Annotated in this window: 202 protein-coding genes and 5 pseudogenes (1 of these 207 only partly in view); 39 read left to right on the top strand and 168 right to left on the bottom strand. The window is 37.8% G+C overall.

The genetic code is table 11. From position 1 onward, the window contains the following. From EM4838_RS02170 to EM4838_RS02160, 3 genes are all read right to left on the bottom strand, one after another. Positions 1–1211, bottom strand: partial view of a DNA topoisomerase III gene (locus EM4838_RS02170; protein ID WP_071866650.1) — the 5' portion only. It extends 865 nt beyond the left edge of the window; only the first 1211 of its 2076 coding nucleotides appear in the window; its start codon is at positions 1209–1211; its stop codon lies off the left edge, out of view. Next, entirely contained in the window at positions 1144–1521 is a 378-nt protein-coding gene (locus EM4838_RS02165; RefSeq protein ID WP_071866651.1) for a DUF1033 family protein, read from the bottom strand. Before EM4838_RS02165 ends, EM4838_RS02170 begins: the two co-directional genes overlap by 68 nt. 124 nt (positions 1522–1645) lie before the next feature. Then, positions 1646–2212: a TetR/AcrR family transcriptional regulator gene (locus EM4838_RS02160; RefSeq protein ID WP_010736170.1), complete on the bottom strand. Its 567-nt coding sequence runs from the start codon at positions 2210–2212 to the stop codon at positions 1646–1648. 147 nt (positions 2213–2359) lie between these two features. Between EM4838_RS02160 and EM4838_RS02155 the strand changes: the two genes are divergently transcribed. After that, positions 2360–3622: a multidrug efflux MFS transporter gene (locus EM4838_RS02155; protein ID WP_071866652.1), complete on the top strand. Its 1263-nt coding sequence runs from the start codon at positions 2360–2362 to the stop codon at positions 3620–3622. A 51-nt stretch (positions 3623–3673) separates the two neighbouring features. On the opposite strand, the gene mnmA is transcribed toward EM4838_RS02155, so the two are convergent. The 7 genes from mnmA to EM4838_RS02090 form a co-directional block, all read right to left on the bottom strand. Next, a complete protein-coding gene (gene mnmA, locus EM4838_RS02150) occupies positions 3674–4795 on the bottom strand; it encodes a tRNA 2-thiouridine(34) synthase MnmA (protein WP_066025126.1) in 1122 nt (373 codons plus the stop codon). Positions 4796–4994: 199 nt separating this feature from the next. Next, positions 4995–5618, bottom strand: a complete 624-nt coding sequence (locus tag EM4838_RS02145; protein ID WP_071866653.1) for a hypothetical protein — start codon at positions 5616–5618, stop codon at positions 4995–4997. A 946-nt stretch (positions 5619–6564) separates the two neighbouring features. After that, positions 6565–6831, bottom strand: coding sequence for a hypothetical protein (locus EM4838_RS02135; RefSeq protein ID WP_071866656.1), 267 nt, complete (start codon positions 6829–6831; stop codon positions 6565–6567). Positions 6832–7220: 389 nt separating this feature from the next. Continuing rightward, positions 7221–7508: a hypothetical protein gene (locus EM4838_RS02125; protein ID WP_071866657.1), complete on the bottom strand. Its 288-nt coding sequence runs from the start codon at positions 7506–7508 to the stop codon at positions 7221–7223. Between the two features lie 404 nt (positions 7509–7912). Then, positions 7913–8170 (bottom strand): hypothetical protein, encoded by a 258-nt coding sequence (locus EM4838_RS02115; protein ID WP_071866659.1) that lies wholly within the window; start codon positions 8168–8170, stop codon positions 7913–7915. 632 nt (positions 8171–8802) lie between these two features. Then, positions 8803–9069 (bottom strand): hypothetical protein, encoded by a 267-nt coding sequence (locus EM4838_RS02100; RefSeq protein ID WP_019724199.1) that lies wholly within the window; start codon positions 9067–9069, stop codon positions 8803–8805. Positions 9070–9433: 364 nt separating this feature from the next. After that, positions 9434–9697 (bottom strand): hypothetical protein, encoded by a 264-nt coding sequence (locus EM4838_RS02090; RefSeq protein ID WP_071866663.1) that lies wholly within the window; start codon positions 9695–9697, stop codon positions 9434–9436. 594 nt (positions 9698–10291) lie between these two features. Between EM4838_RS02090 and EM4838_RS16435 the strand changes: the two genes are divergently transcribed. After that, positions 10292–10465, top strand: coding sequence for a hypothetical protein (locus tag EM4838_RS16435; RefSeq protein ID WP_157811366.1), 174 nt, complete (start codon positions 10292–10294; stop codon positions 10463–10465). Positions 10466–11048: 583 nt separating this feature from the next. On the opposite strand, the gene EM4838_RS02080 is transcribed toward EM4838_RS16435, so the two are convergent. From EM4838_RS02080 to EM4838_RS02070, 3 genes are all read right to left on the bottom strand, one after another. After that, complete coding sequence (locus EM4838_RS02080) at positions 11049–11735, bottom strand: hypothetical protein (RefSeq protein ID WP_071866665.1); 687 nt, start codon at positions 11733–11735, stop codon at positions 11049–11051. Between the two features lie 156 nt (positions 11736–11891). Continuing rightward, positions 11892–12500 (bottom strand): metallophosphoesterase, encoded by a 609-nt coding sequence (locus EM4838_RS02075; RefSeq protein ID WP_071866666.1) that lies wholly within the window; start codon positions 12498–12500, stop codon positions 11892–11894. A gap of 92 nt (positions 12501–12592) precedes the next feature. Then, complete coding sequence (locus EM4838_RS02070) at positions 12593–13864, bottom strand: MFS transporter (protein ID WP_081367420.1); 1272 nt, start codon at positions 13862–13864, stop codon at positions 12593–12595. 91 nt (positions 13865–13955) lie between these two features. Between EM4838_RS02070 and EM4838_RS02065 the strand changes: the two genes are divergently transcribed. Further along, positions 13956–14735, top strand: coding sequence for a hypothetical protein (locus tag EM4838_RS02065; protein WP_071866668.1), 780 nt, complete (start codon positions 13956–13958; stop codon positions 14733–14735). 143 nt (positions 14736–14878) lie between these two features. Here EM4838_RS02065 and EM4838_RS02060 read toward each other — a convergent pair whose 3' ends face one another. The 4 genes from EM4838_RS02060 to EM4838_RS02045 all read right to left on the bottom strand — a co-directional run bounded on the left by EM4838_RS02060 (position 14879) and on the right by EM4838_RS02045 (position 18513). Then, a complete protein-coding gene (locus EM4838_RS02060) occupies positions 14879–15226 on the bottom strand; it encodes a DUF1831 domain-containing protein (protein ID WP_010736189.1) in 348 nt (115 codons plus the stop codon). A gap of 75 nt (positions 15227–15301) precedes the next feature. Further along, positions 15302–16432: a cysteine desulfurase family protein gene (locus tag EM4838_RS02055; protein WP_081367421.1), complete on the bottom strand. Its 1131-nt coding sequence runs from the start codon at positions 16430–16432 to the stop codon at positions 15302–15304. A 168-nt stretch (positions 16433–16600) separates the two neighbouring features. Then, the gene (locus EM4838_RS02050) at positions 16601–17581 is read right to left on the bottom strand and encodes a ribose-phosphate diphosphokinase (RefSeq protein WP_019723536.1); all 981 of its coding nucleotides are present in this window, start codon (positions 17579–17581) and stop codon (positions 16601–16603) included. Between the two features lie 77 nt (positions 17582–17658). After that, positions 17659–18513, bottom strand: coding sequence for a dihydrolipoamide dehydrogenase (locus tag EM4838_RS02045; protein ID WP_071866669.1), 855 nt, complete (start codon positions 18511–18513; stop codon positions 17659–17661). A 236-nt stretch (positions 18514–18749) separates the two neighbouring features. On the opposite strand from EM4838_RS02045, the gene EM4838_RS02040 reads away from it, so the two are divergent. Next, positions 18750–20657 carry a M13 family metallopeptidase gene (locus tag EM4838_RS02040; protein ID WP_071866670.1) on the top strand — a complete coding sequence of 636 codons (1908 nt, stop codon included), beginning with the start codon at positions 18750–18752 and terminating at the stop codon, positions 20655–20657. Positions 20658–20845: 188 nt separating this feature from the next. On the opposite strand, the gene EM4838_RS17135 is transcribed toward EM4838_RS02040, so the two are convergent. The 7 genes from EM4838_RS17135 to EM4838_RS02010 form a co-directional block, all read right to left on the bottom strand. Continuing rightward, entirely contained in the window at positions 20846–20932 is an 87-nt protein-coding gene (locus tag EM4838_RS17135; protein WP_368073467.1) for a putative holin-like toxin, read from the bottom strand. Between the two features lie 271 nt (positions 20933–21203). Further along, the gene (locus EM4838_RS02035) at positions 21204–21566 is read right to left on the bottom strand and encodes a hypothetical protein (RefSeq protein ID WP_071866671.1); all 363 of its coding nucleotides are present in this window, start codon (positions 21564–21566) and stop codon (positions 21204–21206) included. Positions 21567–21993: 427 nt separating this feature from the next. Next, positions 21994–22332, bottom strand: coding sequence for a hypothetical protein (locus tag EM4838_RS02030; RefSeq protein WP_071866672.1), 339 nt, complete (start codon positions 22330–22332; stop codon positions 21994–21996). A gap of 149 nt (positions 22333–22481) precedes the next feature. Then, positions 22482–23033, bottom strand: a complete 552-nt coding sequence (locus EM4838_RS02025; protein ID WP_071866673.1) for a cysteine hydrolase family protein — start codon at positions 23031–23033, stop codon at positions 22482–22484. Positions 23034–23045: 12 nt separating this feature from the next. Further along, positions 23046–23738: a 5'-methylthioadenosine/adenosylhomocysteine nucleosidase gene (locus EM4838_RS02020; protein WP_034688949.1), complete on the bottom strand. Its 693-nt coding sequence runs from the start codon at positions 23736–23738 to the stop codon at positions 23046–23048. 17 nt (positions 23739–23755) lie between these two features. Further along, positions 23756–24040, bottom strand: coding sequence for a cell wall synthase accessory phosphoprotein MacP (gene macP, locus EM4838_RS02015; RefSeq protein WP_010736198.1), 285 nt, complete (start codon positions 24038–24040; stop codon positions 23756–23758). 12 nt (positions 24041–24052) lie between these two features. Further along, positions 24053–24616 (bottom strand): NUDIX hydrolase, encoded by a 564-nt coding sequence (locus tag EM4838_RS02010; RefSeq protein ID WP_071866674.1) that lies wholly within the window; start codon positions 24614–24616, stop codon positions 24053–24055. Positions 24617–24833: 217 nt separating this feature from the next. On the opposite strand from EM4838_RS02010, the gene EM4838_RS02005 reads away from it, so the two are divergent. Further along, on the top strand, positions 24834–25490 hold the full coding sequence (locus EM4838_RS02005) for a 5-bromo-4-chloroindolyl phosphate hydrolysis family protein (RefSeq protein ID WP_023519185.1): 657 nt from the start codon (positions 24834–24836) through the stop codon (positions 25488–25490). An 89-nt stretch (positions 25491–25579) separates the two neighbouring features. Then, on the top strand, positions 25580–26779 hold the full coding sequence (locus EM4838_RS02000; RefSeq protein WP_010736201.1) for a toxic anion resistance protein: 1200 nt from the start codon (positions 25580–25582) through the stop codon (positions 26777–26779). Positions 26780–26842: 63 nt separating this feature from the next. Here EM4838_RS02000 and EM4838_RS01995 read toward each other — a convergent pair whose 3' ends face one another. The 4 genes from EM4838_RS01995 to sapR all read right to left on the bottom strand — a co-directional run bounded on the left by EM4838_RS01995 (position 26843) and on the right by sapR (position 31182). Next, entirely contained in the window at positions 26843–28222 is a 1380-nt protein-coding gene (locus EM4838_RS01995; RefSeq protein WP_071866675.1) for an APC family permease, read from the bottom strand. A gap of 43 nt (positions 28223–28265) precedes the next feature. Beyond that, positions 28266–29132, bottom strand: coding sequence for a GRP family sugar transporter (locus tag EM4838_RS01990; RefSeq protein WP_019724165.1), 867 nt, complete (start codon positions 29130–29132; stop codon positions 28266–28268). 332 nt (positions 29133–29464) lie between these two features. Further along, positions 29465–30490, bottom strand: a complete 1026-nt coding sequence (gene sapS, locus EM4838_RS01985) for a two-component system sensor histidine kinase SapS (protein ID WP_071866676.1) — start codon at positions 30488–30490, stop codon at positions 29465–29467. Between the two features lie 17 nt (positions 30491–30507). Then, entirely contained in the window at positions 30508–31182 is a 675-nt protein-coding gene (sapR, locus tag EM4838_RS01980; RefSeq protein WP_010736206.1) for a two-component system response regulator SapR, read from the bottom strand. A gap of 633 nt (positions 31183–31815) precedes the next feature. Between sapR and EM4838_RS01975 the strand changes: the two genes are divergently transcribed. After that, entirely contained in the window at positions 31816–32646 is an 831-nt protein-coding gene (locus EM4838_RS01975) for a manganese catalase (protein WP_071866677.1), read from the top strand. A gap of 50 nt (positions 32647–32696) precedes the next feature. Here EM4838_RS01975 and EM4838_RS01970 read toward each other — a convergent pair whose 3' ends face one another. The 3 genes from EM4838_RS01970 to EM4838_RS01960 all read right to left on the bottom strand — a co-directional run bounded on the left by EM4838_RS01970 (position 32697) and on the right by EM4838_RS01960 (position 34257). Continuing rightward, positions 32697–32903 carry a hypothetical protein gene (locus tag EM4838_RS01970; RefSeq protein WP_023519183.1) on the bottom strand — a complete coding sequence of 69 codons (207 nt, stop codon included), beginning with the start codon at positions 32901–32903 and terminating at the stop codon, positions 32697–32699. Between the two features lie 190 nt (positions 32904–33093). Beyond that, positions 33094–33549 carry an arginine repressor gene (locus tag EM4838_RS01965; protein ID WP_010736209.1) on the bottom strand — a complete coding sequence of 152 codons (456 nt, stop codon included), beginning with the start codon at positions 33547–33549 and terminating at the stop codon, positions 33094–33096. Positions 33550–33606: 57 nt separating this feature from the next. Then, positions 33607–34257 carry a GyrI-like domain-containing protein gene (locus tag EM4838_RS01960; protein WP_071866678.1) on the bottom strand — a complete coding sequence of 217 codons (651 nt, stop codon included), beginning with the start codon at positions 34255–34257 and terminating at the stop codon, positions 33607–33609. A gap of 209 nt (positions 34258–34466) precedes the next feature. On the opposite strand from EM4838_RS01960, the gene EM4838_RS01955 reads away from it, so the two are divergent. Further along, positions 34467–35849 carry an MFS transporter gene (locus EM4838_RS01955; RefSeq protein ID WP_071866679.1) on the top strand — a complete coding sequence of 461 codons (1383 nt, stop codon included), beginning with the start codon at positions 34467–34469 and terminating at the stop codon, positions 35847–35849. Positions 35850–36025: 176 nt separating this feature from the next. After that, positions 36026–37132 (top strand): NAD(P)/FAD-dependent oxidoreductase, encoded by a 1107-nt coding sequence (locus tag EM4838_RS01950; RefSeq protein WP_071866680.1) that lies wholly within the window; start codon positions 36026–36028, stop codon positions 37130–37132. A 66-nt stretch (positions 37133–37198) separates the two neighbouring features. On the opposite strand, the gene apf is transcribed toward EM4838_RS01950, so the two are convergent. The 6 genes from apf to EM4838_RS01920 all read right to left on the bottom strand — a co-directional run bounded on the left by apf (position 37199) and on the right by EM4838_RS01920 (position 42954). Next, complete coding sequence (gene apf / locus EM4838_RS01945) at positions 37199–37807, bottom strand: aggregation-promoting factor (protein ID WP_023519180.1); 609 nt, start codon at positions 37805–37807, stop codon at positions 37199–37201. 377 nt (positions 37808–38184) lie between these two features. After that, entirely contained in the window at positions 38185–39351 is a 1167-nt protein-coding gene (gene queG / locus EM4838_RS01940) for a tRNA epoxyqueuosine(34) reductase QueG (RefSeq protein WP_071866681.1), read from the bottom strand. A gap of 15 nt (positions 39352–39366) precedes the next feature. Continuing rightward, positions 39367–40113, bottom strand: a complete 747-nt coding sequence (locus EM4838_RS01935) for a hypothetical protein (RefSeq protein ID WP_010736215.1) — start codon at positions 40111–40113, stop codon at positions 39367–39369. Positions 40114–40386: 273 nt separating this feature from the next. Continuing rightward, the gene (locus EM4838_RS01930) at positions 40387–41322 is read right to left on the bottom strand and encodes a metal ABC transporter substrate-binding protein (RefSeq protein ID WP_065095716.1); all 936 of its coding nucleotides are present in this window, start codon (positions 41320–41322) and stop codon (positions 40387–40389) included. A 31-nt stretch (positions 41323–41353) separates the two neighbouring features. Further along, on the bottom strand, positions 41354–42211 hold the full coding sequence (locus EM4838_RS01925; protein ID WP_023519177.1) for a metal ABC transporter permease: 858 nt from the start codon (positions 42209–42211) through the stop codon (positions 41354–41356). Continuing rightward, a complete protein-coding gene (locus tag EM4838_RS01920; protein WP_071866682.1) occupies positions 42208–42954 on the bottom strand; it encodes a metal ABC transporter ATP-binding protein in 747 nt (248 codons plus the stop codon). The genes EM4838_RS01925 and EM4838_RS01920 overlap by 4 nt, the downstream gene beginning before the upstream one ends. A gap of 242 nt (positions 42955–43196) precedes the next feature. Between EM4838_RS01920 and EM4838_RS01915 the strand changes: the two genes are divergently transcribed. After that, on the top strand, positions 43197–44567 hold the full coding sequence (locus EM4838_RS01915) for an amino acid permease (protein WP_065095714.1): 1371 nt from the start codon (positions 43197–43199) through the stop codon (positions 44565–44567). Between the two features lie 337 nt (positions 44568–44904). On the opposite strand, the gene EM4838_RS01910 is transcribed toward EM4838_RS01915, so the two are convergent. From EM4838_RS01910 to EM4838_RS01855, 12 genes are all read right to left on the bottom strand, one after another. Next, positions 44905–46269, bottom strand: coding sequence for a sensor histidine kinase (locus EM4838_RS01910; RefSeq protein WP_071866683.1), 1365 nt, complete (start codon positions 46267–46269; stop codon positions 44905–44907). Beyond that, the gene (locus EM4838_RS01905; RefSeq protein ID WP_019723143.1) at positions 46266–46922 is read right to left on the bottom strand and encodes a response regulator transcription factor; all 657 of its coding nucleotides are present in this window, start codon (positions 46920–46922) and stop codon (positions 46266–46268) included. Before EM4838_RS01905 ends, EM4838_RS01910 begins: the two co-directional genes overlap by 4 nt. Positions 46923–46934: 12 nt before the next feature. Beyond that, entirely contained in the window at positions 46935–48167 is a 1233-nt protein-coding gene (locus tag EM4838_RS01900; RefSeq protein WP_071866684.1) for an ABC transporter permease, read from the bottom strand. A 6-nt stretch (positions 48168–48173) separates the two neighbouring features. Next, positions 48174–48857, bottom strand: a complete 684-nt coding sequence (locus EM4838_RS01895) for an ABC transporter ATP-binding protein (protein ID WP_019723145.1) — start codon at positions 48855–48857, stop codon at positions 48174–48176. After that, the gene (locus EM4838_RS01890) at positions 48844–50097 is read right to left on the bottom strand and encodes an efflux RND transporter periplasmic adaptor subunit (protein WP_071866685.1); all 1254 of its coding nucleotides are present in this window, start codon (positions 50095–50097) and stop codon (positions 48844–48846) included. Before EM4838_RS01890 ends, EM4838_RS01895 begins: the two co-directional genes overlap by 14 nt. 60 nt (positions 50098–50157) lie before the next feature. Beyond that, complete coding sequence (locus tag EM4838_RS01885; RefSeq protein WP_071866686.1) at positions 50158–50388, bottom strand: hypothetical protein; 231 nt, start codon at positions 50386–50388, stop codon at positions 50158–50160. Positions 50389–50621: 233 nt separating this feature from the next. Then, on the bottom strand, positions 50622–50981 hold the full coding sequence (locus EM4838_RS01880; protein WP_071866687.1) for an MmcQ/YjbR family DNA-binding protein: 360 nt from the start codon (positions 50979–50981) through the stop codon (positions 50622–50624). 1146 nt (positions 50982–52127) lie between these two features. After that, positions 52128–53060, bottom strand: coding sequence for an LCP family glycopolymer transferase (locus EM4838_RS01875; protein ID WP_071866688.1), 933 nt, complete (start codon positions 53058–53060; stop codon positions 52128–52130). 26 nt (positions 53061–53086) lie between these two features. Beyond that, positions 53087–54226 (bottom strand): non-hydrolyzing UDP-N-acetylglucosamine 2-epimerase, encoded by a 1140-nt coding sequence (gene wecB / locus EM4838_RS01870; protein WP_071866689.1) that lies wholly within the window; start codon positions 54224–54226, stop codon positions 53087–53089. Positions 54227–54422: 196 nt separating this feature from the next. After that, a complete protein-coding gene (locus EM4838_RS01865; protein ID WP_100917232.1) occupies positions 54423–58553 on the bottom strand; it encodes a SpaA isopeptide-forming pilin-related protein in 4131 nt (1376 codons plus the stop codon). Further along, positions 58543–58914, bottom strand: coding sequence for a hypothetical protein (locus tag EM4838_RS01860; RefSeq protein ID WP_071867599.1), 372 nt, complete (start codon positions 58912–58914; stop codon positions 58543–58545). Before EM4838_RS01860 ends, EM4838_RS01865 begins: the two co-directional genes overlap by 11 nt. Then, the gene (locus EM4838_RS01855) at positions 58915–60348 is read right to left on the bottom strand and encodes a helix-turn-helix domain-containing protein (protein ID WP_071867600.1); all 1434 of its coding nucleotides are present in this window, start codon (positions 60346–60348) and stop codon (positions 58915–58917) included. Positions 60349–60821: 473 nt separating this feature from the next. Here EM4838_RS01855 and EM4838_RS01850 point away from each other — a divergent pair, with 473 nt between their 5' ends. Then, positions 60822–61310: a DUF4352 domain-containing protein gene (locus tag EM4838_RS01850; protein ID WP_071867601.1), complete on the top strand. Its 489-nt coding sequence runs from the start codon at positions 60822–60824 to the stop codon at positions 61308–61310. A gap of 267 nt (positions 61311–61577) precedes the next feature. Further along, positions 61578–63122 (top strand): helix-turn-helix domain-containing protein, encoded by a 1545-nt coding sequence (locus tag EM4838_RS01845; RefSeq protein ID WP_071867602.1) that lies wholly within the window; start codon positions 61578–61580, stop codon positions 63120–63122. Between the two features lie 22 nt (positions 63123–63144). Here the strand turns inward: EM4838_RS01845 and EM4838_RS01840 are convergent, their stop codons facing one another. The 13 genes from EM4838_RS01840 to EM4838_RS01775 all read right to left on the bottom strand — a co-directional run bounded on the left by EM4838_RS01840 (position 63145) and on the right by EM4838_RS01775 (position 86135). Continuing rightward, a complete protein-coding gene (locus EM4838_RS01840) occupies positions 63145–64170 on the bottom strand; it encodes a glycosyltransferase family 4 protein (protein WP_071867603.1) in 1026 nt (341 codons plus the stop codon). Continuing rightward, positions 64145–65437: an O-antigen ligase family protein gene (locus EM4838_RS16430; RefSeq protein WP_161325641.1), complete on the bottom strand. Its 1293-nt coding sequence runs from the start codon at positions 65435–65437 to the stop codon at positions 64145–64147. The genes EM4838_RS01840 and EM4838_RS16430 overlap by 26 nt, the downstream gene beginning before the upstream one ends. Continuing rightward, positions 65406–66152, bottom strand: a complete 747-nt coding sequence (locus EM4838_RS01825) for a WecB/TagA/CpsF family glycosyltransferase (RefSeq protein ID WP_071867605.1) — start codon at positions 66150–66152, stop codon at positions 65406–65408. Before EM4838_RS01825 ends, EM4838_RS16430 begins: the two co-directional genes overlap by 32 nt. Before the next feature lie 3 nt (positions 66153–66155). After that, positions 66156–66755 carry a sugar transferase gene (locus EM4838_RS01820; RefSeq protein ID WP_071867606.1) on the bottom strand — a complete coding sequence of 200 codons (600 nt, stop codon included), beginning with the start codon at positions 66753–66755 and terminating at the stop codon, positions 66156–66158. Between the two features lie 323 nt (positions 66756–67078). After that, positions 67079–68503: a lipopolysaccharide biosynthesis protein gene (locus EM4838_RS01815; RefSeq protein WP_071867607.1), complete on the bottom strand. Its 1425-nt coding sequence runs from the start codon at positions 68501–68503 to the stop codon at positions 67079–67081. Further along, complete coding sequence (locus tag EM4838_RS01810) at positions 68500–69636, bottom strand: polysaccharide pyruvyl transferase family protein (protein WP_071867608.1); 1137 nt, start codon at positions 69634–69636, stop codon at positions 68500–68502. The genes EM4838_RS01815 and EM4838_RS01810 overlap by 4 nt, the downstream gene beginning before the upstream one ends. After that, a complete protein-coding gene (locus tag EM4838_RS01805) occupies positions 69633–70808 on the bottom strand; it encodes a glycosyltransferase family 4 protein (protein WP_071867609.1) in 1176 nt (391 codons plus the stop codon). The genes EM4838_RS01810 and EM4838_RS01805 overlap by 4 nt, the downstream gene beginning before the upstream one ends. Then, entirely contained in the window at positions 70759–71490 is a 732-nt protein-coding gene (locus EM4838_RS01800; protein WP_071867610.1) for a CpsD/CapB family tyrosine-protein kinase, read from the bottom strand. Before EM4838_RS01800 ends, EM4838_RS01805 begins: the two co-directional genes overlap by 50 nt. Positions 71491–71496: 6 nt before the next feature. After that, on the bottom strand, positions 71497–72234 hold the full coding sequence (locus EM4838_RS01795) for a YveK family protein (RefSeq protein WP_071867611.1): 738 nt from the start codon (positions 72232–72234) through the stop codon (positions 71497–71499). Positions 72235–72247: 13 nt separating this feature from the next. Next, on the bottom strand, positions 72248–73459 hold the full coding sequence (locus tag EM4838_RS01790; protein WP_071867612.1) for a nucleotide sugar dehydrogenase: 1212 nt from the start codon (positions 73457–73459) through the stop codon (positions 72248–72250). Between the two features lie 318 nt (positions 73460–73777). Then, positions 73778–78724: an immunoglobulin-like domain-containing protein gene (locus EM4838_RS01785; RefSeq protein ID WP_100917231.1), complete on the bottom strand. Its 4947-nt coding sequence runs from the start codon at positions 78722–78724 to the stop codon at positions 73778–73780. Positions 78725–79171: 447 nt separating this feature from the next. Then, positions 79172–82675 (bottom strand): immunoglobulin-like domain-containing protein, encoded by a 3504-nt coding sequence (locus tag EM4838_RS01780; RefSeq protein WP_071867614.1) that lies wholly within the window; start codon positions 82673–82675, stop codon positions 79172–79174. A 340-nt stretch (positions 82676–83015) separates the two neighbouring features. After that, complete coding sequence (locus EM4838_RS01775) at positions 83016–86135, bottom strand: MucBP domain-containing protein (RefSeq protein WP_100917230.1); 3120 nt, start codon at positions 86133–86135, stop codon at positions 83016–83018. A gap of 716 nt (positions 86136–86851) precedes the next feature. Between EM4838_RS01775 and EM4838_RS01770 the strand changes: the two genes are divergently transcribed. Beyond that, entirely contained in the window at positions 86852–87775 is a 924-nt protein-coding gene (locus tag EM4838_RS01770; RefSeq protein ID WP_071867616.1) for a S1 domain-containing protein, read from the top strand. Between the two features lie 170 nt (positions 87776–87945). Here EM4838_RS01770 and EM4838_RS01765 read toward each other — a convergent pair whose 3' ends face one another. Further along, a complete protein-coding gene (locus tag EM4838_RS01765; protein ID WP_071867617.1) occupies positions 87946–88620 on the bottom strand; it encodes a hypothetical protein in 675 nt (224 codons plus the stop codon). A 1265-nt stretch (positions 88621–89885) separates the two neighbouring features. Then, the gene (locus EM4838_RS01760; protein WP_071867618.1) at positions 89886–90512 is read right to left on the bottom strand and encodes a pentapeptide repeat-containing protein; all 627 of its coding nucleotides are present in this window, start codon (positions 90510–90512) and stop codon (positions 89886–89888) included. A 231-nt stretch (positions 90513–90743) separates the two neighbouring features. On the opposite strand from EM4838_RS01760, the gene EM4838_RS16425 reads away from it, so the two are divergent. After that, positions 90744–90920 carry a hypothetical protein gene (locus EM4838_RS16425; protein ID WP_157811365.1) on the top strand — a complete coding sequence of 59 codons (177 nt, stop codon included), beginning with the start codon at positions 90744–90746 and terminating at the stop codon, positions 90918–90920. A gap of 129 nt (positions 90921–91049) precedes the next feature. Here EM4838_RS16425 and fucO read toward each other — a convergent pair whose 3' ends face one another. The 10 genes from fucO to EM4838_RS01720 are packed head-to-tail and all read right to left on the bottom strand — an operon-like array spanning position 91050 to position 100310. Then, on the bottom strand, positions 91050–92213 hold the full coding sequence (fucO, locus tag EM4838_RS01755) for a lactaldehyde reductase (RefSeq protein ID WP_071867619.1): 1164 nt from the start codon (positions 92211–92213) through the stop codon (positions 91050–91052). Positions 92214–92253: 40 nt separating this feature from the next. Further along, positions 92254–94038: an L-fucose isomerase gene (locus EM4838_RS01750; RefSeq protein WP_071867620.1), complete on the bottom strand. Its 1785-nt coding sequence runs from the start codon at positions 94036–94038 to the stop codon at positions 92254–92256. 18 nt (positions 94039–94056) lie between these two features. Further along, positions 94057–94536 carry a substrate-binding domain-containing protein gene (locus EM4838_RS17000; RefSeq protein WP_250645101.1) on the bottom strand — a complete coding sequence of 160 codons (480 nt, stop codon included), beginning with the start codon at positions 94534–94536 and terminating at the stop codon, positions 94057–94059. Continuing rightward, positions 94502–95149, bottom strand: a complete 648-nt coding sequence (locus EM4838_RS16995; protein WP_250645100.1) for a substrate-binding domain-containing protein — start codon at positions 95147–95149, stop codon at positions 94502–94504. The genes EM4838_RS17000 and EM4838_RS16995 overlap by 35 nt, the downstream gene beginning before the upstream one ends. Positions 95150–95195: 46 nt before the next feature. Next, positions 95196–96203, bottom strand: a complete 1008-nt coding sequence (locus EM4838_RS01740; protein ID WP_071867621.1) for an ABC transporter permease — start codon at positions 96201–96203, stop codon at positions 95196–95198. Continuing rightward, the gene (locus tag EM4838_RS16785; RefSeq protein WP_233433762.1) at positions 96204–97001 is read right to left on the bottom strand and encodes an ATP-binding cassette domain-containing protein; all 798 of its coding nucleotides are present in this window, start codon (positions 96999–97001) and stop codon (positions 96204–96206) included. Between the two features lie 9 nt (positions 97002–97010). Continuing rightward, positions 97011–97703 (bottom strand): ATP-binding cassette domain-containing protein, encoded by a 693-nt coding sequence (locus EM4838_RS16780; protein WP_233433761.1) that lies wholly within the window; start codon positions 97701–97703, stop codon positions 97011–97013. A gap of 20 nt (positions 97704–97723) precedes the next feature. Beyond that, positions 97724–98140, bottom strand: a complete 417-nt coding sequence (locus tag EM4838_RS01730) for an RbsD/FucU family protein (protein ID WP_071867622.1) — start codon at positions 98138–98140, stop codon at positions 97724–97726. Next, positions 98133–99605, bottom strand: a complete 1473-nt coding sequence (locus EM4838_RS01725; protein ID WP_071867623.1) for a rhamnulokinase — start codon at positions 99603–99605, stop codon at positions 98133–98135. Before EM4838_RS01725 ends, EM4838_RS01730 begins: the two co-directional genes overlap by 8 nt. Positions 99606–99623: 18 nt before the next feature. Next, positions 99624–100310, bottom strand: coding sequence for a class II aldolase/adducin family protein (locus tag EM4838_RS01720; RefSeq protein ID WP_071867624.1), 687 nt, complete (start codon positions 100308–100310; stop codon positions 99624–99626). A gap of 146 nt (positions 100311–100456) precedes the next feature. On the opposite strand from EM4838_RS01720, the gene EM4838_RS01715 reads away from it, so the two are divergent. Then, on the top strand, positions 100457–101266 hold the full coding sequence (locus EM4838_RS01715; protein ID WP_071867625.1) for a DeoR/GlpR family DNA-binding transcription regulator: 810 nt from the start codon (positions 100457–100459) through the stop codon (positions 101264–101266). 113 nt (positions 101267–101379) lie between these two features. On the opposite strand, the gene EM4838_RS01710 is transcribed toward EM4838_RS01715, so the two are convergent. Beyond that, positions 101380–103767 carry a DEAD/DEAH box helicase family protein gene (locus EM4838_RS01710; RefSeq protein ID WP_071867626.1) on the bottom strand — a complete coding sequence of 796 codons (2388 nt, stop codon included), beginning with the start codon at positions 103765–103767 and terminating at the stop codon, positions 101380–101382. Between the two features lie 526 nt (positions 103768–104293). Here EM4838_RS01710 and EM4838_RS01705 point away from each other — a divergent pair. The 3 genes from EM4838_RS01705 to proC all read left to right on the top strand — a co-directional run bounded on the left by EM4838_RS01705 (position 104294) and on the right by proC (position 107472). Beyond that, positions 104294–104776, top strand: coding sequence for a hypothetical protein (locus tag EM4838_RS01705; RefSeq protein ID WP_071867627.1), 483 nt, complete (start codon positions 104294–104296; stop codon positions 104774–104776). 524 nt (positions 104777–105300) lie between these two features. Next, a complete protein-coding gene (locus EM4838_RS01700) occupies positions 105301–105858 on the top strand; it encodes a hypothetical protein (protein WP_071867628.1) in 558 nt (185 codons plus the stop codon). Positions 105859–106653: 795 nt separating this feature from the next. Next, positions 106654–107472, top strand: a complete 819-nt coding sequence (proC, locus tag EM4838_RS01690; protein WP_071867630.1) for a pyrroline-5-carboxylate reductase — start codon at positions 106654–106656, stop codon at positions 107470–107472. A gap of 528 nt (positions 107473–108000) precedes the next feature. Here proC and EM4838_RS01685 read toward each other — a convergent pair. From EM4838_RS01685 to EM4838_RS01670, 4 genes and pseudogenes are all read right to left on the bottom strand, one after another. Beyond that, positions 108001–110043, bottom strand: coding sequence for a S8 family peptidase (locus EM4838_RS01685; RefSeq protein ID WP_081367460.1), 2043 nt, complete (start codon positions 110041–110043; stop codon positions 108001–108003). A 596-nt stretch (positions 110044–110639) separates the two neighbouring features. Beyond that, positions 110640–111053 carry a hypothetical protein gene (locus EM4838_RS01680; protein ID WP_100917229.1) on the bottom strand — a complete coding sequence of 138 codons (414 nt, stop codon included), beginning with the start codon at positions 111051–111053 and terminating at the stop codon, positions 110640–110642. Positions 111054–111076: 23 nt separating this feature from the next. Then, the gene (locus EM4838_RS01675) at positions 111077–111598 is read right to left on the bottom strand and encodes an EF0163 family protein (RefSeq protein ID WP_100917228.1); all 522 of its coding nucleotides are present in this window, start codon (positions 111596–111598) and stop codon (positions 111077–111079) included. 112 nt (positions 111599–111710) lie between these two features. After that, positions 111711–112483, bottom strand: a pseudogene (locus EM4838_RS01670) (M23 family metallopeptidase); the annotation flags it as partial. On the opposite strand from EM4838_RS01670, the pseudogene EM4838_RS16775 reads away from it, so the two are divergent. Further along, positions 112477–112605, top strand: a pseudogene (locus EM4838_RS16775) (tyrosine-type recombinase/integrase); the annotation flags it as partial. The pseudogenes EM4838_RS01670 and EM4838_RS16775 overlap by 7 nt on opposite strands. Before the next feature lie 261 nt (positions 112606–112866). Here EM4838_RS16775 and EM4838_RS01660 read toward each other — a convergent pair. From EM4838_RS01660 to EM4838_RS01630, 8 genes are all read right to left on the bottom strand, one after another. Then, positions 112867–113643 carry a DeoR/GlpR family DNA-binding transcription regulator gene (locus EM4838_RS01660; RefSeq protein ID WP_071866721.1) on the bottom strand — a complete coding sequence of 259 codons (777 nt, stop codon included), beginning with the start codon at positions 113641–113643 and terminating at the stop codon, positions 112867–112869. A gap of 68 nt (positions 113644–113711) precedes the next feature. Beyond that, positions 113712–114758 (bottom strand): alcohol dehydrogenase catalytic domain-containing protein, encoded by a 1047-nt coding sequence (locus EM4838_RS01655; RefSeq protein WP_071866720.1) that lies wholly within the window; start codon positions 114756–114758, stop codon positions 113712–113714. Continuing rightward, on the bottom strand, positions 114759–115781 hold the full coding sequence (locus tag EM4838_RS01650) for a Gfo/Idh/MocA family oxidoreductase (protein ID WP_071866719.1): 1023 nt from the start codon (positions 115779–115781) through the stop codon (positions 114759–114761). It abuts the gene before it with no gap. An 8-nt stretch (positions 115782–115789) separates the two neighbouring features. Next, positions 115790–116197, bottom strand: coding sequence for a hypothetical protein (locus EM4838_RS16770; RefSeq protein WP_233433760.1), 408 nt, complete (start codon positions 116195–116197; stop codon positions 115790–115792). After that, positions 116115–117155 (bottom strand): PTS fructose transporter subunit IIC, encoded by a 1041-nt coding sequence (locus EM4838_RS01645; protein ID WP_233433759.1) that lies wholly within the window; start codon positions 117153–117155, stop codon positions 116115–116117. Before EM4838_RS01645 ends, EM4838_RS16770 begins: the two co-directional genes overlap by 83 nt. A 15-nt stretch (positions 117156–117170) precedes the next feature. Next, positions 117171–117617 (bottom strand): PTS sugar transporter subunit IIA, encoded by a 447-nt coding sequence (locus EM4838_RS01640; protein WP_071866718.1) that lies wholly within the window; start codon positions 117615–117617, stop codon positions 117171–117173. Then, complete coding sequence (gene deoC, locus EM4838_RS01635; RefSeq protein ID WP_071866717.1) at positions 117617–118300, bottom strand: deoxyribose-phosphate aldolase; 684 nt, start codon at positions 118298–118300, stop codon at positions 117617–117619. The genes EM4838_RS01640 and deoC overlap by 1 nt, the downstream gene beginning before the upstream one ends. 477 nt (positions 118301–118777) lie before the next feature. Further along, a complete protein-coding gene (locus EM4838_RS01630; protein ID WP_071866716.1) occupies positions 118778–119161 on the bottom strand; it encodes a DUF7006 family protein in 384 nt (127 codons plus the stop codon). Positions 119162–120197: 1036 nt separating this feature from the next. On the opposite strand from EM4838_RS01630, the gene EM4838_RS01625 reads away from it, so the two are divergent. Next, complete coding sequence (locus EM4838_RS01625; RefSeq protein WP_071866715.1) at positions 120198–121685, top strand: helix-turn-helix domain-containing protein; 1488 nt, start codon at positions 120198–120200, stop codon at positions 121683–121685. A 249-nt stretch (positions 121686–121934) separates the two neighbouring features. On the opposite strand, the gene EM4838_RS01620 is transcribed toward EM4838_RS01625, so the two are convergent. The 4 genes from EM4838_RS01620 to EM4838_RS01605 all read right to left on the bottom strand — a co-directional run bounded on the left by EM4838_RS01620 (position 121935) and on the right by EM4838_RS01605 (position 129184). Next, the gene (locus EM4838_RS01620) at positions 121935–126812 is read right to left on the bottom strand and encodes a WxL domain-containing protein (protein WP_071866714.1); all 4878 of its coding nucleotides are present in this window, start codon (positions 126810–126812) and stop codon (positions 121935–121937) included. Between the two features lie 13 nt (positions 126813–126825). After that, positions 126826–127911, bottom strand: a complete 1086-nt coding sequence (locus EM4838_RS01615; protein WP_010736238.1) for a WxLIP family cell surface protein — start codon at positions 127909–127911, stop codon at positions 126826–126828. 75 nt (positions 127912–127986) lie between these two features. Continuing rightward, positions 127987–128790 (bottom strand): WxL domain-containing protein, encoded by an 804-nt coding sequence (locus tag EM4838_RS01610; RefSeq protein WP_071866713.1) that lies wholly within the window; start codon positions 128788–128790, stop codon positions 127987–127989. 22 nt (positions 128791–128812) lie between these two features. After that, on the bottom strand, positions 128813–129184 hold the full coding sequence (locus tag EM4838_RS01605; RefSeq protein ID WP_023519160.1) for a hypothetical protein: 372 nt from the start codon (positions 129182–129184) through the stop codon (positions 128813–128815). Between the two features lie 265 nt (positions 129185–129449). Between EM4838_RS01605 and EM4838_RS01600 the strand changes: the two genes are divergently transcribed. Next, on the top strand, positions 129450–130967 hold the full coding sequence (locus EM4838_RS01600) for a helix-turn-helix domain-containing protein (RefSeq protein WP_023519159.1): 1518 nt from the start codon (positions 129450–129452) through the stop codon (positions 130965–130967). A gap of 217 nt (positions 130968–131184) precedes the next feature. Here the strand turns inward: EM4838_RS01600 and EM4838_RS01595 are convergent, their stop codons facing one another. From EM4838_RS01595 to EM4838_RS17095, 7 genes and pseudogenes are all read right to left on the bottom strand, one after another. Further along, entirely contained in the window at positions 131185–132348 is a 1164-nt protein-coding gene (locus EM4838_RS01595; protein ID WP_023519158.1) for a hypothetical protein, read from the bottom strand. Positions 132349–132492: 144 nt separating this feature from the next. Next, on the bottom strand, positions 132493–133638 hold the full coding sequence (locus EM4838_RS01590) for a pectate lyase-like adhesive domain-containing protein (protein ID WP_041684173.1): 1146 nt from the start codon (positions 133636–133638) through the stop codon (positions 132493–132495). A gap of 210 nt (positions 133639–133848) precedes the next feature. Then, on the bottom strand, positions 133849–134214 hold the full coding sequence (locus EM4838_RS01585) for a hypothetical protein (RefSeq protein WP_010736245.1): 366 nt from the start codon (positions 134212–134214) through the stop codon (positions 133849–133851). Positions 134215–134254: 40 nt separating this feature from the next. Then, positions 134255–134812: a hypothetical protein gene (locus tag EM4838_RS01580; protein WP_010736246.1), complete on the bottom strand. Its 558-nt coding sequence runs from the start codon at positions 134810–134812 to the stop codon at positions 134255–134257. A 25-nt stretch (positions 134813–134837) separates the two neighbouring features. Further along, a complete protein-coding gene (locus tag EM4838_RS01575) occupies positions 134838–135356 on the bottom strand; it encodes a hypothetical protein (RefSeq protein WP_010736247.1) in 519 nt (172 codons plus the stop codon). Between the two features lie 32 nt (positions 135357–135388). Next, a complete protein-coding gene (locus EM4838_RS01570) occupies positions 135389–138091 on the bottom strand; it encodes a BspA family leucine-rich repeat surface protein (protein ID WP_071866712.1) in 2703 nt (900 codons plus the stop codon). A 265-nt stretch (positions 138092–138356) separates the two neighbouring features. Then, positions 138357–139832 (bottom strand): annotated as a pseudogene (locus EM4838_RS17095) (helix-turn-helix domain-containing protein). Positions 139833–140915: 1083 nt separating this feature from the next. On the opposite strand from EM4838_RS17095, the gene EM4838_RS01560 reads away from it, so the two are divergent. Both EM4838_RS01560 and EM4838_RS01555 read left to right on the top strand, forming a co-directional pair. Continuing rightward, positions 140916–141536, top strand: coding sequence for a helix-turn-helix transcriptional regulator (locus tag EM4838_RS01560; RefSeq protein WP_023519152.1), 621 nt, complete (start codon positions 140916–140918; stop codon positions 141534–141536). Positions 141537–141708: 172 nt separating this feature from the next. Continuing rightward, complete coding sequence (locus EM4838_RS01555) at positions 141709–141966, top strand: VOC family protein (protein WP_023519151.1); 258 nt, start codon at positions 141709–141711, stop codon at positions 141964–141966. A 28-nt stretch (positions 141967–141994) separates the two neighbouring features. Here the strand turns inward: EM4838_RS01555 and EM4838_RS01550 are convergent, their stop codons facing one another. From EM4838_RS01550 to EM4838_RS01540, 3 genes are all read right to left on the bottom strand, one after another. Beyond that, on the bottom strand, positions 141995–142591 hold the full coding sequence (locus EM4838_RS01550) for a YitT family protein (RefSeq protein WP_023519150.1): 597 nt from the start codon (positions 142589–142591) through the stop codon (positions 141995–141997). Between the two features lie 383 nt (positions 142592–142974). Further along, complete coding sequence (gene fghA / locus EM4838_RS01545; protein WP_023519149.1) at positions 142975–143817, bottom strand: S-formylglutathione hydrolase; 843 nt, start codon at positions 143815–143817, stop codon at positions 142975–142977. Further along, on the bottom strand, positions 143798–144937 hold the full coding sequence (locus EM4838_RS01540) for an S-(hydroxymethyl)glutathione dehydrogenase/class III alcohol dehydrogenase (RefSeq protein ID WP_071866711.1): 1140 nt from the start codon (positions 144935–144937) through the stop codon (positions 143798–143800). Before EM4838_RS01540 ends, fghA begins: the two co-directional genes overlap by 20 nt. A 312-nt stretch (positions 144938–145249) precedes the next feature. On the opposite strand from EM4838_RS01540, the gene EM4838_RS01535 reads away from it, so the two are divergent. Beyond that, positions 145250–145498 carry a winged helix-turn-helix transcriptional regulator gene (locus tag EM4838_RS01535; protein ID WP_224434882.1) on the top strand — a complete coding sequence of 83 codons (249 nt, stop codon included), beginning with the start codon at positions 145250–145252 and terminating at the stop codon, positions 145496–145498. Positions 145499–145629: 131 nt separating this feature from the next. Here EM4838_RS01535 and EM4838_RS01530 read toward each other — a convergent pair whose 3' ends face one another. Further along, positions 145630–145929, bottom strand: coding sequence for a hypothetical protein (locus EM4838_RS01530; protein ID WP_023519146.1), 300 nt, complete (start codon positions 145927–145929; stop codon positions 145630–145632). A 411-nt stretch (positions 145930–146340) separates the two neighbouring features. Next, entirely contained in the window at positions 146341–148170 is a 1830-nt protein-coding gene (locus tag EM4838_RS01525) for a glucose PTS transporter subunit IIA (protein ID WP_071866710.1), read from the bottom strand. 273 nt (positions 148171–148443) lie between these two features. Here EM4838_RS01525 and EM4838_RS01520 point away from each other — a divergent pair, with 273 nt between their 5' ends. Beyond that, a complete protein-coding gene (locus tag EM4838_RS01520; RefSeq protein WP_071866709.1) occupies positions 148444–149643 on the top strand; it encodes an enolase C-terminal domain-like protein in 1200 nt (399 codons plus the stop codon). Positions 149644–149925: 282 nt separating this feature from the next. Here the strand turns inward: EM4838_RS01520 and EM4838_RS17130 are convergent. The 7 genes and pseudogenes from EM4838_RS17130 to EM4838_RS01485 all read right to left on the bottom strand — a co-directional run. Further along, positions 149926–150051, bottom strand: a pseudogene (locus EM4838_RS17130) (type II toxin-antitoxin system PemK/MazF family toxin); the annotation flags it as partial. 49 nt (positions 150052–150100) lie between these two features. Next, a complete protein-coding gene (mazE, locus tag EM4838_RS01510; RefSeq protein WP_023519142.1) occupies positions 150101–150328 on the bottom strand; it encodes a type II toxin-antitoxin system PemI/MazE family antitoxin in 228 nt (75 codons plus the stop codon). Between the two features lie 709 nt (positions 150329–151037). Continuing rightward, positions 151038–151745, bottom strand: a complete 708-nt coding sequence (locus EM4838_RS01500) for a GntR family transcriptional regulator (RefSeq protein WP_010736257.1) — start codon at positions 151743–151745, stop codon at positions 151038–151040. A gap of 189 nt (positions 151746–151934) precedes the next feature. Then, positions 151935–152834 (bottom strand): LysM peptidoglycan-binding domain-containing protein, encoded by a 900-nt coding sequence (locus EM4838_RS01495; protein ID WP_071866708.1) that lies wholly within the window; start codon positions 152832–152834, stop codon positions 151935–151937. A gap of 117 nt (positions 152835–152951) precedes the next feature. Then, positions 152952–153119: a hypothetical protein gene (locus tag EM4838_RS16530; RefSeq protein WP_010736259.1), complete on the bottom strand. Its 168-nt coding sequence runs from the start codon at positions 153117–153119 to the stop codon at positions 152952–152954. Continuing rightward, a complete protein-coding gene (locus tag EM4838_RS01490) occupies positions 153119–153796 on the bottom strand; it encodes an NAD(P)H-dependent oxidoreductase (RefSeq protein ID WP_010736260.1) in 678 nt (225 codons plus the stop codon). Before EM4838_RS01490 ends, EM4838_RS16530 begins: the two co-directional genes overlap by 1 nt. A gap of 68 nt (positions 153797–153864) precedes the next feature. Continuing rightward, the gene (locus EM4838_RS01485; RefSeq protein ID WP_010736261.1) at positions 153865–154770 is read right to left on the bottom strand and encodes an AraC family transcriptional regulator; all 906 of its coding nucleotides are present in this window, start codon (positions 154768–154770) and stop codon (positions 153865–153867) included. A gap of 227 nt (positions 154771–154997) precedes the next feature. Between EM4838_RS01485 and EM4838_RS01480 the strand changes: the two genes are divergently transcribed. Both EM4838_RS01480 and EM4838_RS01475 read left to right on the top strand, forming a co-directional pair. Beyond that, entirely contained in the window at positions 154998–156038 is a 1041-nt protein-coding gene (locus EM4838_RS01480; protein ID WP_023519140.1) for an aldose epimerase family protein, read from the top strand. Continuing rightward, on the top strand, positions 156035–157201 hold the full coding sequence (locus EM4838_RS01475) for a galactokinase (RefSeq protein WP_010736263.1): 1167 nt from the start codon (positions 156035–156037) through the stop codon (positions 157199–157201). The genes EM4838_RS01480 and EM4838_RS01475 overlap by 4 nt, the downstream gene beginning before the upstream one ends. Positions 157202–157472: 271 nt before the next feature. On the opposite strand, the gene EM4838_RS01470 is transcribed toward EM4838_RS01475, so the two are convergent. The 10 genes from EM4838_RS01470 to aroF form a co-directional block, all read right to left on the bottom strand. Beyond that, positions 157473–157982: a type 1 glutamine amidotransferase domain-containing protein gene (locus EM4838_RS01470; protein ID WP_010736264.1), complete on the bottom strand. Its 510-nt coding sequence runs from the start codon at positions 157980–157982 to the stop codon at positions 157473–157475. Between the two features lie 124 nt (positions 157983–158106). After that, entirely contained in the window at positions 158107–158562 is a 456-nt protein-coding gene (locus EM4838_RS01465; RefSeq protein WP_010736265.1) for a type II toxin-antitoxin system HicB family antitoxin, read from the bottom strand. A gap of 34 nt (positions 158563–158596) precedes the next feature. Beyond that, complete coding sequence (locus EM4838_RS01460) at positions 158597–158758, bottom strand: type II toxin-antitoxin system HicA family toxin (RefSeq protein WP_023519139.1); 162 nt, start codon at positions 158756–158758, stop codon at positions 158597–158599. 164 nt (positions 158759–158922) lie between these two features. Then, positions 158923–159789 carry a prephenate dehydratase gene (gene pheA, locus EM4838_RS01455; protein WP_023519138.1) on the bottom strand — a complete coding sequence of 289 codons (867 nt, stop codon included), beginning with the start codon at positions 159787–159789 and terminating at the stop codon, positions 158923–158925. Further along, complete coding sequence (locus EM4838_RS01450; RefSeq protein ID WP_010736267.1) at positions 159786–160292, bottom strand: shikimate kinase; 507 nt, start codon at positions 160290–160292, stop codon at positions 159786–159788. The genes pheA and EM4838_RS01450 overlap by 4 nt, the downstream gene beginning before the upstream one ends. Further along, the gene (gene aroA / locus EM4838_RS01445) at positions 160292–161575 is read right to left on the bottom strand and encodes a 3-phosphoshikimate 1-carboxyvinyltransferase (protein WP_023519137.1); all 1284 of its coding nucleotides are present in this window, start codon (positions 161573–161575) and stop codon (positions 160292–160294) included. Before aroA ends, EM4838_RS01450 begins: the two co-directional genes overlap by 1 nt. Before the next feature lie 4 nt (positions 161576–161579). Continuing rightward, a complete protein-coding gene (locus tag EM4838_RS01440) occupies positions 161580–162659 on the bottom strand; it encodes a prephenate dehydrogenase (protein ID WP_023519136.1) in 1080 nt (359 codons plus the stop codon). A 13-nt stretch (positions 162660–162672) separates the two neighbouring features. Further along, positions 162673–163839 carry a chorismate synthase gene (aroC, locus tag EM4838_RS01435; RefSeq protein ID WP_023519135.1) on the bottom strand — a complete coding sequence of 389 codons (1167 nt, stop codon included), beginning with the start codon at positions 163837–163839 and terminating at the stop codon, positions 162673–162675. Beyond that, complete coding sequence (gene aroB, locus EM4838_RS01430) at positions 163840–164904, bottom strand: 3-dehydroquinate synthase (protein ID WP_023519134.1); 1065 nt, start codon at positions 164902–164904, stop codon at positions 163840–163842. A 14-nt stretch (positions 164905–164918) separates the two neighbouring features. Then, positions 164919–165938 carry a 3-deoxy-7-phosphoheptulonate synthase gene (aroF, locus tag EM4838_RS01425; RefSeq protein ID WP_019722398.1) on the bottom strand — a complete coding sequence of 340 codons (1020 nt, stop codon included), beginning with the start codon at positions 165936–165938 and terminating at the stop codon, positions 164919–164921. Between the two features lie 552 nt (positions 165939–166490). Here aroF and EM4838_RS01420 point away from each other — a divergent pair. The 3 genes from EM4838_RS01420 to EM4838_RS01410 are packed head-to-tail and all read left to right on the top strand — an operon-like array spanning position 166491 to position 168610. After that, positions 166491–167882 carry a Y-family DNA polymerase gene (locus tag EM4838_RS01420; RefSeq protein ID WP_071866707.1) on the top strand — a complete coding sequence of 464 codons (1392 nt, stop codon included), beginning with the start codon at positions 166491–166493 and terminating at the stop codon, positions 167880–167882. Next, positions 167845–168354: a hypothetical protein gene (locus EM4838_RS01415; protein ID WP_023519130.1), complete on the top strand. Its 510-nt coding sequence runs from the start codon at positions 167845–167847 to the stop codon at positions 168352–168354. The genes EM4838_RS01420 and EM4838_RS01415 overlap by 38 nt, the downstream gene beginning before the upstream one ends. Positions 168355–168370: 16 nt before the next feature. After that, positions 168371–168610, top strand: coding sequence for a hypothetical protein (locus tag EM4838_RS01410; RefSeq protein WP_010736276.1), 240 nt, complete (start codon positions 168371–168373; stop codon positions 168608–168610). 149 nt (positions 168611–168759) lie between these two features. On the opposite strand, the gene rsiV is transcribed toward EM4838_RS01410, so the two are convergent. The 13 genes and pseudogenes from rsiV to EM4838_RS01340 form a co-directional block, all read right to left on the bottom strand. Then, entirely contained in the window at positions 168760–169626 is an 867-nt protein-coding gene (rsiV, locus tag EM4838_RS01405) for an anti-sigma-V factor RsiV (RefSeq protein WP_071866706.1), read from the bottom strand. An 18-nt stretch (positions 169627–169644) separates the two neighbouring features. Next, on the bottom strand, positions 169645–170073 hold the full coding sequence (locus tag EM4838_RS01400; protein WP_023519128.1) for an RNA polymerase sigma factor: 429 nt from the start codon (positions 170071–170073) through the stop codon (positions 169645–169647). 97 nt (positions 170074–170170) lie between these two features. After that, entirely contained in the window at positions 170171–170407 is a 237-nt protein-coding gene (locus EM4838_RS16705; RefSeq protein ID WP_041684171.1) for a hypothetical protein, read from the bottom strand. Positions 170408–171027: 620 nt separating this feature from the next. Further along, positions 171028–171292: pseudogene (locus EM4838_RS01390) on the bottom strand (type II toxin-antitoxin system YafQ family toxin). A 325-nt stretch (positions 171293–171617) separates the two neighbouring features. Then, the gene (locus EM4838_RS01380) at positions 171618–172109 is read right to left on the bottom strand and encodes a glycosyl-4,4'-diaponeurosporenoate acyltransferase CrtO family protein (RefSeq protein WP_071866705.1); all 492 of its coding nucleotides are present in this window, start codon (positions 172107–172109) and stop codon (positions 171618–171620) included. 9 nt (positions 172110–172118) lie between these two features. After that, entirely contained in the window at positions 172119–173198 is a 1080-nt protein-coding gene (locus EM4838_RS01375; RefSeq protein WP_023519124.1) for a glycosyltransferase family 2 protein, read from the bottom strand. A 15-nt stretch (positions 173199–173213) separates the two neighbouring features. Then, positions 173214–174710: a phytoene desaturase family protein gene (locus tag EM4838_RS01370; RefSeq protein ID WP_071866704.1), complete on the bottom strand. Its 1497-nt coding sequence runs from the start codon at positions 174708–174710 to the stop codon at positions 173214–173216. Between the two features lie 260 nt (positions 174711–174970). Beyond that, positions 174971–176500, bottom strand: coding sequence for a cardiolipin synthase (gene cls / locus EM4838_RS01365; protein WP_071866723.1), 1530 nt, complete (start codon positions 176498–176500; stop codon positions 174971–174973). Positions 176501–176862: 362 nt separating this feature from the next. Further along, a complete protein-coding gene (locus EM4838_RS01360; RefSeq protein WP_071866703.1) occupies positions 176863–180312 on the bottom strand; it encodes a WxL domain-containing protein in 3450 nt (1149 codons plus the stop codon). A gap of 5 nt (positions 180313–180317) precedes the next feature. Next, entirely contained in the window at positions 180318–181385 is a 1068-nt protein-coding gene (locus tag EM4838_RS01355) for a WxLIP family cell surface protein (protein ID WP_023519121.1), read from the bottom strand. A gap of 129 nt (positions 181386–181514) precedes the next feature. Next, on the bottom strand, positions 181515–182327 hold the full coding sequence (locus EM4838_RS01350) for a WxL domain-containing protein (RefSeq protein ID WP_010736295.1): 813 nt from the start codon (positions 182325–182327) through the stop codon (positions 181515–181517). Between the two features lie 18 nt (positions 182328–182345). Then, positions 182346–182699 carry an LPXTG cell wall anchor domain-containing protein gene (locus EM4838_RS01345; RefSeq protein ID WP_010736296.1) on the bottom strand — a complete coding sequence of 118 codons (354 nt, stop codon included), beginning with the start codon at positions 182697–182699 and terminating at the stop codon, positions 182346–182348. A gap of 249 nt (positions 182700–182948) precedes the next feature. Beyond that, entirely contained in the window at positions 182949–184427 is a 1479-nt protein-coding gene (locus tag EM4838_RS01340) for a helix-turn-helix domain-containing protein (protein WP_071866702.1), read from the bottom strand. 201 nt (positions 184428–184628) lie between these two features. On the opposite strand from EM4838_RS01340, the gene EM4838_RS01335 reads away from it, so the two are divergent. The 3 genes from EM4838_RS01335 to EM4838_RS01325 all read left to right on the top strand — a co-directional run bounded on the left by EM4838_RS01335 (position 184629) and on the right by EM4838_RS01325 (position 187587). Further along, a complete protein-coding gene (locus EM4838_RS01335) occupies positions 184629–184925 on the top strand; it encodes an ArsR/SmtB family transcription factor (RefSeq protein WP_071866701.1) in 297 nt (98 codons plus the stop codon). Positions 184926–185001: 76 nt separating this feature from the next. Next, positions 185002–186372 (top strand): aldehyde dehydrogenase family protein, encoded by a 1371-nt coding sequence (locus EM4838_RS01330; RefSeq protein WP_023519119.1) that lies wholly within the window; start codon positions 185002–185004, stop codon positions 186370–186372. A gap of 12 nt (positions 186373–186384) precedes the next feature. Continuing rightward, positions 186385–187587, top strand: coding sequence for an NADH:flavin oxidoreductase/NADH oxidase family protein (locus EM4838_RS01325; RefSeq protein ID WP_023519118.1), 1203 nt, complete (start codon positions 186385–186387; stop codon positions 187585–187587). A 145-nt stretch (positions 187588–187732) separates the two neighbouring features. On the opposite strand, the gene EM4838_RS01320 is transcribed toward EM4838_RS01325, so the two are convergent. From EM4838_RS01320 to pfkB, 17 genes are all read right to left on the bottom strand, one after another. Beyond that, positions 187733–187909 (bottom strand): BspA family leucine-rich repeat surface protein, encoded by a 177-nt coding sequence (locus EM4838_RS01320; protein ID WP_157733673.1) that lies wholly within the window; start codon positions 187907–187909, stop codon positions 187733–187735. A 4-nt stretch (positions 187910–187913) separates the two neighbouring features. After that, positions 187914–188537, bottom strand: a complete 624-nt coding sequence (locus EM4838_RS01315) for a hypothetical protein (RefSeq protein WP_071866700.1) — start codon at positions 188535–188537, stop codon at positions 187914–187916. A gap of 604 nt (positions 188538–189141) precedes the next feature. Beyond that, entirely contained in the window at positions 189142–189903 is a 762-nt protein-coding gene (locus EM4838_RS01310) for a tyrosine-protein phosphatase (RefSeq protein WP_071866699.1), read from the bottom strand. 45 nt (positions 189904–189948) lie between these two features. Then, positions 189949–190917: a dimethylarginine dimethylaminohydrolase family protein gene (locus EM4838_RS01305; protein ID WP_071866722.1), complete on the bottom strand. Its 969-nt coding sequence runs from the start codon at positions 190915–190917 to the stop codon at positions 189949–189951. Positions 190918–190949: 32 nt separating this feature from the next. After that, the gene (locus EM4838_RS01300) at positions 190950–191234 is read right to left on the bottom strand and encodes a hypothetical protein (RefSeq protein ID WP_023519113.1); all 285 of its coding nucleotides are present in this window, start codon (positions 191232–191234) and stop codon (positions 190950–190952) included. A 281-nt stretch (positions 191235–191515) separates the two neighbouring features. After that, positions 191516–192946, bottom strand: a complete 1431-nt coding sequence (locus EM4838_RS01295; RefSeq protein ID WP_023519112.1) for a glycoside hydrolase family 1 protein — start codon at positions 192944–192946, stop codon at positions 191516–191518. A gap of 175 nt (positions 192947–193121) precedes the next feature. After that, positions 193122–193523: a PTS sugar transporter subunit IIA gene (locus tag EM4838_RS01290; RefSeq protein ID WP_023519111.1), complete on the bottom strand. Its 402-nt coding sequence runs from the start codon at positions 193521–193523 to the stop codon at positions 193122–193124. 13 nt (positions 193524–193536) lie between these two features. After that, positions 193537–194346: a PTS system mannose/fructose/sorbose family transporter subunit IID gene (locus EM4838_RS01285; RefSeq protein ID WP_010736307.1), complete on the bottom strand. Its 810-nt coding sequence runs from the start codon at positions 194344–194346 to the stop codon at positions 193537–193539. Then, on the bottom strand, positions 194333–195223 hold the full coding sequence (locus tag EM4838_RS01280; protein WP_071866698.1) for a PTS mannose/fructose/sorbose/N-acetylgalactosamine transporter subunit IIC: 891 nt from the start codon (positions 195221–195223) through the stop codon (positions 194333–194335). The genes EM4838_RS01285 and EM4838_RS01280 overlap by 14 nt, the downstream gene beginning before the upstream one ends. Before the next feature lie 13 nt (positions 195224–195236). Continuing rightward, entirely contained in the window at positions 195237–195716 is a 480-nt protein-coding gene (locus EM4838_RS01275) for a PTS sugar transporter subunit IIB (protein ID WP_010736309.1), read from the bottom strand. Between the two features lie 57 nt (positions 195717–195773). Beyond that, positions 195774–196751 carry a tagatose-bisphosphate aldolase gene (lacD, locus tag EM4838_RS01270; RefSeq protein ID WP_071866697.1) on the bottom strand — a complete coding sequence of 326 codons (978 nt, stop codon included), beginning with the start codon at positions 196749–196751 and terminating at the stop codon, positions 195774–195776. A 20-nt stretch (positions 196752–196771) separates the two neighbouring features. Next, the gene (locus EM4838_RS01265) at positions 196772–197950 is read right to left on the bottom strand and encodes an SIS domain-containing protein (protein WP_023519108.1); all 1179 of its coding nucleotides are present in this window, start codon (positions 197948–197950) and stop codon (positions 196772–196774) included. Position 197951: 1 nt separating this feature from the next. Beyond that, positions 197952–198695 carry a GntR family transcriptional regulator gene (locus EM4838_RS01260; protein WP_071866696.1) on the bottom strand — a complete coding sequence of 248 codons (744 nt, stop codon included), beginning with the start codon at positions 198693–198695 and terminating at the stop codon, positions 197952–197954. A 376-nt stretch (positions 198696–199071) separates the two neighbouring features. After that, a complete protein-coding gene (gene lacD, locus EM4838_RS01255; protein ID WP_071866695.1) occupies positions 199072–200055 on the bottom strand; it encodes a tagatose-bisphosphate aldolase in 984 nt (327 codons plus the stop codon). Next, positions 200052–200507 carry a fructose PTS transporter subunit IIA gene (locus EM4838_RS01250; RefSeq protein ID WP_062805688.1) on the bottom strand — a complete coding sequence of 152 codons (456 nt, stop codon included), beginning with the start codon at positions 200505–200507 and terminating at the stop codon, positions 200052–200054. The genes lacD (EM4838_RS01255) and EM4838_RS01250 overlap by 4 nt, the downstream gene beginning before the upstream one ends. A gap of 19 nt (positions 200508–200526) precedes the next feature. Continuing rightward, on the bottom strand, positions 200527–201918 hold the full coding sequence (locus tag EM4838_RS01245) for a PTS fructose transporter subunit IIC (RefSeq protein ID WP_023519104.1): 1392 nt from the start codon (positions 201916–201918) through the stop codon (positions 200527–200529). Next, positions 201918–202850: a 1-phosphofructokinase gene (pfkB, locus tag EM4838_RS01240; protein WP_023519103.1), complete on the bottom strand. Its 933-nt coding sequence runs from the start codon at positions 202848–202850 to the stop codon at positions 201918–201920. Before pfkB ends, EM4838_RS01245 begins: the two co-directional genes overlap by 1 nt. Before the next feature lie 155 nt (positions 202851–203005). Here pfkB and EM4838_RS01235 point away from each other — a divergent pair, with 155 nt between their 5' ends. Continuing rightward, positions 203006–203758, top strand: coding sequence for a MurR/RpiR family transcriptional regulator (locus EM4838_RS01235; RefSeq protein ID WP_010736317.1), 753 nt, complete (start codon positions 203006–203008; stop codon positions 203756–203758). A gap of 129 nt (positions 203759–203887) precedes the next feature. Here the strand turns inward: EM4838_RS01235 and EM4838_RS01230 are convergent, their stop codons facing one another. The 17 genes from EM4838_RS01230 to EM4838_RS01145 form a co-directional block, all read right to left on the bottom strand. After that, positions 203888–204154: a hypothetical protein gene (locus tag EM4838_RS01230; RefSeq protein WP_019723856.1), complete on the bottom strand. Its 267-nt coding sequence runs from the start codon at positions 204152–204154 to the stop codon at positions 203888–203890. Positions 204155–204537: 383 nt separating this feature from the next. Next, positions 204538–204819, bottom strand: a complete 282-nt coding sequence (locus EM4838_RS01220) for a hypothetical protein (RefSeq protein WP_010736319.1) — start codon at positions 204817–204819, stop codon at positions 204538–204540. 289 nt (positions 204820–205108) lie between these two features. After that, on the bottom strand, positions 205109–206488 hold the full coding sequence (locus EM4838_RS01215; protein WP_010736320.1) for an FAD-dependent oxidoreductase: 1380 nt from the start codon (positions 206486–206488) through the stop codon (positions 205109–205111). A 120-nt stretch (positions 206489–206608) separates the two neighbouring features. Further along, entirely contained in the window at positions 206609–207781 is a 1173-nt protein-coding gene (locus EM4838_RS01210; RefSeq protein WP_023519102.1) for a pyridoxal phosphate-dependent aminotransferase, read from the bottom strand. 35 nt (positions 207782–207816) lie between these two features. Next, positions 207817–208911: an amidohydrolase gene (locus EM4838_RS01205; protein ID WP_023519101.1), complete on the bottom strand. Its 1095-nt coding sequence runs from the start codon at positions 208909–208911 to the stop codon at positions 207817–207819. Continuing rightward, positions 208871–210220, bottom strand: coding sequence for an aspartate kinase (locus tag EM4838_RS01200; RefSeq protein ID WP_023519100.1), 1350 nt, complete (start codon positions 210218–210220; stop codon positions 208871–208873). Before EM4838_RS01200 ends, EM4838_RS01205 begins: the two co-directional genes overlap by 41 nt. Continuing rightward, a complete protein-coding gene (locus EM4838_RS01195) occupies positions 210217–211212 on the bottom strand; it encodes an aspartate-semialdehyde dehydrogenase (RefSeq protein WP_023519099.1) in 996 nt (331 codons plus the stop codon). Before EM4838_RS01195 ends, EM4838_RS01200 begins: the two co-directional genes overlap by 4 nt. Before the next feature lie 20 nt (positions 211213–211232). Next, entirely contained in the window at positions 211233–211928 is a 696-nt protein-coding gene (gene dapD / locus EM4838_RS01190; protein ID WP_019723553.1) for a 2,3,4,5-tetrahydropyridine-2,6-dicarboxylate N-acetyltransferase, read from the bottom strand. Between the two features lies 1 nt (position 211929). Next, entirely contained in the window at positions 211930–212649 is a 720-nt protein-coding gene (gene dapB, locus EM4838_RS01185) for a 4-hydroxy-tetrahydrodipicolinate reductase (protein ID WP_019723554.1), read from the bottom strand. Then, a complete protein-coding gene (gene dapA / locus EM4838_RS01180) occupies positions 212646–213527 on the bottom strand; it encodes a 4-hydroxy-tetrahydrodipicolinate synthase (protein WP_019723555.1) in 882 nt (293 codons plus the stop codon). Before dapA ends, dapB begins: the two co-directional genes overlap by 4 nt. Then, positions 213524–214330, bottom strand: a complete 807-nt coding sequence (gene dapF, locus EM4838_RS01175) for a diaminopimelate epimerase (protein WP_019723556.1) — start codon at positions 214328–214330, stop codon at positions 213524–213526. Before dapF ends, dapA begins: the two co-directional genes overlap by 4 nt. Beyond that, positions 214317–215573, bottom strand: a complete 1257-nt coding sequence (lysA, locus tag EM4838_RS01170; RefSeq protein ID WP_019723557.1) for a diaminopimelate decarboxylase — start codon at positions 215571–215573, stop codon at positions 214317–214319. The genes dapF and lysA overlap by 14 nt, the downstream gene beginning before the upstream one ends. Positions 215574–215847: 274 nt before the next feature. Continuing rightward, a complete protein-coding gene (gene trhA, locus EM4838_RS01165; protein WP_010736330.1) occupies positions 215848–216489 on the bottom strand; it encodes a PAQR family membrane homeostasis protein TrhA in 642 nt (213 codons plus the stop codon). Between the two features lie 91 nt (positions 216490–216580). After that, a complete protein-coding gene (locus EM4838_RS01160) occupies positions 216581–217426 on the bottom strand; it encodes a class C sortase (RefSeq protein ID WP_065096265.1) in 846 nt (281 codons plus the stop codon). Between the two features lie 39 nt (positions 217427–217465). After that, positions 217466–219334: a SpaH/EbpB family LPXTG-anchored major pilin gene (locus EM4838_RS01155; protein WP_019723558.1), complete on the bottom strand. Its 1869-nt coding sequence runs from the start codon at positions 219332–219334 to the stop codon at positions 217466–217468. Beyond that, positions 219331–220683 (bottom strand): isopeptide-forming domain-containing fimbrial protein, encoded by a 1353-nt coding sequence (locus tag EM4838_RS01150; RefSeq protein ID WP_023519095.1) that lies wholly within the window; start codon positions 220681–220683, stop codon positions 219331–219333. The genes EM4838_RS01155 and EM4838_RS01150 overlap by 4 nt, the downstream gene beginning before the upstream one ends. Beyond that, complete coding sequence (locus EM4838_RS01145; RefSeq protein ID WP_071866694.1) at positions 220680–224126, bottom strand: vWA domain-containing protein; 3447 nt, start codon at positions 224124–224126, stop codon at positions 220680–220682. The genes EM4838_RS01150 and EM4838_RS01145 overlap by 4 nt, the downstream gene beginning before the upstream one ends. A 354-nt stretch (positions 224127–224480) precedes the next feature. Between EM4838_RS01145 and EM4838_RS01140 the strand changes: the two genes are divergently transcribed. Further along, on the top strand, positions 224481–225977 hold the full coding sequence (locus tag EM4838_RS01140; RefSeq protein WP_010736335.1) for a helix-turn-helix domain-containing protein: 1497 nt from the start codon (positions 224481–224483) through the stop codon (positions 225975–225977). 61 nt (positions 225978–226038) lie between these two features. On the opposite strand, the gene efp is transcribed toward EM4838_RS01140, so the two are convergent. Further along, on the bottom strand, positions 226039–226599 hold the full coding sequence (efp, locus tag EM4838_RS01135) for an elongation factor P (protein WP_010736336.1): 561 nt from the start codon (positions 226597–226599) through the stop codon (positions 226039–226041). 373 nt (positions 226600–226972) lie between these two features. Between efp and EM4838_RS01130 the strand changes: the two genes are divergently transcribed. The 4 genes from EM4838_RS01130 (at position 226973) to EM4838_RS01115 (ending at position 230466) form a co-directional block, all read left to right on the top strand. After that, complete coding sequence (locus tag EM4838_RS01130; protein WP_019724151.1) at positions 226973–227890, top strand: PLP-dependent cysteine synthase family protein; 918 nt, start codon at positions 226973–226975, stop codon at positions 227888–227890. A gap of 48 nt (positions 227891–227938) precedes the next feature. Continuing rightward, on the top strand, positions 227939–229087 hold the full coding sequence (locus tag EM4838_RS01125) for a cystathionine gamma-synthase (protein ID WP_019724150.1): 1149 nt from the start codon (positions 227939–227941) through the stop codon (positions 229085–229087). Positions 229088–229239: 152 nt separating this feature from the next. Further along, positions 229240–229698 carry an S-ribosylhomocysteine lyase gene (locus EM4838_RS01120; protein WP_019724149.1) on the top strand — a complete coding sequence of 153 codons (459 nt, stop codon included), beginning with the start codon at positions 229240–229242 and terminating at the stop codon, positions 229696–229698. A 297-nt stretch (positions 229699–229995) separates the two neighbouring features. After that, the gene (locus EM4838_RS01115) at positions 229996–230466 is read left to right on the top strand and encodes a glutathione peroxidase (protein WP_071866693.1); all 471 of its coding nucleotides are present in this window, start codon (positions 229996–229998) and stop codon (positions 230464–230466) included. Positions 230467–230686: the final 220 nt, after the last annotated feature.

The following is a 230686-nucleotide window of genomic DNA, read 5'->3' as shown; positions in this document are numbered from 1 at the left end:
GTTTGACTGATTTTATGTGGTTCTGCAAACAAGCCTAAGAAACGTGTCACGATCATTTGATAGATTTTTTGTTCTTCGTTGCTTAATTTTTCATAGCGTGGACGATTTTCCGTCGGCAACAAGGCATGGTGATCTGTTACTTTATTATCTTGGAAGACACTTGTTTGACGAACCACTGCACCATTTTTCAAATAAGTTTTCACTTCTGGTGCAAAATCGCTGATGGCTTGAAGTCTTTCTTTCATCGTACTTTTCATATCATTCGTCAAATATTTACTATCTGTTCGTGGATACGTGACGATCTTGTGCGTTTCATATAAACTTTGGACAAGACCCAACGTTTTCTTTGCAGAATAGCCATAACGTTGGTTGGCTTCTCGTTGGATCTCCGTTAGATCATAAGGCAGAGGAGCTTTTTCTGTCTTTGTTTTTTCTTCAATGTTGACTACTGTTCCCTTACTCTGACTAAGGGTTTTAACAAACGCTTGGGCTTCTTCATGGGATTTCAAAGCAAATTGGTTTTTTTGGACCATTTTTGCTTGTTCATTGCCGACTGTCAATGAAATCGTAAAATACGTTTGTGGTCGGAATGATTCGATTTTCTTTTCCTGATTACGCACTAAAGCTAAGGTTGGTGTTTGTACCCGACCCGCTGATAAATTGTCTTGATATTTTACTGTCAGCGCACGTGTCACATTCAATCCGACCAACCAATCTGCTTTTGCCCTAGCCAAAGCAGACTCATAAAGCGCATCATAGCTTTTAGCTGGTTTCAATTGGCTGAAACCTGTCTTGATCGCTTTGTCCGTTTGAGAGGAGATCCACAAACGTTTCACCGGCTTATTGAAGTGAACATATTCCAAGATCCAACGTGCAACGAGTTCTCCTTCACGTCCGGCATCTGTCGCGATCACTGCTTCTGAGACATCTTTACGACTAGCCAATTGCTTGATGGCTTTCAATTGATGACCAGTTTTTGGTAAGGGTTTGATCCCTAGTTTTTTAGGGATCATCGGCAAGGTTTCCATCTGCCAGCTTTGCCATTCCTTATTTAGGTCTTCTGGCATCTTTAGACCTAATAAATGACCAAGGGCCCAAGTCACGATCACCTTGGGTCCTTCGTAATAGTTTTTGTGTTTTTGATTAGCACCAAGCACCTTGCTTAGGTCTTTCGCAACGCTTGGCTTTTCCGCTAGAATTAGTTGTTTCATAAAAATCCTTTCTGCTTTCCAAAGTAATCGGTTGATAATCTTTCAGCAAAGCAAGTCCTTTGTATTGCTGCAAATCATCATCGCATTCTTCACACCAGCGCTCATCGCCATCATTCCAAAAAGCGCTAAGAAAATTATTTTTGGCATGGATATACTTATAGTTGTCTTTAATGGCCAGCCATTTTTCTTCATAGTTTTGTTGTGCTTCTTCAAAAGAGGTGAAAGTTTCCTCCATTTGAATATCTTCTTGCCAATCTTCAAAGAACCACCAAGGCTCATTATCACCGAACATTGTAATTACTTGATACATACATGCGCTCCTTTTCTCAGGTCATCTTAAAAACATATTAGTCACTTTCCAAGAAAGTTGCAAGAAATTTTGCTTAAAAGGGGCTTTTTATGAATGTTCAGAAAATTAATTTAAATGATGCCTTTTATTTTATTGGTAAAGTTGCAATAAAGTCGTCGATCATCCAGACATAACTTTCTTCTGGAGAAACATTCGGTTCATTGGTAAAGTACCCTAAAAAACGTAACGAAAGGTACCCATGGATCATACTTCGCAGTTCTCGACTTCGATGGACCTTTTCTTCTTTCGACAAAGAAAAAGCGTCAAATATTTGTAAAATGATTTGGTTCGTTTCGTGTATTCCCTCTAATAGAATTTCTTCATTTGTATGCGGTACACTGATCAGCAGTTCATAGACTGCCTGATTTTGAAACGCAAATGACTGATAGGTTTGCGCGTACGCTTGGATCGCTTCTCCCTTACTTTTCCCAACTAACACTCGACGTAATTGATCATTCAACTCCGTTAAAAGTTTCGCAGTCAACGCCGTTTTCACTTCTCGAATATTCTTAAAGTGGTTATAAAGCGACGGTGATTTGATATTCAATGCCTTAGCTAAATGTTGGAAAGTGATTTGCTGTACAGCCATCTCTTCTGCCAATTCTCGAAAGCAGTCGATGATTTTCTCTTGTGACAGCGTTCGTTTTTTCATTTGATTTCCCCTCTTATGGAATAAACTCAATCCTTTTAAGTTTACCATGAAAGACGAAGAGAAAAAAGACTTGTTATTGATAAACTACACATTGTAGTTTATAATAAATAATTGTAGATGAAAATTTTCAGAAAGAAGGCTTTAATTGTGGTGTCAAGGGTAAAAGAGGCAGTATTCAGAAAAAGAGAAACTTGGGAGAAAAACCTAGTTGTTTTGTGGTTTGGTACATTTATGGCAGGGATTGGGTTTAGTCTAGTGATGCCTTTTATGTCGCTTTACATAGATACGTTAGGAAATTACAGTACGTCACAATTGAACTTTTGGAGTGGCTTGACCTTCTCCTCTACATTCCTTGTTACTACCTTGATTTCTCCATGGTGGGGACGACTTGCCGATCAAAAAGGCCGAAAGTTGATGCTGTTGCGCGCTTCTCTAGGGATGGCGGTAGTGATTTCCTTGATGGGTCTAGTAACCAGCGTGTATCAATTAGTCGCATTACGTCTGTTGCAGGGGATTTTTTCCGGCTATATCAGTAACGCTACAGCTTTAGTCGCCACTGGTACTCCAAGAGAAAAAAGTGGACAAGTACTTGGCACTTTGGCGACCGGCTCTGTGACCGGAACATTGCTTGGTCCTTTACTTGGCGGACTTTCTGCTTCTGCTTTTGGGTATCGTCCTACCTTCTTTATCACTGGGACAATTTTGTTCTTCGTTTTCTTACTTAGCTTATTTTTTGTCCATGAACAATTTGTTCCCGTAGAAAAAGGTGAGTTGGTTTCCGCTAAACAAATTTTCCGTGACCTGAAATACCCACATGTCGTCATCGGTATGTTCATTACGACAATGATCATCCAAGCATCAAACAATTCGATCAGTCCAATCATTAGTTTATATATCCGTCAATTGTTACATGGACACGGCAACGTCACGTTAATCAGCGGGATCATTGCTTCTATTCCCGGCATAGCCACCCTGATAGCCGCTCCTCGTTTCGGTCGCTTAGGCGATAAGATTGGAAGTGAACGAATCTTAGCCATCGGATTAGGCTTTGCCTTGATCGTCTATATCCCCATGGCTTTCGTAACGAATGTATGGCAACTTGCAGGACTACGATTTTTGATCGGGATTTCCGACGCTTGCCTCCTTCCAGCGGTGCAAGCATTGATTACTAAATACTCTCCCCCACAAGCTGCCGGAAGAATCTTTAGTTACAATCAATCCTTCCAAGCAACCGGGAATGTAGTTGGTCCGTTGATTGGTTCAAGCGTTTCAAGTATCTTCGGTTATCGTGGTGTCTTTTTATCCACTTCCTTACTGGTACTTGCAAACTTTGTGCTTGTTCGCCATAATACGAAGGAGATCCATAAGCAGGAAGAAACAAGCAATAGTCATGCTTTCGTCAATAAATAGCAAAAAAGCCACAGGATTCGTAAAAAAATCCTGTGGCTTTTTTAGATTATCTTAGACGTATTGCAAAACTTTCGCTTCTTGATACGCATGATCGATCAATCCGCCCCCTAGACATTCCATTCCGTCATAAAAAACAACGGCTTGTCCTGGTGTGATTGCGCGTACGGGTTCGTCGAAGATGACTTCTGCCCGATTATTTTCTAATAAGCGTACAGTTACCGGTACATCTTGTTGGCGGTAACGGAATTTCGCTGTACATTTGAATTCTTTTGGCATTGGTTCATTTGTTGTAAAATGGATTTCGCTTGCATCCAAACTGGTTGCATACAATGCAGGATGATGGAACCCTTGTCCAACATATAATGTATTCGTCGCAAGATCTTTACCCACCACGAACCAAGGTTCTTGTGAATCGCCACCGCCGCCGATACCTAAGCCTTGACGTTGTCCGATCGTGTAGTACATCAAACCAGCATGTTCCCCTTTGACTTCACCATCAAGGGTCACCATATTGCCTTTTTTAGCTGGTAAATAGTTACTTAAAAATTGTTTGAAGTTCTTTTCACCGATAAAACAGATACCAGTTGAGTCTTTTTTCTTCGCAGTTGCTAAACCGGCACGTTCTGCAATCGCACGTACTTCTGATTTTTCCATACCGCCTAACGGAAACATCGTTTTTGCTAATTGTTCTTGTGACAATTGGCTAAGGAAATACGTTTGGTCTTTGTTATTATCGACCCCACGCAACATATGTGACACGCCATTTTCATCACGTGTGACTTGCGCATAATGGCCAGTAGCAACATATTCCGCTCCTAAGTCCATTGCATAGTCTAAGAATGCTTTAAATTTGATTTCCTTATTGCACATTACATCTGGGTTCGGGGTACGTCCTGCACGATATTCTGCTAAGAAATATTCAAACACACGGTCCCAATATTCCTTTTCAAAATTGACCGAGTAATAAGGAATCCCGATTTGGGCAGCGACTTTCGCTACATCCTTGTAATCTTCCGTCGCCGTACAGACGCCATTTTCATCGGTATCATCCCAGTTTTTCATAAAGATCCCGATTACATCATAGCCTTGTTCCTTTAACAAAAGTGCTGTTACAGATGAGTCAACACCGCCACTCATCCCAACGACAACGCGTGTTTTGCTGTTGTCTGTCATGGTATCACCATCATTTCAATTAGATTCTGAAACATCTACGAGTTGAAGGTCGCAACTTTTCAGTATTTTACATTATACGTCATCTTTCTGAAAATTTCACCCCTAAATAATCAATTTAAAAAAGCGACGTTTTTTAGTTGGCCCATTCTGTACTTTTCAGATACCAAAACTTTGCTATGAGAGGCGTTTTATTCATGATTTAGTTTCTTACTACATTCACCAAAAACAAAAGTAACAGCACAACATTGAAATATGTAGAAAACAAATAGTTGATAAACAATAAGTAAAATTTTCGCCGGCTAGTTTCAAGCTTTGTTGCGGCGTATAATCCAATCAAGCCAGAGATCACCATCAACATCAGTAAAGGAATCAAATAATAACTTTCGAATGAATGACTTTGAAAAATAATCAAATAATGAGCATAAATAAATGCGAGTGTAGAAATAGACATCGGGATGATCAAGCCCATGATAAAGAATGCTTTCTTTTTCTCTAACTCATGAAGCGCGCCCACAATCAATACGTACGCAACAGGGAACAATAAATACTCCACCTTACCAAAGCTGACAAAACCTAATAAAGTTCCTAGTACAATACCATACATCAAAACAAGATGAATGCCAATGAGCACCCTTTTTAAGAATGCTGAGGGGATTCTAGTTGAGTAAAACAAACTGATTCCACTAATGATCCACCAAGAATATTGGACTGTTCCAAATAACCAAAAAAATTTGAAAACAAAAACTAAACTTCCTAATAGAAAACAAAGCGCCAATAGATAGAACGAAATATATTTATTCGGCATACTTTTTTTTACAAACATTCCACTCACTCCTTTTAAAAAATACTTATCTAGTAGAAAACCACCAGCCAAAGATACAGAACCAGTTAACCAAAATGATCAATACTTTTACCCAACCGAATTTTATTCCTGTTGAAAAAAATAAACTAATCCCACTCAAGAACCAGCAAATCGTGGAAATCATCAATTTAATCTCGCCAGCATATGGTGAATAAGATAAAAAATAAAAACTTGTAAAAAAAATGACAAGCACAAAAATAGTAAGCAAAAAAACTCAAATCTTTTAGGTTCAATTGAAATCATTCATTGCACTCCTTTTTTCAACGATTAACGATCACAGCTTACTAGAAATAAACTCAATCACACGCATCAAACTCATAGCGGTCGCAAATCCATAATTTACGACTAAGAGATATCCTTTCTGATAGTTACTCATCGTAAGACAGTTCGTAAGATAAATCCCCATAAGTCCAGGAATTACCATGTACAGGATAAATGCAAAACTTGAAAGTGGCTCTTCTCGATATAGAAAGCTCCCCATCATTAATAAGATAGACAACAGCATCGACAGACCTAATCCTATTTTATGGAATTTCATGTTAATCTCCTATTCATCTTTTATTTATTGAGGCGTTATGGTGCTTTTTTCTATGTACAGTTACTGTTCATTTCATCAGTAAATAGAGCCTTAGCTAAAAGAGAACAACCAACCATAGATACAACTAAAGTTCAAAAAAATGACTAAGTTTTTTAAGACTTTACTTTCAATGAACCTTGAAAAAAATAAGCTTATACTGCTAAGTAGCCAACAAATCGATGTCAATATTACTCGCAATTCAATACCATATCGTCCTCCTTGAACCATGCTGAACGTAATCACACTGATCGATAATAGTAAAATAATCAATGAACAATATTTTTTGTATGTACTTTTCATTTCAAACTCCCTTTCAAATAATAATTAACTTTATTTTTTGTCCAAAGTTAAAACAATTAATTGAATGAATTGTCCAATAATTATAAATGTAGCAAAAAAATAATTCAGAGAAACAATCATCCATTTGTATCGTCCAAGATTCGCTTTCATCGAATAATAAAACCCAGCTAATCCAGGAAATGTCATAATGAAAAACAATAAGACACTCTGAGGACTATCTCCATAAACGATTCCTCCAACAAAACAACAAATCGAAAAAAACATCGCTATTAATAATCTGAATTGATTATTCGTCATCTTATTCTCCTTTTAATTTTATGAATATCTGTAGTTTCAAAAATCAAAATATAAACCACCAACCATAAATACAAAAAATATTCGCTCCTACAACAATACACTTAATAAATTTATTGTTGATTCCTGTAGAAAAAAACAAACTACATCCACTCAATAACCAACAACTGATAACGATGATTCCTTGATATACAAGAGGCAAAGTTCTATAAGATGAAAAATAACTGCTACTAAATAAACAAGAAGCGAACAAAAAGATGATCGATAAAATCCAGTACTTGTTATTCTGTTTTATAATCATATGTGACTCCTTCTTTCTTAAATCCACTCACAACTAGATAAAATTTCTATTAATTTTTGAATTGTTCAATTAATACATAAAATAAAATGTACTAACTTGTAAAAAACTCTATCCCGAAGACTTGTAACCAATAAATTACGATAATCAAGACAGTACTGTAAGTAGCGAAAAGGTAATTCAGCCCTAGCAGTAGCCATTTCAACTTCGTCTTTTTTATTTTTGTCGAACAATAAAAACCAATCAAACCCGGAAAACCCAAACCTAATGCAAAAAGAATCCCTTCAATTTCTCCACTTAAATAAATATGTATATAAAACAGACCACTTACACATGCAAGCATTGACAAACATAAAACGACTAGATTCAATGCACGTTTCATTCTTCTTTCTCCTCCTTATCAACATCAATATTTCTCACTAAAAACAGAAATAGCTTCAAAAATTCAAAGAAAAATGAAAAATCGTAGATAAAAAGACATAGCCAAACACAAAATTCAACGTAATCAACGTCCTTTTCAGGTATCTATCTGCGATTCCTAGCGCAAATACGATACTCCCTCCATTGATGACCCAACAAATCGAAATTATAACTATAAACAGATGCGGTTGATACTTAAATGAATCAAACAAGATGGGACTAGCAAAGATACACGTAATAAATACAAGAAAAATTGACAATATCAATAGAACTACTGATTTTTTTGTACAAGACTTATTTTTTAGAAAAGACATTTATACGCTCCTTTTACTATTTTTAATTTTCTATTTTACAAGCACACATAGACTAACCAAAATAAAATAACCAACCATAGATACAACAAAAATTCACTAATATGATTCCTCTTTTCAAATATGGATAAGTGATTTTCGTTGAAAAAAACAAACTTACAGTGCTACATAACCAACAAACCGCCATGATGAATATTCTGATTTCATAAAGAAATTTAGAATATGGATAGGCATGGAACAAAAATAAAAGAATAGAGATTGCCAATAAAACAATTGAAAAAATAAATTCTAAATAATTTTTCTTGGTTAACATTCCTATTCCTCCTCGTAAAATAGCCTTAACTCATTTGGATAAACTTTCTAATGAACCATTCAATGAATTGCCCAATAACAATATACGTAGCAAAAAAGTAATTCAAAGAAATAAGCAACCATTTATAATGTCGAAGTTCCACTTTAGTGGAAAAATAAAGTCCTAGCAGACTTGGAAAAGTCATCATGAAAAACAAAATAATTCGTAGAGCACTCTCTCCGGAAATGATTCCTCCAACAAAGCAACTCATCGAAAAAAACATTGCTATAGATAATCTGAATTGGTTATTCGTCATCTTATTCTCCTTTTAAATTTATGAATATCTGTATTTTCAAAAATCATATATAAACCACCAACCATAAATACAGAAAATGTTGATGCTAATGACAATACGCTTCAGAAATTTATTACTGATCGCCCGACAAAAAAATAAACTAAATCCGCTTAGTATCCAACAACCGTAGACAATAATCCTTTGATATACAAGTGGATATAGTCTATAGGATAAAAAATAATGTCTAGCAAGTAGACATGAAAGTATCAATAATACAAACGACAAAATCCAATATTTTTTATTTTGAATCATTTTTTTCTCCTTCTTTCAATATCTTTCTTGATACGCCTGTTCCTTTTTATTTATAAAAAAATTGTAAGAAAACATAGACCAAATCCCATATGGTGAGCGTAGTCGCAAATAAATAATTCACGACTAACAGAGACCATTTCAAGTACCTTCTCATAGTGATTTTTGTGGTAAAATGGATTCCCGCAAGTCCTGGGATAATGATCACAAACACCAAGATGAAGCCGATATATCCTCCGTAATCTATGATTGCTCCCAATAAACATAAAATCGATAAAATCATAGAAACAATTAACCTGATTTTATAACCGTTCATAACTATCTCCTCTCATAATTTCATTTAAGTTATTGTTGTTCGGATGACCAGTTTACTTGATAGAACTTAACAATCAATAAAAAATCCACCAACCATAGATACAGAAAATGTTGATGCCAATGACAATCACTTTCAGAAGTTTATTCCTGATTCCTCGACAAAAAAATAAACTAAATCCGCTTAGTAGCCAACAGCCAATAATAATGATTCTTCGAAATATAAGAGGGTATTGCATATAAGGTAAAAAATAATGCATAGCAAGCAGACATGACAGACCTAAAAAGACAAATGATAAAATTAAATACTTTTTATTTTGAGTCATTCTGATTTCTCCTTTTTCTTATTTTTTGAGATATACAATACTTTATTTATATAAATCTAAAAAAGCATGAATAAAATACCAACCACTAAGCATAGTCGCAAATAAATAATTCGCGACTAACAGAGTCCACTCTACGTACTTTTTCATGGTAGTTTTTGTAGTAAAATAAATTCCCAAAAAGCCAGGAATTATGATTACAAATGACAAAATAAAACCAACATACCCTCTATAATCTATGATTATTCCCAATAAACATAAGATCGATAAAATCATAGAACCAACTAAACCGGTTTTATAACCGTCCATCCAATCTTCCTTTCTTTTCACACCTTTTAGGTGATACGATTCATTGATCCAACTGATTTTTATTCGTTAATCTCTTGTAACCTATAGAACCCTCGTTAAAAACTGGATTAAATATCTGATATGAAGATGCGTTGCGAATAAATAATTTACGATGAACAAAAAAGATTTCAGAAGCTTATCCATAGTGATTTTAGTTGTAAAATAGATCCCAAAAAATCCTGGAATAATTGTTAAAAAAACTAACAACAATCCAATTAGTCCACGTCCATCAATCAGCGAACCAATAATACACAGAATAGATAAGGACATTGACATACACAAGCCGATTTTGTACTCATTCATAAGCTACTCCTATCTTCGCTTCATTTTAAATAATCAAAAAAATTGATAATTAGTTATTTAATACAAAAGTTTAAATAACATATAACCAAACACTCAACATGGAAATAATTTATTATAAACACGAAATTTTATTATATTAATAATTTTAAATTATATATTCTCTTTTTTTCAATTACGATAAAAAACAAAAAATATATTTTTTTGAAAAAAATTATATGTTATTATTTTATCATAGAAAAAAGAGAGATTATTATGGATATTAAACTTTTTTTCACAATTTTTTTATTAATTGTTTCACTTCAATTCTCAAGTATACAGGTCTATGCTGAAGTGGAAGTCTATCAGTCATTCAAGGAAATGCCAATTATTTATTACAATCAGATACCTCATTTAGATGAAAATCAATTGAAAGAATACAAACGTTAAGACAATAATATGTATTTATACAAGCAAGCAGAACGGTTAGCAAAAATCCTACCACGAAGGTTCTTCACTATTGGAAACTCTGTAGATAATATTATTTTTGAAAAAATCCTGAATATGGAACTTATGGTCCATTGAACACAGTCCAACTATTATCCTGAAGAGGTCCTTATCGTCTACTCAACAAATATCACGAATGATCTTAAACGTTTGAATGATGGAACAGCCACTGTTGGTAAAGGATTGAATAATCAAGGAAAACTCGTCAATTGTATTATTTAAACTTTCAATAGCTCCTTGGATTTTATGTCTGATGAATCTATAAAGTTGTTAACAAGGATTGAACAAATGGACTCTACACTTTTTCCACCTAATATCTAGATGAATGGCGAAAATAAAACAGGTGTGAGACAAAAGTAACATTTCCTTTTGTCTCACACCCTAAAACCGAATATACGTTGGGAACAGAAGTAATCTCATCAGAAAGGCGACAGCTACAAAAATTTGAAAACATTTTTTGTAGCTGTCGCCTTATTTCTTGAGGGAATCCATCCCCCACCTTCTTTTCACCTTCTTTTCCTAATGGTTATTCTTCTGATCCAGCAACTTCTGTCTCTTCGATGAGGGAGAGTTCATCGACTTCACCGGATTCTTTATCAGTCAGTCGGCTCATTCCTGTCACAGGATTAATCTCTTCTTTGATCTCTTCATCTTCATAAACTAGATAAAAGCGATTTTCTGTACCATATTCTTCTTGCAATGTTTGAAGCAGTTTGTCATTTGTGACTGTTTCAAGTGCTTTGAACGCATCGTACTCTTCAATCGTCCCCTTTTCCTTATCTGTTATTCGAGCCATTCCAGTAATCGGATTGATTTCTTCTTTCGTTTGATCATCTTCATACTCTAAAAAGAATTTGTCCTCTGTCCCGTATTCTTCTTGTAGTGATTTTAGAAATTCTTCTTTTGTAAATAATTCAAATTCCCCGAATGCTTCATATTCTTCCGTTTCCTCTGTTTTTTTATTAGTGGTTCTAGCCATTCCAGTTACTGGATTGATTTCTTCTTTGTATTCATCATCCTCAAATTCAAGATAAAATCTGTCTTCTGTGCCGTATTCTTCTTGCAACATTTTTAATAGTTCTTCTTTTGTTTCTACTTCTTCACCGACTTGTTCTGTTCCTTGCGATGTGTCAGCAAAGGTAGGAACAGCACCAAAAGCAAATGCACTGAATAGGCCAACAGAAGCTAAACTTACACTCAATTTTTTGATCATATGTCATCACCTCTCTATTTGATATGGATTTATAATAACTTAAAATTTAGAACAAAAATGGATTTAAATGTAAACAAAAACCGCTTATTATCTAAACTATTCTTTAATTAAGAATAATTTAAAAATAACTAACGGTTTAAAATTATCGAGCGATGTTTAGCGTTGAATTTTTTGTAGCTCTTGAAACTTTGCTTCATAGATTTCTTCAATCTCTGCTTCCGAAAGTGGCGTGCCAAACGGGCGTTTTGCTTTTAATAATTCTCGCTCCGGCGCATCTACTCCTACATTGACGTCGTTGCCGATGGGTACGCTGTAGTGATGGATATGTCCATGAAGATTGCGTATTTTATCATTGCCTCCGAGCAACAATGGATAATGGGTCAGATAGTATTGTTGGTGATTGAATTTTATGATGACACCTACATCATAAAAGTGAAATTTTTGCTTTCCTTCCTTTTTCCACGGATCATGTTGTTCCAAGTAGTTGAAAAAGGCCCGACTGTCATGATTCCCTTTGATAAAGTGGATCGTGCCATTCAGTTCTTTGACTAAAGAAAGAATTTCTGCGCTACCTTTTTCATACTTAGGATGCATCGCGAGGTCCCCTAGATGATAAACATGGTCGGATTCCTTTACGACTGCATTCCAACTAGTGATTAATTGATGATGCATGCGGGCAATATTTTTAAATGGTCTCGGCGAAAAATCACTATTACCGAGCAACCGTTCATGGAAAAAATGCATATCGCTGATAAAATAATTCATCTAAGCTCACTCTCCTTTATAAATATCGTATGTGAAAACAAAAAAATAGGCAATCAATGCCTATCTTAAAAAAAGAAATCTATTGCTTTGTCTTAGCTATGTTTACTTTGTAATTCTAAATCGTAGTTTCTGGCTGAAGGAACCAAGTACAGTGCAATTGCGCAAAGTAATGTACCGACACCAGCAATCACAAATAGTTTCTCCACACCAATGGCATCTGCTAGTGGTCCAGCAAAGATCAAACCGATTGGACCAGGCAGAGACATCAGTGAATTGAACACACCCAACACTCTTCCTAAAATACTTGGCTCAAAACTTTGTTGGATCATCGCCATGACTAATGTATTGTAGTAAGGCGTAGCCAAACCGGCAATGGCATTCAACAGAACAAAGTAAATAAATCCTTGTGAGGTTGCTGGCAATAAACCACTCGCTGTGATGGATACCCCTAAGACGATATAGGAGATGATCACTAGCTGCATTCGATTCTTAAAATGACCAGAAAAACCAATGATTGCGCCTCCGACTAACATTCCAACGGCGTAAATGACTTCGATCAATCCCGCTTGCCCAACTGTGCCATTAAAATAACCCATCGTCATCAGTGGATATAAGCTTGCGGCAGGCATGAACAACAGCATGAAAACTGCCCCATTGAGCATAATATGCCATAACCCTCGCTTCTCATATAGTTTCTTTACTCCAAATTTAGTATCAGCTAACAAATGAACTGCTTCTCCTTGGATGTCCATCTTGGGAATTACCACAAGAATCAACAATCCTACACCAAGAATGGCACCTAATACATCCAAAAGAATCAAAGCATTCATCGGTACCGCAGCAAATAAAAAAGCACCTAATCCAGGAGCAACGATATAATTCGCTGATTGCACCATCCCCAATCGCCCATTGACCCTTGTTAATTCTTCTTCTGGAACCATTGTTGGTAAAATCGATTGGATCGTCGGCATTTGAAATGTCTGTGCGACCGAGCGAATAAATAAAGAGACAAACACTAACCAGAGCGGAAAGGTCGACATCACTGTTCCTACAATGGATAAAATAAGTGCAAAGATCGCAACAATGATATCCGTATAAATCAATAATTTTTTCTTATCCCAGCGATCGATCAGCGGCCCAACAAACGGACTTAATAGAACCATCGGCAGCATTCCTAATAATGTGGCAAAACTTAAAATAGTTGCAGAACCTGTTTCTTGCGTCAAATACCAAATAATAGCATATTGAACGACCATACTTGTGATTCCTGATAAAAATTGTCCCATCAAAAATAAATTAATATTCTTTTTCCAGTATTTCTGCATAACGCCTCCAAATTTTGTATTCTTTCTGTATTTTACCATTCATTTGTCTTATATTTTTTTATAATTATGATTATTTTATTATTGCTTGAAAAACATGGTACACTGTAGAAAAAAACGGGAGGATACACCTATGACCAAGGTTAGTTTTCACACCACGATCACTGCTTCTGAAACACAGATCCAATTAGAGGAAGAACAAATCCAACTCTCTATTTGTTCAAAGCCAGTAAAAGAAATAGAAAATTCCTTTTATCTTTATTACTTAGACAAAAAGTGTCTGGCAATTGGTACAAAGATCCGCCCAAAATCCTTTGACCAAGTCATCACTATCCATTTACCATGGGATCTTGAAGCAGATTATTTTATGTATCTAATGAATAATCAAGCCGCCGAAGCTGGTCTAACATCAGAAAAAGACAAAGATTTCAAAGAAAAAATCCCAGTTGAAGCAACCAAAAAATTAGCCCCGACGATCGAAAAAGTAACGACTGTGTTATCAACGTTTGGCTACGGATTTGCTCCGCTTACTGCAACGAAAAAGAAACCTGCCAAAGCGCGTCACCGGTGGACAAAACAAATCAGCGAGATTCCTTTTACTGTGGAATTTCGTGGTAGCAAGGCAACACTTTACTGGATCAGTCGCAATGAGATGTTGATCAAAGCTGGCGCTACGTTATTACTTGATGCCCCTTTGAATAAAGATGGTTCGGTTAGTTATGCCGCGAAATATGGAGATAAGATGCGGGCTGACTACCAAGAGCAGATCAAAGATGGGAAAGTTGTGGAGGATATCATCGTCAAAAGTGTGAATGAAGCTAGCCTGTTACTGTATTATGGCGGAACAAATAGTTGGTTAGAACTAAAAGATGCCCAAGGAAAAACCTTAGATGAATGGTCAAAAGTTGAATGATCATTGACCGATAAATAAAAAAAGTACCCAAGCGCTAGGAAGGACAGTTACGCATGCTCGCCGTCACATGAAGACGATACATGCACTTGTTTTCCTAGTGTTCGGGTACTTTTTTGTTTTTCTTTGTTGTGTCACATGAGTACTTAGCCTTCTACTTTTTCAAATAGTCCACGACTGATCATGCTATCCATCAAGAAATAAAACTTATCTTGACTCATTTTTTGCTTTGGATCTTTAAAAATATCGACTGCACGCAAGCCATTGGCTGTCGTGATCGACATCTTCATTGTCTTGATGTCTTTTGCAACCGTGATTTTTAATTTAAAACCCTCTTTGCTTTGTGGTGTTGCATCAAGCGGACGAATCAATTGATAGTTCCCGCCATTTGTTTCTGTAAAGCCATTGTCGCGTAATGTGTATCTTTTTGCATCTGGATGTAAACGGTAGCTAACTGGAGAACCGAGTACGGACGCTGTTTGTTCAAATGCCATCTTTTTCACCTCAGTAAGTTTAGTTTCCTCTTTATTATAAAAGTTTCTAACTCGTTTTACTAGGTTTTTTAGCGCTTAGATTGCTTTGACTAAACCATCAGCAAATCGTTGGACTTCTTCTTCTGTATTCCCATAGCCAAAACTGATGCGGATGGATTCTTTCAAGAATGGTGTTCCTTTTCCATACATGGCTTCTAGTACATGAGAAGGTTCGATATTTCCAGCAGTACATGCCGAACCGATTGAGATCGCAAAGCCTTGTAGATCCAATTTCATCAATAATAGATCGTTGACGATCCCTGGAATACGTAAATTCAGTACATGAGGTAATTTATTCGTCAAATCACCATTGATCGCATATTCAATCTCATTCTCTGCCAATTTATCTAAAATCAGTTGTTGGAAGCCCAAGTATTTTTTGTTACGTGCTTCTCTTTCTTCCAGCGTTAATATTTCTACCGCTTTTGCTAATCCACAGATCCCCGCTAAGTTTTCTGTACCGGCACGGCGTTTTTCTTCTTGTTCTCCGCCTAAAAGCAAAGGTGGGATATTTACGCCATCTCTTTTATATAAAAAACCGATTCCTTTCGGTCCATTGATTTTATGACCAGATATGCTCAAAAGATCGATTCCTAACTCTTGAGGGTGAATCGTTTGATTACCATAAGCTTGAACAGCATCCGTATGGAAATAGGCTGGATGTTCTCGTAAAATTTCACCGATTTCTTTGATTGGTAATAAATTGCCGATTTCATTGTTCCCGTACATGATCGAGACTAAAATAGTGTCTTCTCTTAAAGCCGAGCGGAAATCAGCGATTGAGATATTCCCTTTTTGGTCAACTGGTAGATATGTAACCTCAAAACCCTTTTTTTCAAGATACTTCATCGTATTCAAAACTGCTGGATGTTCAATAACTGTAGTGATTAGATGTTTCCCTTCATTTTGACGTGAGAATGCTGTTTCAAGAATCGCAGTATTATCACCTTCCGTTCCGCCACTGTTAAAAATAATCTCATGCGAGCGGACGTGCAAACTATCTGCCACGATTTGTCTAGCATTTTCTAATTTTTCATGAGCCATCCGACCAAATCCATGAATGCTCGAAGGATTGCCAAATGTCCCTTCCATGATATCCATCATTTCTTTGATTACCAACGGATGCATCGGCGTCGTCGCTGCATGATCTAAATAAATATTGCCCAATGTATTCATCCCTTTCAAATAGAGCTAGGCACATTCTAGCATAGAAATAGCCAGTTACCAAAAATAAACTTAGGCAAAAAGAGGATTTTTTTAGTAGATATGTCCAAGTTCCGAGCAAAAAACACCATAAAATGACCTAAATTCAGTCATTTTATGGTGTTTCATTTTTTATCTAAAGCTCTTCTCTTCCAAACGGAACAATGGGCTCATTGGCGTGTTTTCATGGATACGTTTGACGGCTTCCCCCATCAAGTTTGAACAAGTGACGATCGTCAAGTTTTCAGGGTGACGGTCTTCTGGTGTATAGACAGAATCAGTGATACAGATATCTTTGATCGGTGCTTCGTCCAAGATCTCTTTTGCAGGCTCTGACAACAAGCCATGGGAAGCACAAACATAGATATCTTTGGCGCCATTTTCTTTCAAGACTTTGGCTGCTCGAGCGAATGTCAATCCAGTATTTAAAATATCATCAACCAGGATACACGTTTTTCCTTGAACATTCCCGATCACGTAACTTGCTGCTGTCCCTTCGACTTCTTCGTCCGCATGATCAACGATCGCTAACGTACTATTCAAATACTCTGATAAGCTACGCGCGCGTTGGACACCACTGTTCTTTGGTGAAACAACGACAATGTCATCGCCGACCAGACCAAGTTCACGGTAATAATGCGCAAATAATGGCATTGTAAATAAGTTATCTACTGGAATATCAAAGAATCCTTGTACTTGCACCGTATGCAGATCTAAGGTCAATACACGAGTTGCTCCTGCTTCTTCAAGCATGTTCGCAATCAATTTTGCTGTAATTGGTTCATGGGGCTTCGCTGTACGGTCTTGTCTCGCATAACCATAATAAGGCAACACCACATTGATCGTTTTGGCACTTGCACGTTTCATCGCATCGATCATGATCAATAATTCCATGTAGTAATCATTGACTGGTGCATTCGTCGATTGAACGATGTAGACATGGTCGCCACGGATACTTTCTTCAATGTTGATTGAAATTTCTCCATCACTAAATTGTTTGACTACACTTTTCCCTAACTCTGTTCCAAATACTTTGGCGATTTTTTCTGCTAACGGTCGATTCCCATTCAAACTAAAGATTTTCAACGTGTCGTCCTGATACTTTTTACTCATGACATCCTCCCAAACTTCTCTATTCTTCGATAGTTTAACATATTTCGTTCCGTATTTCTGGTATTTTCTGAAAATAATCAAGGAAGTGAGACTGTTCCATTTCCCCAACTTGCAGGAATCACTTTATTTGTGTTTCCCCAATTATCATGGACTTTATAATAACGCTCACCAGAAGCTGATTCATAGTAAGCATAAGCAGTGACCCAATGATTGCCGTAGGTACTGCCTAGCAATCTTAAAATACCGATCATCACAGGTTTTCCTTCGCGAATCCGCTTTGTTGCTCGTTGCCAAGAACCGACTACTGTACTTCTGGCATAAATCGGTTGCTGTTGTGTTCTAAAAAAGGCTGAGATCCCTGTACTTACTTGGATAGGTACGGTAGGCAAGCCTAAAGGTTGGATCGTTTTACGCAGTTTTTGGATCAATTCTTTCGCATCGCGGGAATCTTTTTGACGAATAGCTGAAGGAATCAGATTCGGCATATAATAATCTTGATAGTAGGCAAGTAACACTGCTGCCGCATAAGTGCCACAAAGATAACCAGACGTTGTTCGCCACTTTTTATAAGTCAAGAAACGTTGCTCTGGCAAGCCTACCCAACAATCAACTAAATAAGTCGTTGGCGCTTGTTGCGCCCACTTTGCCAGAAGTTTATCGATCAGCTCATCGTCAATTCCTTCTGCATTTATACTGGCTTCTTGCCACATAGTGGATGTTGAAATGCTTGTTGAATAGGCGTTTACCGCTGTCATAAATTCGACTGGTTTTCCATGAGGATCAACGATCAAATAACTCTCATTTTCAAAAATCACTGCTAAATAGTATTCGTTTTCCTGTTTCCTTTTGAGCAGACGAAACTCACTGATTCGCTCTGTTTTGCCATCGAGCGTGATTTCTTGCCATTTCCCACTTACTTTACTCAGAATCAATCACCTCCACCTACATTATAAGGGATAGTCCTAAAAAAATAAATCAGAGTGACTAATGGTCGATTGCGCGTTTTGAACATTTTTCCTGATTCGTATGTAAAATGATTTTAGATCTTGTTTGCAAAAGAAACCGATTACAAAACTTGTCGCTTTGAAATAGATTTTACATTCCATTTGTTTATTCTGCTTTTTTGTTAGATAATGGGCACACGGAACTAAAAAGGAGCGATGATTCAATGAACCAAGAACGTTTGAAACAAGATTTTTTTGAAGCAGTAAATGAAGAATGGTTAAAAACAGCAACAATTCCTGCCGATAAGCCAGCAACTGGTGGGTTTCAGGATTTAGTTGATGGCATTGATCAACTAATGATGCGAGATACAGATGAGATGTTAGCTGATCCAACAAAAGTTACATCTGATAAAATGCGTCACTTCCTTGCTTATTATCAACTAGCAAATGATTATGAATATAGAGATCAATTAGGTGCGACACCTTTACAACCAATCCTCGAAAGGATCGAGCAACTCACTTCCTTTGACGAATTAAATCAGCAATTTCCCGAATGGACATTGGACAGTTTACCGTTGCCTGTTGTCTTAGATGTGGATGCAGATATGAAAAATGCGCAGGTCAATGCCTTTTTCGCTTCACCACCCTCTTTATTTTTACCAGATAAAACTTATTATGAAGCAGAACATCCAAATGGTGCTCAATTATTGTCCGTCTTTTTTGATATGATGGTCCAACTTTTAGAAATGACCGGCAGAGAAAGAAGTCAGGCAGAAGCAATCGTCGAACAAGCGATCCAATTCGATAAATTGATTGCGCCCCATGTTAAAAGCGCGGAAGAAAATGCAGATTATAGCCAAATGTACAACCCACGTGCCTTTAATGAATTTACGGCATATACCGATGCTCTTGACTTAACTACCTTGACCACTGGCTTGATCGGCACACGTCCAGACCAAGTGATCGTTACTGACCCTGTCTACTTTGAACATTTAGCTGAACTTTTGACGACACCACATTTCCGACTACTTAAAAGCTGGATGATCGTAAAAACGGTGCGTTCATTAAGCAGTTATCTATCTGAAGATTTCCGTCAAGTCAGCGGGATCTTCTCTCGGACTTTATCAGGAACCGATGAAGCAATGCCCCAAAAGAAAGCAGCTTACTACCTTGCTTCTGGACAGTTTGATCATGTGTTGGGCGATTACTACGGAAACAAGTATTTTGGCGAAGCAGCGAAAAAAGATGTCGAACAAATGGTCAAGAAAATGATCAATGTTTACCAAAAACGACTCGAAACGAATGAATGGTTAAGTGATGCAACCCGCGAAAAAGCAATCGTCAAATTGAACAAATTAGGCATCCAAGTCGGTTACCCTGATAAAATCCCTGCCTTGTTCGATGCGTTCCAAACAGTTCCCGCAAATGAAGGTGGTACCTTGCTTTCAAATGCGTTGAACTTTAGTCATCTAACCCTAAAAGATCGTTTCAGTAAATGGAACAAGCCCGTCGACCGTGATGAATGGGAAATGAGTGCTGATACAGTCAATGCGTACTATCATCCATTCCGAAACGTGATCGTTTTCCCAGCTGCGATTTTACAAGCACCATTTTATAGTTTGGAACAATCTAGCTCGGCAAACTTCGGCGGAATCGGTGCAGTCATTGCCCATGAGATTTCCCATGCGTTTGATAACAACGGTGCGAAATTTGATGAATTCGGTAACTTGAATAACTGGTGGACAGAAGACGACTTCGCTCATTTCCAAGAAAAAGCGCAAGCCATGATCGAACAGTTTGACGGTGTACCTTTTGCTGATGGCACAGTCAATGGAAAACTAACCGTTTCTGAAAATATTGCAGATGCTGGCGGATTAAGTTGCGCACTAGAAGCTGCAATGACCGAAGACGATTATTCAGCAGCCGATTTCTTCATGAATTGGGCGACAATCTGGCGTACAAAAGCGAAAAAAGAATACCAACAATTGCTTTTACAAATCGATGTTCATGCACCTGCGAAACTTCGGGCGAATATCCAGCCACAAAACTTAGCAGAGTTTTATGAAACATTTGCGATCACTGAAGAAGATCCGATGTATCTAGCACCTGAAAAACGCGTGCATATTTGGTAAATAATTCACTAACAAACTATGCGTATGGGGCAAAAAAATAAATTCATTTGCAAATTCATTTTTATTTCTGATTTAAATTCAAATAAACGGTGTTCCAAAAGCTGACCTTAGTTAAATAACAAGTCAAAAGAGTATAGAGCAGACACACCAAAATGTTTGCTTTATACTCTTATTTTTAAAGTTATATTTCATTGTATTAACATCTTATAGTTAATAATCAGCAAAACTAACGTCGCAAAAGCGATCATCAGTTGAATTGCTTCAAAACTTGACACTTGCCTACCCCCTTCTAGGGATAAAGCTATGAACCATAGGCATCACCCTTTTTTCAAGAGATTAGCCACCATCTTTTCATTTCTCCTATCAACCACAAACAGAAGTCTGAATCTGAAAATAATGGAAAATTACCGATTCTTCTTATTTATTATATTCTTCCATTCCTCATTAATAAATAAACACCAAAAAAGGGAGTGATACATTAGTTCACTTCCACCACCTAAAACCGAATAAACGGTGGGAACAGAAGTGTTTTTATCTAATCTTCTTTTAGTGTAGGGAGACCCCTTTTTTGTTTTTTATAATCAATCTAGCAAAAAAAATAATTAAAAGGACTCCTAAAATAATAAGATAAGGTATTAGTGTAAAGGTTATTTTTTCTAATCCTAAATAATCAAACAACTTTTTCAGTAAATAATCACTCAAAAAAATGGTAAAAAGAGATTTAAGCGTACCCCAGCCTTTATTAATTGGTATCAACCCAATCACAACACCAACAACAATCGCAACTCTAAAATAAATTTCATCGAGAGTAAATGAATGATTGCCTTTCCAAATAAATTCTAAGATTCCTCTTAAAACAAACAATAAGAGAAATACACCTACGATATATCGGGAATCCAGTTTTTTCATTATTTCACCTTACTTACATTGTTTTATTTTATGTACCTTACGTAATAAACAGTCTGTGAAACATTGCTTAGTTCACCAACCTATCATCCAATCCAACCCTTTCCACTTGTGTCCAATCCTCTAGCAATAGCATCTTCAGCACTAAAACCTTTTGCAGTTAATCCTAAAATACCTCAAAAAGAAACTACTTCCCTAAATGAGAGAGCAGTAAAGAATGCAAATAAATCTATTTCTACTACCAAACTTGCAAATACTACTAACAGGCTCAGTCACCACCTTCATTTCTCCCCACCTCTTAATAGTTGAAATAAAAACACTACTTGTCGAAGAGCCTTTTTCTGCTTACTGCATATTTTTTTGGTATTTTTAATTTGAATCTATGTATGATTTTATATTCCCTTTACCTATCAACTGACACTACTCCGTACTAGTCTCTGCTCAGATATGAATTTAAAACAATTAAAAGAGAAAAAAACATACTAAAAAATATAGTGACGAACGCTTGTAACTCTCCCAGCTTTAAAGTTAGAATATATGCTAATAACAGTGAAAAAATTATAATTTTTAGTAAGATACTTCTGGTTAAAACTCTTTCTTTCGTAAAAAAATCTTTCAAACCTTCCCCATTTTTTGTTATCCAAAAAAAGCCAAACAAAGAAAATAATGCAAAGAGCGAAAATAACCCTGAGAGATTTGGTAAATATCCTAAAAAACCGAAAATTCCCAGTAAACCTAAAAAACCTAAATCCGCTTTCCCTTTTCTCATACCGATTCCTTCCTTTCACGTATAAATGACTTTATGTACACCCCATTGAGCAATTTGTATGTATCTATTTCCCTTTTTTCAGTTGATGACCAATAGAAATAGTGGATAAAGTACTCAAGAAAAGCCTTTATCCACTATACTCACTCTTTTTATCCCTTAATGATCTCTGCACCAAGGGCTGTTTGAAAATGTTTCAATGCCCAGTCATGTCCGATTGGATCAAAGCTGGCAACTGCATCTTCGTAAATAAACAATTGATAGCCTAGGTTATAGGCATCGACTGCTGTATGCAAGACACAAATATCTGTACAAACGCCTGTCAAATAAATCTCTGTAATCCCACGTTCCCGTAAACGAATGTCAAGATCTGTTCCACTGAAGGCAGAATAGTGACGTTTATCGATCCAGTAAACATTGGCTTGTGTTTGATGTTCCGCATAAATCTTTTGCAACGAACCATACAGATCGCGGCCACTCGTTCCGACTACATTATGTGGTGGAAACAATTGGTTTTCCGGATGAAAAGCATCTTCGGGATCATGTGCATCGATCGCAAATACGACAAATTCTTTCTCATCAATAAACTTTTTTGTATACTTTGTTAAAGCTGGTTCAATTGCCTGACCGCTCTTTCCAGTCGTCAATTTCCCATCGTCTGCCACAAAATCATAGGTGTAATCAATCGAAATCAATGCTTTCATTCGGTTCACTCCTTATACAAGATGTTTGACAAATTCAATCACCATTTCAGCTGAACGTTTCCCTGCTTCTTCGATGAATTCGTCAAAGCTTTGTGTCGCTGAATGGTCCGCAGTATCACTCATTGCTCGCACGATCAAGAAAGGAATATTGAATTGTTGCGCCGTTTGACCGACTGCAGCCCCTTCCATCTCACAAGCAAGTGCTTCAGGGAAATTGCCTAGGATCTCTTGGACTTTGACTGGCGAATCAACAAATGTATCTCCTGTGACGATCAAGCCTTCTTTTGCATTCAAGTTGGTTGCTTCTGCGGCTCTTTTCATTTCTGAACGTAAATACGTGCTTGCTTCATAATAAAGAGGCATGCCAGGTAACTGTCCTGGCTTGTAACCGAACCCTGTAACATCTGCATCAAAATAGGCAACTTTGTCAGAGATCACTACATCCCCTACACGTAGACCTTCACCGATGCCACCAGCTGATCCTGTATTGATGACCATGTTTACACCATATTGTTGAATCAATAAGCTTGTTGTGATCGATGCCAAGACTTTACCGATACCTGAACGTACAACAATGACTTCATGATTGCCTAATGAGCCTGAGATAAACAGAGCACCTGCTCTTTCCCATGATAAGGGTTCTCCTAGTTGTTCTCTTAAAATTTTTACTTCTTCTTCCATTGCTCCGATGATTCCAATTTTCATTTAGTTGTTCCTTCTTTCTATATAAATGCAACTGCCAGAAAAACGATGGCTAACAATAAAATGACGATAACCAAGCCTTTCATCAAAACAGCATTCCATTTACGTGTTTTTTCTCGTTCGCCTGCTCTTGTTTTCGTGATTGGCTTATTTTTCTTTTGTTCTTTACGATAAAAACTCGCGATCTTTTTTTCTTCTTGTTTGTACGTAGCTTCCGCTTTTCTTTGTTTTTTTAATGATTCTTGTGCTTGTTCTTGCTGTCGTTTACGGATTTCGCTACGTGTGACTAGCGGTCCTTTGACCATCAATCGATCCCTCTACTTTCCTTTGTTCATTGATTCCCAGTATTGAATCGCATAAATCGTTTTTGCATCGCAAATGACTTGATCTGACATCGCTTGTTTTGCTTCTGCTAAAGTCAACGCATAAAGTTCCAATACTTCGTCCTCATCTTGTGCGAGAGGCTGTTCCACTTTTTTGATATTTATTGCATGATAGATATGCAGGAGTTCATTCGCAAATCCTGGTGACAAATACATAGAAGTCAAATGCTCCAAACGCTCTGCGCGGTAACCAGTTTCTTCTTCTAATTCCCTAGCAGCAGTGATCTCAGGCGCTTGTTTTTCTCCTGGATCGATTTTACCAGCTGGTATTTCGAGGATCACTTTTTCTAAAGGTTTGCGGAATTGTTTGACTAATAGTAGACGATCCTTTTCATCAAAAGCAATGATTCCTACACCACCGGGGTGAAAGACTAATTCACGCTTCCCGATATTTCCATCTGGTAAGTGAACATCATCCACAGCAACATCAATGATCGCTCCATGATAAATTTCTTTTCGTTGGATCGTTTTCTCTTCAAACTGTTCATATTCAAGCATCTTTTCCCCTGCTTTCTTTTGTCCTATAATAACTACTTTTTTTGTTTTTTTCAATTTTCTTTTTGATTTCTTACTTAGTTTACCATATCCAAACCTTAGAAATTCTATAAACTCATAAAATCCACCTTTAGTCCGATACTAATTATTAAGAAGGTTGTGCTAAAATAAAGAAGTAGATGAGCAGAGTGGACAATGAATATACACGGAGGTTTTTAGGATGATTAAAAAGAATTGGAAATGGATCGTAGGTTTACTCTTAGTGATACTGTTCTTCAGTTATAATGATGTATCGATCATATCAATGATCTTGTTAATTGGCGCAGTTTTGCTGATTTGGGGGCTTTTTGGTTTTCGTAAAAAACCTAAGGACAAAACAGCTTTACCAAATCTATCTGACAAATTAGCGACCCATTATAGCGAAAACGGCATGACACCGAGTGAAATCTCTTTTTTCAGAGAAACGATGAATCAAACAAAAAATGAAATCGAACAACTAGAAAAAAATATGTACGAAACGGCAAAGCTTAAAGCGATCGATCTTCGTCACGAACCTGTAAAAGCAGCAAAAGGTTTGTTCAAAGAACTCGTAAAAGAACCCACTCGATTGCACGACGCAAGTCAGTTCCTTTACACCCACTTGCCAAACTTAGTGGATTTGACAAACAAATATATTGAGATCAATGAACACGAGATCAAAAACAAACAGACCTATCAAAAACTGGAAGAAAGTACCCAGATCATTGATCAACTTGCTTCATTAGTCGCGAAAGACTATCAAGATTTCGTTTCGGAAGATTTGGAAGATATCGATGTAGAGATATCTGTTGCGAAACAAAGCTTAAAGCGTGATAATAAAGATGTACCAGAAGAATAAGCACGTTTATTTCTTGGACTCGGAACACTTAGACATCGTCTGATTGTTTCGGGTACTTTTTCTAGCTTAATCGATAAGGAGGAATTTTAATGGAAAATAATCCACATGAACCAAAACACGAAGTAACCCCTGTAAATGATACTTTGGAAGATTTATTGAATAATCCTTTTTCGACACCCGTCGATAAATTGACTCAAACACAACAAAATGAAATCAATGCACTTCAAGAACAGCAAACTGCTGCTCGGTTGATTGATAAATTACCTGCTGAAAGACAAGAACAAGCCAAACAATTGGCTGAAAAAATTGATGTCACTGACTCTCAGTCGGTCATCAGCTACGGTTCAGCTGCTCAAACAAAATTAGGTGAGTTCTCACAGTCGATGTTGAATCACGTGCAAGCACAAGATATCGGCCCAGTCGGTGATTCATTAACTGAACTAATGTACCGCCTTCAAGAAGCAAATCCAGATGAATTACGTGCAGGAGAAGGCAATATTTTCCAACGCGTATTTGGTAAAGTCAAACAATCGATTTATGAAGTCACTGCCAAATACCAAAAAATCGGTGCGCAAATCGACAAGATCTCAGTCAAATTAGACAAAGAAAAAGATGGCCTATTAAAAGACAATCTGATGTTAGAACAACTTTATCAAAAAAATAAAGATTATTTTGATGCGTTGAACATTTATATCGCTGCTGGCGAATTAAAAATGGAAGAATTACAGACAAAGATCATTCCAGAAGCCATGCGAAAAGCAGAAGAAACAGGGGATCAAATGGATGTACAGATCGCCAATGATTATACACAGTTTCTTGATCGCCTGGACAAGCGCACTCATGATCTACGCTTAGCCAGACAGATCACGATCCAACAAGCGCCACAGATCCGTTTGATCCAAAATACAAACCAAGCATTGGCAGAAAAGATCCAAGCATCGATTGCTACAGCCATCCCATTATGGAAAAACCAAGTGGTGATTGCGTTGACCTTGCTTCGACAAAAAGATGCAGTTACAGCACAACGACAAGTTTCTGAAACGACCAATGATTTATTGAAGAAAAACTCAGAAATGTTGAAAATCTCTGCCATCGAAACTGCGAAAGAAAATGAACGTGGCATCGTGGATATCGAAACATTGCAAACCACACAAAATGATTTGATCGAAACGATCCAAGAAACACTTCGTATCCAACAAGAAGGAAAAGAAAAACGTCGTCATGCAGAAGTCGAACTTGGCCATATGGAAGAAGACTTGAAACAAAAATTACTCGATTTAACGCAATAACAAATAGAATGAAAAAACCTTGTATCAGCAACGCTGCTTGATACAAGGTTTTTTGTTTATTTTTTATTTTTCGGTATTCATCTTACTGTGTTTGTAACCATAGCCAAAGTAAATCACTAGGCCGATCACCATCGTGATCGCGAATACTAACCAAGTCACCGCTTGTAAGCGCGACATCAAGACTAGACAAGATAAGATCGAAATGATTGGTAAAATCGGCACCAATGGCACTTTGAACTCGCATGCTTTTGGTTTGCCAAACATTTTACGTAATTTCAGTAAGCCTAGACTAACTAACATTAGATAAGCCAATGCCATGATGTTCGTCAACTCTGCCAAGATATTCAATGGGAAGAATCCTGCGAAGAATAATGCGGCGATACCTGCTGCATACGTCGCTTTCTTCGGTGTGCGATGTTTCTTGTCGATTTCTGTCATGAACTGTGGTAACAAGCCATCTTTACTTACTGCAAATAATAACCTAGCTAATGAATACATCATAGAGATCGTCACAGTCAATAAGGTCAAGATCGCGCCAACGGCGATGATCGCTCCTACTGTACCATGTCCTACATAACGCATCGCGAATGCCACAGGATCATTCACACCTAATTCTGTATAAGGCACGATCCCTGTTAAAATCAATGTCACGATGATGTACAACACGGTTGCGATCAAGATCGAGCCAATGATTCCACGTGGTACATCTTTTTGAGGATTTTTTACTTCCTCCGCAGCCATCGCTACCGCATCGAATCCTAAGAATGCGAAGAAAACTAATGCTGCACCATCTAGGACACCTTCAAAGCCAAATGGTGTGAATGGTTGCCAATTCTCTGGTTTAACAAAAAAGATTCCTACAATAATAAATAATGCAATGATTCCAAATTTCACATAAACCATCATGTTGTTCAATCGTAACGCTTTCTTCGCTTCCAAAGAAACAATGTATGTGACGAAAATCACAACAAGCACCGCAATTAAGTCGATGTATGTACCATTGGCTGGATTATATCCACCTGTTAGCGCCGTTGGTAAGCCAAAACCAAGACTTTCAATAAACCCTTGTACATAACCGGACCAACCTGACGCAACGGATGAAACGGCCAATAAGAACTCACCGATCAATAACCATCCAGTCAACCAAGCGGCAAATTCACCGAATACGACGTATAGATACGCATATGGTCCGCCAATCACTGGTACCCGCGATGCAAATTCTGCAAAGCTTAGACCAGATAAAATCACAACGATCGCTGCTAAAACAAACGATAGTGATAGTGCCGGACCTGCATTTTGGTTTGCTGCCACTCCTGTTACGACAAATATACCTGTACCGATGATCGCGCCAATGCCAAGCATGATCAAATCGGATGTTTTTAGTTCTTTCTTCATCTCACTCGTATGATTGAGACTGATTTCTTTCTTACGAAACAAATCCATTAAATTCCCTCCCCCTTATTTTTGAGTATATAAAAAAACAGCTTTACGCTGTTTTCATATACCCTAAAAGGATACCACCAAAAATAACTAAAAGGCAACCTACAATTACAAATATAAGCTCTTTTTTTGTCTTTTTCTCCCCTAAGATAAAAATACCACCTAGAGTGGAGATGATGATCCCCATTTGAGAAAGAGAGAATCCGACTGCTAGCCCTAATGACTTAACGGTCAATAGCATACATACATTACCGATTCCCCATAATAACCCGCTTGCCATGTTTTTCCAAACATATTGATCAACTTTTACTTTTCGGAATGCAAAGAAACTTGCCCCTAAGATCATACCGATACTTTGCGGTAAAATAATCGACATCGCATCTAAATTCGCCCAGTTGACGATGATCGTATAGACACCATAACCTAAAGTAGAATAGATCAATGCTCTGAATCCTTTACCAAAATCAAGCATTTTATTATCTGTATCGACTTTGCCTTCATCATCTTGTCGAGCAGTCAAATACGCACCGCTTACAAGAAGAATCAGCGCTAAAATACCATAAACGTAATCTTTTGTTTGAGTCCATTCATGGAAAAAGACAGCGCCCGCAATCGTATTCAAAATCAATTGAAAACCAGTCGATAACGGTAGACCTACAGATACTCCCATAAATTTCATCCCATGAAACTGCCCATTTTGTCCGACACTCCACGCTAGACCAGATAAAAAGCCAATCAATGTGATCCATGGCGTGATCGTTGGATTAACGATGAAAAAAGCAACGAGTGAAAAAAGAAATGCACCGATCGTCATTCCTAATGTTTGTTGATTGGCATCGCCACCGATCTTTCCACTGACTAAACCAATACTTCCCCACGCGACCATTGGGACTAATGCGATTAATAATTCCATAAACATTCTCCTTCTTTTAAATGTCACATGTTATAGAACATATCAACGAAAACGTTAACAACACAAGAGTTATTTTTTATTTCTCACTTTTTTCTAACTTAACTTCATTGACCTTTCTATGAAGTTCAATCAGTCACTAATAAATCCATAAACAAAATCAACTGTTCCCTCGAAAATCCTTCTACTTTCGGGGCAACAGCTGATGTATAACTATATTAAAACTTTTCCAATCATCATCTAAGGTCAACACATTTCTATCACAACCAAATTAGACAATGTTCAACCGGTAGTTCTTTCAGAAATAAGCGTGCACATGTCGCAATCCCATTTTTTTAGCGTTCTTCTTGGTAAAAACTCAAGATAGGGAAAAATAAAGACATCGTCGTCCCTTCTCCTTCGATCGATTCGACAGTGAGAGAAATCCCTAATTTTTCAGCGAGATTTTTCGCGAGATACAATCCTAAGCCAGTAGAGTGGGTTTTGCTCAGACGGCCATTCGATCCTGTGAAGCCTTTGTCAAAAATCCGTCCAACATCTTCTTTCGGTATACCGATGCCTGAATCTTTGACAGAAAATTTTACGCCTTTTGTCGTCTTCTCGATCAATAGTTTGATCTCGCCTTCATCTGGCGTATACTTAATGGCATTACTAAGAATTTGTTTGAAAATAAAAGCCACCCATTTGGAATCAGTCAAAATCGTTTGATCTTCACCAATCACTTCATAACGTATTTTCTTTTGGATAAAATAATTTGCTTGGCTACGAATGACGGGTTGGATGATACTCTTGATACTGTATTCTTGGATCAAATAGTCTCTTGAAAAACTATCTAAGCGTGCATAATACAATACTTGTTCCACATACTCATCGATTTTAGACAACTCATTTTCTAGCAACGTATACTTTTGATCATCGATATCAAACTCGATCGATCGTACTAACAATTCTGAAGCCGCTACGGGTACTTTGATTTCATGGACCCATGAGTCGATATAATCTTTTTGATCTTGCTGGTTCGTGATGGCTTCTTGCATCACTTCCTGATGTTCACGTATCAGTTGATTGATATAATCTTCTATCAACTTCTCTTCCTCTGTATGTCCACCATCTAAATAGTTTTGCAAGGGAGAATTTTTTTGTAGATTTGCCAATTTTGCCCACCATCGACGTTTACTCAAGTAACAGACAAGTAAAAAAAAGATTAAGAAAACACCTTCGATCAATGTTAAGTAAGCAATCGTGGCCCAATCAACCGTAATATTAGGGGCTAACCACATCACAAAAATCGTCAATAAAATAAAAAATACCCAGCCGACGATCAGCGACCATTGATCTTTCAAATACTTAAAAAAGTTCATAGTTGTATTTCATCCTTTCAGGGAACAATATACCCCTGGCCGACTTTTGTTTCGATATAATCGGTGATCCCTGCCTGTTCGATTTTACGACGTAAGCGATTGATGTTGACCGTCAGTGTATTGTCATCGACAAACCGTTCATCATCCCACAACGCACGCAATAACTTTTCACGAGTCAAAATTTTTCCGTGTTGCTTCATTAAAATAAACAACAAGCGATACTCATTCTTGCTCAAATCGATCATTTCCCCATTAATCTCCATACTGCCATTATCGACGTTCAACGTGATTCCATTATGGGTCATCATTTCACTCGACAACTCACCATAATTATATGAACGACGCAACAAAGCATTGATTTTAGCAATCAAGACATCGATTTGAAACGGCTTCGTCACAAAATCGTCTGCCCCCATGTTCATCGCCATGATCATGTCCATATTCGTATTACGACTTGAAATAAAAATGATTGGAACTTTGGAAATTTCTCGTATTTTCTGGCACCAATAATAACCATCAAACACTGGTAAATTGATATCTAAAAGAACAAGTTGTGGTTCTTCTTTCTCAAAATCAGCAAAAACCTGATTGAAATCTGACGTTCCATAAGTTTCAAATTGCCATTTCTCCAACTCTTCCATAATCAGCTGACGAATGATCTCTTCATCTTCCACTACCATAATTTTAGCCATGATATACCTCCGATGTTTTTCTTGTACTAACCATATCAAAGAAGCAAACATTCTACAAGTAACAATAGGTTGTGAGAAAGCCGTTCAGCTCCAAGTATTAAGACGGAAATTGAGAAAATAGCTTCTCATATTTTTTCAATTTTTGACTTAATATCGTAGGAGTTGGCTTTCGAACACCGTTTATTGAGGTCGTGAAAGAAGCGATCAGCACTAAGGCATAAGCAAAAAAAAACGAAAATGGCTCTTTCATTTTTTATTTTTTTTGCTTATGACCGAAGTGTTGCTTCTTGAACACCGTGGATCAGGTCGTGACAAAAGCGTTTTGACCTGAGCAGTAAGATGGACTTAAAAACAATAGTTCTTTGATATGACTCTCTCTTCTTTCTCGTTACTTACTTTCCGTTAACAAAAATGAGAATACTATTGGAAATTATCAATAGTTATCATTTATAAACAAAAATATTTCATTGAGCAATTCCTAATCTTTTCTTTTAACGAAGTCATTCCCACAGAATCAATCCTTGTTAAATCAACGTTTATAAAATAACTTAAATATCTAGAGCGTTTTCTTTGAATTTTTTTCATTACATATAACAATAGTAATGTATTAAAAAATGATTAGGAGGAGATTTGATGTTTAGACACCAAAAAGAATTACAGTTTGAGGCAAAACCAGATCGTCCGAATCCATTAATCGCAAAATATTTACAAGAATTGATTGGCGGACAGTATGGTGAAATGAGTGTAGCGATGCAATACCTTTTCCAAGGTTGGAGCTGTCGTGGGGAAGAAAAATATAAAGATATGCTGATGGACATTGCAACAGAAGAACTTGGACACGTTGAAATGTTAGCGACAATGGTTGCTCGCTTACTTGAAGATGCACCTGTTGAAGATCAAGAAGAAGCAATGAAAAAAGACCCAACGATTGGTGCGATCATTTCCGGCATGAATCCTCAACACGCTATTGTAGCTGGCTTAGGACCTCGTCCTGCGGATAGCGTTGGTAATCCTTGGAGTGGTGGTTATATTGTTGCTAGTGGGAATCTACTTGCTGATTTCCGTGCGAACTTGAACGCAGAATCTCAAGGAAGACTACAAGTAGCTCGTATTTACGAAATGATCGATGATCGTGGCGTAAAAGACCTACTATCAGTTTTATTAGCTAGAGACAGTTATCATCAAAACCTTTGGGCAGCAGCTGTCAAAGAATTAGAAGAAACAGAAGGCGGTATTCTTGTTCCTACGACTTTCCCAAGAGAAGAAGAACGTAAAGATATTGCTTATGATTTCTATAACTTTTCAGAAGGTGACGAAAGTAGCGAAGGTTCTTGGGCAAAAGGTAAAGCTTTAGATGGTGAAGGGGAATATCAATGGTTGGAAGAACCTAAGATCGAAGGCGAAGCACCTAAATTAAAACCAGTAACACCTAAAATGTACGGTACCCCTCCCAAAAAAAAATAAATGAAAATTAAAAACTGATGCCCAAAATTAATGGGCATCAGTTTTTTCTATTACTCTATCAACAATATTCCGTCTTCAACGATCTTACCAAAAAATAGGAAAATACTACTGGTGAACAACAATGTCATGTTCACACCAAAATAGATTGCAATTTTTTCTAGGTAATTTTTGATCTCTTTTATTTTAATATACATAAATGCCAAAAAATTGACACCGTAAACTAAAATCGTCAAAAAAATGATCATGTTTGTCATCACTGGACTGCTCGCCCCTCTTTCACTGTATACTTGTTCAAATTGATTGGAGCTTTAGAATGATCCAGATTGTAAAGACACCCTTCCAATCATTACGTACCATTCTTGCAAGTCCAGTATCCATGGAATTTAGTACGATTTACACAACGTCAATATGTTTAGCGCTTCCATTGATCATTAGACTAAACGTGAGCTATTCTCTCATTTGCTCTAATTTTTCAGCGAAAGCCTGGGCTTCTTCTTCTGTGCGACAAATAATAATGAACGTATCAACGCCGGCAATCGTCGCAGCCACTTCTGGATAATCCACTTCATCTAACCAGTTTGTTACCACATCCGCACCATCTTTTTCGGTTAAGACAACGATCATGAATTGAATCCGTTGAATTCGTAATACTTCTCGTTTGACCGCACTTCGCAAGCGATCTTCCATCAAAGAATCCGCTTGTTGATTGAACAACGCATAGCGTATTTGTTTATTCTCATCTTGTATTTTCACAAGTTTCAACTCACGTATATCGCGTGAGATCGTTGCTTGAGTTGCATTGACACCATTCATCTGCAAATGATTCAATAATTCCTCTTGCGTACCGATTGCATGTTCAGTAATCAATTGGCGAATCAAGGATTGTCGTTGATTTTTTTTCATACAAAAAACACCTCTTCGTATCTATTATAGCAAAAAAACAGGGGATCTTTCTCTTATTTAGTTGATGTCTGACACTTCGACTGATTTGTCTTGTTCAACGGCTACTCGCAAAATCGTCTTTAATTTTTCTGGCGCAGTCCTTCTGGGATCACTCATGTAGATTTCTTTATGCTCTTTCGAAGTTCGGCGATAGCCTTTTTCCTTAAGAAATAAAGTAAGCTTTTCAAATGTTTCTGGTTCATCGTCGTAGGAACCAATGTGTAAGATCTGTGCCACAAGACCTTCTTCGATCGTTGTGAATACAAGTTGACTCGCTAGATCTTCTGGAATTTTGGTTTTCGCTCGCGCTAACGCCTCTGCAGCAACTTGAGGAGTCACAAAATCCGGTTGCTTGATCATCAATTGATACGAAAAATGCTCTTTCAACATCACTGGCTCGTTCAAAAATTTTTCTTGTAACCCCCACTGACCTTCTAAAGGATAAACCGTGTAAGGCAAATAGTCAGGAATCAGCCAATCATTTTTAGGTGCCATTCGGATCGTATAGCTAACAGCGTATAAACAACCTACACGGCGCTTAAATTCTTCTCCATTTGGATCACCTATTCCGTTGATACAAAAAAAATTTTGCGCAGGAAGTGTCATTAAATGTGGTTTCTTTGACATACGATAACTAGAGTCGGTTTTTCTCCATTCGATTTTTTCCATAGGCCCTCCTTGTTTTCTTCTTCACTACTATCATAACTCTTTTGCATTGGATTGGCTAATCTGGTTGACACTATTTTTAGACTTGTGCTAGAATAAGCCGAACGATAAATCGTACAGATAACACGCCTAGCGTGTCGAGAGAGAGGCGGTTTCTATTTTCGAATAGAAATCTCTCTCTTTTTTTACGAAATAATTTAGAGGTGAAAAACATGCAAAAACAAAAACAACTACAATTAATTCCTGCTGTACTTGCCACAGGGATCATGTCATTTGCAGGCGTTTTGATTGAAACCGCAATGAACGTGACCTTCCCAACACTGATTCAGGAATTTCAAATCAGTACCTCCCAAGTACAATGGGTAACAACCATTTACTTATTAATGATTGCGATCATTGTGCCACTTTCAACTTATCTGACAAAAAACTTTAGCCTGCGAACTCTTTTCTTGAGTTCCAATTTACTATTTATTGCTGGTTTGTTGGTCGATTACTTTTCCCCTACCTTCTTGTTACTACTTTTAGGTCGGGTACTCCAAGGTGCTGCGACAGGGATAGCCTTGCCACTGATGTTTCATATCATCTTGACTTTTGCTCCTATGGGAAAAAGAGGAACGATGATGGGTCTTGGTACTTTGACAACCGCCATTGCACCAGCGATTGGTCCTACGTATGGTGGGATCTTAACTGCTAATTTCTCATGGAGTCATATTTTTCTCTTTCTATTGCCAGTGCTACTCCTTTCACTTGCGATTGGCTTATACGCGATTCCTAAATTTAAGGTGGAAAAATCTGGCCGCTTAGATTTGCTCAGCGTCCTTGGTATTAGTCTGATGTTCAGTGGAAGCTTAACTTTTCTAAGCATGTTCAGAGACTGGATTGGCTGGGCATCCTTAGTCGTCGCCATTTTAGGATTCATTCTTTTCTATCAACGAACAAAAAAAGCCGATCATCCTTTGATCCGACTTGAGATTTTTAAAAATCATACGTTCCGCTTATTCTTATTTAGCTTTTTAGTTTATCAATTTTTATTACTTGGTGTTTCTTTTGTCCTACCGAACTTTGTCCAAATCGTCCAAGGGAACAATGCCTTTGTCGCTGGTCTGGCAATGCTACCAGGTGCAGCTATTGGTGCCCTCTTATCTCCTTTTTCAGGAAAGCTACTCGACCAACATGGACCTAAAAAACCAATTTTCATCGGTCTCTTGTTTTCACTTGTTGGCTGGACCGTCCTTGTGCTGATTTTAGGTCACGCATCATTAAGCTTTTTGATTGCCTGTCATTTCTTCTATATGATCGGTATTGGTTTGTCTTATAGCAATATGATGACTACTGGAATGAATGCTTTATCGATGGAATTACAAGGTGATGGCAACGCCGTATTCAATACGTTGCAACAATTTTCTGGAGCTGTCGCTACTACGTTGGTGGCTGTGATCATCAACTTTTTCCAAGATCATCGTTCAGATAGTTATGAAGCAGCAACAACGTTAGGATCAAAAGTTGCTTTAAGTGTCCTACTTGGCTTGTTGATCATTAGTTTGATCCTATTTATCCGCTATATGGTGCAAAAGCCTAAGCAAATAAAAAATTAATAGATAAGGAGGTGTGAGCGAATGAAGCTCACTCCTCCTTGTTTTTTTGTCTCTAACTTTATCAATAATCAGTTTTCGCTATACATTCGTTCGTATGAAGTAGAGAAAATCCTTGGATAAAATATTGTATCTCTAATGATTCTATGAGATGGTAGATAAGTAAAGGAGGTTTTTCTATGGAAAAAATTGCTATTATCGGTGGTGGCATCATCGGTATGACATTAGCCAACTATTTAGACACCTCTAAATTTGAGGTGACCTTATTTGATGCAAAAGAAGGACAAGCCACTCGCGCTAGTGCAGGCATCATCTCGCCTTGGCTTTCAAAAAGACGAAATAAACAGTGGTATCAGTTAGCAAAAGATGGTGCGGCTTTTTTCCCAAAACTAATCCAGGATCTATCACTTGATGATTCCATCTATAAACAATCCGGCACACTAATTTTCCGCCAAAAAGAAGCTTTGGAAGATCTTGCTGCACTTGCCGAACAACGAAAGAAAGACGCACCTGAAATCGGCGATATTTCGCTGTTACAAGCTGAAGAAACAGCCCAAGTTCTCCCATTGCTAAAACCAACACCTGCTTTATTTGTGACTGGAGGGGGGCGTTTAGACGGTCATGCCTATCTATCTCACCTTGCCACACGCTTGGAGAAACAAATGGTCAAAGTAATCTCTGAACGTGTCCAGTTACGCAAAGAAACCGCACACTGGGTCATCTCTGGTACTTTTGGACAACTTGACTTTGACCGAGTCATTCTAGCGCCTGGCCCTTCATTGAAGCCGTTACTGGAGCAGATTGGCTTTCATGCTGATATTCGTCCACAAAAAGGACAGCTGATCGTTTTTCAAACACCTTATGCGAACAGCCAAGAATGGCCTGTTGCCATGTTAGAAGGGGAAGCCGATTTTATCCCATTCAACGATGGGACTATACTAGTTGGCGCAACCCATGAAAATGATGCGGGTTGGGATTTGGTTCCTACCGAATCTGCTTATCAGCAATTGATAAAAAGTACAGTGCCATTTTTAGCTGAACCCGATCAGCTTGCTACATGGAAACACACCATGCGAGTAGGCACCCGGGCGTACACCTCCGATTTTGCGCCGTTCTTTGCACCTGTTCCAGATGAACCAAGCTTGATCGCCGCAAGTGGCTTAGGCTCCTCTGGTTTGACTACTGGCCCTTATATCGGCTATTTGATTGCAGAGTATCTCAACACAGGGATTTGGCGAGGCGACCATTATCAAAAACCGATCGATACGTACCTTTCAAGATTATAAAAGAAGTAAAAAAAAAGAGGCCTACTTGCGTAGCCCTCTTTTTTGGATTCATGATTGATGGTTATCTTAGTACCAACCGTTTGCTAACCAGAATGCTTTTGCAGCATCCCATGAACCATAGCGTCCAGCAACGTATTCTTCTACAACACGTTCTTGGTTCGCTGGTGAGTAGTCACCGTTCAAATATGCTGAATCTAATTGGTAGCGTCCGATGTAACGGCCGTTTGTTGCAGTGTAAGAACCACCTGATTCTTTTTGTGCAATCCATTCTTTCGCAGAGTTGCTGTTTGTTGTTACAGTAGTTGTAGCTGGTGCTACTTCAACTGTTTCAACAGGCGCAACATATGTATATTCTTGCGCTGGTGTTTCTGTTACTACAGGAGTTTCTACTTTTTCAGTTGTTGGTGCTACTTCTGTTGTTTTTACTGATGAAGCGTCAGTTGGAATTGTTAATTCTTCACCAACGAAAATGCGGTTGATATCGTCAATCGAATTTTGCTCTGCAATAGCTTTGATCAGTGAATTGTCACCTGCAAATTTTTGTGAGATTTTAGATAATGAATCTCCAGCTTTTACTGTATAGACTTCATCTGCATGAGCAGTAGTCCCTACAAACATTGCAGTTGCTCCAGCGGCAACAGTTGTCCCCAAAACGATCTTTTTAATTGAATTCATAGTAAGCTCCTTTTTTTCTCTTTGATTTGTTTCAACGTCACTAACTTTATCATCTAGAAATATTTCATAGGTGAAAGAATTATGACATTTAATGACAAAATCGTCACATTTTTAATATTTGTAATATTTGATTTTCCGAAAAACTAGGACTAAAGTCGTAGAAGCTTTATAAATCAACGTTGAAATCGTTTTTCAATCCTTTCGTAGAAACTTTAAAAAAACTTACATTCTGTAATATTCAGAATAAATTTTTTTCAATTTATTGTATTTTTCTGCGAAATTCTTCTCATTTTTCCAAAAATTGATGCAATAAACACAAAAAAACCAGTAATTGTTACAACAATTACTGGGAAAAATGACGTATTTGAGTAAAAAAGTCATTTTTTAGGACTTTTTTTCTTTTGTAACAATTGGATTGCTTGGTTCATTTCATGGATTGCTTCTTCGTCTGTTTCTTTTTCCAGTGCGCAACTTAATACTTCTTGCCATTTTTCAGGATCTTTGATTCCTAACTTACCGATTGCCCACGCTGCTGTCCCGCGAATCACTGGACGGACATCACTTAGACACTCTTCAATATGAGGCAAAGCGGCACGTTCTCCTAAATTGGCTAAGGCAATCAGCGCATTTCGTTGAAGAGGTTTCCTTCCACGCCATGAACCAGCCAAATGACCGTATTGCTGTTTAAATTCTTTATTAGAGATCGTTAACATGGGCGTGAGTTTCGGATAGACTTCGTCTACTTTTGGTTCCATTTCTGGATGAAAGTGAAAATCTTTCCCTCTATTATAAGGACAAACCAACTGACAGATATCACAACCATAAATGACGTTGCTCATCTTCTTTCGATACTCCTCTGGCATCATGCCTTTTGTCTGCGTTTGATAAGACAAACAGCGTTTAGCATTCATTCGCCCATCACCTAAAAGTGCATCCGTTGGGCAAGCCGTCACACAACGGGTACATTCGCCACACCCAAAGACACCAGGAGCATCTGGTTCTAGGTCGATATTGGTCACGATCTCACCTAAATAGACGAACGAGCCAAATTCCTCTGTGATCAATAATCCGTTTCGACCGATAAACCCTAAACCAGCACGTTGCGCCACAGCTACGTCGATCAACTCACCTGTATCTACTTGCGGCGCCAAGCGCCATTCTTCTTCCTTTTGCCAATGTGTCGCTCGTGACTCAATAAATGAAATCAATTGTTGCAGACGATCCCGTAAGACATCATGATAATCGATGCCCCAAGAAGCACGAGCAAACTGTCCACGCTTTTCATCTCTAGGCATCTTTTCATGGATCTTTGTCGGATACGCTAAAGCAATTGCAATGATTGATTTCGGTCGATCAAACGTCATCTCCGGATATAAACGTTCATCGATATTAGGGTGTTCAAATCCAGAAGTATGTCCAGCAGCTTTTTGTTCTACCAACGATTCTTTCAAATGATCAAATGGCTCTGCTGTAGTAAACCCGATTTTATCAATCCCGATTCGTTTACTTTCTTGAATGATTTCTTCCTTTAATGTTAGTGCCATCATTACCACCTTCGATCAGACACGACTATATAATCCGTAATATAATCGTTCTTTTTTCAATTGAACGAATTGGATCTGTTGATCTGGGATTTTTCTTTCTTCCATCCAACGATTTCTAGCAGCAAAAACTTCCCAGAAATTCACAGATACCCATTTTCGACGTTGGTCTAATGCATTGAAAAAGTTCAACGAAACAGGTTTTGTGTGGAGTAGTTCATGTAAACGGAGTTGTTCTCTTGCTGAGAACTCAGATAGATCCCGTGAATAAACAACATCTTCGTATAGATTTTTTTGTTGCCCATAAGTGAACGTTTGTGGAATTTCTCCTGGACGAGCAATTTCTACTAAACGATTATAATACGTGTTCATTAGTTTGCTATTTGCGATAAATGCACTCTTGAAAAATGCGGATTGGATTTTTGGAATCACACCCTCTGTCCCTATCAAAGAAAACAATGCGGGCCATGCTTGAACCTTTAGTTCATTCTTTTGTTTGACTAATACGCCAGGAGTAAAACCGACGGATGAAAGAAAGACAAAGTAGCCAATGCCTGTTTCTTCATCTAATGGCTGAAAATCATCAAATAACCATTTCCCAGGGTATTCCTCTGTTTCCAATTCTTCTGGGCTCGCTATGAACGCTTTCGCCATTTCTGCTTCAAGAAATAGGAGATCTTGATCTTTCTCCTTATTTTCTAATTGGTTGATTTTTTTTGTTATTTCTTTTGCAATCAATTGTTTGTCTTTGCTAGTAAAATTCATAGCTTCACCTTCCTTTCCTCTCTTTTAACTATAACGGAATTTCACTAAAATTGGTATCTTTAAAACAATAAACGAACGAATTTTTATTTGTATAAATTGCGGAAGCATTAGTCCTCACGTCTCCAAAACTGAGCAAACGGAAGGAATAGAAGGACTCTCTTCAAAAACAAAGCGCCATCCACAAAAATTTAAAGAACAATTTTCGTGGATGACGCCTTATTTATCGAGGCTACATACTTTTGCCTCTTTTTAGATTATTAAATCGATTAGTGATTATTTCTTTTCTTGAGACAGACCATCGTGAATCGTTTCGATGTTCCATTTCATCATTCCATAATAAGAATCACCAGTTTCTCCTTCTTTTGCAATGGAATCAGTGAATAGCTCATCATAGATTTCAAGACCTGTTTCACTTGCGACACGTTCCATACTTCTCGGATCAACACTTGTTTCCACAAATAAGACTGGAACATCCGAAGCACGAACTTGGCTGATGATCGATTGCATTTGTTCAGGTGTACCTTGGCTTTCTGTGTTGATTTCCCAAATATACCCTGCTGGTAGATCGTATGCTTGTGAGAAGTATCTAAAAGCTCCTTCACTTGTTACTAATAGTTTTTTATTGTCTGGGATCGATCCAAAACTCTCTTTCGCTTGTTTATCTAATTCTTTCAATTTTTCGATATACGCATCTGCATTTTCTTCATATTGCGTAGCATGGTCTGGGTCTTTTTCAGCAAAGATGCGTGCGATTTCTTGTACATATTTGATTCCGTTTGAAAGGTCCAACCACGCATGTGGATCTGCTTCTGTCTCTGATTCTCCACCGGTCAAATAAAGTGGTTCAACTTCTTTACTTACTGCAAAATAGTCTTCATCTTCTTTTTTATTTGCCGTATCCATCAAGTTTTCAAACCAAGCATCCCCTGTTTCCAAGTTTAACCCATTGTATAAGATGACATCAGCATCACTTGCTTTTTTGATATCTTCTGGCAATACCTCGTATTCATGTGGGTCAGTGCCAACTGGGACGATACTATGAACATCGACGTGTTCTTTTCCAACTTCTTTCGCCATGTCGGCGATGATCGAATTTGTTGCTACGACGGTCAGGTTTTCTTCTTTCTCTTCTGCTGCGGAACTGCCACAACCTGCAAAAATAAATAAGACAGCTCCCATTAACCATAAGATATTCAGTTTATTTTTCATGTACATACTCCATTTCTATTCGTTAGATTTTTTACGACTCGGCATTTTTTTTCGTTTTGTTTCTTGAAAAAATAATCCCTTTAGTCGGTGAAAATAAAAAGGCCAACGTAAAGAATACTGCACTGGTCAACACGATGGTCGCCCCAGACGGCCAATTATAACTATAACTATAAAACACACCGATGATCGCACTTAATACGCCAACTGTTGCCGAAATAAAAATCATTTTTGCCAATCGATCGGTCAATAGATATGCGGTTGCTGCGGGTGTGATCAACATCGAAATGACCAAAATCGTTCCTACTGTCTGTAAACTCACCACGGCAACCAGTGTTAAGAAGAACATCAATAAATAGTGAACAAGTGTCGTATTCAACCCATAAGCTTTTGCCATCATCGGATCAAAAGAAGTGATTTTCAGTTCTTTATAAAAAATAAATACAAACAATAATACGATCCCACTCACTATGGCAGTCATCAACATATCACTTTCTCTAACTGCTAAAACATTTCCAAATAAGATATGGTACAGATTGGTTGCACTTTGAGCAAAAGAAATCAAGATGACACCTAATGCAAAGAACGAACTAAAAACGATCCCAATAGCTGTATCGTTTTTCAAACGGCTACGTTGTGTGACAAATCCGATTATTCCAGCTGTCAACATCCCAAATGCAGTGGCTCCTAGAATGTAACTAAAACCAAACATATACGAAATCGCGACTCCAGGCAGTACCGCGTGAGAAATCGCATCCCCCATCAAAGACATCCCTCTCAAAATAATAAAAGAGCCAATCACCCCTGAAGCCAATCCAACTAACATAGATGTAATCAATGCATATTGTAGAAATTGATAATCCATTAACCCCTCAATAAACGATTGAATCATTTTTCCATTACCCCTTTAACTAATTGCCCAATGATCTCCCCATAAGCCAACTGTAGATTTTCTGAAGTAAATACTTCGTCAACTGATCCAGCTGCAATCAATTCTTTATTCAATAAAATTACTTCATCAAAATAGGCTTCGACTTTGTGCAGATCATGATGGACGATCACAATAGTTTTTCCTTCATTTTTCAGTTCATCCAAAATAGCAAAAATTTTTCTTTCACTGACCGCATCGATCCCAACAAATGGTTCATCTAAAAAAATCCATTCTGCACCTTGAGCCAAGGCTCGGGCAATAAATATCCGCTGTAATTGTCCTCCAGATAATTCACTGATTTGTCGATTTTCATAATCTGTCATGTCCACTTTCGCTAAGGCTTGCTTTGCTCGTTCCTTTTCTTTTTTCCCAGGACGTTGTCCCAAGTGCAAGGATGGATAGGTTCCTAACAAAACTACCCCTAATACATCGATCGGAAAAGAAAGATCCAGCTCACTACGCTGTTCGACATAGGCAATTTTTTTGCGAATCGTTTTTATGGATCGACCGTCGAAAGTAATTTCTCCGGAAATTTTAGGAACTAATTCTAATAAAGCTTTCATAAAAGTAGATTTCCCAGCGCCATTCGGTCCAATGATCCCTGTAAATTTTTGTGCTTGGATAACTGTTGATACATGATTTAATACTGTTTTTCCTTGATAAGCAACCGTCAAATCTTTAACGGATATTTCATTTTTAGACACCTCTTACCACTCCTTTTCGGTGTACCTAACTTTTTTATTCAAACTTAGTTTAACTAATATCAAAATCATTTACAAGTGTTATAGCTAATTTTTTTGATTTTTTAGATTTTTCTCGCAATTTTTGAAAATTTTCTGTAAAATCACAAACAAGAGCTATAAAGTAATGGGCGTTATTTATGTTTGCTAGTTATAGAATCAACTTGTTTTTACTTTATCACTCAACTTAAAAAAGGAGTTTTTGTATGGAAGAAGAAAAATTAACTCGTAGTCTCAGTGCACGTCATATTCAAATGATTGCGCTAGGAGGAACGATCGGTGTCGGTCTGTTCATGGGTGCTTCATCCACCATCCGTTGGACAGGACCTTCTGTAATGGTTGCTTATGCTGTAGCAGGCTTCTTTTTGTACCTGATCATGCGTGCATTGGGCGAGATGTTGTATCTAGATCCCTCCACCGGTTCTTTCGCTAATTATGCAAGTGAATACATCCATCCCGTCGCAGGTTATTTGACGGCTTGGAGCAATATTTTTCAGTTTATCGTGGTCGGTATCAGTGAAGTCATTGCTGTAGGGGAATATATGAACTATTGGTGGCCAGACTTGCCCCAGATCATTCCAGGAATCGTTGTGATCCTTTTCTTGATGTTCGCCAACCTTGTTTCTGTCAAAGCATTTGGTGAATTAGAATTTTGGTTTTCTACTATTAAAGTAGTGACAATTATTTTGATGATCATCGCCGGTTTAGGCATCATTTTATTCGGATTCGGTAACCAAGGAGAAGCAATCGGGATTTCAAACTTATGGAAAAATGGTGGTTTCTTTACTGGTGGCGTGAAAGGATTCTTTTTTGCTCTATCGATCGTCGTTGCCTCTTACCAAGGAATCGAGTTGATCGGGATGACTGCAGGTGAAGCGAAAGATCCCCAAAAAACGATTGTAGACGCTGTCCAATCAACGATCGGGCGGATCTTGATTTTTTATATTGGGGCGATCTTCATCATTGTCAGCATCTATCCTTGGAATCAATTGAGCGAACTAGGATCACCGTTTGTTCAAACTTTTTCTAAAATCGGGATCACGTTTGCTGCTGGTTTGATCAATTTTGTTGTCATCACAGCTGCGTTATCTGGTTGTAATTCCGGTATTTTCAGCGCCAGTCGCATGGTCTACACATTAGCCATCAACGGCAAAATGTCTAAAAAGTTTTTGAAACTTACACGTCATGGAGTGCCATTTTACCCAGTAGTAGCCATCTCATTTGGTATTTTGATTGGGTTGATTTTGAATTATTTGTTGCCCTTCGTCTACTCCCAATCACAGGATTTATTTGTTTTTGTCTATAGTTCCAGTATCTTACCAGGGATGGTCCCTTGGATCGTTATTTTGATCAGTCAAATCAAATTCAGAAAAAAACATCCGATAGAAATGCTTGAACATCCATTTAAAATGCCCTTATCCCCATATACCAATTACTTGTCATTGGCCTTTTTGGCAGTGGTATTAATCTTTATGTTCATCAATCCCGAAACAAGAATCTCATTGATGATTGGTTTGATTTTCTTGATCTATATGACGGGTTACTATTTTGTACGCGAAAGAAAAATCAAGGAATAGTAGAAGAAACTATACAAAAAGAAGTCAGGACTGCGCGAACGTAGTCCTGACTTCTTTCAATCTATCACAACCTGATTGCACAACTGCTACTTACCAGGGACTAAATTTTCTACAAGAGTTTCTAGTACGTTGTGAGTTTTTTGATCATTTTGTTCTTACTATTTAGTGGTATGGTATAGTGTGGTTTTGTACATTCCAGTTGAGTGTGTAAAAATAAAAAATAAAAGTCCCTGGCAAATAGCAGTTGTGCAATTTGGCTATTAGCTTCGCTACCATCACAAAAATATCCAATAAATCTTGTGGCGACAGACCGTTTATCCTTTAGCGATACCATCGATCAATTTAGGCTTCTTCCACTAAAAATGACAGAAAAGCACATTCTGGAATTAGCAGTTGACTTGAATGAATACTCCCAGCCATATTTTTCAAAAAGTTGTTGTACGATAAACAATCCTAAACCAGAACCTCCAGTATCTCGACTTCTGCTAAAATCCGGTCGATAAAAAGGTTGGAAAATCTTACTTAATTCCTCCTCCGTAAGTATCTGATTCACTTCATTTTCAATCACTAATTGTTTACCATCAAAAAACAGACTGATTTCTCCCTCATGCTTCGTATATTTGAAGGCATTACTTAGTAGGTTATCTAAAATTTTATCAATATCATTTTTATTACCGATGATTTTCTCCCCTTTTAGATTAACGACTAGTTTTTTCTGTTCTGCTTCAGCAAGTATCCGGAAAGAAGTCAATTTATGTTCGATCATTTCTTTGATTGAGACTTCTTCATAGACCACATCATCTGAAGGCAAATTGTTTCTTGAGGCAAAGAGGATATTATTGATCATTTCTGTTTGTTCTTGCAAAATATTTTTACAAACTTCTAAATATCGCTCTCTGTCTTTAAATTTTCCGACATTATAGATCATGCCATCAATCAGCCCCATCAATGAAGCAACAGGTGTTTTCAATTCATGAGAAGCGATTTGCATAAACTCTGACTTTGCTTGTTCCAATTCTTTCGTTTTAGCTACTTCAAGCTCTAACACTTCAATTGTTTGGATCAAAGAAACATATAGATGGTTGATATCTTGCGCTAAAAGTGAGATTTCATCCGTACCTTTGACATCACAACGAATATCCGCATCTAATTCGATCATTTTTTCTGTTACTTTGGATATCTCTTTGATTTTTTTTGTCGAATAAATACTATAGTAGTAAGCGCCGATGCCCCCAATGATTAGTGAGACGATGATGATGAATGGATATAAATGAAGTAAGACTTTACTTGCTTCTTCAACTGGTTGCATTGAGTACATACCAACTAGATAATAAGTGTTACCTTCTTTGTCAGTAATTTCTTGATAAAGGTTCATTTCATCAGATAAAATACTTATTACTGAATAGCCAATACTTTCGTCAAAGAAGGAACCAATGGCTATACCATCGGTATTGGTCAGGAAGAGATCAAGATTTTGTTCTCTTCCACTTTCAAGCCAGTATTGATCAACCACCTTTTGCATGGTAGCTAAATCTTTGTTTTCTATACTCTTTGCCACTTGATTGAATTCTTTGTTTATTTCGTTCAGCTTCATTTGTTCATAGTAGACAGGCATCGTAAAATATAAGACGATCAACGAAAGAATCGAAACTAGAAAAATGATGATCCCAGAAAAGAGAAAATTTTTCAGCATGATACTCATGGGGTGTCCTCAAGCTGGTAGCCTCTATTTTTGATCGTTTTTATTGATAAAAGTGGCATTTTCTTTCGGATATTTTTTATATGATTATCTAATATTCGATTTTCCAAATGATATTCATACGACCAAACTTGATACACTAATTGTTCTCGCGTGATGATTTTCCCTTTGTTTCTTATTAGAATCACTAAAATATCATACTCTTTTCTTGTTAAATGGATTTCTTCCTCTTGGTATTTTACAAGACCACCATCGAGATCAATGGCGTACTCCCCGATAGTGATGTGGGGATTTCCTTGATTCATCCGAAACACATTTTCGATCCGTTTGATCAAAATAAGTGGGGAAAAAGGTTTAACGACATAGTCACTGATCAAATGGGAAAAACTGAGCAACTGCGTATATTCATCATCCAAGGCAGTCAGCATGATGATCGGCACATCCGACGTTTCCCGAATTTTCTTTAAAACATCCGTCCCCCTTATCCCAGGCAACATAATGTCCAATAGGATCAAGTCAAATGTTTCTTCAGCAAAAACTTCCAATGCCTGTTCGCCACTTCTTACTGAATAAACTTCATACTTGCGTTCTTTTAAAAATTCCGTCACGATCTGATTGATCATATATTCATCTTCAACAACTAAAATTCTTTCCATATAGCTCTCTCCTTATTCAAAGCGTAATGCCTCGATAGGGTTTAATTTCGATGCTTTCATCGCCGGTAATAGACCAAATATCACACCCATCAGGGAACAAAACACTAAGCTACCGACAATGGAAATCACGGATACGATATAAGGATAATCCAGTGATAGCGTAATGGCATAGCCACTTAACAAACCAACAAGCACACCTAGTACCCCACCAATCAAAGTCAGGACGACCGCTTCTACTAAAAATTGTTTTAAAATTACTTTTCTTCTTGCGCCGAGTGCTTTCTTTATTCCGATTTCTTTCGTTCTTTCCGTGACAGAGACCAACATGATATTCATCACACCGATTCCCCCCACTAATAACGAGATACTTGCTATACCAGACAAAAGAATAAAACTTGACTGGTTCATTCGTTCCAATTCTCTGGCAAATTCTTTCAGATTCATCACCCCATACTCATAATCAGATGGGGGGATCTGTTGATTGAGGATCTCTGCAGCTTTTTCTGCAGCGCCTTGTAATTGATCGGTATTATTTGTTTGGATCGTGACAAGTGGTACAATATCCAACTCATCAGATAGTTTATGCGCTTGCTGCAAAGGAACGTAAGCTCTTTTCTCAAAGCTAAATAGATTACTACTATTGGGATCTAACTGAAATACACCTTGAACTTTGAATGGTACCCCATTCACTTCGACAAACTGTCCGATCCCTTCTTCATTTGGAAATAATTCGTCATACAAGGAATCTTCAAGAAAAATCGCTTGTTGTTGCTCTTTGAAGGCTTGGGCAGCAAATCCTTCCCCTTTGATGAAGTTTAACTGCTCCAAATCCTCAACAGAAGAAGTGACAGCAGAAACTTTGGCGTCGGTCCCTTTGGCTTTCCTGTAGATTTTCCCTTCCTTTTGATAAGACAAACCACTTGCTAAGACCTCTGGTATCTCATTGACTTTCTTTAGTACATCCTCGTCTAAGAATGGAAAATATAACGGTTTTTTCTCTTCCTTTCCAGATAAGATTCCATCTGACATAGTGTTCTGTTGGAAAGCACTTTTTCTGTCATATTGGATATTCATCGTATTATTGTTACCACCAATCATTTCTCGTTTCATTTTTTCGGTGTTTCCGCCGATGATGCTGAAAATCGAAATAATGGCAGCAATTCCAATGATGACACCTAGCATAGTCAATACCGAACGCATCTTATGAGCAAAAATCGATTGTAAGGCAAATCTGATTTCTTCCATTCTCGATCACCTCACTTCATTTTGTTCATCGCTAATTATTTGACCATCTCGTAAAGTGATCGTTCGCTGACATAACGCTGCGATTTCTGGCTCATGGGTAATTAGAATAATCGTTTTTCCTGCTTGGTGGAATTCCTTAAAGAGGTCCATGATTTGACTACTGGTTTTTGTATCAAGGGCCCCTGTTGGCTCATCACCTAAAACAAAACTAGGATTAGTCACTAAAGCTCTCGCAATTGCGACACGTTGCTTTTGTCCTCCTGATAATTCCATCGGTTTGAAGTCACTTCGATCCTCTAACCCTACAAGTTGCAACATATCCAAGGCACGCTTACGCCGCTCTTTTTTATTGACTTTTTTATACGTTAATGGCATTTCCACATTTTGCGAAACGGTTAATTTTGGCATGAGATTGAAATTCTGAAAAACAAAGCCGATTTTTGCATTACGAAAATCAGCCAATGAATTGTCCGCTAACGTTTTGACATCCGTTCCTTCAACGATATAATCCCCTGATGTAGCTGTATCCAGACAACCAATGATATTCATCAACGTCGACTTTCCTGACCCCGATGGCCCCATGATTGCGACCAGTTCTCCTTCATTGATTTGCAAAGAGATATCTTTAAGGACTTTTAGTTCTTTCCCGCCTTGCCAATATGACTTCTGAATGTTGTTAAGCGTCAACACTTGCACCAACCTCCATTCCCTCGACCATTCCTGTTTGAGGCAAAGCAAGTTGATCTTCAACAGTCAATCCTTCGACTATTTCTGCGAGTTCATTATCCATCGGATTTACCTTTACTTCATGCTCTTTGATCCGATCATTTTCTACTTTCCATACATAATATTTTCCATCTTTTTCCATGAGGTATCTTTGGTTGATGATCACTTTTCCTGACACAAAATCTTTCGGTAAAACATTGACATACACATTGGAACCAATCAGTGGCATTTCTTCTTTTGGATCGATCTTAACTTTATAAGGAAACTTAGATAAATTAGGATTCTCTTCTTTTTGATCCTCTTGTTTTTCATCTCCAGTTAAGTTTGCCACCTGTACAATATTTCCTTGCCAAGTTTTCTCTGGGTCTTTACGATCCATGATTTCTACTCGCTGATCGACAGCGACTTTTTCACGATCAAATTCAGTGACTTGACCATCCACATACAAGTTCGAATCATCAAGGATCTCCATAAAATTATCTTCTTTTTGACGTTCTTTTGATTGATTGACTAAGTCACGATTCAACGATTTGATTCTTCCTGAGTGATCAGCTGTCACTGTGTCTTCATTCAGTCGTTCTTTTTCACTTTCGTGAAGTAATTGGGCTTTTCGCAATTCTGTTTCGGCATTCTTCACTTCATTGTCGCCAGCAATAGCTTCTGCATGTAGACCAGTGATTTCTCCTTCTAATGCTTTGATCGTACTTTGTAACTCTTCGGATTTTTCCTTCGCATAATCTTGTCTTGCTTTTCCAAGCTCTGCTACTTTTTGGTTATGTGCTGTCCATTTTTGATTTGCAGTCACTCGTGCTTGTTCTACTGCTCTCACTTTGATTTCTACGTCCATTTCAGCTTCCACAACTTTTCTCTGTTGATCCGTTTGGTATGTAAACAAAGGTTGCCCTTTTTCTACGACATCTCCTTCATTTACCAGAATATCTTTCACTGTTCCTCGTTCTGGATCAATTTTGATTTTGTTGCTATTATTTGGCATAACTTTTCCTGCTAAAATCAAATTCGCCGCTTTCACCTCATCAATGAGGGATTTGACAGACCGGGCTTCAATATTTGTTTCTGAATTTCCTTCTTTTGTTTTCCCACTAGAAGCAACTATACTGATTGCACCAACCACTAGTAAAACGGTGACGACTGCTACTGGCAAATACCATTTTCGGTTGAATTTTTTTCTTTTTTTAGGCTTCATGTACCTACTCCTTCATTCAGATTAGTCATAAAAAAGCGCTTATGACATCCTGTCCAATACTTAATCCTCGTCTTTTTCCGACACTTCTTCCTCAAACTCTTGAACAACCGTTCCATTATCTAAAATTTTTTCTGTTCCTTCTTTCCCATCCACGGTTACTTTTCGTTCACTTTTTACTTTTGGCATCTCTGATTCACTTGTATCTTTGGTATCTGAACTGCATGCTGCTAAAAGACCGATAGAACATACTAATACCAGATACCCTTTATACTTTGTTCCTTTTTTCATCATAAAAAACCATCCTCTTCTATTTGTTTTAGTTATGTTTCTCTTGTTATATTTACTATCATACATAACAGACCTATTCTCTTTCTAAAGCTAATCTGTTTTTTGTGTAATTTTTTTGGTAATTTTTTTTGAACAAAAAGATAGCGATTAAATTTCAGACAAAAAAAAACAACCCAAGTGATCGTTGGATTGTTTTTGGCTAAATTGAGATATTCTGCTATTATTTTGATTTTTTATTAACCATTTGTTAAATCATAACTCTCTTTCAGTAGATAAAAGAGTTGCTTTTCTGTGACTGCGCCATTCAAAGCTACACTGATCCAATGTTGTTTATTCATATGATAAGCAGGATAATAGCCTTTACTCTTTTTCAGGATGGAGATGATTTCTGGATCTGCTTTGACATTGACGAGGGGGACTTGACCTTCGCCTTCTATACCTAATTTGTCTTTTTCAACAGATACGATCAAACCAAACCATTTACCTGTTGATTGATGGCGGAACACGATATAATCTGGAAATTTTCCAAAAGGATGATCCATTTGGACGTCGTTTAAGGTAGATGCGAAATCGATGAGTTTTTGTGTTAGGTCCATGGGTAGGTCTCCTTTCTGCCAAGAAATTAAATATAATTTAGACGATTTTTTATGTTACGTCTAAGGAATGATACATCACTTGATTATCAATGATTAAATCATTTTTTTAGCGTTGATAATTTTTGTTATGCTTCCTCCACCAAATAACCTCATGTCCTTTTATATTGTAAATATTCCCTTTTTAACCAGTGTATTTTCTTTCTGTATATTGCTGTATTTAATAACTAATAGTAACTTTTTAAAAACCATTTTATGAGTATTTTTGTTGGAAATAACTTGTTACGATAATTGATAAGCTTCGGTTACTATATGACAACCATGATTACACTCGTAAACCTAAACCTAGATCAAGCATGAAAGTCATAGTTGAATATATTTTTCTTCGTGTTTTTGTCCATTTATGAGTTGTCAAAAATAAATTCGTTTCAGCAAATATAGTGACCGTGAGCTTACTTTTACTCCTTGGTCATTTTTCTAGATAAGTATTATCATAACAAGTAAAAAACATCGGATTTTTATCAACCTTCACGAAGATATTTCTATTTCATATCATGATCATTACGTTCCCTTATCATAAACAGATATTGCTGAGTCTAGAATAAACAACTAATACTTTTATTAACTTAAAGTCAGACTCACACCGTAATCCGAGTGATATTTTTGTAAATAAGCGAAAACTCCATAAAATTTAGTGAGTTACTTTTATGAATGATTCCCTAATTTTGTAGCTCTACACTTCTATAGCAATAGCCTCTTTTCAAGTAAACTTCTTACTCAATAATATCAAAAAAATTATTCTCAACACAAGAATCAAATCCAATTTAATATCTTGTTATCTTGCTTAGTTGATTTCTTAATATTTCCAGCATATTAATATTTTCATAAAAAAACAAAATATTGAAGATCCTAATATTTATTCACACTCAAAATATATACACCTTACCTCCGTATACTACTATCTATAAAAAATCAGGTACTGCCTGAAACTTCACTAACGGGCAGTACCTACAAAGACTATATATAATGGACGTCTATATATTAGATTTTAACAAAATATTATTTTTTATACGTTCAAAAAAACAATGAAAGAAATCCAAAATTTGGATTTCTTTCATTGTTTTTCTTATTTGCAATAGGTGTATCTCATTATTTTAATTGTTCTTTCAATTCATTCTGTACCCGTGCTAATTCTTTTTCTTCTACTTTTTGGTAAGAGATACCTTGTTCACCTGTCACTCCATCTCCAGTAAATCCTGTCCCCATTAGTTGATCGGCTTTTATTTTTTTCAGTGCTGGTCGGTATTGTGTAACCATACTTTGCATCATGTTCCAAGGTACGTCAGTTATCATGTTTCCACCAATTATTTCTAGGATATCTTTATAATTCGTCAAGGTTTTTACTGATTTCAATTGATCCAGAATACCAGTAATAATTTGTCGTTGTCTCTTTTGCCGACCATAATCGCCATCAGGATCATCGTAACGCATCCGAGAATATTTGAGTGCCTTTTCGCCATCCAGGTGTAATTTTCCGATTGGGAAATCTGTTCCTTCATAATTAAAACTAAAGGTATTATTTACATCAACACCGCCAACAGCATCAACTAATTCTTTCATCCCTTTTAAATCGATTTGAACATAATAATCAATTGGAACATTTAATAAATTTTCTACAGTTGATAGTGACATAGGAACGCCTCCATAAGCATATGCGTGGTTGATTTTATCCGTTGTACCATGCCCTACAATTTCTGTATAAGTGTCCCTTGGGATGCTGACTAATGTGGTTGTTTCTTTTTTAGGATTGACTGTTGCAACAATCATCGTATCTGATCGCCCTTGTTCTGTTCTACCTAAATCACCGCTGTCCGTTCCTAGCAATAGGATAGAAAAAGGTTCGCCAGACTCGTAATCTAAGCTGCCATTTTTTGAACCATTTGTTCGTTCGATTGCTTCATAGGATTCATTCGCTGTTGCTTTCACATCAAAATAGATTTTTCCGACATAGCCAATAATCCCAATAACGATAATCAACATGACCGCTAAAATAGAAAGAAAGATTCGTTTAACCATTGACATTATTTTTTCTCCTTTTTTTATTAAATTTAAAAATCTTCACTGATGCCTTCACTTAAATGATGAAACTCATTTGCAATTGATTCTATGATTCGTTCACTTGCTCTTCCATCTCCATAAGGATTAGATGCCTGTGCCATGTTCCTATGATTATTTTCATTTTCGATCAAGTTTTTTATTTCACGATACACGTTTTCTTCATTCGTACCGACAAGCTTAAGCGTATTCGCAGCTACGCCTTCTGGTCTTTCTGTCGTGTCACGTAAAACTAGAACTGGTACCCCCAATGATGGGGCTTCTTCTTGCACCCCACCCGAGTCTGTCAAGATCATATAACTACGGGCAATAAAATTATGAAAATCCACGACATCTAACGGTTCAATCAAATGAATGTTAGGCAAATCACCTAGTATCTTTACTACTTTTTCTCTTACCTTAGGATTGCGATGCATCGGAAAAACAAATTCAATATTCGGATAGGAAGAAGCAATCCTATAAATTGCCCGACACACATTCTCCATTGGCTCTCCGAGGTTTTCTCTTCGATGCATCGTCACTACAATCATTTTTCCATTCTCTTTCAGTTCTGGTAGATAGGGGTGACTGTATTTTTCCTTGATTGTATATTTCATCGTATCAATTGCTGTATTTCCAGTGATATAGATTCTATCAAGAGAGTGGTTTTCCTTTTCCAAATTTTCCTTACTTCTTTCTGTTGGCGCAAAGTAAAGATCGCTTAGGATATCAGTCAATTGACGATTTGCTTCCTCTGGATATGGTGAACGTTTATTCCATGTTCGAAGACCAGCTTCTACGTGTCCAATTTTGATTTGTTGATAAAAAGCAGCTAACGCACTCGCATAAGTTGTCGTAGTATCCCCATGTACCAATACGAGATCTGGTTTTTCTTTCAATAAAACAGGTGTTAAATTGTTTAATATGCCTGTAGTTATACTTGTCAGTGTTTGATTGTTTTCCATCAAATTTAAGTCATAATCTGGTAGGATATTAAATTGTTCTAGTACTTGATCCAACATTTCACGGTGTTGTGCGGTTACTACAACGATAGATGTGAATCGATTATCTTTTTCCATTTTCTTGATCAATGGAACCATCTTAATGGCTTCAGGTCGTGTTCCAAATATGGACATGACTTTAATGCTAGACATCCTTTTATCTCCTCTCTCCTTTTATTTGTTATGTAGTCAATAAGTAAAAGTTTATTCTTTTTTTTTAAGTTATTTGTCTAACATTCGCTATTTTATATTCCGAATTTTGATCTAAAATTTATAATTTCATACATACAAAGAAAAAGAGACCAGAATTTTTATAATCTGATCTCTTTTCTCTATTCAATTAACTAAATCATTTAATATTATTTTTTTTGTTAATTTTTATATGAACGAAGTAGCCTAAGCATAAGACTATCAAAACAATTCCTAATATAATTAAATACGTTTGTTTTTTCTCTCCGGTTTTGGGAAAACTGTTATGTGTTCCACCATCAACATCTTTACTATCCTTAGGATTATTTTCCTTAATTAATTCATTTTGTTCTGTTCTTTGAGATATAGTAAATTCTATTGGAGTTTCATCTAAAATGTAACCTTTAGGTGCTTTAGTTTCGATCAATTCATAGCTACCTTCCTCTAATCCATCAATAGACAATTGCCCAAATCTATCAGTTTTTAAATTTTTTTGGATTACTTTATTATTGTGATCTTTGACCATAAACACTGCATTAGGCAGTTTTTCTCCAGTTTGGCTATCTATTTTCTCTAACAAAATACTCTTTACTTTTCGATGATTCGTTTTTGTTACTTCTACCGCTTCGGTCTGCCCTTTTTCTATCGTGAAGCTGACTGGTTTCTTATCTAGGTCATAACCAGTTGGGGCTTTCGTTTCTACCAACTGATATTCACCTGGCGCTAACTCATCGATTGCTAGTTTCCCACTTGCATCCGTCGTCAACCCACTTTGCAGTTTCTTCCCATCTTTATCTTGTAACTCGAAGACTGCGCCCGCTAGACCTTCTCCTGTTTGATCATCCGTCTTCGTGAGGACCACTCCTCCTGGAGTTAAGTGGTTCGTTTTCGTTACTTCTACTGCTTCGGTCTGCCCTTTTTCTATCGTGAAGCTGACTGGTTTCTTATCTAGGTCATAACCAGTTGGGGCTTTCGTTTCTACCAACTGATATTCACCTGGCGCTAACTCATCGATTGCTAGTTTCCCACTTGCATCCGTCGTCAACCCACTTTGCAGTTTCTTCCCATCTTTATCTTGTAACTCGAAGACTGCGCCCGCTAGACCTTCTCCTGTTTGATCATCCGTCTTCGTGAGGACCACTCCTCCTGGAGTTAAGTGGTTCGTTTTCGTTACTTCTACTGCTTCGGTCTGCCCTTTTTCTATCGTGAAGCTGACTGGTTTCTTATCTAGGTCATAACCAGTTGGGGCTTTCGTTTCTACCAACTGATATTCACCTGGCGCTAACTCATCGATTGCTAGTTTCCCACTTGCATCTGTCGTCAACCCACTTTGCAGTTTCTTCCCATCTTTATCTTGTAACTCGAAGACTGCGCCCGCTAGACCTTCTCCTGTTTGATCATCCGTCTTCGTGAGGACCACTCCTCCTGGAGTTAAGTGGTTCGTTTTCGTTACTTCTACTGCTTCGGTCTGCCCTTTTTCTATCGTGAAGCTGACTGGTTTCTTATCTAGGTCATAACCAGTTGGGGCTTTCGTTTCTACCAACTGATATTCACCTGGCGCTAACTCATCGATTGCTAGTTTCCCACTTGCATCCGTCGTCAACCCACTTTGCAGTTTCTTCCCATCTTTATCTTGTAACTCGAAGACTGCGCCCGCTAGACCTTCTCCTGTTTGATCATCCGTCTTCGTGAGGACCACTCCTCCTGGAGTTAAGTGGTTCGTTTTCGTTACTTCTACTGCTTCGGTCTGCCCTTTTTCTATCGTGAAGCTGACTGGTTTCTTATCTAGGTCATAACCAGTTGGGGCTTTCGTTTCTACCAACTGATATTCACCTGGCGCTAACTCATCGATTGCTAGTTTCCCACTTGCATCCGTCGTCAACCCACTTTGCAGTTTCTTCCCATCTTTATCTTGTAACTCGAAGACTGCGCCCGCTAGACCTTCTCCTGTTTGATCATCCGTCTTCGTGAGGACCACTCCTCCTGGAGTTAAGTGGTTCGTTTTCGTTACTTCTACTGCTTCGGTCTGCCCTTTTTCTATCGTGAAGCTGACTGGTTTCTTATCTAGGTCATAACCAGTTGGGGCTTTCGTTTCTACCAACTGATATTCACCTGGCGCTAACTCATCGATTGCTAGTTTCCCACTTGCATCCGTCGTCAACCCACTTTGCAGTTTCTTCCCATCTTTATCTTGTAACTCGAAGACTGCGCCCGCTAGACCTTCTCCTGTTTGATCATCCGTCTTCGTGAGGACCACTCCTCCTGGAGTTAAGTGGTTCGTTTTCGTTACTTCTACTGCTTCGGTCTGCCCTTTTTCTATCGTGAAGCTGACTGGTTTCTTATCTAGGTCATAACCAGTTGGGGCTTTCGTTTCTACCAACTGATATTCACCTGGCGCTAACTCATCGATTGCTAGTTTCCCACTTGCATCCGTCGTCAACCCACTTTGCAGTTTTTTCCCTTCTTTATCTTGTAGCTCGAAGACTGCTCCGGCTAATCCTTCTCCACTTTGATCATCCGTTTTCGTGAGAACCACTCCTCCTGTAGCTAAGGAATTGGTTTTAGATAACACTACAGGAACTTCTTGTCCAGAAACAACTGTAAATGAAACAGGTGTTGGATCGATCGCATAATCTTCTGGCGCTTGGGTCTCGATAAACTGATAATCACCTGGTGGAAGTAAACCTGTGTTAACTTTTCCACTTGAATCAGATACTAGATTTTCAAGTACAGTCTGCCCCTTACTATCTACTACTTTAAAAACGGCCCCAGCTAATGGATTTTTATTTTCAGAAGCTATTTTAGTTAGATACGCGCTTCCATCTAATATCGTCACAGCATCATTACTATATATATTCGTACCATTATAGTTGATTGACGCCTTATTGATAATTTTATCCCCAGCTTGTGCATCTTTATTACTATAAACTGCATTAAATACGATAGTTAAGCTTTCACCTTCTTCTAAAGTATCTAATAAGGTATAAGAAACTGTTCTAGTTGTCGAATCATAAACAGCATCCGATACTTTTGTATTGTCTTTTGAAACAGTTGTTTGATAGGTTGTGTAGTCTGGAAGTGGATCACTTATCACAGTTCCAGCTGGGATACTACCGCTTGAACTTTTCAAAGTCAATGTATAATCCAAAATCCCTTCTGTATCTGCTAGCGTACTTTGTTCCACTTTTTTATTTAAAGAAATACCACTGTAGCTTGATTCGTCCAGAGCCATTGCTGAGTCATAACTTGAAACAAGCGAATCATTTGAATAGATTGCTGCATGATTATTTCTCACACCAAATTCTGCCGGTGTTGGATTCCCTAGTATTTCTTCCCCATACATGACAACGTAACTGTCTTCAGTTGTAACATCGCCAAAATCAATGGTAAATCCTTGATTATTCACAGTTATTTTGTTAGATAATTCACTCGTTACATACTTCCACTCATTTGGGGTACCATCTGCCTTTCTAGAAGTAACTTTAGCAATTCTTATATGTTGATAGGGGGTTAAATCCCCAGCTGCGGGTATATAAGTATCTGGATCGGTTAACTGAGTCCCTTCTGGTATGGTATCCGTAAGCTTAACATTTTTCATGGATCTTTGATCATAATTGACTGTTATTGCATAGATATTTGACGCAGGTTTATCTAAACTCATTAGTGCAACTTCATTTCCATCAATTATTTTCTTAGGTCTTGTACTCCACTTTGAAAGATTAGGTAAGCTATTATTTAGTCGATGTACTTCGGAACTCAGCTGATCGCTGCTGACTAAGTTATTCCCTTTATAAAATTCAACAGGAAATTCGACAGAATCAGGAATACTTTCATCACCAATATTAAAAATCGGAGCGATAAATTTAATCGTAAATGTATAGCCTACAGCATCTTCTTGAGATATCTTGGTATGATCATAAAACACCGTCAAGACGTAATCTCCCTGACTATCCGTGGTCAAGGAAGAATCATCCAAATAGAATGGCTCACCGATAATCAGTTTATTTAAAAGATCACTTTCATCTTGAACAATTTCATGGGGAATCGTGATCTGGATTTTCCCATCCTCGTCGATTCCGCCTGCTGAAGAAGCTAAATGGACATTTAATTCAACTTGTTGCCGTGACTCAATAATACTGGGGCCGCTGATAGAAATTCCTGGATCATCTCCAACAATTCTTGGATTGATTTCCGATGAACTCCCAACTAACGATAAAAAGCCAAGTTGACCGATTATCAAGACAATACTAGTTAATAGATTTAAAAAAAATGTAGTTTTTTTATTCCTCAATTTTATACCCTCTCTCACTTAATAAGATATTCTTTGATAAACATTTCATTAATTTACCTAGTTGTGTCTTATTTGGCTTGTTACTAGGTAGATAGTTACCTGCTTCTAAAATGACTAAATCATCCTCTATTCGCTGAAGTTCTTTTGCTATTTTTAATTTCTCTTTGTTTGACAAAGAAATTTTGGTATTACTAATCGTTATCATCTGTTTTTCTTCATTAAAAAACAGTCGTTGCGATTGACTCGAAGAATCGATTATCTTTTTTAATGAAATCTCTTTTATTCGCAGCGCCTGACTTAGTGGGTATACTCCTTGTCTACCGATCAGTAATATGGATAGAATGACAGATAAAAATTTCAACTAATTTACATCCTTTTCTCTTTGTCTTTTTACATCTATAATCGCATCTCCAAATACCTCCCAATCGTTTGGAGTAGGTGGTCTTTTCCAGATGATTTGTGTAATCGATAAATTCTCAATGACAGAATCTGAAACAAAAATATCTGTTTTTGAGGTTAAGCGATTCTCTACAATAATATTTAGATTTTTAAATCCTTGAATTTGATTTTGAATAAAATTCGTGTATAAATTTCCCAAAGAAAAATCAACACAAACATAAACAGGTATTTCAATAAAAGCAAAATGATTGATTAGTAAAAATACGTACTCAAAAAAAAGTTGATTGACGATTGTCTCATCGCTAAAATGCAATTGCTCTTTATAAATTGTTAAGGCTCGCGTAACCGCCTTACTAAGTTTGGGATATGATTCTAAAAAATAATCCCTTTGATTACTTGAAGCAAAGGAAGACAAAGTAAAATCAAAAATTTGATGATACCTATTTAACGCAATTAATTTATTTTCGAAAGATATACGATTTTTGTGTTCATTTATTTTTAATTCAGAGGTGATTTTACTTGCTAGATTTATACTTATTTCATCAATATCTTCAAACTTTGACGCTTGGATCACAACAGGTACTTCGTCTACACCTAATGACTTCAAAAAACCTAATAAATAGCGAATTTCAATACACTTCGTCGTCTCATCTTCAATAGACAAAAAATCAGCTATTTTATCGATGACAAGTTGAATATCCGAGCTTGTCAAAAAAATAAAAAAATCTTCTTCTTTGCTTAAAGAAAAACCATTTTTTTCTCTACAAATTAAGATACCGATTAACAAATTTAATTTTACCTGTTCTGTTTTACTTAATCGTAAATGGAAAAGAAATGTTAAATATTCAGATAAAGATTTGATCTGGTTTCTTATTTCTTCTGTAAAAGGAAGTTCGATTCCGTTATAAATGTCAAAAAATACAGAAAAAATAAGATTTCTTATAATGGTTTCATTTCCTACTACTTTGCCATTTTTTATTTCAAGATTATGTTTTGATAAAAATTTTTTTATCGTTCGCTGTCTCAAGTAAACAGTTGGGAGAGCAAAATAGTGTCGAATGCTAAATTCCTTGACAGTCATGTTTTCTTCGATAAAAGCTTTAAATAATAAAAAAGTTGGTGCTTCTTTGTAATAACTCAAGCGGAATTTTTTTACAATCGAATAATCTATATTGATTGGATGGACGATGACACCATCACTGTGGATATGAGCATTCGATTCAAATTGATAAAGTTCATTGTTTAACTCATCAATAAACTTTTTTAATCTTGTTTCAGTGACTTCAATAAATGAAGCAAGTTCCCTAACTTCGATACTCCTATCTTTTAACTCAATGTAGCGCAAAATGGCTAATTTGATTCTCTCCTTATCTTCTAAAAAAAACTCTAATTGCATTCGATCCTCCTTTTATTAGTTAAGTTAGGTGTTACAGTCCCATTAATAGTATACCTCTACTTAAAAATGGAAAAAGTATTGTTTCTGAATTTTTTTATATAAAATAACTTTTTTTTTAACTAATATATATAATATTTGTTATATATAACTCCTTGAAAAGCTAGATCCAAAATAAAACAGAGCAGAAAGAAATGTTCCTTTCTGCTCTGCTCCATTTGAAATCCACATAGTTTTTAACATCTTTAGTCTACCAACATTAAGCTGATTTTATGTTCATTTATTACCGTATGATCCTCCATTCATTAATCAAATTAGATTTCTGCTTTCAATCAATTCAGTATTACTGTAATTTCTTAGTGATCCATGACATGTAACCTACCTAAATCTGTCTCTTTTGATTCCAGAAGATGAACGTATAAAAAATAGAAGTTTGCTAAAATAGCTAAGAAATACAAGGAGGTTGAAATATAAAGATGAAGAAATTACTACTGTTCAGCACAATATTATTGTTATCCCTACCTATCTTAGCTAGTTGCAAAAACACTAACAATCACGCAACAACAACTACTTCTAGTAGTACCTTAGATATAGAGACTCAAAAAGTTGATGGTATAGGAAAATCAACTGTCATCGATGGATTGGAGATCACCGTTAATAAACCAGAGAAAAAGACAATAACTGACGAAAAAGGGGATAAGATTTTATATACGTTCCACGTGAAAGGTAAAAATATCTCCTCGGTAACTAAAGGGTTAGGATCAATTGATTTTTCTCTAGAGACCAAAGATGGTAAACAGCATAGTGTAAGTACCAACTACACGATTTTTGGACAAGAATTAGATGCTAACCAAGAAATCGAAGGAGATCTTTATTTTGAGTTGAACAAAAATGATTCCGTCGAACAGCTAGTTTATCTCGTAAGCGATCAAAAACATATAGCCTGGGATTTAAATAAAAATTAAGCATTATTATCATTAAATACATTAAATACCAAAAAAGCTCGCACTACATTAAACAGTAATGTGCGAGCTTTTTTGATGATCATCAAATCTTTCTATTTTGTAATTATAACTATTTCCGATATGCTAATCTTAACAACCATCACATGGTCAGTTTACACCACTATATATTCCAATTATTGACCTTGAATTCCTTATATATTTGGTATTGTTTCATTTATGTGATAAATAATATTTTTTAATAAACACTATAAAAAAGGGGAATACAGAATGGACATCAAACACGTTTATGGGAAAAACATCAAGAAAAAGATCACATTAGTGAATATACTTTACAATAACCATGATTGGATCACTACAAGTGAATTGGCAGAACAAACGAAGCTGGAAAGAAAAACTACACTAAAATATATAGCCGAGTTAGAGAGAGATTTTGAACTATTCAATCATCCTGAACTAACGATGGAGTTTTCAAAAGGTAGAGGAACGTTTTTGCAAGCTGGAGATCCTTCAATCATTCAAAAGTTTATTTTGTGGCTAATCAAAGATAATATCGCCATTAAAATCATTCATACTCTTTTTTTTGAGAATCGTTTGAATATTACAAAGTGGTCTTATGAGAATTATGTAAGTATTTCAACAATTAGAAGAACGATCAATGAATTAAAGAAGTTGTTTAAAACTTTAAATATCAATATAACTTCTAAAAAATCAACCTATTATATTTCTGGTAAAGAACAAAATATTCGATATATGTTTTATGAGTTTTTCTGGAATACGTATAAAGGATTGTATTGGCCTTTTAAAAATATATCAAAAAATAAACTTCATGATTTATTAAATGATATAAGCAACGAATATGGTACTTCATTTAGCATCCAGGCTAAAGAACAATTATGTTTTTTTATGGCTATAAATATAACTAGATATTTTCAAAATCATTATATCTCATTAGAAGAATTTGATTCCAATTATCAACGAATCAATTCAGAATTAATGGAAAATTCACAAATACATGAGTTGATAAAAAAACATTTTCTCATTTCTGATTCAGAGATTCAATTTTGGTTGTTCTATTTCCAGTCGAAAGGAACGTTTTATCGACGATTCGTCAACAAAACTGATATATTCGGTGTACACCAAAATTATCATACGGAGAGTCATTATTATTATACAATATTTAAAAATAATTTTATTGAATACTTCAACTTAAACCTTGAATCACTACCAGAAAGCGAGAAAATAAGATTTAAAACAAGTGCTTTTGCAATCCACTACAAAATTTCGATTTTCCCGAAAATCGATAAGAATCCTATTGAAGGGGACGGTGTATTTGAAGCACTATATCCACAACTTTTAAATCGTATTGATCATTTTATGGAGTTGATGTATCAAGAAACGCTAAATCCTATCTTTTTAAACAACTCATTTTTAAGAAAGAAATATGCTTTATTATATGAAATTTTTCATCCGCTCTATTATTTGGAACAGAAAATCCAAATCTATTTTGAAGCAGATTATCCATCCATGATTCGTTGGTCATTGAAAAAACACATAGAATCAATGTTTAGTCTTTATTTCAATCTTAGTATTTATTCGATTGAAGAATTAGAACCGAATGTCTCTTCCTATGATGAGATTGATTTAGTGATATCTACACTTCCGGCGAATACACAAGCCCATAATTTTCAAAAGAGTTCGTTTATCTATTTAAATTATAAAAATCATTTTTCTGAGTACGACATTCATTTAATTTATAAAGAGTTACAAAAGCTAGTGTTAGAAAACTATCAACATTCAATTCAACCTAGCTAAGTAACTGCTAAGTCAATAATCATCATTGTGACATCAAACGAACGTAAATACGATGCCACTTCTCCATATAGCTATCTAAACTAAAATCCATCTTTACTTTTTTAAAAGCTTTTTCTGAGAATCTTGCTTTTTCAGTCGCATCTTTTTCAAGATACTGTAGGATTTTATGACTCATTTCTTCTACATCACCGGGTTCCGTCAATAAACCATCCTCATTATTCTCAATGAGCTGTGGGATTCCTCCAACGTTTGTCGTAATGTTGGGAATGCCATAGCTCATCGTTTCTAAAATAGCCATCGGTAGCCCTTCATTATAGGAAGGCAAGAAGTGCAACAAGGTTCGTTGAAACAATTCATCCTTTTCTTCCTGATCAACCCAGCCATTGATTTTTATATTTGGTAACTGACGGGTCAACTGCCGAAAGTGTTCCACTTCCCCATCTCCATATAACTCAAAAACGACTTCTGGATAAAATTCACCCACGATCTTTGCTACTTTAAGTAAATCATAGGAACCTTTTCGCTCACCGATTCTACCTAGCGTCAATATCCGCTTTGCTGTCGTCTGATACTGATTTTCTTGTGGCATTTTCACTGCATTATTCACGAATTCAACTGGTGTATCAGTTATTTTCTGATAAAACTTCTGCCAACTTTCAGAAACTGCAACAATCAGATCCGCTCGACCTAAGCACTTTCTGATGATTCTTTTTCTTCGTCTTGATGCTTCTTGATAAAATAAGTCAAATTGTGACGCATGGATGTGGAATACTGATTTTACCTTTTTAGGCAATAAAAATAGTAATAAACTCTTGCGATAAAAACTTCCTTTTTGTGCTACGTGGAAATGTACGATATCTATCTCTTCTTCTTTTATTATTTTTCTAATTGTGAAGATATTTTTTAAAAATAGCGAAATACGATGTTTCTCATGCCAATTACTCACCACTTTGATTTGGTCTTCTCCCTCATATTCATACATATTCTTGATGACTGTTGACATCCCGCCCTTCGCATCAATACTAGGCCCTATCATTAAGATATTCATTTTCACTTTCCTCTCGTAATAATCTCGATACGATCAAACCTAAAATAGTCGCAGACATTGCAGAATAAAATACATGTCCCGAAGTCGCTGCAAACCCAAATGTCACGAGTAACAAAAAAGCATACTTGTTAAATAATCGCTTCTTGAAGATACGATAAATCAAATAGACCAGTGGTAAAAGAAAGACAAGCAATCCTATGGCCCCGTAAGAGAAAAAAGTATCTAAAAAGTCGATTTCGATATATCCCCCAGCTCGTCCAAAAAATTCCCAGCGATTCTCAACGCCAAATCCAAAGAGAAAAATCCAGTGATTATTTGGATATTCCATAAAATTAGTCATTGCATCTTCAAAATAAATACTTCTGGAACTACTAAGGATCTTGATCCAATTTCCATCGTATAAATCATAAAAATAAGTCATTCGATCAATCGTTCCTTGGATCATTCCGATAAATAGTTCTTTTCCCCAAAACAAACTAAACCCGATACCAATTAATATCAATTGTGAAAGTAAAAACTTTACTTGGAAAGGGATATCGGATTTAAAGAAGAGTAAATATAAAATCGTAACAATCAAACTAGCAATGCTATAAATAATCCCCGTTTTCGTTCCAACCAGTAGGAGACAGTAACAATTTGCCAAATAGAGTAACGACAGATAAAATAAAGGACGCCATTGCTTTTTGGTAAAACAAGTAATTAGCACAAAGAGCAACAGAGTACACAAAATAACTAAAACGTAGGTTAAATCATTGGTTGCATAAAAAAAACTTTTATAACCTGCATTAGAGTTGGCATAAGTAAAATTACCTAACCCTAAAAAATAAGGAACGATCAAACCCACTACAAATAAACTGTCGATTGCAATAAACAACTGAGTCATCTTAGGTTCAGCTATTTTAGAAAACAATAAAGCAATCAGAAACCATAATAAATATTTAGTTACTGCGCTAGCATCACTAAACAATGTACTAAATGAATTATCAAAATAGATCGTTTGAATGGCTAACAGTAAAAAATATACAAACATACTTAAAATCATCAATAATCCAAAAACGCTAGTAACTAATTCTAGATGATTGATAAATAAGAAAAGTAGTACGATAAACAAAACAATGCGATAGAAGATTCCAATAGGGATCGAAATCCCTTCACTTAAAAATACACCGTTCATAAAATCGACAAACGGAAAGACGCCTACAAAATAAATCAACCATTGAGTATATTTTTGTTTGCTATCTTCTAACAAGAGATTTCCTCTTTTCATCAATGACATGTCCTAAAAAAGTCAAATTGCCAAAAAAATACCGGTGGAACATTCTTCTTGGTTCCTGCGAAAACCGATAGAACCATTCCATTCCGATTTTTTGCATCCATCTAGGTGCCCGCTTCACTTTTCCAGCAATTACATCAAAACTCCCACCTACGCCAATCAAAAGGGGGATATTTAAAATTTCTTTGTATTGATCCAACCAGTACTCTTTTTCAGGGGTAGGAATCGCTAAAAATAAAATATCAGGATGAGTAGCTGCAATTTCTTCAGCTACTTTCACTGATTTGTTTCGATCGAAGTACCCATCCATATATCCTGCTACTTTTAGTGCAGGATATGCTTTCTGATGCCTCCTGACCACTTCTTTTACAACATCTGACTTACCGCCTAAATAATACACACGATAATTCTTTTTTGCAGCAACTTCAATCATTTTTTCAAATAAGTCGATTCCTGTTACACGCTCTGGAATCGCTCGATTGAACAATCGATCTGCCCAGACAACGGACTGTCCATCCGCATTGATCAATTCACAAGAATTCACGATTTTTTTTAGTTTTGGTTCTTTGTATAACAAATTGATTTTATTGGCATTCACTACCACGTGTTGCGTGATTTTTCGTTGTTCAATGATGCGGACCATTTGCTCGATTGTTTCGTCAAATGTATACGTATCTACTTCTGCACTTAATAATTTTACTCTGGTCAATACTCAATAAGCTCCTTTCATCTTTAAGACTGCTGGGACTGTCAAACACAATATCTTCAAATCAAACCATAGATTCTTATTCTCAATATATTGCAAATCCAAATCCACCATTTCTTCAAACGAAACATCACTTCTACCACTCACTTGCCATAAACCAGTACAACCTGGCAAGACAGTCAAACGTTGCAAGTCATGATCTGTGTATTTAGCTACCTCATTAGGTAGAGGAGGACGTGGTCCGACTAAGGCCATCTCGCCTTTTATTACATTGATCAATTGTGGCAATTCATCAATACTTGTTTTACGTATAATCCGACCAATCGGCGTGATACGTGGGTCTTCTTTAATTTTGAACATCTGCTCTCCAGCTTCATTTAATCGCTCAAGTGCGAAAAGTTCTTGTTGCGTAACCTCCCTCATACTTCGTAACTTATAAAGAGTAAACTTTTTTTGATTTTTTCCAATTCTTGTTTGTGAAAAGAAAGGAGAGAGTTCTGGATTCTCTATCTTCAAAAGAATACTTACTATAATAAGTAAAGGGGATAAAATCAAAAGCGCAAGAGCAGCAAGAACACGATTGATGATTGAGTCAAGAATATTCATAAATTGCCTCCTGAAAAATATTAGATTCAGGAGTATTATAGTGAATAAATAACCTTTACAATGTTCACTAAACGTATTATTTAACAGATAAAAAAGACCTATAATTTTTTCTAAAACAATCTCTTGTAGTAAGCAAATACAAATTGTCATATCTATTAAAAGTAGTTATTTTTAGCAGATATATCAAACGTCAACTACTTTTCTATCGAAACGAAAACAATATAAAAAACCGATCAAACCCCTATTGGTTTGATCGATAAAAAAGCTTGATTCTATTAAAATAAAAGTTAATAAAATAACGAAAATTTATGTTCGTATTACAATTAATTCTCTAATTTACTAAAATTATTTTTTAGAACAGACTTGATTTGCAGAATATAATTCCACTGAAACACGAAACAAGCGATTAGACTTAATATGATCAATCCTACTGACTGAGTGAGTGAATACAAAATAGTCGCCAAAATAATGATGAATAACTGAACAAAAAAAGCTTGATGTGTCATTCGCAATCCAGAAACATTCCTCACTTTGTTAAATCTCAAGTAAGCCAAAAATAAAAAACTGATTGATGCGGATATCCCTGCACCATGCAATCCCATGCTTTTAATAAAGAGTGGACTAAGTACAAGATTGACAATAGCGCACAGAATCGACGAATGAAAAACAAATTTTGTTTCACCTTCCGCAATACAATTTGCGCCTAATAAACTGGCGAGATTAGAGAAATACGCAGCTAAAATCAAAAAGGGAATATATTCGATTGCCTGAGTAAACGCATCAGCGAATAAGATTTTCCCGATTGGTTCCATAAAAAGATACATCATGAGCACACCTAGACTCATTAAAAAAAGGAATGCACGAAAAACGGTTGTGTAAAAGTCTTCTTTTTTCTTGGATTGCACTTCTTCAATTGCCGAAACTTGCCAAGCTTGAAAAAATACAGTACTTAACATGGTAATAAACATGGGTAACTTATTGGCAGCCGCAAATAGACCACTTGCACTTGTTCCTAGAATCAGTACAATAAAAATTTTGTCTGCCGAATTGATTCCCCACCACATCAATGCATTAGGAATCAATGGAAAACTTTTTTTTACCAATTGTTTGAGATAGTCATAATCGACTGCAAATAGCGCTGTTTGTTTTTCAACATCTTTTTTTCGAAAAAGTACTAACGGCATGACAACGATAAGCACTACCGCATAAGCACCGACATTTGCATAAAAATAACCAGGCAAACCCAGTTCCAAGTATTGGAGCATCATTATCGCAAAAATAATCAATAAAATTGTTTGAATCAAGTTCATCGTCGCATAAATCGTATTTTTATTGATTGCCCGAAGGTAATTAGAAAATAAGTTATTATAAGATTGGAGTGTCATCAAAAGCATCATCAACAGGAAAATCGAATAGTCTAGATGGATATAGCCCAGTGCATACAAACCTTGACCAATGATCCACGCACTAACATTTGTACATAAAAGTAATATCCAAGCATTTTTTAAGAAGTGAATCTTCCGTTCTGGTTGCTGGATCACATCTTTCATGAACATTTCAAAAATACTCATTGTAATAATGGGTAAAAATAAATTAATGAACGTAATTGATAGATCTGCCACGCCATATTCAGAAGTAGAAAGGTACTTTGTATACAATGGAAGTAGAAAAAGCGAGCCAAATTTAGTTCCTAGATTTCCAATCATCAATATGCCAGAACTTGTTAGTAATTTCTTATATCGATTCATTTGATCGCCAAGAGCGCATTGACTCGTTCCTTTTCTTTAGACACTTTCTCCTGAAAGGAATGACCAATCTCTCCGAGTAAATATCGCTCATCTTCTACATGACTCATCTTATACTCTACTCGTTCAAGAATCGCTGTTTGTTGTTTCTCTAATTCTTGGATCGAAAAACAACTCGTCGGATCAGCTAGTATACGAAACATTTCAGTTACTTTATCTTGCCAAGAAATTCCGACCACAGGAATTTTTGCGGCGACAGCAAAGATCATCGAATGCATTCGTGTACCAATGATCAAGGTACTCTCTTCGTACAACAGATAAAGCTCTTCTTTCGAGCGTATTGTTTTTATTTCTACCGCACCAACTAGTAATTGACTGATATCCTCTACCGCTTGATAATCTCTCATTTCAGTTGAAAAGATAGTTACCTGATACTTGATTGAGAGTATTAACAGTAGTTCCGCCATTTGCTTGATGTATGCCCAATATTGTTCGTGAGAAGCCCCAGCAAGGCGATAATCAATGATAGAAACCGCAATTTTTTTATCATTTTTTAGTCTTCCACGTTTCGCTAACGGAGCAAAAAATTCTGAAGTAAAGACAGGATCCTGAATCACAGCTACTTCTTTTTTAAAATAGGTAGCTGATTTTAGATCCCGCACACTAACATAGCTCAACTCGTTTAATACGCTCACTGCTTCTTTTTCTTGTTTTTCTGTTTTAAATGGTCCTAAACCAATCGACAGAGCAATTATTTTTTTGTTGTGTTTCTTAGCCAACTCAACGATCCATTTTAGTTTAAAATAAGATTTACTATACTTGTTTAAGTCAAAAAGTAAATTCCCTCCAGAAAAAACAATGCAATCTGCGTCAGCGATCCATTGTTCCACTAGATCTTCTGTCCCTCGGTCTGGATGGTAAGGAATTATCATAGCAAGCTTTTGTTTTAATTTATTCTTCTTTTTTGATTCCCCAACTGAAGAATCAGCAATCGAGGGGATGTTCTCTCTAGGCGTTCCCAAATAAGAGACTGCCCTTATTTCATGATTTTCTAAATACTGATGTTGGATTTCTTCAGCAATCAAGCGATCCCCGATATTTAAGCTATCAATAAAGCCAAACTGTAAAATCTTCACTTTCTCACCTCGCTAATCATTGTTTGATACATTTTTTCTAAAGAATAATTTTCAGCATGTTGTCGATAATCAAACTTCTCGATTGCTTGTTCATTTTTAAAAAAATACGTCATCGCTTTTACCAAATCGGTTGATAATGTTTTGGGATCAGCAGCCACTTGTAATTGTTCATCTCCAAAAAAGTAGTCATTCAATGCCCCTGCATCTGTCGTGATCACTGGTAGACCACACGCCTGTGCTTCCATATTCACTAAACAAAAAGATTCCTTGACGATTGAGGGAATGACGCAAAGATCCGCTACTTGGTAGTATATTGGCATTTCTTCTTGAGTTACTTGTTCAATCAGTTTCCAATCAATCGCTGAATGTCTTAATGCTTTATCTAATTGTTTATTGGAAACGGTCCCTACTACCAATAATAATACTTGCTCATTTGTCAATTGTTCGATGGCATCCATCAAATAAGTGATTCCTTTGGAACGATCGATCCTACCTGAAAATAAGACCACCTTTTTTTGGTGACTTATGCCTAGCTTTTCCCTCAGACATATTTTCGTGTCATTTGTGACAGGTGAATAAGCAGTCGTATCGATTCCATTTTCAACCACACACAAGGTTGGTGTATTCGATTGATTTAGCACTTCCTTTACCCTATGGTCAATAAACGAACTAACCGAAATGATGCGATCAACTGACTGTAAAATCTTAGATTTCTGAAAAGAGAAGCGATTAAGATAATCATTATGTAAGTATAGCGATAGTTTCCCTACATAAAATTCTCTGATTTTTGGACAATACACCCCATAATTCAGCATAATGATCTCATCAAAAGAATAGCTTCCTACCAAAATTTTTAGCTTAGATAATAAATTGGGATTGATCAACGTATACTTTTGTTGATATCTATTGATTTGATTTGTGCATTTATCTAAATACCTCTTCGCTTTCTGAAAAATAGTTGGGGCATCTTTATAATAAAAGAGCCCCATTGATGGATCATCCGAATAAACAGAACTACAAGAAAGCACAAAAAAATCAACATCCATTGGTTTTTTTTTGTTCAATTCCCAAAGTTTCTGTGTAAGAAACTCGATTGCCCCTCCGGAGGTAGCGGGAACCGGCTTATTGCTTCCAGAGACGAAAAGGACTCTTTTCTTTTTTTCTGCTCCCATAGCCGTAAGCACCTCCGTAACCGTAGTGCTTCGATTTTTTCGTTTTATTTCCGTTGTAAATAACTCCAAGAACATTTGCTCCAGAATTATCAAGTAGTTTCTTAGCTTCAATGATCAATTTTTTACTTGACTTACTATCTCGTACTACTAACGCACAACTATCAACCAACGTCGCAATAATTTTAGCATCCGCTACTTCGGTGATTGGTGGCACATCAATAACAACAAAATCATAGGTTAAATTGATTTCTCTCAGTAGTTTTTTAAATCCAGCACTTGCCAAAACTTCAGCTGGATTTTCTGAATAAACCCCACTAGGTAGCACATCTAGATTCTCAATATTTGTCTGGTACGTACTAGATTCTAATGAGTACCCTTTATCTAAGATGCCACATAGCCCTGAAGCATTAGGAACATTCAATGCTTCAGTGATCGAACGTTTCCTTAAATCACCATCGATCAATAATGTTTTACATTTTGTTAAAGCAAAGACAACAGCTAAATTCACACTCGTTGTTGTCTTTCCTTCACCCGGACTGGCTGAAGTAATCATCAATGAAGTCAATGCTTCCTTTTCTCTTTGGATTTGGATATTCGAGCGAATACTGCGATACTGTTCAGAAGCAACTGATTCTGGATTCGATAATGTCACAATATCCAAGCCAAGCTTTCCCCTTGCCATTCGTGTCTATCTCCTTTCCTCTACTACATATAGTTTTTTCTTGCTTTTTTCATTTTGTGTTGGTTTCATTTCCGCCACATTTCCTAAATTTTGAAGACCGAGCGTTTCTTCAAAGTTGTCTTCTTTCTCTAAGATTTGATTCGACAGTGACCAAATGAATATGCCGATAACAGCGACTAACCAGCCAATCAAAGCAAACATAACTGTATTCAGCTTTAAATTAGGAGAAATCGGTGTTCCCGAGGTGCGAGCGGGTGAAATAATCGAAACAGAATTCCCTTCACCTAGTAATTCACCGACTTTTGCTGAAAAAGATTCTGCCACCTTTTCGGAAACAACTTGAGCAATCTCTGGTCTTTCAGATAAAACAGAAATACTGAAAATCTGCGAATTTTCTTCTTGAGCCACCGTAAGCATTTGGCGAATCTGATCCACATTCAAATCGATATCTTGCGTTTCTTTTAGTTTCTTTTGTGCATCATCTAAAATCGAATAACTTGTGACTAGACTTTTATACGTATTGATCATCAATAACTTATAGTTCGCATCATTGAGCGTCTCATCCGATTCTGGTGTCACCGTAGTTTTTGCTACAAGTTGAGTGGTCGCCTTATACGTAGGTGTGATGAATTTTTCAGTGAAAACATATCCCCCAACAGCAAAAACAACCGTAGAAAGTAAAATAATCCATAGATTTTGTCTGAGTAAGCGAAATGTTTTAAGTAGTTGATTCGTGCCTTGCATCGAACTCTCCTTTCTATAAGACCACCTTATCCATGCTCAAATCACCAATAGGATCAAGAACAGTCTCACTAGACTGTTGTATCAATGGCTCATTGACCAATAAATGTTCATGTCTATTCATCACTAGCACGACATCTGTATTCTGTAAGAAATCATCAAAATCCATTGCTTGATTTTTTACGATCGATTTTTTGACCAATGGATCATAAAATAGGACTTCTGCTTGTTCTTTATCAGTCATTGCTTGATACAGTTGTAAACTAGGACTTTCTCGGACATCGTCTACATTATCTTTATAAGTTAGACCGTAAATACCCAAACGTTTTCCAGAAAATGAATGATCCATCACTTCTCTTACTTTGTCTAAAATACGTTTTGGTACGGCATCATTGACCTCTCTCGCTGTGCGGATCAATCTTGCTTGCTCAGGATAATCTCCCACTAAAAACCAAGGATCTACGGGAATGCAATGTCCTCCCACACCAGTTCCTGGATTCAAGATATTGACACGAGGATGTTTATTAGCGATTTCGATCACCGAATGTACATCCAATCCTTCCCGTTCACAGATCAGCTTCAATTCATTCGCAAACGCGATATTGATATCTCTAAAGGTATTTTCAACAACTTTAGAAAGTTCGGCTGTTTTGATATCTGTTAAAACGATTTCGCCTTCACAAAAACCTTGATAGATTTCTTTGACTACTTGGGCTGTTTCCTCATTATCCGCACCAATCGTACGTGAATTATATCGTAGTTCTTTCAGGATATTACCAGGTAGAATGCGTTCAGGTGCATGACATAAGCTCACCTTTTTATTTTTAAAGATTGGTCGAACATATTGATCAATTGTTCCTGGAGAAATCGTTGATTCTACAATAATCACCGCTCCTTCTAAACAATGTTCATTGATTGCAGTCAGTGCATTGACTAAATAAGTCGGATCGATTTTTTTTGTCGTTGCTTCAAACGGTGTTGGTACAGCGACGACATAAATCTCTGCTTGTTGATATTTTGTTGTGAACTGTATTCCATTAACCATTGCTTGATCATAGGCTTCTTGAAGACCCGGTTCGTCAAATGTCTTCTTTCTATTACTTAATTCAGATATTAGTTCTTGATTGATATCTGTCCCAATGATAGGGTAGCCAGAATTTTGTAGTAATAACGCTGCAGGTAACCCTACGTAACCTAAACCCACAAAATTGATTGTTTTTTTGTCCATGTTTCCATCTCCTTATTTTGTTTTCCAAGAAAGAAGTATACTGTCAAAAGCCTCCAAAGGATGTTCAATCCTCGGTTTTATATAGTGAAACAAACGAACATCAGTCACTTAGTGATTTTTATTTGTTGATAGTTACTATGTTGAATAGGGATCAACAAGCACTTCTTTTGTTTCCACATAAAATTTTATAGTCATTAAATGAATAAAAGAGAATCGATCCAAGCAAGACTATGCTCGGATCGATTCCCTCTTCGTAGAACAAGCAACGCTAAAACTATTACGTTTTTATCTACAAATTCTCATTATAAATGTTTTCAATTAAGCATTGATTGTCACTGTTTGTTGATCTAATTGTTTGCCGTAAGCATCATAGGCAACGACTTCTACAGTCTGATCTGCTTGAATTGAGAGCTTTCCTACGTAGTATGAAAATACGCCATCTTTGACTGAATTCCCACTAACAACACCTTGTGGCGCACCATCAATCACTAAATCGATAGATGAAACATCTCCAGTAAAGGTTCCTGTGATTGAATTGCCACCTACTTTAAATGGATCAGGTGTAATGGTACCTTCAGTAGCCGTTGCAGTTACTTCAGTAGCGACAGAACTAATACCATCTGAATTTACTGCTGTAACTTCATACTTATTACCTGCTCGTACTTTGCTTGATAGAATAATACTAAATGTACCATCTTCACTAACTTTACCACGACCTACTTCTTTTCCATTCAAAGTAATGACTACTGTATCACCAGCTTGTGCAGTTCCAGTGATTTTTCCAGCCCCTTCTTTGACTGCATCCACTGTTGGTTGCGTTGGGCGAGCTGCTAAGACTGTCGCATTGACCTCTTCACTTCTTGCATTCCCTTTTTTTGCCATGACAATCAATTGTGTATCTTTTACTTGAGCCGGAATCGTCACTTCATAGGTCCCATCTGCTTTGACTTCAGCTTGGCCGATAATATTTTTCAAATGGTCCTTGACATAGACAGTACTACCTGCTTCACCTGTACCTGTAACGGTTGTATCGCCAGCATAAATGTCATTGACTGTTGGGGCATCAACGCCATTATCGATTGATACCTCTTTTTCATCGAGACGTTTACCGTATTTATCGTAGCCGACAACCGTAACTTTTTGGCCAGCTTTGATGTGGTCGCCTACATAGAAGTTAAATTGTCCATTGGATACATTGGCTTCAGAGCTTTTACCTAATTCTACCCCATCTACAAAGACGGCGATAGTAGTAACATCTCCTGTATATGTTCCAGTGATAGATAACTCACCAATTACATAACTGTCTGGTTTTACTTGTCCAGAAGTTGCCATGACATTTTTTCTCACTGTTTCAGATTGGACATTATCATCATTTACTGCATACACTTCGTAAATATCGCCTTGTTTTGCACGATACGTACCAGTTAAGATTTCAAACGTCCCATTTTCTTTTACCTTTCCTCTACCGATTTCTTTGTCATTCACTTTAATTACGATCGTATCACCAGCTTTTCCTTTACCAGTTACTTTTCCAGCACCTTCTTTAACGTCATCCACTGTTGGAGTGTCTGGCAATTGATCCATCACCATTTTAGTCACACTTTCACTTGCTTCATCATCATCTTTGGCTAAAATTGTCAGTTCTGTACCTGCTTTTTGCGCTGGAATCGTTACTTCAAACGTACCGTCTTCCTTCACTTCAGCTTGGCCTAAAATCGTTGAACCTAATTTGACGTAGACGGTGGTACCCGCTTGTCCAGTACCTGTCACCGTTGTATCCCCAACATAAATATCATTGACTGATGGTGTTTGAATCGTTTCTTTGTTATAGATCGTCAATTCTTTTTCATCCAGACGTTTGCCATACTTATCGTACCCAACAACTGTTACGACATCCCCCATTTTAATGTTTTTTCCAACATAATAGGTGAATTGTCCATCTTTTACACTAGCTCCAGAAATCGTTCCTTTGTTCACACCATTGATAAAGACCGCAATAGAAGTGACATCGCCCGTATAACTTCCGGTCACATTTGCGTCCCCAATCGTATATTCATCTGGATTGACTTTTCCTGCTGTGGCAATAACTTTGACATCTGTAATTTCAGAGCCTGCGTTTTCTGAATTAAAGGCTTGAACAGCATACACATCACCCGCTTTTGCACGATACGTGCCAGTCAAGATTTCAAATGTACCATCTTCTTTCACCGTTCCTGTGCCAACTTCTTTTCCATCAACAGTGATGACAATTTTATCGCCGGCTTTTCCTTGTCCTGTGACCTTACCTGCTCCTTCTTTGATTGGATCAACGGTTGGTTTCATGGCAGCTTCTGCGTTCACTGTCACTTTGACTGTTTTTTCTTTTCCTGATGCAGAAACAAATGTGATACTGTATTCACCTGGTTTACTTGTGTCAACATTCGTTTCTTTGACTGTGACAGCTTCTTCTTTACCGTATTTGTCAGTTGCTTTCGCTTCCGCTTTTTCAATCGCTGCTTCATCCGTTAGATCAAACCCATAATCTACTTCAAAATCATGCGCTTCGATCGTTGCATTTTCTTCTGGTGCATCTTTGACGGTCACTTTGACTGTTTTTTCTTTTCCTGATGCGGAAACAAATGTAATACTGTATTCGCCTGGTTTACTTGTGTCAACATTCGTTTCTTTGACTGTGACAGCTTCTTCTTTACCGTATTTGTCAGTTGCTTTCGCTTCCGCTTTTTCAATCGCTGCTTCATCCGTTAGATCAAACCCATAATCTACTTCAAAATCATGCGCTTCGATCGTTGCATTTTCTTCTGGTGCATCTTTGACGGTCACTTTGACTGTTTTTTCTTTTCCTGATGCGGAAACAAATGTAATACTGTATTCGCCTAGTTTACTTGTGTCAACATTCGTTTCTTTGACTGTGACAGCTTCTTCTTTACCGTATTTGTCGGTTGCTTTTGCTTCCGCTTTTTCAATCGCTGCTTCATCCGTTAGATCAAACCCATAATCTACTTCAAAATCATGTGCTTCAATGGCTGGTTCTACAGTTGGATCTTTCACCGTTACTTTACGTTCTACGGTTTCAGTATTGAAATCAGAATCCCAAACTGTATAAGTAACGGTATACTCACCCGCTTTACCTGTGTCAACAATACCACCATATTTGATTTCAGAGGTTAAGTCCCCATCCTCTTTATCATACGCAGTGACACCTGAGATCGGATCAAAGGTATCTCCTACATTGATTTCCAAATCGTCAGCACCACTAATAACAGGCGCATTCCCTAAAGTGGCCACCACTTCAACTTCCATCATTTTGGTAGCTTTATTTCCGTCACTATCAGTCACTTCATAGGTAATAAATTGTGATCCTAGTTTGTCAGTATAAATTTGACCTAAAACTTTGATTTGATTGGTAATATCGCCATCTTCATTATCATATGCTTGTGCATAAAGGGTTGGATCAAATTTACTATTTTGTTTGATTGTTAGTTTATCTGGACTCATTACCACTGGTTTACTTGCATCACTTTGGACGGTCACAACTCGTTCAGCAGTCGCTACTTTCCCCTCTTTGTCATACACGTAATACTTGATCGTATATTCTCCTGGAGTAGATGTATCAACAGATCCTGTATACGTCAAATTGTCAGTTAGATCATTTCCTTGACTATCTTGTGCAGTGACACCTTCAAGTGGATCAAACTTCGCACGTTCATCAACACGCACGTCATCTGCGCCCTTGATCACCGGACCATCGGTTACTTGATCAACCACATGGACTGTCACTGTTTGTTCAGTCGTATTACCGTCTTTATCTGTTACAGATAATTTCAACTCATAATCGCCTGCTTTAGACATATTGACTCCAGAAGCATCTGCTTTGACTTGGTCCGTTAAATCACCGTCTTCTGGATCTTCAGCGGTGACGCCTAATAATGGGTTTAATGTTTCTCCTACTTGATAGGTCGTATCTGTCGCATGGATGATTGGTTCAGAACCAATGATTGGTTTGTTTTTAACAGTTACTTTCACTGTTTTTTCTTTTCCTGAATCAGAAACAAATGTGATACTGTATTCACCTGGTTTTGAAGTATCTACATTACTTTCTTTGACTGTAACGCCTTCTGATTTACCGTATTTATCAGTCGCTTTCGCACCTGCTTTTTCAATCGCTGCTTCGTCTGTTAAATCGAAGCCGTAATCTACTTCAAAATCATTTGCTTCAATCGAAGTATGATTTTCTTCAATCGTTACTTCTGCCATTGCACTAGTTGTTTCGTTTGTCCCATGTTGATTAACAAATTGAGCATTAGCATAAATTTTATTGCCAATTTCATATTGAGGTTTTGCCTCTAAGGTTTTTCCAGGAACCACAAAATTCCCGTTAGCATCCGCTGTGACAATTAACGTAACATTTTCTGGCTGAGCGATACGTAATTGCACATATGCATTAGGAGAAGTTTTACCTACCAAGTCATCTCCATAAATGTATGGCGTGTTAAATACTGGTGTTTCTGCTTTTTCTTGTTGTATTGGCGCTTCATTGACAGTAATCACTACTGTAGTACTTTTCCCTGATTCTGGTGAAGTGAAGGTCACATTATAGTTCCCTGGTTTATTCGTGTCTACGTTACCAGATACAGTCACATTATTTGTCACGTCATTGCCATATCTATCAGTAGCTTTTACACCTGTTACTTGTTTGGCCACGCTATCATTCCATGTTGAACCATATTCTACTGTTGCATTATTGGCTGTTAAATTCGAATGATCTACGTTTTTTCCTAAATCGGCCCCATTAATTCTAACTAATGGAACACCACTGCCATCAACAATAAAATAATAGTTGCTATCTGGATAATCTTTAACTGTTTTTTCATAAGATATCAGATGATTTAGGTCCACATTCGTATCTTGTATACATATATAATCAACATCTTTAGCACTATCAGGATTATACTCAGGTGTATCAGATGATTTAATCATATAAGAATAAATATGACTCCTAGGTTCAGTTCTTTGAGCATTTAGATATCCATTATTATCAATATACAGACTCACTATACTAGCACCCATATAATCTTCACTTAAAAAAGTAAAATTAACATTTTGTATTGTGCGTTCCAACGATGACAATGGTAAATTAGTTCCATCAGTAGTTGCTTCAGCAAACGCAACCCCTGTACTTATAAAAGTGTTCGTGACCATCCCCGCCGTCATAAACATGGCTAATAACTGCTTTTTCCTTTTTTTCGTTAGTTTTTTCTTACTCAAAATCTTTCCTCCTATTCTATTTCTTAAGGTCTAGACTAAATCTAGACCTCAGTATTATAAGTGGATTTCTTTTCTTTTAGCGTCCATTTCTAGGATTTTTCAGAGCGAAAAATTGGTTACATTCCTTGTTGAGTAGTATTTATAAATATTGGTTCTATCGAATTCCCCATCTTTACGTTTAATTAGGCGAATTTAGTTCAATTGAGTGGGGGGCTTTCTGCTGGTAGGATCCCTTTAGTGTTTTGTAACTAATATAACTGAGTGTATTTTAGCTTGGATGTTTCCCTACACCAATATATCTAGCATTATGAAGAAATAATAAATGTAAAAATAGCCATAATAAATTATTCCCTCTTGTATCTCACTAATAATCGATACAAATCTTATCGTACAACTTTCAAAATAGTCATACGGTAAGAACTTAAGAAAATAATTTATCAATTATTTTTACTGATTTTCTATAACTGTTTTATTTATATCCTCACTTCTTACATTTCCTTTTTTCGCCATGACAATCAATTTAGTCCCTTTCTTTTGAGCAGGGATCGTCACTTCATACGTTCCATCTTCTTTTACTTTTGCTTGACTAATAATATTTTTCGCGTGGTCTTTGACATAAACTGTACTTCCTACTTCACTTGTCCCAGTAACAGTCGTCTCTCCTTCATAAATATCGTTAACCGTCAACTGAATTGGGAGACCCTCTAAAACAGTTTTGTTTACGTCTTCACTTCTCAAATTCCCTTTTTTCGCCATGACGATCAGTTTCGTATCTTTCGACTGAGCTGGAATCGTTACTTCAAATGATCCATCTTCTTTTACTTCCGCTTGTCCAATAATATTTTTTTTATGATCTTTCACATAAATAGTACTTCCTACTTCACCGGTACCAGTAACAGTTGTCTCTCCTTCATGAATGTCATTGACAACTGGTGCTTCCACTCCGTTACGGATGGATACTTCTTTTTTGTCTAATTGTTTCCCATATTTATCATAGCCACTAACTGTGACTTTTTGACCATCTTTAATATGATTTCCAACATAGAAGTTAAATTGACCATCTGCTACATTCGCACCAGAAGTTTTCCCTAATTCAACACCATCTAGAAAGACTGCTATTGTTGTCACATCCCCAGAATAAGTTCCAGTGATAGATAATTCACCGATCATATAATCATTTGGATTGACTTCACCTGCTGTTGTAACAACTTTTACGTCAACAACTTCAGAGCTTTCATTATCCGAATTGAATGCTTGAACAGAATACACATCTCCGGCTTTTGCGCGATAAGTTCCAGTTAAAATCTCAAATTTACCATCGTCATTCACTGTTCCTGTTCCAACTTCTGCTCCGCCAACGGTGATGACAATTTTATCACCGGCCTGTCCTTGCCCAGTCACTTTACCTGCACCTTCTTTGATTGGATCAATCGTTGGTTTCATTGGTGCCTGATCTTTCACTGTCACTTTGACTGTTGTTTCTTTTCCTGATGCAGACACAAAGGTGATACTGTATTCACCTGCTTTATTTGTATCAACCTTATTTTCTTTGACTGTGACAGCTTCTTCTTTCCCGTATTTGTCAGTTGCCTTTGCTTCGGCTTTTTCAATGGCTGCTTCATCGGTTAGATCAAAGCCATAATCCACTTCGAAATCATGCGCTTCAATCGTAGGTTCGACTGTTGGCTCATTCACTGTCACTTTACGTTCAGTGGTCGCCACTTTTCCGTCTTTATCATATATATAATACTTGATCGTATACTCTCCTGTCGTTGAGGTATCCACCGTACCTGTATATGTCAAATGTTCAGTTAAATCATTGCCTTGACTGTCCTGAGCAGTGACACCTGTTAACGGATCAAATTTAGCGTTTAAATCAATACTTGTGTCATCTGCTCCTTTGATCACTGGGCCATCTGTTACTTGATCAACCACATGGACTGTCACTGTTTGTTCAGTCGTATTGCCGTCTTTATCTGTGACAGATAATTTCAACTCATAATCGCCTGCTTTAGACATATTGACTCCAGAAGCATCTGCTTTGACTTGAGCGGTTAAATCGCCGTCTTCTGGATCTTCAGCGGTTACACCTAAAAGCGGATTTAATGTTTCCCCAACTTGATAGGTTGTATCCGAGGCATGGATAACTGGTTCGGACCCAATCACTTGTTTCTCGTCAACAATGACGGTTGTTTTCGCGGTCGTTGTCAATCCATTTTCTGTCACGCTAAATTCCACTGTGTAGTTCCCTGGTTTTGACGTATCGACTGGATTGCTTTTAACTTTCACATCTTTCGTCACATCATTTCCTTCTACATCTGTTGCTTTCACTTTAGCTTGTTTCTTAGCAATATCATCATTCCAGTCACTTCCGTACGCAACATGGATGGTTGACTCAGCTTCAAGCGTAGGTGCTTTAGGTAGAATCATCACTGGTGTGACATCACTTGTCTCTCCTGTTGTTTTATCATAAGCAACCACTGCCAAAAGGTTCCCAGTACTATATTGATTCCCAAAAGCTTTCTTCATTTCATCTGCAGTAAATGCAAATGTACCAGATGCAGTTTCAAATGCTAATGCGTTATTCGGATTTCCACCGGCAGGATAGACTTTTGCCGTCAAACCAGGTGCAATCTCTCCAATCAAAGTATCATCATAATAGTAAGGCGTTGATTGGATTACTGGTGCATTTGGTTTTGTCACTTCTTGCTCTGTGACTGTTACCTTGACTGTTTTTTCTTTCCCTGAATCAGAGATAAACGTGAGACTATATTCACCAGTTTTTGAAGTGTCTACATTACTTTCTTTGACTTTGACACCTTCTGATTTCCCGTATTTGTCAGTTGCTTTTGCACCAGCTTTTTCAATTGCTACTTCGTCTGTTAAATCAAACCCATAGTCAACATTAAAATCATTTGCTTCAATTGAAGTATGATTTTCTTCAATCGTTACTGTTGTCATATCACTAGTTGTCTCGTCTGTCCCCATATCAGCAGTAAATGAAGCAGTAACATAAAGTTGATTTCCAACTTTATAATCAGGATAATTTTCTAAAAATTGTCCACTAAATTGGAAATTCCCATTCGAATCTGCTCTAACAGTCATCTGAATATCTTCTAGTTGAGCGATACGTAATTGCGCAGTTGCATTAGGAGAAGTTTTACCTACCAAGTCATCTCCATAAATGTATGGTGTATTAAATACTGGTGTCGCTGCTTTTCCTTGTGATGCTTTTACTGTTACATTCACTGTTTTTTCTTTACCTAAGTCGGGTGAAGAAAATGTCACCTTATAGTCTCCTGGTTTCGTTGTATCTACATTTCCAGATACACTCACATTACTTGTCACGTCATTGCCATATTTATCAGTAGCTTTTACACCTGTTACTTGTTTTGCCACGTCATCATTCCATGTTGATCCATATTCAACTGTTGCATTATTAGCTGTAAGATCTCCCTGATTTATAAAATCTGCTAAGTCGGCTAAGTTAATTGACACTAAATTTTTACCATTTTCTGATTGGATAAAATAACAGTTATAAATTGGATATTCTTTTACTGTTTTGTTACTAATCAGTATTGACAAGTCTGAGTAACTCTCTGGATTCATCTCATCGATTAATTCCATTTCATTTGGATCATTCGTACTTCCATAACCATAGATACTATAATGTTTCTCAACTGCCATTCCAAGCGTTTTTTTCACACGTAAATGCCCATTCTCATCAATAGAAACTCCAATTATTTCACAGTTTGTAGCATCATTAGCTATATGTGTAAAATTTATTGATTGTTCTTTTTTAGCAAATGTTTCTGTGATATTTCTACTCGAAACAGCTTCCTCAGCAAATATTTCTACACTACCAATAAATGATTGTGTCATCATTCCAGTAGCCATAAACATAGCTAATAATTGCTTTTTCCTTTTTTTCGTTAATCTTTTTTTACTCACATGTTTCCCTCCATCTAATTGTTTAGGTTTGGATGATCCTATGGGTGTATAATAATTGTTCCATCATATGTAAAGAATTCTTTTATAGTACTTTTTAAAAGAAAAAAATGGTTACCATTGATTAATTAGCATTCAATTCTTTTCACTACTATGCTCAGCTATTACAATTTTCCCCAATTAAACTCTCTCATCTCATTGATCGAAGAGCCTAATAAAATGAATGATTTGACGAAACATCTATTAAACAAAAAAACACCTGAGAAATAATCTATTTTTCGTGATTTCTCAGGTGTTCTATTCGTATTTACCAACTACTGTCTAGTTGGAATTTTATTAATAATTAATGATCAATTTTCGTATTTTTCAATCGACGCTTCAAATAAACCCATGCTGCTAAGAATACAGCTGTTATCCCTGAAAGAGAATAGAGCGTAGAAACATTTTGATTTTCTCCTGTTTTTGGATAAGTCTTTGGCGTTGATTGGTGGCTATTACTAATTTTTGTAGGAACTGAATTTTTGTCCTTCTCCACGTAATTAATAATTAAAGCTTCTCCTTCGTTTTTTTCGTAGACATATGTTACGGTTTGTGCTTGGTCACTAAAAGTTCCTTGGGCATTTTTTGGTGTTTCTTTTACTACATAGTCTTTGATTTCTTTTGGTGCCGTTTCATAACTTTCACCAATTTTTCCGGTTAATGTTTCTGGATCTGCTAAAGCTTTGCCGTCTTCGTCTACATAATTGACTGTCACTGCTTCACCTTCCGCTTTTTCGTAGACATATGTTACCGTTTGTGCTTGATCACTAAAAGTTCCTTGGGCATTTTTTGGTGTTTCTTTTACTACATAGTCTTTGATTTCTTTTGATGCCGTTTCATAACTTTCACCGATTTTTCCGGTCAATGTATCGGGATCTGCTAAGGCGTTCCCTTCTTCGTCTACATAGTTGACAGTCACTGCTTCACCTTCTACTTTTTCATACACATACGTTACCGTTTGTGCTTGATCACTAAAAGTACCTTTGGCATTTTTTGGTGTTTCTTTTACTACATAGTCTTTGATTTCTTTTGGTCTCGTTTCGTAGCTTTCACCGATCTTTCCAGTCAATGTATCGGGATCTGCTAAGGCGTTCCCTTCTTCGTCTACATAGTTGACAGTCACTGCTTCACCTTCTACTTTTTCATACACATACGTTACCGTTTGTGCTTGATCACTAAAAGTTCCTTTGGCATTTTTTGGTGTTTCTTTTACTACATAGTCTTTGATTTCTTTTGGTGCCGTTTCATAACTTTCACCGATTTTTCCGGTTAATGTTTCTGGATCTGCTAAGGCGTTCCCCTCTTCGTCTACATAGTTGATGGTTACTGCTTCGCCTTCTGCTTTTTCATACACATACGTTACCGTTTGTGCTTGATCACTAAAAGTACCTTTGGCATTTTTTGGTGTTTCTTTTACTACATAGTCTTTGATTTCTTTTGGTGCCGTTTCATAACTTTCACCGATTTTTCCGGTTAATGTTTCTGGATCTGCTAAAGCTTTGCCGTCTTCGTCTACATAATTGACGGTTACAGCTTCTCCTTCGGCTTTTTCATACACATACGTTACGGTTTGTGCTTGGTCACTAAATGTGCCTTGTGCATTACTTGGCGTTTCTTTCAACACATAGTTTGGAATATCTTTAGCACTCGTTTGGTAATTTTCGCCAATTTTTCCGGTTAATGTTTCTGGATCCGCTAATTTATTTCCGTCTTCGTCTACATAATTGACAGTGACCGTGCCACCTTCCGCTTTTTCATACACATACGTTACGGTTTGTGCTTGGTCACTAAATGTACCTTGTGCATTACTTGGCGTTTCTTTCAACACATAGTTTGGAATATCTTTAGCACTCGTTTGGTAATTTTCGCCAATTTTTCCGGTTAATGTTTCTGGATCCGCTAATTTATTTCCTTCCTCGTCTACATAATTGACAGTGACCGTGCCACCTTCCGCTTTTTCATACACATACGTTACGGTTTGTGCTTGGTCACTAAATGTACCTTGTGCATTACTTGGCGTTTCTTTCAACACATAGTTTGGAATATCTTTAGCACTCGTTTGGTAATTTTCGCCAATTTTTCCGGTTAATGTTTCTGGATCCGCTAATTTATTTCCTTCCTCGTCTACATAATTGACAGTGACCGTGCCACCTTCCGCTTTTTCATACACATACGTTACGGTTTGTGCTTGGTCACTAAATGTACCTTGTGCATTACTTGGCGTTTCTTTCAACACATAGTTTGGAATATCTTTAGCACTCGTTTGGTAATTTTCGCCAATTTTTCCGGTTAATGTTTCTGGATCCGCTAATTTATTTCCTTCCTCGTCTACATAATTGACAGTGACCGTGCCACCTTCCGCTTTTTCATACACATACGTTACGGTTTGTGCTTGGTCACTAAATGTACCTTGTGCATTACTTGGCGTTTCTTTCAACACATAGTTTGGAATATCTTTAGCACTCGTTTGGTAATTTTCGCCAATTTTTCCGGTTAATGTTTCTGGATCCGCTAATTTATTTCCTTCCTCGTCTACATAATTGACAGTGACCGTGCCACCTTCCGCTTTTTCATACACATACGTTACCGTTTGCGCTTGATTGCTAAATATTCCATTCGCATTTTTTGGTGTTTCCTTCAATACATAATTTTCGATTTCTTTTGGTGTCGTTGTATAGTTTTCACCAATCTTTCCATTTAATGTTTCAGACGGAGCCAATTGATTCCCTTGTTCATCTACGTAATTTACAGTAACTGGTTCCGCTTCAGCAGTAGGGGTGTATTCATTTGTAAACACTACATTATCTATTAGATTTCCTATACTTTTGTCTCCAGTTGATGTTGCAACTGCTTCAAATTGAAATCTTGTAGTCGTTTGTCCTTCAGGTATCGTGTAATATCCACTGTATGTCTGCCATTCCGTTCCAGTCTTCATCGTTTCGATGGTTTCTAAGTTACTACCGGGTGCTCCAAATTTTACAGCTGCGGTATCTGTTCCTTGTCGACCTCGATGAGAAATCTGCCAATAGATTACAGCACCAGGAGTTGTGGGGATATCTTGATAAAGAGCACCTGAAACATTGGCATTTAGTTCTGCCCATTGACGTCCACTATTCGTTGTCATTTTTTCAAAACCATTCGATTGTAATTCAATTTGTCCATCTGAAGCTGTTGTTTTCCATCCTGGAAATTCTTCTTGCGGTATAATGTTAGACACGCTATCTTTTATAACTGGTGATTCAAAATCACCATTCACAATATTTATTTTCTCACCTACAGGATTTTTGCTTAATAACATATTAGTATTTGCTGAAGCGACTAGATTATCTTGGGCATGAGCTATAGGTGCTTGTAGTGAAGCATTTGTTAATAGACCAATTGCTAAAATTGATGATGCCAACCGAATCTGTTTTTTCTTATCCATTTTTTACCACCTTTTATTTTTTTGATCTTACAATTTCTGAAACTAATTAGACTACTGAACAAATTTACTCTAACTAGTGACTTCAAAATGATAATAGATTGATTAGTTACAGGGCACTCATTTTTAGTTTTATTAAATTCCGAAAAATAGATAGCTGTGTTTTTTTACTCATAGCTTATGCATTCAGAAAAATTCCAGCAGTAAGAAGAGTAGTTAAATAATGAGGAAACAAGAAATGGATAAGTTATGTCATTTTTAAACCGCATGTAAGCTAGTTTATTATTTCAACTATAAAGTTTTTTTAAAGATAGCATACGATTTATTTGTTTGCTCTTACGGCTTCAGAAGAATAGCTTAGTGTTCAATCAAAACATCTTAATATGTAAAATCTAGTTAAGATTCGATTTCTGAACTAGTCATAGTATTAAATATAATTGGGTCATCAAATAGCAACCGATCATTTTATCATTCGTTATATTTAAAACAAAATATTACAAAATAATAAAACGATAAATGTAGAATTAAATAGAACAAAAAAATAGTAAATATTTTTTATTTTAGACACAATAATACATTATAAAAACAACAAACCTTTTATTTTATAACGTTTTTAACCATTTAAAAAAACATTTATTGATCACTAATTATGTATTTATTTTTATAGAATATAGTAGGTATTAGCTAATACCCATTATATTTTTGAAAGAAGGATGTTTATGACGAATAAAAAAGGAAAAAATAAATTATTAAAAATGTTTTTAGCTGCTGGAATGGTTGCTACGCCATTAGTAAGTACAAGTATGATTTCAGCAGACACAGTAAATTCTGGCATTTCATCTAATACTGGAAACTATACAATTAATGTTGGAAAATATCATTTTGGTAGCGAACTATCGGGCTTTGCTACTCCTAACTCTACTATCTACGCATCAAACACAAGTGACTTTGCACAATCTGTATCTGTTCGAACAAATAATTATTTAACAGGTGAATTCCACTTATCGAACACCTATATCAGACAATTGAATCTTAAACCTGGGGATACACTTTATTTGAGAAGTGGTAATGCTGAAGGTACATCTTATGGAGCTACAACTAAAGTAGTTGTTAATTACGAAAAACCACTAGTTACTAGAGGAAATATCTCAGGAAATAAAGGTGGGGTCTATTATGGAGATACCATCGAAGGAACTGCTTATCCTGGTGCAAATGTGTATGTAAGTACTAGTCCTGATTATAATAACTATATTACAGTTACAGTAGATACAGATGGAACATTTGATGTGCCTGCTTCACAACTTGAATTATTAAGCGGTTATCAAGCAGGGACAACAGTTTACATGAAAAGCGCTGAATCTCCTTCAAGCAAATTTATGAGTGATTCTTCATCAATCTCTATTTTGAATACTGATGATTACTCAGGAATTCTTGCTTCAGATTTTTCGATCAATCTTAATACAGAGTTAACTGATGAACTTGCTATTTTCAAAGCAGGAGTAGTCGCAATTGATAAAAATGGCGAACTAGATGAAGTGACAGTAAAATCGAGCAATGTAAATACAAAAGAAGCCGGTGTCTATCAAATGACTTTTGTATCAGCATCTGGACATGAACGTACAGTTAACGTGACTGTGGCTTAGAAAGATTCTACAGAATTTAGCATAACTATAAACTTTCGATTTCACAATTTTTTGCACTAAAGAGAGACTTAGATATTACCAGATTGATTTTCTGATAGCATCTTAGTCTCTTTTTTATTCTCCAAATAATATTAATATTTTTAATATCCTAACATTTCGTTTTCCTTAACCTACCTAGCCATACCTATCTTCATAAACTCTCTATAGATCAAGTTCGACATTTTCTCGTCATCCAGAACGCCAAAATCCCACTTTTCATCCTTCCCATGGAATCCATAGCTAAGTAGATTTACTTTTTTAGAATCTCCATTTGAAGAATCGATATAGATAAATAACTTCGTGTTTTTCACTGCTTCTTCAGTAACCTCATCATTCAATTTAGATAGAATATCCAAAATCAAGAATTCACTCGCTTGGTTCACAGCCGAAGTACCACCTTCTGATACATCACATTTTAAATGAATAATTGCATGCTCCCAATCCATTTTTAAATAAAACCTCGAAAATCCTTTGTTGAAATTATTGACTAGGTAATGATAATGATCAGTGTGCGATGCTTCAAACAGGAATGATTTCCTGTACTTACTATCCAAATCATGTACGATCAAATTCTTTTCATAGCGTTCTTTGGCAGATTCAAACCCTGCTCTATAAATCGAAAATTTATTATTTGTTTTATTTAACGCATAGTCTAATATACTAGAAACAGGGAGTTGGATTTCTCCCTTTTCAGAAGTTTGCTCAGCCCCAGAAATATAACCTCTCCGTATTGCTGCTCGTAATCCGGCAGCTGTCATTGTTATATCAAACTCTTTTAAATAATCGATTGTTTGTTTTATATTCAAAATAATCACCTCATGATATGATAAAAAATTCATTTCTTTATTTATAAGTTTATTACTTTTTTTATAAAAAGATCATTTTAATTCATAAAAACACGTTTTAGAATCATTATCGCTATTTTCTACAAATTGATCCACAACTATTCTTCCAACAGCACTCGTTTAAGACGTTTAAAAAATCCTTTTTTTGACTTTTTAGCTATTTAATTATTTGACTATCGTATACTAAAAATCAAATACCATGTATGTTCAAACATTCCCCATACTCAGTCTATTTTGTAAGATATATTTTTCAGGTATAAGTACTTGACTCCTATACTCTGAAAAGAAATATCTAAGTCCCTTTTCTGATCACCTATTTTCGATTTTCTTGTTATTATTATTGATAAGCAGTGACCACTAAATATACTAGATTTACATTTGAAAAACAAAAAAAGATTAGTTTTCTCTCTTTTTTAACCCGTTTCTGTTTATTCATTTGTGAAAGATCTTGTCAGGGTGTAAGTAATCTAGTGGTCAGTGCTTTTTTGTAACAATAAAGTAAATCAAATTTCTTTACTTCATACATAATTTATTATTTCATTTTATTCGATTTGATAAACCATTTTATGAAGATAATTTTACATTGTTACATGTTATTCTCTTTATAAGCTTTGGTCACTTATATTTTTATTCAATATATGAACGTATAAACATAAAAACAAACTTAATCAATGTGTTTTGAACACAAATTTTCATCCATTCGTGATTTTGCACAATAAAATCATGTTAAAGAATATGGTGACCAACAGCTTTTTACTTTTCTACATCAATTTTCTTGGGATCATTAAACGTGAAATTATCATTGTTAACACATATATCTAGTTCTAGTGTGAGAGGCAAAAGTACCCGTTTACTTTTGCCTCTCACTTTTCGTTTTGTTATTCTCCCTCTATTTATTTCTCTAGTTCCATTCATGACTTTTTAAAGGAACTTTCTTGAGTATTAAATTAGATGTTTCCTTGATACTATATGTAGTAAGCTTCGGTCACTATATTGCAACTTTATTTATAAACCCTAAACCTAGTGTCAACGTGAAAGAAGCAGTTGAGTATACTTTTTCTTCCATGTTATTTTGTCCATTCATGAGTTTGTGAAAATAGACTTATTTCCAACAATATAGTGGCCGATAGCTTTTCTTATGTTATTGATTCGTTAAAAAAGTGTTAATTGAAAGCAACTATTGCTCTCAATTAACACTTTTTTATCTAGGAAACGTCTCTTCTTTTCTACTCAATCACCAATCCCATCCCCGCCGAAATAATGATTGCTTGTTCCTGATTGACGATCAGTCCGCGAAGTAATTCCAATGATAGGTTGATTTGAGAAAATGTATTCGTTGTAAAATCTAATCCTTTCAGTGGCGTATTGACCCAATTTGAGCCTGAAAGGTCATTGTTTTCTACTACTAGATCTTTCCAATTGCTATCGAAAAAATCAGTATTTTTCAATTGATTGTCGCTAAATCGAACGAACTTCATATTCGTGTAGCTAAAAGAAGACAGGTTTGCCACACATTCTTCAAAGACGCAGCTTCTTAAAAAGCTGTCAGAAAAATTGGTTCCAGTCAATTTGCATTGCTTGAAATGCACACGATGAAAGCTTGCACCAAACCATTCTAAATTTGAGAAATCACACTTCTCAAAAATGACATTGCTACATTCAAACCGCTCCAAACGAGATTTTTGCATCGCTAATTTTTTGATATGGCTATTTTTCAATACGATATTGCGAGAACTAAGATAACTTTGATCTTCCCCTTCAGAAACAATACCTGAAAAGGTTGTTTCATCCTCTAAATAAAAGTTTCCCTCAACTAATTCGGGCAGCTCTGGTGAAGCAATTTTCTTTGCCATACATTCAGCTCCTTTCTATCTGTTTGTTTTACTATCCTTATCATAACAGAATAAAGAAAAAACAACGTGATTTATTTCATAGATAAACCTGCTTTTACTCGTATCTTCTTGCGAGCTAATTGGCTTTGACCCCTGCAGAAATTTGACAATGAAATAGCTTTCACCGTACACTATAAGTAACTAGTATTTTATTGTTTAAATAGGATATGTATCTTTCAGGAGGCTTTTATTTTGACTAATTATCATTCCAAACCATTCACATTCCTACGCTTAGCGTTATACACCCTTTGTAGTTTGAATTTATACTATCAATTCATCACAAATTCGATCTTTACTTGGGCGCTTTATCTACTCGCAATGGGATTTGTTGCTTATGACGTTTTTGATATGATCAAGAACCGGAAATAACGACTAAACGAAAATGCTATTTCAGAAATATCAAAGAATCAAGCTAAACTGGAATGTTTTAGCTTGATTCTTTTACTTTGTATTGGTGTACTAAAGTGCTTGATTGTTTATACTTTCCCCTTTTGGAAGTTACATCAAACGCTTATACAGTTCAATGATTTCTGGCACTGAGGTATCTCGTGGATTTCCTGGTGTACATACATCTCGAAACGCATCTTCTGCAATATTCGGCAGATCCTCAGCTTTTACACCTAGTTCAGAAATCGTTTCAGGAATTCCGACATCCTTACTTAATTGAGCGATTGCCTTACAAGCGGCATCGCGTACTTCTGACAAGCTCATTTCAGCTGCATTTGGAATCGCCAACGCTTTAGCGATTTCTCGATATTTTTCAGCTGTAAAGTCCTTATTGTATCGCATGATTGTCGGTAGTAAGGTCGCACATGCCACACCATGAGGAATGTTGTACCAAGCGGACAATGGATGTGCCATACCATGGACTAAACCTAACCCAACGTTAGAAAATCCCATGCCGGCAATATATTGACCTAAAGCCATTTCTTCACGAGCTTCTATATCACCAGTGACTGAATGTCGTAACGAGCGCCTAATGATTTCGATGGCTTTGAGGTGAAGCATGTCGCTCATTTCCCAGGCGCCTTTTGTAATCAACCCTTCAATGGCATGTGTCATCGCATCCATTCCTGTTGCTGCTGCCAGTTCTTTAGGCATGCCCATCATCAAGTCACTATCCACAATATCCACAAAAGCAACCAGTGGAATATCATGAGGGTCGACACACACGAATTTGCGGTGATTTTCTTCATCTGTGATCACGTAATTGATCGTCACTTCTGCTGCTGTGCCAGAAGTGGTTGGAACAGCAAAAATAGGTAAAGAAGGACTTTGGGTATTCGCAACGCCTTCTAAACTGAGTACATCTGAAAATTCAGGATTCGTGATGATCATACCGATTGCTTTTGCTGTATCGATCGGTGATCCCCCACCGATTGCAATGATACAGTCAGCAGTTGTTGCTTTGATGAAGTCTACTCCTTGCTTCACGTTTTCGATGGTGGGATTTGGAATGATCCCATCATAAATTTGATACTCGATTCCTTTATTATCCAATAAGTCAGTTACCTTTGTTGCAACCCCAAACTTGACAAGATTTTTATCAGTTACGATTACTGCTTTTGTGAACCCTCTATTCTTGAATTCTACAGGGATTTGAGCAATAGCACCTTTACCAAAATAAGAGGTTTCATTTAAGATCATACGATTCACTGTCATTTGTTTCATCCTTTCGTTCGTTCATGCGATTTTCTTCACTCTACTTATATCGTGGACCGAAATATTCACAGGCACGATAATCGGCACTTTCAAGGTCTTTTGTCCCAAAACCACTAAAGACATGTGGTCTGAAAATCCGTTCTTCAGAAACATTATGCAAGGCAACTGGAATGTGTAACATACTTGCTAGCGTGATCAATTCATCGCCGATATGACCATGTACTGTAGCACAATGATTCGATCCCCAATGGTTCATGACTTCATACACTGTTTCAAATCCTGGTAAACCTAAAATCGGTGCAAACCACGTAGTTGGCCATGTTTTATCTGTGCGTTCATCTAAAATATGATGGATCTCTTCATCTAACACACAGGTATATCCTTCAGCAATTTGCAGTGTTGGGCCGACACCATCTACAATATTGAGTCGGATCATGGTAACTGGCATTTCTGCATTCGTTCTGAAGTGGGAGGAAAAACCGCCACCACGGAAATACTCATAATTTGCTCGACACCAATCTGTTGCTTTTAAACAACTATCGATATCTTCTTGTGTCATGTTCCAGAATTCTTTCATCGTCCCATTGCCGGTTTCATCTTTAGCTGCGGCTGTTCCATCTAAGGTAGATGCACCTGAATTGATCAAATGAAGAATACCATTCCTAGCGTGACCGGTTAATTTTTTGCCAGTTGTCTTCTCCACAGACTCTGGGCTCCAGTAGGTTCGAACATCTGAAAAAATAGGTGATTTGTTTGTCAATAGTGTCCCAAATAGCATAGAAACTGCATTCAAGGTGTCATTCTCAGTCGCAAAAGCTGTCACTGGTCGTGGGCCGTTCCAGTCAAAAGTCGAAGCCATGATTGCTTCCGTAAAATCACCATTCGGTAGCCAATCTGTCCATTGCCGCTGTCCTTGGAAGCCGCCAGCGATGGCATCTCGTCCTCGAGCTTCTTCCTCCCAGCCGAGTTCTGCTAACTTTTCATTTCCAAACATGATATCGCGAATGATGATTGCTTGTTTGGCAATAAATTCCCAATCTTGATCCGCAGGTATGACTTTAGATTTGGTGATGATGTCTGGGAAGCTTTTACCTTCGTTGATATTGATTCCTTCTTGGCAATTCTTTTTGATCCAATTCAACGCTTTCTTGTATTCCTCTTGATCATAAATCTCAAGTGACATTCTACGTAGTATTTCCGTCATATCCACAAATTCGATCGGCATCCCTAAATACTCTGTAAAAAATTTGCTATCCACTTGTGAACCGGCGATCCCCATACAAGATGAGCCAATATTTACGTATGATTTGCCTTTCATTTGACCGACAGCAAACGCACCACGTGCGTACGATAAGATTTTATGTTTCACATCAATTGGAATGGAGTTGTCATCTAATTCTTGGACATCATGTCCATAGATTTTAAACGCTGGATAGCCTTTTTGTGCATACCCTGACATTGCAGCAGCAAGATAGACTGCTCCTGGTCTTTCTGTCCCGTTGAAGTCCCAAATGGCTTTGATCGTATCTGATTCCAGATCCATCGTTTCCGTTCCATAACACCAACTTGGCGTCACAGATAATGTCGCTATGATGTTCTCTTTAGAGAATTGGTCACGTACTTTTCCTGCATCTCCGCGTCCACCAATTGTCCGATCTGCAATCACACATTGTACGGGGGTTCCGTCGGCATAATACAAGCTACTCTCAATCAATCGCTTTGCTTCTTGCGCCATGGTCATTGTTTTTTCTTCTAAGGATTCTCTAACTCCCCCTTGGCGCCCGTCAATCACTGGTCTGATACCGATTTTAGGATAATTCTTCATATCATCTATTCCTCCTATTTATTGATAAAGTAATTCTTGGATCTCTTGAGAATCAATATTGTCTTTGTTGTACCATTCCACACCGGTATCGACATCACTTGCTGGCTCTCCTTTGGCTGCTTTTACTGCTAAGGACACCGCCTCATAACCTATTTTTACAGGGTTTTGTGTGACTGATCCGTAAAACCGTTCATTTCGAATCGCATCTTGTTGTAAGGCTCCTGAATCAAAGCCGATCGCAATCACTTTATCCTCTGTGATACCAATGCGTCCACCTAGCCCATCATCCGCATTGATGATTGATTTTGCGCCATATTCATTCGAGCCATAAACACAGATGATATCCGATTTTTCAAGTAATGCTTGCGCCTCTGTTTTTCCGGCAGCATCAGTTACTTCAGCGGGTACACGTAATTCGATCACTACTTTTGCATCCTTTTCTTGGATGTCATTTCTAAATTTATCATGCCCAGTGACTGCTATTTTTTCCCTGACCAACCCCACTATCTTCTTCTAGCAATTCGACCATCTTATCAATAAATCCACCCGTTCTTTGTGAGATCGAAAGTGAATTCACTTCTTGAGAAACAATGCCGATTCGAGAGACATCATTTGCAGCTATTCGCTCTTTGATTGCTTCATACGCATGTTCTGCGGCAATCGCACCAGCCTTATAGTTGTCAGTGGCAGCGGTTGCCTTTACTGCGCCATCTGGAGCATCAGGTACACCAGAGTCAAAGCCAATGATTGGAATCCCTTTACTTTGTGCTTGTTGTATCGCATCCAGTTGCGCATTGGTATCTAACGCTGCTAATGCAATGGCTCCTGGATTTTTATTGATCGAATTATTCAACATCTCAAGTTGTTCTGCAATAGCTGTTTCATCCTTTGGTCCAACAAAGTTCATCCGAACTCCATGTTCATCTGCTGCTTGTTGGGCACCAGACTGTACTGCTTTCCAAAAATCATGTTGAAAGCCTTTGGCAACAACTTCGATCACCGTGCCATCGCCTGAATTTCCAGCGTCAGATGCGCTGTCCCCATTACTACAACCAACGATCCCAAATAAAACACTTACTCCTAGAACGAAACTCCACATACGTTTTTTCAATTTGATTTCCTCCAAACGTTTTTTGTTCTAAAAAATAGATATTCGATTATTTTGCTTTCTTGCGATTCCGATAGATATCGACATAAACAGCAAGTATCACAACAAACCCAGTGATAAAAATTTGGTAATGAGGCTGTAGATCAAGATAAGGTAAACCAATTTTTAACACAGTCATGATGAATACACCGATCATCGTTCCTAAAATCGAACCGACCCCACCGCTTAATGAAGTCCCACCAACTACTACTGCCGCAATCCCATCCATCTCAAATCCCGCGCCTGCTCCTGGCATGACCGTGGTGTATGTTGCTGCATAAGCAATGGCTGCAAGTCCTGCAAAGAAACCGGCAATCACATACGCGGTTGCTTCACTTCGGACAATGTTCACTCCTGATAGGCGAGTTGCTTCACTATTACTCCCTATGGCAAAGATATATCGACCGATTTTTGTCTTATTTAAAACGATTGCTGCAATAATGCCCATAACGAGTAATAAGATGACACCAGTCGGGAAATTATTCCCCGTCCGAAAAATCGACTTATACCAACCATCCCCACTATCTCGTAACGGAAATGTTTCGGTTTGGACATTTGAAAGAATCGAGCTTAATCCTCGGGTAATCATCATCGTTCCTAGAGTAGCGATAAAAGCTGGTAACTTTAGTTTCGCCACCAATAGACCATTCAACAGACCGAACGCTGTAGCCATTGCGATGATCGCTAGTAATGCGAGCCATAACGGAGCGCCAAAACGGTTATAGATGACACCTCCTGTTATCGCTGCACACATCATATTCGTACCAATCGACAGATCGATTCCTCCAGTGATGATGACGAATGTTACCCCTAAAGCTAAAAATCCAACGTAATAAGAGGCGTCTAATATACTGGTCAAGGTGTTGCTTGTACGAAAAGCTGGACTCATAAAAGCAAAGAATCCATAAATCAAAAATAAGACGATCAAAATGATCAATTGCTGCAATCCGATACGACCAATGATCGATTTTAGCCAACTATTTTTTTGAGATGGTACATTTTCTAGTTGATTTTCCATCTAAACAACTTCCTCTCTCAATGTTGCATAATATAGAATCTTTTCTTGTGTTGCTTCCGATATTGCCAATTCAGCTGTTTTCTTACCTTCACACATGACAATGACTCGATCGCTCATTCGCAAGATCTCTGTCAATTCAGAAGAGATCATGATGATCGATTTACCCATTTTCGTTAACTCTGTCATTAACTCATAAATATCACTCTTGGCGCCCACATCGATCCCTCGTGTTGGTTCATCAAAAATCAGAATGTCACTGTCTTGTTCCAACCATTTTGCAATGACGACTTTTTGTTGGTTTCCTCCAGATAGATTGCGAATCAGTTGTTTGCCTGAGGGTGTTTTGATCTGTAGAGATTTGATATATTTTTGACTTTCTTGTTCAATCGATCGATCATCGATCAATGCACCACGAACATACTTATCTAAATCGGTCATGACAATATTATCTGCCACAGACATACCAACGATCACTCCATATTGTTTTCTGTCTTCTGATAGATAACCGACGCCATGTGCCACTGCATCTTTTGGCTCTTGGATCTCAACTTTTTCTCCATGGATAAAAATTTCTCCATTGTCTCGTGTATCGGCTCCGAAGATCAGTCTGGCCATTTCCGTACGTCCGGCTCCCATCAGTCCAGAAAAACCAAGAATTTCTCCTTTTTTCAACTGGAAGTTCAAGTCTTTTACACGCTTTCCGATGCTCAAGTTTTTAACTTCAAGTACCGTTTCGGCATCATCCGGTATCTCAGAATGAGATTTGGGATCTTCATAAATGACGCGGCCGACCATCATATTGATGATTTAGTCCTTTGTAGAAGATTTGGTGTCGATCGTCCCGATGTATTCGCCATCTCGCATAACCGTTACTCGATCAGTGATTTGTTTAATCTCATCCATCCGATGAGAAATGTATACGATTCCAATTTGACGTTTTTTTAAATCATCGATGATTTTAAACAGTTCTTTTATTTCTGAATCAGTAAGGGCCGCTGTTGGCTCATCAAAAACAACGATTTTCGCATTCATTGAGATTGCTTTGGCAATTTCTACCATCTGCATTTTTCCTACGGTTAGATTTCCAACCTTCTCTTTTGGATCGATATCCATATTCAGCCGATCGAACAAAGCTTGCGTCTGTTTGTTTATTTCATCATCTTTCGTAAAAAAACCTCTCATTGATTCTCTACCGATAAATACATTTTGCGCAACTGTCAGATGATTGATCATGTTCAACTCTTGATGAACGATGACCACTCCGGCATCCATTGATTCCTTTGGGCTTTTGAATGCCACTTCTGCTCCATCGTAGACGATCGAGCCAGTGTCTTTTCCATGAATCCCTGTTAAAATTTTCATGAGTGTCGATTTGCCAGCGCCATTTTCCCCCATCAATGCGTGAACTTCTCCTTTTTTCAAATGGAGTGCCGCATTTTTTAACGCTTGCACAGGACCAAAGTTCTTGGAAACATCTTTCATATCTAATATCGTCTCCATATTATCCCCGCTTCCTAAAATTATTTCACAACGCCTTTCTTCAAAAGAATATTTGCATAGATTGCTTCTTCCCCAGTTGCGACGATGGCATACGCTTGTTTTCCTCTCTCGTAAAAGGCCTGTCGTTCGATTGATTCAATCGATACGCCTTGATCAAGAAGCGCCTTATACTCCTCCCAAATCGCAGGTTTAGTCTCATCACCTTTAGCTACAGCCATCAATGCTACTGGCTGTTCGACGTATTGATCCAAAGGAAATAATTCTAAGATGCTTTTCAAGAGTTCTGGCATCGGTAGACCATCACAGCGTATGAGTTTTTTTGCATTGGAAGCAGCTGGATAGTTTCCGTCAGCAAGAACAATCTCATCTCCATGACCCATCTCAATCAGAACTTTGACTAACTCTGGTGATAAATTTTTAGGAATATTTTTAAGCATTTGCTTTCTCCCCCGATTTTAAAAGTTGTTGATACTTAGAAAACTCTTTATCCCATTCTCTTTTTTTAGTACTCGGAAAATAGGATTTGACCGCTATCAATTCTTTTATCCACTCTCTCACTTCCTTCACATCTTTAAATACGCCTTCTGCCAATAATTGCACGGAAATATTTCCAATAGCAGTTGCTTCAACTGGACCTGCGCTTACTCGCATATTGGAAGCATCCGCCACCATTTGACAAAGGATTTCAGCCTGGGAACCACCACCGACGATATTGACCGTATCAAACTCTTTTCCAACAGCATCGATGATTTCTAAAATACAATACTTGTATTTCATTGCTAAACTTTCATAGACACACCGCACCAATTCGCCATCTGTTTGCGGAATCGCTTGCTTCGTTTTTGCAGCATAGTGTTGGATTCGTTGGATCATATTCCCGGGAGCAATAAATGTCAGATCATCCGTATCGATCAAACATTTAAATTCCGATGCATCATCCGCCAAATTGGCAAGTTCAGAATAGGAATACACCCGACCTAATTCTGCTAAATTTCGTTTCACTTCTTGAATGATCCAGAGTCCAGTACAATTTTTTAGAAAACGCGTCGTGTGGTTGATCCCAGCTTCATTTGTTAAATTATAGTTATATGCCTTTTCGTTGATGATCGGTCTAGCTAATTCTGTACCGACCAACGACCAGGTTCCGCAAGAGATAAACAGAAATTCTTGGTTACAAGGTACACTAACTACTGCACTAGCGGTATCATGACCACAGACATTCACCACTTTTATTGGTGGTAATCCTATATCTTTTTTTATCATTCCTAAAGGTTTCCCAGAAGATACCAATGGTGGAAATATGCTCTCCGAAAAAGCAAATGATTCTAGCACTTTCTCATCCCAACGACCATTCCTCGGGTTGACTAATTGGGAAGTTGAGGCAATACTTCGTTCTGCAACGATTTTCCCTGTGAGTAAATAGTTGAATAAATCAGGCATAAACAAAATAGTCGCCACTTGATCAAACTCCGGATTGTTTTGCCGTTCTGCTAACAGCTGATAAAGCGAATTGATCTCCATCATTTGGTTCCCCGTTTGTTGATAAATATCTTTGAGTGGCATATACTTCTCGGCCTCCGCCAGAATTCCCTGCGTTCGAGGATCACGGTAGTTCACTGGTCGTTTGATCAATTGACCCGCGCGATCCAATAAGCCAAAATCGACGCCCCATGTATCGATTCCTAGACTATCGATCGAATATTCATCTGTTGCTCGTCGAATGCCTATTTTTATTTGTTCAAATAAATAATCAATATCCCAGTAAAGCGTGCCATTTTCTTCCAAAGGATAGTTTGGGAATCGATGGATTTCTTTTAATACCAACCTGCCATTTTCGTAACTACCAATGATGGCACGCCCAGAGGATGCGCCAAAATCAAAAGCGAGTACATTTTTCTTCAACGCTCTTCCCTTTCTTTCTCAGCTATATTTTTTATATCCAGGATGTTTGCCGGTCACACCATAATTCTTTCTCATTTCAAATAGCTTTTGTAGTTTATCTTGTGAAATCTCAGCTTCAGCTTTACCGCCCAAAAGCATTCTTGCATGAAAAGAAGTTTTAGCAACTAATTCTAAGGTTTCCATCCGATAATAAGCAGTGATCACATCTGAGCCCATCGCTAGTGCCCCGTGATTTTCGAGTAACAAGACATCATGTTCAGGTAAAAATGGGGTAATCGCTTCTGGGACTTCATCAGTCGAAGGAGTCCCAAATGGCGTGATTGGCACGGAAGAAATAACAATCGCATTCTCAATCAAAGAATACGTATCTAATGGGATTTGAGCTAAGGCAAACGCTGTTGCTACAGGAGGATGGGCATGAACGACTGAGCCAACATCTTCTCTTTCTTGATATACGCGTAAGTGCATTTTGATTTCGCTTGAAGGCTTGTAGTCACCATTTGCTTCTAAAACTTCTCCCTTACGATTGATTTTGATCAACTTGTCCGGTGTAATAAAACTTTTACTAATGCCAGTTGGCGTACAAATAAAGATGTCATCAGCTAATTTTGCTGAAACATTCCCATCATTGGCTGCTACCCAACCCAGGTGCCACATCTTGTTACATACATCACAAATCTGTTGTTTTACTAATTCTTCATTCATCATTGACCTCCATGATTTTATTTGTTACCGTTTACAACGCCATTATAGTTGCTATCATTTGTTTGTGATGATTTAAACCGAAGATTGATTTTTTATCATTATTTTCGTTCTTTTTTATTCAGATATGTTCAAAAGTGTTCAAGCACATGCTATACTCGACTAAACCAAAAGGAGGCGCTCACACGGAATCGGAATTAAGGTTGAATGATATCATGGAGTTTCTGAGCAAAAAAAAACAAGCTTCAAATAAAGATCTCTGCCAACATCTACACTGTAGTATTTCTACACTTAGGAGAGATTTATTGAAACTAGAAGAACGTGGTGCGATCAAGCGTACTCACGGCGGAGCCATTTTAACGAAAACAACGAATACCGAATTTTCCCACATCATACGAGAAGCCTCGAACATCAAAGAAAAACAGATCATCGCTGATTTAGCTCAAGATTTTATTGCCCCCGGTATGTGTATTTTTTTAGATTCGAGTAGTACCGTCCAACAGCTTGTGCCATTATTGAAAACAATCCCAAATTTAGTGGTGATCACAAATGGCTTAAAAATCGCTTTGGATTTAAGTGAAGGGAAAAGCGAAGCATTGAAGGTTTTTATTATCGGCGGGGAAGTCAAAATAAACTCTAGTGCAGTTATTAATAATTCCTATGAGTCACTCTTTGATTCTTTTCAATTTGACTTAGCCTTTTTTTCGTGTAGAGGGTTGGATCTAGAGGGCGTTTATGAAGCAAGTTTCAGTCAAGCACAAGTAAAAAAAGAAATGATGAAGCAATCGAAACAAACCATTCTTTTGATTGATTATACGAAATTTGGTTCCAGTCACTTCTTTAAAATTGGTGATTTCCTTGATTATAACGCTTTAGTTACAAATTGTGAGCCTAGCAAAAATTATTTAGCTACTTTTGATGATCATGACTTGGATATCATTTTTCCTTATCAAAATTAATGGTTACTTCTGGCACACTTTTATCCGATTTAAGGAATGCGAGTGGGTTGGTGGCACCGTCTTATCAATTTGTGGTGGAAGAAAACTCCTCCTTCTCCCACCCTTGTTTCAAACTAATGCCACAGTTTCTGCTCTTTGATCTCTAACTGATCGCTTGTCAGTAAACTGTTCATTCGTGCATTCATCAAGTGTTTGCGTTCTGAAAGATTTTTGGTATAGTGGATCTCGGCAAAGGGATACGATTTCTTGATTTCTTTTGCAAAAGATTGGGCGTCGTTTTTATTTTTACCATAACGAGCAGGTAATGCAAAATAAGTAGTTCCTATTTTCAATAAGTATCGTGGATCGTCTATGACTCCTAATGTCTCCTTGACTACGCCATTGAATATCTTTTCTTGATAATAACTAGCAATGATCTCACAAGAGAAGCGGTCATCATCCCAAGTAATGTTTAATGGAATAGTTGTATTTAAGATACCTTCATGAACAAGTAATCGATAATTGGTCTCCACTAGTTTTTGCTGCATCTGGCAATATTTTTGCCACTGTTTTCTTTTTTTCTTCAATTGGAAATAGGCCAGTAAGTTCCCTGTAATAATCGCTTGAACGAATGATTGTCTCTGACTATTTTTTGTTTCGTAAAGCGAGCTCTCATTTTTCTCATTCTTTTCTGATGTCTGTTTCCGAATGAACAACGGCATGGATAGATGTGTCCTTCTTTCCAATGCTTCTCGCCACAATCGTAAATGCTTATCGCGTTCTTTTGCCTGATAAAGTTGATGTTGAGTATAGTTAGCAATCGTCTGAAGATCAGGAAAATCTGGCAATTCAAATCGTTCACTTCCTGTTGAAATCAAAGGGATATCAAGAAGATTCAAGCCCTCAATGAAACCTAAACGTTTTCGAACAAAACGAAAGAAAGGCTGTTCACTTAGTGGAATATTGGGAATAATGGGTGCAATATGCCAGATATTCGTTAGTTTTGTTTCTCCAAATTTCCTCAATCCACGTCCTCTGATTTGTTGGGTCTGTACATATGAACCAGCTTGATTCCCCATAATGATCGTATTGATTGCTGGACAATTCCAGCCCTCGCCTAATAAACTGACTGTACCTATCAATACATGTATTTTTCCAGAATCAAGCAGTTGAGTAGTTAGCGCCAATAAGCTACCACGATTTTGTTGCGTCATCTGTAAATAGACATATCCAGAAACCTGGATCTCTCTACGATATTCTTGGTACGTCAAAAAATGACTGTGATAGATTTCTTGATTAATGATAAGAAACTCACCACAAATAGCCGCTAAAACTGTTTCTGCATGGATCAGATTCTTCAAGTCTAAAAAAGCGAGTCCAAGACCATATTCCAAATACCCTTCTTGTCCCTCCAGCACTGCTTTCTTGATGCGATCAAATAAAATCACGCAACGTAAGTTTGGTCCTTGATAGAATTCTTCCTTTACAAGGATCTGTTCAATCGCGGTTTTCATCAATGGCACATTCATTGATTCTTTGCCATTGAATGCGGGGTAAAAAGTCAGCTTCTGATTCGAGAGCCAACCTACTTTTTCTAGATAAGGGAAAATAGCTAATTGTGGCGCGACTTGATACAAATACTGGTACAAATCAATGATACTGTCTTTGGATTGTGACGGAACAGTCATGCGTTTTCGTTTAATCCCTAGTACCTGCCAATGATCTTTCGACAGTTGATACTCTTGCTCATTTAGATAGAACAGACAAGCCAAGTACACTGAAAAATTTTTATAAATAAATCCAGTATGGCTTAGCGGCTCCTGAATGAACGGCTGGTCTAACAAGAACGTTGTGACTTCCTCGTTACTAAAAAGGATTGTCACGATTTGATTTTGTGTTTCTAAAAAAGCACCAAATGTCTCTTCTGATTCTTTTGTGACGGGAACAAGATAAACAAAATCTTGATAGGGTGCCAAAACCTCTTCTTTGACCAATTCAGATACAGAAACTTCTTCATCGATTGCTCCTGTCAATTGAATATACGTTTGCCAGTCTTTTTGACTTGCATCAAAAGGTGGCGTCGCAGTCAAAGCTAATAATTGCAGACCTGTGGTTTGGTTCTTTAAATCTAAGAGAAAGTCAGACCAATTTTTTTTGAGATGGTGAGACTCGTCCAATACTAGAAATTGAATGTGTTGTTCTTCAAAGTAATCGCGTAACGCCTCGCCTTTACTGTATAAGTCCTGATAAGTAGTGACTGTGATTTCTGCCGGTTGAAGAAGCGACTCCGAAGTTTCCCATTGCGAATAGAAGTGCTGGATAGCTTCGATCCACTGATGCTTCAACAATAAAGATGGAACTAAAATCAACGTTTTTTTCTGTATTTTCTCAATGATCGTTATTCCTAAAATTGTTTTTCCTGATCCAGGTGGAGCGACAATATGAATACTGTCGTTCTCTAAATAATCCGTTAACTGATTGATTACTCGCTGCTGATAGGTTCTTAATTTGATCTTCGACATAGGCCAACCTTTCGAAATATTTTCTGTGAACTAGTTTAAAGCAATTATAGTATAATCCGCTTGCAAGAACCAACTCCTACGCAAACTAAGTAAATAAATTCTATATTTATAAAACTTAACTTTGATAAAACAACTACTTTATTACATATATTCCTTTATATTTGCTTTCCATCAAATAATTTAGACATTTTTGAGTCTATAAAAAATAACATATTAATTGAACTATGAAGAAATTATTATTTAACCGATTCATACATAAAACTACATATAGATTACATACTAACCGATATCAGCGCTATATAATATAATTATTTCACATGGAAATATTCCTATATTCCTATGTTTTGCTATATCAAATCAACAAAAATAATAAAATTATTTTTTGCATTTTAAAAAGGGCTAAAATAGACACCAAAACAATTATGTATTCAAATAAACATTTTATGACAAAAATAAAAAAAATTGTTTTGTTTAGTTATAATATATTTGATTCCGGAATCTAAAACTTAATTACAGGAGTGATATAATGTTAAACAAAAAACAATTACTGGCAACTTTCATGACTACTGCAACACTAGGACAAGCTCTGATTAATACAACAGCAGTATTTGCAGATGTAGCTGGACCAAATGAGACGTCTGTTGAATTAACTACTAAGGAAACTACTAACATTCCTTTTGCAAACTTATCTAGTGATAGATTTGGAGAAACCATCACTTCATTATCTATTGAAAATAATGTGTTAACAGGAACAAAGACGAATGACCATTCATCTGAAATTGGTTTTAAAGCCGCCTATACTGTGTATGGTTCTGATAATCCAGTATTTAACATCTATACTTCTACAAAAGTTGGGAATATACTAGTTAATCCTGATGACTTAACCCACATTATTGGTGACGATGTTAGTACGTATCCAGAGGCACAGTATTATTATATAGTAGATGACAGTTCTTTTGACTATATTCCTATGGTACGAATCAATGGAGAAGATTTACTAAACAAATAGTGCTTTTTAATTATTTTAAGAAATAAGAACTTTACACATACTAACGATTAGTGGGCAAGATATTGACGGAATATTTTGCCCACTAATTCGTTAGTATGTTTTAATTGCTTTAGAATCAAACGTATTCAGTAAATTCTATATCAGTGATTTATCCTGTAATAACGTGTCCTTTTGGAGCATTTGTTCGTCGCAATTAAATAAAACATCTTCTACCAGTATTTTTATAGTTTCATCCGAACCTAGATACATGATAGTGGGCATTTGCCCTCTCACACCTACTAAAACCGAATAAACCGTGGGAACAGTAGTAACCCCTTCTATTTTTTAATATTGCACCTTTATTAAATATCATTTGACATCAAATGATAAACTACCATATAGAATATTTAAAAATATCTAAATCGAGGGATTTTATATGGTTTTTTCTGAACATAAAAAGCCTATATTTTTTTACTTTTAATATTTATTTTTTTGTTTTTTTTGCTAACATAATAAATAACATCAGATATTAAAGGAGGAATTTTATGCAGACGCTATCCTGGGATAGTTTATTCTTTTTTTTAGGAGGTTTTTTTGGTGTAATTGGATCTTATACTGCAGCAATCTGGAATTCTAAAAGCGAGACTAGAAATATTGTGTTATTAGAATTACATGGAATTGAACAACTTGCTGAACAAGTATTAAATACTTTCTATGCTAACAATAATAAACTTGAACTAGATATTATTCCCATGCAACAAAAATACTTTCATCCTATTTATGATTCTATATCTAAAATAAAAGAATCTTATCCTTTACTGAATCAAAAGACTTTAAGATTGATTGAGGGCTTACATGTTCAAACAACACAATATGAACTTATTCTAAGTACAATTTTGCATGACTACAAAAAAGTTGAACATCCAGATACAGCAAGTGGTATCCAAGGATATTCTTTTCATTATTCCCAAAATGCAGTAAATGAATTTGATATTTTTATTAAGTGTGTTAGACAACTAAGAAAATCAATAAAAAACCCATTTTACTTATTTATAATTAGTAAGATGAGATGGTTTAAAAACGAGCCCACTTTACATCCATAGCAATGAGCTTACTCTGTATTGTAAGCTCATTTTCTACATGCTTTTATTATTGCGGAATATTCTAATACCAACACTTATCATAAAAATCTTGCGCGACATCTTTTGTGTTACCTGTTGGATCGTAGCCCTCATTATTACATATACCTTCTTATTAGGAAATTTCCGTATATTAAAGGAGGCGTAGTAGCAAATCCCACATTTCTAAAAGTATTATAATTGTTTCAAGTTGTTTTAGTTCATAAAGTATAAAGATCTCTCGTTGTATTTCAATGAGGGAAATAACTTCATTTTTTAACAAGACCATGACATAGCGTAGCTGATTTTTTATACAACTTTTGTTCATTTCACTCGATTTTTGTCCATACAATTGAATTCTTATTTGCATTGCATGAATTTTCGTTCCATCAATTCTAAATCTAGAGGTACAATGACTTATGCTGTGTTGTGACCTTTAAACGTCGAAGAGCTTCTTTCATCATTTTTGTTTAGCACTTATATAAATAGTAGGTTCTCTCTTTGTTGTGTAGAGAAAAAGATTTCACGAACATTCATTGCGAATATTCGTGAAATCCTTTTTTAGTAACTAAAGTTAATTTTGTCCAACTTCTTTCATATATACATATAAGATTAACAGGTTTCGACTTCATCCTATTAATTTGGATACCTATTTTTCTATCTTTTAATAATCCGAAAACAGATCATAATATTCAAACCTTTCCTCTATAATTAATTTAAACATTTGTTTACAGAAAAATACTTTGATGACTCTTTTTACATCAGATTAGGAGGAATAGTATGAAAATAGGATTTATCGGAACCGGCAATATGGCTTCAGCAATTATTAAAGGAATTATTAAAAAAGAATTTGCTTCTCCAGACGAGCTTTACCTTTTTGATATAATGTCCGAAAAAGTGCAACTTTTTGCTAAAAATATTGGAGCAACAGCTTGCACTTCTAATTCACAATTGATTGGTTTAGTAGATATGGTGGTACTATCTGTAAAGCCAACAGTTATTGAAAGGATATTAGCTTCTGAAAAAAATCAGATATTGGAAAAGAGACCTTTACTAATATCAATTGCTGCTGGTACACCAACGGACAAAATATATAATTTTCTACAAACCAATGAAGAACTTCCAATCGTACGGGTCATGCCTAATATAAATGCTATCGTCGGAGAAACTGCTGCTGCCATTTGTGGAAATGAATATGTAACAGATAAACAGTTGAATTATGTCCTTGATATGTTTAACTCTATCGGTTTTGCTTGGAAATTAGATGAAAAGTATTTTTCAAATTTCACTGCTTTAGCAGGTAGTTCCCCAGCATATACATTTCTTTTTATTGATAGTATAGCAAGAGCAGGTGTTAAGCATGGATTACCGAAAGATCTAGCTACTCAGATTGCAGCACAAGCTGTTTTAGGTAGTGCAAAAATGATCCTTGAAAGTGAAGAATCTCCTTGGTCATTGATTGATCGCGTAAGCTCTCCCGGAGGTACTACAGTAGCCGGTCTATTAGCTTTGGAAGATCATGCTTTTATATCAACTGTTGTAAAAGGAATTGATGCTACAATTGCTAAGGATAATGAAATGAATAATCAACAAAAATAGATGTTTAGTGACTATCTCCGTCTTCATAACTGATTTGAATTTGTAGAAATAGGTTAGACAACATTTAAACAATCCTTGTATGGAAGAAAATTACTTCCAACTTATGGAAAATGAGGAACATTGATGTTTATATCAATACAATGGTCACTCACTCTTTCTTGGGATTATCAAATATGTAATCTAAAGTGGGACAATAATTAGAATTTTTCTGATTATTGTCCCACTCTAGTTAGCATCAAAATAGTTACAATTATTTTTAGTTTGTAGCTACATGAAAGATTTTATATAGCTTCTATTTTTAGAGTTACTAGTTTATTTTTCTATAAAATAACTACAGATATTTTCTATTCATCTAGATTATAAGTGCTGATAAGCTTTGTATTATATTGCCAGTATCTAAATGTCTCATCCACACACTATTCCAAATATAATAGCAATATGATATTGGTCATATTTTTTAAACACTAGAAAGAAATTAACATCTAACTACAGTTTCAAAAAACCTTATCCTGGTAAATTAAAAAAATACTATTCCACAATTACTGTTGTACTAAACTTAGGTCCATCAAGTCCTACTTTGAATTGTACATTATAAGTACCAATTTCATTTGGATTCACATTATCTTCTATTACTTTAACTGCTTCTGTCACAGCTACTCCATCTGGATTAGCTGCTGTGATATTACATATTTCTTTAGCCAGTGAACTATTCCATTGTGTTCCTTGATTGATCCTAACTTCCTTCAATCCTTCAATGGTACTATTTTTTGCAGTAATATTCAGTACACCTAAATCCGCTAATCCCAATTCTGGAACTTCAAATTTTATCGTTGCTTCCGTTGAAATAATTGTATCAATATTTGCATTAATAGTGACCTGTACTTGATCTGTAATATCATTCCCAAAATCATCTATTGCTTTGACTTGGAACGTATCGATGGCTATGTTACTGTCCCATGCAGAACCAATATCAATGGTTGCTGTTCCTTTACCTAGCGTAAGTGCCCGCAATCGAGGGATAGTCACTGTCACTGCGAGTTGATCGGTTAAGTCTGGAGTTGCAAAGACTACTTCATAATCACCAAAGTTAGATATGTCTACTTCATTTTTTAGAACAACAACTTGATCAGTTAAATCTTCTCCTGATTGATCAATCCATTGAACATGACACATCTCTTTAGCAATCTCATCTGACCATTCACTATTTAAACTTAGTGTAATATTAGATGCAGTAAGTTTACCAGCTACTTGTCGTACGACATTATTCGTATTTAGTCTTCCGCCCGTGAGACACAGATCAGACAGTTCGTAAAACGGATCAACGCTATTTAATATAATTTTTTTTAATTCTTCGATAGATAAGTCAGGATTTAGTGATAGAGCTAATGCAGCACTACCAGTGACATGTGGTGTCGCCATAGAGGTACCTGTTTTATATGAGTACTTAAGATAACCTGGAACTGTACTATAAACTTGCGTCCCTGGGGCAAATAAATCGACACCTGTTTTACTATAATTTGAATTAAAGTAACGTTTATAACCAATAGAATTTCCTACAGAAATAATATTAGGGATATCCAAAGAAGCTGGGTAAAAAGGTTGATCAGTTGTATCTATTCCGTTATTTCCTGCTGCTGCTACGAATAACCCAGGATAATTTTTTATTGCTTCTTCTTCTGCGCTACTGTAACCTAAACTGCCCATACTATAATTGATAATTGGAAAATTTTTTTCAGTCGCATAATTAATAGCTTCAATCATAACTGCGACAGCAGCAACTCCACTACTACCAAATACACGTATAGGCACCATTGTAACATCCCAATTTACACCGGCTACACCTACTTCATTATTCGTCTGTGCGCCAATGATTCCTGCAATATGTGTCCCATGTCCCATAGTATCCATTGGATCTGAATCTTCATCAAAAAAATCGTATCCCAAGCTGGCATCTACATTCTCGGAAAGATCCTCATGTTGATAATCGATTCCTGAATCAATTACCGCTACCTTAACATCTTTAGAACCTTTGGTTTCCTCCCAAGCCGTTGGCATACTAATATCTCTTAAATTACCTTGTTTACTCCAATTAAGATCGTTAGGAATAATTGATTGATTCTCTAATTGATTATTTACTTTTGGTTCTTCAACCTCGTTCAAAGGCTCTAGTTCAACAACATAGTTTGGCTCTGCATAGTTGACCATATCAGAAGCATTAAATGTTCTTACTGCCTCTTCTACACTAATTTCTTCGCTCAATTTCACTAATAATACTTGATCTCGTTTGTTATAATCGCTTTCATTTGTTCTAAGAGTCAAATCTTTTTCCACCATAATATTTACACCTAGTAACTTCTGTGGTTTATTCTTCTCTGTTGAGATTCTCTGTGTGGCCTTTAAACTGACAATTACCTCATTTGGTACATACTCTCTTTGAGATTCACCTAATTGACTCATGATCATTTCTTTTTGTTGAGTATCAGCATTTACTTGTTTAGTATGAACAATGAATCCAAACATACTCACACCAACAACCAATCCTAAATATATTTTTTTCTTAAACTTTTTCATTTTCATCTCCTCCTAATAGTTTTTATTTTAGAGTCAGCTCTATTTACTTATTCACTAACTCAAAAACAGATTATCATGTAATTGTTAATAAATTCACAATCATTCATAAAAAAACACCCTAAAATCATAATCGTTTATGTGCTCATTTTTCGGATTTTCAAATAATATAATTAGAAAAGTAAATAGTTTACTATTTTCGATAGATAAGTATATACCGCTCTTTTTCGAGCAATAAAATAACTAACTATTCATTATTTATACCTAAAGATAATAAATAATTTCTCGGTTAAATCAACAGTTGATTCAAACGATCTTTAAAATTTTTTACATGAGCATAGTTCAAATCAGTTTTTACTTTTTTGTAATTATCAAAATCTCTTGCTAATTATTTGCCATTAAAGGATACCTATTAAAACTCGCAAATTGCTTCTCCTCTATTAACCCTAAAAATCGTTCTCTTGATCCCATAGAACAAACTCTATTACGTTTATGTATTAAAACGAAAAAGAACCTTTAACAACTATCAAATAGCTGTTAAAGGCTCTATGCGACTTGTGGTCATTCAAATTTAAGTACCATCTCTACTGTATCTCTGTTTAATCAACTTCATAAATTTTCTCGAAGTTATTACTTTCATCTTTAATCAATTTTTCAAATTCTTTATCACTGATTACATGTGATTTGCTATCTTTGTAAAGATAATGACGAGTAATTTTATTTTCTTTTTCCTTCAATTGTGGATCAGAATATAATTGTTCTTCTGTAACAAAGATATACTCATTAAAATCTTCTCCTGAATAATAAACTTTCTTTACATTTTCTTCTGTTAAATCTCCTTCAAAGCTGGAGCCATGTTCTTCTTCTCGACTTTCTTTATTTATTTCATTATAAAAAGCAAGCACTTCTTTTTCTGCTTTTTGGGCATTCTCATCAAGCTTATTAGTTTGGCTACAAGCCCCAAAAATCCCTAGAGAGATCAATAACAAAGAAAATCCTACTAAACGTTTCATAAAAAAAACTCCTTTTAGTTTTATTAAAACAAATGATATTTAATTTTGTGCCAATATTGGTAATTATAAAAGTTTATTTTGTCATCGCTAAAATGAACCTTCATCAAAAATTCATGCGAAGCACCACGACTTTCTTCCTTTCCAACCACAATAAAACTATCTGGATCAGTTAAGTCTTGATAGCTACGTTCAATCGTTCCCGTACTATCAAAATCTGCATGAACTTCTATATCCAGTGCATTTTCTTTTTGACAATCTTCTGTTACAAAGTTCATAACCGATTGATTTCGATTATCAATGGAATGAAAATTGACATAAGCATCCACAAAAGATTCAAGAATATCTTTTTCTTTTATTTTATCGGCTTTTTCTTCATTGCTATCAGTTTGTGGCTCTGATATAACAACCGATTGTTCACTGTTTTCGTTTTTTAAGTTCGCGATAGTAGCTTCTTTATCGTAATACTTTTCTTGTAATTCATGATACTTCACTCCAACAAATAGGAGACCAATCAATAATAAAATGATACAAGTAATTCGTTTCATCATTTCCCTCTTTTCTTCAAAATTGATTTCACAAATAACATTCGGTTTTTGCGTTTATTTTTCTGACTGCAGTCAAATAAAATGAAAAAAATCCAACGTAAAAAGCGAACAATCAATATTTACCAGTAGTGATAATCTTTAATGGATCAAGCCACGTTCCATCATCTGTGAACGCACTTGATTCCGCTTGTAACCAATCTTTTTTCGTGATTCCTAAGTGCAAGTGTTCTGTATCACGTATGCCAATTACGTCTCCCAATTTGACCTTATCACCTACTTTAACCTTTGCATTGCTGGTACTTGTGGCGAACTCTTGATAAACCATATTTAATCCACTACCATTAATGACGATCACACAAGCACCTAACCCCGAAATACCAGGATTTCCAACATAAGTGACCGTTCCACCATGAATGGCGTGAATTTCATTTCCATGGTGATCTACCGATCCAAACTCCAATCCGTTGTGAAAACCATTTTCTCGAAATTCCCCACCAGGATTTTTACCAAATAATTGACCACCTGCAAAAGACCTTGTCCGACTTCTGGGAACGGCCATACCCAGCCACCACCAACTGAGCCACTTATGTTACTACCAAAATCTTTCCATTTTTGGATCGCAAAATCATCATATTGTGTCAGATTATTCGACTGAATGATTGACATACAACCTGTAAAATAAGGACTACTTTCTGTAATACCAGCCGTAGCATAACTGCCTCTTCCTAGTATCAATAAACATTCACTAGGACTTTTATTCCCCACACACGCATTAAAATTCGATTGTGAAGCCACCATATAGCCATAATAACTAAAGGTAGATTTTTTATTCGGAAACTTCATATGATTTCCACCTTCTGAACCGCCGACACCACGAGCTGTCCCTTAAAGAAAGACTAGGACATGCCTCGATAACTACAACTATAGATACGTATGGTCACTTGTATCCTAACTCACAAAAATCAATGAGTGATAAATTTGATGATTATGATATTTTTGAATTATAAAATAACCAAATACTCTAACTAACTTATTGTAAGTAGGCATTTTTAGTCATTCCCTTTTCAACAAAAACAAAAAGCAGTCATATCGAAGGCGTAAAAGCCATGATATGACTGCTTTTATCGTATACCAGTTATAAGGATCGAACCTACGATCTACGCGTTACGAGACGACAGCCACAAAAATTGAACGCGCAATTTTCGTGGCTGTCGTCTTGGTTTCGGTTGGATCCTTTTAATATGGCCGCTTTGTTTGCAGTATATTTTTTAAACGATCAATAGATTGATCCCCAGTGCATTGATTTCATTTTGCTGTTCTTGCGTAATATGGGCATCCGTGACTAAATAATCACAGTCTTCAGGTTTCGCAAATTGCTTGAAACTGCGTTGATTGATCTTACTCGAGTCACTTAATACGATTTTTATGCGCCCGATATTGATCAAACTTTTCTTCATTTCTGCTGTTTCGTAATTAGGGGTTGAGTATCCATAATCTTTATCAAAAGAAGTGGTCCCCAAAATAACTTTATCTACGGAAAATCCAGCCAACCCAAGTGCTACGGAACTTCCTGACACATAAGGATAGCCATTTCGAATCGTCCCACCGATCACTTGTACTTGATAATTTGTTTTTTCACTTAATAACAAGGCAATCTCAAGATCATAAGTCAAGATCGTTAACTGTTTCAATGGACTAGTGATCAATTTTTCGACGAATGCACGGCAAGATGTTCCTGTATCAATCGCCAAGATGTCATTTTCTTCAATCAATTGAACCGCCTGTTCAGCAATTTTGTATTTTTCACTTGTCAACTCACGACTTTTCGGAATAATTTCAACACTTCGCTGAAATTCTCGTTTAATGACCCCACCGTGCGTACGTGTCACTAGACCTTCATTTTCAAGTTCTCGCAAGTCATTACGAATCGTTGACCCAGTCACATTGAAAAATTCTACAAGTTCTGAGACTTGCATTCGCTTTTTCTCATTGACCATATTTACGATTGATTGCTTTCTTTCTTCTGCATACAATTGATCGTCCATCTTTTATCACCTTTTTTTGTTTTGTTTCATTATAAAAGAAAATGAAAATGTAAGCAATAAAACGCCATTTACTCCTTGAAGATAATCACATTTTTTAGACCAACAGCATTCTTTGCATTTTCCAATGCTGAATCGAAGTCATCAATGGAATAGCGACTCGTAATCAACTCTTTTAGCGGGATACGACCATTCGCAACTAGCTGTGCAGAGGTTCGATAACTTATGAGACTAGCACGTGTACAACCAAAAACCCGTAACTGTTTATAGTGAAGGATATTCGTATTCAATTTCACTTCTTCTTTTTCCTTAGGTAATCCACCAAAAAACAGACACCGACCATTCATTGCCATATAGCTAAAACTTGCTTCTTGCGCTTGTGGAGCTGGTGCAGCAATAATACATAGATCGACTCCTTGATTGTTTGTTTCAGCAAATATTTTTTCTTTTAAGTTCTCAGACGTTAATGTCACAAGATCTGGGATGATCTTCTTCGCATCTGCTAAACGATCCTCTGATAGATCGTTCATCATGACTTTACCCGCACCTCTTGCTCGGACTAACTGCGCGTGCATGATCCCAATTGGTCCAGAGCCGATGATCAACACATTATCCCCTGGATTGTTCCCAGCAATCTCTTGTCCGTTGAATACACAACTGAATGGCTCGATCAGCGCTGCTTCTTCATAAGATAATCCATCAGGAATCAACGAGATATTTCCTTGACGTACAGCTTTTTCTGGAATCACTAAATATTCTGCAAAACCACCTGGAAGATTGATCCCAAATGCTTCATAAGTTTCACATAAATGTGTGTACCCGCGGACACATTGATCACAGATCCCACAGCCCATATTTGGTGCAATCGCTACGCGCATTCCTTTTTTGTAAAATTCCACAGATGCGCCTACCTCAATGATATCCCCCGAAATTTCGTGTCCCAAAGTCAATGGAGTTGTCTCGCTTGCTGTTGGATAGCCATTTTTATACATCCGAACATCGGTCCCACAGATCGAAGCTGCTCTGACCTTTACTAACACTTCTTTCTCCGTTATCTCTGGTCTGGGTATTTCATTTATTTGGATATTTTCTTTCCCTAATAATTGGACCGCTTTCATCTATTCTTTCACCTCTACAATTCTATTTTCTAACAGTGACGTCACCCCTGCGTTTACCAGTCGTACTGCCATCAATCCATCATAGCCTGTACATTGAGGTAGCGTGTCATTCAAAATACAATCAACAAAGGCTTGATCTTCTGCTACATAAGCTTCTCTGAAAAGATACATCCAACTGTGCATCGTCGGTCGTGTCAGCTGTTGATTATTAGTTGCCACTACGATAGTGTGCTTTCCTTGATCTCCGACTAATATGCTTCCTTTTGTGCCAAGGATCTCCGTCCGTGCATCATAACCATATTGAACATATTGTGCGCCGTCAATCAATCCAAGTTTTCCATCTTTGAAGCGTAAATTCATTGCTACTGTGTCATAATAATCAGGAAATTCAGCTTTCACTTCTGGCGAACGATAGTTGCCGCCATTCGCATAGATACTGCTCACTTCACTACCAGTCAGCCAACGTAACGTGTCAAAATCGTGACTATTGACCTCCCCAATCGGTCCATTACTTTGGTGGATATCATACATCCATGGTTTTGGTTCACTTGGTCCATGAGTCAAAGATTTTACCAATACGACTTCTCCAATGACCCCGGAATCGACTACTTTTTTTGCCTCTAGAAAGCTCGCATCGAAACGACGCATGAAGCCAACTTGCAATTTCACCTGATTTTCCTCTGCTGCTTGTATGATCGCCAAACATTCCGCTTCGTTCATTGCTAACGGTTTTTCACAGAAAATGTGCTTTTTTGCAGCCGCAGCTGCCAAAGCAATCTCCTTGTGATAGCTAGTTGGTGTAACGATCACAACTGCGTCTATCTCGGGATTTTGCATTGCCTCCCGATAATCTTCATAAATATATGGGCAATCCACTTCTTTTTGAGCTGACGCTAAGCTTTCCTTTGAGGGATCACATAGGGCGATCAATTTTGCATTTTCCACTCGTCGTGCAAAATTTTTGCCATGGATCATCCCGGCTCTACCTGTGCCTATCAAACATACTCGAATCATTTCTTTCATCCTGATCATTACCTCTTAGTCGCTTGTTGTTTCTGCGAGAATACTTTTACAGCTGTTATCAAAAATCCACTGACCATCGTGCCAATTGCTAACGCTAATACATATAATAGAACATTCTCCACTGCTCCCGGAATCAAGAAGACGAAGAAACCGCCATGAGGAACCGCGATCCCACACTGAAAAATCATGGACAACGCTCCAGCAACCGCAGATCCGACTGTCACTGATGCCAGTACACGTAGCGGGTCTGCTGCCGCAAAAGGAATGGCTCCTTCAGAGATAAAAGATAACCCCAAGACCCACGCTGATTTCCCAGCTTCACGTTCTTCCTTACTATATAAGTTTTTCCCTAAAATAGTTGAAGAGAGAGCCATCGCTAGTGGTGGTACCATGCCAGAAACCATGACTGCTGCCATGACTATGCTTGTTTCTCCAACACCTAAGTGCAACGCCAAAGAAATATGCAGCTTTTCCGATCGGACCTGCCAGATCAATTGCCATCATGCCGCCCAAGAGCAATCCAAGCAGCACTGAATTCATACCTGATAAACTATTCAACCAATTGGTAATTCCTTCATTAAGGGCTGTGATTGGGATACCTACGACAAACTTCATGATAAGCCCGACAAAAAGGACCGAGATAACTGGTAGGATCAACACTGGTAGTAATCCAGAAAGCGCAGGTGGTAATTTAAGAATTTTCTTCAACCAATAAACTGTATACCCTGCTAAAAATCCTCCCAATAATGCACCCAAAAATCCCGCATTCATTGTCGAAGCGATCATTCCTGCCGCCATTCCCGGAACAAGCCCTGGACGATCAGCGATCGAGAAAGCGATATACCCGCCCAAAACAGGCCACATCAAGCCCATGGTTATCCCGCCTAGCTCATTGATCGATGAAGCTAACTCACCTTCAGCATTGATACCGCCAAATGCAAAAGCTAATGCGATACATATCCCGCCGGCGACGACAAACGGGATCATATAAGAAACGCCGGTCATTAGGTGACTATAAACCCCGCTTTTTTCTGCCTTGGCTTCCGATTTTACCTCTGTCCCATTTGAATAGATAGCGGCGTTCAACGCACGATCAAGTAAATCATCTGGGTGATTGATTGCTTCTGTCACATCTACTTCCAATAAACGCTTGCCATTGAAACGATCTTTATTTACTGAAGTACTTGCTGCAATCACAACAGCATCTGCTTCAGCGATCTCTTGCTCGGTCAAAACATTTTCTGCTCCAATCGATCCTTGTGTTTCTACCTTCATTTCAATCTGTCGTTTTTTGGCAGCTATTTCTAAGTTCTCAGCTGCCATATACGTATGTGCAATGCCAGTCGAACAAGAAGTAATTCCCACGATTTTCATTTTCCCAGCCCCTTTCTATTCAAAAATCTGATAAATTTCTTCTACATCAGTGACAGCCATCAACTTTTGGCGCACGTCCTCATGCATTAGTTTACGAGATAATTTACTTAAAATTCTTAGATGCTCATTATTGGACATTTCGGGTACAGCAATCAAGAACATCAGATGAACAGGTTTTCCATCCATTGAATCGTACGTGATCCCTGCTTGGCTTCGCCCAAATCCCAACGCAGATTCAGTCACGGCAGCACTCTTTCCATGAGGAATCGCTATACCAAAGCCAATCCCTGTCGTACTTTCTTCTTCTCTTTTCATGACCGCATCAAAGTAAACGCTATCATTTCTTACTACACCTTTTTTGACAAAAGTGGTTGAAAGCTCATTGATTGCCGCTTCCTTTTCTGTTGCTTTCAACTCAAAATTTACAAAAGCCGATTTTAATAGATCTCGAATTTCCGTCATCAATCTGCTCCTTCTAACTGTTTATATTCTTCGATGATCTTGATACCAGCGCTTGTTCCTAAACGTTCAGCCCCTGCTTCTACCATCTGCAGTGCTGTATCTAAGTTACGTATCCCTCCTGCAGCTTTCACTTTCACTGTTTCACCGACCACTTTTTTCATTAACCGTATATCTTCTACTGTTGCACCTCCTGTACCAAACCCTGTTGATGTTTTGACAAAATCAGGCTTTACTTCCTTAGCAATTTCACAAACGGCTATTTTTTCCTGATCTGTTAAATAGCAATTTTCTAAAATGACTTTACTAATGATGCTACCTTCACGAGCAGTATTGACAATCGCTTTCATTTCTTCACGAATATAGTCGCTATCTCCTTCTTTTAACTTACCGATATTGATGACATAATCGATTTCGTCTGCACCATTTTTGATTGCGTCCTCTACTTCAAAAACTTTTGTCTCAATTGTTGTTTGCCCTAATGGAAAACCAATCGCAGCGCCCACATGCACATCGCTATCTCGTAAATAATTACGACACATCGCTACAGGATAAGAATTGATCGCAACCATTTTAAATCCGTAGTTATCCGCTTCTTTACAAAGCTGTTCAAATTCTTCTTTTTGAGCACCAGCCTTCAATAATGTGTGATCTACCATGTTCGCTAATGTTTTTAACTCGATCATTTGCTTGCTCAATTCTTTATTTATTTTCACTTACGCTTATATGCTATCATTTAATTTTAAATCGTCAATATATAAAAGCAAATAAAAATATCAGATTAATCAATTTTGTTTTTTTAATCTTTCAATTTAAAACAAAAAAATCCCTAGACGATAGACCCCTGAAAAAACTGTCAGTGGATTCTATCATCTAGGGAATGTTGTTATATGATCAATGAAAATGATGGTTATAGCTATCTATGGTTACAAAATGATTGGAATAATGAAGGATCTCTAGTCACAGAGGTCGAGGCAAGCTAAGGGAACAGAAGTAACCTCTACTTATTTCTCGAGATTAACCATTTCTGTCCCGCTCTTTGTTCTTTTACTTGCGATTGGCACACCTTTGTTAACCGTTTGTTTAGTTTTCTCTGTCATGACGTACATCTTTTTGTACCAAAATAATTCATTTAGCTTTTTATCAATGAATCTCAAGCTCCCTCAAGACTCACTGAGATAAATCAACTGCCAAGGTACTGAGTGGTTCATGTCAAGACCTGTTAATTCTCTGTAAAAACATTTTTTATCTTTGGCGATCATCGAAATGATTTCTGATTCTGTCATCCCTAATTCTTCACATAAACTTTTGTTGGTACTTTTGATCAATTCTAATAGGATCTGTAGCTGTGCATCAATATCTAATAATGTTGCTAATTTCAGAAAAAGAGTGGCATCTGTTTGCTGATAAGTCATTAGGAATTTTGTTCGTAAATCAAGATAAAATTCAAACATTTCTGGATGTTTACTGATAAAAGAATGATTGATTACTCTCTGATCATAATAGGCCAAGTATTCTTCAGGCGTTTCAATTCTTTTCGTTTCCATTCGCTCCCTCCTTAAAACATTAAAACCTACATTAATGTTTCTTTTAAGATTTATTTGTCAGATTGACCAAATTTAATTACGCTTACATTTTGATACTTCACTCAAGAAAATAATTACAAAAAAATATATCTTTCTTCACAGATTATTTTTATATTTACTCATTAATGAAAGTAACAGATCCTATATTTTATGTGTTCCATAATAACATTTAATGCAGAGAACATCTTACTAGATCCAAATCAGTTTTCCCCATTACTTGAAAATTTTTTATGTGAGACTACCTTAAGAACAAGCCTCTTTCGTCTCAATAATTAACAAACAAATTGAACTAATAACACTCCTAATTTCTAACTTCTTCATGCAATTTTACAGTATTCAAATAATACTTCAATTGAATAATTTCATAGTTTTCTGAAATTTATAGATTGTTGTCATTAAGTTATTTTAATATAGTTATTAGGTAATATTAATTATCAATCTGAAAGCGATACGTTTTTTAACCTTACGCTAGTGCAAAAGTGGATTGCTAAAAAAAATAGAAAGGACGAATATCCGGTAATTAATGGTATTAGTAGCTCGTTTATCTACTGAACACTTTGAACCACTATCAAAAACTGATCATAGAAGTAAAACCAACTCATTTGATACTGATTAAAATAACCATGTAAAATCGAACGCTCCAATAAGCAAATAAAAAACGTTAACCTTTCACTCAAAAGATAACATAAGTTACTTTTAATTTATATGAATGTCCACTACTCAATTTGAACATTACTCTCATATTCAACATGTAAGAAACTTAGATCTAATGAGTTCCTAACTAAATGAATACTATGATAAAAGCAATTCTCCTTTACTCTTTTATTAAAAACATACATCTGAAAATATTCTAACTTTTTTTGAATTTCTATCTCACTTGTTAACAAATAAGAAATTGGAAAATTCCAAAAATATATCTTTAACTTTCGCAATGGATACAAGCCTATGTTCTATTTTCTATTCCCTAGAAAGATTTAGATAGGAGGTAAAAGTTCTATTGAAAAATTTTCAATTAAATTTTATAACAGATAAAGTAAAATTACGTTGGTTCCAAATCTTGAAAGAGTTAGAGTCTACTGGAATCTGTACGACAGCCCAACTGATTGGCATGACAAACAGTACAGCCAGGACATTAGTCAACGACATCAATTATTTGAGAGAATATTTCGAGAACGTCGCGGATATCCAATCCTCGAAACAAGGTTATTCTTTAAACATCCATTCTTCAGAAACCTACCTAGAAAAAAAAAGAGCGATTCTCGAAGATGAACCACTCTTTATTATTCTTGAACAAATTTTTTTCAACGAACTTCAGTCTATTTATGATTGGGCAGATTATTTTCATATCTCTGAGAGCACGATGATCACGTACGTTAAAAAAATTGCAGATCAAGTAAAAGAATTCAATATCACCCTTGAGCTAAATCCCGTCAATTTGATCGGATCAGAAGCCGATATTCGAAATTTTTATTTTGCTTTCTATTATGAATCAGATATTACACCCCACACGGTTTTCCCATCAATTGCGACGCAAGAAGTAGTGATTAAAATTGTTAACCTATTGGAGCGTCCTAATCAAAAAGTTTCTTCATTTGGTTATTTTAGTTATTTATTATACCTCTCTATTGAACGGATATTATGTGGTTGTATGGTGGAACTCGACCCTGAATTAAAAGATATTGTCCTTAATGATCCAGAGTTTCACCGACTTTCACCTGCCTATTCGATTGTGAAAGATTATTTTAATATTTACCTAACACAAGAAGAAGCCATTTTTATTTTTAGTTCTGTTTTATGCCGTAGAGGTATCGAAAATCCGAAACAGGAAAAATATTTTTGTGAAAGGTATAATCGATGGCCTAGAATAATAGCGCTTACAAGCGACTATTATCAAATGATCAAGAGAAATACGCACACACAAGCACACGAGTTAATCTTATTAGAATCTTTTTTCACGTCCATCAAGCTACGTAGTCTATTGTCTAAAAGTGGAAATAAAAATATCCAAGATACCAATGAGTATGCCAAAACCTTGTTTAGCAATGAATATAAAAAAAATCGAGCTTTTTTAAAAAAAAATTCCTCCTTCCATCATTTGTTCTCTGATGATCATTTGGACGATATCTGTGCTAGTTTAACGATATTCACTGAGTCAATCAAAGAAAAATATTGGAAAAACCCTACGAATATCGCATTTATTTTTGAAGGAAATGAGTATATCAGTCAACATCTCGAAGCCTTAGTTCGAAAATATTTAGGGGGCTTTCAAAATATCTACTTTCTTCGTCCAAATGAGCTATGCGCCTCTTATATTGAAAATCATGAGATCGATCTCTTAGTCACGAATTACAATGAATACTTGACATTTTCTTCGTTAGGTCTAGAATGTCTTTTATTAAAAACAGTACCTGATGCCTCAGATTGGAAAAAATTACTAAATAAAATCGATCCTCAATTATTACAAAAATTTAGAACGCAACATTAGTAAAACTTACAGTTATTCATTTTTTCTACTGCATAATGTGGTGATCCAAACAAGTAAATACAATTCCACCGACTCGGAGTAGATGGTCTTCCGACGACTCTTTCAGTGCATTTATATTTATACTTATAATCATCACTTGCCACATCTTACATCTAAAAAAGGAATTCAATTGACCTTAATGTACCGATCAATTGAATTCCTTTTTATGTTTTTTTCATTTCCAGTCGATTTTAATCACCACTGACTGGTTCATTCTATTCGATTTTTAGGAGTGGCTTGAAACGAGTAATTGATGTGCGTCGTATAGTTTGTTGCTTTTGCATTTGCTGTATTCGGCACATTTAGAAAGATACTGCTCTCTTTATTCGAATCATCCCCAAAATTATAAAACCATGTTTGCTTCTCTATGAATAGATTGGCATCGATCAATTGGATACTATTATTATTAGGAATCAAGATCCCACTCGTGCGGATGATACCTAAATTATCTTCATTGCCGATTTCTCCAGTGCTTGAAATGGCTTGTCCATTTTTCCAACTAAGTTGTGCACCTTTCAATTCACCTGTTTTTTGATTAGAAAATTGTTCTTCTTGTTTGATGAACAAACTCCAGCCACTTATTTCTGATACCGGTCGCTCATCTGTCACCTGAACAAAATTCGGTCTGGAAGTTCCCTGCTCCGTACCGCCTATCTGACTCGGTAATGCATGGTACGTTTGTGTTTTAGTCGTAAGCGGTTGGGTCCCAAAGTCCCAATTACTTGCTTGATCGATCGTTAGCTCTCCATCGACCATACCACCGACAATCAATGTGGTAGCAGGAACAAACGTTGCATCCCGAAATGCTAATGGCGTTTTCGGATTGATGTTTCCTACGTGATTATTCGTCTCTGGTGGATTCATGACACCAGCTTCACTAGCAGAACCTTGGCGATCTCTTAAGAAGACTTGGATGACATCATCTACTGCTAAGTTTAATTTCTCAACAGCAATCCTGATATCCCCTTTATCATCTATGGTAATGAGGGTAGGATCGATTGTTTCTCCATTATGAGTCGCCGTAACCTCTACCTCAGGATCGTCGGAATGACCTGAAATAACCCGCGCATTTGCCGGAACTAAATGATTGGAAAAAGTCGCAGGTGAAGGTGGTATGATAGGAAATACGGTGACATCTTCCACTTCATACACATTTTCAAAATCGCCTTCCATTTCACCTGCTAAAACCTCAACATCTGTGATACGTACAAGATCGCCTGGTTGTAAATATTCGTCAAGTTCGATTTCAAAAACGCCGCCTTGTGGCTCTTCATCATAGATACTAATACCTGGTTTTTCCGCTGCGTGACCATGTGTCAAGGTTTCGTATGTCTGGATCACTGCCCCATCTCTTTCGATTTCCACAGTTACCTTCACTTCATCTTGCCACGCGGGGCGGCTGTCATGGAGACCAACTGGCATACGGATCAACCCGTGGATTTTTTTATCCGCATTCGTCGGTACTCTCAATTCATTCACGATTGCCCAACGTGCATTGTTTGAGCTGAGTCGAGAATAAGAAGTTAAACCCGATGAACCAAATGCATCAAAATCGAAACGTTCTGCTGGTTCCATTGAAGTGAGCGTAGAAAAGTTAGTGCCAGAGAAAGTATAATCCATATTGTTCGAGTGAAGATAGGGATCGGCATCTAAGTCTGTACCATCTTTCCAAACAGCAAAATCACTTGCAGTAGCAGTTAAAGTGGAGCTCGCAATATTACTAAAAATATTCCCGCCACCTACACGATTATTCCGATAGTCCATAAATAGCGGATTATCGAAATTCACAGTAGTTGAACGACCACGAAAAATACCTGCATTTGCGCTTGCCGTACGACCGGAAGCTTCAAAATAACCTAAATTACTCACTCTGATCTCACCATTTCCACCGACGGTATTTCCACCGGCCACTGTCGCATCACTCATATCCAATGCGGGACCATCATTCGCATAGATTCTTACTTCTGAACCCGGATCATTGACAGAAAACCCATTATTTGATCCCGCAGTATAATGGATTCCTTGGTTTCCACCACCTGTATTCCCATCGTGAGCAATACCAGTCCCCTCATTGACTACTAACAATCGCCCCGCATTACTAACAGTCACTTGGTTGTTACTGCCCCACATCCGGATTGCTGGCGCCATTTGCGCTGCACCCCCTGCGTTACCTTTTCGCTTAGTCACGGTCATATCTCCACCATTGATATTGAATTGATAGCCACCGTGCGTCGTTCCTGTATTATTTGGACCGGAACGTAAAAATCTTAAAGTAGCATTCGCATTATTTGCTTCAAGTTGTCCAGAAGGACCTGAATCTAACTTTAATGTCGCCTTGCTATTTACATTGAACTGTCCATTGATTCCTTGTAAGACTAATGCAGAGGATGAGTTCGCCCAAAGTGTGATATTTGCTGAATCGGATGCTCCTACAATTGGCTCACGCCCAATTTTTTCTGTTTCTTCTTCGCCTAACTTCACAGTGGATACACCATTTACAGTGGTTGCGATATAGTTACTTTTCGCATTGATACTTGTCTCTTTATTCTCTGCTAGGAGTTTGACATAATCACCATTCAATTGTATCGCTGTCGCTGCTTGCGTTTCCGCAGTTAACTTTCCGCCTTGATTAAGTGATAAAACAGCATTCGCACCGTCTAAGCGAATCCCTCTCTTCGTACCCGAGCGGACCAATACATCCACGCTAGCTCCTCGAGTAATTTCCATGGTAGGAGCATTTCCCTTTAAATAGATACTATTATTCGTTATGACAGTGTCAGCTGAATTAGTACTTGGAACTGCGACGGATAGTTGTGATTGGTTGTCAACAACCATTTTTGCTTGATTTCCTTGAAGAGAGACATTAGCAATTGCTCCGCCTTCATTTTCTACACTCATATTACTTTGGTTATCTAGGGTAAATAAACTAGTTTCACCTGTCAGAAGAACAGCTCCACCGGTACTTGTTGATTTCGTTGTCAAGTCACTTCTATCTAAATGGACAGATGGCTCAGCCCCAGATAGTTCCACCGCTCTTCCTGTCACTGTCTGTATGTCAGCTTTAGAATCTGCAAATGTAATACCCGTTTTCTTTCCTTGTAAATATATGCCATTTCCTGTTCCACTGTTGACTGTCAGATTCAGTTGAGCATTTTCTGAAAGAGTTGCTTTTGCCTCTTCCCCATAAAGTCCAATCAAACTATTCACACCTGCGGTAGATACTAACGCACCTTGAACGTCTAGCGTTGCACCATTTTGGATACGTAACGTAGAATTTTTACCTAATGTGGTGGTGCCGAGTTGATTGATATCCTCGGTTCGGTTCCCTGTATTTGTAATAGCAACAGCACTATTATCAACAGTTAACATCGCTTCTTGATTCAACAATCGAATACCTGCCCCAGTTGTCGCAGTCATCTTCAAATCACTGTCATTGATCGTCATTGTCGGCGTTGTACCAGTCATTGTCAGCCGATTGCCTGTACTAGAGTTGATCGTTACATTACTTGAGTCATTTACTTCAAAAGTTGCATCGTTTCCAGACATGACTAGACTATTTCCTGTAGTCGATTGGATTACCGCCGTTGATTTAGCTATGTTGAATGCGCCATTTGCACCTGTAAGGTTGATGGAATGCGCTGTATTCGATTGACTTTGCCATTGACTACCTGATGCCACATCGATTGTTGGGTTTTCCCCTGTCATGATAATTGCCTGTCCACCTGTAGTTGTCGCATTTAACCTTCCATTTTCCAGCTCAATGCTCGACTGATTCCCTGTCATCGAGAGCGCATTCCTACTTGTAGCGTCTGACGAAGTAGATGCTGCACCATCCGCTTGGATTTGTAAGTTACCGTTGTTTTTAACAGAAACTGTCGCATTGCTCCCCGTAAAATAGACGGAATTTTGCAAAGCAGTTGTTCCACTGTTCGTAATAAACAGTTCTGCTCCGTCTGCGACGATCAGTTTAGCATTCGCTCTCGTAAATGCCAACGCAGAATTTTGAGTATTCCCCAGCTTCACGACTGCCTGATTTTCTACGATAAATTCTTTTGTCGTAAACAGCGCGCCTGGTAGATTGATCCTATTATCTATGGTTAACTCACCGCCAGTTATTCGTACCACTGCGCTTGAGATATCAGCTACTCTAAAATAATTGATCGATGAGCTGTCTCTTGAAACATCTTCCATTTGAAGGGTCCAATTTTCACCAGACGATTGCCCGATAACAAAGGGATTGGTATCTGTTTTATTAAGAAAAGTATTTTCAATTCTTAAAGTTTTGCTCTCAGTAGTCGTCAATAAACGCACTTGTCCGGTGCCGATATTCAAAGTATTCATTTGCCCATTGATTTTTAGCGAACGATCAATGTCTAAGTTTTCTGGACTGATAACTGAACCTATATCGATCGAACGTTCTAAATTGATGATAGAAACCTCTGGATTGGCGAGTGCACTTAAAAATTCTGCACGAGTCGAAACCGGTACCGTTGCTCCTTGAAAGACATTTTCTTCGTCCTGTTTCTCTTCCGAGCGATTTCTTTCTTCCTTTGGTTCGTCGTTTTCTGACTTTTCTTCTCCTGAAGAATGGTTCGGATCAGCCTTCGTGATTTCTACTTTAACAGTTGCCGCTTCTCCTACAGTTACTGAATAGGTTCCTGCTTCTGCAAACATCACAGGTACGGTAAATTCCTTTTTCGGAGTTTCTGATGATAGGAGCCACTGGTCAAACGTTTCATCATAACTGCTACTCATCCCTGATGACAATTCATCTTCAATGATCTCAGCAGTTGACGGAAGTTTGATTGCCACGTTATCCACTTCTTCTGTACTTATAAACGAAAGGGCAGTTACCGTCTTTTCAGTTCCCTTTATTACCGCTTGCTCAAAAGAAAAAGCGGGTGCCAGTGACTGGGTATCCTTCACTTCAGCTGATTCTGTTGATTGACTATTACTGTTCGGCGTGTTTATAGGTTGACTCCCTTGATCGATTGTCTCCGCAACAGCGAGGAAAGGTATACCCAAAGTATATAGTGCAAAGATTGAAACACTTATTTTAGTCATCATTTTACATACTTTTTGACGCATTGGTCCTCCTCCTCTAGTCATCTGTTTTATTTTCTGAAAGTGTATCCATGTATTTTTCTTGCATTAGTTTTGCTTTTTTCTTATTTTTGTATGTCGTATAGGCGAGTACACTAATAATGATCACGATTAGAACGATTGCTGCAATCAACCACCAGTTGGTATCTTTAACGGAAACATCTGATTGGTTCAAGCGTCTTGCTTCGTCTGCTGTCACATCAAAAGTTTCTTCCCAAGTCCATTCATGTTCGCCAGAGCGAGCCGTCATATTCAGCACATATGTCCCGCTTCTAAAACGTTCGCCATTGAGTGAGATTGGAAAATTAAAATTGGAGTTAGGTGCCATTTGCATCATCTCCTCTGATGCTCGATATAAAATCGTATCAGATCCTTCTCTACGTATCGAGGCTTCCACACTTAGTTCATTCACAAAAGTAGGTAAGAAATTCTGAATCGTCGCACTAAAGGCGTTTCTATAATTTATTTGATCCGCAAATACATCTAAAAGCGCCAATTCTGGAACAATCGTTTGTGTACGATCATTACTCGCTACGACACCAATTACATAAGAAAAAGAATTGATGATCTGCATTCCTTTATCCTCAGAATCCTCTTCCTCTTCTTCTTGTGCCACTTCGCTTAGTTGTAAGCCACCGGCTAATAATCCTTCTACCTCATCCTGAGGCATAGTGAGGGTTGTAACGATCCGTTTTTCCTCTCCTGCTTCTAAACGAATGGGTTCATCTTCGACATCCAGTAAGTCCTTCATTTCCACTTTTAATGTAGGATCGGGCTGGTCAGTTTCTCCGCCATATTCAACCACACCATTGATATTTGTGTAGGCAGTATGAGCTGTGATCGAGAGATCGATCGGGATATTTCTAACATTTTTCACCACTAACGTGAGTTCTTCTGTTTCTCCTGGTTGCAATTCCACATCAAAGTAGCCTTTATCATCCCCAAATTGACTTTCAGGCGTAATTGTGCGAACACTAAAATTTAGTTCACCATTGGCAAATACCTCTTGAGAAAAACCAACAAACCCGATCATTACATAAAGCATAACCAGAAAAGATGCTGTAAACTTGTTCAATAAAGGCATAGTTATCTCCTTTCTAAAAAACAACGATGCTGACTGCATCGTTGTTTTTTATCAACCTTTCAAATCTCTAGCTAGTTAATTGATATTTGCCGGTGTTGCAGACAATGTCCATAATAAATTAGTCGTATATTTGGAATTAGCATCTGTACGTGTTGTGCCAGGTACACTTAATTGTACAGAAGGATTAGCCAATCCTCCATCTACTTCACTGTCTTGCACTAAGTTGGTTTTATCTCCCCACATGGCAGTACTTAGTCCATAGCCTATGTTGCTTCCGGCAGTCATGATCACTCGGCTATTTTCCGGAATCAACGTGAAACCTGAATTTATCGTTGGTAATTCGTCACTTGTATTTTGAGCTGTCCCATTCGCAAACTTGACTTGAGCACCATTTAAGCTTCTTTCCCCATTCGTAAATTGTGCTTCTTGTTTCAATGCCAGGTTCCAACCTGTTAGGTCTTCACGTAAGTCACGTACTTGAGCAAATTGTGTACGTGCAGCTTGTTTTGTCGCTTCATTGACCCATGGGCTATTCATATCAGGATTAGGAAAATCAGTTGATTCTTCATCGATGTCAAACCACCAAGCGGCAGCTGGATAAGATTGATCTAATGCTGAATTTTGACGTAAACCAAAATCATAATCACCAACATATGCAATTGCAAAAGCACCATCTTGAGTAGGAGGTACGATGACTTCTTCTGGTCCCGGGTTTGGATCAATTGTTTCACCGTTGTCCTCATCCGCTTCACGATATTGGATCTGTCCATTCGTTTTTAGTGTTCCATCCTGATCTGTATTGTCTGCATGAACAACCATACTTCCTGTTGCTAGACTTGCTAATAACACTGACATTGATACTAGTTTTAATGCTTTCATTTATTCGTTCTCCCTATTTGTTTTATTTTTTTGTAAAACATCTACTTGATAGTGCGACTTGCTCGTTTATTTTCTTATCTCTTCGTTTTAACCAAGTTCGAATGACCCATAAAAGAATTAGTAGACCCAGCAACCCGTAACTTGGTATCACTTGATTTAATTTTGGTAATTGTCCATTTACCTGTACATATTCGTCTCTATCTGAGGGTTGCGCCTGCTCTTCAGAAGGTGGTTGTGGTTTAGGGTCCCCTTCATAATCGATTTCTCCGTAAAACCCTACATTCTTATTCGTTTCTACAGAGGAGCCTTCTGCCGCAAAGACTTGAACTGGTTGATGAAGCATCCCAAGAAACAATAAAATGGTCCATAACAAATACCAAGGCTTCTTTTTCACATTTATTTCATTCCTCCTATTCTAGGTAACTACATTTATTTTCTTCTAAATAACATTTTTATGACTCAAGTTTGTTTTTTAGAAGAGTACATTATATACTTTAAACAACACACGCATTCTTTCGCAATTAGCGTTTTTCACCATACTCTGAAATTATTACTATTTACTAATTATACTTAATAGATATAATTTACTTAAAATTAGCTACACCTAAAACAAAGAATCAACTACCCTAAACTAAACTGATCTATGAGAGGTGGGTACATTGAAAACATTCCAACTGAATTTCATTACCAATAAACCACTGATACGATGGCTTCAAATCCTCAATGAATTTGAAAAGAATGCTTGTTGCAACGCGAATGACTTAGCAATACTTACTGAGAGCACTTCTAGAACAATTGGTAAAGATATCTGTCAGATCCGAGATTATTTTGAAGATTCGATCACGATTGAATCTACCCATCAGGGGTATGTATTCAAACAATTAAAATTAGTTACTTACGAAGAGAAAAAAACTGCTTTACTTGAGAACGAGCCACTTTTTTTAATTCTTGAGAAAATTTTTTTTGCTGAATTATATACCCTTGACGATTGGTCCGATCAGTTACATCTCTCTAAAACGACCCTCTTGAAATACCTCAAAAAAATCCAATCACAGTTAGTTCATTTTGATTTGGATATCACGCATGATCCCGTAAATATCATTGGTCAAGAAGCAGATATACGACATTTTTTTTGCACGTTCTTTTATGAATCTGAAATCACTCCGCACACCATCTTCCCTTCTGTTTCCGCTCAGCAAGCGGTGAATGAAATCAGTTGTCTGTATAAGAATGACTTCTATCGAAATACCTCATTTTTCTTATACACTTACTTACTTTATATCTCGGTTGAGCGATTCATGCAGGGAAATACTGTGAACGTAAATAACCACTTACGCTGTGTCCTGACTGATCGGATGCAACAAGTACATGCCGAAAAAATAAATGACGTAATTGAAAAATATTACGGCATCCGTTTGCCTGAAGATGAACTGATTTTCTTATTCTGTAGCATTATTACACAGAGAAAAATGAGTGATATCATTGTTGAAAAACAATTTTGTTCAACATACAATCAGTGGCCAGAAAGCAAACGACTTGCAAAAGAGTTTCTAGAGATATTAGACTGTAGCGATGAAAATAAGCTCGTCAATCTGATCTTTTTAGAATCTTTTTTTACAACCGCGAAACTGAAAGAATATTTGTGCATTTCTGCTAATCGAAATACGCAAGATATCAATCGATTTATTAAAAAAATCTTCCCGAATGAGTGTCGTAAGTACCAATATTTTCTAGAAAACAGCTCGGCTTATCATTCGCTATACTCTCATGACTTTTTAGTAGATTTCGCTTCTAGCCTAGTGATCTACGTTGAAACCATTCGAGAACGCTACTGGAAAAACAAAAAAAATATTGCCTTTCTTTTTGAAGGCAATAATCATGTCATACAGTTCATTGAAGCCATATCGAATAAATATTTTATGGAATATCAATGTGTGTTCTATCCAAACGCTAGTGAAGTAAACAAGAACTATCTTCTTAAAAACAAGATAGATTTTTTGATCACTAATCATCCTGAACATGTAGAAGAATTCCAAGAAGTAACAGAATGTATTCTTTTTCGGTCTATTCCTTCTGCTTCTGATTGGAATCGCTTACTCGAAAAAATCAATCCGAAAATCATCAATCAATATTTTTTAGCTGACAAAACGAGCTTTCCCTCATCCATATGCGAATGATAAATCCACCATACTCCAATGGCCTTTCGAATGGGTCTTTGCTAAGCAGATTTTAACTATGTCTACGATTACTCCTAACCTTGGCTTACGATTATTTTATCAGCACCTGTATCATGAAATGCTTGTTGTTTAGATTTGCAAATATGTATCGATTTTTAAGACAAAAAAAACTCCCTCAAATGGAAATAATCTTTGAGGGAGTAAAAACGTGATAACGTTAGTCGTTCATTGATTCAGTTGAGGGAAATGTATCTGGGTACAGCTGACTAGCACTTCCAGCAGTATACTCTCGATAACCATTGAATCCTAAGAAATTCTGTGTAAAGCTATTGATGTTCGAAGAAACCACTTGACTCCCATTTGCACCACTTAACTGTGTTTGTAGATGAGCTGTCCAAGCATGAGTCGGTGTTGGTCCAAAATTATTATTCGCCCAGAAAGCATTTCGAACGGCATTGATCTGGATATTTGTTCCTAACGTATGGATCAATGGACTAGAATAAGCGGCAGAACCCGTTTGTCTTAAATGGATTTGGTAAGGATTATCAATTGTTAAATGTCCAGATCCAAGGACTTTTACTACTGGCTCTCCACCAGTATGATCTGCTTTAAATGTTGAGAATTCCCCCACATACATCCGACCATTTGTTGAAATTTGTACAGGTGATAAAATATTCGAATTGACAGTCAAACTACCATTGTTGATCACATTCAATTGATTCGCCACGATGGCTTCATTCATGATCACTTGGGAGCCAGAGTCGATTTGCACTAGACCATCTGTTCGGATAAATGGTTGTTGTCTCTGTCTTGTTTGTTCATTCCCAACAACCAACGTATTCCCAGAAAAACTTACTGTTGAACCAGAGACACCTTGTATAAATGGTTGTCTGACTTGGTTTCCGTTTGTAACAATTGGTCGATTCGAGCTAGAGTTAAAATGAACATGTCCACCAAACCCTACATGTAGGGAATGATTATTATTCATATTGATAGTCGAATTATTGAGGAAATTGATTGTCACCGCTCGATTGACTGTGTTTAGACTAGTTAAAGCGCTATTGAAACTTGAAGTGACATTGATTACTGACACATTTGAATTATTGATGGCACTTCTAAATCCAGACCATGTTCTTACGGATGCAGTTGTGCGATTTTGATCATCTACAAAAAATTCCACGTCTTCATCATTTGTAAATGTTTCCCCATACATTGATAATGTTTCCCCATCTTTCAGAAAAACACCACCAGCAGTTTCGCCTTCTGTCAATAATTGTGCTTCTGGTACGATTTCACTTGCAGCGACATTCGTTACTGAAATTGGGCCAGCAAGGAGCATACCACTTAATAATAAGGTACTCATCAGAGTCATTCGTTTCATTTTCTTTCCTCCATTCATTTGATAATTTAAGATTAACGAAGAACTCACATTGAATCAAAAGTGTTTTTTCGTAACTATACGAAATTTTTTAATTGATTCTTTCAAGGTTCTTCAAAAGCTGTTGTGATTTCTACTTCAATCATGTTACTCCGGGAATGTATCAGGAAATAATGGCATCTCCATTCCAGCAGTATATTCTCGATAAGAATCAAATCCTAAAAAATGATTTTCAAAACTAACTGAATTTGAACGAAGAACTTGCGAACCATGGGGGCCACCCAGTCGTGTCTGTAATTGACTATTCCAAACATGGGTGGGACGAAAACTCATATTATAATTCTCCCAAAAAGCGTTTCTCACGGCATTGATTTCCATGAGTACGGCAGAAGAATCGATCAATGGAGCGACAAGCCCACCGAAGCCAGTCTGTTTTAAATGTATACTGTACGGATTATCAAAAAAAATCTCCCCGCCAGTCATTTTGATCACTGAATGACTCCCCCCATGCGTCACTTTTAACGAAGAAAATTCACCGACTCTAATCGTCCCATTGATCCCCATTTTTATGGGGGTGATTTCATGTGCGCGTAATTCTAAACGACCATAGTTGATCACAAATAAATCATTTGCTTCGATTGCTTCATATATCCTTACATTGGAGCCAGACGGAACCTCGATCAATCCTTCTGTTCGAATAAAAGGTTGCTCTCTCAGTTCAGTTGAACCATCTCCGATGACCACCTCACCTTCTAGACGAATCGTACTCCCATAAGAACTTTGGATAAATGGTTGCTTTAATTGATTTTGACTAACAAATATAGGCGACTTGGCGTTCGCTTTGATTTCTAAAGTAGAATGCTTTGCCAGCTTGAGTGCATGATTATTTTCTAAATCTATACGAGCAGCATTGATAAAATTGATCGTCAATGGGCGATCAATCGTATCCAACGAATGAAAGGTCGTATTGAAGCTAGCTGACACATTGATAACGCTGACATTTTGATCATTGATAGCATTTCGAAATTGGTACCACGTTCTTACCTCCACTGTTTTACGATTTTCCTTGTTTACGACATAGTACGCCCCATCTTCACTGATAAAATGATGGACGTTATCGGCTAATGATTCACCATCTTCCAGTAAAATCCCATTGACCGATTCTTTCACTCCGATTCCAAGATTTGTTTGGAAATCATGCATTGTCGCTTCACTTGTTGTTGAACGTACAAAGAGTAAGCCTATTATTCCTCCTAAAAAAAATACCAAATTGAGCTGCATAATTTTTTTCATATCTAACACGCCTTCCTTTTATAAAGCGATCATACCTGAAAGCAAAATGGAATATCAAAAATGTTTTTTCTGCAAAGCAAGAATTTTTCTGTTTTTACAACTAGAAGTTGTGCTCATTCGGCATATACATCCACCATGAAACGAACAAACCAATAAGCCCCTTTCAATGACGGAGACCTATTGGTTTGTTTCTTCTTTATTATTTTGTTTTTAGTAACTATTCTTTTTCGGACGTTTGTTACCTGAGCGATGATTCTTTCTAGTCGAAATAACAAGCCAGGCGGTAACGAGTAAATAGCCAAGCCACAAGAAACGCTGACCGCTCAAAGCGTTTGTTTTTGGTAGCTTCCCTTGTTTTAGTTCGGAAATATCAGCGACAAGGGTGTGCTTCTTGTCCTCGTTTCCATGTGATCCATTGATCGTTATACTTTTTTCTGTGCTAGTGTCTTCTCCAATTCGTCCAGTGACAGTGATTTGTCCCGTTGTCGTATCTGCACCAACTACCTCAGTAAGCAATCCATTAGCGATAATAAAGAATAGTCCCGTGATATAGAACAACTTCATTCTTCTTTGCATACGATTGATCCCTTCTTTTTGGGATTTAAGTGATTCTTTTTTATGCTACATTAGGAGAGAAACTCAAAACTAATTTAAATGTTGGGTTTAACTCTGCTGAGGCATTGACCGGCGTGACTTTACCAGTGAAAGTAAATTTTCCTTCATTCGTCCCTTGATTTCCTTGGAGTCTGAAAAGTTCAGCTACCGTTTCTGTTGGCTTGCCATCTTCAAACAAATCAATCGTATTCACTTTCAATGAGTCTACTTCAGCCATATTCGTTGGTGTATCTACGCCAGAAACGGAAGCAATCACGCCAACAGCAGAATTATTCGTAATCGTGTGTTCAGGTGACGTAATTGTGGTATGATTTGAGGCTTTTGTTGTGTAAAATAAGGCGGTTGTTGGAATCGTCACATTGATCCATTGATCCAAATCCTCAGGATTTGGTCCAGGTGTCGTATTATCGAATTCACCGATGATCCCCCGTACAAGAACGTCTCCTGACGTCTCTCCTTCACGCCCGTCAATCACTTGCTCCGCTCTAGCGATTGTCCCAGTTGCCATAATCCCTGCGATTGTTGCTGTACTTATAAGTGCTGCTACTATTTTTTTCATCTAAATTCCCTCATTTTCTTTTTTTTTAGTTTTTAACGATAATCATTACTTCCGCCTCAGTGACCCCTTGTTTTTCTTTCGTTTCAGGATCATAAATATTAACGGTGGCTTTAGCAGGATACTCTCCTTTAGTTAATTGTTTTTCCAATTTTACATTCTCTACGAATTGGTTTGGATGGATGGCACCCGAAGAATAAATCAACTCTCCAGTAGAGAGTAAAGAAATATCAACTGCGATCGGATAAACATTCGTCCCAGGATTGACAATCTCGATCGAGCCTTCACTCTGTCCGTTCTCAAAGACGGCTTCTGGATTGATTTGTAATGTAAAATAATTGGCATCGGCTACTTCTTGCGCACGTTTCGCCAAGCGTTGATCAGAGGCATCACCAACTGCTGGTAAAAGATCCGCACTGATCAATGGAACCTGATCTTTTGATTGATTGAAATAATAGGCAAGACCACCGGCAATCAACGAAAATAGCAAAAACCACAAGAGCCATTTACGCTTATTCTTATTTTGTGCTTGGTTCGTTTCCTCCAATGGCTTCACCTCCTTGTTAACTATTTTTTTCTTTAAATTCGTGGGACGAATCGTAACACGATTCGGTAATTAGGTACAAGTGTGCTCTCGTAATAGCCCCCTTGCTCAAGTTCAGGATGATCAATCCACCGTGGATAATTCCCATAAAATTCTCCCGATAAGGAAAGGGGGGTACGATCTCCTTCAGATAAACGAATCAAATGTTGCTCTGGCATCGTTGCGTATAACTGTTTTTTTGTCTCCTGCGTTTGGAGATGCAAGCGCAACAGTGGCTTCGTAATATCCTCATAACTAGGATCTTCCACTGCACTTTCTGCATAATCCAGTGGATCTTCCCCTTTTTTTAAAAGAACGATTCCAGCAGAATCATCAATAGCAACTTGGTTGATATACGTATCAATAGCTACCGAAGATTGGTTGTGGATCTCATAGGTTTGGCTCTCAAACTGGCGGTTTGATTCTTCTTCGTCATACAATGATTCAAAAATCATTTTGACAGGGATCGTTACCCTTAAATGTTCAACTTTGGAGGTAAGATCAATATCAATCGTCATTTGATACGCTTTATTGCCGACTTCAAGAATCGCGTAGTAACTTCCGTCTTCTTCGCTATCTAACGAAAGATCGGTCTCAACGATGCGAAAATCATTGGTCATGTCTTCTTCAGATAAGATATTTTTTGCTTGTGCACGACTTTCTTGAAGAATAAGCGCATGTAATGCTTCGACAGTAGCTAACTCATTGAGCTTAGAACGATCTAACGTAAAGTTATTGCTCCGATAATCAATCCCTTTGATGACTGTTTGCTCTTCTGCTACATCACCAGTTGTGTCTCCTGAAGGTTTGGATAGTTTGATTTCGACCGTTGACCCCGTTTCAAGCCGTTCATTTTCTGTCAAATTGATTTGGAACGAGCGAACCTTCTCCTGGGTATCTTGATACTCTCCCCAGACGATGCGAGGAGAATCTTTTTCAAGAACTACTGTACTTCCTTCTGTGTTTTTATAGGTAATCGTCAAATGGTCAACTGATTCTGTGGCATGACCATGAATCGCTACAGATTGGTCACTCACAGGGTCAAATTTGGCAATGAGTTGTTCAGGAGGAACTGGCTCCCAGATATACGTACCTGGATAAGTGCCATCATAGTTATTCATAAACTCGGTTGAGTTTTCAAAGGCGATAACCCCAGTTCCGCTCGTTAAACTTTCTTCTAAAACCCACCGTCCTGTATATTGATCAGTTATTTCAATCTGTGGCAAATTTGTCGAACCAGCTGATGACGTGGGTGGGAAAACCGTTTTTTCTCCCAGAACGATTGTCTTTAAAGATGTATTATTAAACATAGCTACAACTAAACTTAAGCTTGCTGTATTCCAATTACTGATATCTAATTTTGTTAAAGAATTTGCACCATTGAACATAAACATAGTAGAAAATAAAGCTGAGGTATTCCAATTTCCTAAATCTAGTTCTGTGATTGAGTTTGCAGATTGGAACATGAAGCTCGTATTAGTTACCTTAGATGTATTCCAGCTACTTATATCCAATTCGATTAAGGAATTTGCATTTTGAAACATGCCACTCATAGTTGTGACATTCGACGTATCCCAATCACACACATGTAACGTTTTCAACGAGGAAGTACCATTGAACATATAGCTTATATCGGTTACATTCGACATGTTCCAATTATTCAAATCTAACTCAATCAAAGAAGTTGTGAAACTGAACATCCCGCTCATATTTATTACATTTGATGTATCCCAATTAAGTAAATCTAATTCTCTTAGACTTGACGCATTGGAAAACATATTCATCATGTTTTCGACATTTGAAACATTCAATCTATCAATATTCTCAATTACTTCCAGATTTCGTAAGCTTGAAAACAGCCTCTCTGAATTTTCTGGTAGTATCACTTGATCTTCCACAATAATTTGTTTGACCGAAGAGTAGGTTTTCCATGGAGCATCTGCTACTTCGCCAGCTTCCCCACCATATAATGTGATTGTTTCCGTTCCTTCCTCATACGACCAAGGGACCGTTCCCCATAGATTCTGTTCAGGCTCATAAGTATAGACAACCGTTTGTTCTTCTACTCTAAAAGTCCCAGAGGCATTTTCGGGAGTCTTACTCAATTGCCAACCACTAATGCTTAACGCTTCGGTTGTGTAGGTTTGATCAACTAATCCAGTCAGCACGCTAGGATTAGCTAATTGATTTCCTTCCTCATCTTCATGCTTTACAGTAATATTCCCACCTGGAACCGATTCATAGACTGCACGAATCACAGAGTTTCCAGCTTCACTTTGGCTTACAGCAAGATCTGGGATATTTGGACTAAATATGAATATTGGACCTGAAACGACTTCCCAGCGTAAAAATCGGTAACCGGGATTGGGGAACGCGTGCATATTACCCATGCTCTGTCCTACCTGGAGCCATACCACATTCGATCCTGACGAATCAGTTCGTCTAGGATTACCACCAGCTAGTGGGCTTGCAACTAATTCTAAACGATATTCAGTAGCACGATTACTTACCTCTTCACTTTCTTTTTTTCCCGATTCTTCTTGCTTTTCTGGATATTCCGTAATTGCTGCTACTTCATGATTATCAGAAGAGCTTGAATAATCATGTGCATAGGTTAGTTGAAATGGGAGCTGGGGTAAAAGCAAAACCATGATCAATAATAACTTTCCAACGATTCGGCTAATTGTATTTATGTTCATACCACTCCTCCTAGTATTTGACCTACTGTATTATTCTTATTAGAAACTTATAGCGAACAAAGTTTAGACATTCTTTTTATCAACTGTCATTTTTTATTGGCTCGAAGATAACTCTCTTTCAAAAATTCTGTAAGTCAACTTGCATGTTTATTACTTCACTAAGATTACATTGATTTTTTAATGAAATAAAATCATCTATTTCATTAACGTCTGAAATAAATGAAAAAAAACAGTCGCTATTTTTATTAGCAACTGTGGAAAAATATTAATTATAGTTTTTACGATAAGGATTTATTTTTCTTTCTAATCGTTGCCAATCATGTTCATCTGGAACAGCTTTTAACAAAAGAAAATCGCTCTCAATGATGTAATCTAAAAGATAGCGATTGTAGTTTGTCACAATTAAATCAATATGTGCGGCGTTCAATACTTCTTCTGCTAGATAATAAAGCGGTAAAAAAACTAATGTATGTTTACTCCCAAATTGTTGACGTACACGAGTTATAATTTGTTGACAAACAAAATGATCCCCTTCCAGAAGAAAGTAAATTGTTTTACTTGGTAAATAAAAATCGAAAATCAAATTACTATAAATCGTTAAACTCACACTTATATCTTCCATGTATTTTGAAGAAATAGAGTAGCTTTTCCTTTCTTTTTTAAAAAAACCTAAATTCCGCTGATAATTCTCATTATCTGAGCGTATGACTGCTTTTTTTATCTCTATCGCCTCTTTATTTAAGACAGGTGATAACAAATCATTTATTTTTCTAGATAGAAAAAACGAGCGTAAGAATGTTGTGATTTTTTGATCAATATTTTTAGGGAAATCAAATTCCTTTAAATATCGATTCGTGAGTTGAGAAATTTCTGTGCCTTCATGAAAATCTTTATAAAACTTTTTCTCTGATTCTTCATGATCTAGGGTACGTTTACAGACAGTGACTAAATAAATCCAAGCGAATTCTTCTTTTGATAATTCGACCTTATAAAGTTTCTTGATGTCATCTTTCAAAGAATGAAGGAGAGAAAAATTCTTTGCTTTGTATGCTAATTTCGCTAATTTTCTTGGAATCTCTATAGAAAAACCCAGTCACGCACGTTTGATTGCGATATAAAAAGTATAATAAAAGGCTGCTGGCGTAGTTCCAGATCCAACCTCATCTTGGCCCAATTTATTGCTTAATTTTTTTAAAACCAATTCATGTAATTCAATATCAGGAACAAGCGTATAGGGCGTTTCTACTCCTTCATAATAAAAATCTTTGAAGAATTTTCGCAAATTAGCTTCTCTTCCTTCAATCGACAACGGGTTGGATGCCCACTGCAGTCCATAGCTCTTCAATACTGTGGTTGTTCGATTCAATAGCCGGCGAAAGGTACTCTCTGAAAAATGATAGTGATGGGCAAGTTCATCGATTGTTGATAATTCTCCTAAAAAAATATTCCCGATGATTTCAAATAGACACTCATTCTCAAGTAATTTCTGCTTTTTTTCTTGATACATCGAAGCTTTTTTTTCTTCAAAAAAGATTCCACTATTTCCTGAATCTAAACTGATACAATCATCAAAATAGTCTTTGATGTACTTGATATCATTGGCAATCGTTCGTTCTGTCACTTGCAGTTTTTCGGCCAATTCTCCAATCGTAAACAATCGTCTTCGTTCAATCATACTCAATATTCGAAACAAACGACTCGTCGTTCGATTACTGATAAATGCCAATTGTAAGTCTTTCAATTTTCCACCTCATTTTTTAAATGAACACTTTTCTTTATACTTACATATAAATAACACAACCAATCGGAATGATAAACTATATTGTTTCTCCTTGAAAGAAAAAACGAACGTAAAAGTGACAGATTTTAACGTTCTATTTTGCTTCTTAACCTTATGGTAGTTATGATTTATTCAATAGTTACACAACGCTTTCTAAATGATCATTTGTACCCATTTTTATATTTTTTTCAGGATTCCAAATGAACCCTACTGTTATAAACAGCATTACCAACAAAGTCATTCTTTAAATAAAAAGGAGTATTTTTGCTAACTGACCAATCTTATTAGTTATTAACCATGTATGATCCAAAAAAGCTGATACACCTTACATAGAACCAACTTATTTATAACAATTTGTTCATGTATTCTTGCTTATTATCCATAAACTCAAGTTCTTGATCTCCCTTAAAATCCATTTGCTATTATCGTTTTTTGTCTTCCTTGCTCTAGTATCCTACAAAACAAATCCAATAAATAAAAAAACATGTCTTTCTCCTTCGTCAGATAATACGTAGAAGAAATACATGTTGAATATTTTGTTCATATCCAATTAAATAATTTATTGGGATCAACGTGGAGAGTTTTCTCTTTCACCAATACTGTTAACATTAACAACGACTATTTTATTCACTTTAACAATCACTTACCTATGGAATAGAAGATGAGAAATCAGAACGGTAAATGCGTAACCTTATAACCAGTCAGAATAGTCAAAAACCTAGGATAAGAACCAGCGATCACTGTGGTATCTATCCTAGGTTTTTACTGTCTAGCTTGAGCATACATATTTTTTCCCTTAGCCAATCCACTCATTTACCCCTCTACCAATTAACAGATCTCTGCTTATCTCTTTGATTTTTTCACACCAGCATCCTATTTAGCGACAAATAGCAATCCAACGCCTTTTTTCATTTCGCCTAGATACGCTGACACTATCACCGACAATCCCAATTGCGTACTTACTTTAGTGATATAGACAGATACATCTCATCAACATGCTATAATTGATAGAAAGGAACAGAACCATAAACAAGTAGGTGATCCATGTATTCTCCAATTCAAGTACCCTATATCGTCAACCCAATCTATCAGAAATATTTCAAGTATCCAGCAATTGTCATTCCCTCATTACAAGACTTTGTGATTTGTCTATGGGAACACCAATCCTTGACTCAGGATTCCTACGAAGTGAATGATTTGATCATTCCAGATGGGTGTATCGATCTTTTCATTGATTTCAAAAAGCAATCATCGAATTTTCAGGTATCAGTAAAACAGAGTATGATTTCTATAGCAATTAGTGAGTTTAAGATACCTTTCAACCTCGACTATTTCTTCTCCCTATCCTATTCTCAACAAAAAGAATATTTTATTGATTACCTCCATCAATTGATTGAAGGACATACACCAAACCAGTTTATCAAATTGATTGATCGATTTAGCCAAATCCCTGCTTCTACAATTCAAGATTTGTGTCAGGATTTAGTTGTAGGCACACGGCAATGCCAACAGTTATTTAAGAAGTATTATGGCATTTCACCGCAACTGATGTTGCTTACATTGCGTTTTCAGTACTGCTTGAAAATACTAACCGATCCTCACGCTAGTGAAAAAAAGTTAATTGCGTTGCATTACTACGATCAGTCTCACTTGATCAAAGATTAAAAAAAACATATCGGCTTTACACCACTCGAATTTGTCCAGCTTTGTAAAGAGTTCAAAGCACAACCTTTGGATTAGATGATACGTCGTGAGCAAAGTGAGATGTCGTGTATTTACAATACAGTCTAAAATTCTCATGCTATAGTTGCTCGATCAAGTTCAGGGAGATGAAATCATGAATAAAATCAAGTGGAAAGGCTTTTTACTTACAACTTCTGATTCAGAAATCGAAGTGATCCACGATACATTGACCTATGACTGGGGACAAAAAGTGTTTCGTTTTTACGACTACGATAAACATATCGTTGAAGTTTCAGAAAGCATTCAAGGTGTCTTCAATCGTCTATATGCGCAAGGATTGAGCCTTCCGAAAATCGCTGAACGCTTCGGTGATCCACTAGAAATTGTCAAAGAGCGTTACAGTATCTCCTAAACTCCAAGAATAACTAAATTATCCACCTCTAAGAAGTTTGTCTATTCTCAATAGATTTATAGGATATCTTAGAGAATAGGTTCATCGTTAGAAAAACTAGAATATTTGAAGTCAAGGCAAGTAAAAATTGATCAAAACCAAAAATACTCCAATTTAGCAGTATGACTATACCATCTATGAAAAACAAGCCTGTAGAGAGTTTTATATTGAAATATTTTTTTAAAATTATCGGTGGAATGGACGTTCCTCCACTAGAAGAATTTTGTGAATAAACAATGGACATACCTACAGAAAAAATTAGACTCCCCAAAACGATCGATAAAATTTTATTTTCAGTAAACATTATTTTAGGTACATAAGTTAACAATAACGGTAGAACTAAGCTGCCATATAAAACTTTCATAAATACTTGTTTACCTAAATAAATGATTGCTAATAGCAACATAACTGAATTTAATGCTAGCACGACGAGTGAACGATTTACTTGAACAAGGTATTCAAGTAATATTCCTAGACCACTCGTTCCTCCAGCAGCAATATAATGTGGGCCAAAAAACATATTGATACTAATTGATAGTATCCACAGCCCCAAAGTAATCGTTAAATATTTGAATAGATTTTTCATATGCGCCTCCTAATATTTTTTAATGCAAGAACACAAAAAGGGATTAGATAAGAATATTCTTATCTAATCCCTTTGGATCCTCCGAAACTTTAATTAAGTTAACACATCTATTCTAAAAAGTAAACCTGTTAATTTTATTTTTTAATTTTGACTCACAGAATTACACCGCTATAAACAATTGAAACTAGTATCCGGCAGAACTCCTTTCACTAATTGGCTTTCGTGGCTCTGTGCACGATCTAGTCAAACTAAAGAGGTATCTCTCAAAAAAAATTTCAGGTTTCACTGCTTATTGCTTATAGTTGCATCGTTCTGTCTTCCTCTGATTTTCCAGTTAGTTGCTCGTTTGTCTGACTCACATTCCATCTCTTACAATGGTCTTTTCACTGTTTCAAATAGCTCGCATGAAAAGCAATATGTTGTTCTACAAATGTAGCAATGGTGAAGTAGCTATGATCATAGCCTTCTTCTTTTCGGTAGAAAACTTCGTGTTTCACTGATTCTGCTGCTGATAAAAAAGCTTCTTCATTGAGCTGGACTTCGTAGAATGGATCAGCCGTCCCTTGTGTGATCAGGATAGGCGGTTGACTGGTTGTTTCTTTTTTGATCAGCTCAGTGGCATCCCATTCACTCCATGTCGCTTGGTCAGGACCTAGATAAGCGGTGAATGCTTTTTGTCCCCATGGTACGTTTGAGGGGTTCGAAATTGGTGCAAAAGCAGAGATCGAAGCAAAGCGTGCTGGATTTTTCAGACCGATCACTAACGAACCATGCCCACCCATGGAATGACCCATGATACTTTCTTTTCCAGAAAGATTTGGGATCAAGGAGTAGATGATCTCAGTCAGCTCTTTCGTAAGGTAGTCGTACATTTGGAAGTCTTTCTTCCAAGGTTCTTGTGTTGCATTCAAGTAAAAGCCAGCCCCTTGACCGAGATCCCAATCTTCACTGTCAGCAACATCCCCCCGAGGCGATGTGTCCGGCATGACGAAGGCGATTTGCTGTTCTGCTGCATAGCGTTGGAATCCACCTTTGATACTAAAATTATCATCTGTACTTGTTAAACCAGCTAACCACCAAATGAGTGGGATTTCTTGATTTTCAACAGTGGTTTCTGGTAGATACACGCTGAATGTCATCTCACAATGTAGCGTTTCTGACAGGTGACGATATTTGATTTGTTGCCCGCCAAACGACCGATGTGTTTCAATTTTCTGTAGTTCCATCAGTATCACCTCCATAAGTGAGCATAGTACGAATGGATTCTCCACGATGCAACAGCTCAAGTGATTCATTGATTTGTGTAAAATCTAAACGATGGGTGATGAATGAATCTAAATCAATTCCACCGTTCAAGTAATCTTCCACTATACCTGGCAATTGGCTTCGCCCTTTGACACCGCCAAAAGCCGAACCACGCCAGACACGACCAGTCACTAGTTGGAACGGACGCGTGTGGATTTCTTTTCCAGCTCCGGCTACACCGATAATGATGCTTTCGCCCCAGCCTTTGTGACATGCTTCAAGCGCGGAACGCATCACTTCCACATTGCCAATACACTCAAAACTATAATCTACGCCACCTTGGGTCATTTCTACGATGACTTCTTGGATTGGACGATCGTGTGTTTTAGGATCAACAAAATCCGTTGCGCCCATTTTTTTAGCTAACGGCCATTTTTCAGGGTTCATATCGATTGCAATGATTCGTTTAGCATTAGCTTTTTTCAAGCCTTGGATTACTGCTAAACCAATCGCTCCTAGTCCAAAAACAGCTGTGACAGCACCTTCTTCAACTTTTGCCGTGTTGTCAACAGCACCTAACCCTGTCGTTACGCCACACCCTAATAGTGGAACGGTATCTAGAGGAGCATCCTCTGTGATTTTCACCAAATTGATTTCATTGACGACAGTATACTCACTAAACGTACTCGTACCCATATAGTGATAAATCGGCTCGCCTTTGTAAGAAAAACGTGTCGTACCATCTGGCATTAGACCTTTTCCCTGCGTTTCACGGACAGCAGAGCATAGATTGGTTTTTCCTGACAAGCAAAACTCACACTTTCCACATTCTGGCGTATACAACGGAATCACATGGTCCCCCACTTCAACAGATGACACGTCATCACCAACTTTGACAACGATACCGGCGCCTTCATGACCTAAGACCGCAGGAAAAACTCCTTCTGGATCTTCCCCTGATAAGGTAAACGCATCTGTATGACAGACAGAAGTGTACAAAATTTTTACCATGACTTCCGTCGGTTTCGGATCAGCAACATCGATTTCAACGATTTCTAACGGTTTTCCTGGTTCAAATGCTACGGCAGCTCTACTTTTCATTTTTCTTCCTTCTTTCTTATTCCGCTCGTCTGGTTCTTAGTTAGCGAGCGAAACCGCAATCTTTCCACTTCATCGTATCATAGGCTGTGTTGAGAAACAAAACTGACAAACTTGTCAGTATCCTCAATTTCTTTACTTCCATTGGTAAGATTTGTATAATAGCAACTATTGCTGTCGAATAAATAAATCAAAGTGAGGTTCTTTATGTATCAATACCATGAAAAAGAGTTTACCAATACGAAAGATTTAGCCATGCACGTCCTGAGTGGAAAATACAAGATCGTCTTGATTTGATGTTTTTTACAACAACCGATTTTACGATTAAGTGAGATTGAAAAAATGTTACCAGACATCAACCAGCGAATGTTGATTCGCCAATTAAGAGAATTAGAAAGCGATCATTTACTCACACGTAAAGTCTATCCCGTAGTCCCGCCAAAAGTAGAGTATCAATTGACCGAGATCGGGCGCGAACTCTCAACGATCGTCCAACATATCTGCGATTGGGGCGATCATTATTATGAAGTCGTTGCTGATCTTTCAACGGATATAGCGGATTGATTCTGTAAATGATGGAAAGATGGTTTTTCTATCACAGTAAAGACAGTTCTTGAGATAATAAAAATCCCATATAGTTGATAGTAGAATGAACATCTTCTCTTATCGACCGTATGGGAAAGTGGGGAAGTATTTTAAAAAGTTGGGTCAATCAAAAACTCGAATGTTTCCGCTTCCAAAAGCGTCACTTCATCTTGTGGATTTTTGTTGATTTTGTAAGTCACTAATTTTTTGCTCTGTGTGGGCCCAAACATGTTGACTTTGCACAAGATCCAATAGTTTGTCCCAGCAACTACTTGTGTTCCTAATAGCGCAAATGGTATAGCCTCACTACTGTCATCTAACGTTTTGCGTGCTTCTTCTACCAGCTTCTTGTGTTCATCAGTAATCGTTGGTGCGTCTGGAATAGTGATTCCTCCAGCTAAATCAGTCATATCTATCGCCTACTAAGCTTACATAGAAAGCGCTTACCGCTTCTTGAAATAAAGATAATTTATTTAAAAAAAAACATCAAATAAAACAACCCGAAGAATTCCACACACTGAATGAATCTTTTTTATATTTCCCCTCTTTCGCCTATCCACCATACCATTCCCCACTGCATTAAAAACCACTAGCCCTCATAAAACAATGAAAACCAGCTGATAAACCAGTATTATCAAAGTCCCCTAACACCTAGCAAATCATGGAATCGCATAAAATCTATTCATGTTTCACCCGATAAATTAAATAACTTTAAACAAAAATATAGATAACTAAATAAACAAAAAAATAAGGTTACCAACAAAAAACATACGCCAATCTTTGAAGATGGCGTATGTTCTCTTGATCATGCTATTTTCATTTTACCCATTCAACAAGGCACGTTCCAAGAGCGCTCCAGCTTGGTGCTGCCCTTCTAGGTTTCGTTCCCCGGAGAATTTCGACACACGATCCATGTTCGTGATCACAACGATGACCATGCTCTTTTTCCCTTGACTATGGATATAAGGCAAATCCATTTGAGCAATTTTAGTGTCAACGGTTACCTGATCACCGACCTTTACAAGTACATCGAATCCTGCCCCATTCAAGTTGACAGTATCAATTCCCATATGGACTAATACTTCGACGCCATTACTAGTTTTAATTCCTAACGCATGTTTGGAAGGGAAAATCGTAGTGACTTTTCCGCTGACCGGTGCAAAGATGGCGCCATCGATTGACTCGATTGCAAAACCATCCCCCATCATTTTCGTTGAAAAAACTTCATCAGGCACATCTTCTAAAGGAATATATTCTCCTTTAGCTACAGCGTGTAGATTCACTTCGTTCGTGTACTCAGTATCTTCAGCTTGTTCGTTTGGTACTAAGAAATAAGTGATGGCGAATGAGGAAACCAAAGCGATCACTATCCCAAATACCGCAAAAACAAAATACTGACCGATATAAGCTGGTAAGCTAAAAATACTTGATAAAATATAGCCGTAGATCCGAACACCGAAGAAACTGATAAACGCTGAAGCGATCGAGCTACCGATTGTAGCCGCCATAAACGCCTTCTTGTATTTTGATAAGATCCCAAATAGCGCTGGTTCAGTGATTCCTAATAGACCAGAAACAGCAGAAGATAGTACCAATGACTTTTCTTCTTTTGATTTTACCTTGAGATAAATTGCAGCTGTCGCACCAGTGATCGCCATGTTCGCCATGAACATCATCGGCATCAACATGTCATAGCCTTGATTCGCAAAATTTTGTAAGGCAATTGGGGTCATCGCATGATGCAACCCAGTAAAGATTGCAATTGGACGGATCGCACCGACCACGATACCAGCTAACACTGGTGAGATTGAGAATAACCATGCCACACCAGCTGCTAAGAGGTTACCTAAATGAATACTGATCGGGCCGATCACTGTGAGTGTCAACAATCCTGCAACAAACAGGGAAATGGTTGGTGTGAAAACCGTTCGTAACACTTGTGGCAACAACTTATCCACCCAACGATAAATGTAGCTGAGTGCCAATACCGCAAAAATGATCGGGATAACTGTTCCTGCATAATTAAAGACAGGAACTGGAATGAGACCAAACAGTTGGAAAGCAGAGATCGAACCTTCAGCAACCGCTGTCGTCATGGTGGGAAATTGTAAAGTTGCAGCGATCGCAATCGCTAAATATGGATTCGTTTTGAAGATCCGAGCGGCAGAAGCAGCAACGAAAAATGGCAAGAAAGTAAATACGCCACTCGCAATCATATCAATGATCAAATACGTATCCGTCTGGTTCGAAATGACATTCAATGCCACTAAACCGGCCATCAAACCCTTGATCATTCCTGCCCCAGCAATTGCTGGTACGATCGGACCAAATACACCGGAAACAGTATCCATAAATAAGGATACGACGCCTTTTTTCTCTCCTTCACTTCGTTCACTTGTTTCATCTAACCCTAATTCTTTCGCAATTGGTGCAAAATAGTCAGCGACTTCTGTACCGATCACGACTTGCAGTTGTTCACTTTGATATTTTGTCCCCACCACTTTCGGTGTTTTTTCCAACGCAGCATAATCCACTTTTTTCTCATCTTTTAAATCAAACCGTAATCTTGTCATACAATGCCAAGCGTTGTTGATATTACTTGCTCCACCCACATGTTGTATGATTTGTTTTGCTATTTCTTCATGCTTCACATGTTCTCCCCCTTATTCTCATCAAACAATGATTCTTGTTTCCGCTTTCACCCAAATAGTAGCATGTGGAACGCCACTTGTAAAACCAGTCCTTTTTAGTAAATAACCAACGAAAAAGCTTTAATATCAACGTTTATAAAAATACTAACGTAAAATTGGACTGATTTTTAGTCGGTTTAGATGTTTTTATTAGACCAAATTGACAGGATGTTCTTCCCCATGTTTCAATGAGGATGCACATGATTCATATTTATGTATATTGGAGTGAAAAAAATGACACCAACGATCATTACAAATATAAAAAGTTACGCAATCAAACCAGATCGTCACAACTTGTTAGTCGTAAAAGTTGAAACAGATAAAGGCGTGACCGGCTTCGGTTGCGGCACTTTCCAATTTCGTCCTTTGGCTGTCCAGACCGTAGTTGAAGAATACTTAAAACCTTTACTGATTGGACGCGATGCGAATCAAATCGAAGACCTTTGGCAAGTCATGAATGTCAATTCTTACTGGCGGAATGGGCCAATCACAAATAACGCCATTTCAGGTGTCGATATGGCGCTCTGGGATATCAAAGGGAAAATCGCTGATATGCCATTGTATCAGTTATTCGGCGGAAAAGCTCGAACAGCAATTCCTGCGTATACGCATGCTGTCGCAGCTAATCTAGAGGACCTCGATCGTGAAATCGAAACATTTCTCGCACAAAGGTATCGTTATATTCGTTGTCAATTAGGTTTTTATGGGGGAAATCCAACGAATTTAGCAACACCTGAACAACCACTTGCTGGCTCTTATTTCGATCAAGAAGAATACATGTCCACTACGCTATCCATGTTTGAACATATCCAAAACAAATATGGCGATCGTTTCCAAATGTTACACGATGTTCACGAACGCTTGCATCCTAACCAAGCGATCCGTTTTGCAAAAAAAACAGAAAAGTACAATCTTTTCTTTTTAGAAGATATTCTACCGCCAAACCAAAATGAATGGTTGGCTCAATTACGAAGTCAATCAACGACCCCGATTGCTACTGGAGAATTGTTCAATAATCCAATGGAATGGAAAGAATTAGTTCGCAATCGTCAAATCGACTATATGCGTGCCCATGTCTCACAAATCGGCGGGATCACGCCTGCCTTGAAATTGGCACACTTTTGCGAAGCGATGGGGATACGAATCGCTTGGCATACGCCATCTGATATCACACCGATCGGCTTAGCAGTGAATACGCATTTGAACATCCATTTGCACAATGCGGCGATCCAAGAAAACATCGATGTTCCTGAAAATACGAAACAACTTTTCGGAAATATCCCCACACCAAAAAAAGGCTTTTTCTATCCGATCGAACAAAGTGGGATCGGTGTCACATTCAATGAAGAACAGGCGGCAGAATTTCCAGTTGTCTATCGTCCACACGAATGGACACAAAGCCGTACACCAGACGGCACGATCGTGACACCGTAATTCCAAAAAAAAGCTATCCTTACACGAAATATGTAAGGATAGCTTTTTTTGGTTCCGCTGTATTCCTATTATTATAATAATGAATACACGTGTAAACCTTAGTAGCTTTTTATGTAAAACATAGTTTTCAAAAATCAGTTTCTAAAGAATAATCTAAAATCTGTTTGACTTGAAGAAAATCGTCTCCTCTTAGACGATCAATAAATTCTTTACTAATAATCCGGTCAGTATCAAAACTATGAATTTGTGTAGCGTTCACTCTTCCACGTATCTTGTAATCATTCAAAGAAACATACCCAGAAAAGTTGTTCCCCCAGTCATTACCGGACAGACAATAATATAGTTCGTTTTTTTATTGTAAGCATTTGAGGAAACAACTAAAGCTGGCTGCTTCCCTCTTATTTCCCTGCTAAAAGAAGGCGTAGAATTAAGTCAGATCAAATCACCTTGTTGAGGTTCATACATTTTTCCCAATCTCCTCTTTTGCTATTGTTTGCCATCCCTCATCTTCATCCTTTTGAAATGGTTCATCCAATAAAAATGGATTTTCTATTTTTGGTGTGAATATTAATCCTCCATTCTTAGATTTATATACGACATATTTTGATCCAGCTTTAACCTGATACTGTTTAGGAATTGAAATAGAGATAGAATTCCCTACTTTACGAGCTTTTACATTAATCATCATTTATCACTCCTCACACAGCAAATTTTATTATGTAAAATTTAATTTTATAACGTAAAAGATACTAATACAAAAATAAATCAATAGAGTTTCTCAGACCTTCTTAATCTTTTATTTAATGCCACATTCTCATTAAACACTTATTGAATATTGACTTAAAAAAGGCATATAATCAACTTAAATCACAATAATAATTTTAAGGAGGATAAACATCTATGTCGAATAAAACCCAAGCTGCGAGAAAACTTGTTCAAGTTATTTGGTTGTTACAACTTTTAACTTTGTATACTTTTTTCCTAACAACTAACGATCAATCCTATCAGCTATCGAATCTGATCATGAAGTTACTTATCATGCTCTCTCTAGGTTTACAGAGTATTTTTATACGCAGTAACAGGAACTATAAATTTGGTATCATTTTTACATACAATCAATCAACAATAGCTCAAATAGTTGAAAGACTTATTTGGTTCATACTTATTGTAAGTTATTTTTTTGTGTTTTATATTTTCTATTATAAATAATATAACTTACTTCACTTATCAAGCATTTGTAAGAAAGCACTGATGATTGCGTTTTACGCTTCATCAGTGCTTTCTTCACAATCACTATCAACTAATTCGCTTTAATGTTTTCTTCCTTAACTTTCAAAAAAGCTACATTTTTACAGAAGTTTTTTCCTTAAGCTATTTTGAGACTACTCAAATCCTCAATCAATCCTCGAACGATGGATCTCACGGTCAAAGGGGCGGATGTAAGTCACAGAGTAGTCGATGGCAATGATACTGCTGTATTCATAGACTTGTCCATCTTCTAATATAGCTCGGTTCGTGATTTGCATGGCTGGTGTACCGCGTTTACATAGCAATATTTTTGATTGTTCTTTGGAAGTCGTGATTGGGTCATAACTCGTGATATAGTGAGAAATTCGATAGCCTTTTTGTTCCACGTACTTTTGGATGGAATGTTCGATGACTTCTTGGGATAAGTCGGGAAACATTGCTACCGGCATTTTTGACATTTCTAACTGCTCGATTTTATAATCAACGATTCGAATACGTTCAAATGTCCAAACTTCGGCGCCGTCATCAAGTTGAAAGATTTTTTGCTCATCCGCCGTTGCTGGTGCTTTGTTTAAACTGATCATTTTTGAATGGATCCGATCATAAGGGGTACGTGTCAAAGAATTGAAGATCAAGGGATTTTTGACCCATTTTTCATGGATAAAGATACCTGATCCTTGAACGACACGGACAATACCGATTTCTTCCAGGTTTTTGATCGCTTGTTGGATCGTAAAGCGAGAAACATGATAGATTTCCGCTAGTTTTCGTTGATTCGGTAATTTTCCATCTTTAAATTCTTCTTGATAGATCTTACTCAATAAATCTTGGACGATGAATTCTCGTTTTTTCATGATCTTCTCCTTTACGGGTTACATTCACTTCTTTATCTTAACAAAAAAACAACCAATCACAACCCACTCATGATGAGCCAGTGGAGAACGAAACGTATTTAGAACAAAAAAGCCACAAAAATTGGCAAAAAGAACCATTTTTGTGACTTCATCTAATCAATTGAAGTTGAATCTTTCTTCTTGATCTTCCTAATTCAAACGTAATTCTTGACCAGGGTTAAAGAAGAAATCATCCATCGTCATGCCATTCAAGGACAAGATCGTCTCAACTGGCACACCCGTCCGTTGCGCAATTTGATTTGGACCTTCGCCTTCACGTACAACGGTTGTAGCTGCTTGATTGGCTTGATTGCTCGTATCTTCTGTGGACTGTGCCGTGTACTGATCGGCTTGTGACTCCGACGTTTCTGTTGTTTCTGGTGTCGCTTCCGTCGAAGGTGTCGTCTCTTCCGAAGAAGATTCGCTACTAGGTGTCGCTGCTTGAAGTTCCGCACTTGTTCGCAGATAAATGTCGGAGATCCGAGCGACCTGCGCCGTATAACTTGCAGATAGCTGATTGATCATGGTATCTAGGTCGATATCCTCCTTGTTGGAAGCATCTTGGTACATCCCTCTTAATTTACTGATTCCTTCATCCGACAAGGCTTGAAGTTCTCTTGCTTTTCGGTTGGCAATGACCGAAAGACCATTGACACCGTCTTGATTGTTTTGGATCTCTGCTTGGTATTCTTCGATCAACACTGGGGTTTTATCTTCGATTTTCTTCGAATAATCTGCAACGACTGCTTGTAGTTGTTCAGAAATAGCTCCTGAAGGTTCTGTTGCTTCGCTGCTTTCTTGTGTTGCTTCAGTTTCAGATGAAGCAGTAGTTGAAGCTGTGGACGATTGCGTCGTTTCACTCGTCTTTGCTACCGAGTTTTCACTGGCATTGTTTCTACTATGGAGATATAATCCAGTACCTGCACCAACCAGTAGTAAGACTACTGCAACAGCGGCACCGATTTTCATCATACGCATGCGTGATGCTTGTTTCTGTTGTTGTCTTCGAGCTGATCGAACATTGCCACGCTGTTCATTTTCTTCATTCATTTCATTCACCACCTGTTATTTCTGTAAAAAAATAGCGTTACCAACTTTCTTGTAGTTCCATTGTAGCAAATAATAAGCGTTATGAACATTTTTTATTATGTTATTACTGAAGAAAAATCACCATTTTTGATGATTCCAAGATTCTCCATCGATTTCTCCTTGCAACTGCTCGATCCGTTCATTGATTTCGACAAATAAGCGTGACATTTCATGAAGTAAGGCTTTGCCCTCATAATCCGCTTGCGTACTCAATTCGGCTAATTGTTCTGTCAACCATTGATCCATTATAAGGTCTTTCCTTTCATCTCTTGTAGTATAAATGTCAGATCTTCAATATTTTCTTTGGCTTCTTCTAACATCGTTTCGATCATCTGCTGCTTCATCGGTGCTTTTTCCTTGATGCGTTCATTTTGTGCAAATCGTTCGATAAACCAATCGATCCGATTGATCAGTGAAGGTTTTTCGACTAATGTGAGATATTGCTGATAACTGATCAGGCGTTCAAACCGTTGTTCTTGAGTTAAGTACATGAACTGTGCTAAAACAAACGGAGGCAAAAAGGTCATCTGGAATTTATGGGCAATTCGTTGATACGGACGCAAATACTCCGAGATCGTATACTCTTCTTTCCCACCTGCTTGGTATTCTTTTTCACTCACGCCGGTTGTTAAGACGATCCCTAATTCTTTACCTGATAAGACTGCTGTTGCCGCTTCTAACACTTGGTCTTGCCACATTTTCAAATGGGCTGGCGCGCTATACCAATAGAAAGGAAATTGGAAGATGATCCGGTCATGCTCTTTCAATAAAGCAAGTTCTGCTTGAAGATCAATTTCCCCATCTGGATAACAAGCTTCTAGATGATGCCAAGTAGTCGATAGCTGGCTGGATGCTTCTTTAAAAAACTGTTGGTTCAACGATGTGTCAATTGTCGGATGGCTGACAATAATCAATGTTTTCATAGCTTTTTCCTCCCGTTTTCTAGTCTAGCATATCCCAAGAAAAACCCAGTCAACAATGCCTTTATGTCTTAGGTCGCCCAAGAAATGATGGCTTGTTCTTCTAATTGCTTTTTTAATTGTTCTGCGGAAACTCCTTTGATCTTTTCGTTATTCATTCGTCTACGATAGTTTGTCGCCGTCTCACCAGTGAATTTCTTGAACATGCGGCTAAATACGACCAAACTATTGAAGCCGACTTGATAAGCGATTGCTTCAACGGATTCTTCCGTCAGAGATAAGAGAAACGCTGCCCGATTGATGCGAACACCAATCATATATTCTTTGATACTGATCCCCATATGATTTTTGAACACACGAGAGAGATGACTTCGGTTAACGGATAATTTTTTTGCGATCTCCTCAACAGTCAAACGCTCGCTGTAATGTTCTTCGATATACTGTACCGCATCAACAGCGAGGGCTGAATAACTTTTTTGTTCTCCTAAATGAACATAGCCACCATCTTCTAATAAGAGCGCGAGCAATTGATACGTCAACGCATTTAATTGCAGCTCATCGACTAGATTTTTTGTCGAGTAATTCATACATGCCAAGATAATCTCCACATATCTAGCAATTTCTGAAGAAACCATCGTGTATTGATCATCTTTGAATAAAGAATGTTGAATGATTTTATCGGCTACTGCCCCACCGAAGGAAATCCAACAGTAGACCCAAGGATCTTCACCATCCGCCAAATAAAAAGTAGAATCACCCGGTCTAATCAAAAAAAGATCACCTTTTTTTAATTGATATTGCTGATCTTTTACGCGATAGACTCCTTTTCCTTCCATCACGATATGCAAAATATAATCTTGACGAATAGCTGGTCCAAATGAATGAAAGGGCAATGTTTTAGAAAAACCGCAAAAGTCAAAGTATAGTTCTTGTGAGATGGATTGATGTTCTTTTTTCAAAAAAATCGCTTTTTCCATTGACGTACCCTCTTTCGTATTTTCTTTATTCTACTATAGATGCAACAAAAAGTTAAATACTGCTCACAGAAATACATTCAAGCAAGTGCTCTTCTTTGATATGATTGAATGGTAAAAACAGTAAACGCCCCATTGTAAACGCTTCATTTAATGGTATAGTTAATTTGATTAGGCGTAAACTGCGCCTACACCAACTACTAATCCAGCACCAAGAAAGGACTACTTAAATGGACATTACTAAAAAAACATTTGGACAATCTGCACATTTGATTACTTTAACCAATCAACAGGGTACGACCCTCGCTGTTACCGATTTAGGCGCACGGATCGTCAGTTTGACATTCATGGGTAGAGAGTTGATTCTAGGTTTTGATTCAGCAGAAGAGTATCTCGAAAAAGATGCCTTTATCGGAGCAACGATCGGACGAACTGCTGGGCGGATCGATGCAGGCAAATTCACCCTCGACGGCCAGACGTATCAACTACCTGTCGATCCTGCAACTGGTCACTCCTTACATGGCAGTACGCCAAGTTTTGAAGAAAAAATCTGGCAATACGAAATCATTGATGGCGAACAAGAAGCCACTGTGGTCTTTACCACGACTAGTCCCGACAAAGAGCGTGGTTTTCCAGGGAATTTATCCGTAGAAGTTCGCTATACCCTTACAGAAGATAATATTTGGCGTGTCACAACGAAAGCAGTCAGTGATCAATTGACACTATTCAACCCAACCAATCATGTTTATTTCAACTTGAGTGGTGATGTGACGCAACCAATCGATGACCATACTTTGTGGGTCAACAGTCAAACCTTTGCTGCTTTACGACCAGATAGCATTCCGACAGGTGAACAAATAGAAGTGACTGGAACACCGTTTGATTTTCAAACACCAACAAAACTAACGACTGTTTTCACCAGTGACTTTCCACAAAAAGAATTATTTGATGGAATCGATCATCCGTTCTTCTTAAAGGACACAGGCTTAGATAAAACGGCCGCTTCTCTTTTAAGTCCAGATGAAACAATCAAAGTCAGTGTCAGGACGGATGCATCGAGTATCGTCATTTTCACTGCCAACTTTGGGGAAGATACACCTGAAATGCGCGGGCAACGTTTAGCGAACCATGGCGGCATCACTTTTGAAACACAAATCGCTCCAGGAGCAGAACGTTACCCTTCTTTCGGCGACATATCTTTGGTACCGGAAACACCATTTGAGACGATTACAGAATTCAAACTTGAAGCAAGAGAGGAACAAGACAGATGAATAAAACAGCACATTTAACAACGAAATTCAATGAATTATTTGGTGAAAAACCAACAACAAACTATTTTTCACCTGGGCGAATCAACTTGATCGGTGAACACACGGACTACAACGGTGGACACGTTTTTCCTGCATCAATCACTTATGGCACTTACGGCGTTGCTGCACGTCGAGAAGACAACAAAGTATTAGTTTACTCAACAAACTTTGAGGAAATCGGCGTGATCGAATTCACGCTTGATGACCTGACATTTGATAAAAAAGACAACTGGGCAAATTATGTCAAAGGAATGATCTTGAAACTAAAAGAAGCTGGCTATACCATCGAGAGCGGTTTTGAATTGGTGATTGAAGGAACGATCCCTAATGGTGCCGGACTTTCTAGCAGTGCTTCGTTAGAATTATTAGTGGGGGTTGTTCTGGAAGATTTGTTTGATTTAGCGATCGATCGCTTGACACTCGTTCAAACTGGAAAAAAAGTAGAAAATGAATTCATTGGTGTCAATTCAGGGATCATGGATCAATTTGCGATCGGTTTTGGAGAAATCGACCATGCCATCTTGCTAGATACGAATACATTACACTATGAAATGGTCCCAGTTAAATTAGATGGCTACGCCGTGGTTATCATGAACACGAATAAACGACGTGAATTAGCGGAATCAAAATATAATGAACGTCGCAGCGAATGTGAAGAAGCCTTGAAACGTCTACAAACGAAGCTGGACATCAAAGCTTTAGGCGAATTAGATGAAGCGACTTTCGAAGCGAATACGGACTTGATTGGCGATGATACCTTGATCCGTCGCGCACGTCACGCCGTCACTGAAAATCAACGAACATTAAAAGCAAAAGCTGAATTAGAGCAAGGAAACTTAGAAGCTTTCGGTCTATTATTGAATGATTCTCATTACTCACTCCGTCATGATTACGAAGTCACAGGCATCGAATTAGATACACTTGTAGATGCCGCACAAGCGCAACCTGGTGTATTAGGCGCACGAATGACAGGCGCAGGATTTGGTGGCTGTGCCATCGCTCTAGTCAAAGAAGAGGAAATCCCCGCCTTTAAAGAAAATGTCCATGCACGTTATTTAGAGGTTGTAGGATATGAGCCAGAGTTTTATGTAGCACATATCGGAAGCGGTACGACGAAAATTTAGTTAAAAACAGAAACATGCGTCTGGGCTTGGCAAACAATCAAACTCAGGCGCATATTTTATTGAATCATGATTTTGAATCTAGGTTAAATAATTTTGAAAAAATTTAAAAATCAGCTGTTGATTAGTTGCATCTTATTTTAATTATAAATTTCTTTTTCAGTTAAAAAGACAGAAAGAATGTATTTGCATTCTTTCTGTCCCAAATCATTCTAAAATTCTTTATTCCTCGTATCACTATTTTGACTTGCAACGCTACAAAGTGTTCAGTCGTTTAACCCAAGATCTCAACAATTGCTTTGTTGAATTCAGGCAAGTCATCTGGTGTACGGCTAGTAACTAATTGATTATCGATCACCACTGCTTCATCTTTGACATTGGCGCCAGCGTAAGCCACATCTGGACGAACAGTATCGTAAGCAGTCATTGTTCTACCTTCTGTTAGACCGGTTTGGATAAACAATTGTGGGCCATGACAGATAGCAAATAACGGTTGGTCATTTTTCAAGAAGTAAGTAACGAAATCAACAAAACGTTGATCCTTACGTAATTGATCCGGTGAGAATCCTCCAGGGATCAAGAGCGCATCGAAATCTTCAGGAGAAACTTCATCAATGCTGCGATCGATCGTGAACTCGCCACCTTTTTTGCCTTTGATCGTTTGGTTTGCTTCAAAACCAATCGTTGTCACTTCATTCCCCGCATTTTCCAATGCTTCTTTTGGTGAAGTCAACTCAATATCTTCGACTAAATCAGTTACGATTGCTGCAATTTTTTTTGCCATTTTTCCTCTTCCTTTCTTATCGCTTGATTCTAGCCTAAAGGATTTCAGAAAAGTGTGCAAATCATCTGTTTATGATTTATAACCTATTTTATTTAAAAGAAAGATGATAGTTTCTCTTTTAAAGTTAAGCACCTAGTTTTTCACGAACAATGGCTTCAGTCAATGTCTTTGAAAAATTTAGATGCATTTCTTTACCTAACTTATCTGCCCATTTTGGGATCGTTAACGTCTTTTTTACAGGTTCCTCTGTGCCTAAATATTCTGTTAGATCTACAGAGACCATTGAAATAAATGATTTTTCAGCATCATATTCTAATATGAACTCAGAGTCACTTTTAAAAGGGTTATTTTCTATAAGTGACAATGAACTGATAAGAGATGGTTCAGGTAATGTTCGGTCTTCTTCTATCTCAGCCGCCAAAAGAATACCTAAGTAATCAGAGGCATTTTCGAGCGCTTCAGGAATGTCAGATCCGCTTGTACCAGCCATCTCCGGAAAATCTGGAAAGAAAACAGAAAATCCCGAGTCATAGCCTTCACTTGTTTCTGAATAGAATAATGCCGGATATGAAATAAGCATGATCCTCCTCCTCTCTCAAGAAGCAGGAACAAAGCTATTTTAACCCTGCCTGCCTCAGTATCGCATGTTCTGTCCCTTTAGGTAGCTTGGAAGGAACAATAATTGGTCGATTTACTCCTGGTAGTTTCACTTTTATATGAGAACCTTTTCCACCTTTAACTTTTAACCCACTTATGGAAATCAAGAGTTTGACCATTTCCTGTTATGTCATTGGCATTGTTACAATACCTCCTGACATATCTATACTAACACGTGTAACACGTGAAAAAAATAAAAAACACGTGCTATACGTGTAAAAGCAAATATAGAAAAATTATTCAAAAAAAACCAAGGCAGCTATCTAGGTTCAGCTGCTTTGATTTATTTTCTGTATGTCGCTTTTTTATCCTCACGGCTACGGTACACTGGATATTCTCCGATCAATTGGACCGGAAATGCTCGCTGTTCCAGTAGTTTGATTGCTTCGTTCAATTTTGTATCTGCCTGTTCAATCTCTACTTCGATCACGAAAAAGTATTCACCTAACGAGGTTTTTTGCGGTCTAGACTCGATTTTGGTCAAATTAAGTTTTTGTTCTGCAAACACCGCAAGTACTTGATATAACGCACCTGGGCGATTTTCTGGCAAGTCTACAAATAGCGTTGCTTTGTAAGTACTGACTGGTAATTGAGATGACATCGGTGAGGAACCTAGTAGCCAAAAACGGGTTTCATTGTTGCGGATCGATTGGATATCTTGCTGAACGATGGTCAAACCAAACTGTTCCGCAGCTTCTTTAGGTCCGATTGCCGCGATTTTTTGTTCAGGATGCTCGGCAACTTGTTGGGCACCTTGGGCAGTCGAACCCATTTGCTCGATTTCCACGTCAGGGAACTGTTGCTTCAAAAATACTTGCGATTGTGCCAACGCTTGCGGATGACTACAGATTTTTGTTACCTCTTGCCACATCTGTTGATGCTTAGGATGTACCATCAATTGTTGCTTGATTGGTAAAACGATTTCTCCTTGGATCGTTGGTAAGGTTTCATAGACATGGTCTAATGTGGGCAATACAGAACCTTCGATGGAATTCTCGATCGGTACCATCGCATAATCGATCGCATCGTTGATCTGGGCATCAATCAAATTTGTTAAAGCTTGATACGGAGACCAATCGCCTTCGTTGAAATAATTCTTTACTGCACTATATGTGAAGGAACCTTTTGGGCCTAGATAACCAATTTTCATCGATTCATCACCTGCTTTATGATTTCTGAGACAACTTCTGCTGGTGATTTACCAGTTGTTTCTATCGTAAGATCTGCTAATGTTTCATAGTGTTTTTTCCGCGAAAAAAATAATTCTTTTAACTCTGTATCATCTTTATCGAGTGCCAACGGACGGGCTTGTTTGTGATCTTGGCGGATACGTTTGATCAAAAGATCGGGATCAGCTTTTAAGTAAACCACCAGATGATCTGTCAGCAGTCGTTGATTTTCTTCTTGTAGGATAACTCCCCCACCTGTCGCAATGATCGCTTCTTCTTGCAATGAGTTTTTCAGTAGCTTCGTTTCTTCCTGTCGAAAGGCAGCTTCGCCATGTAATTCAAAATACTGACTGATCGAACAGCCAAACTCCTCGACTAGTTTTGTATCCATATCGATCAATGGTTTCTTTAACTGCATAGAAAGCTTGCGACTGATCGTTGTTTTACCGGCGCCCATAAAACCAATCAGCACAATTGCAGCCATTAGTTTTTCTCCTTGATCAGACCAGCTAGATCAGTGAAGAAGTCAGGATAAGAAATATTTACCGCTTCTGGATGGTTCAATTCAACTGGCTCATCGGTCAATAATGCGGCAATCTGTAACATCATGCCAATGCGATGATCCCCATGACTGTCAACAATTGCCCCATGCAAAGGTGTCGGACCATGAATGATCAGCCCATCATCTGTTGTTTCGATGTTTGCGCCCATTTTTATCAATTCTTCCGCTGTCGCATCGATGCGATTTGTTTCTTTCACTTTTAATTCTTGTGCGTCCCGAATGATCGTCGTGCCTTGTGCTTGTGTTGCAGCTAATGCCAAAATCGGTAATTCATCGATCAAGCGAGGAATGATTTCTCCTTCGATCGTACACGCCTGCAAGTTGGCAGAACGTACCATTAAGTCAGCCGCTTGATTTTGTTGATCGATTTGCATTTCTTGGATCGAAGCCCCCATTTCGATCAATACATCTAAAATCCCTGTTCGTGTTGGATTGATTCCTACTTGTTTCAATAAGACTTCACTATCTGGCAAAATACTTGCTGCGACTAGATAAAAGGCTGCTGACGAAATATCCCCAGGTACCGCCACGTTTTGTCCAACTAACCGTTGTCCGCCAGCAAGTGTGATCACTTTATCTTCTACTCTGATTTCTCCACCAAATTGTTTGATCATTTCTTCTGTATGATTCCGTGAGCGTTCTTTTTCGATGATCGTTGTCTCACCATCTGCTTGAAGTGCCGCGAATAAAATCGCTGATTTGACTTGCGCACTGGCAATCGGCATCTCATATTCGATTGGTTTCAAAGGCCCACCAGTCACTCGTAAAGGTGGTAGATCTGGATGTTCGATCCCTTTAAGATCTGCACCCATTTCACGTAAAGGATTCATCACTCTCCCCATCGGGCGACGATTCAACGAGTCATCTCCAGACACTTCTGCCGAAATCTTACTTCCAGCTAAAATCCCTAAAAGTAAACGGATCGTTGTACCAGAATTACCTGCATCTAAACGTTCTGTTGGTGTTTGTAATCCCTCTACGCCATAACCATAAACATGGATTTTCTCTTCTTCCTCTTCTATTCTCACACCTAATTGTCTAAATATGGACATCGTACTCAAGCAATCTTCTGCTTTTAAAAAGTTCGTTATCGTCGTTTTTCCATGACTGATTGCACCAAACATGATGCTGCGATGAGAAATCGATTTATCTGCTGGAACCGTTAGCTCACCTTTGATCCCATGTGTAGCATTAAGTAATTGCATTGTCTCAACTCCTGATCCAACAGTGAAAATTTTCCGCTTGAATCAATGCTTGTCCTTTTTCTAAATCGGTTTGATTTTTGAAGGACAATTCAAGGACTCCGAAAATATCTTCTCTAGTTTCTTGTATTTTTAGATTGATGATTGAAATATCTGCTTGGCTCAAAGCCGTTGTCACCTTAGCAACTGCACCGGAAATATCCGGAATATCAACGTATAGATCATAGAACGCTGGAATCGTTCCTTGTCGTTTCTTCGGCAACTGATCCCTTGTTTGCTTCGCTTGTGCAAAAAATCGATAAATGGCCTCTTCATCATTTCTCGCAAGTTGTGTTTTCAATGTTTCCATGGAGGATTGCCATTCTTCTAGTAAAGACAGCATGATTTCTTGATTCGTTAATAAGATATCTGTCCACATTTTTGGATCAGAAGAAGCAATACGCGTAATATCTCGAAACCCTCCGGCTGCAAGTTGGGAGGCTCTTGGATGTTTTTGATTGAGTTCATCACTGGTTTGCACTAAACCAGCAGCCACGATATGAGGCAAATGGCTTAAAACGCCGACGATCTCGTCATGATTTTTGGCTTCCATCAATACAAATTTTGCTCGAGTCGGTTCTAATAGTTCCATCAGTTCAGCTACACGATCACTCTCATGATCATTGGTCAATATATAATAAGCTTCCTCGAACAAATTAGGATTGCCGGCTTTTACTCCAGATTTATGCGAGCCTGCCATTGGGTGTCCACCAATAAAAGTAAAAGGTAATTCCTTAGCCGCTGTCATGATTGCTGCTTTCGTACTGCCAGTATCACTGACCAATACAGTTTCCTTTAGCGGAAGTGTCGCTAATTGTTGCAAATAGTCCAAACTAACTTGTACAGGAACCGCTAATAAAATAACATCCATTTGACTTGCTTCTTCGATCCCAGACACCAGATGATCCACTAATTGGACTTCTTCTGCAATTTTTCTTGTTTCTGCTGAATGATCCCATCCATAAAGAGTCACATTCGATCCTTTGATGGCTCGGCAAAGCGAAGCACCAATCAGACCTAAACCTAAGACAAATACCTTTTTCTTCATATCAGTCTCCTCACTAAAAGTCTTGGATCATCTGCCGATGACTGGCAACAGATTTTTTCAGCTCACTCATGTTATCCGCTGGGAAATGTTCAAGGATCTCCACGGCAAGTGCTGTTGCAATGACGTGTTCAGCCACCACAGAAGCTGCTGGTACAGCGGTACTGTCGGAACGTTCGACACTTGCTTTATAGGCTTCTTTCGTGTCGATATCCACACTCATCAACGGCTTGTAAAGTGTAGGGATCGGTTTCATCACACCACGAACGATGATTTGTTCCCCATTTGTCATCCCACCTTCAAATCCACCTAAATGATTGGTTGTCCGGCGGTAGCCTTGTTCTTGATCCCAGGTGATTTCATCCATAACTTTAGAACCTGGTAAAGTCGCTGCATCAAAACCGATCCCAAATTCTACCCCTTTGAAGGCATTGATACTCAGCATGGCTTGTGCTAATTTTCCATCTAATTTTTTATCCCATTGGACATAACTACCCAAACCAGCCGGTACATTTTCAACCCGGACTTCGACGACACCACCTAAGGTATCACCTGCTTTTTTCGTCTCATCGATCAATGTTTTGACTTGTTCTTCGATCTCAAGGTCTACCATATTGACTTCGGAGATCGTTGTTTTTTCCTTGATCACCGCCACAGGTAGCACTTCAGGAATCGTTGCTTTGACCCCTCCAAGAACTGCTACGTGACTGGCAATTTCAATATCTAGTGCTGCTAGGATCTGTTTTGCTAAAGAGCCGATTGCTACACGCATGGTCGTTTCTCTAGCTGAAGACCGTTCTAACACATTCCTAAGATCTTGATGTTGGTATTTCATTCCACCAACTAGATCCGCATGTCCTGGACGAGGTTTGGCTACTCGACGACGTGTGACATGTTTTTCTTCGATTGGCTCGGCTGACATCACCGTTTGCCAATTCTTCCAGTCTTTATTCTCCACGATCATTGTGATTGGCGAACCAAGCGTTTTACCATGTCGAATACCTGAGGTGATTTGGACACGATCTTTCTCGATCTTCATTCTGCCACCACGACCGTACCCCCCTTGTCGTCTCGCAAGATCTTCATTGATTTTTTCAAGTGAAACTTCTAAACCTGCCGGGATACCTTCAATAATGGCAGTTAACTGTGGACCATGAGATTCTCCTGCTGTTAAAAAACGCATTTAGTTCCCCTCCTTTAAATAGTCTTTCACGGACTCAAGCGGAATTTCTTGGATTCTTGCTTGTCCGATTTTATCTAATAAAATAATTTTCAATGTCTTTCCACGTGCCTTTTTATCGTGGGTGATCGCATCATAAAGGGATTGCTCCTCCCAAGGTTGGTACTTGATCGGTAACTGATACTTTTCGATCATTTGGATCAATTGCGCAGTGATGCCCACTGGTGATTTTCCCATCTTTTCGGCTTGTTTGGTGATTTGCACCATACCGATCGCTACGGCTTCGCCATGACTGATCTGACCATAACCAGCAGTATTTTCGATGGCATGTCCGATCGTATGGCCAAAGTTCAGTAACAAACGATTCCCGTTATCGAATTGATCTTCTTCAACAACTTGTTTCTTCACACGCAACGCCTTTTCAATGATTTTTTCACTATTAGCCAGTAAGTCAGCAACTCCTGTTAATTTTGCCAAATCTTGCCATAGCGTTTCATCACTGATTGCACCACACTTGATGATCTCAGCGATCCCTTCTTGGATTCTACGCTCTGATAACGTCATTAACGTCTCTGGATCGATCAATACCCCGTCTGGTTGTGCAAATGTCCCAATCATATTTTTCGCCATGGGTGCATTGATTGCTGTTTTTCCTCCAATGCTTGAATCGACCTGTGCCAGTAGGGAAGTCGGGATCTGGACAAATGAAATCCCTCGCATATAGGTGGAAGCAACGAAGCTGGCTAAATCGCCGATCACTCCCCCTCCAAGCGCAATCACCGCATCACTACGCGTAAATTGTTCTTCTGCTAAAAACGCATAGAGGTGAGCTGCCATGTCGAATGATTTGCTGCTCTCCCCAGCTGAAACAACATAATGGACGACTTCGTAGCTTGCCCGCAACTGTTGACAAATTTTTTCGCCGTATATCGGAAAAACATTCGTATCACTGATAATCGCGATTTTTTTATTTTTCCAGATTCCTTCGATCCACTCAGACACATGATCGAGTGCATTTCGTTCAATGATGATCTCATAGCTTTTTTCTGGTAAGACAACTTCTAACATGACGCTCCTCTTTTCTATAAGGCTTTGATTTTATTCATTGCTTCAACTAAAATCTCGACTTCTTCCATCATTCGTAGGTAGTTCTTTTCATTCAATGATTGCTGTCCATCTGACCATGCGTGGATTGGATCAGGGTGGATCTCTACGATCATCCCATCTGCGCCACTAGCAACACCGGCTCTTGCCATTGGTGATACGAGATCCCAAACCCCTGTACCATGACTTGGATCAACGATGATCGGGAAATGACTTAATTTTTTAATGATCGGTACAGCACTTAGATCGAAGGTATTGCGTGTCGCTGTTTCGTAAGTACGAATACCACGTTCGATAAAGATGATGTTTGGATTGTTTTGTACCGCAATGTATTCCGCCGCGTTCAACCATTCTTCGATCGTTCCTGAAATCCCGCGTTTCAAGCCAATTGGTTTTCCTGTTTTCCCAACAGCTTCTAATAGACGAAAGTTTTGCATATTTCTGGCGCCGATCTGAATGATATCTGTGTATTCGCAAACGACATCGATATGGGCTTCATCCATGACTTCGGTAATGACTTTTAAGCCGTAATGATCCGCTGCTTTACGCATCATTTTCAGTCCTTCTTCTCCTAATCCTTGGAAAGCGTAGGGTGACGTTCTAGGTTTGTAGGCTCCTCCACGTAGGACTGTTGCCCCACCAGCTTTTGCCATACGAGCAGTTTCCATGATTTGTTCTTCGCCTTCTACTGAACAAGGACCAGCCATCGTCACAAAACTACCATCACCGATTTTCAAACCATCCACATCAACGACTGTATCTTGCGGATGAAATTCTCGAGAAGTCAGTTTGTACGTATTAGAGATTTTTACTGCACGCTCCACCGTGTCGTATCTTTCAAATGGTACACCTTGGATAATTTTTGGATCACCGATCAATCCTAAAACAAGACGATCTTTGCCATGGTTGATCTGAACGTCCAAGCCCTCTTCCTTGATACGTGAAAGTACTGGTTCTAGTTGGTTTACTTCAATTCCTGGTTTAATAATTAAAATCATAAGATAACATCCTTTTTTATTTTTATTTTTTTATCACTGTTTGAACACTTGATCGACAATGGAAAATCGTTCGTTGTTTACTTAAAATAACTCGTTGGAAGATGAACTGATGTGGTTCTCCTTTCGTTAGGTATAAAAAAAGCCCGCCGTAGACAAATCTACAGTGGGCCTTCACCAATTCTAACAAAAAAGCCACTATAGATTTTCATCTATGTGGCGGACAAGTCATCTCAAACATCCTTAGCCATCATAGATACAAACGTTGTGTTTGCACCCATGAATGTCATGAATACAAACCTATCTAAAATAGCTAAAGTAATACGTATTCAGTTGTGAATTCAATGTGATTTTCATAAGAAATCGCTCCAAACTGATTTAAGATTGGTTTAAGTATAGATTTCTTTCTGAAATAAGTCAACTACTTTTTCAAATCTTTTTCTCTTTATGCTAATGATCCTTTAGAAGACCGATGTTTTTTTAAAGTTCCTATTGATTTTTTCGTTGACAAAAAACGCGAACGTGTGTTCTAATCATGTAGAAGAGGTGACTGTTATGTTTAAAAATCAAAATCCTGTATTTGACTATCATAAAGAACCTTCTAGAGATATTTTATGTATTGATTGTAAGTCGTTCTATGCTTCTGTTGAATGTGTCTCACTTGGTTTAGACCCTTTAACAACCAAACTAGTTGTTATGTCGTACCCCGGAAATTCATGGGAAGAACGTGGTAGCGGGTTGATCCTTGCCTCTAGTCCAGCTGCAAAAAAAGCCTACGGGATCACGAATATCAGTCGTGCGCGTGATTTGCCCTTTCCTTATCCCAGTGATCTATATATTGCCCCACCACGAATGGCTTATTATATGGAGAAGAACAAAGAAATCAATGCGATTTATAAAACCTATGCAGACGAGAGTAACCATCATGTCTATTCGGTCGACGAAAGTTTTTTGGATATCACAAATAGTTTGAATTTGTTCGATGCTCCTGATGCCCGGACACTTGCAAAAAAAATTCGTCAAGACGTTTATGACCAGACAGGGATCTATACCACGATCGGTATCGGTGATAATCCACTATTGGCAAAATTAGCTCTGGATAATGAAGCGAAGGATACCCGAGACATGATCGCCGAATGGCGTTATGAAGACGTCCCTGAAAAACTTTGGCGGATTCCTCAGCTGACAGATTTTTGGGGGATCGGTCGAAAAACAGCGATTCGTTTAAATAAAATGAACATCCATAGCATCTATGAGCTTGCACATGCGGATTACTATCGTTTAAAAAGTGCAATGGGGGTAATTGGTACACAACTTTATGCCCATGCCTGGGGAATCGATCGGAGCTTTCTTGGTGAAGTCTACACCCCTAAATCAAAAAGCATCGGAAATAGTCAAATCCTCAATAAGGACTATACCCGCCGAGAAGAGATTGAAATCGTGATCAAGGAAATGGCAGATCAAGTAGGCACACGCTTACGACGAGAAGAAGCAAAAGCACAAGTAGTTAGTCTGTGGGTCGGCTTTTCTTTGGGCTACACAGATGTTTCAGGAAAAACTGGGTTTCACCAACAGATGAAAATCGAGCCGACCAATGCCAGTCATGTTTTAGCAGAAGCACTATTGATGATTTTTGATCGACATTATCAACGGCAAGATATCCGAAGTATCGGCGTCAACTGTTCTCGCTTAGTTTATGCGACTGGCTTGCAATTGAATCTATTCGATGATCCTAAAGAGCAAGTCAATGCGGCAAAGATTGACTTTGTCGTGGATAAGATTCGACAAAAATATGGATTTAAAGCAATCGTCCATGCACATAGTTTACTAGAAGGTGGTCGAGCAATCGCCCGCAGTTCGCTTGTAGGCGGTCATGCTGGCGGAATGGCTGGTATTGAAGGTGAGGGACATGCGACGCACGAAAAAAGAATTTCTCGATTACAATGAATACCGTGATCGCCCCTTTGGCTTGAAATGGGGAACCGCTTTTGCCATGGATGAGCTAGTTAAAGGGATCGAAGAAAATGCAGCAGTCGCCTTAAAAGACCTCCCTCCCCAATTGCAAATGACGAGAGAGGAAATCGACCAAGTACTATTACAGTCCTTTCTCTACCGACAAAAAGTGACCATCCAATTAAACACAAAAGATGAATTTGGTCGATATAGAGAAAATATCGAGGGCGTTTTCTTAGGCGAATGTGATGAAGAATATCTGACGATTGACCAGTACCAGATTCTCTGGGAGAACATTCGTCACGTTGGTTTGAAACAAGAAATGAAATGGTTTGAGTTTAGTACCAACAAGACATATGACGAACAAGTTTCCCGATCAATCGATTGGAACAAGCCAAACCAACAAGCTGAGTTGCAATTGATCAAAGATGAATTTTATCAAGCTTTTGAAGAGGAAAATGACTAAAAGGGAGGCGTTGCCGATGACAATGGTAAAGAATCATTTCGAAACTGTCATAATCACTGCTTATATTGCCAAACAAGAAATTACGATCCAAACAAAAAAGGGAGAAAACTATAGAGGAAAGATTCAAAAAAAGATGACAGAAGATGGCTTTTATGTAAACGAGGGCTTTATTGCTTGGGATGAACTTGATTCGATCGATTTAGAAGAGGAATATTTTCATTTTTGGCAAGAAATCGTCAAGCAAGCGATTGAGTAATTCAGATAAGCATTGGATTCTTCGGCCATTATTGAATGCTATTTCTCTCAACCTAAAAAGCATCAACCGGTAAACATGTAAAAAAGATTCTACCGGTTGATGCTACTATTCTCAGCAAAGAACGATTCTATTCGTAAAGTCTGAAAGCTTTAGTTCAAATAGTTTGGGTCAGCCAATAAAGATTGGATTTTATTTGTATCAATAACGAATTCTTGTGTCCCCATAGCACCAGGTGCTACCTCGTATTTATCAAAGAAGATAACCAGCTGGTGTTCTTTATTGATATAAAAACTAGGATCTTTTTTTAATAAAAATGAGCCATTATCCTCTAGAGCAAAATAAGTTGATTCTGGATTTTTTTCCATACGATTTTTCATCTGTTCTTCAATTTCCTTTGAAAGAGCAATGAGATAATCATCATTTTTAAATAATAAAGGCAAAGACACAAGTACCTCATTTTGTTTATCTAACGTGTCAAATTGATTGTTCGTTTGCGTACTTGCAATTGTCTGTTCGATTGAACGATCAATCACTAAAAATCGCTCATCATTGACCAATATGCGATATCCACCTGTTGTATCAATCTGTTGCCCGTTTTTCTTGATTTCTTTCACTCCTTCCTCATAAGCTTGTTGTCCCTCTGCGAGATATTTTCGATTCAACTGGTCATGGATTTCTTCTTTTCCAATTATTTTTGGAACAGCAATCCTGATACCCGATTCCTCTTCTTGGAATGAATAGGTTTTCCCAGTAATGATCGAAATCAATTCTCCGAGAACAGGGATTTCTGTCGCCCATACGCGAAAGTCTCTATTTTGAACACCTGCGAACAAAATAAGTACAGAGCAGACGATCCCCAAACCGATATGAACAGCATGTTTTACTTGTCGTTTCACCTTCACTTTTTTCTTGGCAATCGTAAAACGCTTGAATAGCTCATCTTCTAGCTGTTCAGGAATTTCCCCCGCTCGATACGCCTGATTCATCATACTTATTTTTTTCTTTGTTCCTCCCATTTCGCTATCCACTCTCCTTTATTTTAAAATTTCTTTGTAATTATCTAGTGAGCGATACATTTTTGTTTTCACTGTATTCTCATTTAAATTTAAAATCTGAGCAATTTCTTTCAATGTAAATCCTTCAAAAAATTTCAAGATAATAATCTCGCGTTCTGGGCTAGGCGTTTGGCTCAATAATTCACGTAATTCCATGTAAGAAACATCATTTTGACAATCGATGAATTCAAGTCCTGGACAGTCTTCCAATTCAAAATTCAAAGGCATTCGTTTATTCTTGCGCCAATAATCAATTGCTGTGCGGACTAAGATTTTATAAAACCAAGCTTGAAAATGATCGATCTTCTTTACCTTTGAGAAATCCATCAGCGCTTTTTGAAAGCTATCTTGGATAACATCTAGTGCATCTTCCGAACAGTGTGTATAACTATAAGCGATTCGATACATTTTTTGATATTGTGTCTCAATCAGCTGTTCTAACTGAGATTCATAATGTCTGACTCGCTGCTTTTTTGCTATCCGATTAAAAATATTAGATCCCTCCCTATCTCAAATAATAAATTTCACCCAGTTCTCGCATAAAATCCTTGTTTGCTTCCTTACGTGGTTGTGTATCTTTCGTTCTAGTCGACTCGCTTGTCCCTATCTCTTGTGGCTTTTCTTCTATGATCGAAAATGTATCCATTGAATACATCCATAAAAAAAGGCTGGTAAACAGGAACAATAAGACTAGGAAAATTAGTTCTATCGTTAAAAATGAATAGTTTTTTTCATGTTTCATACGCTCACTCCGCTTTCTTTTTTTATACTTAATTAGACGATCGTTTTCTAAGAAAAGTTTCAAAAAAATCAACTTTATTTTGAATCACTAACTTTGCACAAAAGACAGTTTGTGAGATTCTGATAAAAGTGTTAAGCTCCGCTAAAAAGCACCAAATCCCCACAATTATTCATCGATGGATTTTGGTGCTTGTTTATGTAGTATTCACTTCTAGAAAACCATTTATTCGTTTTTAGCAATCACAGTACCATCTGGCAGCTTATCTTTCCATTTTTTATCCGAAATTTTTTCTCCCAAATAACTCCTCACTTTTCAAAAGGCACGAAACCAACGATGATATCTTTAAAAAAAAGAGTCAGCGATTTGACGTACTCCAAAGGATAGACCCAAGTGGAAAATAAACCAGGCAAGAATATCAAGCATCACTAACACTCCAGTGATCAAATGAATCAGTAGCATAAAAAGCTCCTAAAATTTGTTTTTTCTTCCTAAAAAAACGATTACACTATTTCTCTAGTAACTCCTAGAACAAAATAAACGAGAGAATCCAAACACTTTTAAAACAAGTTTTAGATTTTCTCGTTTATTTTTCTGAGTTGTCCATTTATTTCACAACTTCTTTAAAAGAATTCACTGTGAGATCCCAGCCTAGCAAGTATCAATATTAATTGATCATTATCAATCTTATATACTAATAGCCAATCAGGACTGATATGACATTCTCTAAATCCCACATAATTGCCGGTCAAATGATGATCACGATACACTTTGGGCAATTTATGTTGGCATTGCAAAAGAGATAGCACCTTTTTTAATTTGGCTAAATCTTTCCCCTGCTTTTTTATAGTCTCGCTTGAATTGTGAGGTATAAAAAATATCAAGCATCTAAGTCCTCCAGCAACTCATCAACAGAGCTGAATCCACCATGAATATTGCCATCTTTAGCATCTTTTCTCGCTTGCAAAGTAGCCGAATTTTCCCTTTCAATTTTAAAAGGAAGTACCAGTTTAGTTACAGACTGTTTTTAAAAAACTGTAATTGCGGTTATCATATTCATACCCAACTCAGCAAATAATTGCTCAGCATCCTTTTTCAAATCCTCATCAATTGAGATATGGATTGGTTTCTTTTTTGTCGTTTCCATGTCATCACCTCTGCTATTTTTCAACATATAAACAACATAAAAGAAACATAAATCCGTTTTAAGAACCTACTTATTCCTCATTCTTCTAATGAACGCTCGTTCCAATCGTGGCCGATTATAGCGTTGGATCATAATAAATGGGATATTGACAAGAAGCGCATAAAAAACCATGACCCACCCCGCCCATTTGGGATTCCACAAAAAGAAAAGGAACGCTGGCGCAATCAATAGCCAATGTGTCAGCTCTGCTCTTTGTGTTTCAATGATGAATTTCTTCAGTGCGGCAGAATCAGTCTTACCAAGTCTTGATTTATCGAATCCACTCTTGGCAATCACAGTACCATCTGGCAGCTTGTCTTTCCATTTTTTGATTCGAAATTTTTTCTCCCAAATAACTCCTTGCTTTTCAAAAGAAAAAGAACGAAACCAACGACGCTTTCTTTCAAAAAAAGAGTCAGAAATTTGACGTACACCAAAGGATATACCCAAATGAAAAATAAACCAGGCAAGAATGTCGAGCATCACTAATACTCCAGTGGTCAAATGGATCAGTGGCATAAAAACCTCCTAAAGTTTGATTTTTCTTCCTTTCCAAGTCACTGATTTCAAAAGATAGGTTTGGATCAATGACCACAAAAACAAGAAAAGAAAGAAGATAAAAAAGAACGGAAAAACGAACAAGAAAATCGGCTTGAAATTTCCTACACGTTTGGCAAATACAATACATTGGAGCACATACAGGCAATAAATGACCAGTGCGAGCGGCCATTGTTCCATACCAAAAGCCAACACTGAGCCAACACCACCACTTATCCAGAGGATGACTCCTAACAAAATAAAGGGATTGGTTGCTCTAGAAGCTGTGGCAAAATCCTTTGTCCATCCTTGGATCAATTGCTTGAAACCTTCAGGATACATGCGAAAAGCAATCAACTCTTTCCCACCATATAAATGGATGGGAAATCCTGCCTTTTGAAAACGATTGGCTAAAGCCATGTCATCTAAGATCCCACTAGGCATATCTTTATGCCCATCGACTTGGAAGTAATCGGTTTTCGAGCATAAGATACACGGCCCGAACGCCCCCGCTGCTTTTAATTTTTCACCTAGCACAGAAAAAGTATTCAACCCTACCAGAATGACCACATTGAAAACAAACGAGAGCTGTTCATAAAAGCGAACAGTTTGATGAAACGGTTGAAGCGACAGCAAGCCACTATTCCCTCTTTTTTCGTATTCATTCAACAGTCTTTCCAAACTATTGTCTGTCTGAAAAAATGTATCTGCATCTAAAAATAAGAAATGCTCACTTTGGGCCTTTGTTGCACCTAACCAACAGGCAGCCGCCTTGCCATGCTGCTCACGATCATTTGAGAAAACTGTTGCATCTAAGTTCTTGGCGATTTCTGCTGTACCGTCAGTGGAATCATCATCCACGACGATGATTTCTCGTGGTTGGATCGTTTGCCTTTGGATCGATTGTAGCAATTTGGGGAGCGTATTTGCTTCGTTACGTACAGGAATAATGATTGAAACATTTGTGTCAAAACGTTTTGCAGAGGTTAGGTTTGTGATGAATGGCAGTCGATAAAAGATACACCAACCTGAAAGCCAAGCAACAAAAAGGACGATCATTATTAGTAACAAAATAAGCCTTCCTTCCTATACATCCGCTTCTCTTCGAGCAATCTTGTCACTCACTTGTTGCCCACTCAAAGTGACCATTGGCATACCTGCACCTGGATTGACTGTCCCACCTACAAAGTATAAGTTGTCATAGCGCTCACTATGTTTTGCATGTTTGAACCCATGATTTTTCTTACGATCAGAGACAGTCCCATAGATTGCTCCACGATGGGATAAATAATTTTTTTGGATATCTTCCGGGGTCCAACGATTTTCATAGACAATATGTTTTCTCAAATCCGTTAATCCCATCGTTTCTAATTTGATCAAGATACGCTCCCGAAAGGCATCGTATTCTGCCTCTGTAAATGGTTGATCTTGTAAATAAGGGATGTGCGGTAAAATCTTGATGTTCTCATGTCCTTCGATGGTTTGAGAAGGATCAGTCTTATTGACATTCACAAGATAGATCGTTGGGTCGTCTGGTAACTGATGCTGATGGAAGTTTTGATCAAAGTTTTCTTTAGAAGCATTCGAAAAGAAAAAATTATGATGGGCTAATTGTGGGTATTCTTTATTAACACCTAGATGCAAGACAAAACCAGAACTTGCGGGTTCAAATTTCTTTTCTAATTTCTCTGTAAACGCTGGTTTTTCATCTAATAATTGTTCATAAGCTGGGATGACTTCCATATTCGAAACAAAATAATCTGCTTCGATCACCGTCCCATCCGCTAGTCGTGCCGAACGGATCTGTTCATCCACTACATTTAGTTTTTCAACCTGACAGCCAGTATGGAACGCTACGCCGAGCTCTTTTCCAAGATTGACGATTCCTTCAGCAATTTTATGCATCCCGCCCGGAACATACCAAATTCCTTGCTCATGCTGCATATAACTCATCATATTTAAAACCGCTGGCGCATCATAAGGAGAGGAACCGACATATTTGCTGAAATACCCTAAGATATCTTGCATTTTTGGATGACTCACACGTTTAGCGATTCCATCATGCATGGAAGAAAAATAATCAAACCCTTTCAACGCTTTGATCACACCATGTTCTTTTAAAATCTCCATTGTCGAATCAAGCCCTTTGTCAAAATAACCGACTTCTGTGGCCGCATAGATTTCCTTCGCATAGTCTAAGAAATCTTGATACTCCATCATGTCTTTTTCAGTCAGCAAAGGATTTTCTTGGGCCATTTTCGTTAAATCACTGTATAGATCAATCGTTGTGTGATCAGGAAAAAAAGAACGCCACTGCAAATCTAACCGTTCGATCGGAATGTAATCTGCCATCTGTTTGCCACTCGTGAGAAACAGTTTTTCAAAAATTTGGGGCATCGTCAAAATCGATGGACCTAGATCAAAGCCAAACCCATTTGCTTCTAAACGGTTCAATTTCCCCCCTAAATGATCGTTCTTTTCATATAGCGATACGTCGAATCCTTCTTGGGCTAAGGAAACTGCTGCAGACAAACCACCAAGTCCACCTCCCAGAACAATGACTGATTTCTGTTTGTTTTTCACAAAATCACCTCTTACTTTCTAAGTCTTAAAGCACATTTTCACAGATGTAAATTCGTAAGATCCAACTGTAAAAAAACACTTTATATCTATCTCTATAGTAGCATATCTCTAAAAAAACTTATTTTATTGCGCATTGTATTGTTATAAAACACTAAGAAAGGATAAAAGAAAAAACAGAAGAAACAAACACGTATGAAACGCTTTGTCTATTCTGTCTTAAGCTAATGGCACGTTCTTATGCGCTGATTCCGTTGCTTCTATCAAAGTATCGGCACAAACAAGCCACTGATTTTCTCTTTGATTTTCGTCCATGCACTTCGCTCTTGCCATTCGTCTTTTTTGACCTTTTCAGCGTGGGCTAAATCTTCTGTAAAATGGACGTTCAATTCATCAATCGTTTTTGATGGACCATAAATGAACATTGACAGTTCATGATTGAGATAAAAACTGCGAATATCAAAATTAGTTGATCCAATCGTTGCAACCACATCATCAACGATCATATATTTACAATGGATAAATGCAGTCGTATCGTAGATCGACACTTCAACTCCTGCCGATAACAACTCATCAATAAACGAGTTCGTCCCATGAAATGAAATCCCGCGATCGCCTTTTCCCGGTATGATCAATTGTACTTTGATCCCACAGCGAGCTGCTCGTCTGAGTGCCCCAAGAGTTTCTTCATCTGGAATAAAGTAAGGCATAGCAATCTTGATCGAATCAACTGCTTTACCAATCAAGTCATTGAAAGAGTCTTTGATGATCCTCTCCTGATCATACGGCCCTCCGTAAACGACCTGTACGATTTCCGAACCTTTTGGTTGTTCCGTTTGTAATGGAAAATACAGCTCTTGCTGATTGATGAAATAAGTGATCGTTTCCGTCCCTTCATCGAGAAATAACCAATCATAAACGAAACATTCCTGCAACTCGAGTACAGAAGGCCCTTCGATTCGAACATTCGTATCCCGCCAATAAGAAAACTTTTTCCCGCGTCCACTATACTCATTCCCGATATTCATACCACCAGTGTGTGCAATTTCCCCATCGATCACAACGATTTTCCGATGATTGCGCCAATTGGCTTTGTTACTCAGCCACGGTGAATTCAATAGATCATAGGTTCTTACCTCTACACCATTTTCTCGCATCGTATCTAATAATTGATTCGGGAAAGCAATTGATCCGACACTGTCATACATAAAACGTACTTTGATTCCCTGTCGAGCTTTTTCGATCAAAGTAGCAACTAGTTCTTCGCCAGTTTCATCCCCTTTTATAATATAGAAGAAAACATGGACATGATGTGTTGCCTGTTTGATATCTTGCAACAATGAAGCAAAAGCATCCGTCCCTTCTTTTAACAATGTCAATTGATTGTCTTTTGTGGGATACTTTGCGGAAAGATGGAAAATTTCTTTGGAAAGATCGTGCTTGGCATGAATGATTTCTGAATGTTCCTGAAGGATCTTGGACACCGTCTCTTGTATGTTTCGTTCATTGTCTAGTTGCTGTTTCGATAACTTGCGTAATCGTGGCTCACGACCAATCAGATAGTACAGCATGATCCCGACGACCGGTAAAAATAATAACGCTAAGATCCAAGCAATTTTAGAGGTTGCTTCTCTTTGATCAAAAATCACTAAATAGCCACAAAGAAGAAAGGCAAAAATTTCCACGATCAGCCACGCATAAATGATTTGATTCAAAAAAATAATCAGCGAAACAGCTACAAGAATCAATAATATCAATAATATTTTGTATTGTTGCAATTTATTCTTTATCATATCTATCTCCATATTCGCTCGCTTCGTTTTTTTGTTGCTTCTTTTTTCTGTGCCAATCAACGTTAATGGTGACAACACACCTTATATAGATTATATACGTTATAGTTACTCTAGTGTAAAGAAATCTCTCGTTTTCTTCGCACTTTTTTACAGAAAGTTTTCAACTAATAGAAAAATACTTTTTTCCCTCAGTTTTAAGAAAATGAAAGAAGTGAGATAATATTCATCATCTCATACTCCCTAAAACTGAGTAAATGTAATTAAAAAAAGGATGTTAGCAAAAATAAGCCAGAAATCCCGAAAATCTTAGCGGTTTCTGACTTATTTTTTGGAGCTGTATCTGGCTATCACAACTCTTTTTTTTATTGATTTTCTGGAACACTACTCAATTCCCAAGTAAGTGTCGTTGAATATTCTTTGGCTTCTGGATTCGTTCCTTTCGGTACATACAAACCAACACTTTTATCAGCTGTCTCTGCATTACCAAAACGATAGATCCAGGTTCCTGTTCCAGATTTTTCATCTGCTTGTAATAAGATTCTTTTAGTATTTGGTATGATTTTTTGGCCAGTTTCTTCTTTTAGCGCAGGCGCTGTTCCACCTTGAGCTGTCACTAGTTCTTGATTGAGTAACTGGATCTCAGAACCAATCAATTCATGACCATTTTGATTACTGAATTGTCCATTCTGGGTAACCGATAATTGCCAACCACTTCGCCCATTGTCCGGTCGACGATCACTGATTTGAACATAATTTGGTCGCTCTTCGTTCTCTTTCACTGTCCCATCTTCATTCAACAATCGTTGAGGTTGGGCATAATAGGTTTGTTCATGAACAGAAATAGCTTGTGAGCCAAAATTGAAGGACGAAATAAAGTCAATGCTTAGTTGCCCTTGATCTTCTGGCAATTCTGGTTTATTTTCAGGTTCCACTTCTAATTCTGGATCCAAAGGATCTACCGGTGAGAAAGGTCCTACATCCTCAACGATTAATGTCGTAGCCGGTTCAAAAGTTACATCGTGAAATGTTAAGTCAGCGGCTGGGTTAATATTTCCACGTGCGTTATTTGTTTCTGGCGGATTGATCACACCTGCGGCTTCTGCCGAGCCTTCCGCATCTCTTAGAAAGACCTGAATCTCATCGTCTTCTTTTAAAGTTAAGTCAGATAAATTCAGGATAAAGTTACCCTCGTCGTCTACCGTTACATCAGAAGTGTCAAAGATTTGTCCATTATGAGTTGCGGTTATTTCAACCTCTTTGTTTTCAACATATCCCTGAACATGTGTTGCTGTTTTTTCGATGATATTCACAGGGAACTCCGCTGGTTTTGGTGGGATAATTGGAAAGACGACAACACTATCTATTTTGATATCGTCCGGCAAACTGGGAACTCCAACTTCACCAACACCGCGAAAAGCAGATAGAACGCTAATCCGATCTCCCTCATTTAAAAGTTCCGGTAATTTTACTTCAAATATTCCCTCTCTATCTGCTTCACCATAGATACTATCTACTTTAGTAACTGCTCTATGTGTTTCTTTTTCTCCAGTAAGTCGTTCAATTTCTATCTCTAGTTCTACCTCGCCTTCAAACGCTGATCTATAGTCACTCCCTTCCGGAATACTTACATGACCAAAAATAGACTTATCTGCATTGGTAGGAACTCTTAATTCATCTACAACAGCACGTGCGTTATTTGCACTAATTCTACTATATGCAGTCATTCCAGCTGGTCCAAAAGTACTTGTATTAAATGATTCCGGATCGCTAGTCTGTCTAATAGTATTAAAATTGCTTCCCGTTAATTCAAAATCAATCATATTCCAATACTTTTCTGCTTCAAGATCAAAATTAGAACCATTAGTCCATGCTGCAAAATTAGAATTTTTCAAATCAAATATAGAGGATGCCGATACACTATATATATTGCCTCCGTTTGGACGTGTATTTTTAAAATCAAAAAAAAGTGGATTATCAATAGTTATATTACTAATTGAACCATTAAATATTGCACCTGATGCAGTGCTCGATCTTCCAATTGCTGTAAAACTAGTTCCTTCCCTAACATTGATTTCCATCGAACTGTTTCCACCAATAGCAGGTCCAAAATCAGAGACAATATTTACTTCTGTTCCCACGCCACTCAAATCAAAAACTCCACCATCATTAGCAAATTCTATACCTTGATTCGCCGAATTATTAGGTGATCCGTTTCCACCATTGTACATTTGTAATTTACTATTTCCTTTTACAAAGAATTGACCATCCGCACGAAATCTTACTGCCGGAGCAGCTCCTTCTTCAGCCTCAATAATAACAGTACTATTATTATCTATATCAAATCGAGAACCTCGGCTTGCAGCCCCATAAAATCTAACTGTTGCATCATTTCCATCAAGACGAGAAGAGTAAAGTTCCATTTTAGAGCCATTGTCTACCAAAATTCTTGAATTCGTAGCAGTATCATAAAGAAGCGCACTAGTTTGAGGGGCTTCTATTTTCAAAGATGCTCCATTGTTAACCTCAATAAGCGATTCATTTGAATCAAATCTAATAACCCCTCCGTTTCTACCCGAGCTTGTTGAAGTTGTATTAATAGAAACTGTAGTGTCTTCATCCGTAATTTGAACTACCGGTAATACGCCTGAAATTTGTGCTAACTTTGCTTGCAGGTCCATACTTACTTTACTTCCATTTCGAGCAAAAAATTTATTGACTCGGAAGACAGCATCATCACGCCCATTCATAGTCGACCTATAAGTATTTTCGCCACCTATATATCCTGCCTTTGCATTCGGTGCATTAACTAAACCAGATACATTCCCACTTCCCGTATGAACATTTTCAAAATTTAATGTCCATCTTTGACTGTTGGCTGCTGTACCTGTAAAAATTGCTGTAGTTCCTGGTTTTGTTATTGTTATATTTTTTAAAGTAATTGTCGTCTCTACGCTCACTGCTCCAAGTGTGAATCCAGCAGTATTATTAGCAAAATCTATCGACCATCCTTGTCCGTCAATTTCGATATTTCTGTTGATCGTTCCTGCCGATCCAGCGTTTCTGACTATGTCGTTTTCCAAAATAATTTTTTGTACATCATCGTTACTTATGGCTTTTTGAAATTCTTCCCATGTAGAAACACTTACGAAAGGCTCTTTCTCCTTTGTTTGTTGATCCTGCGGAGCTTCTTCCTTAGGCTCATCTACTTCTTCGGATGTCTGATCATCCTCTTGATTTTCTTCTATTATATATTCTCCCTCTTTTGATTCCTTTTGTCCGCCTAGCTCATCATCAGGGGAGTCACTTTCTTCAGCTGGAAGTTCATCACTGATTGCTTCTGGCTCACTGATTTTTAGCTGAGTCGTCGTTTCTTCCACAGACAGTTCATAGTTTCCTATCTTGTCAAATACCAAAGGAAGAACAAACGTATTTTGCGCATGTTTTGAGTGAACGATCCATTCATGAGGCTGCTCTCCTTGTTCGATTGAAATCCCTGCCGACAATTGGTCTTGGATAAGCGTTGCTTCTTCTGGTAAGATCACTCGTGCCTCTGACACTTCTTGATCAGAAAAGAACGTCACTTGTAGCGGAACTTTTATCGTTCCTTGCAATTGAGATTGAGAAAAGAAAAAGTTAGGATTACTGGATAGTTCTTTTAAGGAGTTTTGGATAGCAGGACGTTCCATTGGCTCATGTTCCACATTGTCCATCGTGGTTTCTGCGTAGACCATGCCTAACGGTATAGTTACTGTTTGTATCACTAAAATTGTCGTCCCTAAAAAAAGCATCGTTCTTCTTAATCTTGAGGGCATTGTATTCACTCCTTCTCATTACTCTTATTCGGTTGCTCTTTTTTTCTTTTATGGATTAGGTAAAGAATTATTCCAAGCAATAAAACAAGTAACATGATTGAACCAATCATCCACCAATTAATACTCGTATCGACCATAACATCCGCACGATTCAATGCTCGTGCTTCATCTGCTTCGATCGTAAAGGTTCTTTCCCATTGCCATTCGTCTTCCCCAGAACGTGCCGTCATTTTCAATACGTAGTCACCACTGCGAAAACGATCACCTTCTAAAGAAATCGGGAAATTAAAATTGGAATTGGGTGCCATTTGCATCTGTTCTTGACTGGCTTGGTATAAAATCTCTTCTTCGCCCACTTTTTGAACCGTAGCTTCGACTTCTAAGCGATTCACGAATGTCGGGGTGAAGTTTTGTAGATTCGCACTGATCACATTGCGATAGTTGAGTTGGTCAGCAAAAACATCTAACAACTCTAAGTCCGGTTGTACAGCATCTTGTTTGTTGCTCACAACCACACCGATGATATACGCAAAATCATTTTGGATGGCGACACCTTCTTCATTACTCGTTTCTTCTGTTGCTTCTTCTTTGACTTCTGACACTCGTAATCCACCAGCTAACAATCCTTCAAATTCTTCTTTAGGCATGTTCAAATCAAGCGTAACGGTCTTTGTTTCATTTCCAGCAAGCTCAATGATTTCTGGTTGTTCAATCAACTCAGCCAACGAATGTTTGAGCGTTGGATCTGCTTCTTCCGCATCTTGTCCGTATTCTACGACCCCCATCACGTTGGTATAAGCAGTATGTGGGGTGATTTTGATTTTTTTGGCTTCTGCGTTTGCGTTTTGTAGTTTCAACGTTAGCTTTTCTGTCGTGTCTGGTGCAAGATTCAATTGAAAATAACGATCATTTCCTGATTTTTGATTTTCTGAGAACTCAGGCGTTACATAAAAATTCAACGTTCCTTCTTCCGCTCCAACCAACATGGGAGCCATCAGGCTGACAATCATGACGAGTAATACGATCCCCACTTGTTGGATTTTATTTTTTCGATATGTACTTGTCTTTTTCATAAACTTACCCCCTTCTTTAAAGGAGGTAGCGCTACAAAATTGTAACGCTACCACATTCACTTCTATAAACAAAAATCGGTTGCTTTTTAATGATTATGATTCGTTATGTTACTCATATTTTTTTTCTTGTTAATTTACACCACTAACATCAGGTGTATTGGATAATTCCCAAGTCAATGTTGATTTATATTGTGTCGCGTCTTTTGCTGTAGAACCAGGAACAAACAATTGGATCGCATTATTTGTTACTACTTCAACTTCATCGTTCACCTCTTGTGCATCTAGGTCTGCTTGGTTTCCCCAAACAACTGAAGATACCCCTGCACCTTTATCTTTTTCTGCTGTCATCACGGATACCGCAGAAGCATTTGGTATTAATTTCATTCCAGCTGGATGAGCTACTGGCGCATTACCAGGCGTGCTTCCTTCATACTGGATTCTTGGATCCAACAATGAAATTTCTGCACCGAGCAATGTATCATTTGTTGTATTCGTTGCTTTAAAGTCGGTCATGCGTACTTGCAGATTCCAACCAGCATTCGTTCCACGGACATCTTGTACTTGCGCAAAACTGACATACGGAACTTTGTTTTCTTCACCAGTTGTCCCCTTTTTTTGTTGTTTTTCTGCAACCATATTGTATGTTCGATCTTGATTTGAAATGACTTGTGAACCGAAATCCATTGTGACAGCTTTCATGATCGATAAAGGTCCAGTTGTTCCTGGCACTTCAGGCTCAATCTCGACATCTGGTTCTTTTACTGGCGGAACAACGACTAGCTCTTCATCTTCATTTGGTGTAAATTCAATCGTTCCATTAGTTGTTACATTACGTACTTCTTTTGATGTGTTTGTGGAACCATCTTCTGCAAATACAGTCATACCTCCGGCAAAAACTGTTGATGATAAGGCTGCAATTGTTGCTAATCTAACTAATTTCATTTATACACGTCCTACTTTCTATGATTGTTTTTTCTTTTTGTATTTCCAAAACCAAAAACTAAGTGTCACTATCACAAGAAAAACCCCTAAAATTATCCAACTACTCATTTGTTGTGCATTCGTTTTTGGCAATCTTCTGTGACTGGCATCTCTCTCCTCTGACGGTTGTTGAGCGATTTCTTTCGGGAAATCTGGTTTGATTTCAACTTCTGGAGCTGGTACTGGATCTCCAGGCATTTCATACATGCCTGTAAAACCGACTGTCCCCTCTGTTTCAACCGATCGAACCTCTGTCCCGTATACAACCAAGGGTGCATAACATTGAATAAGTAACATACTCAGGCTTAGTATGTATTTTTTTTTACGATTCATTTCCCTCCTCCTATAACCTTTCTTACATAATAGTAATTATCATTACTTTCTGCATAAATAAGATTAACGTAGCTCAAAAAGAAAAGAAATTCATATTTTTCACTAACTAGTGAAGTGGCTTGTTCCCACTTTCACTATGTGACTTTGATAGATTCGCTCCTTTAGTTGCACAACAAAAAATCGATGAAGAACCGCGGAGATCAGTTAATCTCTTTAGTTACTTCATCGATTAACGTCGTTTTTTGCTTCTTACAGCATACTATTGAGTAAAGGATTCAACTGAGTAAAAATGTTGACCCAATCATTTCTATTAGGGACTCGATTGATCAACAAATAGTCCTTGTTCAACTGGTAATCCAATAAATAAGGACGATAATTCGTTACGATCAAATCAACATGCTCAACGTTCAAACGTTCTTCTGTCAATTCATGTAACGGAACAAACAGCACATGATACTGCTTCGACAACAGTTGATTGGCTTGGACTTTGATCAACTGAACGAGTAAATGATTACCTTCCAAAAGAAACAACACTGTTTTCTTAGGTGAATAATAAGAGAACAAGATTTCTGTATACATCGTTAAACTTGCTATGATATCTTCTAAATATTTCTCTGAGAAAGACAGCAATGGTTGATTTTTTTGAATAAATTGTCGATTTTTCTCATAGGCTAAACCATAGAGACCTTTGATGATAATAATTTCTTCATTTAATAATTTATTCAGTATTGGTGCCATTTCATTATTGATTTTCCTCCCCAGAAAAAAGGCAGAAAGAAAGGTGGATAATATAGGATTAGTCTTACGGTCGATGTTGAATAATTGGAAGTAAGATTCAATCACTGGATCTATTTCAGGCCACTGATTATACTTCTCCAAAAAGACAGTCTCTTGCTCGATATGATCAATTGTTCGTTTGCTAATTATGATCAAAAAAAGCCAAATGATTTCATCTTGATGGATCGAAATACCATACTCCTTTTTGATCAGTGGAATCAATTCGGACATCAATAAAAAATCTGTCTCATTGCTAAAATCGATCTCTTTTATCCTACGAGGTAAAGAGATGATATGCCCATTCTTGTTTCTGATCATCGTGATATACAAACAGTAATAAAATCCTGTGACCATGATCCCTGTACCTATCTCATACTTACCAAGACGCTCACCTAACTTATCCAAAAACATTTGGTGGATACTTTCCGGGGGATAGACCGTATACGGTGTTGGTTCTCCTTCATAAAAAAAATCAAAAAAAAACTTGCGGATATTTCCTTCTTTTCCCACAAGGTCCACTGGTTTTAAGCTAAGTGAAAGCTGATATTCTTTTAAAACCTCTTTGATTTGAGCGACTGATCGTAGCATCGTACTTTCTGAATAATTATAGCGATCAGCTAATTCTCCGACAGATACTAGCTCTCCATAAAAAATGTCACTGATAATTTCAAACCAAATCTCCGATTGTAACAATGCTTCTTTGTCTTCATGATACAGTCGTCGATTTTTTTCTTTAAAAAAATAGCCAGTGGTATTTGACTCAAAAATCGCACTCTCTTCAAAGTAATTTTTCAGTTCACTGACATCTTTTAGGATCGTACGCTTAGAAACACCAAGTTGTTGTGACAATCCGACAATCGTAAACATATTCTGTTGTTCGATCACATTTAAAATCCGCATCCACCTTTCTGTAATCGTATTTGTAATAAATTTTAACTGTAACTCTCGCATTTTTCACACCTCTTTTGCTTTTTATATCTATTCTAAAAAAAAATAGATTGTAAACATGTATATCAAAAAATATGTGAAAATACTAATAATAAATAAGTGAATAAACTAAAAAATAACATACTTATGATGGCTTTCCATAACGCGTTGACAAGTTTAAACATATCGTGCTATACTCACTTTAACAAATTGAAGGAGGTCACTATGCGAGAAACATTTTTAGCGTTATTACGCGATTCCACGCCCCTATTTACGACATTACAAGAAGAAAATCGTCAAGAAATCGTCAGTTTACTAGTAGAAAAAGGTGGTTTAAGTGTGACAGAAATCACAGAAGAAATGTCTATTTCTCGCCCCGCTATTTCTCATCATTTAAAATTGCTTTTACAAGCAGGGATTGTGTATGTCGAAAAACGTGGCAAAGAGCGGATCTATTATTTAGATGTTGCTTTTATCAAACGTAATTTGAAAGGATTTATGCAACTATTAGAAAAAATATAAAAAGGCTTCGGCCTTTCTTTTTAAATAAATAGGTTCATAAGTTCGAACATATAAATATATTAAAAGGAGAAAACGCATGATCAACCAACTTTTACAGAATCAACAACATTTTTTTGAAACAGGAAAAACAAAATCAATCGACTTTCGATTAGCCCAATTAATCAAACTGAAACAGGCGATGCAAGAAATAGAGATTGAATTGACACAAGCATTATTCAAAGATTTGCGAAAACCAGCACACGAAGCATATGTCACTGAAATTGGTGTTGTCTATCAAAGTATTTCTGAGATGATCAAAAAATTAAAGAAATACGCTAAGCGAAAAAACGTTCATACACCGATTTATATGTGGGGGAAAAGTTATCTTGAGTATGAACCTTATGGACAAGTGTTGATCATTGCTCCTTTCAATTACCCATTTCATTTAGCTATTGAACCACTGATTGGGGCAATTGCGGCAGGGAATACGGTGATTTTAAAGCCAAGCGAATTAGCACCAAATGTGGCTAAAGTTCTGACAAAATTGATTCATTCAACTTTTGACAAAACATACATTGCCTCGGTCGAAGGCGGTGTGGACGTAACGACTGAATTACTCGCACAAAGATTCGATTATATCTTCTTTACTGGCAGTGTCCCAGTAGGAAAAATCGTAATGCAAGCTGCCGCAAAGAATTTGACACCCGTCACTTTAGAATTAGGTGGCAAGAGTCCCGCGATCGTCGATGATACTGCTAATTTAAAAGTGGCAGCAAAGCGCATCGTTTGGGGAAAATTGCAGAACAACGGACAAACTTGTATTGCGCCAGATTATGTTTTAGTGTCCCGTAAACGAAAAAAAGCATTGATCAAAGAAATGATTATTGCCACGAAAGAATTTTATGGTTCTGATATCCGAAATAACACAGACTATGGCAGGATCATCAATGATCGCCATTTTATCCGATTGCAACAGATGTTAGAAGCTGACCACTCCTTTGTCGTATTTGGCGGTGAAACAGATCGGGAAGATTTATATATTGAACCCACAATTTTGGATTTACCTAGTCATGATGCCGCAACCATGCAAGAAGAAATCTTTGGGCCGATCTTACCAATCTTGACTTTTGATACCATCGATGATGCGATTTCTCAAGTTAAACAGTATGAAAAACCTTTAGCACTATATCTATTTACAACATCGAATCGGAAAAAAGAACAGCTCATGACCGCTATTTCATCAGGAAATGTGACGGTCAATGATGTTCTGAAACATATTGCCAATCCTCATTTACCTTTCGGTGGTGTAGGAGAATCTGGTATCGGTGGCTATCACGGAAAATATAGTTTTCTTACCTTTTCTCATCAAAAAGGAGTCTATGAAAATCGTTTAACCTTCAATGTTCCTGGATTATTCCCACCTTATTCAAATCGATCGTTGAAACTTTTAAAAAAAATACTGAAATAAAAGGAGAATTCAATGCTATTATCAGAAATCACTTTACCAAATCAAACAATCTTAAAAAATCGAATCGTCAAATCTGCAATGAGTGAAACACTTGCCGACAAAGAAAATAACCCAACTGAAAAACATATTCATCTTTATCACCGTTGGGCTCAAGGCGGTAGTGGACTTTTAATTTCAGGAAATGTCATGGTCGATCGTGATCATTTAGGTGAACCTGGAAATGTTGTTATAGATGAAAATACAGATAAATCAATTTTAAAAGCCTGGGCCAAAGCTGGAACAGAAAACCATACAAAATTTATTTTACAAATCAATCATCCCGGCAAACAGTCACCCAAAACAATGAACTCACAACCGGTTGCCCCTACTGCTCAACCGATAGGTGAAGAACTTCAAGGATTTTTTAATCCTCCAAGAGAACTAACTACTAAAGAGATCAAAACACTGGTGGAACAATTTGTCACAGTTGGTAAAATAGCGGAAGAATCTGGTTTTTCTGGGGTACAGATCCATGGTGCACACGGCTATCTCATCAACCAATTTCTTTCTCCAGCAGATAATCAGCGAACCGACCAATACGGTGGTTCTTTGGAAAATCGGATGCGTTTCCTTCTTGAGATCTACCAAGGGCTAAGAGAAGCCACTACACCGGAATTTATTGTTGGTTTAAAACTTAATTCCACAGATTTTACTGCTCAAGGGTTTAGTGAAGAAGACTCGCGTCAAGTTATTTTAAGAATGGCGGAACTAGGGATCGATTTTGTTGAGATTTCTGGTGGTAATTACGAAAAAACAAAATTCATGGAGGTTGGGGAAGGGGCATTTTTCCTTGATTTTGCTAAAGATATCCAACAGCAAGTGACAACCCCAATCATTCTAACTGGTGGACTGACACAACCAGAAACAATGGAAGAAGTAATCACTAAAGAAAAAATTGCGATGGTTGGACTAGCACGAGCACTAGCAATGAATCCAGAGTTGCCAAATCAACTAGCAGAAGGACATGCTCAATCCATTCAGTTACCACGTCTAACGACACATCTGAAAAATCTCGACAAAAAAGCTGGGAGCATTATTAATCTTTCTTATTATGAACAACAAATGAATCGCTTAGCGACTGGTAAAGAAGCTAAATTTACAACCAACGCTTGGTCACCGCTTCTTGATGCAATGTTTAGACATGGTCTAAAAATTCTAAAACCAAGACGCAGATGATGGTTGCTAGTCAATCAATAAAAAGAAAATCCGTTCGACTTTCTGTTTCTTAGTCGAACGGATCTTTTTTTGATGCAACACAGAAAAACTTGTTAGTTACCTCCTAAACGGATTATCTGATCAATAAGAAGATGATATTTTTCAGCTATTCTTTTTGACCAGATAACATGAAAGAGCAAACCGATGAGATTCGATAAAACAGACTGTTCATATTCGTTACATTTCTTGTATCAAAATGACTCACATCTATTTCTCTTAAATTGCGCATCTGGGTAAACATACGTTCCATATTTGTTACTTGACTCGTATCTAAATACTCCATTCCTTCAATTGTTTGGACATTTCGTAAATTTTTCAAAAAATCCTTGGTTATGTTCCCCCTGCTCAGCATTCGATAAGACACTATTTCTTGTTCCAATCAAACTTCCCCGTAATTCGATCCTCCCCGTGATAACGATGCCGTTGATCATTTCTTGATTCGCGGACGTATGATTAAAATAATCCGTCGCTCCATATCGACCACCAACATTATTTTCCTCATCGAAGATGCCAGAACTTAGAGTCAGTGTCCCAGAAGCATCGACTGTCCATGGAATCGTTCCTAATTGACCAGATTCAACGACTGCAGGATCAAACCCTTCAGTCTCATTAACAAACGCTTCTACATCGCTTTGCTCAATAGTCCACTCAGGCGCTTCTATAAGTTCAGTACTTATCTCCGCTCCCTCATAGAGCCTATCATTTTCAATTTCTTCAAATTGAGAAAACTCTTCTATCCCGTTTTCTTGCGGAATATTATTAAAATGGAACACATCGTCTTTTAAAACCAATTCGTCATTGCTATGTGCTTCTGGTGATTCCTCCGATTCTACGTGAATCGCAATTACTTGCCAACTGGCAAAAGCATCATCATCATCACAACATTGAAAATCAAAAGTTGTTTTTTCCACAAACCTTTCTTTCTCATGTAGCCACCCACCCTAACTCTATATAAGTGAAAGAATTTGTCATTAATAGCTTATAGCCTACTCAAATAAACAATATATCTTAATCATGTATCTAATCTCTCAGCTATTAATAAAAAAGCTCTCTCTTTTTCAATAATATATCACCTCATTTAATCTTAATCCATTTATTATTTTTTTCTAATTCAGAAAAATTACTGTACTCACGCCTATTTCCCTGATATAAAAGAATGATTAAGTAAAAATAAAATAACGTTTGAAAGAAAAGATAAAAACAGCTCAAACCCTTACTTAGAATAAACTAAAAGCAAAAATTACATTATACTAAAAAAACACATCTTTATAACCATTAAGACAATGTGATGCACAACCTGAGATCCACTCCAATTCCCCTAAAAAAAGATATTTATTCCTCAAAATAAACCGAATCCCTTTTCAACTGTTCCTTGGATTATTGGAAGACAAAAAAAACTGACCTAATTTCTTAGATCAGCAAGTCTATCGATACAGTTGATTATAAATGGTTGGTTTCTTACAATTTTTTTGAAAAATCAATGTTTAAATTTTTGAAGTAATAAAAAATAGCAACTCAACCTTTAAGAAATTGATTATTCATTGCCTGTAAACTTAATTGGTCGATAGCCAGTGCTTGTTTCAAATAAGTTTGGATCGACCCGTATTCCTTTTCTACTACTTGATAAAAACGGTCCAAGTAACTACTGTCCACATTCAACGCAACATCTAAAGCAGCTAGATTCCCCTCAGTCAAGTGGACTTTTTTTGCTTGCGCCAAAATCAACGCATTTTCTTTTTTACGTAGTTCATTCGTACGTAAATAATCGACATAGATTGCCTTGCGAGGAACGTCTAATGACTCTAATATTAGTAAGGCTGCGATTCCCGTTCGATCTTTCCCAGCAAAACAATGGAATAAAAGACTTTCCTCTTGATCCAAAGTAAGTACTTCTTGGAAGAAACGAGCATACCCTTTCTGCGAAGTCGGATTCAATGCGATATCTTCATATATTTTTGTCATATAGTTCGTAGCTTTTTCAGGTGAGCCGATTTTCACAAAATCTTCCAGCCCAGCGCCTTCGTCTGCCACATCTTTCATGATGTCGATATGGATATATTTCGTCTGTGGAACCGTTTTATCTGGTCGAGCCTGAATTTCATCTTCGCCGCGTAAATCAACGATTTTACTTAAACGATAGGTGGTTTCTAAATGTCTAGCATCTTCTTCTGTCAAACTAGATAGTTCACCTGAACGCAAGAAAACATTTGTTAAAACTTCTTTGCCATTTCTATTTTTGATGCCACCGATATCGCGAAAATTTGTGATTTTTACCATTTCTGCAATGACCTTCCTTTTCCTATATTTTAGGATCGTTTCCACTTAGTTCCTCAGAAGCGGTTGCGTACTGCATCTGAAAGAACCACCAAAGATCCTTGTCAGTTGATAGTCAATATACTCGACTGTGATTCCTCGTTTCTCTAATTCTTCACCAATAAAAGTAAATTCTGGATCTGTGATATACGTTGTCTCGTTGATCGGCAGTCCGTTCGTCGCCAATCGAGAGGCTTGTGCTAAAGACACCTCTACCCGATCCCAATGGCTTAACTGTTCTGGGATACCATTTAGGAACGCTTCTTCACACACGATCATCAATCCATCTTTGACAAGGCTTAATGCGCAGTCTAAATGCAGGATCGTCGGATGAAGTGGCACTTCGATCACTTTGTAGCCGAATCGTTTGACTAGATTTCTTAACCATTCAATACCACGAGTATTAGATGCTAACCCTGAGTTACCTGCAAAAATCGTTTTTCCTAATACTAAAACATCTCCGCCTTCTAAGAAAGGCCCTTGTTCTGAATCGATACCTTGCGAAATATCCGGCTTAGGAATAGAAAAATACAAGCAGTCATTCTCATTTGATTCATTCATGAGTATCTCACGAATCGGTAGAATCTCATTTCTGCGGTGCGGGAGCTTCAATGAACCTTCAATCAATAGATTCCCGATCGTAAAAAAGGGATCTCGGGTGAAAAAGTTACTGTAGCCATACTCTAGTCCTAGTTCTTTTTCAAAAGAGGTCAACTTTCTTGGTAAAAGGACTTCTACCTCATGTTTTTCTAGTACTTTTTGTAAATTCTTCCGTTCGACTTCCCAAGCTTTTTGTTGTTCTGGGAAAGCTTCACTAAAGTCTTTGCCTATCACTTCAGGCCCACTAAATAATTCATGGTTTTCTTCTGTCAAGAAATCGACACCGGTTAATTTTTTCGTAGGAAAGCCAAATTCAGACTGTGCTAAAACGACCCGTTTTAGCGGTGCAAACTCGCTTTTCACAAAAATATGATCCATCGTTTCTGCTCCTCCTCGATTTGTTCGAATCTTTACAGGAAATAACATGCGAAACCAACCAAAAATATTAAAACAATCAAAGCAATCATTGGTTCGACCCATGTTTTTTTCGAAGAAAGAAAGACATTTTTCTTATTTTTTACAAATCCCCAACCAAACTCTCTAGGGAGTTGTACTTCTAATATCATCCCACCTGATAAAGGCAAGAGTGCCACTTTATATCTGGATTTTGCAAACAAAAACAATGACATAAAATAAAGACCGAACTGGATGATTTTGATCAATCGAATGATTTGGATATTTTTGATTTTTCTCACTATTTCTCTCCTTCTATCCTAGCGGTTATCGTCTAACAATAACACCCTTTCTCTTTTTCTTAGGATATTTTTTAATTATTTGGTTAAAAGAGCGTTCTATTCTGTTACCTCTGCTCCCCAACCTCCACTATCTGCCAGAAGCAACTTTTTTTACTATAACATGAGTTGACTTCGTCTAGATCAAACCGATCATAATCGTTGGTTTTGGACTCATAACCTACAAAATCTCTCACTAAATAGCCCACATCCAGTCGATTGGAGGTGAGCTATTTTCTACCGAATTATTTCATTTCTACGCTTTCACCATTAGTCGCAATCACTTTTTGATACCAGTAAAATGATTTTTTAGGCGAGCGGGCCAGCGTTCCTTTGCCCTCGTCATCTCGATCGACATAGATAAAGCCGTATCGTTTACTCATTTCACCAGTTCCTGCACTGATCAAATCAATACAGCCCCAAGAAGTATAACCAATCAAGTCCACGCCATCATCAATTGCTTTCCCCATTTCTTGGATATGTTGGGCGAGATAATCGATCCGGTAGTCATCGTGGATCGAGCCATCTGGTTCAATTTTATCGACAGCCCCGAGTCCATTTTCTACGACCATCACTGGGATTTCATAGCGAGAATAGATTTGATTCAAGGTATATCGCAACCCGACCGCATCAACTTGCCAGCCCCATTCGCTTGTTTCAAGATACTCATTAGCCACCCCGCCAAATAAATTGCCGCCACTTTTATCTGACCGAGTATTTAAATCATCTGCAATACACGTACTCATGTAATAACTGAACGTATAATAATCGACAACGCCTTCCTTCAAGAATGCCAAATCCTCTTCTGTGATATCCACTTCGATTTTTTCTTTTTCAAAGTAGCGTTTCATGTAATAAGGATAGGCTCCTTTGACTTGGACATCGCCACAGAAATAATTTAACCGGTCATTCATTTGTTGCGTCTTCAATACATCTAATGGATGACAGGTTTTAGGATACATCGTGATATACGCCAACATACAGCCGATCTGAAAATCAGGATTGATTTTATGTCCAGCAATCACCGCTCGAGCAGAAGCAAGGAAGACATTGTGTAAGGCTTGATATTTTTCTGTTTCCGTATAAGTTCGATTAAATAATCCATTGATTTGTTTGCCATGTTCTAAGACACCAAAATTGATTTCATTGAAGGTCAACCAGTATTTCACTTTGCTTTTGTAGCGTTCAAAAAGTGTCGTTGCGTAACGTTCGTAATACTCGATCGTTCGTTTGTCTAAAAATCCGTCATACGTTTTTCCCAAATGAAACGGTAACTCAAAATGTGAGATCGTCACGATCGGTTCGATCCCATATTTATGTAGCTCATCAAACACTGCATCATAAAATTTCAACCCTTCTTCATTTGGCTGCTCTTCGTCACCATTAGGAAAAATCCGTGTCCACGCAATCGATAAACGATAGGCTTTAAAGCCCATTTCCGCAAATAATGCGATATCTTCTTTGTAGCGATGATAAAAATCAATCGCTGTATGGCTCGGATAGTAATACTTGGTTTCATCGATCACCAAATCAAAGGTACGTCGTTTCCCCATCTCACGATTGCCTGCACGATTGTGATCGCTGATCGAATCTCCTTTACCATTGACAGCCCATGCTCCTTCACATTGATTTGCCGCTGTTGCGCCACCCCATAAAAAATTCTTCGGAAAACTCATCAGTCATTGCCCCTTTTCAGTTTGATATGATAGCCTTACTGTTATTTTATTATTGAGTATAAAAAAAGACCTAATCAACCACCTAAAAAGGCCGTTGATCAGGTCTAGCTTAACTGAATAATCACTATCCTATCTAAAAAGATACTATTTTTTGTAAACGTTGTCAAACATTGATTTATTCGTCATCTTCAGCCAATGCAACAATCACTTGGTTCACATTCAAAATATTCTCTGCACCAGAGCGAACATATTCCGGCGCCGATCCAACCATTTGACTATTGATAAACTCGATGACCATTGGCATATTCATGCCCGCATATAATTCGATCGCTTCGCCTTCCATGATCAATTGGACAATACTATTGGCTGGCGTCCCGCCCATCAAATCACAAAAGACAACATAGTCTTCCAACGAAGAAACCACCGCAAGAAATTTTTCTTTGAAATCCTCTGTTCCTTCTTCCGGCAATAAAGGCACTGTATGAATATGAGCTTGCGGCCCCATGATCATTTCGGTACTTGCCTTTAGTCCTTCACAAAGTTGTCCGTGACTGACAAGAACTAACTGTTTGCTCATTTTCAACACCCTCCTATTTTGAGATCACACCTAAAGCGGATAAAACGACACAGATAATCAAGACGATAAAAATTGCTCTTGTTGATGTCATATTCTTTTTGCCTAATAACCAATAGACACCGCCAACGATCGCTGCTGGTAATAGTTTAGGAAGGATCATATCAATATTATTTTGCATGTTCATCGTCACATCACCAATGCTCGGCGCCCAGGAAACTTTCACATTCACCATTGTAGCAACTAATGCACCTACCATAAACACCCCTAACAAGGTTGCGGCATCTGTGAGCGCTGTTAATCGTGATTGCATCGTGGTCACTAAAGAAATCCCTTCTTTGTAAGCAAATTGCAATTGTTTCCAACGAAAGACCATGACTGCGATTTGTGCTACTATCCAGATAAAAATACCCGCGGGGTTCCCATTGATCGCCATATTTGCGGCTAATGCCCCAAAAATGGTCGGGATCAATGCGGCGAAAATGGAATCGCCAATTGCGGCGAAAGGTCCCATCAATCCAGCTTTCATCCCAGAGACAGTTTCTTTTGCAGCAATGCCCTCTTTTTCTTCAATTGCTAAATCGATCCCGGTAATGATCGTGTTGAAAAAGTTAGAGGTATTAAAAAATTGTGTATGAGTCTTCATTATTTCTTTTAATTCCGGCGTATCATCTCCGTAGATTTTTCGCAATTGTGGCAGGATCGTATAGAGATAGCCTGAACCTTGCATCCGCTCATAATTCCAGCCTAATTGGAAGGTCAACAAGCTTCGGCGGTTGATTTGTGTAAAGTCTTCTTTCGTTAACTTGTAATTAGATTTCGTCATCTTCGATTTCTCCTTCCTCAGAGGTTGTATGGGGACTTGCTACTTGCTGGTTTTCTGTTCGTTGATTGTTTTTATAGCTGATCGCTGCTAAAGAGAAACCGATCATTGCTACTGCCAACATCGGTAATGAATTGAAGGTTGCTGGCAAATCTTTGACGACACTTGCGACACTCGTGCCAAGCAACTGGACATTTGAGAACAACGTTGCTAATAAAGCAGTGATCGTAAAACCTAAAATCAGATAAGGAAAATGTTTCTTGACTGGTAAATAACGTAGTAAAATAGCAAAACCGACTGCTGGTAAAACGGCTCCTGCGACAGATAAGCCATCTCCTAACCATTTCAAATCGCCATTTAGCACAGCGACGACGTTTTCGACTAGTACGCCACCAAATGCTAAGGCTAAAAAGACGGGGATCAAACGTGACAAGGACCAAGGAAGAGCACCTAATAAATAATTGCGTTCAATTGCTTTATAATTCATTGTTTCGACATGTTGGTCGATACGATGAGCGAAGTACGTATTCGCAAATCGAGCTAAAATATCCAATTGGATCATTAAACTAGCGACAGGAACTGCAATAGCTGCAATTGCCTGTTCTGGATTCATCCCTAATGAGATGGAAAAAGCAGTCGCTAGTATCGTTCCGGAGTTTGCATCGATCCTTGAAGCACCGCCAAATGTCCCAACACCTAGAACGGTCAATTGCATACTACCACCGATGATCAATCCAGCTTGTAAATCCCCCATGACTAATCCGGTGAACAAACCGGCAAAAACGGGGGCACTCATTGAGGAATAAATTTGTAGTTCATCTAAAATCTGATAACCTGCATATAAAGATAATAATAAGATTTGCCACCATTGAATGGACATCTACTTAACCCCCTTATTTATTCAAAAGACTCATAAAATCTTCTGACTTATCACTTGGTACCATTTGTGCGGTCAAATGGACCCCACGCGCATTTAACTGTTTGAAATCCTCAATATCCTTTTCCACCACATTAATCGATTTGGTGATTGATCTGGTTTCATTTGTCTGAGACATATTCCCTACATTGACTTCCTTGATCGGCACGCCTCGTTCAACAAGTTTCAATAATCGATCAGGTTTTTTTGCGACGATCAGTAAGCGTTGGGAGTCATATTTCCCAGCGAGAATATTCTCTGCGGCTTTTTCAATCGGTAAGACACTTAACTTTACTCCTGCTGGTGTGGCTAATTTCAAGCCACTTTTTTCTACTGTATTCATTGCGACCTCATCATCTACAACTAATATCCGAGTAATCGACAACTTCGTTACCCAAAGATTCGCGACTTGCCCATGGATCAAACGTCCATCGATTCTTACACCAATAATTGCCATTGTTCATTCTCCTTTACAAATAAATTGTTCATTCTAAAACTAAAGGTAACGCTTACATTATTCACCTGTTTTTTGATACCAAGGTGTCGCTGTCTGATTGATTACTTGATTCAAGTTCTCAATATTCTGTCTACCTTGTGTCCGTAACCATTTGACGGCTCCTTCTTTCCCAGCATCTACATAAGCTTTGACGCCATCTTTCCAAGTCGCTCTTCCGCACAAGACACCATTGAAGGTGGAACCTGACTCATGAGCAAAGACTAGCGTTTGTTGGAATAATTCAGAACATACACCCGCACTCAAGAAAATGAATGGCAAGTGAGTCGCCTCGCTTTGCGCCTTGAAAAAGTCAGCTGCTTCTTTTTGACTATAGACGATTTCCTTGTCACCAAAACCTTCGACAAAGTTCATATTGACTGGTACTTCGACTTTCAAAACATCTACTTGGTAACGAGGATTGGAAAATTCTCTCATCATTTCAATCACTTTATGCGGTTTGACCTTTGCATACTCACGTAAAGCGCTATCATTTATTTTCGCATCATAAGATAGCAGTTCTAAATAAAACGGTCGATCCTCTCCTGCGCATTCACTTCCTAGACGTTCAATAAAGACGTGTTTCAAATGATTGATTTTTGGATCTTCATCAACGTCATAATAAAGTAAAAATTTCACTGCATCTGCTTGTTCTTCTTTTAATCTCAAGGAAGACCAGTCTCCTAATAGATCCGGTAACCGTCCAGGAGTCGATACATCATATCCCGTTTTTTCATACGCCAAGAGCAAACCAGCGGATTGATCACGTACTTTGGCAGCGGGCAAACCATATTCAGGATCTAATAAAATAGCTGAAGCATAGGGCGTCAACTCACTAGAAACCAACGCTTTGAACTCAATCAATTGTTCATCTGTGGGTGTTTCTCCTAAAGCCGACAGCATTTTCTTCAATGCTCCCCGCTGATCGATTGCTAATGCACTGATGATGCCGTCTTTTGTTGCTAATTGTTCCATCGCTTTTTTCTTATTTGGTGTCATCGTTTTTATTGACCTCCTTGTTATTCATTTTGGTACTCATGGATCGTCACACCTTTGACTACTCGATTCACCGTTCCTGTCGGTGAAGGTGTGTCAGGCGTATTACCAACTTTGATCGACATCTGAAGAGCAATGATTTGTGCGGTCAAAATCATCACTACGGATAGATAGGCATCGGGTAATTCTAGCGCGGCTGGTTCTAGGAAAAAGTTTGCTCCAGAAAAGTCTCTTTGCGTCGATTGAGCAATGGCTAACACCTTTGCAGCAATAGCATTGCCATTGATTTCTTCCAAAATATCTAAATCATAGTTGCGTGTGTACGCTTGGTTCGTCACAAACCCGATCACTAAAGTTTGCTCATTGATAAAGGATTTTGGTCCATGACGGAAACCCATCGAAGAATCAAAGATCGTCGCGATTTTCCCAGCCGTCAACTCTAAGATTTTCAGCTGTGCTTCCCTTGTGGCACCAGCCAAGCTACCTGAGCCAAGATATGCAACCCGATTGAATGGTACTGCTAACACTTGGATCAGTTCTTGCTCTCTTTTCAGAACATCTTTGCCGATATGGCTCAAGGATGTGACATACTTTTGTTTTGTTTCTTGGTTCGTTTGATCAAACAGCCAAAGGGCACTCAATAGCATACATGTAAAGCTACCTGTCATGGCAAAGCCAGCGTCATTTGCTTTTTTTGGCATCAACAACAAGAAATGTTGCGATTGTTTACGTGAGACTTGTGCTAATTTTCCTTCTTCTGCACACGTAATCACTAAATGGAACAACGTATCCACAACTTGATCGGCAATTTTGACTGCTGCCAGACTTTCCGGACTATTGCCACTTCTAGCAAACGAAATCAATAACGTGGGTTGATCAGGAAACAAATACTCTCTTGGAGAAGCAACAATATCGGTCGTACCAAAACTATGAAAAGCAAACCGTTTGGTGTCTCCATGCTCATTCAAGTAAGGAACAAGCGTATCGCCTACATATTGAGAAGAGCCTGCACCGGTAAAGATGACTTGGATTTGTTGCTTGTTTGCCTGTTTTTCAAGTGCATCAAAGAAAAGGGCTAATTCATTTTTCTTCTCTTCTAAGATTTCCACAACCTCTTCCCACAGATCTGGTTGTTGTTTGATTTCTTCTGTAGTGATCCTTGCACCTATTTTTTCTAATTCATCCTTCGACAGTTCAAACATGTTATTTTCCTCCTAGATTACTCCGAACATGACGGATCTTATAATGGAATTGGTCTGCTCTGGCGACACTATCTGTGTATTCGATGATCTCGTTTTTGCTATTGAAGGTCGTCCGTTTCAAATGTAAAATTGGTGCCCCATCGCATATATGCAGTAATTCGGCATCATTTGCGTAAACAATACTGGCATAGAATTCTTCTTCTGCCACTTGGACATGTTGATCAAAATCTTTTAGAAAAACATCATACAAAGGCTTGCTTTCCAAAATCGGCAAATCAAGGCCAAGAAACAGTTTTGCTGGTAAATAAGACCGTTCAACCATCAAAGGGACATCATCCGCTAAACGTAGCCGCTTGATTTTGAAGATTGCTTCTCCTAGATTGAGATTCAATCGTTCAGCCAACTGCTTTGTCGCTGCTTGTTTTTCAAAAGCTAAAATAATCGTTTTCGGTGTACGCCCCAATGCCAACATTTCTTCTGTGAAGCTGTAAGCACCTGCTAAACTCGCTGCTTGATGCGATAAGTCACTGACAAACGTGCCTTTTCCATGTTTTTTATAAATATAGCCAAGTGTTTCTAATTCCTGCAATGCTAATCGAACCGTCGTCCGACTCACACCATAGTACAGACATAACTCCCTCTCAGACAGCAATTTATCATGCGGGATCATTTCTGCTTCAATTCGTTTCTTTAGTACATCAACTAGTTGATAATATAACGGTTTCCCTTTACGAGAATTTTCCATTTCTTTACCCCTTCCAACTGGTTATAACCACAAGACAATCGTAAAGTAATAATAACTACCTGTCAACATAAAAATCGCTTAAAAACCGCTATATAACAACGTTTTCACCAACTATATATAAAAACATTTTAAATACCTCGAAAATACCACTTAAAATAAAAAAACAGCATAAACTTCATAAAAAGAAGCATAAGGCTTAGCCTTAAAAAGCTTGTTTATCCTAGAAAATTTATAAAATAATGAACAAATCCAACGGTTCTTTTTCTTGCATTCCGCTAAATTCCAATGAAAAATAACAAAAAAAAAGAAACACTTCATTTCCCACGTCTAGGCGCTCAAAGTGTTTCTCTTTTGCTATTTCAAGATGACTAATCAACTAGCGACTAATCTTATTTTGCCAAGAAGAAGCTGTCTTCCTCAATACTACATTTAATTCCTCAATGTTGTTTCTCCCTTGTTCAGCTAGCCATTTTATTGCTGCCTGTCTCCCTTGATCCACAAAAGGTGCCACACCATCTGCCCATGTAGCTCGCCCACATAAAACGCCATTGAACGAAGAGCCAGCGTTTTTGGCAAAATGCAACGTTTCTTGGAATCCTTCGGCACTGACACCTGCACTCAGAAAAATAAACGGTAAGTCAGTGGCTTGGCTTTGCTCGATAAACAAAGCGGATGCTTCTTGCTTGGAATAAATGATTTCTTTTCCAAAACCTTCAACATAAGTCATATTGACAGGTACTTCTACCTTCAAGACATCTACGTTGAACCTCGGCTCTGAGAAAATCTTCATCATTTCAATGACTTTTTTCGGTTTGATCTTGGCATATTCTTTGGAGGTCGTATCTGGGATCGTTGCATCATAAGATAGCAATTCTAAAAAGAAAGGAAGATCTTCCGCCAGACATTCTGAACCGATTCTTTCTACATATGCCTGTTTCCGTTCATTGACTTCTTCGCTTTCGTCTACATCATAGTAAAGCAAGAATTTGCAGCCATCTGCTCCAGCTTCCTTTAGTCTTTTGGCTGACCAAAAAGCTAAGGTATCTGGCAAACGTCCAGGTATCGTTGTATCATATCCTGTTTTCTCATAAGCCAACAATAGTCCAGCTGTCTTAGCGCGTTTTTCAGCAGCGGGCAACCCATATTCTGGATCTAAAAGAATCGAAGAAGCAAAAGGTGTCAATTCTTCGGACACGAGTTCTTTGAAATGGATCAAATCATCCACTTTGACCTCCTCTTGATGTCTCGCCATCATTTTTTTCAATGCGCCTCTTTGGTCAATCGCTAAAGCCCCGATGATCCCGTCTGGATTACTCATGTTTACCAATGCTTGGTATTTCCCCTCTGATACTTTCCTCATTTTTTCAACATCCCTTCTAACTTAGAATCAATCAAGCCAACAATTTCTTCTTGAGTGGAAGCAGTGATAAATGCTTGTTTAAAGCCTTCATCCATCAACATTCGTGCCATTTGTGAAAGAAGCGCCAAATGACTGGTTCCTGCTTCTGCAGCTGGAATAAACAACGCAATCACATACTTGATCGGTTGACCGTCTAAACTATCCCAGGCGACTGCATTCGTTAATTTCAAAATAATGATCGTTGGTTCTTCTATACTTTCACTTTTCGCATGAGGGATCGCAAAGCCATCCATCATACCAGTCGTACCTTCTGCTTCGCGTTGTTTCAAGCCGATTTCGACCGCCTGTTCATTGGTCGCTTTACCTACCTCAACGATTTTTGTTGAAAGAAACGCAAACACCGCTTCACGAGTATTCGCCGCCACATTGGTATAAACAAATAAATTTTCCATCAAATGAATCCTCTCCCTTTCACACACTCAGTGACTTTCTTTTTTGAACCAAGCCTAGTAATACTCCCCCTACAATAGAACCAGCAAGAATCGCAAGAATCCAAAGTAAGCCATGCGTCACTACTGGTAAAACGAGAAATCCGCCATGGGGTGCTGGTACTTGCACGCGAAAGAAATAGGTCAATACAGCGGCGATCGACGAACCAAGCATCATGATTGGCAAGACACGAAGCGGATCTTTTGCTGCAAAAGGAATCGCACCTTCCGTAATATGTGTTGAGCCTAGAATGATATTCACTAGACCAGCATTCTTTTCGTTTGGCTCGAAGTATTTCCCAAAAAGCAAGACCGCAAAGCCAGTAATCAACGGCGGAGCAATACAGGCTGCAGAAACTCCCGCCATAAAGCTAGTATTTCCTTGTGCTAACAGGGCAGTTCCAGTAACGTAGGCTGCTTTATTGATCGGCCCCCCCATATCGAATGCGCACATACAACCGACGATCACCCCTAATACTAAAGGACTTGAGTTTTCAAACCCTGCTAGAAAATCCATCATTCCTTCATTGATACTAGCCATCGGTCCTGAAATGACTGTCATGATCAATCCAGTAATCAACACCCCTAGTACGGGATATAAGAAAATTGCCTTTAAACCATCTAGTGTTTTAGGCAAAGGTTGTAACGCTTTTATTAATCCCAACACCACATATCCTGCCAAGAAACCTGAGATAATTCCACCTAAAAAACCTGTACCACCATCTGAGGCAATCAATCCGCCGACAAACCCCACAACCAATCCAGGACGTTTTGCAATTCCTTCAGCAATAAACGCGGAAAGGACCGGCACCATCATACTCATTGCAAAACCACCGATTCGATTCAAACTCGCAGCAAATTCATTGTATTGCGCATTGGCAGGATCGGCAGAATAAATCCCCCATAAAAAAGAAATGGCGATCAAGACTCCCCCACTGACAACAAAAGGCAACATGTGGGAAACACCATTCATCAAGTTCTTATAGATGCTGTGACCAACACTCTGTTGTGCATGTTGTTTTTCCTTATCTCCTTCTGCCATTTCGATTTTTTCAGAAATCACTCCTTCACCGTTTAAAGCCGCAGCAATCAATTGATCGGCTTCTTTGATCCCTTTCGAAACAGAAACATCAATGATCCGTTTCCCGGCAAATCTTTCAGGCTGAACATCTTTATCCGCCGCAATAATCACTGCTTCCGCTTCAATGATTTCTTGATCTGTCAAACGATTTTCTACCCCTACTTGTCCATGGGTCTCCACCTTGATCGTAATGCCTTTTTTCTTTGCTGCCTGTTCCAGTGCTTCTTGTGCCATATACGTGTGGGCGATACCTGTGGGACAACCAGTTGCAGCAATTAATCGATACTTAGCCATTATCTGAATTCCTCCTTATGAATGGTGATTTGTTTTTTCAACTCTGCGACATCGGTAAAATCAGTCAATCCTTTTTGAAACGCAGTCGAGCTACCCGCAGCTAAACTGTCCTTGAAACAATCCGCACTATTTTCTTCTTTGATCAATCCTGCCAGAAAAGTGGCTAGGAGTGTATCCCCGGCGCAAGCGGTATTAACGACTTTTCCTTGCGGGGCGTTTCCTGTCAAACAATAGTTTTCGTTCACATAGATCCCACCCGCTCCACCTAATGACAGCAATACATTTTGTGCACCTGCGGCTAATAGTTTCTTGCAATAGTTTACATATTCCGTTTCTGCTATTTCTTCATCAAACCATTCTGCCAATTCCTGCTCATTCGGTTTTAGTAAAAATGGTTGATACTTTAGACATCGTTTAACGATTTTAGCACTCGTATCTAAGATCAAGCGCACTTGATTCTCATGACAGATTTTACTGATCATTACTAAGATTTCTTCTGGTACACCTCTTGGCAGACTCCCAGAAACACAAAGATAATCTCCAGCTGACAAATGACTGATTGTCTCAAGCAATTCTTCCATCGCTAACTGGTCGATTTCTGGTCCACGATTGACCAATTTATATTCACTTGATTCCTCATTCACTTGTGTAAATACGTTGATGCGAGTCATTCCGGGTATAGAAACAAAATGAGCGTCGATTCCTTCCTTCGTCAAGCATTCCTCAATATAAGCCCCAGTAAATCCTCCGCTAAAGCCCAATGCAGTATTTGGTATCCCGAGTTTTTTTAAAATCAATGAAACATTGACACCTTTCCCATTTGCTTGGATATCATCATCGATTGAGCGGTTCACGACATTCGGTTTGAGTTGTGCCACTTCAATAAACAGATCAATCGCCAGATTCATCGTACATGTATATACGTTAGCCACCTGTATCCCTCCTCACTTTATCTACAGTATGGCCTGTTTTTGGATGTACATGTTTTCTAAATAAGCAAAATTTTAGGTAAATGTTTACAAAATAAAACTCATCTAAGTAAGGGTTTACATCAATGGTAGAATAAAAAGAAAAGGGGGAGGACTAAATGGAAACTAAATTAAGCGAGGCAGAACATTTTTTATGGGAGTATATGATGAATCACATCCAAGAAATCCCAAATCTATCAATTATCAAACTAAGCGAACGAGCCAACGTATCCACCACGACCATCGTTCGTACCATGAAGAAAAAAGGGTACGAAGGCTATACTTCTTTTAAGCATCATTTAAAGGAAAAGAAGAATACCACCATCAATTTTGCTACGGTCGATAAAGTAGATGAAGAAATAAAAACCTCCATTCTAAAAAACGAACAGGAAGTCGTGCGTACCATCAATCTATTGGATACAGGGGTAATCGAAGATGCGATTCAAAAAATCTGGAGTTCACAAAGAATCATTATCTTTGCCAGAGGATTTTCAGAAATGATTGGAGAAGAAATACAAACAAAATTCCAACTACTCGATAAGTATTGTGTCCTTCATACCGATCCAAATATCATCAAAACCGTTAGTCGCAAATTGCACAAAAAAGATGTCGTTCTTTTTATTTCCTTAAACGGTGAAACAGAAGAACTCGTAGCAGCAGCGGAGAATTGCTACCGCGAGGAAATCAGTTCGATCCTGATCACCGCATCACGGGAAAGTCGCTTGAACCGATTAGCAGAATTATCTTTGATCGGCTTCAAATCCGAAATCTCTTTTTTCCCTGAATATGAAGTCCGCTCTCGCCTGCCACTTTCTGTGATTGCGCGGATCTTGCTGGATTCGTATGCGATACGGGTGAAGAAGGGGGATTGAGGAACAAGTATAAGAAGCATCAATCACCGAAAATGTGAAGTTTTTTCGGTGATTGGTGCTTCTTTACGAAAGAGTTCATTCAATTTTATTTACGTTTGATTCATGACGTTCATCTACATTCATGTCTTGTCATAATGCCAAAACAAAACAAATAATCGAAACTACAACTGTCAAAACAAATTCAACCTTCACTTCCGTTCCATATGTTTGATTCGGTAGATAGATGGCTTTTCGTTCCGATTGATAAGGAATTTTAGGGCGGTTGGGTTGAGCAGACTCAATAAGTATTGATAATAAAATCAGTGTGAAGTAAATAGTATTTTGCTGGGCCGCAAAATAAATACTTGAAGCTAATAAAATTAAACTAGTCCCTTTGAGTATTCTAGCGTAGGTCATTGTTATCTCTCCATTCTATTCTTCTTTTATTTGTAGATTTTCTGTCCTGTTTTCTAACTATTTTCTATTATTTTTATACCTCCATGAGGTTGTGACAGAAGTGTCTAGCTCCGAGAAATAAGCCGAGAAAAACGAAAATTGTTCTTCAAATTTTTGGATTTCTCGGCTTATTTCTGAAGGAGTTACTTCTGGAACACCGTTTATTAAGTTTAAGGTTAGAAACAAAAATGAATTTTATTTTTGTTCCCAATCACTAGATAGGAGGTGAGAACAATTATTTGACTCACTCGGTTCACCTTCTCTAAAATTCTCATACGATCGATACTTTTATGTATTCATTTTTATTACTAACTAAATAGATGTGGTTCAAATTATTCCTGTTACTAAAAATGATACAATTCTAATTCCAAAATGGAGCAAATCATAAGAACTAAAATCGTGGGAATCAGCGCAAACACCACTTCCGTTCTAGATGTTTGATTCGGTAGATAGATTGAATTTTTTCCCGATTTGTAAGGAGTTTTAGGTTGCTCGGATTGGGTATATTCAATAAATAGTGATAGCATAATCAGTATGGTATAGATCGTATTTTTCATTGCAGCAAAATAGATGCTTAGCGCCAATAAAACCAGTTGGATTATTTTGAATATTCGAATGTAGGTCATCTTTCATCTCTCCATTCTATGTATAAATAGTAACCGATCCCTCTCTACAAATATATATACGTAAAGCACTAAAATATTACTTTAACAAATTAAAATAACTTCCATCTTAATCATATCAAAAAATATCAAAAAAAATTATTACATTCCTAAAAAGCTGTTTTAACAGCATAATCGTCAACATTTCCCTTCAACCCAAACAACTCTTACGAATAAATAAAAAAACGGAACAACAGGCTGAATGTTTCCATCCACCTGTTATTCCGTATTTACTATTACTTAAATTTAGTTTTTACTCCACAAATGGCTCTTCACCTAGTGCTTGTTGTGCCGCTAAGTTTAGTAAGCTCCATTGACGGTCGTGTCCTGGTTGGAAGAAGAAATCTGCTTCTGCCAAGTCTTCGATCGTTAATTTTTGTTGGATTGCTAGTGCTAAGACATTGCCTTGTGCAGTGATGTCCTTCGTTGATAAAACAGCGCCACCTAGCAATTGGTGCGTAAATGGATCATAGGCTAATTGTACAGCTGCTTTTCCGTTCCCAAATTCTTCTGGTACGAATTTTGGACGGATCGTATCTTCATAGAAGGCTGTTTTGATGGCTACGCCAGCGCGATCAGCTGTGAAGCTGTTCAAGCCACTTGCAGCAAAATGATAGTCAAACACACGTAACGCAGATGAGCCGACTAAGCCACCAAATGGTTTGCTTGGTGTTTGTTCAAATAAGTGTTGAACGACATAGCGTGCTTCTCGACGTGCAACTGTTGCTAATGCGATCGGCACTTTTTTGCCTGCTGGGATCGAATAAGCAAGTGTTGCATCTCCTACTGCATAAACATCAGGTAAGTTTGTTTGTAGGTATTCATCTGTGATGATCCAGCCACGTTCATCTAAATCAACGATGCCTTTCAACCATTCGGTATTCGGTTTGACACCGGCAGCTTGGATGATCAAATCTGTTTCGATCGTGCCACTGTCTGTTTCGATGGCTGCGACTTTACCGTCACCTGTGAAGGCTTTGATATTCACGCCAGTTTTGATGTTCATGCCTTTTTCTTTTAAGTGCGCTTCTAAGATATCTGTCATTTCCTTATCTAAGTAAGTACCTAAAGGACGATCGATCATATCTAATAACGTTACTTCTTTCCCTGCATTCAAGAAAACTTCTGCTGCTTCGATCCCGATGTAACCTGAACCGATCACAGCTACTTTTTTCACTGCTGGGTCTGTCATGCGTTCTTTGATTTTCGTTGCCCAATTATAGCCACGCATCAAATATACATTTTCTAAGTCTGTTCCTGGAACAGGTAATGAGTTTGGTTTAACACCTGAACTCAAAATCAATTTATCGTAAGCATACTCTTCTGTATGTCCATCTTCTTTACGTGTAACTGTAACTGTTTTTTTATCTGCATTGATTGTGTTTACTTCGTGGTTATTTAATATCGCCACATTTGGTTGCGGAAAGTTTTCCGGTCTGAAATTACGGACATCATTCACACTAGTGACTTGATCCTCTAAATATAATTCCATGCCGCATGACATAAATGAAACATAGTCGCCTGCTTCAAACAAGGTGATATCCACATTTTCTCCGTATCTAGATAGTAATTCTAAAATGGATTGATGCCCTCCATGTGATGCACCGACAATAATTACTTTCGTTTTTTCCATTGACAAAACCCTCCTCATAACAATTGTTTAGAATCATTCTAAACAATTTTACGATATCATTCTAAGAATAATAATGCAAATGAAAAGGCTTGCCTAAAAATTTTATTAGTTATTTTAATATTATTTTTTTAATTGTGCTAAAAATGTGCCGATACGTTTACACGCTTCTTGTAGGTCATCCATCCCACTTGCATAAGAGATTCGGATAAATCCTTCACCTTCCGGTCCAAAAGCTGAGCCAGGGATACAGGCAACCTTACCTTGTTCTGCGAGTGCTAAACAAAAATCCCACGAATTCATCTGGATTGTTTCTGGTAAGCGACAGAACAAATAAAACGCACCATCAGGTTGAGAGATTTGAAAACCTAATTCCGTAAGTTGCGGCAATAGATAATCTCGGCGTTCGACGTAGCGGGCCTTCATTTTTTCCCCTTCGTCCATACTCGTTGTCAAGGCTTCGACCGCAGCTTTTTGAGAAATCGTTGTGGCAGAAGTAACTAAATATTGGTGGACCTTGATCAATTCATCGATCACTGGTTTTTGAGCAAAGAGAAACCCAATGCGCCAACCAGTCATGGCATGAGATTTAGAGAGTCCATTCACGACGATCGTTTGTTCAGGCAAGTACGTAGCCATCGAGACATGATCTCCCACGTAGTTCAACTCCGAGTAAACTTCGTCACTGATGACAAAGACTGGGTGCTGGCTTAAAACTTCTGCAAGTTTGCTCATTTGCTCCGCAGATAACAATGTTCCCGTTGGATTACTTGGGTAATTCAAAATCACTGCTTTGATTTCGTCTCCGTATTTGGCAAACGCCTCTTCTAGTTGTTCTGGCTGACAAATAAAGCCAGTGTCTGATGTATCGATCGTGATCAATTCGGCGCCTGCTAGATCAACAATTGGTTGATAGCCGGGATATGCAGGTGCTGGGATCAATACTTTATCCCCTTCTTCTAAGACCGCTAATAAAGCTGTCGCGATCGCTTCTGTGGCACCGATCGTTGTTAGTACTTCCGTTTGCGGATCATAAGAAAGACCGTAACGTTCTTTTTGGAAGAAACAAGCTGCTTCACATAATTCTGGTAAACCTCTCATCCCGGTATAATGAGAATAGTTTTCTTTGATGGCTGTGATCCCTGTTTCTTTGACTGCTTCAGGTGTTGAAAAATCTGGCTCACCTAATGTCAATTTGATGATGCCCGGAATGCTTGAGATTTGCTGATCGAACATACGGATCTGCGAGACTTCGATTTTAGCCAGCCTTGGATTAAAACGATGGTGTAGATTCATAGACTTCTCCCCTTTTGGTTACTATCCTTATTTTTTCAGAAAAGTTCCTCGGTGTAAAGGATTGTTTGGTACCATTCCAATCCTTTTTCTAAAACAGCCATGTCGAAATCAAAGGTGGCATCATGCAGGGCTGGTGTATCACCTACACCTAAGAAGAAAAAGACACAAGGATAGTGTTCCGTATAAACACCAAAATCTTCTGCTTGTAAGACAGGCTCAGCCAACTCATGTAATAACTCTGAGTGGGCAAGTGCTGCATACAACTGTTCATCGTTACGTACAGCAGGATACCCATCGTTATAACGAAATGAGATTTTCGCTGGGGAAGTTTGTTGGAATTCTTTTGCTAGTCGTGCTAGTTGCATCTTTAAGTCCGTTTGGGTCTTACGACTGTATGAACGAATGCTGCCTGAGATCACGACTTCATTGGCTAAGACATTGCGGATCGTCCCACCTGTAATCTGACCAAATTTCAAGAGATGTTCAAGGTTTTCTGGCAGAGATTCATCAAAGTCATAGACTTGTTTCATAAAACGCACAGCTGCTTCTAGACTGTCGATGCCTTGACTGCTTGAGGCGATATGCGCAGATCTGCCTTGGACGATGATATCTGTTTCACTACTTTGCGCCATCAACGCACCTGGTCGTGAAAATACTTTTCCTTCTGGCAAGCCTGGCCATAAATGAAAACCAAAGATTGCCTGTACCTTGTAATGTTCCAACCACCCAGAACGGATCACACTATCTGCCCCGCCAGCAATTTCTTCTGAGGGTTGAAAAATCAAGACGATATTGTGCCGCATCTCTTGACGGTGCGTAGCAATATAATCGGTCAATCCTAAGAGCATTGCCATATGACCATCATGTCCGCAGGCGTGCATGAATCCTGGGTGTGTAGACGCAAAAGGTAACCCTGTGGCTTCAGTGATGGGCAACGCGTCGATATCTGTCCGAAAAGCAATCGTTGTGTCTTGTTGCTGATCAAAATAAACCAACAAGCCTGTCTCATCGATTTCATGGATCACGCCACCACAGTTTTTGATTTGTTCGTAAAGGTATTCTTTCGTTTTAAATTCATGAAAGCCAAGTTCAGGAATTTGATGTAACGCCATTCGGTGTGTTGCCAACATGTCGCCTCACCATCCCTTCATAGATTCCTTTTACCACGGTTTCATATTGTGTATTGGGTACGCCGATGATCAAATTCAACTCTTGCGCACCTTGCGATAAAATCGAGGTCCTGATTTCTAACTCATTCAAAATCGATAATACTTTTCCAGAAAGTCCAATTGGTTCCTTATGTGGGCCACCTACAACAGAAATCAAAGCCAAGTCTTCGATGATCTCGATTTCCTCTACGCCTAATTCCTCACGTAATTCTTTCGTGATCAAAAACAATTTATCCATGATCAATTCCGCCGAAACGACGACACCGATATTATCGATGCCAGAGGGGATATGCTCGATCGAGATGCCATGTTTTGCAAAAATACTCATGGCTTTCCAAATAAAACCGATCTCGTCTGACATATGTCGTTTGAACAAGGTGATTGAAAGAAAGTCTTTTCTTCCTGCAATCCCCGTCAATCCATTTTCTTTTTCGACTTCATGATTTGAGATTTTTGTTCCATGATCATTCGGTCGATTCGTATTTTTGATTTGGATCGGGATATCAGCTTCTTGTACAGGAAAAATCGCGGATTCATGCAAGACATTGGCACCCATATAAGCCATTTCTCGTAATTCACGGAAAGAGATCTCTTCAATGACTTTCGGTGAGTCAATGATTCTTGGGTCTGCCATCATGATGCCTGAAACATCCGTCCAATTTTCATAAAGATCTGCCTGTAAGGCACTTGCTAAAACGGAGCCGGTAATATCACTGCCCCCACGACCAAGTAATTTTTCTTTTCCTGCTGGGTTGGCACCATAAAATCCTGGGACGATCAACTTTTGGTGTTTCTGGTACATCTCGCGTACTGCTTGCTCTGTACGCGGAAAGTCGATGCCTCCTTCATAATCAAAGTAGATCAGCTCACTTGCGTCTGCAAAGGTATACCCTAAATATTCCGCCATCAATTGCGCAGTCAGATACTCCCCACGACTGACTAAATAATCGATCGTCACTTTTTCCTGTTTTAGATGTGTTTCGATCGTGGTTAATTCTTTTTCAATCGGAAAGTCGAGTGACAGAAGATCCCTAACTTGAATAAAACGTTGTGTGATCCGTTCCCATAGTGGCGTCCAATCAACCTTATGTTGAAGATACGCATGGATCAAATAGAGTAAATCGGTCACTTTATCGTCTTCATCGGTTCTTTTTCCTAAAGCGGAAACGACAACGACTTCTCGATTAGGATCAGCTAACACGATCTCACGGACTTTACGGAACTGTTCTTCATGAGACATCGAGCTTCCACCAAATTTTGCGACTTTCATGAAAGGACCTCCTCTTGTAGAAGCGCCAAAGCAATTTGCACCGCGTTAGCCGCAGCGCCTTTGCGAATATTGTCAGCCACGGTGTAAAAGAGTAAGCCATTTTCAACAGAGAGGTCGCGACGAATACGCCCAACGTATACTTGGTCTGTGCCTCTTGCTAATGTACTTGTGGGATATTGGTGTTCTGCTAAGTTATCGACAACCAAAATCCCTGGAAACTGACTGAAGCAAGCACGGATTTGTTCCAATGAAAATTCCTTTTCTAACTCAACAGCAATCGAGACACCATGGCCATTTTCAATCGGTACACGGACACAAGTCGCAGATACAGGCAAATCTGGTTGATGCAAGATTTTTTTCGTTTCATTGATCATTTTTTGTTCTTCTTTGGTATACCCATTTTCCATTGGGCGATCGATTTCTGGAATGACCGTTTGACTGATGTCATGGGGATAAAAAGTTGCTGGTTCACCATTTTTTGTCGCCTGTAGATCAGCGATTCCCTGTTGCCCTGAACCTGAAACAGCTTGATACGTCGTGTAATTGACACGTGTCACACCAAAGGTATTCTGTAGTGCTTTCAGTGGTAACACGGACTGGATCGTCGAACAATTTGGGTTGGCAATCAATGGATCTAACGTATGATCCTCTAGATTTACTTCAGGGACGATCAACGGGATCGTAGGATCTTCTCGCCACGCTGAAGAATTATCGATGACTACTAAGCCGGCTTGACGTGCAATTGGGCCAAATGTTTGAGACACGGATGCTCCAGCTGAAAAAAGCGCCAAATCATACCCAGAAAAAGAAGTCTCAGTCAGTTCTTCGACAACATACTCTTTTCCCTTAAACACAGACAGACTCCCCGCAGAGCGTTTGGATGCTAAAAGCTTGAGTTTTCCTACTGGAAAATCGTACTCCTCTAATACTCTTAACATAGTTTGACCGACTAATCCCGTCGCTCCGACAATACAGGTATCTATTTCGCGCATGTTTTTCATCCTTTCTTTGTCTACAATTCTCTTAGTGCTGCAATCAATGCGGTATTTTCTTTGGTTTGATCATCTTTTATTTTTAATACACGTGCCGGTGTACCACCAACGACCGTCTCAGGGGCAACGTCTTCTAAAACGACTGCACCTGCTGCGACGACTGCATTCTTTCCAACACGAACGCCTTCGACGATCACTGCATTCGCACCAACTAATACACCATCTTCGATCACTACTGGTTGAGCGGAAGCTGGCTCGATGACTCCAGCTAACACAGCTCCAGCACCGATATGACAATTCTTACCGACAGTCGCACGTCCGCCTAGGATTGCTCCCATATCGATCATGCTATGATCCCCGATCTCAGCACCGATGTTGATCACAGCGCCCATCATGATCACTGCTTGATCGCCGATGGTCACTTGATCACGAATGACAGCGCCTGGTTCGATGCGAGCGTTGATGTCTTTGACATCCAGTAAAGGAACTGCACTGTTTCTAGCAGTTTGTTCTAGTTCGATCGCTAAGATTTTTTCCGCTTCTTTTTCTAGTACCGGCGCGATGTCTTTGTAATCTCCAAAAACGATTGGACTATGCACTTCACCAAATACTTTCGCATTCGGAAACTCGACAGGTTCTGATACATTTAAATAAACTTTGACTGGGGTCTTTTTTTCTGCTGTTTGAATAAAACGAATGATTTCTTGTGCATTCAACTTAGGCTCCTCCTCTAGGTTCAAATAAATCTTCTAATTGATATGAACCGGCTGACTGCTCGGCCAACCAGATACTTGCTTGAACTGCCCCTTCTGCAAAAATTCGATTTGAAAAGGCTTCGTGCTTCACTGAAAGAACTTCATCTTTGGTTGCAAAAAGGACTTCATGTTCTCCTGGAAAAGAGCCTGCACGTAGGCTATGGACACCGATTTGTTGGTCTTCTCGTGATTTGTCCGCCCATTGATAGACAGGCGTCAGCTCTCGAACAGATTGTAGTGTTTCTACTAAGCGCTTGGCTGTGCCAGAAGGTGCGTCTTTTTTTTGGCTGTGGTGTTTTTCGATTAATTCGATCTGCCAGCTGGCTAAGTCTTTAGCTGCTTGTTTGATCAAGCGATTCATCACCATGATCCCTAATGAAAAATTAGCACTGTAGAGTACAGGGATCGTTTGAGCTGCTTGGGCGATTTCAGCAAATTGCTCTTCGGTATAGCCTGTTGTGCCAATCACCAGTGGGACTTGGTGAGCTTTGCTGTATCGCAAGATTTTATCCAAACCAGCTGGATGAGAAAAATCGATCATGACTGCTGGTGTCTGATCAAACGATAATTCCTCCGTTGCTTGTAAGGATTCGGTCAAACTCAATGGCTGATGTTGATATTCTTCGGTAACTTCTGCAATTCGCTTACCCATTTTTCCACTTCCGATGATCCCTATATTCATGTGCTTGCCCCTCCGTTTTCTGTTAACAGTGCGATAAGTTGTTGCTTTTTCTCCTCGCCTAATTCAATCAGTGGTAGTCTTAATGGTCCAGCAGGTAAGCCTAAATGATTCATTGCTGCTTTCACTGGAATTGGATTGGTTTCACTGAATAAGGCATTGATCAACGCTAAATGAGTCAATTGTTTTTCTTTTGCTGAAGGACTGTTTCCGTTTAAGTAATCATGAACTACTTCATGGACTACTTTTGGCTGGATATTTGCCCAAACACTGATCACACCGATACCACCAATACTTAGAATAGGTAAAATCAAATCATCATTGCCACTGTATAGTGCAAATGATTCATCAATCAGTTGCGCCACTTCCATTGTATAGGACATATCACCAGAGGCTTCCTTGATGCCGATGATTCGTGGATGCTTCGCTAGTTCTGTTAATACAGGTAACGAAATCGTCATCCCTGTTCGTGACGGTACGTTATATAAGATGATTGGTAGCGAGGAAGCGTCTGCGATCGCTTTAAAATGAGCCAGTAACCCTACATCACTCGTTTTATTATAGTAAGGGGTGATCACTAATAATTGGTCTGCCCCAAGTTCAGCAAAGCGTTGGACTTTCTTGACCGTTTTCGCCGTTGCATTTGATCCTGCACCAGCAATCACTGGGATACGTCCATTGACTTTTTCAACGGTGAATCGTACGATCTCTTCCTCTTCCTCCTCAGATAGTGTGGGTGATTCCCCAGTTGTTCCAAGGACCAGTAAGCCGTCTGTTTGTTCTTTCAGATGAAACGCAATCAGCTGCTCCAAGCCTAGATAATCCACTGCACCTGTTTCCGTCATTGGTGTCACTAACGCGACAATCGAACCTTTGATCATGCCTCTACCTCCAAATTTTTATGCCATTCATATGTGGCTGGTCCCGCCATCGTGATCGTTTTATCGCCAGAAATCAGTAAATCGCCTTGCTCTAAATGAATCGTCGCTTGTAAGCCGGAAAGGTAGCCTTGATCTCTTGCGACGACATACGCTGCACAACAACCTGTACCACAAGCTAGTGTCCAACCGACCCCACGTTCATACGTGCGGACGATCAATTCTTCTTCATTGACAGATTGGACAAAATTGACGTTTGTTTTTTCTTTGAATAAGGGATGATGGCAGAGTTTTTCTCCAGTCTCTTTGGTTAATTCAGCCAACGCATCTTCAACAAAAACAACTGTATGGATCGTCCCCATGAATAAACTAGTCAGCTCTACCTTTCGCTCATCAATCGTCAGCGTTTGTTTGATGATAGGTGTTGATTGCGCTACGCCTACTTTCTCTGGTCGGTAGTCCGGCGAACCCATGTCGACTGTGCAATAAAAAGGCTTTCGTGAATGGATTGTCACATGGATCATCCCAGCAAGCGTTTTGACCGCAAATTGTGGCGCTTCAAGTAATTGTTGATCGCTGACATAATTGGCAAAACAACGGATACCATTGCCACACATCGGCGCACGGCTACCGTCTTTATTGTAGTAGATCATTTCTAAAGGTTCGGTTTTAACAGCAATCAATCCATCCGTATCGTAAGCCGTGGGTGCACATAAGCTTTGAGCCAAATGACTATAGTCGATCGTTTCATCGTAATCTAAGAGAATAAAATCATTGCCACAACCATTATATTTATAAATCTGCATAGACTTCTCCTCTCAATAGATCCGCATAAGTTTGCCGACGCACGACTTCTCTCGACACGCCATCTTTGACAAAAACAACTGCTGGTCGCAGTGCACGATTGTAATTGCTACTCATCGAATATCCGTAGGCGCCTGTGGCATACACTGCCAGAAGATCACCTGGCTCTGCAGGAGGCAACTGTGTTTCTTGGATCACCACGTCTCCTGATTCACACATTTTTCCGGCAACTGTCACTTTTTCTGTTTTTTCAATGTCTAGTTTATTTGCCAAATCACAGGTATATTCAGCTTGATAAAGTGCCGGTCGAATATTATCTGTCATCCCACCATCCACAAAATAATATTTCTTGTGAGGTGTTTCTTTGATATAGCCGACTGTATAAAGTGTTGTTCCGGCTTCACCAACGATACTTCTCCCAGGTTCAATCAATAAGCGATCGATCGTTAAGTTTCTGTCAGCTAGCGTCTGCTCTGTGTGTGTAACCAGATGTTTGACTGATTCTGCAATTGGTAAAGGTGTGTCCGCTTCGGTATAACGGATACCAAAGCCCCCTCCCAGATTTAAAGAAAGCGGTTGTTGAAAATCTTCAAGGTAGGTAACCAGCTGGTCGATCTCAGCCAGCCAAGCAGTCATATCAAAGATTTGTGAGCCGATGTGGGCATGAAAGCCTTCCAATCTAAGAAATTCACTTTGTTGGATACGTGCAATCGCTTGTTGGCAAACATCGCTATCGTAAAGCATGCCGAATTTTGAATCGATATGTGCGGTGACGATGTATTCATGGGTATGTGCTTCGATCCCTACGTTCAATCGCAACATGATCTGTAGCTTTTTCTGATATTCTCGGCTTAACTCTTCCAAGACTTCGACTTCCATCCCATTATCTGCAACAAAATGGCGTATATCATTTTCAATGGCATATCTTAATTCATCAATCGTTTTGTTGTTGCCATGGAAATAAATATCTTCTAAAGGAAATCCAGCTTGTAACGCGGTATAAATCTCCCCACCACTTACGACATCTAGACCTAACCCTTGTTCAGCAATTAGATGGAGTAATTCTACCGTTTGAAAGGCTTTAGACGCATACAAGATCTTTGTTTGAAAAGAATCAGAATCAAAGTTCAGCTTAAACGACTTTATCGTTTCTTCCATCTTTTTTTCATCATACACATATAGGGGTGTTTGATATTCATTTGCTAATTGACTCACTGGAATTTCGCCGATCGTTAATTCTGTCATTCTCTTTTCCCTCTTTTCAAAAAATTATTTTCTCATCAAATTGAAATATCCTTAGATTATAATTTGAATTTTATTTGAATAATATTAAACAAAATTGTTTGAATTGTCTAGTTTAAATCGCTATTTTCAGCAAAAATGTTTAATTTTTCAATTTTATTGCATACAGAAAACAAAAAATAAAAAACCACTATTTATTTTCACATAATTCTCTTAGAAATAGACAAAAAAACTGACCAATAAATTGGTCAGTTTTTTGAATCATATTTTCCTTAAATCAATTACTTACATAGATTGCTAAAAACATCAACGCTGCACCTAACATGACAAATAGATGCCAAATCACATGGGTGAATCGTCTGCTTTTCATGCTATAAAATAGTGATCCCACAGAATAGGCGATTCCTCCGCCAACTAGCAGTAGCAAGCCAGTCAAATCGATATTCTGATAGAGCTTAGGTAGCACAACGATGATTGCCCACCCCATCACATTGTAAATGATCGTTGAAACTTTTGATACCTTGTTTGTCTTTGTTAAAGTCAAACATTTATAGATGATGCCAATCACTGCTGTCGCCCAAATAACACTTAGCAAAACTAGTCCTGTCGTTCCTTGCACGACTAGCAGACAAAATGGCGTGTAGGTTCCAGCAATCAAAAGGTAGATCGAACAATGATCAAATACCTGAAATACTTTTTTTGCTTTCGTAAAAATCAAACTATGAAATAACGTAGAAGAAAAGAATAGCAGAAAAAGAGAACTACCATAAATCGCAAAAGCGACATAATCTAAGGTTGTATGGGCGCGATCCATCAGCAAATTGAAGCAAAGCAGACTTAACAAAGCTGCAATCCCATGGGTCACCGCATTTAATACTTCATTGACGATTTGGTACTTTCGGCTAAATTCTATCTCCATCTTGATCCACTCCATTTCGTTTGTTCAATTTCATTATACATGAAAGATGTTCTGTTTACAAAAACTTTATCATCTAGTTTCCGAAACTATATTATTTTTTAATAACTTTTGTAAAATATTTTATCATCATGATAAGAAATAGCAACAAAAACACACTGATCAAGCCATTTACGAGTAAAAATGCAGTACGCTTCGCCCGTTTCACTTTTTCTAACGATTCTTTTATTTCTTCTGGTTCAACAGCGACCCTGTGTCCGCGTACTAATAAACGGTGACTGTTGACCATATACGGAGTACAAGTAACCAGTGTGACTAAATCTTGATTTTCTTGGATTTGTAGCGCTTCTGTTTCTGTCGGTGCTACGGTTTTAATCTGATCGACTTGATACGCAAGATACTGTCCATTGATTTCAATATAAAAGTGATCTTCTATTTTTAATTGAGGTAAATCTGTAAACAATTTTGCTTGCGGCAAGCCTCGGTGGCTGGAAAGTACCGCATGTGTCGATTTGCCTCCGATCGGGTATGAGGTGCCCTCGAGCAGACAAGCGCCTTTTTCCAATAGTTTCGTCGTTGTTTGATCAAAAATCGGTAAGCTGACATTGATTTTGGGGATCGTCAAAACACCAACGGTATGTGATTCGATATACGATTTCTGAGATTTTTGATCATTTTTTTTTTTCTTGGAAAATGGGTCTGCTTCTGGCATCGCTACGTTTGATGCCAGTTGTTCATTTTTTTTGATCATCCGCTTTTGTAATTCAGCAAGTTCTGTCGCATGTTCAGACTTTGCCTTTTTTTGATAATTTTTGATGATCTGCTGGTCGAGATAATTATTCAACGTATCACTGACAAAAGGATACGCCAAGCTGAGGACACCGATAAAAAATACCGAGAACATGATTAGATCTAACAGACGCCATTTTTTTTGTTTCATTTTATTCTCCTCAGCGAGTCACTTGTTCTTCATTTGATACTATTTAACTTTTGGTCGTTTTAGCCAGTATGCACCCACGATTGTCAGTAAAACCACACCTAAGAAAATGTACAATGAAATGCCTTTGCCACCAGTTGCTGGTAATGTCCCTTTGTGTTTGTTTGGTACTTTCTCTGGTGCAACCAATTCACCTGCAACAGCATAAGATTGCTGATCGACCTTAAACGCAATTCGTTCAGTTAGTTTCACATAATTGTTTGGTGCTTTTGTTTCTTCTAAATAATACGTACCATAAGACAAGCCTGTGATATCCACTAATCCATCACTTGTTGTCGTGAAAATCGTTGCTTCTTCCTGTGAAGTCGTCCACGCTACTGCTTTTGTTACTGGATCAATGATCAAATATTTCGCTGTTGCTTCATCTTGATCACGTACCACAAACGAAGCGTCTGCTAATGGTTTGATATCAGCTACTGCTCCATCTACTTTAATGAATCGTTTCCCACCTGTCAGTACTTCCACAGTTGGTGGTGTTTGATCTGTCATATGTCCAGTATCAACATTTGCTTCGTTGTTATAGCCTTGGGTTGGTTCTGCTAACTGATTCAAATGCATGTAATAAACAAAACTCAACGTACCACCTGGAGTCAATGAAGGAATATAAGTTGGTTCAATCGTTACTGTGAAGCCGTTTGTTTGTTCAGTTACGTGGTAATTTGTTGAATCAATGATCGTTTCACCATCGTAAAGTGCATAACCTGTTTCTCCCGTTGATTGGTTCATGAATGTTAAAGCTGGATCATGTGTATCAATCAATTTGAAGGTGGTATATTTATTGTTTGATCCTTCTTTATCCGCGATCCCAAGAGGAATATTGACGCTGATCTCATAATTGATCGGTTCTCCGATTGCTACGTCTTGCCCATCTAATTGCGGCGTTTCTTTTTCTACTTTCGTCGTATCATTTTTCACTATAAGTTCAACTGGCGTTTGGCTACCAACAACAATTGTGAATGGTGTCTTCGTTTGCTCAGTGATCATCGCTGCATTTTCAGGTGCTTTTACTTCTTCTAACACATATTCGCCAACTTCTAATCCAGTAATGAGCATTTGACCTTTCTCTGCTTCATTTTCAGCAACGTCCTCTTCACCGATTTCATAGCTTTTGCCAGTCACAAAGTGTTTTGCTTTAGATTTATCAGTTGTCCATGTATACATTCCTTGTGCTACACCTTGCAAATATTTGGCAACACCTGCATCTTCTTTCACAATGACAAATTCCGCACCGTTTAGTGCTTCACCTTCTGCTGAACCTACTTTTTTGACCTTCAGCGTTCCTTCATTTTCCACGACATTTTTAGGATATAAATGAACTACGTCTAGTTCTTCTGTCCCATATTGATATGAACCGTCGGATTGTTTGATCAGTTCATATACTGGAAATGCCACAACCATATTTGCAGCAGCTGTTACTCCTGATTTTGCTTCTTCTTCAATCACATAAACTGCATCTTTTCCAGCTTGTTTTTTTGGCAATGCTAAAGAAAGATCCCCCTGAGCGTCTGTGGTACCAGAAAGAAGAGCTGTGCCAGAAGTCTGTGATTGGACGATCGCTTTTGCTTCTTCAATCGTCGCGCCATTTTTTCTTGCTTCAGCAAATGATTCGGTGACATCATACACATGGAACGTCACATCTGCCAACCCTTGATAGTTGTTGAATTCAGTCATTTCTTTCCCTGTATTTTGGATCTCTTGTTGTGGGAAATCTAACATTTTCTTTTTGTGGATCACCAATTGTGCATCCATTCCTTCAGCAAACACTTGTGGATTAGGAAGTAATGCCACCAGTGTAAGTAGTGATGAAATAAGACATAGTAATACTTTTTTGAAATTTTTTCTATTCTTCATTCTTCTTTACTCCTGTTCTTTTGATAAATAATGAAACTACCTATGATCGATATGCCACCAATCATACCAACACTTATTTTTTCGTCAGTTGTTTTTGGAAAAAGAAAACTCGTTTCTTGTTTCTGATTAGTGATTTTCAAAGGTTCACTAGGTTGTCCATTGATGGCATATGACATACTTTTTACGACAAACGAGACAGCATAAGGATTTCTTTTATACCCTTTTGGTGCTTTGATTTCTTCAAGTAAATATTCTCCGTCTGCTAAGCCATTGATGGAAAATAAGCCATTTCGATCAGAAGTCAGCGTTATTGCATCTCTTGCTCGTTTTTTCCAGCAATATTTTCCATCTTTCAAATGCAGGTATTCTTCCTGTTGGTTTTTGATCATAAACATTGCATCTTCTAGCACCTGTTGTTCCTTATCTTTTGTAACTTTTTGAAACCACTTCCCTCCTGTTCGAATACGTGTACTTCGTGACAATGATGCTGTTCCGATATCTAATGTCGCTTGATTGATGATCGATTGATCAGCGATTGCATCTTGTCGTAAACGCATCTGATAGTTGATCCTCACTGTTTTACCTGCCAGATCTTGCAAGTCTTGACCGTTAAACGCAATACTGAATCCTTGACTATGGCTATGAAACGTCAGATTTTCCAAGCGTTTTTCTTCACTATGGACTTTGAGCGATTCAGTTAGCAACTCCAACTCTTTCGTCGCACTGTCAGTGACTACACATGTTTCTTCAGTTGCTATTCCATTTGGAAACTGGATATCCAATTGATAGTAGATCTTTTCACCAATCGAATAAGTGTTTTTTTCCTCTACAAGCTTTTTTTCAAAGACGATCGCAGATGGCTCTTGGTTCATTTTAGGATAGAGATGGATTGCCTTTTGTGGGTGATCATATGAATCATAAAGAGGCAAAACCACGACTACATTTTGTGATCCTACAAACGCATCTGCTATGTGAGTGGTTTCGTTCACTAAATAAACGTTACCTATTTGATTCGTTGACTCACGTAGATCAAAGATTGCTACATCTTCTCCATCATTGTTCGACTTCACCAGTTTTTCCATTAGAAAAGAACCTGCTGAAGTACCTTGTCGCGCAATGATTTGTTGTGTTTCTTCGACAGTAAATCCTTTTTTACGTAATTGATAAAATGATTTTGTCACATCGTAAACCGCAAAACTCGCTTTATGAGATTCCGTTTGTTTATCTGATGAGGGTTGCGTAGTATGGACAATCAACTGGACCATCTCTTGTGTTTGGGCGATACACGTTTTGGCACCACCAACTAACAGAAAAGGCAACAACAGCAAGAACCAATAATACTTGGTCAACTTGAAATGCCTCCTCGTCTCATCCCCCTTAAATAAACGACAAATGAAACAATCGCAAGGATACCTAATAATAGGAAGCCAAGTCGGCCAGATCCTCCGGTTTCAGGCAGTGGGATCAATGCCTGATTGGTGATGACCAAATGGATTTGGTTGTTCGTATGATCAGTTTGTAACTGGATTTCTGATGGTTCACCATCTACAGTTACTTTTCCATCCGTTTGGATAACGATCTGTACGGGTTGCTCTAACCCCAGATAACCTTCTGGTGTTTTGATTTCCTCCAACGTGTACTCACCCGGTTTTAGGTTCTCAAAAACAAATGTATCAGTTGCTTTATCGTCGTTTGGTAATTCAACCTGTCCATCTGAACCGGATAGTCGGAAGACTGCCCCTTTTAACACCTGTCCTGTATCCGTTCGCTTTAGGACTGTTAAATCAAAAGGTTTGATTTGATTCATATGCGTCAATGTCCAAACGGTATCTTCCTCTACATTTTCTCCGTCATAGAGAATCGTACCGTAAGGGTCAACTTTAAATTCATAGTTTCCTGGAATCGTATCGTAACCAAGCGGTCCTGCTGTTTCTACTAAGCGATATTCACCCGCTTTTTGTATCACGAATTCTGCCAATCCTGATGACGCGGTAACTTCCTCTTTCAGTGTATGATAGGTTCCTGTTTCTCCTTTTATTTGTAAAGCAAAAGTTGCTCCTGCCAGATTGATTTTTTGTTTGTCCTTTTCGGTATATTTTCTTATGGCTATCGGAAGGTCTGCAAATGGATTCTCAATCGTCAATTGGATCACTTGATCAGTGACTGTAGCTTGTTGTTTGTCCACTGTTACTTCCCCATTGTCAGAAATAGCAATTTCCCACGCCTGCTTTTCCGATTTTTCATGTCCAGCAGGTGCACTGATTTCTGTCAATGTATAAGATTTTCCTTTTTCAAGGCGTGTGCCTTCTGGCAATGAATAGGTACCATCCTCATGGTCGATCAGCTGAATCTCCTGACCTTCAATCGTTAGTTGAAACACTGCTCCTTTTAGGAGATGGTCAGCTGACGAAGTTTTCTTGGTTATTTTTAAATCTAAAGGAACAAATTGTTTTTTATTTTTCCAAGTCGTTGCGTTGACTTTTTCTGATTGATATCCTGGTACATCTAACTCATTCACCGCTTCATAGTGAAATTCTTGCCCTTGATTGTTGTGTTTTGGCAAGCTGAGGGTTTCACGAGACGCTTCACTGGACGCTAGAAGTTTGGTGATATTGGTTCGCTCCCAAACATTGGTGTTCTCCTCTTCCGGTTTACTTAATTGTACATAGCCACTTTCCCAACTAGATGTTTCGGTGATTCCTGTTCGCTTGATTTCGTAAATCACTTTCTCTGGTCGAGTCGTCGTATCTTGATCAAATTCTTCCCATTCTTTGAAAAAATCAAGAGATACACCTGGTGCTTTGGCTGACGGCACACCGAATTTAGCAAGAACATCTGGGTTGCTCGTTGGTTGGAAGATTGTTTGCCCATTCATTTGATACCAAGTATCAGTCTCGAACATTTTGCTTTCTGTTTGGAGTCTCACTTGATAATGTAGTTGGATTTCTTGCCCTTTTTCTAAATAGATTTTATCGACGTTGATCGTTTGCCCATCAATAGAGAGAAGTGGCTCAATCGATAGAGGGGTTGTCCCTACACTTGTAACAGAAGCGCTGTCTGGTTGATAAACAAATGGATCAATGATTGGATCAGTGATTTTTCCATCAACGACTGTTCCAGAAAGCTGCACAGCTTTTTTGGCTAGATAATCAGCAATATCTGTAGACTCATTGGCAGATTCATAATATGCCGTGCCGTCTTCGCCAGTGGAAACCATCTTACGCATTCGACGTTCTACTTCCTCTTTCGTGATGCCTTCAGTTTCATCTCCTTGCAACTGTATACCCAAGCCATGGATCTCGATTCCTCGTTGTTTCAATGCCATTGCTTCACCAATCGTTGCTGTAAACGTTGAATTGATCCAACGCCATTGTGAATATTGGTCTCTAACAGGTACAAGATAAGGCGGGGAAATTTTTGAAGTATATTCGGGATGATCGACTTGATTGCTAAAAGTCGCGCCATAATAACTAACGTCCTCTTCAGTCACCACACTTGATACGTGATAGGAGCATGTCGGAACACCATCAGTCAAAAGAACGATCACCTTTTTGTGACCATTTTGTTCAGACAACATCTCGCCTGCCTGACGTAAACCATTTTGAGTAAACGTACCACCACTTGTTGAATCAGGTGTGGCTGCTTGGATTTCTTCCTTTACAGAATCAAATCCTGCAATCGGTATCGTTCGATTGTCGTAGCCTTCACTAGAAAAACCAACATAACCTAAATTGATTTTTTCCGTTACACCACTTTCTGATAAGGTATCGACAAATCGATCAATCCCATTCTTCACTTCAATAATACGATTGTCCTCATTCATACTGCCAGACCAGTCAACAACCAGAACGACATCTAAAGGAGGGATATTTTTTTGGGTATTTCCTCGAACATTCAGATACAAGTCAAACAATCCAGGAGTCGCTGTCTCTTTGGCAAATTTACGGATTGCGTAATCGGCTTCTTCTTTTTCCCCACCATATTCAATATAAGAATTGTTTTGATTGGTTGGGTCACCATCCCAATTCGTCAATCCATCCCATTGTGATTGACCATGACGATTCCCTTGATGATTTCGTACATTCTCGTCATTTTCCGGTTGCCACATCGCTTGCGGATAGGTTCCTTGCTCATCTGTGGTATATTCCGGTTCAATCGTCGCTAACCCTTTCGGTTTCAACTGTTCATTGAATAATTTTGGTTGTTCAAACGGACGATATTCGTTTTTAGCTATCGATGAATCATCCGACACCTCACTGTTTTCAGAAGAAGTCGTGGTTTCAGACGTTGGTTCACTCGTTTGTGCAGTTTCCTGATTCTCGTTATCTATAGAAAATGAAAAGGAAGCTGGGTCAGATAAAAGTAACTGACCCGTTTTTTCTTCTATCTGAATATTGAGTTGAAATTCTTTGCTCGTACTCGGCAATTCAATGGTCAATTCTTTTTCTTCAATGGCTTGAGAAAAATCACCTGCTAGCCATTTTCGTTGTTGCTCATCTGTGTATTCTTGATATTCCTGAGAAACATAAGAGGAAAGCAGATTCGTTTCAGGTGCATCTTTTGGATGTAACTGGAATAAAAATCTGTTTTCTTGTGTTTGCTCATTTAATCGATACACGACCGTTAGCTGACGATCTATTTTCCTAATACTTACTTTGCCATATTCATTATTTAAGACTTCAATGGTTGCCTCTTCATTAGCTGCCACAGTCTTTCCTTTTTGGAAATAGAAATAGGTGACGAAAAATAGAGAAAATAGACAGAAAACGATGAAATAATTTCGCTTCTTCATTTATGGATACCTCCTTAGAAAAACTTTAAAATTCAATTAGATAATATAAAAAAAAGAAAAAATTCACTAATCTTTCTAGTTCTCTTCTCTTTTGTCTCTAACTATTAAATTACAGTTATTTTAAGGAGCTTTAAATTTGATATAGTAAAACGAATACATTGAATGATTAGTTATTTAAAACCGATTTATTATTCTTTTCTCTCACAAAATATACTCATTGAGCAATAATTTTGAGACAAATTTTAAAAAAATATTTCTAAATCCGGTAGAGTTTTTTTAGAAAATTGAGACAAGTATTTACAAGGAAAAATAAATACGGTATTAATAATAAAAATATAAAAAGAAGGTGAAGAATTGATTGAAAAAATTTTATTAGATGACCATGCAAGAATGAAATTAAATGTGTATGGAAAGATAATGACCTTATGGCCGGGGGAATATAGTTTAGATCATGTACGAGAAAACTTAGATTTCTATTTCAGTCCGACCCGTTTCAAAAAAATCCTATGTGCTATACAAGATGATTTAGAACAATTTACTGATATTAAACTGTTACATACTAAAAACAAGTTATCCATTCCTGAACAACTTGTTCAATATACCCAATACCAACATTTCCTATCAACAGAAAGTGTTCCTTATAAATTATTGATCAGTCTTCTGACTGAACAAGATGAAGATCTTGCAGCTTTTTGCAATCGCCATTTTATCAGCCGCTCAACATGTTTTCGACAAACAAAAAAATTGGCTGAATATTTGAAGGAGTACAATATCAATTTGAATTTATCGAATCTTACCTTATCTGGTTCTGAAATGCTGATTCGTATCATTTTTTTCAACTTCTTTTGGTTTGTTTCATTAGGAGAAAGTCTGGATAGTATTCCTTACAGCCAAGAAGTTCGCGCATTGATTTATAAGCACGAAGGATCGCAACACAAGAATAAGTTTGATTTAGGAAAAAAACAAGCTAGTCTCCATTGTCTGATTTGTTTGCTGAGGATCGAAAATAATCATTTTACGGATATCTATCGATTATCGAGAGATTCCTTTATTCCAAGTGAAACAAACATTGACTTTTTTTACGACTTCTTCAAAATTGCGAATCTTCGTTTAGATATCTTAGAGGTAAACTCTTTGTTTTATTTGTTCTATTATTGGCCGTTTCTTACCTCTAATCAAGATATTCGTGTGCCGATCGTGCAACATTCCTATCAACAACCGAGTAATGAGATCAAAGCTATTTTAGAGGAATTTCAAGAGCACTGTCAGACATTTATTGGTACATTCCATTTTGAAAAAGAGCCCGCTTTGCTTTTGAATCTCTATCTATCCATCGGTAACTTTAGCATGTTCAAGCAAAAAATTCCTTTGACCACATTATTTATCTCTTCTTATATTCAAGATAAATACCCACTTTTACGTATCTTGACAATCAAAATCGAAGGGTTTTGGAAAAAAATCGCACAACGAAAAAACTATACCTGGTTGAAATCTTGCGTAAGTGAATTAGCCTTTCTACAAGCCAGTTTACTTTATCCATATTATTCAGAAATCGATGAAAACTATAAATTGAAAGTTGGGTTTGTCAACGTCTCTGAGCATCTGATCTCCGCAGAAATCTTGAATTTAGGCAAGAAGATCCCCTTTGTAGATATCGAGCGACTCACGCTTCCCATCACTGAAGAATATGACTTTTTCATCTTTGGTTCCCCCCTGCTGATTCCTAATGGTCTTGATTCTTCTAAGTATACAGTCCTTGATTTTTGTCATTATAGAGACTTTGAAACAAATCTGTATCAACGACTGTTAGAAGTCCATCATTTAAAACTACAAACATTGTTTGCTGATTAACTGATTAATATAAAAAAAAGCTTTTAAGCATCCTGCTTAAAAGCTTTTTTACTACACTCGGTTATTTTGCACGTTTTACGTATGAACCTTCTGCTGTATTGATTTCTAGTAATTCATCCGCTTCAATGAAATCAGGAACATTGACTACTAAGCCTGTTTCCATCGTTGCAGGTTTACCAGAACCAGTCACTGTCGCACCTTTGATCGATGGTTGTGTTTCAACGACACGTAAGACAACTGTTGTTGGTAATTGGACACCAATCACTTCGCTACCGAAGAATTGGATTTTAACTTCCATGTTTTCTAAGATAAATTTCATTTCTTCAGCTACAGTTTCTACAGGGATCTCATATTGTTCGTATGTTTCTAGATCCATAAAGAATGCTGTATCATCCATTGTGTATAAGTATTGAACTGGTTTTGTATCAATGTGTGCTTTTTCAAATTTTTCGTCTGGTCTTAGTGTCGTATCATAAGTAGCACCAGTACGAACATCTTTTAGCTTCATACGCATCACAGTATTTCCTTTACCAGGTTTGTGATGGCTTGCATCAATTACTTTGATCAATTTTCCGTCTTGGACAAATGTCATTCCGGCTTTTAAATCGCTTGCTGAGATCATTATTTTTTGCTCCTTTTTTTCTTAATCATAATCACCCTTATTGTATCAGACAAACGTCTATAAAACTAGGAAATTATTGCTTTTCAAATGATAGTCTTTGACTTTCTTATTTTTTCATGCTATTTTTAATTAAATCATTATTGGAGGGATAAACATGGCAATCAATTACTTAAAACAATTGAAGTGTTGTTGTATGGTGTATAAAAACAGCATACTGTTTGCCATGTCTATTAATTGCCCTTCATAGTTGAATGAAAGATCTCTTTCTGTAGTGAAAGTGTTTTCTTTCTTGGTCTTTTCAATTTATGATCTTACGAGGAGCTGATTAAATAGTCAGCTCCTTTTTATTTTACTTTTTTGGAGGTTTGGATTCGTGATCATTTCATCAATTACTGAAGCAATCGGGCATACACCCGTCTATAAATTTACTGCGCAAGATTTTCCTATGCCAAAAGATTCCGTGATCTATGCAAAACTGGAATACTTGAATCCAGGAGGTAGTATCAAAGACCGTTTAGGTTTGTATTTATTGACTTCCGGTCTTGAGAGCGGAAAAATCGATCAAGAAACAACGATCATTGAGCCAACTGCTGGTAACACAGGGATTGGTTTAGGTCTGGCAGCTTTGAAATTCAATTTAAAAACAATTTTTGTCGTACCAGAAAAATTTAGTATAGAAAAACAAAAAATCATGCAGGCACTAGGCGCAAAAATCGTACACACTCCTACAGAAGAAGGAATCGTTGGTGCGATCGAAAAAAGTAAACAATTAGCTTCTGAGATCCCAAATAGTTATGTTCCCTTGCAGTTTGAAAACCCAGACAATCCAGCCACTTATTACCAAACATTGGGGCCTGAATTGTTTCAAGAATTGGAAGGGTCAATCAATAGTTTTGTTGCCGGTATTGGAAGTGGTGGTACGTTTGCTGGAACCGCAAAATTTCTAAAAGATCGTTTACCTGAACTTCGCCTGATTGGTGTTGAGCCAGAAGGATCAATTTTGAATGGTGGTTCTTCACATGGGCACGAAATTGAAGGCATCGGCGTTGAATTTGTCCCCCCTTTTCTTAGTGAGTTGACAATTGATCAATTTGAAACGATTTCTGATGCTGAAGGATTTGCTTACACACGTCAACTAGCAAAAGAACACGGATTATTAGTAGGCAGCTCGAGCGGAGCCGCTTTTGCCGCAGCCTTAAAAGAAGCACAACGTCTACCGAACGGACAGTCTATCCTGACCATATTTCCAGACACGTCCGATCGTTACTTATCAAAAAATATTTATCTGTAAGCAACAAACGACACAATAAACTCAATGAAGAAATTGGAGGAAATAATTATGCATATTCAAACAAAATTGATCCATGGTGGTATTAGTGAAGATCCGACAACCGGTGCAGTTAGCGTACCGATCTATCAAACATCGACTTACCGCCAAAATGCAGTTGGACAACCGAAAGAATACGAATATTCACGTTCAGGTAATCCAACACGTTTTGCTTTAGAAGAATTGATCGCAGACTTAGAAGGTGGCGTTCGTGGCTTTGCCTTTGCCTCAGGTCTAGCAGGAATCCATGCAGTCTTTTCCTTATTCCAATCTGGAGATCACATTCTCTTAGGCGATGATGTCTATGGTGGAACTTTCCGTTTATTTGATAATGTTCTTACAAAAAATGGGTTAGAGTATACGATCGTCGATACAAGTAATCTTGCACAGATTGAAGAAGCAATTCAAGACAATACAAAAGCTTTGTACCTAGAAACACCAAGTAATCCTCTACTTAAAATCACCGATTTGAAAGCAGGGGCTGCCATTGCAAAAAATCGTGACCTGTTAACAATCGTGGATAACACATTTGCTACACCATACTTTCAAAAACCTTTAGAATTAGGCGCTGATATTGTTTTACACAGTGGCACAAAATATCTAGGCGGGCATAGTGATGTCGTTGCTGGATTAGTTACGACAAACAACCAAGAGTTGGCGGAACAAATTGGTTACTATCAAAATGCCATCGGTAGCGTATTAGGTCCACAAGATAGTTGGTTGATGCAACGCGGGATCAAAACTCTTAGTGTGCGTATGGAAGAACATCAAAAAAATGCCTATGCTGTAGCAGAATTATTAGCGAACCATCCTGAAGTTGAAGCAGTCTATTACCCTGGTCTAACAACCCATAATAATCATGAAATTGCGAAACAACAGATGTCCGGCTATAGCGGAATGGTTTCCTTTACCTTGAAAAACGACGCAGATGCAATTCCTTTTGTAGAAGCTTTGCAACTATTTATCCTCGCTGAAAGCTTAGGTGGTGTCGAAAGTTTAGTGGAAATTCCTTCTGTGATGACTCATGCCTCTGTACCTAAAGAAAAACGCGAAAAAGCTGGAATCAAAGACGGATTGATTCGTTTATCCGTAGGAATCGAGTACGCCCAAGATCTTTTAGATGATTTGAACCAAGCCTTTACCCAATTGAAAAATCACTGATCCATTTTATCTTTAAAGAATTGAAAAAAAATCAATCAGTTTTCTACACCTGACCTGCAATAAGTGTTAGAATTTAGATAAATCGACCCAATCTTTTTAGAGGATTTTCATTTCCCTAAAAAGAATCATCAGATAGTTAGGAGTAATTCAATATGAAAATGAATGTCGAAAGTTTTAATTTAGACCACCGTAAAGTAAAAGCCCCTTATGTTCGTGTAGCTGATCGTAAAAAAGGCGAGCATGGCGATTTGATCATCAAATATGATGTCCGTTTCAAACAGCCAAACAAAGAACACATGGATATGGCAGGTTTGCATTCTTTAGAACATTTAACTGCCGAAAACATCCGTAATCATGCAGATTATATTGTAGACTGGTCACCAATGGGATGCCAAACAGGCTTCTATCTTACTGTCATCAATCATGAAAATTATGACGATATTTTAGATGTTTTAGAAAAAACGATGAAAGATGTGCTACAAGCAACAGAAGTTCCAGCAAGTAACGAAATCCAATGTGGCTGGGCTGCAAACCATACGTTAGAAGGCGCACAAGCTTTAGCGCGTGAATTTTTAGCAAAACGAGATGAATGGTCAGACGTCGGAGTATAAACAGACCATACATTTATTTAATCATAATAGAGATTGAGGAAAGTGACCTCTATCTCATAGTCATAAGCCGTAAAAGACAAAAGAACATGCCAAATCTTTGTCTTTTACGGCTTGTTTTGGTAAGTTATGAGAAAGACAATTTGGCGTGAACTTTAAGAGAAAACTCAAATAATATCTCTTAGTCTTCCATGTTGGCTAATGATCGAAGGCATTGACTTTCGCTCATTATGTTTTCAGTTTAGGGGACTACGTCAGCAAACCCTTTATTATACATCAACAAATAGGAGGAAAAAACGAATGGATATCTATGATTTTAACGTCACATTAGAAAATGGGACAACTTACTCATTGGACAAATACAAGGGCCACCCTATGATCATCGTTAATACTGCAACAAAATGTGGTTTGGCGCCGCAATTTGAACAGTTGGAAGAGCTTTACCAGATGTATCAGGAAAAAGGGTTAGTAGTGTTAGGTTTCCCATCGAATCAATTCAAGCAAGAAGTAGCTTCTGCAAATGAGGCTGCGGAAGCCTGCCGAACAACGTATGGTGTTACATTTCCCATGCATCAACTAACGGTAATCAATGGCGGGGATGCTGATCCCCTATTTGATTATTTAAAAGAACAAGCACCAGGTACTTTGACACCTGCAATCAAATGGAATTTTACAAAATTCCTTATTGATAAAGACGGTCAAATAATTGAACGTTTTGCGCCAAAAACTTCACCATTAAAAATGAAAGAAGCAATCGAAGCCATTCTTTAGTCAAGATGCAATAATTGGACAATCAACATTTTAGATTATTGGTCAAATGAAACTCATTTCTATTTAGAGAAAAAGCTTAGATCGACTTAAATAAAGTACATGACCTTGAAAAAAATTTTTTTCAAGACCATGTATTTTTTTGACTAGAATACTGACAATAACTTTTGCTATTTCAAAAAAGTAAACAAAAAAACAGCTGAACTTTCGTTCAACTGTTTTC

This window comes from Enterococcus mundtii (assembly GCF_002813755.1).
GTDB lineage: Bacteria > Bacillota > Bacilli > Lactobacillales > Enterococcaceae > Enterococcus_B > Enterococcus_B mundtii.
Note: the sequence above shows the minus strand (reverse complement) of the source record. Positions and strands in the feature narration are given on the sequence as shown.

Bases quoted from the DNA above. Each gene is read 5' to 3' on its own strand.
- rsiV (WP_071866706.1), bottom strand. From the start codon at position 169,626: ATGGGAGGAACAAAGAAAAAAATAAGTATGATGAATCAGGCGTATCGA.
- EM4838_RS01460 (WP_023519139.1), bottom strand. From the start codon at position 158,758: ATGGTCAAACTCTTGATTTCCATAAGTGGGTTAAAAGTTAAAGGTGGA.
- EM4838_RS02165 (WP_071866651.1), bottom strand. From the start codon at position 1,521: ATGTATCAAGTAATTACAATGTTCGGTGATAATGAGCCTTGGTGGTTC.
- EM4838_RS02000 (WP_010736201.1), top strand. From the start codon at position 25,580: ATGGAAAATAATCCACATGAACCAAAACACGAAGTAACCCCTGTAAAT.
- EM4838_RS01975 (WP_071866677.1), top strand. From the start codon at position 31,816: ATGTTTAGACACCAAAAAGAATTACAGTTTGAGGCAAAACCAGATCGT.
- EM4838_RS01325 (WP_023519118.1), top strand. From the start codon at position 186,385: ATGCTATTATCAGAAATCACTTTACCAAATCAAACAATCTTAAAAAAT.
- EM4838_RS01440 (WP_023519136.1), bottom strand. From the start codon at position 162,659: ATGAAGAAAAAGGTATTTGTCTTAGGTTTAGGTCTGATTGGTGCTTCG.
- EM4838_RS01760 (WP_071867618.1), bottom strand. From the start codon at position 90,512: ATGGCAAAGAAAATTGCTTCACCAGAGCTGCCCGAATTAGTTGAGGGA.
- EM4838_RS01795 (WP_071867611.1), bottom strand. From the start codon at position 72,234: ATGCAAGGCACGAATCAACTACTTAAAACATTTCGCTTACTCAGACAA.
- EM4838_RS01685 (WP_081367460.1), bottom strand. From the start codon at position 110,043: ATGAAAAAGTTTAAGAAAAAAATATATTTAGGATTGGTTGTTGGTGTG.
- EM4838_RS02065 (WP_071866668.1), top strand. From the start codon at position 13,956: ATGACCAAGGTTAGTTTTCACACCACGATCACTGCTTCTGAAACACAG.
- EM4838_RS01640 (WP_071866718.1), bottom strand. From the start codon at position 117,617: ATGACGGAAATTCGAGATCTATTAAAATCGGCTTTTGTAAATTTTGAG.
- EM4838_RS01160 (WP_065096265.1), bottom strand. From the start codon at position 217,426: ATGAAACAAAAAAAATGGCGTCTGTTAGATCTAATCATGTTCTCGGTA.
- EM4838_RS02100 (WP_019724199.1), bottom strand. From the start codon at position 9,069: ATGAACGGTTATAAAATCAGGTTAATTGTTTCTATGATTTTATCGATT.
- EM4838_RS02080 (WP_071866665.1), bottom strand. From the start codon at position 11,735: ATGATCAAAAAATTGAGTGTAAGTTTAGCTTCTGTTGGCCTATTCAGT.
- EM4838_RS01265 (WP_023519108.1), bottom strand. From the start codon at position 197,950: ATGTTTGAACTGTCGAAGGATGAATTAGAAAAAATAGGTGCAAGGATC.
- EM4838_RS16435 (WP_157811366.1), top strand. From the start codon at position 10,292: ATGGATATTAAACTTTTTTTCACAATTTTTTTATTAATTGTTTCACTT.
- dapA (WP_019723555.1), bottom strand. From the start codon at position 213,527: ATGATCAAAGGTTCGATTGTCGCGTTAGTGACACCAATGACGGAAACA.
- EM4838_RS01820 (WP_071867606.1), bottom strand. From the start codon at position 66,755: ATGAATATTCTTGACTCAATCATCAATCGTGTTCTTGCTGCTCTTGCG.
- EM4838_RS01555 (WP_023519151.1), top strand. From the start codon at position 141,709: ATGAATAAAATCAAGTGGAAAGGCTTTTTACTTACAACTTCTGATTCA.
- EM4838_RS02070 (WP_081367420.1), bottom strand. From the start codon at position 13,864: ATGGTAAAATACAGAAAGAATACAAAATTTGGAGGCGTTATGCAGAAA.
- EM4838_RS01570 (WP_071866712.1), bottom strand. From the start codon at position 138,091: ATGAACATAAATACAATTAGCCGAATCGTTGGAAAGTTATTATTGATC.
- trhA (WP_010736330.1), bottom strand. From the start codon at position 216,489: ATGGAGATAGAATTTAGCCGAAAGTACCAAATCGTCAATGAAGTATTA.
- queG (WP_071866681.1), bottom strand. From the start codon at position 39,351: ATGGCACTAACATTAAAGGAAGAAATCATTCAAGAAAGTAAACGAATC.
- EM4838_RS01550 (WP_023519150.1), bottom strand. From the start codon at position 142,591: ATGAAAAATCTATTCAAATATTTAACGATTACTTTGGGGCTGTGGATA.
- aroF (WP_019722398.1), bottom strand. From the start codon at position 165,938: ATGATTTTAATTATTAAACCAGGAATTGAAGTAAACCAACTAGAACCA.
- EM4838_RS01490 (WP_010736260.1), bottom strand. From the start codon at position 153,796: ATGAAAACATTGATTATTGTCAGCCATCCGACAATTGACACATCGTTG.
- lacD (WP_071866697.1), bottom strand. From the start codon at position 196,751: ATGACACCAAATAAGAAAAAAGCGATGGAACAATTAGCAACAAAAGAC.
- dapF (WP_019723556.1), bottom strand. From the start codon at position 214,330: ATGCAGATTTATAAATATAATGGTTGTGGCAATGATTTTATTCTCTTA.
- EM4838_RS02040 (WP_071866670.1), top strand. From the start codon at position 18,750: ATGAACCAAGAACGTTTGAAACAAGATTTTTTTGAAGCAGTAAATGAA.
- EM4838_RS01355 (WP_023519121.1), bottom strand. From the start codon at position 181,385: ATGAAAAAGACAAGTACATATCGAAAAAATAAAATCCAACAAGTGGGG.
- fghA (WP_023519149.1), bottom strand. From the start codon at position 143,817: ATGGAACTACAGAAAATTGAAACACATCGGTCGTTTGGCGGGCAACAA.
- EM4838_RS01675 (WP_100917228.1), bottom strand. From the start codon at position 111,598: ATGAAACGAATTACTTGTATCATTTTATTATTGATTGGTCTCCTATTT.
- EM4838_RS01855 (WP_071867600.1), bottom strand. From the start codon at position 60,348: ATGCAATTAGAGTTTTTTTTAGAAGATAAGGAGAGAATCAAATTAGCC.
- EM4838_RS01285 (WP_010736307.1), bottom strand. From the start codon at position 194,346: ATGACGAAATCTAATTACAAGTTAACGAAAGAAGACTTTACACAAATC.
- EM4838_RS01965 (WP_010736209.1), bottom strand. From the start codon at position 33,549: ATGAAAAAAAATCAACGACAATCCTTGATTCGCCAATTGATTACTGAA.
- lacD (WP_071866695.1), bottom strand. From the start codon at position 200,055: ATGAGGAAAGTATCAGAGGGGAAATACCAAGCATTGGTAAACATGAGT.
- EM4838_RS01960 (WP_071866678.1), bottom strand. From the start codon at position 34,257: ATGGAAAAAATCGAATGGAGAAAAACCGACTCTAGTTATCGTATGTCA.
- deoC (WP_071866717.1), bottom strand. From the start codon at position 118,300: ATGATCGAGTTAAAAACATTAGCGAACATGGTAGATCACACATTATTG.
- EM4838_RS02025 (WP_071866673.1), bottom strand. From the start codon at position 23,033: ATGAAAGCATTGATTTCGATTGATTACACCTATGATTTTGTGGCAGAC.
- EM4838_RS01590 (WP_041684173.1), bottom strand. From the start codon at position 133,638: ATGAAAAAAATTATGCAGCTCAATTTGGTATTTTTTTTAGGAGGAATA.
- EM4838_RS01650 (WP_071866719.1), bottom strand. From the start codon at position 115,781: ATGAAAGAAATGATTCGAGTATGTTTGATAGGCACAGGTAGAGCCGGG.
- EM4838_RS01260 (WP_071866696.1), bottom strand. From the start codon at position 198,695: ATGGAAAATTCTCGTAAAGGGAAACCGTTATATTATCAACTAGTTGAT.
- EM4838_RS01420 (WP_071866707.1), top strand. From the start codon at position 166,491: ATGTTTAAAAATCAAAATCCTGTATTTGACTATCATAAAGAACCTTCT.
- EM4838_RS02050 (WP_019723536.1), bottom strand. From the start codon at position 17,581: ATGAGTAAAAAGTATCAGGACGACACGTTGAAAATCTTTAGTTTGAAT.
- EM4838_RS01380 (WP_071866705.1), bottom strand. From the start codon at position 172,109: ATGCCACTGATCCATTTGACCACTGGAGTATTAGTGATGCTCGACATT.
- EM4838_RS01485 (WP_010736261.1), bottom strand. From the start codon at position 154,770: ATGGAAAAAGCGATTTTTTTGAAAAAAGAACATCAATCCATCTCACAA.
- EM4838_RS01220 (WP_010736319.1), bottom strand. From the start codon at position 204,819: ATGACCTACATTCGAATATTCAAAATAATCCAACTGGTTTTATTGGCG.
- EM4838_RS16785 (WP_233433762.1), bottom strand. From the start codon at position 97,001: ATGATGGTCGGCCGCGTCATTTATGAAGATCCCAAATCTCATTCTGAG.
- EM4838_RS01330 (WP_023519119.1), top strand. From the start codon at position 185,002: ATGATCAACCAACTTTTACAGAATCAACAACATTTTTTTGAAACAGGA.
- EM4838_RS01910 (WP_071866683.1), bottom strand. From the start codon at position 46,269: ATGAGTATCATGCTGAAAAATTTTCTCTTTTCTGGGATCATCATTTTT.
- EM4838_RS01915 (WP_065095714.1), top strand. From the start codon at position 43,197: ATGGAAGAAGAAAAATTAACTCGTAGTCTCAGTGCACGTCATATTCAA.
- EM4838_RS01700 (WP_071867628.1), top strand. From the start codon at position 105,301: ATGCAGACGCTATCCTGGGATAGTTTATTCTTTTTTTTAGGAGGTTTT.
- EM4838_RS16705 (WP_041684171.1), bottom strand. From the start codon at position 170,407: ATGAAACATGAAAAAAACTATTCATTTTTAACGATAGAACTAATTTTC.
- efp (WP_010736336.1), bottom strand. From the start codon at position 226,599: ATGATCTCAGCAAGCGATTTAAAAGCCGGAATGACATTTGTCCAAGAC.
- EM4838_RS01710 (WP_071867626.1), bottom strand. From the start codon at position 103,767: ATGTCGAAGATCAAATTAAGAACCTATCAGCAGCGAGTAATCAATCAG.
- EM4838_RS02115 (WP_071866659.1), bottom strand. From the start codon at position 8,170: ATGTTAACCAAGAAAAATTATTTAGAATTTATTTTTTCAATTGTTTTA.
- EM4838_RS02060 (WP_010736189.1), bottom strand. From the start codon at position 15,226: ATGGCATTTGAACAAACAGCGTCCGTACTCGGTTCTCCAGTTAGCTAC.
- EM4838_RS02075 (WP_071866666.1), bottom strand. From the start codon at position 12,500: ATGAATTATTTTATCAGCGATATGCATTTTTTCCATGAACGGTTGCTC.
- EM4838_RS01215 (WP_010736320.1), bottom strand. From the start codon at position 206,488: ATGGAAAAAACGAAAGTAATTATTGTCGGTGCATCACATGGAGGGCAT.
- aroB (WP_023519134.1), bottom strand. From the start codon at position 164,904: ATGTTAGAAGTTGTCTTACCAGAAAAAAGCTATGAGATCATCATTGAA.
- EM4838_RS01845 (WP_071867602.1), top strand. From the start codon at position 61,578: ATGGACATCAAACACGTTTATGGGAAAAACATCAAGAAAAAGATCACA.
- EM4838_RS01400 (WP_023519128.1), bottom strand. From the start codon at position 170,073: ATGTATCGAATCGCTTATAGTTATACACACTGTTCGGAAGATGCACTA.
- EM4838_RS01885 (WP_071866686.1), bottom strand. From the start codon at position 50,388: ATGATGAAAAAAGGAACAAAGTATAAAGGGTATCTGGTATTAGTATGT.
- EM4838_RS02090 (WP_071866663.1), bottom strand. From the start codon at position 9,697: ATGGACGGTTATAAAACCGGTTTAGTTGGTTCTATGATTTTATCGATC.
- EM4838_RS01155 (WP_019723558.1), bottom strand. From the start codon at position 219,334: ATGAAGAATAGAAAAAATTTCAAAAAAGTATTACTATGTCTTATTTCA.
- cls (WP_071866723.1), bottom strand. From the start codon at position 176,500: ATGATAAAGAATAAATTGCAACAATACAAAATATTATTGATATTATTG.
- EM4838_RS01540 (WP_071866711.1), bottom strand. From the start codon at position 144,937: ATGAAAAGTAGAGCTGCCGTAGCATTTGAACCAGGAAAACCGTTAGAA.
- fucO (WP_071867619.1), bottom strand. From the start codon at position 92,213: ATGACAGTGAATCGTATGATCTTAAATGAAACCTCTTATTTTGGTAAA.
- EM4838_RS16430 (WP_161325641.1), bottom strand. From the start codon at position 65,437: ATGAAAAGAGGAAATCTCTTGTTAGAAGATAGCAAACAAAAATATACT.
- EM4838_RS01495 (WP_071866708.1), bottom strand. From the start codon at position 152,834: ATGAATGAAGAAAATGAACAGCGTGGCAATGTTCGATCAGCTCGAAGA.
- EM4838_RS01120 (WP_019724149.1), top strand. From the start codon at position 229,240: ATGAAAATGAATGTCGAAAGTTTTAATTTAGACCACCGTAAAGTAAAA.
- EM4838_RS01530 (WP_023519146.1), bottom strand. From the start codon at position 145,929: ATGACTGATTTAGCTGGAGGAATCACTATTCCAGACGCACCAACGATT.
- EM4838_RS01320 (WP_157733673.1), bottom strand. From the start codon at position 187,909: ATGGAGTATTTAGATACGAGTCAAGTAACAAATATGGAACGTATGTTT.
- EM4838_RS01815 (WP_071867607.1), bottom strand. From the start codon at position 68,503: ATGAATCGATATAAGAAATTACTAACAAGTTCTGGCATATTGATGATT.
- EM4838_RS01245 (WP_023519104.1), bottom strand. From the start codon at position 201,918: ATGGCTAAGTATCGATTAATTGCTGCAACTGGTTGTCCCACAGGTATC.
- EM4838_RS01360 (WP_071866703.1), bottom strand. From the start codon at position 180,312: ATGCCCTCAAGATTAAGAAGAACGATGCTTTTTTTAGGGACGACAATT.
- EM4838_RS01295 (WP_023519112.1), bottom strand. From the start codon at position 192,946: ATGAGTTTTCCGAAGAATTTTTTATGGGGTGGCGCAACAGCGGCAAAT.
- EM4838_RS01925 (WP_023519177.1), bottom strand. From the start codon at position 42,211: ATGATTCAATCGTTTATTGAGGGGTTAATGGATTATCAATTTCTACAA.
- EM4838_RS01715 (WP_071867625.1), top strand. From the start codon at position 100,457: ATGCTATACTCGACTAAACCAAAAGGAGGCGCTCACACGGAATCGGAA.
- EM4838_RS01850 (WP_071867601.1), top strand. From the start codon at position 60,822: ATGAAGAAATTACTACTGTTCAGCACAATATTATTGTTATCCCTACCT.
- proC (WP_071867630.1), top strand. From the start codon at position 106,654: ATGAAAATAGGATTTATCGGAACCGGCAATATGGCTTCAGCAATTATT.
- EM4838_RS16780 (WP_233433761.1), bottom strand. From the start codon at position 97,703: ATGGAGACGATATTAGATATGAAAGATGTTTCCAAGAACTTTGGTCCT.
- EM4838_RS01475 (WP_010736263.1), top strand. From the start codon at position 156,035: ATGAATAAAACAGCACATTTAACAACGAAATTCAATGAATTATTTGGT.
- EM4838_RS01195 (WP_023519099.1), bottom strand. From the start codon at position 211,212: ATGCGCGAAATAGATACCTGTATTGTCGGAGCGACGGGATTAGTCGGT.
- EM4838_RS01595 (WP_023519158.1), bottom strand. From the start codon at position 132,348: ATGAAACGAATGACTCTGATGAGTACCTTATTATTAAGTGGTATGCTC.
- EM4838_RS01580 (WP_010736246.1), bottom strand. From the start codon at position 134,812: ATGAAAAAAATAGTAGCAGCACTTATAAGTACAGCAACAATCGCAGGG.
- lysA (WP_019723557.1), bottom strand. From the start codon at position 215,573: ATGACAGAATTAACGATCGGCGAAATTCCAGTGAGTCAATTAGCAAAT.
- EM4838_RS01305 (WP_071866722.1), bottom strand. From the start codon at position 190,917: ATGGATCATATTTTTGTGAAAAGCGAGTTTGCACCGCTAAAACGGGTC.
- EM4838_RS01990 (WP_019724165.1), bottom strand. From the start codon at position 29,132: ATGGAATTATTAATCGCATTAGTCCCAATGGTCGCGTGGGGAAGTATT.
- EM4838_RS01720 (WP_071867624.1), bottom strand. From the start codon at position 100,310: ATGAATGAAGAATTAGTAAAACAACAGATTTGTGATGTATGTAACAAG.
- dapB (WP_019723554.1), bottom strand. From the start codon at position 212,649: ATGAATATAGGGATCATCGGAAGTGGAAAAATGGGTAAGCGAATTGCA.
- EM4838_RS01585 (WP_010736245.1), bottom strand. From the start codon at position 134,214: ATGCAAAGAAGAATGAAGTTGTTCTATATCACGGGACTATTCTTTATT.
- EM4838_RS01840 (WP_071867603.1), bottom strand. From the start codon at position 64,170: ATGAATATCTTAATGATAGGGCCTAGTATTGATGCGAAGGGCGGGATG.
- EM4838_RS02145 (WP_071866653.1), bottom strand. From the start codon at position 5,618: ATGTTTGTAAAAAAAAGTATGCCGAATAAATATATTTCGTTCTATCTA.
- EM4838_RS01740 (WP_071867621.1), bottom strand. From the start codon at position 96,203: ATGGAAAATCAACTAGAAAATGTACCATCTCAAAAAAATAGTTGGCTA.
- EM4838_RS01730 (WP_071867622.1), bottom strand. From the start codon at position 98,140: ATGCTTAAAAATATTCCTAAAAATTTATCACCAGAGTTAGTCAAAGTT.
- EM4838_RS01450 (WP_010736267.1), bottom strand. From the start codon at position 160,292: ATGGCTGCAATTGTGCTGATTGGTTTTATGGGCGCCGGTAAAACAACG.
- EM4838_RS01290 (WP_023519111.1), bottom strand. From the start codon at position 193,523: ATGAGCAAACAGTTAGTTCTTGTCAGTCACGGACAACTTTGTGAAGGA.
- EM4838_RS01705 (WP_071867627.1), top strand. From the start codon at position 104,294: ATGTTAAACAAAAAACAATTACTGGCAACTTTCATGACTACTGCAACA.
- EM4838_RS01345 (WP_010736296.1), bottom strand. From the start codon at position 182,699: ATGAATCGTAAAAAAAAATACATACTAAGCCTGAGTATGTTACTTATT.
- EM4838_RS01500 (WP_010736257.1), bottom strand. From the start codon at position 151,745: ATGAAAAAACGAGAATTCATCGTCCAAGATTTATTGAGTAAGATCTAT.
- EM4838_RS01655 (WP_071866720.1), bottom strand. From the start codon at position 114,758: ATGAAAGCGGTCCAATTATTAGGGAAAGAAAATATCCAAATAAATGAA.
- EM4838_RS01890 (WP_071866685.1), bottom strand. From the start codon at position 50,097: ATGAAGCCTAAAAAAAGAAAAAAATTCAACCGAAAATGGTATTTGCCA.
- EM4838_RS01335 (WP_071866701.1), top strand. From the start codon at position 184,629: ATGCGAGAAACATTTTTAGCGTTATTACGCGATTCCACGCCCCTATTT.
- EM4838_RS02010 (WP_071866674.1), bottom strand. From the start codon at position 24,616: ATGCTTGAATATGAACAGTTTGAAGAGAAAACGATCCAACGAAAAGAA.
- EM4838_RS01660 (WP_071866721.1), bottom strand. From the start codon at position 113,643: ATGGACGATCAATTGTATGCAGAAGAAAGAAAGCAATCAATCGTAAAT.
- EM4838_RS01410 (WP_010736276.1), top strand. From the start codon at position 168,371: ATGACAATGGTAAAGAATCATTTCGAAACTGTCATAATCACTGCTTAT.
- EM4838_RS01680 (WP_100917229.1), bottom strand. From the start codon at position 111,053: ATGAAACGTTTAGTAGGATTTTCTTTGTTATTGATCTCTCTAGGGATT.
- EM4838_RS02125 (WP_071866657.1), bottom strand. From the start codon at position 7,508: ATGAAACGTGCATTGAATCTAGTCGTTTTATGTTTGTCAATGCTTGCA.
- EM4838_RS01480 (WP_023519140.1), top strand. From the start codon at position 154,998: ATGGACATTACTAAAAAAACATTTGGACAATCTGCACATTTGATTACT.
- EM4838_RS16530 (WP_010736259.1), bottom strand. From the start codon at position 153,119: ATGGATCAATGGTTGACAGAACAATTAGCCGAATTGAGTACGCAAGCG.
- apf (WP_023519180.1), bottom strand. From the start codon at position 37,807: ATGAATTCAATTAAAAAGATCGTTTTGGGGACAACTGTTGCCGCTGGA.
- EM4838_RS01610 (WP_071866713.1), bottom strand. From the start codon at position 128,790: ATGAAAGCATTAAAACTAGTATCAATGTCAGTGTTATTAGCAAGTCTA.
- EM4838_RS01950 (WP_071866680.1), top strand. From the start codon at position 36,026: ATGGAAAAAATTGCTATTATCGGTGGTGGCATCATCGGTATGACATTA.
- EM4838_RS01615 (WP_010736238.1), bottom strand. From the start codon at position 127,911: ATGCCTTTATTGAACAAGTTTACAGCATCTTTTCTGGTTATGCTTTAT.
- sapR (WP_010736206.1), bottom strand. From the start codon at position 31,182: ATGGCTAAAATTATGGTAGTGGAAGATGAAGAGATCATTCGTCAGCTG.
- EM4838_RS02005 (WP_023519185.1), top strand. From the start codon at position 24,834: ATGATTAAAAAGAATTGGAAATGGATCGTAGGTTTACTCTTAGTGATA.
- EM4838_RS02035 (WP_071866671.1), bottom strand. From the start codon at position 21,566: ATGAAAAAACTGGATTCCCGATATATCGTAGGTGTATTTCTCTTATTG.
- EM4838_RS01995 (WP_071866675.1), bottom strand. From the start codon at position 28,222: ATGGATTTGTTTCGTAAGAAAGAAATCAGTCTCAATCATACGAGTGAG.
- EM4838_RS01310 (WP_071866699.1), bottom strand. From the start codon at position 189,903: ATGGTAAAAATCACAAATTTTCGCGATATCGGTGGCATCAAAAATAGA.
- EM4838_RS01645 (WP_233433759.1), bottom strand. From the start codon at position 117,155: ATGAAAATCGTGGGAATTACTTCTTGTTCGACTGGCATTGCACATACG.
- EM4838_RS01900 (WP_071866684.1), bottom strand. From the start codon at position 48,167: ATGGAAGAAATCAGATTTGCCTTACAATCGATTTTTGCTCATAAGATG.
- EM4838_RS01770 (WP_071867616.1), top strand. From the start codon at position 86,852: ATGACGAATAAAAAAGGAAAAAATAAATTATTAAAAATGTTTTTAGCT.
- EM4838_RS01250 (WP_062805688.1), bottom strand. From the start codon at position 200,507: ATGGAAAATTTATTTGTTTATACCAATGTGGCGGCGAATACTCGTGAA.
- wecB (WP_071866689.1), bottom strand. From the start codon at position 54,226: ATGTCTAGCATTAAAGTCATGTCCATATTTGGAACACGACCTGAAGCC.
- EM4838_RS01880 (WP_071866687.1), bottom strand. From the start codon at position 50,981: ATGGACCTAACACAAAAACTCATCGATTTCGCATCTACCTTAAACGAC.
- mazE (WP_023519142.1), bottom strand. From the start codon at position 150,328: ATGATTAATGTAAAAGCTCGTAAAGTAGGGAATTCTATCTCTATTTCA.
- EM4838_RS01935 (WP_010736215.1), bottom strand. From the start codon at position 40,113: ATGAATTTTACTAGCAAAGACAAACAATTGATTGCAAAAGAAATAACA.
- EM4838_RS01955 (WP_071866679.1), top strand. From the start codon at position 34,467: ATGCAAAAACAAAAACAACTACAATTAATTCCTGCTGTACTTGCCACA.
- EM4838_RS01235 (WP_010736317.1), top strand. From the start codon at position 203,006: ATGGAAACTAAATTAAGCGAGGCAGAACATTTTTTATGGGAGTATATG.
- EM4838_RS01520 (WP_071866709.1), top strand. From the start codon at position 148,444: ATGACACCAACGATCATTACAAATATAAAAAGTTACGCAATCAAACCA.
- EM4838_RS02020 (WP_034688949.1), bottom strand. From the start codon at position 23,738: ATGAAAATTGGAATCATCGGAGCAATGGAAGAAGAAGTAAAAATTTTA.
- EM4838_RS01630 (WP_071866716.1), bottom strand. From the start codon at position 119,161: ATGGAAACGAAAAGAATTGAAACGCCTGAAGAATACTTGGCCTATTAT.
- EM4838_RS01775 (WP_100917230.1), bottom strand. From the start codon at position 86,135: ATGGATAAGAAAAAACAGATTCGGTTGGCATCATCAATTTTAGCAATT.
- EM4838_RS01145 (WP_071866694.1), bottom strand. From the start codon at position 224,126: ATGAAGAAGCGAAATTATTTCATCGTTTTCTGTCTATTTTCTCTATTT.
- EM4838_RS16770 (WP_233433760.1), bottom strand. From the start codon at position 116,197: ATGGCAGCAGTCATGGTTTCTGGCATGGTACCACCACTAGCGATGGCT.
- EM4838_RS02030 (WP_071866672.1), bottom strand. From the start codon at position 22,332: ATGAGAAAAGGGAAAGCGGATTTAGGTTTTTTAGGTTTACTGGGAATT.
- EM4838_RS02160 (WP_010736170.1), bottom strand. From the start codon at position 2,212: ATGAAAAAACGAACGCTGTCACAAGAGAAAATCATCGACTGCTTTCGA.
- EM4838_RS01280 (WP_071866698.1), bottom strand. From the start codon at position 195,223: ATGTCCATTCAATGGTGGCAAATCTTATTATTATCTTTATATGCAGGT.
- EM4838_RS01930 (WP_065095716.1), bottom strand. From the start codon at position 41,322: ATGAAAAATAAACTGAATATCTTATGGTTAATGGGAGCTGTCTTATTT.
- EM4838_RS01905 (WP_019723143.1), bottom strand. From the start codon at position 46,922: ATGGAAAGAATTTTAGTTGTTGAAGATGAATATATGATCAATCAGATC.
- EM4838_RS01210 (WP_023519102.1), bottom strand. From the start codon at position 207,781: ATGAATCTACACCATCGTTTTAATCCAAGGCTGGCTAAAATCGAAGTC.
- macP (WP_010736198.1), bottom strand. From the start codon at position 24,040: ATGGTCAAAGGACCGCTAGTCACACGTAGCGAAATCCGTAAACGACAG.
- EM4838_RS01125 (WP_019724150.1), top strand. From the start codon at position 227,939: ATGCATATTCAAACAAAATTGATCCATGGTGGTATTAGTGAAGATCCG.
- mnmA (WP_066025126.1), bottom strand. From the start codon at position 4,795: ATGACAGACAACAGCAAAACACGCGTTGTCGTTGGGATGAGTGGCGGT.
- EM4838_RS01200 (WP_023519100.1), bottom strand. From the start codon at position 210,220: ATGAAAGTCGCAAAATTTGGTGGAAGCTCGATGTCTCATGAAGAACAG.
- EM4838_RS01465 (WP_010736265.1), bottom strand. From the start codon at position 158,562: ATGCTTATTTCATATCCGGCATTATTCTATTCAGAAACAAGTGAAGGC.
- EM4838_RS01275 (WP_010736309.1), bottom strand. From the start codon at position 195,716: ATGGCAATTATTGGTGTAAGAATCGATGGACGTTTGATCCATGGGCAA.
- EM4838_RS01805 (WP_071867609.1), bottom strand. From the start codon at position 70,808: ATGGGAGCAGAAAAAAAGAAAAGAGTCCTTTTCGTCTCTGGAAGCAAT.
- EM4838_RS01620 (WP_071866714.1), bottom strand. From the start codon at position 126,812: ATGCGTCAAAAAGTATGTAAAATGATGACTAAAATAAGTGTTTCAATC.
- EM4838_RS01350 (WP_010736295.1), bottom strand. From the start codon at position 182,327: ATGAAATTAGTTAGATTAGCAACAATTGCAGCCTTATCATCAACAGTT.
- pheA (WP_023519138.1), bottom strand. From the start codon at position 159,789: ATGAAAATTGGTTATCTAGGCCCAAAAGGTTCCTTCACATATAGTGCA.
- EM4838_RS01800 (WP_071867610.1), bottom strand. From the start codon at position 71,490: ATGGCAAGGGGAAAGCTTGGCTTGGATATTGTGACATTATCGAATCCA.
- sapS (WP_071866676.1), bottom strand. From the start codon at position 30,490: ATGAACTTTTTTAAGTATTTGAAAGATCAATGGTCGCTGATCGTCGGC.
- aroC (WP_023519135.1), bottom strand. From the start codon at position 163,839: ATGCGTTTTTTAACAGCAGGAGAATCTCATGGTCCACAGTTAACTGCC.
- EM4838_RS01415 (WP_023519130.1), top strand. From the start codon at position 167,845: ATGCGACGCACGAAAAAAGAATTTCTCGATTACAATGAATACCGTGAT.
- EM4838_RS02135 (WP_071866656.1), bottom strand. From the start codon at position 6,831: ATGACGAATAATCAATTCAGATTATTAATAGCGATGTTTTTTTCGATT.
- EM4838_RS01115 (WP_071866693.1), top strand. From the start codon at position 229,996: ATGGATATCTATGATTTTAACGTCACATTAGAAAATGGGACAACTTAC.
- EM4838_RS01205 (WP_023519101.1), bottom strand. From the start codon at position 208,911: ATGTTGGCAACACACCGAATGGCGTTACATCAAATTCCTGAACTTGGC.
- aroA (WP_023519137.1), bottom strand. From the start codon at position 161,575: ATGCAATTACTTAATGCTACACATGGGATCAAAGGTGAGCTAACGGTT.
- EM4838_RS01470 (WP_010736264.1), bottom strand. From the start codon at position 157,982: ATGGCAAAAAAAATTGCAGCAATCGTAACTGATTTAGTCGAAGATATT.
- EM4838_RS01560 (WP_023519152.1), top strand. From the start codon at position 140,916: ATGTATTCTCCAATTCAAGTACCCTATATCGTCAACCCAATCTATCAG.
- EM4838_RS01750 (WP_071867620.1), bottom strand. From the start codon at position 94,038: ATGAAGAATTATCCTAAAATCGGTATCAGACCAGTGATTGACGGGCGC.
- EM4838_RS01340 (WP_071866702.1), bottom strand. From the start codon at position 184,427: ATGCGAGAGTTACAGTTAAAATTTATTACAAATACGATTACAGAAAGG.
- EM4838_RS01230 (WP_019723856.1), bottom strand. From the start codon at position 204,154: ATGACCTACGCTAGAATACTCAAAGGGACTAGTTTAATTTTATTAGCT.
- EM4838_RS01875 (WP_071866688.1), bottom strand. From the start codon at position 53,060: ATGTCAATGGTTAAACGAATCTTTCTTTCTATTTTAGCGGTCATGTTG.
- EM4838_RS01790 (WP_071867612.1), bottom strand. From the start codon at position 73,459: ATGGACAAAAAAACAATCAATTTTGTGGGTTTAGGTTACGTAGGGTTA.